The 230686-nt window shown below is 45.5% G+C and carries 209 protein-coding genes, 2 pseudogenes, 1 riboswitch and 1 other annotated feature (1 of these 213 cut by a window edge); of the genes and pseudogenes, 133 read left to right on the top strand and 78 right to left on the bottom strand.

Annotated elements, in window-relative coordinates; genetic code table 11:
• The 3 genes in view from MZO41_RS06255 to MZO41_RS06245 are tightly spaced (at most 57 nt apart) and all read left to right on the top strand, a layout consistent with a single transcriptional unit that may run on beyond the window.
• Positions 1-2676: the 3' portion of a bacterial Ig-like domain-containing protein gene (locus MZO41_RS06255; protein WP_033098946.1), read on the top strand. 360 nt of this gene lie to the left of the window's left edge; the window shows 2676 of its 3036 coding nt (coding positions 361-3036); its start codon lies off the left edge, out of view; its stop codon occupies positions 2674-2676.
• Between the two features lie 22 nt (positions 2677-2698).
• Positions 2699-3139: a KxYKxGKxW signal peptide domain-containing protein gene (locus MZO41_RS06250; RefSeq protein ID WP_022638569.1), complete on the top strand. Its 441-nt coding sequence runs from the start codon at positions 2699-2701 to the stop codon at positions 3137-3139.
• A gap of 57 nt (positions 3140-3196) precedes the next feature.
• On the top strand, positions 3197-5818 hold the full coding sequence (locus MZO41_RS06245; protein ID WP_224272121.1) for a bacterial Ig-like domain-containing protein: 2622 nt from the start codon (positions 3197-3199) through the stop codon (positions 5816-5818).
• 171 nt (positions 5819-5989) lie between these two features.
• Here MZO41_RS06245 and MZO41_RS06240 read toward each other — a convergent pair whose 3' ends face one another.
• A complete protein-coding gene (locus tag MZO41_RS06240; protein WP_003642531.1) occupies positions 5990-6436 on the bottom strand; it encodes a flavodoxin in 447 nt (148 codons plus the stop codon).
• A gap of 226 nt (positions 6437-6662) precedes the next feature.
• Between MZO41_RS06240 and MZO41_RS06235 the strand changes: the two genes are divergently transcribed.
• From MZO41_RS06235 to MZO41_RS06225, 3 genes are all read left to right on the top strand, one after another.
• On the top strand, positions 6663-8816 hold the full coding sequence (locus tag MZO41_RS06235; protein ID WP_013355852.1) for a hypothetical protein: 2154 nt from the start codon (positions 6663-6665) through the stop codon (positions 8814-8816).
• 333 nt (positions 8817-9149) lie between these two features.
• Positions 9150-9722 (top strand): NADPH-dependent F420 reductase, encoded by a 573-nt coding sequence (locus tag MZO41_RS06230; protein WP_003644741.1) that lies wholly within the window; start codon positions 9150-9152, stop codon positions 9720-9722.
• Between the two features lie 275 nt (positions 9723-9997).
• Positions 9998-10948: a phosphoglycerate dehydrogenase gene (locus MZO41_RS06225; protein WP_003642534.1), complete on the top strand. Its 951-nt coding sequence runs from the start codon at positions 9998-10000 to the stop codon at positions 10946-10948.
• A 97-nt stretch (positions 10949-11045) separates the two neighbouring features.
• Here MZO41_RS06225 and MZO41_RS06220 read toward each other — a convergent pair whose 3' ends face one another.
• Both MZO41_RS06220 and MZO41_RS06215 read right to left on the bottom strand, forming a co-directional pair.
• Positions 11046-11972 carry a DMT family transporter gene (locus tag MZO41_RS06220; RefSeq protein WP_058906788.1) on the bottom strand — a complete coding sequence of 309 codons (927 nt, stop codon included), beginning with the start codon at positions 11970-11972 and terminating at the stop codon, positions 11046-11048.
• 72 nt (positions 11973-12044) lie between these two features.
• A complete protein-coding gene (locus MZO41_RS06215; RefSeq protein ID WP_003644739.1) occupies positions 12045-13064 on the bottom strand; it encodes a ketopantoate reductase family protein in 1020 nt (339 codons plus the stop codon).
• A 799-nt stretch (positions 13065-13863) separates the two neighbouring features.
• Here MZO41_RS06215 and MZO41_RS06210 point away from each other — a divergent pair.
• Entirely contained in the window at positions 13864-14697 is an 834-nt protein-coding gene (locus MZO41_RS06210; protein WP_003642537.1) for an HAD family hydrolase, read from the top strand.
• Positions 14698-14884: 187 nt separating this feature from the next.
• The gene (locus tag MZO41_RS06205) at positions 14885-15373 is read left to right on the top strand and encodes a hypothetical protein (RefSeq protein WP_003642538.1); all 489 of its coding nucleotides are present in this window, start codon (positions 14885-14887) and stop codon (positions 15371-15373) included.
• Here the strand turns inward: MZO41_RS06205 and MZO41_RS06200 are convergent.
• The 3 genes from MZO41_RS06200 to MZO41_RS06190 form a co-directional block, all read right to left on the bottom strand.
• Complete coding sequence (locus tag MZO41_RS06200; protein WP_003645837.1) at positions 15357-16031, bottom strand: histidine phosphatase family protein; 675 nt, start codon at positions 16029-16031, stop codon at positions 15357-15359. The genes MZO41_RS06205 and MZO41_RS06200 overlap by 17 nt on opposite strands.
• A gap of 320 nt (positions 16032-16351) precedes the next feature.
• The gene (locus MZO41_RS06195; protein ID WP_003642540.1) at positions 16352-17086 is read right to left on the bottom strand and encodes a glycosyltransferase family 2 protein; all 735 of its coding nucleotides are present in this window, start codon (positions 17084-17086) and stop codon (positions 16352-16354) included.
• A gap of 92 nt (positions 17087-17178) precedes the next feature.
• Complete coding sequence (locus tag MZO41_RS06190; protein WP_013355850.1) at positions 17179-17886, bottom strand: GntR family transcriptional regulator; 708 nt, start codon at positions 17884-17886, stop codon at positions 17179-17181.
• Between the two features lie 194 nt (positions 17887-18080).
• Here MZO41_RS06190 and MZO41_RS06185 point away from each other — a divergent pair, with 194 nt between their 5' ends.
• The 8 genes from MZO41_RS06185 (at position 18081) to MZO41_RS06150 (ending at position 26626) form a co-directional block, all read left to right on the top strand.
• A complete protein-coding gene (locus tag MZO41_RS06185) occupies positions 18081-18398 on the top strand; it encodes a PTS sugar transporter subunit IIB (RefSeq protein WP_003639490.1) in 318 nt (105 codons plus the stop codon).
• Between the two features lie 100 nt (positions 18399-18498).
• Entirely contained in the window at positions 18499-18846 is a 348-nt protein-coding gene (locus MZO41_RS06180; RefSeq protein WP_003639489.1) for a PTS lactose/cellobiose transporter subunit IIA, read from the top strand.
• Between the two features lie 193 nt (positions 18847-19039).
• Positions 19040-20479: a 6-phospho-beta-glucosidase gene (locus MZO41_RS06175; RefSeq protein ID WP_252129652.1), complete on the top strand. Its 1440-nt coding sequence runs from the start codon at positions 19040-19042 to the stop codon at positions 20477-20479.
• Between the two features lie 17 nt (positions 20480-20496).
• Entirely contained in the window at positions 20497-21939 is a 1443-nt protein-coding gene (locus MZO41_RS06170) for a 6-phospho-beta-glucosidase (protein WP_013355847.1), read from the top strand.
• Positions 21940-22448: 509 nt separating this feature from the next.
• Positions 22449-23759, top strand: a complete 1311-nt coding sequence (dsdA, locus tag MZO41_RS06165) for a D-serine ammonia-lyase (protein WP_003642545.1) — start codon at positions 22449-22451, stop codon at positions 23757-23759.
• Positions 23760-23978: 219 nt separating this feature from the next.
• Complete coding sequence (locus tag MZO41_RS06160) at positions 23979-24722, top strand: ABC transporter ATP-binding protein (protein ID WP_003642546.1); 744 nt, start codon at positions 23979-23981, stop codon at positions 24720-24722.
• Complete coding sequence (locus MZO41_RS06155; RefSeq protein ID WP_016511800.1) at positions 24700-25950, top strand: ABC transporter permease; 1251 nt, start codon at positions 24700-24702, stop codon at positions 25948-25950. The genes MZO41_RS06160 and MZO41_RS06155 overlap by 23 nt, the downstream gene beginning before the upstream one ends.
• A 4-nt stretch (positions 25951-25954) precedes the next feature.
• The gene (locus MZO41_RS06150) at positions 25955-26626 is read left to right on the top strand and encodes a TetR/AcrR family transcriptional regulator (RefSeq protein WP_003642548.1); all 672 of its coding nucleotides are present in this window, start codon (positions 25955-25957) and stop codon (positions 26624-26626) included.
• Positions 26627-26729: 103 nt separating this feature from the next.
• Here the strand turns inward: MZO41_RS06150 and MZO41_RS06145 are convergent, their stop codons facing one another.
• The gene (locus MZO41_RS06145; protein WP_013355846.1) at positions 26730-28163 is read right to left on the bottom strand and encodes a nicotinate phosphoribosyltransferase; all 1434 of its coding nucleotides are present in this window, start codon (positions 28161-28163) and stop codon (positions 26730-26732) included.
• Between the two features lie 145 nt (positions 28164-28308).
• Here MZO41_RS06145 and MZO41_RS06140 point away from each other — a divergent pair, with 145 nt between their 5' ends.
• A complete protein-coding gene (locus MZO41_RS06140; protein ID WP_011101910.1) occupies positions 28309-28818 on the top strand; it encodes a transcription repressor NadR in 510 nt (169 codons plus the stop codon).
• Between the two features lie 380 nt (positions 28819-29198).
• Here the strand turns inward: MZO41_RS06140 and MZO41_RS06135 are convergent, their stop codons facing one another.
• The 3 genes from MZO41_RS06135 to MZO41_RS06125 form a co-directional block, all read right to left on the bottom strand.
• Positions 29199-30503, bottom strand: a complete 1305-nt coding sequence (locus MZO41_RS06135; RefSeq protein WP_013355845.1) for an MFS transporter — start codon at positions 30501-30503, stop codon at positions 29199-29201.
• An 889-nt stretch (positions 30504-31392) separates the two neighbouring features.
• Positions 31393-32574 (bottom strand): GNAT family N-acetyltransferase, encoded by a 1182-nt coding sequence (locus MZO41_RS06130; protein WP_003642551.1) that lies wholly within the window; start codon positions 32572-32574, stop codon positions 31393-31395.
• Positions 32575-32601: 27 nt separating this feature from the next.
• Complete coding sequence (locus tag MZO41_RS06125) at positions 32602-33693, bottom strand: DUF871 domain-containing protein (RefSeq protein ID WP_013355844.1); 1092 nt, start codon at positions 33691-33693, stop codon at positions 32602-32604.
• Between the two features lie 164 nt (positions 33694-33857).
• Here MZO41_RS06125 and MZO41_RS06120 point away from each other — a divergent pair, with 164 nt between their 5' ends.
• The 5 genes from MZO41_RS06120 to MZO41_RS06100 are packed head-to-tail and all read left to right on the top strand — an operon-like array spanning position 33858 to position 36408.
• Complete coding sequence (locus MZO41_RS06120) at positions 33858-34079, top strand: DUF2829 domain-containing protein (protein WP_003642553.1); 222 nt, start codon at positions 33858-33860, stop codon at positions 34077-34079.
• Positions 34079-34825: a 3-oxoacyl-ACP reductase gene (locus MZO41_RS06115; protein WP_003642554.1), complete on the top strand. Its 747-nt coding sequence runs from the start codon at positions 34079-34081 to the stop codon at positions 34823-34825. The genes MZO41_RS06120 and MZO41_RS06115 overlap by 1 nt, the downstream gene beginning before the upstream one ends.
• A gap of 15 nt (positions 34826-34840) precedes the next feature.
• Positions 34841-35209: an HIT family protein gene (locus MZO41_RS06110; protein WP_003642555.1), complete on the top strand. Its 369-nt coding sequence runs from the start codon at positions 34841-34843 to the stop codon at positions 35207-35209.
• Positions 35210-35224: 15 nt separating this feature from the next.
• Positions 35225-35791, top strand: coding sequence for an NUDIX hydrolase (locus MZO41_RS06105; protein ID WP_013355842.1), 567 nt, complete (start codon positions 35225-35227; stop codon positions 35789-35791).
• Between the two features lie 14 nt (positions 35792-35805).
• Positions 35806-36408, top strand: coding sequence for a sugar O-acetyltransferase (locus tag MZO41_RS06100; protein ID WP_003644736.1), 603 nt, complete (start codon positions 35806-35808; stop codon positions 36406-36408).
• Between the two features lie 179 nt (positions 36409-36587).
• Here the strand turns inward: MZO41_RS06100 and MZO41_RS06095 are convergent, their stop codons facing one another.
• The 3 genes from MZO41_RS06095 to thrC all read right to left on the bottom strand — a co-directional run bounded on the left by MZO41_RS06095 (position 36588) and on the right by thrC (position 39600).
• Positions 36588-37223 (bottom strand): pentapeptide repeat-containing protein, encoded by a 636-nt coding sequence (locus tag MZO41_RS06095; protein WP_013355841.1) that lies wholly within the window; start codon positions 37221-37223, stop codon positions 36588-36590.
• Between the two features lie 71 nt (positions 37224-37294).
• On the bottom strand, positions 37295-38092 hold the full coding sequence (locus tag MZO41_RS06090) for a Cof-type HAD-IIB family hydrolase (RefSeq protein ID WP_003645847.1): 798 nt from the start codon (positions 38090-38092) through the stop codon (positions 37295-37297).
• A 14-nt stretch (positions 38093-38106) separates the two neighbouring features.
• Positions 38107-39600, bottom strand: coding sequence for a threonine synthase (gene thrC / locus MZO41_RS06085; protein ID WP_011101905.1), 1494 nt, complete (start codon positions 39598-39600; stop codon positions 38107-38109).
• Positions 39601-39743: 143 nt separating this feature from the next.
• On the opposite strand from thrC, the gene MZO41_RS06080 reads away from it, so the two are divergent.
• Entirely contained in the window at positions 39744-41468 is a 1725-nt protein-coding gene (locus MZO41_RS06080) for a glycoside hydrolase family 13 protein (RefSeq protein WP_011101904.1), read from the top strand.
• Positions 41469-41735: 267 nt separating this feature from the next.
• Here MZO41_RS06080 and MZO41_RS06075 read toward each other — a convergent pair whose 3' ends face one another.
• Positions 41736-42053 carry a hypothetical protein gene (locus tag MZO41_RS06075; RefSeq protein WP_003642562.1) on the bottom strand — a complete coding sequence of 106 codons (318 nt, stop codon included), beginning with the start codon at positions 42051-42053 and terminating at the stop codon, positions 41736-41738.
• A 171-nt stretch (positions 42054-42224) separates the two neighbouring features.
• Here MZO41_RS06075 and MZO41_RS06070 point away from each other — a divergent pair, with 171 nt between their 5' ends.
• The 3 genes from MZO41_RS06070 to MZO41_RS06060 all read left to right on the top strand — a co-directional run bounded on the left by MZO41_RS06070 (position 42225) and on the right by MZO41_RS06060 (position 45116).
• Positions 42225-42884: an LVIS_2131 family protein gene (locus tag MZO41_RS06070; protein ID WP_225995577.1), complete on the top strand. Its 660-nt coding sequence runs from the start codon at positions 42225-42227 to the stop codon at positions 42882-42884.
• A gap of 207 nt (positions 42885-43091) precedes the next feature.
• Positions 43092-43592, top strand: a complete 501-nt coding sequence (locus MZO41_RS06065) for a hypothetical protein (protein ID WP_003645850.1) — start codon at positions 43092-43094, stop codon at positions 43590-43592.
• A gap of 327 nt (positions 43593-43919) precedes the next feature.
• Complete coding sequence (locus tag MZO41_RS06060; RefSeq protein WP_003642565.1) at positions 43920-45116, top strand: MalY/PatB family protein; 1197 nt, start codon at positions 43920-43922, stop codon at positions 45114-45116.
• A 368-nt stretch (positions 45117-45484) separates the two neighbouring features.
• Here MZO41_RS06060 and MZO41_RS06055 read toward each other — a convergent pair whose 3' ends face one another.
• The gene (locus MZO41_RS06055) at positions 45485-45811 is read right to left on the bottom strand and encodes a hypothetical protein (protein ID WP_013355839.1); all 327 of its coding nucleotides are present in this window, start codon (positions 45809-45811) and stop codon (positions 45485-45487) included.
• Between the two features lie 176 nt (positions 45812-45987).
• Between MZO41_RS06055 and MZO41_RS06050 the strand changes: the two genes are divergently transcribed.
• Positions 45988-46461: a hypothetical protein gene (locus MZO41_RS06050; RefSeq protein ID WP_003642567.1), complete on the top strand. Its 474-nt coding sequence runs from the start codon at positions 45988-45990 to the stop codon at positions 46459-46461.
• A gap of 138 nt (positions 46462-46599) precedes the next feature.
• Here MZO41_RS06050 and MZO41_RS06045 read toward each other — a convergent pair whose 3' ends face one another.
• Entirely contained in the window at positions 46600-47016 is a 417-nt protein-coding gene (locus MZO41_RS06045) for a GtrA family protein (protein WP_003642569.1), read from the bottom strand.
• A 77-nt stretch (positions 47017-47093) separates the two neighbouring features.
• Positions 47094-47330 (bottom strand): hypothetical protein, encoded by a 237-nt coding sequence (locus MZO41_RS06040; RefSeq protein WP_003642570.1) that lies wholly within the window; start codon positions 47328-47330, stop codon positions 47094-47096.
• Positions 47331-47534: 204 nt separating this feature from the next.
• On the opposite strand from MZO41_RS06040, the gene MZO41_RS06035 reads away from it, so the two are divergent.
• On the top strand, positions 47535-48005 hold the full coding sequence (locus MZO41_RS06035; protein WP_003644733.1) for a universal stress protein: 471 nt from the start codon (positions 47535-47537) through the stop codon (positions 48003-48005).
• A 115-nt stretch (positions 48006-48120) separates the two neighbouring features.
• On the opposite strand, the gene MZO41_RS06030 is transcribed toward MZO41_RS06035, so the two are convergent.
• From MZO41_RS06030 to MZO41_RS06005, 6 genes are read right to left on the bottom strand one after another with little or no spacing between them, the layout of a single operon-like run.
• The gene (locus tag MZO41_RS06030) at positions 48121-48930 is read right to left on the bottom strand and encodes a hypothetical protein (protein WP_058906789.1); all 810 of its coding nucleotides are present in this window, start codon (positions 48928-48930) and stop codon (positions 48121-48123) included.
• Complete coding sequence (locus MZO41_RS06025) at positions 48920-49798, bottom strand: ATP-binding cassette domain-containing protein (protein ID WP_003642573.1); 879 nt, start codon at positions 49796-49798, stop codon at positions 48920-48922. Before MZO41_RS06025 ends, MZO41_RS06030 begins: the two co-directional genes overlap by 11 nt.
• Positions 49795-50166: a GntR family transcriptional regulator gene (locus MZO41_RS06020; protein WP_003642574.1), complete on the bottom strand. Its 372-nt coding sequence runs from the start codon at positions 50164-50166 to the stop codon at positions 49795-49797. Before MZO41_RS06020 ends, MZO41_RS06025 begins: the two co-directional genes overlap by 4 nt.
• 27 nt (positions 50167-50193) lie before the next feature.
• Entirely contained in the window at positions 50194-50469 is a 276-nt protein-coding gene (locus tag MZO41_RS06015) for a hypothetical protein (protein ID WP_003642575.1), read from the bottom strand.
• A gap of 22 nt (positions 50470-50491) precedes the next feature.
• Positions 50492-52273 (bottom strand): FtsX-like permease family protein, encoded by a 1782-nt coding sequence (locus tag MZO41_RS06010; RefSeq protein WP_003642576.1) that lies wholly within the window; start codon positions 52271-52273, stop codon positions 50492-50494.
• Positions 52274-52303: 30 nt separating this feature from the next.
• Positions 52304-53062, bottom strand: a complete 759-nt coding sequence (locus tag MZO41_RS06005; protein ID WP_003642577.1) for an ABC transporter ATP-binding protein — start codon at positions 53060-53062, stop codon at positions 52304-52306.
• A 501-nt stretch (positions 53063-53563) separates the two neighbouring features.
• Between MZO41_RS06005 and MZO41_RS06000 the strand changes: the two genes are divergently transcribed.
• The gene (locus MZO41_RS06000) at positions 53564-54538 is read left to right on the top strand and encodes an asparaginase (RefSeq protein WP_003642578.1); all 975 of its coding nucleotides are present in this window, start codon (positions 53564-53566) and stop codon (positions 54536-54538) included.
• 177 nt (positions 54539-54715) lie between these two features.
• Here the strand turns inward: MZO41_RS06000 and MZO41_RS05995 are convergent, their stop codons facing one another.
• Both MZO41_RS05995 and MZO41_RS05990 read right to left on the bottom strand, forming a co-directional pair.
• Positions 54716-55525, bottom strand: coding sequence for an alpha/beta hydrolase (locus MZO41_RS05995; RefSeq protein WP_011101900.1), 810 nt, complete (start codon positions 55523-55525; stop codon positions 54716-54718).
• 22 nt (positions 55526-55547) lie between these two features.
• Complete coding sequence (locus tag MZO41_RS05990) at positions 55548-56183, bottom strand: carbonic anhydrase family protein (RefSeq protein ID WP_003642580.1); 636 nt, start codon at positions 56181-56183, stop codon at positions 55548-55550.
• A gap of 297 nt (positions 56184-56480) precedes the next feature.
• Here MZO41_RS05990 and MZO41_RS05985 point away from each other — a divergent pair, with 297 nt between their 5' ends.
• The 16 genes from MZO41_RS05985 (at position 56481) to MZO41_RS05910 (ending at position 73166) form a co-directional block, all read left to right on the top strand.
• Positions 56481-57272: a tyrosine-protein phosphatase gene (locus MZO41_RS05985; RefSeq protein WP_015380740.1), complete on the top strand. Its 792-nt coding sequence runs from the start codon at positions 56481-56483 to the stop codon at positions 57270-57272.
• Between the two features lie 11 nt (positions 57273-57283).
• Positions 57284-58294, top strand: a complete 1011-nt coding sequence (lplA, locus tag MZO41_RS05980) for a lipoate--protein ligase (protein WP_003644729.1) — start codon at positions 57284-57286, stop codon at positions 58292-58294.
• 230 nt (positions 58295-58524) lie between these two features.
• The gene (locus MZO41_RS05975) at positions 58525-59133 is read left to right on the top strand and encodes an NADPH-dependent FMN reductase (RefSeq protein WP_003642583.1); all 609 of its coding nucleotides are present in this window, start codon (positions 58525-58527) and stop codon (positions 59131-59133) included.
• Positions 59134-59147: 14 nt separating this feature from the next.
• Positions 59148-60443, top strand: coding sequence for an NADPH-dependent oxidoreductase (locus tag MZO41_RS05970; protein WP_003644728.1), 1296 nt, complete (start codon positions 59148-59150; stop codon positions 60441-60443).
• A 570-nt stretch (positions 60444-61013) separates the two neighbouring features.
• Positions 61014-61496 carry a 5-(carboxyamino)imidazole ribonucleotide mutase gene (purE, locus tag MZO41_RS05965; RefSeq protein WP_003645861.1) on the top strand — a complete coding sequence of 161 codons (483 nt, stop codon included), beginning with the start codon at positions 61014-61016 and terminating at the stop codon, positions 61494-61496.
• Positions 61480-62610 carry a 5-(carboxyamino)imidazole ribonucleotide synthase gene (gene purK, locus MZO41_RS05960; protein ID WP_011101896.1) on the top strand — a complete coding sequence of 377 codons (1131 nt, stop codon included), beginning with the start codon at positions 61480-61482 and terminating at the stop codon, positions 62608-62610. The genes purE and purK overlap by 17 nt, the downstream gene beginning before the upstream one ends.
• Before the next feature lie 2 nt (positions 62611-62612).
• Entirely contained in the window at positions 62613-63344 is a 732-nt protein-coding gene (purC, locus tag MZO41_RS05955; RefSeq protein ID WP_003642587.1) for a phosphoribosylaminoimidazolesuccinocarboxamide synthase, read from the top strand.
• Between the two features lies 1 nt (position 63345).
• A complete protein-coding gene (gene purS, locus MZO41_RS05950) occupies positions 63346-63600 on the top strand; it encodes a phosphoribosylformylglycinamidine synthase subunit PurS (RefSeq protein WP_003642588.1) in 255 nt (84 codons plus the stop codon).
• Positions 63600-64280: a phosphoribosylformylglycinamidine synthase subunit PurQ gene (gene purQ / locus MZO41_RS05945; protein WP_011101895.1), complete on the top strand. Its 681-nt coding sequence runs from the start codon at positions 63600-63602 to the stop codon at positions 64278-64280. The genes purS and purQ overlap by 1 nt, the downstream gene beginning before the upstream one ends.
• A complete protein-coding gene (purL, locus tag MZO41_RS05940) occupies positions 64273-66492 on the top strand; it encodes a phosphoribosylformylglycinamidine synthase subunit PurL (RefSeq protein WP_003645864.1) in 2220 nt (739 codons plus the stop codon). Before purQ ends, purL begins: the two co-directional genes overlap by 8 nt.
• A complete protein-coding gene (gene purF, locus MZO41_RS05935) occupies positions 66477-67931 on the top strand; it encodes an amidophosphoribosyltransferase (RefSeq protein ID WP_058906790.1) in 1455 nt (484 codons plus the stop codon). Before purL ends, purF begins: the two co-directional genes overlap by 16 nt.
• Positions 67928-68953 carry a phosphoribosylformylglycinamidine cyclo-ligase gene (gene purM, locus MZO41_RS05930; RefSeq protein ID WP_013355836.1) on the top strand — a complete coding sequence of 342 codons (1026 nt, stop codon included), beginning with the start codon at positions 67928-67930 and terminating at the stop codon, positions 68951-68953. The genes purF and purM overlap by 4 nt, the downstream gene beginning before the upstream one ends.
• The gene (purN, locus tag MZO41_RS05925) at positions 68946-69524 is read left to right on the top strand and encodes a phosphoribosylglycinamide formyltransferase (RefSeq protein ID WP_003645867.1); all 579 of its coding nucleotides are present in this window, start codon (positions 68946-68948) and stop codon (positions 69522-69524) included. Before purM ends, purN begins: the two co-directional genes overlap by 8 nt.
• A 1-nt stretch (position 69525) precedes the next feature.
• Positions 69526-71058 (top strand): bifunctional phosphoribosylaminoimidazolecarboxamide formyltransferase/IMP cyclohydrolase, encoded by a 1533-nt coding sequence (gene purH / locus MZO41_RS05920; protein ID WP_011101892.1) that lies wholly within the window; start codon positions 69526-69528, stop codon positions 71056-71058.
• A 19-nt stretch (positions 71059-71077) separates the two neighbouring features.
• Positions 71078-72319 (top strand): phosphoribosylamine--glycine ligase, encoded by a 1242-nt coding sequence (gene purD, locus MZO41_RS05915; protein ID WP_013355835.1) that lies wholly within the window; start codon positions 71078-71080, stop codon positions 72317-72319.
• Between the two features lie 178 nt (positions 72320-72497).
• Positions 72498-73166 carry a uroporphyrinogen decarboxylase/cobalamine-independent methonine synthase family protein gene (locus tag MZO41_RS05910; protein ID WP_013355834.1) on the top strand — a complete coding sequence of 223 codons (669 nt, stop codon included), beginning with the start codon at positions 72498-72500 and terminating at the stop codon, positions 73164-73166.
• A gap of 178 nt (positions 73167-73344) precedes the next feature.
• Here the strand turns inward: MZO41_RS05910 and MZO41_RS05905 are convergent, their stop codons facing one another.
• From MZO41_RS05905 to MZO41_RS05895, 3 genes are read right to left on the bottom strand one after another with little or no spacing between them, the layout of a single operon-like run.
• Positions 73345-74673 carry a glycosyltransferase family 2 protein gene (locus MZO41_RS05905; RefSeq protein WP_013355833.1) on the bottom strand — a complete coding sequence of 443 codons (1329 nt, stop codon included), beginning with the start codon at positions 74671-74673 and terminating at the stop codon, positions 73345-73347.
• A 12-nt stretch (positions 74674-74685) separates the two neighbouring features.
• Positions 74686-75204 (bottom strand): hypothetical protein, encoded by a 519-nt coding sequence (locus tag MZO41_RS05900; protein ID WP_015380728.1) that lies wholly within the window; start codon positions 75202-75204, stop codon positions 74686-74688.
• Positions 75197-76021: an EAL domain-containing protein gene (locus tag MZO41_RS05895; protein WP_003642599.1), complete on the bottom strand. Its 825-nt coding sequence runs from the start codon at positions 76019-76021 to the stop codon at positions 75197-75199. The genes MZO41_RS05900 and MZO41_RS05895 overlap by 8 nt, the downstream gene beginning before the upstream one ends.
• Before the next feature lie 310 nt (positions 76022-76331).
• On the opposite strand from MZO41_RS05895, the gene MZO41_RS05890 reads away from it, so the two are divergent.
• Positions 76332-77234 (top strand): NmrA family NAD(P)-binding protein, encoded by a 903-nt coding sequence (locus MZO41_RS05890; RefSeq protein ID WP_003645872.1) that lies wholly within the window; start codon positions 76332-76334, stop codon positions 77232-77234.
• A 98-nt stretch (positions 77235-77332) separates the two neighbouring features.
• Here MZO41_RS05890 and MZO41_RS05885 read toward each other — a convergent pair whose 3' ends face one another.
• From MZO41_RS05885 to MZO41_RS05875, 3 genes are all read right to left on the bottom strand, one after another.
• Positions 77333-78640 carry an NCS2 family permease gene (locus MZO41_RS05885; RefSeq protein WP_003644722.1) on the bottom strand — a complete coding sequence of 436 codons (1308 nt, stop codon included), beginning with the start codon at positions 78638-78640 and terminating at the stop codon, positions 77333-77335.
• Between the two features lie 344 nt (positions 78641-78984).
• Positions 78985-80325, bottom strand: a complete 1341-nt coding sequence (locus MZO41_RS05880) for a nucleobase:cation symporter-2 family protein (protein ID WP_003645874.1) — start codon at positions 80323-80325, stop codon at positions 78985-78987.
• A 59-nt stretch (positions 80326-80384) separates the two neighbouring features.
• Positions 80385-80483: riboswitch (purine riboswitch) on the bottom strand.
• 101 nt (positions 80484-80584) lie between these two features.
• Positions 80585-82174 carry a PucR family transcriptional regulator gene (locus MZO41_RS05875; RefSeq protein WP_003645875.1) on the bottom strand — a complete coding sequence of 530 codons (1590 nt, stop codon included), beginning with the start codon at positions 82172-82174 and terminating at the stop codon, positions 80585-80587.
• A 951-nt stretch (positions 82175-83125) separates the two neighbouring features.
• Between MZO41_RS05875 and pyrR the strand changes: the two genes are divergently transcribed.
• The 11 genes from pyrR (at position 83126) to addA (ending at position 101476) form a co-directional block, all read left to right on the top strand.
• Positions 83126-83668, top strand: coding sequence for a bifunctional pyr operon transcriptional regulator/uracil phosphoribosyltransferase PyrR (gene pyrR, locus MZO41_RS05870; RefSeq protein WP_003639428.1), 543 nt, complete (start codon positions 83126-83128; stop codon positions 83666-83668).
• 145 nt (positions 83669-83813) lie between these two features.
• Positions 83814-84749, top strand: coding sequence for an aspartate carbamoyltransferase catalytic subunit (locus tag MZO41_RS05865; protein WP_011101888.1), 936 nt, complete (start codon positions 83814-83816; stop codon positions 84747-84749).
• 3 nt (positions 84750-84752) lie between these two features.
• Complete coding sequence (gene pyrC, locus MZO41_RS05860; protein ID WP_013355828.1) at positions 84753-86045, top strand: dihydroorotase; 1293 nt, start codon at positions 84753-84755, stop codon at positions 86043-86045.
• Positions 86042-87136, top strand: a complete 1095-nt coding sequence (locus MZO41_RS05855; protein ID WP_013355827.1) for a carbamoyl phosphate synthase small subunit — start codon at positions 86042-86044, stop codon at positions 87134-87136. The genes pyrC and MZO41_RS05855 overlap by 4 nt, the downstream gene beginning before the upstream one ends.
• On the top strand, positions 87129-90305 hold the full coding sequence (gene carB / locus MZO41_RS05850) for a carbamoyl-phosphate synthase large subunit (RefSeq protein ID WP_013355826.1): 3177 nt from the start codon (positions 87129-87131) through the stop codon (positions 90303-90305). The genes MZO41_RS05855 and carB overlap by 8 nt, the downstream gene beginning before the upstream one ends.
• A 42-nt stretch (positions 90306-90347) precedes the next feature.
• The gene (locus MZO41_RS05845; RefSeq protein WP_013355825.1) at positions 90348-91265 is read left to right on the top strand and encodes a dihydroorotate dehydrogenase; all 918 of its coding nucleotides are present in this window, start codon (positions 90348-90350) and stop codon (positions 91263-91265) included.
• A complete protein-coding gene (pyrF, locus tag MZO41_RS05840) occupies positions 91262-91975 on the top strand; it encodes an orotidine-5'-phosphate decarboxylase (RefSeq protein WP_003642610.1) in 714 nt (237 codons plus the stop codon). Before MZO41_RS05845 ends, pyrF begins: the two co-directional genes overlap by 4 nt.
• Before the next feature lies 1 nt (position 91976).
• Entirely contained in the window at positions 91977-92615 is a 639-nt protein-coding gene (gene pyrE / locus MZO41_RS05835) for an orotate phosphoribosyltransferase (protein WP_003642611.1), read from the top strand.
• Positions 92616-92630: 15 nt separating this feature from the next.
• On the top strand, positions 92631-93734 hold the full coding sequence (locus MZO41_RS05830) for a DMT family transporter (RefSeq protein ID WP_058906791.1): 1104 nt from the start codon (positions 92631-92633) through the stop codon (positions 93732-93734).
• Positions 93735-94131: 397 nt separating this feature from the next.
• The gene (locus MZO41_RS05825) at positions 94132-97734 is read left to right on the top strand and encodes a PD-(D/E)XK nuclease family protein (protein WP_033098947.1); all 3603 of its coding nucleotides are present in this window, start codon (positions 94132-94134) and stop codon (positions 97732-97734) included.
• The gene (gene addA, locus MZO41_RS05820) at positions 97727-101476 is read left to right on the top strand and encodes a helicase-exonuclease AddAB subunit AddA (RefSeq protein ID WP_013355822.1); all 3750 of its coding nucleotides are present in this window, start codon (positions 97727-97729) and stop codon (positions 101474-101476) included. Before MZO41_RS05825 ends, addA begins: the two co-directional genes overlap by 8 nt.
• Before the next feature lie 132 nt (positions 101477-101608).
• On the opposite strand, the gene MZO41_RS05815 is transcribed toward addA, so the two are convergent.
• Entirely contained in the window at positions 101609-102133 is a 525-nt protein-coding gene (locus MZO41_RS05815) for a GNAT family N-acetyltransferase (protein WP_003642615.1), read from the bottom strand.
• A gap of 136 nt (positions 102134-102269) precedes the next feature.
• Here MZO41_RS05815 and MZO41_RS05810 point away from each other — a divergent pair, with 136 nt between their 5' ends.
• A complete protein-coding gene (locus MZO41_RS05810; protein WP_003642616.1) occupies positions 102270-102911 on the top strand; it encodes an SDR family oxidoreductase in 642 nt (213 codons plus the stop codon).
• Positions 102912-103069: 158 nt separating this feature from the next.
• Here the strand turns inward: MZO41_RS05810 and MZO41_RS05805 are convergent, their stop codons facing one another.
• A complete protein-coding gene (locus MZO41_RS05805) occupies positions 103070-103966 on the bottom strand; it encodes a LysR family transcriptional regulator (RefSeq protein ID WP_003642617.1) in 897 nt (298 codons plus the stop codon).
• 126 nt (positions 103967-104092) lie between these two features.
• Between MZO41_RS05805 and MZO41_RS05800 the strand changes: the two genes are divergently transcribed.
• Positions 104093-104866 carry a sulfite exporter TauE/SafE family protein gene (locus tag MZO41_RS05800; protein WP_003644715.1) on the top strand — a complete coding sequence of 258 codons (774 nt, stop codon included), beginning with the start codon at positions 104093-104095 and terminating at the stop codon, positions 104864-104866.
• A 244-nt stretch (positions 104867-105110) separates the two neighbouring features.
• On the opposite strand, the gene MZO41_RS16800 is transcribed toward MZO41_RS05800, so the two are convergent.
• From MZO41_RS16800 to MZO41_RS05790, 3 genes and pseudogenes are all read right to left on the bottom strand, one after another.
• A complete protein-coding gene (locus MZO41_RS16800; RefSeq protein ID WP_003645890.1) occupies positions 105111-105245 on the bottom strand; it encodes a hypothetical protein in 135 nt (44 codons plus the stop codon).
• Positions 105246-105315: 70 nt separating this feature from the next.
• Positions 105316-106099 (bottom strand): annotated as a pseudogene (gene dapA, locus MZO41_RS05795) (4-hydroxy-tetrahydrodipicolinate synthase).
• 4 nt (positions 106100-106103) lie between these two features.
• Positions 106104-107276: an aminotransferase class I/II-fold pyridoxal phosphate-dependent enzyme gene (locus tag MZO41_RS05790; RefSeq protein ID WP_003642620.1), complete on the bottom strand. Its 1173-nt coding sequence runs from the start codon at positions 107274-107276 to the stop codon at positions 106104-106106.
• A gap of 97 nt (positions 107277-107373) precedes the next feature.
• Between MZO41_RS05790 and pdxR the strand changes: the two genes are divergently transcribed.
• Positions 107374-108738, top strand: a complete 1365-nt coding sequence (gene pdxR, locus MZO41_RS05785) for a MocR-like pyridoxine biosynthesis transcription factor PdxR (protein WP_003642621.1) — start codon at positions 107374-107376, stop codon at positions 108736-108738.
• Between the two features lie 223 nt (positions 108739-108961).
• Here the strand turns inward: pdxR and zwf are convergent, their stop codons facing one another.
• The 4 genes from zwf to MZO41_RS05765 form a co-directional block, all read right to left on the bottom strand.
• Positions 108962-110446 (bottom strand): glucose-6-phosphate dehydrogenase, encoded by a 1485-nt coding sequence (gene zwf / locus MZO41_RS05780; protein WP_003644713.1) that lies wholly within the window; start codon positions 110444-110446, stop codon positions 108962-108964.
• Positions 110447-110563: 117 nt separating this feature from the next.
• Positions 110564-110911 (bottom strand): SdpI family protein, encoded by a 348-nt coding sequence (locus MZO41_RS05775; protein WP_003642623.1) that lies wholly within the window; start codon positions 110909-110911, stop codon positions 110564-110566.
• A 407-nt stretch (positions 110912-111318) separates the two neighbouring features.
• A complete protein-coding gene (locus MZO41_RS05770; protein ID WP_013355819.1) occupies positions 111319-112263 on the bottom strand; it encodes an NADP-dependent oxidoreductase in 945 nt (314 codons plus the stop codon).
• 86 nt (positions 112264-112349) lie between these two features.
• Positions 112350-112727: a MerR family transcriptional regulator gene (locus tag MZO41_RS05765; RefSeq protein ID WP_013355818.1), complete on the bottom strand. Its 378-nt coding sequence runs from the start codon at positions 112725-112727 to the stop codon at positions 112350-112352.
• 331 nt (positions 112728-113058) lie between these two features.
• Between MZO41_RS05765 and MZO41_RS05760 the strand changes: the two genes are divergently transcribed.
• Both MZO41_RS05760 and MZO41_RS05755 read left to right on the top strand, forming a co-directional pair.
• Positions 113059-114222 carry an MDR family MFS transporter gene (locus tag MZO41_RS05760; RefSeq protein WP_013355817.1) on the top strand — a complete coding sequence of 388 codons (1164 nt, stop codon included), beginning with the start codon at positions 113059-113061 and terminating at the stop codon, positions 114220-114222.
• Positions 114223-114379: 157 nt separating this feature from the next.
• The gene (locus MZO41_RS05755) at positions 114380-115972 is read left to right on the top strand and encodes a cation:proton antiporter (protein ID WP_011101877.1); all 1593 of its coding nucleotides are present in this window, start codon (positions 114380-114382) and stop codon (positions 115970-115972) included.
• Between the two features lie 107 nt (positions 115973-116079).
• Here MZO41_RS05755 and nrdI read toward each other — a convergent pair whose 3' ends face one another.
• A complete protein-coding gene (nrdI, locus tag MZO41_RS05750) occupies positions 116080-116565 on the bottom strand; it encodes a class Ib ribonucleoside-diphosphate reductase assembly flavoprotein NrdI (RefSeq protein WP_003642628.1) in 486 nt (161 codons plus the stop codon).
• A 307-nt stretch (positions 116566-116872) separates the two neighbouring features.
• The gene (locus MZO41_RS05745) at positions 116873-118240 is read right to left on the bottom strand and encodes a hemolysin family protein (protein ID WP_011101876.1); all 1368 of its coding nucleotides are present in this window, start codon (positions 118238-118240) and stop codon (positions 116873-116875) included.
• 237 nt (positions 118241-118477) lie between these two features.
• Here MZO41_RS05745 and MZO41_RS05740 point away from each other — a divergent pair, with 237 nt between their 5' ends.
• Together MZO41_RS05740 and MZO41_RS05735 are read left to right on the top strand one after the other, a co-directional pair.
• Positions 118478-118819 carry a hypothetical protein gene (locus MZO41_RS05740; RefSeq protein WP_003642630.1) on the top strand — a complete coding sequence of 114 codons (342 nt, stop codon included), beginning with the start codon at positions 118478-118480 and terminating at the stop codon, positions 118817-118819.
• A gap of 28 nt (positions 118820-118847) precedes the next feature.
• Complete coding sequence (locus tag MZO41_RS05735; protein WP_013355814.1) at positions 118848-119267, top strand: Hsp20/alpha crystallin family protein; 420 nt, start codon at positions 118848-118850, stop codon at positions 119265-119267.
• A 266-nt stretch (positions 119268-119533) separates the two neighbouring features.
• On the opposite strand, the gene MZO41_RS05730 is transcribed toward MZO41_RS05735, so the two are convergent.
• Positions 119534-119896 carry a hypothetical protein gene (locus MZO41_RS05730; protein ID WP_011101875.1) on the bottom strand — a complete coding sequence of 121 codons (363 nt, stop codon included), beginning with the start codon at positions 119894-119896 and terminating at the stop codon, positions 119534-119536.
• A gap of 150 nt (positions 119897-120046) precedes the next feature.
• Between MZO41_RS05730 and MZO41_RS05725 the strand changes: the two genes are divergently transcribed.
• From MZO41_RS05725 to MZO41_RS05710, 4 genes are all read left to right on the top strand, one after another.
• The gene (locus MZO41_RS05725) at positions 120047-120571 is read left to right on the top strand and encodes a DUF1836 domain-containing protein (protein ID WP_003642633.1); all 525 of its coding nucleotides are present in this window, start codon (positions 120047-120049) and stop codon (positions 120569-120571) included.
• A gap of 176 nt (positions 120572-120747) precedes the next feature.
• Complete coding sequence (locus MZO41_RS05720; protein ID WP_252129651.1) at positions 120748-121020, top strand: response regulator; 273 nt, start codon at positions 120748-120750, stop codon at positions 121018-121020.
• On the top strand, positions 120986-121501 hold the full coding sequence (locus tag MZO41_RS05715; RefSeq protein WP_252129650.1) for a LytR/AlgR family response regulator transcription factor: 516 nt from the start codon (positions 120986-120988) through the stop codon (positions 121499-121501). The genes MZO41_RS05720 and MZO41_RS05715 overlap by 35 nt, the downstream gene beginning before the upstream one ends.
• Before the next feature lie 9 nt (positions 121502-121510).
• Complete coding sequence (locus MZO41_RS05710; protein WP_013355812.1) at positions 121511-122167, top strand: HD domain-containing protein; 657 nt, start codon at positions 121511-121513, stop codon at positions 122165-122167.
• A gap of 172 nt (positions 122168-122339) precedes the next feature.
• Here the strand turns inward: MZO41_RS05710 and MZO41_RS05705 are convergent, their stop codons facing one another.
• Together MZO41_RS05705 and ybaK are read right to left on the bottom strand one after the other, a co-directional pair.
• Entirely contained in the window at positions 122340-123119 is a 780-nt protein-coding gene (locus tag MZO41_RS05705) for a hypothetical protein (protein ID WP_128650833.1), read from the bottom strand.
• A gap of 4 nt (positions 123120-123123) precedes the next feature.
• Complete coding sequence (gene ybaK, locus MZO41_RS05700; RefSeq protein ID WP_011101872.1) at positions 123124-123627, bottom strand: Cys-tRNA(Pro) deacylase; 504 nt, start codon at positions 123625-123627, stop codon at positions 123124-123126.
• A gap of 124 nt (positions 123628-123751) precedes the next feature.
• Here ybaK and MZO41_RS05695 point away from each other — a divergent pair, with 124 nt between their 5' ends.
• The 5 genes from MZO41_RS05695 to MZO41_RS05675 all read left to right on the top strand — a co-directional run bounded on the left by MZO41_RS05695 (position 123752) and on the right by MZO41_RS05675 (position 129958).
• The gene (locus MZO41_RS05695; RefSeq protein ID WP_003642638.1) at positions 123752-124477 is read left to right on the top strand and encodes a GntR family transcriptional regulator; all 726 of its coding nucleotides are present in this window, start codon (positions 123752-123754) and stop codon (positions 124475-124477) included.
• Between the two features lie 14 nt (positions 124478-124491).
• Positions 124492-125340: an alpha/beta hydrolase gene (locus tag MZO41_RS05690; protein ID WP_013355810.1), complete on the top strand. Its 849-nt coding sequence runs from the start codon at positions 124492-124494 to the stop codon at positions 125338-125340.
• Between the two features lie 229 nt (positions 125341-125569).
• A complete protein-coding gene (locus MZO41_RS05685; protein ID WP_011101870.1) occupies positions 125570-127936 on the top strand; it encodes a phosphoketolase family protein in 2367 nt (788 codons plus the stop codon).
• Between the two features lie 466 nt (positions 127937-128402).
• Complete coding sequence (locus MZO41_RS05680) at positions 128403-129551, top strand: glycosyltransferase (RefSeq protein WP_045351700.1); 1149 nt, start codon at positions 128403-128405, stop codon at positions 129549-129551.
• 209 nt (positions 129552-129760) lie between these two features.
• Entirely contained in the window at positions 129761-129958 is a 198-nt protein-coding gene (locus tag MZO41_RS05675) for a DUF2929 family protein (protein WP_003645904.1), read from the top strand.
• A 162-nt stretch (positions 129959-130120) separates the two neighbouring features.
• Here the strand turns inward: MZO41_RS05675 and MZO41_RS05670 are convergent, their stop codons facing one another.
• The 3 genes from MZO41_RS05670 to MZO41_RS05660 form a co-directional block, all read right to left on the bottom strand.
• Complete coding sequence (locus tag MZO41_RS05670) at positions 130121-130441, bottom strand: helix-turn-helix domain-containing protein (RefSeq protein WP_003642643.1); 321 nt, start codon at positions 130439-130441, stop codon at positions 130121-130123.
• A 77-nt stretch (positions 130442-130518) separates the two neighbouring features.
• The gene (locus MZO41_RS05665; RefSeq protein ID WP_011101869.1) at positions 130519-131421 is read right to left on the bottom strand and encodes an RluA family pseudouridine synthase; all 903 of its coding nucleotides are present in this window, start codon (positions 131419-131421) and stop codon (positions 130519-130521) included.
• 85 nt (positions 131422-131506) lie between these two features.
• The gene (locus tag MZO41_RS05660; protein ID WP_003645906.1) at positions 131507-131968 is read right to left on the bottom strand and encodes a universal stress protein; all 462 of its coding nucleotides are present in this window, start codon (positions 131966-131968) and stop codon (positions 131507-131509) included.
• A gap of 604 nt (positions 131969-132572) precedes the next feature.
• Between MZO41_RS05660 and MZO41_RS05655 the strand changes: the two genes are divergently transcribed.
• The 9 genes from MZO41_RS05655 to MZO41_RS05615 all read left to right on the top strand — a co-directional run bounded on the left by MZO41_RS05655 (position 132573) and on the right by MZO41_RS05615 (position 141172).
• On the top strand, positions 132573-133391 hold the full coding sequence (locus tag MZO41_RS05655; protein WP_021356256.1) for a GntR family transcriptional regulator: 819 nt from the start codon (positions 132573-132575) through the stop codon (positions 133389-133391).
• Positions 133392-133421: 30 nt separating this feature from the next.
• Positions 133422-133904, top strand: coding sequence for a PTS galactosamine transporter subunit IIB (gene agaB / locus MZO41_RS05650; RefSeq protein ID WP_011101867.1), 483 nt, complete (start codon positions 133422-133424; stop codon positions 133902-133904).
• On the top strand, positions 133905-134714 hold the full coding sequence (agaC, locus tag MZO41_RS05645) for a PTS galactosamine transporter subunit IIC (RefSeq protein ID WP_011101866.1): 810 nt from the start codon (positions 133905-133907) through the stop codon (positions 134712-134714).
• A complete protein-coding gene (gene agaD / locus MZO41_RS05640) occupies positions 134704-135519 on the top strand; it encodes a PTS galactosamine transporter subunit IID (protein WP_011101865.1) in 816 nt (271 codons plus the stop codon). Before agaC ends, agaD begins: the two co-directional genes overlap by 11 nt.
• 1 nt (position 135520) lies before the next feature.
• Positions 135521-135943, top strand: a complete 423-nt coding sequence (locus MZO41_RS05635) for a PTS sugar transporter subunit IIA domain-containing protein (protein WP_011101864.1) — start codon at positions 135521-135523, stop codon at positions 135941-135943.
• 464 nt (positions 135944-136407) lie between these two features.
• Positions 136408-138780, top strand: a complete 2373-nt coding sequence (gene acm2 / locus MZO41_RS05630) for an N-acetylglucosaminidase/autolysin Acm2 (protein ID WP_502825505.1) — start codon at positions 136408-136410, stop codon at positions 138778-138780.
• Positions 138781-139281: 501 nt separating this feature from the next.
• Entirely contained in the window at positions 139282-140295 is a 1014-nt protein-coding gene (lplA, locus tag MZO41_RS05625; protein WP_003642650.1) for a lipoate--protein ligase, read from the top strand.
• Between the two features lie 13 nt (positions 140296-140308).
• On the top strand, positions 140309-140689 hold the full coding sequence (locus MZO41_RS05620; protein WP_003642651.1) for a hypothetical protein: 381 nt from the start codon (positions 140309-140311) through the stop codon (positions 140687-140689).
• A gap of 33 nt (positions 140690-140722) precedes the next feature.
• Positions 140723-141172 (top strand): hypothetical protein, encoded by a 450-nt coding sequence (locus tag MZO41_RS05615; protein ID WP_003642652.1) that lies wholly within the window; start codon positions 140723-140725, stop codon positions 141170-141172.
• Between the two features lie 589 nt (positions 141173-141761).
• Here MZO41_RS05615 and MZO41_RS05610 read toward each other — a convergent pair.
• Complete coding sequence (locus MZO41_RS05610) at positions 141762-142268, bottom strand: DUF2798 domain-containing protein (RefSeq protein ID WP_003642653.1); 507 nt, start codon at positions 142266-142268, stop codon at positions 141762-141764.
• A gap of 440 nt (positions 142269-142708) precedes the next feature.
• On the opposite strand from MZO41_RS05610, the gene MZO41_RS05605 reads away from it, so the two are divergent.
• The 5 genes from MZO41_RS05605 (at position 142709) to MZO41_RS05585 (ending at position 146862) form a co-directional block, all read left to right on the top strand.
• Positions 142709-143371 (top strand): hypothetical protein, encoded by a 663-nt coding sequence (locus tag MZO41_RS05605; protein WP_021356250.1) that lies wholly within the window; start codon positions 142709-142711, stop codon positions 143369-143371.
• Positions 143372-143652: 281 nt separating this feature from the next.
• Positions 143653-143952 carry a hypothetical protein gene (locus MZO41_RS05600; protein WP_003642655.1) on the top strand — a complete coding sequence of 100 codons (300 nt, stop codon included), beginning with the start codon at positions 143653-143655 and terminating at the stop codon, positions 143950-143952.
• A gap of 447 nt (positions 143953-144399) precedes the next feature.
• Complete coding sequence (locus MZO41_RS05595) at positions 144400-145521, top strand: PLP-dependent transferase (RefSeq protein WP_013355804.1); 1122 nt, start codon at positions 144400-144402, stop codon at positions 145519-145521.
• A 71-nt stretch (positions 145522-145592) separates the two neighbouring features.
• Positions 145593-145913: a thioredoxin family protein gene (locus MZO41_RS05590; RefSeq protein ID WP_013355803.1), complete on the top strand. Its 321-nt coding sequence runs from the start codon at positions 145593-145595 to the stop codon at positions 145911-145913.
• A 163-nt stretch (positions 145914-146076) separates the two neighbouring features.
• Positions 146077-146862 carry an alpha/beta fold hydrolase gene (locus MZO41_RS05585; protein WP_003642658.1) on the top strand — a complete coding sequence of 262 codons (786 nt, stop codon included), beginning with the start codon at positions 146077-146079 and terminating at the stop codon, positions 146860-146862.
• A 58-nt stretch (positions 146863-146920) separates the two neighbouring features.
• On the opposite strand, the gene MZO41_RS05580 is transcribed toward MZO41_RS05585, so the two are convergent.
• Positions 146921-147313, bottom strand: coding sequence for a hypothetical protein (locus MZO41_RS05580; RefSeq protein ID WP_228977767.1), 393 nt, complete (start codon positions 147311-147313; stop codon positions 146921-146923).
• Between the two features lie 235 nt (positions 147314-147548).
• On the opposite strand from MZO41_RS05580, the gene spxB reads away from it, so the two are divergent.
• From spxB to MZO41_RS05565, 3 genes are all read left to right on the top strand, one after another.
• Positions 147549-149306 carry a pyruvate oxidase gene (spxB, locus tag MZO41_RS05575; protein ID WP_003644701.1) on the top strand — a complete coding sequence of 586 codons (1758 nt, stop codon included), beginning with the start codon at positions 147549-147551 and terminating at the stop codon, positions 149304-149306.
• 464 nt (positions 149307-149770) lie between these two features.
• Positions 149771-150085, top strand: coding sequence for a LasU family protein (locus MZO41_RS05570; protein WP_013355801.1), 315 nt, complete (start codon positions 149771-149773; stop codon positions 150083-150085).
• Between the two features lie 14 nt (positions 150086-150099).
• On the top strand, positions 150100-150456 hold the full coding sequence (locus MZO41_RS05565; protein WP_003644700.1) for a DUF6483 family protein: 357 nt from the start codon (positions 150100-150102) through the stop codon (positions 150454-150456).
• A 126-nt stretch (positions 150457-150582) separates the two neighbouring features.
• Here the strand turns inward: MZO41_RS05565 and MZO41_RS05560 are convergent, their stop codons facing one another.
• The 3 genes from MZO41_RS05560 to MZO41_RS05550 are packed head-to-tail and all read right to left on the bottom strand — an operon-like array spanning position 150583 to position 153677.
• Positions 150583-151434, bottom strand: coding sequence for a hypothetical protein (locus MZO41_RS05560; protein WP_003642664.1), 852 nt, complete (start codon positions 151432-151434; stop codon positions 150583-150585).
• Positions 151435-151443: 9 nt separating this feature from the next.
• Positions 151444-151860 carry a helix-turn-helix domain-containing protein gene (locus MZO41_RS05555; protein ID WP_003642665.1) on the bottom strand — a complete coding sequence of 139 codons (417 nt, stop codon included), beginning with the start codon at positions 151858-151860 and terminating at the stop codon, positions 151444-151446.
• 17 nt (positions 151861-151877) lie between these two features.
• A complete protein-coding gene (locus MZO41_RS05550; RefSeq protein WP_022638059.1) occupies positions 151878-153677 on the bottom strand; it encodes a M3 family oligoendopeptidase in 1800 nt (599 codons plus the stop codon).
• Between the two features lie 116 nt (positions 153678-153793).
• Here MZO41_RS05550 and MZO41_RS05545 point away from each other — a divergent pair, with 116 nt between their 5' ends.
• Positions 153794-154717 carry an alpha/beta hydrolase gene (locus MZO41_RS05545; protein ID WP_003644698.1) on the top strand — a complete coding sequence of 308 codons (924 nt, stop codon included), beginning with the start codon at positions 153794-153796 and terminating at the stop codon, positions 154715-154717.
• Positions 154718-155071: 354 nt separating this feature from the next.
• Here the strand turns inward: MZO41_RS05545 and MZO41_RS05540 are convergent, their stop codons facing one another.
• Positions 155072-155353: a bacteriocin immunity family protein gene (locus tag MZO41_RS05540; protein WP_003642670.1), complete on the bottom strand. Its 282-nt coding sequence runs from the start codon at positions 155351-155353 to the stop codon at positions 155072-155074.
• A 187-nt stretch (positions 155354-155540) separates the two neighbouring features.
• On the opposite strand from MZO41_RS05540, the gene MZO41_RS05535 reads away from it, so the two are divergent.
• The 3 genes from MZO41_RS05535 to MZO41_RS05525 are packed head-to-tail and all read left to right on the top strand — an operon-like array spanning position 155541 to position 157384.
• Positions 155541-155930, top strand: coding sequence for a GntR family transcriptional regulator (locus tag MZO41_RS05535; protein WP_003642671.1), 390 nt, complete (start codon positions 155541-155543; stop codon positions 155928-155930).
• Positions 155911-156621 (top strand): ATP-binding cassette domain-containing protein, encoded by a 711-nt coding sequence (locus MZO41_RS05530; RefSeq protein WP_003642672.1) that lies wholly within the window; start codon positions 155911-155913, stop codon positions 156619-156621. The genes MZO41_RS05535 and MZO41_RS05530 overlap by 20 nt, the downstream gene beginning before the upstream one ends.
• Entirely contained in the window at positions 156611-157384 is a 774-nt protein-coding gene (locus MZO41_RS05525; protein ID WP_003642673.1) for an ABC transporter permease, read from the top strand. The genes MZO41_RS05530 and MZO41_RS05525 overlap by 11 nt, the downstream gene beginning before the upstream one ends.
• 60 nt (positions 157385-157444) lie before the next feature.
• Here MZO41_RS05525 and MZO41_RS05520 read toward each other — a convergent pair whose 3' ends face one another.
• Together MZO41_RS05520 and MZO41_RS05515 are read right to left on the bottom strand one after the other, a co-directional pair.
• Positions 157445-157999, bottom strand: coding sequence for a cysteine hydrolase family protein (locus tag MZO41_RS05520; RefSeq protein ID WP_003642674.1), 555 nt, complete (start codon positions 157997-157999; stop codon positions 157445-157447).
• A gap of 436 nt (positions 158000-158435) precedes the next feature.
• On the bottom strand, positions 158436-160187 hold the full coding sequence (locus MZO41_RS05515) for a 1-deoxy-D-xylulose-5-phosphate synthase (protein ID WP_013355797.1): 1752 nt from the start codon (positions 160185-160187) through the stop codon (positions 158436-158438).
• A 97-nt stretch (positions 160188-160284) separates the two neighbouring features.
• Here MZO41_RS05515 and MZO41_RS05510 point away from each other — a divergent pair, with 97 nt between their 5' ends.
• A complete protein-coding gene (locus tag MZO41_RS05510; protein WP_013355796.1) occupies positions 160285-160440 on the top strand; it encodes a hypothetical protein in 156 nt (51 codons plus the stop codon).
• A 15-nt stretch (positions 160441-160455) separates the two neighbouring features.
• Here MZO41_RS05510 and MZO41_RS05505 read toward each other — a convergent pair whose 3' ends face one another.
• Positions 160456-162459, bottom strand: a complete 2004-nt coding sequence (locus MZO41_RS05505; RefSeq protein ID WP_022638061.1) for a Na+/H+ antiporter — start codon at positions 162457-162459, stop codon at positions 160456-160458.
• 221 nt (positions 162460-162680) lie between these two features.
• On the opposite strand from MZO41_RS05505, the gene MZO41_RS05500 reads away from it, so the two are divergent.
• Both MZO41_RS05500 and MZO41_RS05495 read left to right on the top strand, forming a co-directional pair.
• Positions 162681-163700: a Gfo/Idh/MocA family oxidoreductase gene (locus MZO41_RS05500; RefSeq protein ID WP_003642679.1), complete on the top strand. Its 1020-nt coding sequence runs from the start codon at positions 162681-162683 to the stop codon at positions 163698-163700.
• Between the two features lie 225 nt (positions 163701-163925).
• Positions 163926-164903 carry a Gfo/Idh/MocA family protein gene (locus tag MZO41_RS05495; RefSeq protein WP_022638063.1) on the top strand — a complete coding sequence of 326 codons (978 nt, stop codon included), beginning with the start codon at positions 163926-163928 and terminating at the stop codon, positions 164901-164903.
• A 129-nt stretch (positions 164904-165032) separates the two neighbouring features.
• Here the strand turns inward: MZO41_RS05495 and MZO41_RS05490 are convergent, their stop codons facing one another.
• Positions 165033-165896, bottom strand: a complete 864-nt coding sequence (locus tag MZO41_RS05490) for a MurR/RpiR family transcriptional regulator (RefSeq protein WP_013355792.1) — start codon at positions 165894-165896, stop codon at positions 165033-165035.
• 174 nt (positions 165897-166070) lie between these two features.
• On the opposite strand from MZO41_RS05490, the gene MZO41_RS05485 reads away from it, so the two are divergent.
• Both MZO41_RS05485 and MZO41_RS05480 read left to right on the top strand, forming a co-directional pair.
• On the top strand, positions 166071-167009 hold the full coding sequence (locus tag MZO41_RS05485) for a LacI family DNA-binding transcriptional regulator (RefSeq protein WP_011101849.1): 939 nt from the start codon (positions 166071-166073) through the stop codon (positions 167007-167009).
• Between the two features lie 15 nt (positions 167010-167024).
• Positions 167025-167795, top strand: coding sequence for a Cof-type HAD-IIB family hydrolase (locus MZO41_RS05480; RefSeq protein WP_011101848.1), 771 nt, complete (start codon positions 167025-167027; stop codon positions 167793-167795).
• A gap of 247 nt (positions 167796-168042) precedes the next feature.
• Here MZO41_RS05480 and MZO41_RS05475 read toward each other — a convergent pair whose 3' ends face one another.
• The 4 genes from MZO41_RS05475 to MZO41_RS05460 form a co-directional block, all read right to left on the bottom strand.
• Entirely contained in the window at positions 168043-168756 is a 714-nt protein-coding gene (locus MZO41_RS05475) for a fructose-6-phosphate aldolase (RefSeq protein WP_011101847.1), read from the bottom strand.
• A gap of 141 nt (positions 168757-168897) precedes the next feature.
• Positions 168898-169848 carry a sugar-binding transcriptional regulator gene (locus tag MZO41_RS05470; RefSeq protein ID WP_011101846.1) on the bottom strand — a complete coding sequence of 317 codons (951 nt, stop codon included), beginning with the start codon at positions 169846-169848 and terminating at the stop codon, positions 168898-168900.
• 632 nt (positions 169849-170480) lie between these two features.
• Complete coding sequence (locus MZO41_RS05465; protein WP_072533890.1) at positions 170481-172925, bottom strand: glycyl radical protein; 2445 nt, start codon at positions 172923-172925, stop codon at positions 170481-170483.
• 222 nt (positions 172926-173147) lie between these two features.
• Complete coding sequence (locus tag MZO41_RS05460; RefSeq protein ID WP_013355790.1) at positions 173148-173903, bottom strand: DeoR/GlpR family DNA-binding transcription regulator; 756 nt, start codon at positions 173901-173903, stop codon at positions 173148-173150.
• Positions 173904-174039: 136 nt separating this feature from the next.
• On the opposite strand from MZO41_RS05460, the gene MZO41_RS05455 reads away from it, so the two are divergent.
• The 3 genes and pseudogenes from MZO41_RS05455 (at position 174040) to MZO41_RS05445 (ending at position 176993) form a co-directional block, all read left to right on the top strand.
• Positions 174040-174843, top strand: a complete 804-nt coding sequence (locus MZO41_RS05455; RefSeq protein ID WP_128650835.1) for a glycyl-radical enzyme activating protein — start codon at positions 174040-174042, stop codon at positions 174841-174843.
• A 335-nt stretch (positions 174844-175178) separates the two neighbouring features.
• A pseudogene (locus MZO41_RS05450) lies at positions 175179-176141 on the top strand (ROK family protein).
• A gap of 3 nt (positions 176142-176144) precedes the next feature.
• A complete protein-coding gene (locus MZO41_RS05445) occupies positions 176145-176993 on the top strand; it encodes a GRP family sugar transporter (RefSeq protein ID WP_128650836.1) in 849 nt (282 codons plus the stop codon).
• 327 nt (positions 176994-177320) lie between these two features.
• Here MZO41_RS05445 and MZO41_RS05440 read toward each other — a convergent pair whose 3' ends face one another.
• Complete coding sequence (locus tag MZO41_RS05440; protein ID WP_013355788.1) at positions 177321-178217, bottom strand: ribonuclease H family protein; 897 nt, start codon at positions 178215-178217, stop codon at positions 177321-177323.
• A 147-nt stretch (positions 178218-178364) separates the two neighbouring features.
• Entirely contained in the window at positions 178365-179321 is a 957-nt protein-coding gene (locus MZO41_RS05435; protein ID WP_003644692.1) for a nucleoside hydrolase, read from the bottom strand.
• Positions 179322-179520: 199 nt separating this feature from the next.
• Between MZO41_RS05435 and MZO41_RS05430 the strand changes: the two genes are divergently transcribed.
• Positions 179521-180081 (top strand): nitroreductase family protein, encoded by a 561-nt coding sequence (locus tag MZO41_RS05430; protein ID WP_011101839.1) that lies wholly within the window; start codon positions 179521-179523, stop codon positions 180079-180081.
• 20 nt (positions 180082-180101) lie between these two features.
• Positions 180102-180986 (top strand): polyphosphate kinase 2 family protein, encoded by an 885-nt coding sequence (locus MZO41_RS05425; protein ID WP_003642687.1) that lies wholly within the window; start codon positions 180102-180104, stop codon positions 180984-180986.
• Positions 180987-181108: 122 nt separating this feature from the next.
• Here the strand turns inward: MZO41_RS05425 and MZO41_RS16795 are convergent, their stop codons facing one another.
• Together MZO41_RS16795 and MZO41_RS05405 are read right to left on the bottom strand one after the other, a co-directional pair.
• Entirely contained in the window at positions 181109-182773 is a 1665-nt protein-coding gene (locus MZO41_RS16795) for an Ig-like domain-containing protein (RefSeq protein ID WP_013355787.1), read from the bottom strand.
• Positions 182774-183045: 272 nt separating this feature from the next.
• Entirely contained in the window at positions 183046-183807 is a 762-nt protein-coding gene (locus MZO41_RS05405) for an alpha/beta hydrolase (RefSeq protein WP_003642691.1), read from the bottom strand.
• A gap of 123 nt (positions 183808-183930) precedes the next feature.
• Here MZO41_RS05405 and MZO41_RS05400 point away from each other — a divergent pair, with 123 nt between their 5' ends.
• Positions 183931-184926, top strand: coding sequence for an NAD(P)/FAD-dependent oxidoreductase (locus tag MZO41_RS05400; protein ID WP_003642692.1), 996 nt, complete (start codon positions 183931-183933; stop codon positions 184924-184926).
• 1084 nt (positions 184927-186010) lie between these two features.
• On the opposite strand, the gene MZO41_RS05395 is transcribed toward MZO41_RS05400, so the two are convergent.
• Positions 186011-187804, bottom strand: coding sequence for a glycerophosphodiester phosphodiesterase (locus MZO41_RS05395; protein ID WP_003642695.1), 1794 nt, complete (start codon positions 187802-187804; stop codon positions 186011-186013).
• A gap of 381 nt (positions 187805-188185) precedes the next feature.
• The gene (locus MZO41_RS05390; RefSeq protein WP_003646579.1) at positions 188186-190339 is read right to left on the bottom strand and encodes an LTA synthase family protein; all 2154 of its coding nucleotides are present in this window, start codon (positions 190337-190339) and stop codon (positions 188186-188188) included.
• 190 nt (positions 190340-190529) lie between these two features.
• Between MZO41_RS05390 and MZO41_RS05385 the strand changes: the two genes are divergently transcribed.
• Positions 190530-190967 carry a GNAT family N-acetyltransferase gene (locus tag MZO41_RS05385; RefSeq protein ID WP_003642697.1) on the top strand — a complete coding sequence of 146 codons (438 nt, stop codon included), beginning with the start codon at positions 190530-190532 and terminating at the stop codon, positions 190965-190967.
• 362 nt (positions 190968-191329) lie between these two features.
• Entirely contained in the window at positions 191330-193372 is a 2043-nt protein-coding gene (locus MZO41_RS05380) for a SpaA isopeptide-forming pilin-related protein (RefSeq protein ID WP_013355783.1), read from the top strand.
• 461 nt (positions 193373-193833) lie between these two features.
• On the opposite strand, the gene MZO41_RS05375 is transcribed toward MZO41_RS05380, so the two are convergent.
• Complete coding sequence (locus MZO41_RS05375) at positions 193834-196518, bottom strand: MMPL family transporter (RefSeq protein ID WP_022638582.1); 2685 nt, start codon at positions 196516-196518, stop codon at positions 193834-193836.
• A gap of 5 nt (positions 196519-196523) precedes the next feature.
• Between MZO41_RS05375 and MZO41_RS05370 the strand changes: the two genes are divergently transcribed.
• Complete coding sequence (locus MZO41_RS05370) at positions 196524-197300, top strand: TMEM175 family protein (RefSeq protein WP_016527251.1); 777 nt, start codon at positions 196524-196526, stop codon at positions 197298-197300.
• Positions 197300-197518, top strand: coding sequence for a hypothetical protein (locus MZO41_RS05365; RefSeq protein ID WP_003642701.1), 219 nt, complete (start codon positions 197300-197302; stop codon positions 197516-197518). Before MZO41_RS05370 ends, MZO41_RS05365 begins: the two co-directional genes overlap by 1 nt.
• 48 nt (positions 197519-197566) lie before the next feature.
• Here MZO41_RS05365 and MZO41_RS05360 read toward each other — a convergent pair whose 3' ends face one another.
• Positions 197567-198520 (bottom strand): linear amide C-N hydrolase, encoded by a 954-nt coding sequence (locus tag MZO41_RS05360; protein WP_013355779.1) that lies wholly within the window; start codon positions 198518-198520, stop codon positions 197567-197569.
• A gap of 230 nt (positions 198521-198750) precedes the next feature.
• Between MZO41_RS05360 and MZO41_RS05355 the strand changes: the two genes are divergently transcribed.
• Both MZO41_RS05355 and MZO41_RS05350 read left to right on the top strand, forming a co-directional pair.
• Positions 198751-199812 carry an aspartate-semialdehyde dehydrogenase gene (locus tag MZO41_RS05355; protein ID WP_003642703.1) on the top strand — a complete coding sequence of 354 codons (1062 nt, stop codon included), beginning with the start codon at positions 198751-198753 and terminating at the stop codon, positions 199810-199812.
• A gap of 125 nt (positions 199813-199937) precedes the next feature.
• Positions 199938-200150: a hypothetical protein gene (locus MZO41_RS05350; protein ID WP_224272112.1), complete on the top strand. Its 213-nt coding sequence runs from the start codon at positions 199938-199940 to the stop codon at positions 200148-200150.
• A 274-nt stretch (positions 200151-200424) separates the two neighbouring features.
• Here MZO41_RS05350 and MZO41_RS05345 read toward each other — a convergent pair whose 3' ends face one another.
• From MZO41_RS05345 to MZO41_RS05335, 3 genes are all read right to left on the bottom strand, one after another.
• Entirely contained in the window at positions 200425-200772 is a 348-nt protein-coding gene (locus tag MZO41_RS05345) for a DUF1801 domain-containing protein (RefSeq protein WP_013355777.1), read from the bottom strand.
• Between the two features lie 15 nt (positions 200773-200787).
• Entirely contained in the window at positions 200788-201696 is a 909-nt protein-coding gene (locus tag MZO41_RS05340; protein WP_003646585.1) for a magnesium transporter CorA family protein, read from the bottom strand.
• A gap of 83 nt (positions 201697-201779) precedes the next feature.
• Entirely contained in the window at positions 201780-202943 is a 1164-nt protein-coding gene (locus tag MZO41_RS05335) for a VanZ family protein (protein WP_003646586.1), read from the bottom strand.
• A 220-nt stretch (positions 202944-203163) separates the two neighbouring features.
• Between MZO41_RS05335 and hisJ the strand changes: the two genes are divergently transcribed.
• The 14 genes from hisJ (at position 203164) to MZO41_RS05265 (ending at position 214698) form a co-directional block, all read left to right on the top strand.
• Positions 203164-204000, top strand: a complete 837-nt coding sequence (gene hisJ / locus MZO41_RS05330; RefSeq protein ID WP_013355776.1) for a histidinol-phosphatase HisJ — start codon at positions 203164-203166, stop codon at positions 203998-204000.
• A gap of 58 nt (positions 204001-204058) precedes the next feature.
• Positions 204059-204290 (top strand) — a binding site (T-box leader).
• Positions 204291-204463: 173 nt separating this feature from the next.
• On the top strand, positions 204464-205615 hold the full coding sequence (hisZ, locus tag MZO41_RS05325) for an ATP phosphoribosyltransferase regulatory subunit (RefSeq protein WP_003644683.1): 1152 nt from the start codon (positions 204464-204466) through the stop codon (positions 205613-205615).
• Positions 205608-206264: an ATP phosphoribosyltransferase gene (gene hisG, locus MZO41_RS05320; RefSeq protein ID WP_003642712.1), complete on the top strand. Its 657-nt coding sequence runs from the start codon at positions 205608-205610 to the stop codon at positions 206262-206264. Before hisZ ends, hisG begins: the two co-directional genes overlap by 8 nt.
• The gene (gene hisD / locus MZO41_RS05315) at positions 206264-207550 is read left to right on the top strand and encodes a histidinol dehydrogenase (RefSeq protein WP_003642713.1); all 1287 of its coding nucleotides are present in this window, start codon (positions 206264-206266) and stop codon (positions 207548-207550) included. The genes hisG and hisD overlap by 1 nt, the downstream gene beginning before the upstream one ends.
• Positions 207551-207622: 72 nt before the next feature.
• The gene (hisB, locus tag MZO41_RS05310; protein ID WP_003644682.1) at positions 207623-208207 is read left to right on the top strand and encodes an imidazoleglycerol-phosphate dehydratase HisB; all 585 of its coding nucleotides are present in this window, start codon (positions 207623-207625) and stop codon (positions 208205-208207) included.
• Positions 208208-208834: an imidazole glycerol phosphate synthase subunit HisH gene (gene hisH / locus MZO41_RS05305; protein WP_003642715.1), complete on the top strand. Its 627-nt coding sequence runs from the start codon at positions 208208-208210 to the stop codon at positions 208832-208834.
• Positions 208815-209534, top strand: coding sequence for a 1-(5-phosphoribosyl)-5-[(5-phosphoribosylamino)methylideneamino]imidazole-4-carboxamide isomerase (hisA, locus tag MZO41_RS05300; RefSeq protein WP_003642716.1), 720 nt, complete (start codon positions 208815-208817; stop codon positions 209532-209534). The genes hisH and hisA overlap by 20 nt, the downstream gene beginning before the upstream one ends.
• The gene (gene hisF, locus MZO41_RS05295) at positions 209528-210286 is read left to right on the top strand and encodes an imidazole glycerol phosphate synthase subunit HisF (protein ID WP_013355774.1); all 759 of its coding nucleotides are present in this window, start codon (positions 209528-209530) and stop codon (positions 210284-210286) included. Before hisA ends, hisF begins: the two co-directional genes overlap by 7 nt.
• Positions 210283-210609, top strand: coding sequence for a phosphoribosyl-AMP cyclohydrolase (gene hisI, locus MZO41_RS05290; protein ID WP_003644681.1), 327 nt, complete (start codon positions 210283-210285; stop codon positions 210607-210609). The genes hisF and hisI overlap by 4 nt, the downstream gene beginning before the upstream one ends.
• Before the next feature lie 140 nt (positions 210610-210749).
• Positions 210750-211070 (top strand): phosphoribosyl-ATP diphosphatase, encoded by a 321-nt coding sequence (hisE, locus tag MZO41_RS05285; RefSeq protein WP_003642719.1) that lies wholly within the window; start codon positions 210750-210752, stop codon positions 211068-211070.
• A gap of 11 nt (positions 211071-211081) precedes the next feature.
• Positions 211082-212152 carry a histidinol-phosphate transaminase gene (gene hisC, locus MZO41_RS05280; RefSeq protein WP_013355773.1) on the top strand — a complete coding sequence of 357 codons (1071 nt, stop codon included), beginning with the start codon at positions 211082-211084 and terminating at the stop codon, positions 212150-212152.
• A 185-nt stretch (positions 212153-212337) separates the two neighbouring features.
• Positions 212338-212892 carry a sugar O-acetyltransferase gene (locus MZO41_RS05275; protein ID WP_013355772.1) on the top strand — a complete coding sequence of 185 codons (555 nt, stop codon included), beginning with the start codon at positions 212338-212340 and terminating at the stop codon, positions 212890-212892.
• Positions 212893-213067: 175 nt separating this feature from the next.
• A complete protein-coding gene (locus MZO41_RS05270) occupies positions 213068-213841 on the top strand; it encodes a TerC family protein (protein ID WP_003642722.1) in 774 nt (257 codons plus the stop codon).
• Positions 213838-214698, top strand: coding sequence for an NAD(P)-dependent oxidoreductase (locus tag MZO41_RS05265; RefSeq protein ID WP_003642723.1), 861 nt, complete (start codon positions 213838-213840; stop codon positions 214696-214698). The genes MZO41_RS05270 and MZO41_RS05265 overlap by 4 nt, the downstream gene beginning before the upstream one ends.
• Before the next feature lie 1110 nt (positions 214699-215808).
• Here the strand turns inward: MZO41_RS05265 and MZO41_RS05260 are convergent.
• The 4 genes from MZO41_RS05260 to trpX all read right to left on the bottom strand — a co-directional run bounded on the left by MZO41_RS05260 (position 215809) and on the right by trpX (position 220112).
• Positions 215809-217164 carry an FAD-dependent oxidoreductase gene (locus tag MZO41_RS05260; RefSeq protein ID WP_011101823.1) on the bottom strand — a complete coding sequence of 452 codons (1356 nt, stop codon included), beginning with the start codon at positions 217162-217164 and terminating at the stop codon, positions 215809-215811.
• Between the two features lie 275 nt (positions 217165-217439).
• Positions 217440-218222, bottom strand: a complete 783-nt coding sequence (locus MZO41_RS05255) for an ABC transporter ATP-binding protein (RefSeq protein ID WP_003642726.1) — start codon at positions 218220-218222, stop codon at positions 217440-217442.
• Positions 218209-219117: an ABC transporter permease gene (locus MZO41_RS05250; protein ID WP_003642727.1), complete on the bottom strand. Its 909-nt coding sequence runs from the start codon at positions 219115-219117 to the stop codon at positions 218209-218211. Before MZO41_RS05250 ends, MZO41_RS05255 begins: the two co-directional genes overlap by 14 nt.
• Positions 219114-220112: a tryptophan ABC transporter substrate-binding protein gene (trpX, locus tag MZO41_RS05245; RefSeq protein WP_128650838.1), complete on the bottom strand. Its 999-nt coding sequence runs from the start codon at positions 220110-220112 to the stop codon at positions 219114-219116. The genes MZO41_RS05250 and trpX overlap by 4 nt, the downstream gene beginning before the upstream one ends.
• Positions 220113-220730: 618 nt before the next feature.
• Between trpX and MZO41_RS16790 the strand changes: the two genes are divergently transcribed.
• The 8 genes from MZO41_RS16790 (at position 220731) to MZO41_RS05210 (ending at position 230368) form a co-directional block, all read left to right on the top strand.
• Positions 220731-220865: a hypothetical protein gene (locus MZO41_RS16790; RefSeq protein ID WP_013355770.1), complete on the top strand. Its 135-nt coding sequence runs from the start codon at positions 220731-220733 to the stop codon at positions 220863-220865.
• 670 nt (positions 220866-221535) lie between these two features.
• Positions 221536-222411, top strand: a complete 876-nt coding sequence (locus tag MZO41_RS05240) for a homoserine O-acetyltransferase/O-succinyltransferase family protein (protein WP_013355769.1) — start codon at positions 221536-221538, stop codon at positions 222409-222411.
• A 2-nt stretch (positions 222412-222413) separates the two neighbouring features.
• Complete coding sequence (locus MZO41_RS05235) at positions 222414-223700, top strand: O-acetylhomoserine aminocarboxypropyltransferase/cysteine synthase family protein (RefSeq protein WP_003642732.1); 1287 nt, start codon at positions 222414-222416, stop codon at positions 223698-223700.
• A gap of 50 nt (positions 223701-223750) precedes the next feature.
• Positions 223751-225025 (top strand): homoserine dehydrogenase, encoded by a 1275-nt coding sequence (locus MZO41_RS05230; protein WP_058906798.1) that lies wholly within the window; start codon positions 223751-223753, stop codon positions 225023-225025.
• A 150-nt stretch (positions 225026-225175) separates the two neighbouring features.
• Positions 225176-226072, top strand: coding sequence for a DegV family protein (locus tag MZO41_RS05225; RefSeq protein ID WP_003644677.1), 897 nt, complete (start codon positions 225176-225178; stop codon positions 226070-226072).
• A 605-nt stretch (positions 226073-226677) separates the two neighbouring features.
• Positions 226678-227652, top strand: coding sequence for a ketopantoate reductase family protein (locus tag MZO41_RS05220; RefSeq protein WP_013355767.1), 975 nt, complete (start codon positions 226678-226680; stop codon positions 227650-227652).
• Between the two features lie 189 nt (positions 227653-227841).
• Positions 227842-229830: an N-acetylglucosamine-specific PTS transporter subunit IIBC gene (gene nagE / locus MZO41_RS05215; protein WP_011101814.1), complete on the top strand. Its 1989-nt coding sequence runs from the start codon at positions 227842-227844 to the stop codon at positions 229828-229830.
• A 196-nt stretch (positions 229831-230026) separates the two neighbouring features.
• Positions 230027-230368 (top strand): hypothetical protein, encoded by a 342-nt coding sequence (locus MZO41_RS05210; protein ID WP_003642737.1) that lies wholly within the window; start codon positions 230027-230029, stop codon positions 230366-230368.
• A 110-nt stretch (positions 230369-230478) separates the two neighbouring features.
• Here the strand turns inward: MZO41_RS05210 and MZO41_RS05205 are convergent.
• Positions 230479-230686, bottom strand: a 208-nt coding sequence (locus MZO41_RS05205) for a transposase (RefSeq protein WP_143443987.1), incomplete at its 5' end; no start/stop codon positions are given.

The raw sequence follows: 230686 nt of genomic DNA, 5'->3' as shown, positions 1-230686 counted from the left end.
AATGACGAGCCGCAATCCGCTGCATCAACGGCTGCGTTGAACGGGACATCTGGCGCGCCCAATAGTGAGGTAGCCGCTGATTCGATGGCAGCAGTGAACGGACTAAATACGGTAGCGCCCGCGACGAACAGTTATGAAGTATCACGGACTGACGATCTGTTCAGTAATGCCGCAGAATCGACTGTTAGTGAACAACAGCCTGAAGCGAGTGAACAGTTATTACTCGATACTGCTGACGCGTCAGAACGTAAATCCGCCGCTGACTTGCAACAAGTTGAGCAGCATCAGCTGGTAGATGACCTTAAGGTGGAGTCACAGCACGTTGATACTCGTGCTGTGACTAGAGCGGATGAGGATGAAATGTCTGGTAACTTTGGCGTTGATTGGCACTTTGATGCCAGTACAGGCACGCTAACGCTGAACGGGGGCACGTTAAATAACAGTTATGGGGATAATCCTTGGCGTCGCAAGTCTTGGGCGCCGATGATCAAGTGTATCGTGATTGCTGACAAAATTGTTGCCGGTACTAACATGAATAGTCTGTTTGCGAATCTTGACAGCGTGACGCGTTACGAAGGGTTAGAAAAGATTGATACCAGTGCTGTGACCAACATGCAGTCTCTGTTCAAAGAAAATACCTCGCTAGAGCGACTGGACTTGAGTGCTTGGCAAGTCGGCAATGTGACCACAATGGTGAACATGTTTATGGGGAACTTCATGGGTACTGAACTTAAATACCTCAATCTCAGTGGCTGGGATACTCATAATGTCGCCAACATGCAAAATATGTTCCAGTTCAACGGCCAACTTCGAACTATTGACGGTTTGACTGACTGGGATACGCGCAGTGTGACGACGATGGCCAACATGTTTGCGCGCACAGGCGTCCGTCACTTGAATCTGACGAGCTTTGATTCAGCCAGCCTGGTTGAAATCGATGGTGCCTTTGCGCAGATGTCTGATTTGGAGCGTATCGAATTCGGTACGCAGTTTACCGTCGCTAAAGTCACTCAAATCAATAGTTTGTTTAATGATGATGCCAAACTAAAGGTGCTCGACTTGTCCCATTTCAATATGCAGAATGTTGAACAAAACTGGCAAATGCTAGCTGGTTTGACAAGTTTGCAAACGTTGACACTTGGTCCGGGACTTGATTTTAGTCAACACGGCACGCAACCCTTAGTTGATTTACCGGAAGTGCCTAAGAATAGCAAATATACCGGCAAATGGGTCAACGTAGCTGATAGCTCGCAAACTTTCACGAGTGCTGAACTCCTGGCGCAATATTCGGGAAACCACGCTAACACGGCGACGTTTGTCTGGGAAACCGTCTCTGCGGCCGTGATTACCGGTAAAGACAGCACGCTCTTCTTGAATCAAAAATGGGACTGGACACAAAATATTGCGCAACTAGTTGATCAAAATGGCCAGTTAGTTGATCCAGGAGTCTTGTTCAGTACAGACCCCCAAGCGGTGACAGTTAGCGGTGAGCCTGTTGACACCAGCCGGCCAGGGTCGTATCACGTGATACTAACTTATGCGGGTCGGCAAACAAACGTGGTTGTCACGGTTGTGGCTAATCAAAGTCAACTAAATTTACATGCGCAAGAAGTTGCGGTTGAAATTGATCCCGCAATGGGAAGCGCTGTCTGGCGCCCACGGGATAATTTTGCGAGTGCAACGGATGCAGATGGCCGTTCAGTGGAATGGCAGAACGTGACGGTGCTTGGAGAACCAGACTTAACACGGCCGGGGACATATGAGGTCGTTTATCAGTTCACTGACTTGACCGGACAGTTAGTCACGGCGACAACGACCGTCACGGTGACTGAACAAGAGGCTGACGTTGAAGACCTGACAGAACTGGTTGTTCAAGATACAACGGTGACAGTTGGCGACCACTGGCAGGCGGCAGACAACTTCGTAAGTGCCAGTGATGCGACGGGACGGCCATTAACACTAGCGGACTTAGTTGTGATTGGTGACGTTGACACGACGCAACCCGGTACTTATGAAATCACGTATCAATACACGAACGCCAATGGCCTGCAGTGGACTCAAACAGCCACCATTACGGTAGTCGAAGGTGCTGGCAATGGTGAAACGCCGTTACCGGGAGAACCAGCTGAACCGGAGTTACCGGAAGAACCAGGAACACCCGAACAGCCTGAAACCCCTGAAACCCCTGAAACCCCTGAAACCCCTGAAATACCAGGGGAACCGTCAGCGCCAGGGACACCTGATCAACCAGAACTGCCGGAAGTTCCTGAACAATCAGAACAACCGGGAACTACTGAACACCCTGATACTAGTGATCCTAACAGTGGTTTAACGGGCGCAAACGCTGGTTCCAGCAGTCAAAGAGAACAAGCAAACACGATAGTGCGACCAGAATTTAACGGTGGTTTAGAGAAGCAAGTGACCACGGTGTTTCGTGATAAATTGAAACTGGACACGACTGAACGCAATGAGGGCAGAATTGATGGTAAACGGTATGCTACGGTTGATACAGCTGAACCGGAAGTGGTTATGGCCCCAGTCAGTCATTCAGCGTCAGTAGCTGGTGAGTTACCGCAAACTAATGAACGAGTTAATCGCTTCGGGTTGCTGGGACTCATGATGTTAATGGTGACTGGTTTAGCCAGCATCGTCGGCATTAAACGTCGGCAAGGTTAATTAATAAAGGAGTGAGAAATTAATGGAACAAGTGAAGAAACGGTACAAGATGTACAAGAGTGGTAAGATGTGGTTGTTCGCTGGAATCACGCTCGTTACGTTGAACATGAATGTGGTGACGGGACGAGCAGATGAATCAACACACGTAGAAGCATTGACTGAACCGGCAGTGGCAACTTTGTCTGAAGGTAACGCTGAGCAGCAATCCCCAGTAACCGACGCCATGGATGAATCCGCAATGAGTGAACTGGTAACTGAAGCTCAACCAATTAAAGTGCAGGCCGCTGAAGAACAGTATACTGATGAGATTGTCAATCAATCTGATGATGAGCATGCGAATTCTGATCAGGTCAGTGTACCGGTCACGGATCAAGTTGACAGTGAGACCCCCGTTCCGTCAGACGAACATACTGCAACACTTGATACGCATCCGAACCAATCGACAACTGATGATTCTGAATAGCCAGTTAATGCCGACGAGCAGTCGCAAGATATTGACACGGATAGTACTGCAAAAGTCTTGTCGTCGCAGCATAAAACGGAAACCATCAATGAGCGGGGAAGCGGTGATTTGGCTGGCGTGATTCGAAATCCAGAACGCCCACATCTCATGGATGGTTATCGCAACGATGATATGGAAGACGACGACTCGATGGCCGGCATCTGGGGTGCTGGGTACAACGCCGATGGCATTAGATGGCATTTTGACGCGGATTCTGGTGTATTAGTGTTGGACGGTGGCGAAATTTACGATTGCTATGGGGATAGTCCGTGGCAATCAAAATCGTGGGTGTTACAAATAGTTAAAGTTGTGATTTCAAAGCCAATTCGCATTATAGGTGATAGTGGGGGCTTCTTTGAAAATTTGACGAATGTTGAACACTATGAAGGGCTTGAAAAAATTGATGTTAGTTCTGCGACGGATTTAAGATATTTCTTTTCAGAAAATACGCATGTTAAGGAGCTAGATTTGAGCAGCTGGCAGGTGGGAAATGTGACTGATATGTCTTACCTGTTTTTCAATTCTCCAGGGACTAGCCAACTAACGACAATCAATATTTCAGGGTGGGACACTCGTCGAGTAAGTGAAGCGGACTACATGTTTGGTCCCAATGAAAAGTTAACTCGTATTATTGGTATCGAGAATTTGAACTTTGAAAGCCTAAAAGAAGCAGGCGGTTTGTTTATCAAAACGGGGTTGTCGGAGCTAGACTTATCCAAATGGAAGACTGATAGCCTTGACAATATGGCTGCTTGGTTTATGGACATGCACAACTTAACCAGTGTTAAATTCGGGTCTCAGTTCAAAACAGATCAGGTTACTTGGATTCATTTGCTATTTTCAGGATGTTCCAATTTAACTGAGGTGGATCTATCTGGTTTTAATTTGCATCGCGTTGAACAAAATCTCGACATGTTTGCGGGATGTGAGCGTCTACAAAAAATTACACTTGGTCCGGATACTGATTTGACGCCAGCCAAAATCGAGTCGGTTGGGCTAATGGACATTGAAGCTAATGACCAATATACCGGTTACTGGATAAATGTAGCCAATCCCCAGCAACGGTTAACTAGTGCTGAACTGATGAATCTGTATTCAGGAAAAAATATGCCGATTGGAACCTACATCTGGGAAGCAAACCAAGCAGTTATCGATGCCAACGACATTACCCTGGAAGTTGGCGATGATTGGAACTGGACGGACAGTATCGAGAGTTTAACCGACCAATTTGGTCAAAAAGTCGATGTTCAGGCCCTCTATGAAGCTAATCCCCAGGCTGTGAAACTATCGGGTGACCGGGTAAATACTAGTCAGCCGGGGACTTACCGGGTCACTTTCAAGTATGCGGGTAAGACGGTCACTGCTTTGGTGATCGTGAAGGCTGACCAGACAAGTTTAACTGTCCATGATACGGAACTACACGCTGGTGGCACTTGGCATGCGCAGGACGGTTTTGACGGGGCGATGGATCAGGACGGTCACGCCATCGACTTTAACGATGTGACGGTGACGGGTGAAGTGAACACCATGGTCCCGGGTGATTACCAGATTACTTACACGTATGGTAGTCAGACGCAGACGATTACTGTAACTGTTAAGGAAAACCAAGCCAGTTTGAACTTATATCAAAACCACGCAACGGTGCATACGGATGGGCAGGGAACCAGTACTTGGCAGCCCCAAAGCAATTTTCAGAATGCCACTGATAGTGATGGTCAAACATTAGACTGGTCGGCCATTGAGGTCGTTGGAACGCCAGATTGGACTACAGCCGGGGACTATCGGTTGACGTATCAATTTACTGACAAGACTGGTCAGTTGGTGACGGCAACGATGACGGTAACGCTGGTTATCGAGGAGGCCGATGAACAGGCGGAATCCCAAAGCGATTTACAGATTCATGATTCAACTATTACTGTCGGTGAGTCGTGGCAACCAAGCGATAATTTAGTCTTGGCTACGGATGTTAATGGCGGTGAATTGTCACTTGCTGACCTAGTCGTAACTGGCACGGTCGATACTAATCAAGCCGGTGTTTACCAGGTGACTTATCAGTATACGGATGCGAGTGGTCAAATTTTCACTCGCGTGGCAACAGTCACGGTCGTTGCGGCGAGCGATGGCGATACGAATACTGAACAGCCAGGCGCTACCAATACCAATGACGATGTGAACGGCGGCTCGACTGGAAGTATCGATGGTGATGATCAAGCAGAAATACCTACGAATGATGCTGACCAGATGGAGGGTGATGCGGCTGACGTTGATGCAAATGCAGTTATTGATGACGCAACACCTGCGGTTGGCACGAATCATGGAAAGGGTGCGGATCGTAATTCTGGCATGCAAACGACGGCTAATGGGGCTAAATCAGTAGTCACTTCATGGACGCATCGGAGCCAGATGACCAACACAGCTAGTCTGCAACACGCGCAAACTATCGTTGGCGGTCATCATCAAGAATCACGGCCGACTGAATCAGCTTCGGTAGCTGTTCAGCCTGTAACGGCCAAACTCGGCACATCGGCTTTACCGCAAACTGGTGAAGCGCCAAGTCGTGCAAATGTGATGGGAACAGTGCTATTGGGGTTGACCATGTTCGGTAGTTGGCTCGGATTTCGGCGTGTGAAACGCCATTAAACAACGTGCTCGAAATCGTAAGGACTGAATAAAAGTGATTACGGTGATTGTGATTTTCGGTATCAGCGTCAGGATGATGTGTCGATAGCAGTTAATAAAAGAAACGCTTCAAGAATTAGTCATGAATTCTTGAAGCGTTTCTTTGTTATTCACTCAATCAAACTAGTCAGGTTACTGAACTTTAGCAACGAGTTGTTCAGTAAATGCATCCAGGGCTTTTACATCATCAGCTTCTGGTGCAAGGTTAACGAACACGTCCTTGGCACCCTGAGTAGCCCCAGCCTTCTTCAACGCGTTACTGAAATCGGTGACGGCGCGGCAATAATCATCATCATAGAAAGTATCGCCAGAGCCGGCACAGCCGTAAATCTTACCGGTTAAATCCAAATCCTGTAAGTCCTCGTAGAAGTCGAGTCCCTCTTCAGGGAGGGCGCCCTCATCGTAGGTGTAAGGGACGACAACACAAATATCAACATCGTTGAATTCAGTTGCGTCGGCTTGCGAGATTTCTTCTTTGGCAACATCGACCCCAAGCTTTTCAAATTTTTCAGTAATAATATCGGCAACGTCTTCGTTGTTACCGGTAATGGTAGCAAAAATAACTTTCGCAGTAGCCATATGAACTCCTCGCTTTCAAATATCTTGATAAGCCGATTATAGCAGAGTTTTAACCTTAATTTAAGGTATTGGGCAGTTATTCACAAATCCGCTTGACCAGTGGTTTCTCAGTAGCCAATTCCATGCTATAATTTAACTATTAATGGTTATTTTACCGAAATTGATAAAAATTTTTGGTCGGCGCTTAACCAGGAATCTAATGTAAATTATAAATTGGCGAGGAGCGTTGGTTTTGTCTAGAAAAAATAAAAAAGAAGGATTGGGTAGACGGCTCTGGAATTCGATTACTGAGCCAATTCCCGACGATGATAGTACTGAACAAGATAATGAACAGATCCCTTTGGCCTATGATCTGAAAGACTCGGCCGCATCAAAGGCGGACGAAGCCGAAGCAAAATCAACGGTCAATATTCCCCGCTCGACGGCGAATAACAGTGCCGAAAAGCAACCTGTTGACGCAGTAATTGAACCAGAAAAGGTGGCTAAAAAAGCGCGCCATTCCGGAGACGATCGCCAGGCTGTAAAACAATCGGCGGCACCCGTCAAGCATGGGGCGACTAGTGCGGTTAAGCAAAAAGGCTCGGCTGGTTCTCAGTCGTCGTCAAAGGCGGAATCCGCGCAAATAACTAAAAAGTCCGCCGCAACTAAACCGGCCTCAACAGCAAGTCAGGCGGCGCCAAAGACGGCCAGCGCGGTCTCATCACAGGCAGTAAGTGACCAGCGTTCCAAGCACGCAGCTTCGACGACAGCTAGTGCGGCTCAATCGGCACCAGCGCGGGCCGCTAAGGAAGCGTCACAAGCAACCAGCACCGCAGTGTCTGATCAGAAGCGTGTGGCTAAAACAACAGCAAGTACCAAGGTTCATCAGTCGGCGGCAACGTCGGAAGTTCCAATGACGCGGATGGCCCGGCGTGCTAGTCAGGAAGCTGCCAGTCAGGCCAAGACGCACAGTCAACAGTCTAGTGCTTCGACATCGAGTGCCGCGGCCGCCGCATCTGCGGTAGCACAATCCACGGCCCCGAAGTCCACAGCCCCCAAGTCAGCGACATCAAAGGCTGCTGTATCTCAGGCCACGGCCACAACCGCTAAGGATCCGCAAGCGACTGCTGCTAAACAGCCGAAGGTCGAAAGGCGCATCCCAGCTGATCATATTCCACCGGTTGCTCGTAAACAGCAACCGCGGATTGCGGTCAAGGGGACGGAACAAGCGGATGATGACACGCAGCCTGAGTTACCATTATCACGTGAAGAGTTGTATGGTGATCAGCAGCCCAACGGTGGCAAGCAGCCCAATAAGCCAACCATGTCACGGGTTGCTCGGCACGAAGAACAGCGGGTACCACATGATGATCAGCCGGATGACGACCGTGACTTTTCTGAGTTAGAAACGGATGAAAAGAATCCACATCTTAAGAAGCCAGCTCGGCGCTATAACTGGAAGTTGATGTTGGCTGGTGTTGCGATTCTGGTTGTTGCTGCTGGTGGAGCTTTCTTCATGTGGAACCATGGGCAAGCCACTCAAGCTGCGGCACGAACCAATGCGGAAAAGATCGTGGACCAAGTTTATACATCATCAGCCCAACGGGACTTGCGGGCGAGTGCCTCAAGCTCGACTTTGACCAAGTTGCAAAATAATATTGATAATATGAAGGATTCAAGTGAAAAGACCCGTTTGCAGAAACAGCATGATACGGCTGCTAAGATGTTGACGGTCCGGACTAGTTACCAAGATTTACGCAACGCTAAGGGGTTACTTAAGACCGACGTGACCATGGACACCATTACTAAGGGTCAGCAACGGTTGACAACTGCTGGCTTAACGACTAGTAAGCCGTACTTTGCTAAGAAGTATGATAAGTTGTTTACGACAACGGGAAAAACGGTTAAGAAAGTGGTCAGCTATGATGCTGATTTCCAAAAATTATATAACAAGAAAAATAAGCTCAAGGCTTCGACCCCGTCAACGACAGTCGATAAAGTACTTACAAACCTGAAAGCTTATCGCAAAAAGTCGCAGTTAGCGGCCAATGATTACCAGAAGTTGATTACGGATCGCAAGAAGTTGGCGAAAGCGAATAACGCATCGTCTTCAGCCTCAAGTTCGAGCACGTATAGCTATAGTGAACCAGAATCATCGTCGAGTTCATCATATTCGACTTATAGTGAAAGTAGTGACAACAGTAGTTCGGCTTCAACGCATAGTTATAGCAACGATACGGACACGAGCTCGGCAACGTCGAGCTCAAGTACGCCTAGCTACAGTTATAGTGCAAACACCGATAGTAGCTCAACGACGAATTATGGAGATACGTCTTCAACAACGACCGGTGGCACTGCTTCTTCTACAGATGGTTATAGTACGGCAACGGGCAATAATTAATTTTTCTGGGTAAACAAGACCAGTAAACTTGATGATCGTCTGAAAATTTAAAAACCGGCCAGCTTAATTAATTCATAATTAAGTTGGTCGGTTTTTGGTCGTTAGTGACTGATCGACTCGTGTCAATAACCTGGGAAGCGTGCAGGCAGGTGAATATCCGAGCTGGTTAGCCATTAGTTCCACTAATTGTTACCATTCAAGGAGTGTCCATTATCTGGGGCGAATGACGACCGGTTTGCGGTAACTGGCAGACACAAAAGTGATGTAAACGGGACATCAATGTTAGAATGTAAATATAAAATTAATTATAAAGTGAGAGAGGCGTGTTTTGATATGGAAATCACAATTTTTGGTAAGGGCAACATGGGGCAAGCAATTGGTCATAATTTTGAAATCGCTGGGCACGAGGTCACTTATTATGGTTCCAAGGACCAAGCCACAACGCTCGGTGAAATCGTGATCATGGCGGTACCTTATCCCGCTTTAGCTGCGCTGGCTAAACAGTACGCGACTCAGTTGAAGGGCAAAATCGTCGTTGATATCACGAACCCCTTGAATTTTGACACGTGGGATGACTTGGTTGTTCCAGCTGATAGTTCGGCTGCCCAAGAATTACAGCAGCAACTACCAGATAGTCAGGTGCTCAAGGCTTTCAATACGACTTTTGCGGCGACGCTTCAGAGTGGGCAGGTCAATGGTAAGGAACCAACAACCGTGTTAGTTGCTGGTAATGACGATAGCGCCAAGCAACGCTTCACCCGCGCCTTGGCTGACAGTCCGTTAGAAGTGAAGGATGCAGGTAAGTTAAAGCGGGCCCGTGAGCTTGAAGCGATGGGGTTTATGCAAATGACATTAGCAGCCAGTGAACAAATCGGCTGGACCGGTGGCTTTGCGGTTGTTAAATAATTGGTCAACGATTAAACCCAATTAGGTTAGTTACCGATTGGCGATGCTCGGGAGTGCGACTTTCGAACATCGCTTTTTTGTTGGTATTTTGTGAGCCGTTTGTCAGCAGTAGCGTCAAACATTGTGATTTAAACCAAACTGTGGGCTAAAAAAGGGTCAGCCTAACTTACTGGCCAATCTTAGCTAATATCCGGTTGTGGATCATTACGGTTCAAGTGAATGATAGTGGTATGATAAAAGTATTGATCAAGAAATTAGAAATGGGGTAATAAGTTATGCCAATGGTATTGATGGCTCAAGCAACCAAACCTGAACAGCTGCAACAGTTACAAACCACTTATCCGGACTGGACGTTCAAGGATGCGGCGGCGGTCACGGCGGCCGATTACGACCAAATTGAAGTCATGTATGGTAATCATCCGTTATTAAAGACGATCCTAGCGCGGCCAACCAATCAGTTAAAGTTTGTACAGGTCATTTCAGCTGGCGTCGATTATTTGCCATTAAAGGCATTGCAAGCGGCCGGGGTGGTGGTTGCAAACACGAGTGGTATTCACGCCGATGCGATTAGTGAATCGGTCTTAGCCGCGATGTTAAGCGTAGTCCGGGGGTATCATGCGGCCTGGCTGAATCAGCGCGGGGCACGGCAATGGGCCTTGCCAATGACGACATCTACCTTGACCGGGCAACAGTTGTTGATATATGGCACGGGCCAAATTGGGCAATCGTTAGCGGCTAAGGCTAGTGCGTTAGGCATGCACGTGATTGGGGTCAATACGACCGGTCACCCCGCTGATCATTTTCATGAAACAGTGGCATTTACCGCGACGGCCGACGCGTTAGCAACGGCTAACTTTATTGTCAACGCTTTGCCATTAACGCCAACAACGCATCATTTGTTTAGTACTGAATTATTTCAGCAGACCAAACAGCAACCGATGCTGATTAATATTGGGCGTGGTCCGGCGGTTGATACTACAGCGTTAATGACCGCCCTGGATCATCATCAACTCAGTATGGCAGCGTTGGACGTTACTGAACCAGAGCCATTACCGACGGACCACCCGTTGTGGCAACGAGATGACGTGCTGATTACGCCACATATTTCAGGTCAAATTGCCCACTTTCGGGCGACCGTTTTTCCAATCTTTGCGGCGAACTTTGCACAGTTTGTCAAAGATGGCACGCTGGTACGTAACCAAGTGGATCTGAATCGTGGTTATTAATTGAATATATGTAACGGTAGCGGCAATGTAAAAGCCGGTTGTGACTAGGACTTAGTCACAACCGGCTTTTACTGGTTTCATAATTATGAGTCATCGTTTATGGTTGCTTGAAATTCTCTGCCGTGCGATCATTGGGACCCTGCCCAATAGCCAAAATAAAGACGGTACTAATAATCAGGACACTGCCCAGAATGTCGAGCCAACCGAAGCTGACACCGAGTAGAACCACCGCAATGATGGTTGCGGATAAAGGTTCAAAAGCGTCTAGTAGACTGACAACGGTTGGCCGGATATATTGCAAACTTTGCAAGAAGAATAGGAAAGCTAACAATGTTCCAAACAGCACAACAAAGGTCAACTTGCTGATATTAAGCATAGTCAGTGGAATATGGATTGACCAGACTGGCTGAACGATGTTAAACAAGATACCCCCTAACAACATTGACCAGGTGTTGACGGTCATTGGGTCGTACTTAGTAAGTAGTTTGGTTGGTAGCAAGGTATTCGTAGCGGACGAGACCCCCGATAAGAGTCCCCAGATCAACGCCCAGACGGAGATGACTAGGGTCTGAGGGTTGCCGTGAGTCACGAGCAAGAATGAGCCCAGTAGTGCACAAATAATTGCAAGGCCTTCTGCACGGGTCGGCAATTGCCGATGAGCGACTAGCATCCACAGAGCAATGAACACGGGTCCCATGAATTGTAGAATTGTTCCGGTCGCCGCGTTACTAGCTTCAACTGCTAAAAAGTAGGTGAACTGAACCGGCATTAGACCCAATAGTGTGTAGGCCACGATCTGTAGGAGATCGCGGGGTTGACGCCAAATCGACCACAAATCAACATGGGTCAGCAAACTGACCAGTAATAGTGCGATTCCGGCACCCAGCATGCGAATTCCCGTTAACCAAATAGAATTAATATCGGTCGTATCAAAAAGTGTTTGTGCGCCGGCTCCGGAAATCCCCCAGAAGGTCGCACTGATACTAGCAAGAAAGATACCTTTGAATTCCCGACTGACTTGCACAGCAAACCGCCTCCTCAGTAAAATCAACTTAACCTCCATTGTACATGATTTTGCTGAGAAAAGGGGAATCGGTTACGCACTTGCTTGTTGACTAGCCTGTTCGGTCGCGTTCTGCGCATTTTGTTCAGTAGTGTGTTCAGTTGTGGCACTGGTTTGGCGGGTGGTTTCGGCTAAGTGAACCAGATGGGTCAGAAACGCGTGCGTTTTTGCTTGGTAATGGTACTTTTGGCCAAGCTTGACGAGGTAGCCATTGATATAGTCGACTTCAGTTGGCCGATTATGAGACATATCTTGATACATCGATGGGTAGTGGAGGGGATTAGCCACTTTGCTGACGTAGTTGACAGAGGCGAGCTCTTCCGCGCGGGTATTCAACATGGTGACACCATCACGCTCACAGACATCATAGGCTTCATCGATCAATTGACGACTCAGCTCATCAGCCCCTGGATAGGCCGCGAATTCGCCCATCGTAATTTCAAAGAGGGTACAGAGGGTGTTGACCACTGAGTTGAAGACGACTTTAGCCAGCAAGGTGCCGCGGAAGTTCGTTGTTAAATTAGGGTGGAATTGGCATTTATCTAATTCTGTCACGATTCGGTGGGTCATTTCGTCAGGGTGTTCCGTATAATTGGCGAGATTCATGGTGCCGGCGCCGCGAGCTCCAATGAAGTCGACATCACCAGGGCCGTTTAAGACCGTAGCGACTAGTGCGGTCCCAGCTAATAATTTTTCGGGTTTGAAGTAGTGTAATAATTTTTCAACGTGACCCATCCCATTCATGCAAGTGAGCACGTACTGGCGACCATTAAAAGCGTGGGCCGTCCGAGTCAAAAAATCAGCAAGTTGCATCTGTTTAGTAAATACGACCCACACGTCGGGATCATCGTGATAATCTTCGGGAGTTGAGACTTTGACGGGAACTAAGTGTCGATTCTGGTGATCGCGCGACACGTAGACGCCACCTTGACGATGAATTTGATCAACATTTGCTTGCCAAGTATCCACAAAATCAACTTGATTGCCTGCTTCTTGTAATAACACACCGTAACGTAATCCCATGGCGCCTGCGCCGAGTACTGTAAAATGCATATGTATGACCATCCTTTAAAATGATTTATTAATAAATGAAAATAAAAACGTCCGACAGACGAAGTCGTCTGCCGGACGCGAGCGCGGGTTACCACCGGTATTCATCAGCAATTTACATTACTGACCTTAAGCACATCATGAAAGATGTACCACACGTTAATGGGTGTTAACCAGTACGGGTTACTTGATTTCACCCATACAACTCACAGTCGATATTCGTGATACCGGATTAGATCTGCTCACACCATCTCAGACTCGCTAAGGCTAACGACCGGCAACTACTGAACTGTTCAATGCTTTTTATCATCATTTATTAATTGTTCTCTAATTTAGTAGCTGGACTGGTGAATGTCAAGTAGTGAGATTGAATTCTTTGGTATATAAAGCTGATGAGGGCAAATAATGCCCTAAATAGCTTCTAAACTTAAGATTGTTTAGCTTTATGTGGTGAAAATGCGGTGGCTAGTTCGGCTTTGAAAGCGATTTCCATTATAGGAGGGAATAGCGTACAATTGGGAGTGTAAATAAGCCTTGTGCTAATTATGATTGCTAAAAAAGGCGGCGGTGCGTCATCTTTTTAATTTAAGCCCATTCAAGTCCGGCCAACCGGCTTACTCATCAGTGCGGATACGCCAACCGGCTTACTCATCAGTGCGGATACGCCAATTTGCGTATTTACTGACGATGGCAGGATGGTACCGACTGATTGGCAAACCCAGCAAAAGCAGTCAAGCTGAATGTCACAGATGATCAGTTAGCTAGCACAACATATAGGTAAATACGTAGGAGGAGTTCAACTATGCCAAAATATTTAGTCTTTATGGACATTGACGGAACATTATTAACGGATCACCAATATGTCTCGGAGCGAACTCGAGCGACGATTGAACGGTTTCAGAAGCAGGACGTGTTATTTTACATTGCTACGGGGCGCATGTACGAGCTGGCGAAGATCGTTCGAGACAAAGTAAACGCTGACGTTCGTTTGGTGACGTCTAACGGGGCGGTGTTCGATGGTGCCCAGGGCCGTGAGCTAACCAAACTCGGAGGTGCTGCGGTTGAGCTTGCCTATCTGATTGCACGTCGTGATAACTTACCAATGATGTTGTTCACGCCAGACATGGCCTACTATACGGAACAAATCCCACGGTTCGTTGCTCGTAATGCGGCCAACTTTGATGCGGATGAAGTCTCGATTGGCTATGAAGAAGTGAAGAGCTTTACGCAATTAGCCACGATTGAGGACCAGATTACGAACGGCGTCATTCTCAGTCGTGAAGACATGTCACGGCTGGATTCTGCCCGCGAAAAGCTCACTAATAGTAAATTGTTGCGACTTTCATCATCGAACCCGAATAATATTGAGATGATTCCTCTGAATACGGATAAGGGGACGGCGGTCAAACAAATTCAACGTGAGCAACATGTCGATGCCGCCCACACGTTTGTCTTTGGGGATGGCTTGAATGACGTTGGGATGATGGCAGAAGCTGACTTATCGGTGGCAATGGGCAACGCCTTGCCACAAGTTAAGAAAGTTGCGAACTATGTAACTGATATGAATTATAATGATGGTTTGGCACTATTCTTAGAAAAATACTTCGCGGCCCACCCATTATCAACGACTAAGTAAGGTCAGCTTACAAGCGTATCGGTGTATCGACGAGGACAATAAGGCCATTAAAAAAGCGATTCTCACGTGTGTGGGAATCGCTTTTGTGGTATTATTAAAATTTCGCTATGACTTAAGTGGTGGTAATTGACTTTTACGTCAAATTTGGCACACTTAGTATTGAAGTGTTTTTAGGAAGTGATAACTGTTGAAAATTGAAATTTTACCGACGACTACCACGGAAATTCCATTAGCAATTTTGTCGATGAGCAATCTTGATAACCGTGAGTTGAATCCAGCAATTGAAAAACAATTAGCTGCACAAGGGCTTGCCGTTGCTCAGCCGCAGAATGCTTTGGCAGACTTGCTTCAAGTGATTCACGCGCGCCATCCAGTGCAGATCAATGCGTGGGATATGAATACGCTTGGCACTGAGCAGGTTCAGCTTCATTTAACGGCACAAGGGGCCAGTCTTTCAGCGGATGCTACCACCCCAATCAGGCCTAATTTGGATAGTAAAAGCAGTCGCATTTTAATTGTAGTTGGCGATCCAGATGCAAGTGAAGCTTCAGTGCATGCAACTGGTCAAGAATTACAACGCAAAATCAAAGCCTTTTTTGGTATTCAGGCGCGCTTGCAATTTCCGAGTTGTACCACGCAACCTGTTAGCATCGAGACAACTAGGCCCGCTTCTTAGGGGTGATATTAATGTCGATCAACTTGAATTGCCGATTTTGGTAGTCCACGCGACTAACACTTGTATTTTTCAGGAGTCGGGTGGGAAGCTCACGGGGGCTGATTTGGTATAGGAATGCACTGAGAACCAGCCCGTGAGAAACGATAAGAATATTCTTGTCATGCTGACTATCCTGAGATTCATACAAACAGATTCGTCGTAGCGCGCTACTGATTCGATCCGTGACACCGACCAAAGTCTCGGCGCCACGAGTCTGGTCGAGGGAGTTAAAGACCCATAGTAGGGTGGCGAAGCGTTCACGACTCAACATCAACTTAACAAACGTTCCAATACCCAATTGTTTTTGGACTTGCTTGACGATCCACATGTTTCTGGTACCTTCAAGCCCACCGAAGTTAAATTCGCGTAAGCCGACGTCAATCGTCGGCTTTTTTATTTCAGGATGGAGTGCGGTGATAATGCGACTCGTTTGTTGTGCTCGGCCCAAGTCACTGACGTAAGCAGCGTCGAAATGAACATCTGCTAGCATGCGGGCTAACCGTTGAGCGGAGCGCACACCGGTATGTGTGAGTTCCGAATCATAGATGCCTTGTAAACGGCCGGCCGCGTTGAGCTTGGTTTGTCCATGACGGACTAAGTATAAGTGAATCGTAGCCATCGCTAACCCTCCCATCAAATTAATTAATATAGTCCAATTGTAAAGCGTTACTCGTCATTCAACAAGTCTTTAATTGTTAATTGCCACTTTATTTTGTCGCTGATATCAAAAAGAGCTTGAGCAGCTAGCTTGTTTCGCGCCACGGTCGGTTTAATCGGCGGCGAAAGCGCATTTGAGGCTGCGAGTGGATGGCTACTAGCCTCGAATAATTGCGCATCTTCTGGTCATCGTAGCCGATTATGCTAGGTATCAAAAAATCCCCTAAAGGGTGATAGCTATTTCAGCTACCGACCTTTAGAGGCGATGGCAACGTAACGTTGCTACTGATTATTCCAATCTTCGTTCAAAACTTGCTTGTTTTCCTGCTTGAGAATCTTCATCATCTTACGACGAGCGGTGAAGAATGGAATTCCAATGTGAGCAAGGTTGCTTCGAAAACGCCAACGGTAATGGTAAGTCCGGTCCGGTACGTATTCGGAGGACTGTACGTAGTTAGCGTAACGAAAGGCAAACAACTGGTCTTCAAGAAAATCAATATCTTCGTTGAACTTGAGGTGATGCGTGGTAATAATACTGCGAATGAATGCTTTATTCCACGAAAAACCGCCAACCGTGCCAAAGTTGATGTTGGCAATCAAGTCTTTTTGGTTGTATGTTTTGGCAGGACTCGGAACGGCTAAGTAACCGTAGTGACCGCATACAACGAGCTGGGTATCGGGTGCTGACCGGTAGGCGGCTAGGAAGGTTGCCAGAAAGTCTGGTTCGACCCAATCGTCGCCATCGACAAAGCAAAGGTACTTACCCTTAGCAGCAGCCATACCGGAGTTACGAGCTGCGGAGACGCCCCGGTTATGGGCGTGAGTGATCACGTGGAACCGGTCGTCGCCTTTGATTAACGCGGCAATCTGTTCACCAGTGTCATCAGTCGAACAATCATCAACCACGAAGACTTCAAAGTCTGTCAAGGTTTGGCGTTGTAGACTAGTCAAGCAGCTATCTATAAATTTGTGCTGGTTGTAAGCTGGTACAACCACTGAAAAAAGGGGTGCTGACACGCTAATTCCTCCATCGTAAATTTGGATACTGTTACTAGTATACCCATAAATTGTGATGAAATTATAGTGAATCGTCTTTTTTTAGCCATAAATTAATTATTTGCAAGATTTGTCGTATGAAAATACAATGCAAGGTCGGGATAAACAAAGATGGTGTGAGAAAAATCTAGTAAGCCATTATTCTTATAATAGTTACAAGAATCCAAGGCCAAGTAAGTTGCGCCCTGTGCCAAATTCATTAGTTCGGCCTCTTCCTTGTTAAGATTGGTGAGTGAAAGATAATCATCACTGTTAGCAATCCCGATGCCGTAAGCTTCGTTGATGAAGTCCCAAATTGACGTATTGACAGCTTCGGTCGATAGATAGGGGACGACAGAGCGTAAGTAGTAGGCCCTTTCCAAACAATACAGTTGGTCGTGCCAATAGCGGAGGCGAATGATACGATACAGTTCTTCGTCGACGGGAATGTTGAGTTTGCGGCTCAGGGCACTATCGCCGTGGATCGTATCAAAAGTCAGAATCTTGGAAGTTAAAGTCCGTGGGTGGACATGACTATTGAAGAGTGAGCGTGCTGACAGATTCACTACCGTTTTATGTTGAAGCTGAATATTAGTAATATAATAGCCACTGCCTTGAACCCGACGCAGGAGCCCCTGCTGGTACACCAAGTCAATCGCTTTGCGAATGGTGTTGCGGCTAGCTTGGTAACGTTCCATTAATTGGGCTTCCGTGGGGAGTTTGACGGTAAAAATGCCGTCTTGAATGGCGGCAACGAGTTTGGTTGCAATGTCACGATACATGGTGTTCACTTCTTTCGAATATTAAGTTGTTATTTAATAATTTGTGGGTACAAATCAAATAAATTGCAGATATCTGATTAATAAGGCTTGTCAAATTTGTACCCATGACTTATAATTCTAATTGTAATGAAAGCGGTTTATTAAAGCAACCGCTGTAACATATAAATTTAAAACAATCTAGGAGCGTGTTTATTATGGCTGAAAGAACAATTATGTTGGTATGTGCCGCTGGGATGTCAACGTCATTATTAGTCTCAAAGATGCAAAAGGCTGCGGAAGCAGAAGGCATTGATGCAGATATTTTTGCAACCGCTGCCAGTGACGCTGATGCGAAGTTAGCTGAAAAGAATCCTGACATTTTAATGCTTGGACCACAAGTTCGTTATATGTTAAGTGATTTCCAAAAGCGCGTTGATATTCCAGTTGAAGTTATCAACATGCAAGACTACGGCATGATGAACGGCGAAAAAGTTTTAAAGGAAGCCGAAGCATCAATTGCAAAAGCAAACTAATCATTAAATTGTAAGTGCTACCAGCCCAAGGTAGATCAATCGCGGCCGGTGGCATTTTGATTGTGATGCACACGAATAAATGCTAAAAGGATGAGGGTAAATGGCAGAAGAACAAACAAAAGAAGTTGAAGCAAGTCTCGAAACCATTATGGGTTTGATCGTTAATGGTGGTAATGCAAAGAGTTCCGCTTTCGAAGCAATTAAAGCTGCTAAGGAAGGCGACTTTGAAACCGCTGATGCCAAGTTAAAGGAAGCAGATAACTTTCTAACCGAAGCACACAATTCACAAACCTCAATGTTAACGGCGGAAGCACAAGGGGAACATACCCACGTGTCATTGTTATTAGTACATTCACAAGATCACATCATGAATGCCATCACCTTCCGCGACTTAGCTGGTGAAGTTGTAGACGTTTATCGGCGTTTAGCTGCCGATGAGGCGAAGTAGTTAATTAATTTGAGCCTAGGCAAATACCTGCTGGTGTTGGTCTGGGCTTGTTTTTTCATTCATGCCGTGGTCGCTTATAATGGCAGACAGCTTAACAACGGTGACGTGGCGGTTACACGCTTTTCGTTAGTTAAGGTAACAAAGACTGTAACTCAGGGATAGCCTGAGCAGCATTAATGGAGGGAATTAGTTCATGACAAAAGGATACAAAATGCCCAAAGATTTTCTGTGGGGTGGCGCGGTCGCGGCCCATCAATTAGAAGGCGCTTGGGATGTTGATGGCAAGGGCGTTAGCATTGCCGATGTAATGACAGCCGGACGTAACGGGGTTCCCCGTAAAGTCACGGATGGCGTCAAAGATGGTGAAATCTATCCTAATCACTGGGGCAATGATTTTTATCATCGCTATCCAGAAGATGATCGATTATTTGAAGAAATGGGCTTTAAGTGTTTCCGGACGTCAATCGCGTGGACCCGGATTTTCCCGAATGGTGATGAGAGCGAGCCTAACGAAGCTGGTTTGAAGTTTTACGATGACTTATTCGATGATTTATTATCGCATGGCATCCAACCCGTTGTGACCCTGTCACACTTTGAAATTCCATACCACTTAGTGAAGGTTTATGGTGGTTTCAGCAACCGTAAGATGATCGACTTCTTTGTTCATTTTGCGAAGACCGTCTTCAAGCGCTATCAGGATAAGGTCAAGTATTGGATGACCTTCAACGAAATCAATAACCAAACAGCTTGGAGTGATCCGCACCCATTGTTACAAAATTCCGGCCTGCAACTTAGCAAGGATGACAATTGGGAACAGGCGATGTATCAAGCAGCTCATTATGAATTAGTAGCGAGTGCCCTAGCTGTGCAAGCGGGCCACGCAATCAATCCTGATTTTCAAATCGGCTGTATGGTCGCGATGTGTCCAATCTATCCACTAACAGCTAAACCAGCGGATGTGATGATGGCGGAACGGGCCATGCAAAAACGGTATTGGTTCGGGGATGTCCACTGTCTCGGTGAATATCCAAAGTGGTTACCGAAGTACTTTGAACGCAAGGGCTTCGATATGGATATTACCGCTGCTGACTTGGCAACTTTAAAGGCTGGTACGGTGGATTACGTTGGTTTCAGTTATTACATGTCATTTGTTACAAAGGGTCGTGACGGTGACAGTGATTACGATTTCAAGGAACCCGATGACTTTGTTGAGAACCCCTACGTTAAGAAGTCTGATTGGGGCTGGCAAATTGATCCAACTGGGTTGCGCTATGCGATGAACTGGATGCAAGATCGGTGGCACTTACCACAATTCATTGTTGAAAATGGCTTTGGTGCTTACGATAAGAAGGAAGCCGACGGGAGTGTACATGACGACTACCGGATCAGTTACTTCCGTGATCACATCTTGGCGATGGAACAAGCGGTCGTATTAGATGGTGTTGATCTGATTGGCTATACACCGTGGGGCTGTATTGATTTGGTCTCAGCAAGTACTGGTGAAATGGCGAAACGGTATGGATTCATTTATGTTGACGCCGATGATAATGGTCAAGGCAGTTTTGACCGTTCTAAGAAAGACTCCTTTAACTGGTTCCAACAAGTTATTGCGAGTGATGGTGAAGATTTATAGTGAAAGGATGATAATGCATGGCAACAACGAGTGGTTTACGATCTGATTTCTTATGGGGTGGGGCGGTCGCAGCCCATCAACTAGAAGGCGGCTGGCAAGCTGGTGGCAAAGGGGTCAGTGTGGCTGATGTCATGACTGCCGGTGCCAACGGTGTTCCTCGTGAAATCACGGATGGTGTGATTGCGGGTAAGAATTACCCGAACCATGAAGGCATCGACTTTTATGGTCACTATAAGGAAGATATCAAGCTATTTGCTGAGATGGGCTTCAAGTGTTTTCGGACATCGATCGCCTGGACGCGGATTTTTCCAAATGGTGATGAAGAAGAACCCAATGAAGCGGGTTTGAAGTTCTATGATGATATGTTCGATACTTGCCGGCAATATGGTATCGAACCAGTGATCACGCTGGCCCACTTTGAAATGCCGTACCACTTAGTTAAGGAATATGGTGGCTGGCGTTCGCGGAAAGTCATTGACTTTTTCGTGCACTACGCTGAAACGGTCTTCAAACGCTATAAGAACAAGGTTAAGTACTGGATGACCTTCAACGAAATTAATAATCAGACGACTTATACGAACCAATTCCTGATGGCGACGGATTCTGGTTTAGTGTTGAAGCCCGATGATCCTGACGCTGAAGCTTTGATGTATCAAGCTGCTCATTATGAAGTCGTTGCCAGTGCGCTAGCCGTTAAGATTGGCCATGCCATTAATCCCGACTTCCAGATTGGCAATATGATCAACATGACACCGATTTATCCTGCAAGTGCTAAGCCACAAGATATCATGCAAGCTGAAAAGGCTATGCAGCGGCGTTATTGGTTTGCAGACGTACAATCATGGGGCTATTATCCAAATAATATGGAAGCTTACTTCAAACAGACTGGTTTCCGCCCTGATATCACGGCCGAAGACCGCCAAGTCTTGAAGGAAGGCACCGTTGATTATATTGGCTTTAGTTACTATAATTCCAACACGGTCGCCGCTCAGGATGATAACCCAAGTTACCACTTTGTCGGGACCGAAGCCGTTGATAATCCATATTTGAAGACGAGCGAATGGGACTGGCCAATCGATCCAGAAGGTTTGCGGTATTCTTTGAATTGGTTACAAGACCGCTATCACAAGCCAATGATGATTGTTGAGAATGGGTTGGGTGCCCGCGACAAAGTCGAAGCCGATGGTAGTATTCATGATCCTTACCGGATTGACTATTTACGCGCTCATATCAGTGAAATGATCAAGGCCGTTACCGAAGATGGGGTCGACTTGATTGGCTATACGCCGTGGGGGTGTATCGATTTGGTCTCAGCTGGAACTGGTCAGATGTCGAAACGTTACGGTTTTATCTACGTCGACAAGGACGATGAAGGTAACGGGACACTAGAGCGCTCGAAGAAGGATTCGTTCTACTGGTATCAAAAAGTGATTCGGACGAATGGGGCCGATTTGAAGTAGGAAACTCGTTGTGCTAGAAGACTACTGAATGATTATGCAGTTCGAACGACGATTATTAGTCAATTAATAACCACTAATTGAAGACGACGTTCAAAGTGAGTGAACTTTGAACGTCGTTTTTCGATTGCCTTATTAGCTTGTTTGATTGGCTAATCAACAATTATTGTTAATCAGTGCCTAAAGATTGTTTCTAAGTATCAAATATGGTTAAATGATGGACGAAGGTGATGTCATATTATCTAACATGAGTTGTGATTAAAAATCGTTAGATTCAGAGAAAAGCCACTAACTTAGGTTCGGTTGAAAGGGTCGGGTTGGGGGAGGCTTGTTGGCTCAGTGCGTGTTATATCGACTTATCGGCATTTGTGCTGATCGTGGTGACGTTTCAGTATGTTACCTAGTCTCGGAAGGTCGGAATAGGCTGAACGCATGCAGACGGCCATCGAAAACTGATAATTTTAACTCACGATACGTAATATGATGCAATTAAATGAAAAGGACCTGAAAGTATGGATACAACGGTAATGATTGAAGAACACCCACAGATTAAGGAATTGATGGCAAAACGACCAATTGTTTGGCAGAACCCAGATTATGGGAAGCGGGCGGACCTGCCGTTAACGCGGGCCGATATTTTTGACGCGGTCGCACGTTGGGAACGTTTCGCACCATTTTTGGCCGTTGCTTTTCCAGAAACGGCAGCTATGAATGGGATTATTGAGTCACCATTGTTACCACTTGAGCAGATGAAACCAGCATGGGAGGCTCTCAACCACCAGTCATTGGCGGGGCAGCTTTATTTAAAAGCTGATAGTCAGTTGCCGATTTCGGGTTCGATCAAGTCACGTGGTGGGATTTACGAAGTGCTCAAGTTTGCTGAACAGGTAGCCATGGCCCATACGGACTTAACGTATATGGATGATTACAGTGTCTTGGCAACGGCTAAGTATCACGAGTTATTTGCACAATACGGCGTCATCGTTGCATCGACGGGAAACTTGGCACTCAGTGTGGGCATCATGGCCGCAACGTTTGGATTTAAGACGACCGTTTATATGTCTCACGATGCTCGTCAGTGGAAGAAGGACAAACTGCGGGCAAATGGCGTCACCGTTGAGGAACTAAATACCGACTTTTCAAGTGTGATTCCGGTGGCCCGTGCCGCCGCGGCCAAGGATGACCATACGCACTTTGTTGATGATGAAGGTTCACGTGACTTATTCCTCGGGTACGCTGTTGCTGGGGTACGGTTACAACATCAATTAAAAGTACAAGGCATCAAGATGGATGCTGCGCACCCGGTCGTCGTTTATTTACCGGCCGGGGTCGGTGGCAGTCCTAGTGGCGTCGCTTTTGGCCTCAAGATGATTATGGGAGCCAATATTTACCCCGTCTTTTGTGAACCGACCCACGTGCCGTCCGTGACCTTAGGGATGATGACCAAGCTGAATGAAAAAATTGCTGTTCAAGACATTGGTTTAGATGGCCTGACTGCCGCTGATGGGTTAGCCGTTAGCCGGCCATCACGGTTGGCAGGCAAGGTGATGCAAACGCTATTACTCGGAACAGCAACATTTGAAGATGATGATTTATATCGTTATTTGACGAAGCTCGTCGATACTGAAGATGTAATGGTCGAACCATCCGCTGCAGCCGGCTTTACCGCGATCGCCCCCATCATGGCCCAATTTCCCACGCTTGCTGGCAAAGACGTCACCCACATTGTCTGGGCAACTGGCGGCGACATGATGCCGGAATCGGAGCGTCAGTTGGATTATGAGCTAGGACAAAAATTGCTGACCAAGATTAACAATCGTTAAAACATTGCTAACGCTTATATCAGTGCTGATATTTAATTAAAATGCGACATCCCAACAACGGGGTGGCGCATTTTTGTTTGCAGTGCGGTGACAAATGGGCTGGAAATAAAACGAGTGAGTGACAACTCATTTTGCTGTTGACAAACCGAGATGTACTGATTATACTAAAGCCATTAAGTGAGTGAGTATACACTCATTTCGAGGAAGAGGGTTATTAAAATGGCAACGGATTATGTCATCGCCAAGCAGGTCAGCAAGCACTTTGGTCATCAGCAAGTGCTTAATCAGATTGATTTGACACTGCCGGCTGGAATGATTTATGGCTTGATTGGGCCATCGGGAGCTGGGAAGACCACCTTGATCAAGAGTATTTTAGGGATGGAAGCTGTGGATAGTGGCACTGTTAAAGTTATGGATACGGTGATGCCCAATAGGGCGGTAATGGCACAAGTAGGGTATATGGCCCAAAGTGACGCCTTGTATGAGACACTAACGGCCCGTGAAAACCTGACCTTTTTTGGGCAATTAATGAGTGTTCCAAAAATAAAGTTAGCACAGATGATTGATTATGCAGCCGGATTAGTTGACTTGACGTCCCAATTAGACAAGCGGGTCAGTGGCTATTCGGGTGGGATGAAACGGCGCTTGTCGTTGGCAATCGCCCTGATTCAGGATCCCCAATTATTGATTTTAGATGAACCGACCGTTGGGATTGATCCAGAATTACGGCAACAAATTTGGACCGAACTAAATAAGCTCAAGGATACTGGTAAGTCGATGCTCGTGACAACGCATGTCATGGACGAAGCAGAACGGTGTGATTATCTCATGTTGATTCGGCACGGGATTGCGCTTGCTGAGGGGACACCCGCGGCACTGAAACAACAGTATGCAGTAGATACGATCGAACAGGTCTTTTTGAAAGCGGGGCGGATGCAAGATGCGAACGATGGCAATCGTTAGACGAGTTTTTAAGCAAATGTTACGTGATAAGCGTACCTTGGCGCTGATGTTTTTGGCACCACTCTTAATTATGGCGTTGATGTATTTTTTGTTTCAAAATAACACGACTCAAGTGGCGACTTTAGGTGTTCACAATGTTGATCATCAGGTGGTCAAAGCCATTAATACGAAGCATGTCGATATTCACCATTACAGTAGTAACCAGGCAAAAGCGATGATTAAGCAGCATGATTTGGATGGATATTTGACGCAAAAAGATGGCAACTTAACGATCACGTATTCTAATAGTAATCCGACCAATACGTCATTGATCAAAGCTTCTTTGCAAAGCGGACTGGTCAAATTAAAAATTCAAACGTTGGTCACGGCTACTAAAGCACAAAAAAAGGTGTTGCAAACGCAACAGGTGGCACTACAAAAGTTGACCGCGGCGCAAAAACAGGCAACGGTTAGCAAGCTAAAGACTGCCTTGGCCCAAGCACAGGCAAGTGGGAATACTGCTGCTGCGGCTAAAATTCAAAAGCAATTGAGGCAGGCTACAGCGAGTGCTGCGGCGCCAACAAATAGTCAATCACAAACGACGACCTATACCACTAGCAGTCATTATATTTATGGTAGTAGTGATTCAACGTTCTTTGAAAACTTTTTGCCAATCTTTCTCGGTTTCTTTGTCTTCTTCTTTGTGTTCTTGATTTCTGGCGTTTCACTTTTGAATGAGCGCACTACTGGAACCCTAAGCCGGCTACTTGCAACTCCAATTCGACGGAGTGAAATTATTATGGGCTATCTAATTGGTTATGGGGGCTTTGCCATCATTCAGACTGTCCTGACCGTTGTTTTTGCAATTACGGTCTTCAAGATTCACTTAGTTGGTAGTATTTGGCTGGTCTTTCTGACTAACTTATTATTAGCGTTAGTGGCTTTGACCTTGGGTATCTTTATTTCCACCTTTGCTAACTCAGAATTTCAAATGATTCAGTTTATTCCACTGATTGTTGTACCACAAATCTTTTTTGCTGGGTTGATTCCAGTCGATGGCATGGCGAGTTGGTTGCAAGCAATTGCCCACATCATGCCGTTATACTATGGTGCTAATGCGTTGACGGCTGTTGTGACAAAGGGTGCTGGGCTTGGCGATATTGGTGTCAATTTGTTAATATTAGTAGGGTTTATGGTCGTACTAACAATGTTGAATATTGTTGGAATGAAACGTTATCGGAAGGTGTGAGGATATGGAACGACCACGGATACGGGATTATTTTCAACATGATCTAAGTCAGAATGAAACGATTACACCTAAGCAACGGGCCATCCTCCAGGCAAGTCTCGATTTGTTTGCTGAAAAGGGTTTTGACCAGACTAGTACTAGTGATATTGCACAACGGGCCGGCGTTGCGGAGGGGACGGTCTATCGGCGGTATAAGACTAAGGCTGCCTTACGGGATGCCATCTTAGCACCAATTGCCGCACACATTGTGCCAATTTTAGCGAGTGATTTTTCAGAGGATGAATTACGGCAGCGTTATCCCAGTCTACAGGCATTCGTCACAGCAATTTTTACGGACCGAGTTGCATTTGCTAAAGCTAACGTGAAAGAGTTAAAGGTCATTTTTGAAATGGCAGCTTTTGACGCCGAACGACGCGAACAGATTCTTAGCCAGATTGCGCCTAAGATGGTCAAGCAGATGGGAAGTGTCATAAATCAACTAAAAGCAGATCATTTGATTGTGGATTGGCCGAATGATTTGATACTGCAAAGTTTGTTATCGCAGCTATTCGGTTACCTAGCGCGGTTAATGCTGGAATTGCCGGGAACTGAAATTGAGCGCGAACAAGCGTATTTGATTACGGTGATGACCAAAATATTGACCCCGGGTGAACATGATCAAATTACTGGTCAGTGAGCTAAGTGTTACTTGATATAAACTAAAGCCACTTCTGTACTTAGCGGTCATTTGAACGCTAAGTACAGAAGTGGCTTTGGTCGTTGCTACGCGTGTTCGTTTGTTAATCTGCTAGTATCGTCATTTTATTCAACAAACTAGTTTGTAACTGGCTGAGTGTGGTTGTCATGTAGACCGGGTAAAGATCTGGGTTGACGAGCCGCTGGGTTGTTCGTGGGAGCTCGGCAAGTTTAGCCTGGGTCGTTGCCTGAATGGTTGTAACCGGAATTGATGTGGTGTTGGACAAATCTACCGGCGCGAGTAAGGGCCGGGCTTCAAAATGGGTGAGTCGCTGTTGGCGGTCGACACTGAGTGGGTCACTGTTGACGACGGTTAGGCTGGTCGCATCGACGATCGTCTCGGTAGCTAGTGCAATCAAGTCAGCAAAGGCCCGCTGAGTTCCTGGTTCGTACAGACGATAGACTTGCTTATCACCAGGAATCGTTAGTTTTTCGCGACTGGCACTGACCTTGATCTTGGGGGTGCTCTGACCATTGCTCTCAGTTGCCGCAAGCTTGTAGACGCCACTTAGAACCGGTGCGGACGCGCTAGTGATGAGCTTTTCACCGATACCAAAATTATCGATCGGTGCGCCTTCGTGCAACAGCGAGGTAATGATGTGTTCATCCAATGCGTTAGAAATAGTGATTTTGGCATTGGGAAAGCCAGCCGCGTCCAATTGTGTCCGGGCAGCTTGTGATAAAGTCGTGACGTCCCCCGAATCGATTCGAATACCGACGGGTTCATGCCCAGCTGCTCGTAGCTCCTTAAAGACCGTCACCGCGTTAGGGATCCCAGAGTTAAGCACATCATAAGTATCGACTAGTAGCGCACTATTGTCAGGATATTGTTCGGCCCACTTGCGAAACGCCGTTAGTTCATCCGGGAAGGCTTCAATCCAACTGTGGGCCATGGTACCAGCAACGGGAATATCAAACAGCTTCGCAGCGAGAACGTTTGAAGTACTATTGGCGCCACCAATAATGGCTGCCCGGGTGCCGTAAAGCGCGCTGTCCGGGCCTTGCGCACGGCGCGCACCGAATTCCATAATTGGACGTCCTGCCGCAGCATAACTCAGTCGACGAGCTTTAGTGGCAATCAGTGATTGGTGATTGACGATATTTAAGGCGAGTGTTTCAAGTAATTGCGCTTGCTCAAGTGGCCCAGTGATTGTCAATAGTGGTTCACGAGGAAAGACCGGGGTTCCTTCTGGTAGTGCCTTAATTTGGCAAGTTAACTTAAAATTTGCCAGCATGGCTAAGAAGGATTCATCCCATAGGTTAAGTTGACGGAAGTAGTCGAGGTCACTGTTGGTAAAATGAAAATCTTGTAAAGCTTCGACAACTTGCTGGAGGCCGGCCGCAATGACAAAGCTACCATTGTCAGGAACCCGGCGATAAAAAAGGTCGAAGGTGGCGTTGGTCTGAGGTAAGTCGTGATGAAATCCATTTGCCATTGAGAGTTCGTATAAGTCGGTTAATAAAGATAAATTGCGCATTGCTAATCAATCCCGTTATTAAGATTTAGGTGTCTTGACACCTATGATAAATGAACTTAGTTTATCATAATTTAGTATTTGATGAAAGCTATTCTACTGGTTTTCTGGTAGAATGATTCTATTGAAAGAGTAAGAAGGGTGAGTCATGACAGGATCAGAACGGCGTGAACAAATTCGATCAAAATTATCGCAAACGCAGATCCCCGTAAGTGCAACAACGCTAGCGAAGCAGTTTAACGTTAGTCGTCAGACCATTGTTGGGGATATTTCATTATTGAGGGCTCACGGAACGGCCATTGTTGCTACTCTTCAAGGGTATGAATTAGAAAAAGCGGATCAGCCAACTGCTGTCCTAGTTTGCCGTCATTTTCCAAACGAAGCGATGCAGGAAATGGCCTTGATCATTCACGCAGGGGGCATAATCAAGGATGTTGAAGTCGAACACCCATTGTATGGCCGGCTCCGGGGTGAATTAGAGATTCGCTCAGTTGGTGATGTTAATCTGTTTATGGGCCGGCTCAAGAAATTGCAAGGCCATTTATTATCAGAATTAACAGATGGCGTCCATAGCCATACGGTTGCTTATCAGACCCCAGAACAATTAACAGCCATCAAGGCAGCTTTACGGGATGCGGGTTATTTGTATGAAAATTAATGTCAAGACATGGTTAATATTACATTGGTAATCAATTGATATTCGTTAGTTTTATTTACGCACGATGCTGGTGATTAACCAGGATAATGTCAGTAAAAAGATGTTTGGAGATCTAGTCGGATCTTCAAACATCTTTTTTGAATAGAATAACTATTTGCCGTTGCAAAAGCGCTAGTTGTTCATAACGATTGGTCGTGATGTTGATCGTAACATTGGCTGGTATAATTCCTAGGTATTATGTCGGTCGTTAATCAATAATTTGTTTATTGGCGGTTTTATGAGGGCTCGAAGTGATAGAAGCACGGTGGTGAGCCCGTTGAAAGTCGAAAGCAACGTTTTCCATCGCAATCGGGATTGTTAATTGCCTGATGATACGTGACTCATGGCTGTTCACTATGAATGGCCTGATTTAATGGCCGCAACAGCAGTAACGTATACCCAAGTAGTAGAATTCCGTTGATGATTAGTACGAGACCGCCATGAGTGGTACTTTGAAAGATTAAAGTGAACATAAGTGTTCCGATTGGCATGATTGAGCTATTGACTGTTGTTAATGTTGCAACGACTCGGCCTAGTAATTTAGTTGGCACGGTTTGCTGCAAGTAGACCTGAAACGTTATATTAAGAATAACAAGCGCGAAAGCCAATATTCCCATGATAAAGCTACCAAGCAGGGCATATCCAGTTGGTGATTGGGACGTCATGAACAGAACACCTAATAGCAATATTTGGCTATCAAGAATAAGTACCGGAATAATTAATTTTAAAAAGAGACGTTTCTGACCGGTTGGCGGTAGCAAAGTTAAAAGTAGACTGCCAAGTAGCATACCAATTGCGCTCCCGGTTTCAAGCACGCCAATAGGACCATTACCTGTGTGAAGCTGATCTTTTAAGATGTACGGAATTCCAATCGTAACAGCAGTATATAAGAAGTTCAGAATAACACTCAACAGAATTGTAATTTTAATCATTGTTCGCGACCGCATGTAATTTAGACCAGAATGAAATTTTGCAAACTGACTGTGCGAATTTACTGGGGCGTGTTGTGAATTAGCGAATTGATTAGTTGCGTGATAATGAAATTTCATTGTGAGCATAATGCCAAATGAGGCGAGTGTGGCAACAATCTCTAATATAACGAAGCCAGAAAAGCCGACTAAACTGTATAACCCAACGCCTAACGCTGGTGATAGAATCGAGGAAAGAGAAATTGCACTTTGGGTTAATGAACTTAGACGTTGAATGTTGTGAGCGTTAACAAGCTCATGGGTGGCGGCAGAATAACAGGTATCATTAATGTTTGTCGAAATTGCATCGATAATTAGAAAAAGAACGATTGGAATGAGTTTTGCTGTTGCCGTAAATAAGTTGATACTAGCAGCGAATAAAATTAGTGCAAGCGTGCGGGCAGTCAGGCTACCAGTGAGAATGGTTTTGTGCGGATAAGTATCAATCAGATTGCCAATTGGGACAAGGCAAAGCAAGCCAACAATTGGACTGATAATCATGTTGATACCAAAGCTAATGGCAGAGTGTGTTTCATCGAGTAACATGAGTCCAAGGCCAAAAGTGAACATTTTACCGCTTAGTGAACTAATGAAATTACTTGCGGCAGCTTTGAAGATTTGCAAGCTAGATTGATGATTACTAATGTTGATGGTTAAACCAGGTTGTTTGATGGCCATGGCGAGTTCCTTTCGGTAGTATGAATTGATTAGAAATGAAAAATGGCTAATCTAATATAATTTTAATGTTTTTAATTGAATTGTCAATTTTCGCTAGACAGCACCTAGTCATGATGAAACAGGTAGCCGGTAAGTATTTGTATAGTTGGTGAAGATTCTGAATATATCTGGAAGATTAAGCATGATTGCTCAAATGAAAAAGACAGATCTTTTTGGAAAAATAGTGGTTGCTGTCATATTTAAGCAGTCGCCCATTCGAATTTAATCACATCGGATTCGAATTATGGTTGATAGTTTGTAAGTCGATATTCAAATCCAGTGCCATTCAACAGTGTGCTTTTAAACTAGTTGCTGGTTTAATTTGATGGGCGACAAGGATAATCATGAAGGCTCGTCGGTTCAAGGTAAATGACAGTTGTTTTTTAGAGATTGCAGTGTGTTCAGCAAATTCGGTTTAGGTCACGTGGTAATAGGGCATAATTTGTTTAATGTATTAGTGGGAAATGTCGTTGGCGTTGCAGTGATAGCGACAGCATGATCATGATTAACATGATTTATTCGAATAATGACCTCACTTTCTAATAGCAATTGAAGCCTACTGCGTTGGAATATTCCTGTCGAGTAAATAACCAACGTATTTGCTAAGGTAGCTTAAACATGGAGACTAATGAGGTCCGTGATTTGAGGGCAATTCATTATTATTAAGTTGATTTGCTCACGGCTCCAGCTTAATCGACTGGTGCTAGTATCTGTTGCCATCTGATTCGTAAATGACTTAATCTATGCAAATCTCAATACCAGTCAGCGTCTGAACAAAAAGTGGGCCGCCAGAATAATCATTCTGGCGGCCCACTTTGAGTCAGTCATGCTGCTTATCTAAATCAAGCACTTAAAAGTAGTCAATAAGTGCTGGTCGTTCTTTCACTAGACTAGTGTCAAGTCGGTTGATCGCATTCACATCACCGGTGATTAATCCGTGTTGGTACGCCCGGGCTAAGCTCTGGGTGCCAAAGCAAGCAGTGGTTAATTGCTGAATCGTTAACTGAATGTCAGCCGGTCCAGTTAATTGGTCGCTAACCCGATTGAGCGTTACTTGCCCGTTGTGCCGCGTCAATGACCAGATTCCTTGATTAGCAGGGAGGGTAGCGTCACTGACTGCTAGGCGAATTGGTTGGATGTCCGTGAGAAACGGATAGCGCTTGATAAAGTCATATAAATCAACAATGCGGGCCATCATGTACGGCTGGACAGTCACTTTTAAACGGTATGGGTCGGCTAGTAGGTCCAAGCCGTTGGTCGCACTTGGGCTATCATAACTAAACGTTTCAAAGGTGGTGCCATGCTTAGTGATAAAGTTAGCCAATCGTTCGAAAGCGGTCGGCGTGCTAGTCACCCATTCTTGAATCGCAAAGTTAGTGGCCTGCCGTTCATAGATCAAATAGCCCTCGATATTGGCAGCCGCATTGCGGTAAATTGCGACCGACCAATGATGTTTGAGAGTCAGGTAATGTTGCCACCAGGCTGGTCGAATCAGACCACCACGCTGATTTTGCGGTTGTCGTGCATAAAAATCGTTGATTTGGGCCAGCCCGTCATTGCCATAGCGGGTGATCGTACCAGACCAGTCCGTCGGTTTGACACGTGGTAGGTCTGGAGCGGCCATGACTTGGTGCGCGTGGTCGAAGACGTGTTCATAGCCAAAACGACGATAGTAACCGTACGCGAAGGGGGCAAGGTAGGACAGCGTCACGTGGTTGGCTGCCATTTCTGTCAGCGCCGTCGTTAACAGCTGTCCCGCGCCACCCTGACCGGCATATTCAGGCGCACTCATCACGTCGCCAATACCATTCATCCGGTAGGTGACACCATGAAAGTTGACTGCTAGTGGCAGACTGTATAGCCCACTGACCAGTTGACCATGATCGTGACGGCCGTAGATCCAGCCATGTTGGTAGCGATCCATGAAAAATCGCCGCCGCGCGGGGGTATCGTGATTATTGAACGCGTATTGATAAAGTTGGTAGAAAGCTTCGCGGTCAGCATCGCTAGTTAAACGGTAATCAGTTGTCATTAATGCGACCCCTCCATTCGTTGAGTACTATTTGGCAGCGACAAATTTAAAGTCGGCCCACGGTTGTAACAAGTTAAGGCAAGGTAAGTCACTCTTGGTAATATGACCAACCACATTGATTCGGCCAGTATTTTCAAGATTTTGGCGTGCAATCTGCAATTCACCTTTGTATTGCCCAAACTCATCGTTATCGATCAAGACATCACCGGTATGAATGGCATCTAGGTGATGAGCAGGAAAGGCTTCGTCTTTGTAGATGACCCGGGTCTGAGAAGAACGAATGACGTAATCTGAAAAATCACCGCGATAAGTCTGTGGTTGCGCAAAGAGTACTTTTTCTTCAACTGCCGATAGATCAGCAACGGTTTCGACGTGTAGCAGTGGGTAAGGACTAAAGAACACTTCAGCAGCGGCTTTTAGTTCGGCTTCACTCGCGTAGGCGTTACCAATTAAAACGTCGTCGATCAGCCCCGTCATTTTCAAATGTTGAACTTGTGCCGCAATCGGTAACCCCCGATGATCTTCAAGGGTACATAACCCGTCTTGCATGGGCCAAGGCCCATAAGTCGCATCATTTGATGAAACAAACGCGGCGGTGTTGATGCCATACTGACGGTATTGTTCAGAAGTCTGAACAAAATAATCATAACCAAGACCAGTGTATTGTTGTGGGTAGAAGTTATGTGAGCCTAGTAAGTTATCTTTTTCAGGTGAATAATCCATAATCGTGTCAACATAGTGAGTCCCTTTGGACATGTTGACTTCAATCTTAATGCCGAATTCGTTGTGCGTCATCCGGGCTTCTTCTTGACCAGTGAATCCTAGGTCGAGGCGGACACCCCAGGCACCGAGGTCGTGGAAGAATGACAAGTCGTCATAGGACACGCCAAGTTGTTTGAAGAGGTCAGGATTGACGTCGACCATTACTTGCAAGCCTAATTGCTTCGCGTAAGTGATCACTTTTTTAAAGTTGGCAACCACTGCGGCTTGGTCCCCTTTGATTTCAAGCAGTGAAGTGAATACCCGTTGATAGCCATATTTTGCGGCTAAATCGAGGTACGCCGCATCCTTTTCAAAGGTTGATCGTTCGGGATAAACGGAAACACCGAGTTTACTCATTTAAAATTCCTCCAAATAATAATTAGTTTCTGTATTCGCTTACATTATCGCACAAATAATTGGTCCGTACCAGTAAAATAGACAATTTGTTGGTACCAATTTTTGCCTGTCACTCCACGCGGGATTATGATACGATTTGGGTATTAATAATTGGAGGTATCATGATGACATTTGAAGCTATTTTACCTGAATTAAAAGCTGGTAAGCGCGCTGTTCGGACTGGTTGGGAAGGGACCGAATTGTTCGTCGAATTACAGACGGCAACCACTTTCAACGGCGACCCGCTGAACCCGTACTTTTTAATCAAAACGGCCGATGAAGCCTATAGTATGTGGTCACCAACAGATTGTGATATTTTAGCGACGGACTGGCAGTTGGTTGACTAATGCAATTTGATGAATATCGTGGACAGACTGTCTTGGTTACTGGAGCTGCCTCCGGGATTGGCTTAGCCCAGGTCCAGAGTTTCCTAGCCCAGGGGGCTGACGTGATTGCCATTGATCGGCAACCACAGCCATCAGCGCTAGTAACGACGTCAGCCCTGCGCTATGAAATTGCTGATGTGACCGACACTAATGCGCTCGTCGCGGCGATTAAATCAGGAGTTAACGTACTCGGCAAGCCAACCGTCGTGTGCAATACGGCCGGTAAGTTAGACGGCTATCAACCAACTTTAGCAACGGATCTGAAAACGTGGCAAGATATTTTGGCGACGGATCTGACAAGCCAGTTTATCGTGACTAATGCGGTGCTACCTGCAATGTTAGCCGCACAACACGGCGTTTTCGTGAATATGGCATCGATCGCTGGACTGGTGGGTGGCGGAGGCGGCGCAGCGTATACCGCAGCCAAACACGCCATCATTGGTTATACGAAACAACTTGACTTGGACTATGCGGCTCAGGGAATTCGCGCCAACTGCATTGCGCCGGGGGCTATCGATACCCCGATGAATGCCGCTGATTTTGCTGGCGATGGTAAGATGGCGAAATGGGTTGCCAGTGAGACGCCCGCAAAACGGTGGGCCCAACCGCAGGAAGTTGCAGATCTGACGCTATTCTTAGCGAGTCAGCACGCTGATTATATTCATGGGACGGTGGTTCCAATTGATGGTGGTTGGTTAGCAAAATAGGAAGGGGACTTTGGTATGGCTTGTATTTTTTGTCAGCCGTTGCCGTATATTTTGGAGAATGACCTAGCAGCGGCCTTCTTCGATAAAAAGCCGGTGAGTCCGGGGCATTTGTTGATTATTCCGAAAGCACATTATGCCACGTATTTTGATGTGCCCACGGCGACCAGGAATGCGATGCTCGCCTTACTGACCCAAGCAAAAGCGTACCTAGATGCGCACAATCATCCGGATGGCTATAATATTGGCATTAACGTTGATCCGGCTGCGGGCCAAACCGTAATGCATTGTCATCTCCATCTGATACCGCGATATCAAGGTGACGTGCCAGACCCCGCGGGTGGCATTCGTAAGATGCTGCCGGATGGTGTACCGGATTTGAGATAGATTAAGGAGTAGTGAATGTGTATGGCAGATTTATTTGAGAAAGTTGGCCGGCGCGGTAAGGTCCTATCAACGACACCGGTGTATCATGGGCCGATTTTTGATTTGGTCAAACAAACGATTGAAACACCTGATGGATTAGAAGTAAAACGCGATTTGATTCAGCATGGGAACGCCGTCACGATTTTAGCCATCACCGCGGATGACCAAGTCGTGCTAGGTTCAGAGTACCGGGTCGGTCGCAATGCCGAGACGATTAGTTTACCTGCTGGCCTCATTAATGCGGGGGAAGATCCGTTAACGGCCGCGGCCCGTGAATTACAAGAGGAGACGGGCTACATTGCCCATGAACCACAAATTATGACGCAAATTAGCTCGTCGGAAGGTTTCACGGACGAAACGGTCAGCTTGATTTTGACTCACATTGATCCGCAAGAACATGGCGAACGGCATTTTGACGCGGACGAATACGTGAATACGCAACTTGTCCCGCTCAGTAAAGTGATTGACCTATTAAAGAATGGCCAGATTCGTTCAGCACAAGGAATTTGCGCAATAACATGGTACTTGAATTTTATTCGATAGAAGTGGGGTGCGGAATGAATTTAGATGAGAAGTTTGCGTACATGGCGACTGGTCAGCCGTATCGAGATACGGATGCAGAACTAACGGCGTTGCGTGACCAAGCAACGTTGACAACGAACGCGGTCAATGCGACTGCTGATCCAGAGACTAAAGAAACTTTATTGCGACAATTGGTTGGTTCAGCTGGTCGCAAGCCATTTGTGAATCCTAATTTTCGCGTTGAATTTGGACGGAACATTCATCTAGGGGATAACTTTTATGCCAACTATGATTGTGTGATGTTAGATGGGGCGCCAATTACGATCGGCAGTCAGGTCTTGCTGGGGCCAAAAGTTGGTCTTTACACGAGCAACCACTTGTTTGATGCAACCGAACGAATTAGGGGCGGCTGCATCGCCCGACCAATCACAATTGGTGATGGTTGTTGGCTAGCCGCTAACGTCACCGTATTACCAGGAGTGACCATTGGTGCTAACACGATTATTGGTGGTGGGAGCGTGGTAACCCACGATATTCCAGCTAACGTGATTGCGGCTGGCAACCCTTGCCAAGTTATTCGACCAATCACGGCGGCCGACCGCACTGGTTACACCGGGGCGCAATTCGAATTGTCATGATGAACGACAAAATACCACCTTCGCAGGTTGTTACCTGACGGAGGTGGTATTTTTGTGTTCAGCGCGTGAAAAGTATTCTGACAGATACGTGCAGTGTTATTAGAAGATTTACCAGCCAGCAGCTTAATCGTCCTTGGCATTGTGAGTTGGTCACTCATACGGTGACTGTTCCACCGGTATCAGGGTTTAACTTTGATGCCGTTTAAAGCAGCAGCCAAATAAGCAGCCTGATCAATATTGACGATCATACCGCGTGCTGCGGCAGTATCAAGTTCGAGACGCTCGAATTGACAGGTACTTAGGTCAATATTTTTGAGGGCGGTATCGTTGAAAGCGACTTGGTCAAGGTTGGTTTCGTTAAACTTGACGGTCGTTAGTCGATTGTTCATAAAGCTGGCCCCATTCAGCCGACAGTGATCAAAGGTCACGGTTTTGAACCGCATGTCGCACAGCATGGCTAAGTCGAGCTGACAGTGGTCAAAGGCGACGTTATTGAGGGCAGCCTCGTTCAAGTCGACACCGACGAGCTTACAATCTTTGAATTGAACGCGTAGCCAGCTGGCTTTTTCAAACTGGCAATTAGAAAAGTCACAATTGATAAAGACGGCATCGGTCAAGTCAAGCCGTTCAAATTGACTGGCCGTAAACCGGACATTTTCGAAGTGCATGTGATCCAGCATGGGGTGATCGATGTGCTGGTGACTCACGTCTTCTTCACTAACCTGAATATAACTTAAGCTGTGGTCCTCATCTGCTAAAATATCGAAAAAAGCGCCAGTCGTTAATTCTGCTGGGATAATGCGGGGATCTTGCATGGGACACCTCGTTAGTTTGATTTTGAGTTGTTGTGCTAAAAAAGAAGCCCGTTACAGGCTTCAGTTTGGGATCAGTTGAAGTAATTTTCTAGGAAAACGGCGACCCCGTCCTCGTCATTACTCAGGGTGGCATTGGTGGTTGCAGCCTTGACCGCAGGAATCGCATTCGCCATCGCTACGCCAACTTTGGCGGCGGTTAGCATTCCTAGGTCGTTTTCTTCGTCCCCAAAGGCCATCAAGTTGTCATAGTCTTCATTAAAGTGACCGAGGAGTTGTTTCAAACCACTGGCCTTATCAGTATGCGGTGGTAAGAATTCCAACAAAGTCCGCCGGGATGGGACCACGTGGAAGAAATCGGTAATTTGACTTGGTAATTTGGCCTGGACTGTTTTAGCATCTTGACCAGCACTAACGACTTTACCGAATAGATCATCAGCAGGCAGGTCGGCAAAACGAACATTCTTAAATGGCATTAAGCCTTGCAAGAATTCTTCGTACGGTGACTTGCCTAGATCCGTAATGGAGTAGACTTGCTTCAAATCAATCACGTCTAAGTAGAAATGATCGCGCTGGGCTTGCTCAAATAAGGGTTGTAAATCTTGTTTGGTCACACTAGTACGAGCAAGGACGTCACCAGTCGTGTTTTGCTGAACGAGCCCACCATTAAAGGTAATCGCGTAGTCAGTTGGTTGGTTGAGTTCAAGTTGTTGTAAGTATGGTTGAATCGCCTTAATTGGTCGCCCAGTACACAGTACGATCCGTTTGCCGGCCGAATGCAGCTGTTTGAGAACTGCTTCAGTTCGCGGAGAAATCGTCTTCTCAGAAGTTAGTAACGTATTATCTAGGTCTAACGCAATGGTCGTAATCATCTTGGTCACACTTTCTAGTTAAGATTTAAAATTGTTTTAATGGTCGTTCCCATATCATCAACATCCGCAACCCGCTTATGGCGCACGGGCGCAGTACGGAGGGCTGTGACCGTTGCTGGAATGGGCGTTTGAATCAACTCATGTAACTGATCAACTGCGGCTAGGCCATCTACCGCACTAAGCTCACCAGTAATTGCCGTTAGGACGGCCTGTGGGAATTTATACGGACTAGCGGTTGAAACAACCACCATGGGCCGCTGATCTCTGGTTGCGGCTTGATACTGTTTGGCAACCGCCGAGGCCACGGCCGTATGTGGATCGATTGTGTAGTGATGGGCATGGTTCAGGTGATGAATTTCAGCTTGATCTTGGCTTTCAGTCACGAAGCCGGCCCAAAAATCAGCTAAGTTGGCACGCATTGCCGGTGTAATCGTATAACGGCCGGTCGTTTGCAAATCAGTCATTAGTTTAGCAGTCGCCGTGGCGTCTGATCCTGTCAAGTAGAAGAGGAGCCGTTCCAAGTTACTTGAGACTAAGATGTCCATGGACGGTGAACTCGTCAAGAAGAATTCACGGTTTTTATCATAAGTCCCGGTATTAAAGAAATCGGTGAGAACGTTATTGCGATTGGAAGCACAGATCAGTTTATGAATGGGCGTGCCCAGTTGTTTGGCATAGTAGCCAGCTAAAATATCCCCAAAGTTCCCAGTTGGAACACTAAAGTTAATCTCATCACCGTTCTTGATTTGCCCCTGCTTGATAAGTTGAGCGTAGGTGTAGACATAATAGGCCACTTGTGGGAATAAACGACCAATATTGATGGAATTAGCGCTTGAGAATTGGAACTGGTGGGTGGCTAATTCCGCGTGTAATTGGTGGTCGTTTAACAGTTTTTTAACCGTTGTTTGGGCCTCATCGAAGTTACCGTTGATCGCAACAACACTAGTATTGGCTCCGGTTTGGGTCACCATCTGCTGTTTTTGGATTGCGCTGACACCATCTTTTGGATAGAAGACGATGATGCGAGTCTGATCAACATTGGCAAACCCGGCCATGGCAGCTTTACCAGTATCGCCCGAGGTGGCCGCTAAAATAACGACTTCGGCTTGTAAATGGTTCTTTTTAACTGCCGTTGTCATCAAATGCGGTAGGATTTGAAGGGCCAAGTCTTTGAATGCAATGGTCGGTCCATGAAAAAGTTCAAGGTAATACTGCTGACCATGCTTGGTGACCGGCGCAATTTGGGGGTCATCAAACTGATCACCATAAGCCGCGTCAATGCAGGCGTGTAATTCATCAGCGGTATAATCCGTGAAGAAGAGTTTAAGGACCTCGTAAGCAACTTCTTGGTAGCTCATCGTGGCGAGCTGGTCGAAGTCAAAATTAGCGGTCGGTAGCGTTACGGGCACAAAGAGACCACCATCCGGCGTCAGGCCTTGAAGTACGGCTTGTGATGACGTCATGGTGTGACTTGCAGTTTCGCGGGTACTGCGATAAAGTGTTTTCATGGATAACGTCCTTTCAACTGATTTTGACTAAATGATACACTAAAATCGAGGCGAACGGGGACGTTTTCACCAAAATCATGAGGATAATTGACGTAAATGGTCTAGTTAATAATGTAATCGTTTACATAAAAGGAGATCTTACAATGCAACTAGCTGGAATTAGGCACCGCCCTGAAAGTGAAGATACAGCCGTCTTAGCCGCACATCAACTACAGGTACGACTACAAACTGCGCGTGACGATGTTGCCCAAGTGGAGATTTTGTTTGCCGATTCTTACTTATGGCAAGAAGGAACAACAGCGCTAGAGCGGCGGATAATGCAGCCCGGATTAGCGACGCAGGGCAACCAGTACTGGCAGACGACGCTGACCGTACCGACTAACCGGGTGGTCTATGCCTTTCTGATCACGGATACGATCGGTGCGACGGTTGGCTATGGTGAGGGTGGCTTCTTTGACGACGTTGCCACTAACTGGCAAACAGTGGGCAACTATTTTCACATGCCATATATGCACGTCAGTGATGCGGAGCTGCCACCGGCATGGGTTAAGGAGACGGTCTGGTACCAGATCTTTCCTGAACGGTTTGCAAATGGTGTGCGGCAAAATGACCCGGCTAATGTTCAACCGTGGGGTGCTGGGCGTGTTCACCGTGATTCATTTTATGGTGGGGATTTGCCCGGAATTACAGCGCATTTAGATGATTTGGCTGCACTGGGGGTCAATGGCCTGTACTTGTGTCCCATTTTCACGTCACCATCTAATCATAAGTATGATACGATCGATCATTTTGAAATCGATCCCCACTTTGGTACGAAAGCCGATTTTCAGGCGCTAGTCGATGGCGCCCATGCGCGCGGTATGCGCGTGATGTTAGACGCCGTCTTTAATCATTTTGGCGAGCAGTCACCACAGTGGCAAGATGTGATTAAAAATGGCGAGCAGTCACGGTTTGCTGATTGGTTTCATATTCATGGCTGGCCGGTGGGACGTGATCCGAAGACGAAGCGGCTTAATTATGAAACCTTTGCGACGGGAGCAGCGATGCCGAAAGTTAACACCCAGAACCCCGCGGTACAAGCTTACTTGATTGATGTAACCAAATATTGGATCGAACAATTCGGGATTGACGCTTGGCGTTTTGATGTTGCTGATGAGGTCGACCATGGTTTCTGGCGAGCGTTATGTGGTGCCTTGCGGGCAATCAAACCTGATGTGTACCTATTAGGTGAGTCTTGGCATAGTAGTCAATCGTTAGTCGGTAACGGCCAGTTTAACGCGGTTATGAATTATCCACTGACACAACCAATTCTGGCGTTGTTTAATGGTCAACTCAACCCTGAAGATTACGTTGGTAAAACCAATCTGGAATTAATGATGTATCGTCAACCTAATCAACAGGCGATGTTCAACGCGTTGGATACGCATGATACGCCACGGCTACTGACCACGTTGCATGGTCAGTTAACTAAATTTAAATCTGCACTCACGCTACTGATGCTATTGCCGGGGAGCCCGTGTATTTATTATGGAACGGAAGTGGCCATGGCCGGTGGTGCCGACCCTGACAATCGTCGGTGCATGAACTGGCAACCAGACGAGCAAGAACAACAAGTTCGACAATTTGTCACGCGTTTGATCAAGTTTCGCCGGCAACAGGCCGACTTTTTAGCAACTAGCCAATTGACATGGACGATTGATGGTCACTGCTTAATCTTAACGCGGACGGATGTTGAACAGACGATTCAAGGCCGCTTTAATTTGGGTGCACAGGCAGTCTCAACAGTAAGTGGCGTATCGCCAATCTTAACAGCGGGTATTACCGCAAATGAGATGGCACCGGGAGGCTTTGAATTAACCGTGGCTTAGTTGTGAAGTAGTGTCACAAGTCGACTGGTAGAGCGTTCTGTGTGTTTCCCAGTTGAAATCTTCAAGACCGATAGCCGCCATTAGGACAGTCGCTTATAAAAAAACGATTCTCAATGTCTTTGAGAATCGTTTTTTTTATTAATCATGATGAAGCATGCAGCATGACAAATCAAATGTTATCACCGTAACAAACACTGAAGAGCAAGATTGTTGCCGCATTTGACAATAAAAAACGCCTAGCAACTTGCTTGGCGTTTAAAATAATCATTATTTAGCTGTCTCAGGCTTGATGCCCCGGCCTTGGATGAATTCGATGACAATCAAGACAACGTAGCAGATTAGGACGATGCCTAAGAGGTTGGTTGTCTTAACGGTGCTGGATAACCAGTAGTACTGCCAGTCTTGATTGTTGAAGACCCACCATACTAAGAGGCCGGCCAAGGCACCTAATGTATTCATAATTGCAATAAAGAAAATGTTGCCGTTTTGTTTTTGGCTGGCCCAATATGCGGAAAGGATGGCCATCCAAACACCCCAAACAATCAAGCCAACAACGACGACCCAATAAATTAGTGACGCGATCATGTGTACTCCTTCTTTCTACAAGTTAATAACTTTATTTTACCATGAATTCGATTACATTGGCACCGTTTCAGTGATTATTTTCACAATCTGCTTCTGAATGATTGTGTTGAATTTGCTGGATTACTTGTTATTTAAGGTTGGATTATTTACAATTAGAACATAATAATGTAATTGAGAAAGGGTTGGCAATCAATGACTTCTGCATGGAATTGGATTGGGATCATTGCGTGGATCATTGTTTTGGCGTTAGTCGTGTGGGTATTTCATCATATTCGCGTACGACGCATCAAGATGATCGTGGAACGTAAGCATACGTTTGAGTGGGGAAATCTTATCATTACCACCGTTGAATTAATCGTTAGTCTCGGATTACTAGTTGGCATGGGATACGTGACTTTCAATCACCAGGTCGACCTGTCAGATGCTAAGGACGTTAAGGTAACGTATCAAGTTGAACCACTGGTTTTGCGAGTTGGGACTAATGGTTCCTACTATGTCGCGGTGGATCGGGGCACGACCCAAAAACCCGTGCATATTTATAATTACTGGGTTAATGGTGCGAAATATACTGTTTCAAGTAACAAGGCGACCGTGGTGACTAATCTTTCGCAAGTTAAAGTGGCGGATGCTGGTATTCCGTGGTCACAAAAGCAGCTGGTTAAAGAAGACCGGCAGCACGAAAAAGCCTACGCAGTGAAGCTGACAGCCACTTATCAGCCGTCATTCTGGAATGGCTTAGGTGTCCATGTGGGGCATCAAGCCATGACGCGGTGGTTAATTCGTGTGCCAGCCCAGTCATTTATTAATACGACCGATGTGCAATCTAACTAAATAACAAAAAAAGTAATCGAACCTTGTGCGTTTTAGTAGCCAAGATTCGTTTTTTTTCATAGAATTATTAAAAGTTGTTAAATATTCATATTCGCATGCTTTTTTTAGGAACCTTATCATAATTCTAAGGTAAAATGTAACTGTTATATTTTTATAGGCTAATTAATTTATCTATTTAATCGTATGACTGAGAGAAGGAAAAGATTGATGATTAACGAACCAGCAATTAGTCCACTATTTGTTTGTGGTATCATTGGTGATTCGACGGCCATGGTCCTTAATAAATCCTTAACCGGGCCGTTCAAGAACCGTTATGATTTAGTAACCGCACCAGTGACGACACGGGCCACGTTGAGTGAGGCCGTTAGTCAGATTGCACAACTTCAAACAGGACTACAAACTGTTATTTCAAAGCAACTTGGGACCGTCCAGCTTACGATTCCAGCCTTAACAACATTAGAATTGCCAGCAACGTTAATTAATATTTATTATTTACTGGAACCGGTGGGGGGCCATTTGTTGCTCAAACGACCGCATTACACCGAATCAATGTCGGCGGGGGCCGCTCGAGTGCCACTTGATCAATTAAATTGGTCGAATAGTTCGCCGCGGGTCATGCAGGCCAAGCGTTTCTTACAGACCGGGGCGTTTCCTACCGCTGACCAACGAATCGATGGCTACCAGGTTTTAGAGCAAGCGCAATTTTAAAGACGTTGTTGACTTTTTAATCTTCACGTTGTAACTTAGAAGCAACGTGAAGATTAAATGTTGATGAGAAGAGTAACAATAAGTTGATGCCTAGCGAGTCAAAGTAGTGGTGTAATTTGACCATCAGCTTATTGTGAAGATGAACTCGGAGTTGGCTAATGGTTGATGCTATTAGCCCGGATTGACCACCGATAATTGGGTTGAACGTAACGAGTACGTTGCGTGAGCGACAGCAAGACTGTAATAATAGGTGGTACCGCGGAGTATAAACTTCGTCCTTAGTAAGTTAAGGACGAAGTTTTTTTGTTGAGAAAGAAGGCCTTTAAGATGGAACAAGCAGCATTTATTAAGAAGTACGCAACAACGCGCCAGCATACGGATTCATTGAAGTGGGACGCACTACAAGCTCGGTATGGCAATCCTGATTTGTTGGCAATGTGGGTCGCTGACATGGAATTCAAAGTGCCAGAACAAGTTACGCAAGCACTACAAGAACGAGTGGCGCATGGCATTTATGGTTATTCCATTACGCCTGATCGTTATTATCAAGCCTTTATCGATTGGGAACAGGCACGCCATGGTCTGACATTGAAACGCGATTGGATTCGATTTGGTAGTGGCGTGGTCAATTCGTTGTACGCGCTCGTTAATATTTTAACGCAACCAGGTGATGGCGTTTTGATTCTGACGCCCGTGTACTATCCATTTTTCAACGCGGTGCGGGATAATCATCGTCAGCTGGTCACATCTGAGTTACGCAATGATCGTGGTCACTATACGATTGACTTTGAAGATGTGGAACAGCAAATTAAGGCGAACGAGGTGCGGTTGTTCATTCAATGTTCGCCACATAATCCTGTGGGGCGGATCTGGTCTGAAGATGAAGAGACACGGCTGTTAGCATTATGTGAACAGTATCATGTGCTTGTTATTTCAGATGAAATTCACCAGGATTTAGAAATTGATCGGACCAACCATCCGTTCAAATCGGCGTTAACGGTAGCCAATGGGCGGTTTAGTAACCGGGTGATTGTCGTCAATGCACCGTCTAAGACGTTTAATCTGGCGGCGCTTTTGAACTCACATCTAGTAATTCCTAATCCAAAATTACGACAACGCTATGATGCACAAATCGGGCGCTTCAGCCAGACTGAGATCAGCGTCTTAGGCCAGGTTGCCGGCCAAACGGCTTATGAATCGGGCGCGGCCTGGTTAGACCAGATTTTGGCAATCGTCCGTGATAATTATCATTATTTATGCACCACCTTTGCCGCCCACGCGCCTAAGTTGGTTTTAGCCGATTTGCAGGGGACGTATTTGACGTGGCTAGATTTACGCGCGTACGTTCAGCCAGCTGCAACGAAAGCGTTTATTCAAGATCAATGTCAGCTCGCAGTTGACTTTGGTGAGTGGTTTAGTCCTGATGATCAGGGGTTTGTTCGCTTGAACTTAGCGACTAATCCGCAAAATGTGCGTGAGGCGGCTCAGCGGATCGTCACTTGTTTATCACAAATGCAAAAATAACCAAAAAATTCCGACACCGGCGTGTTGGAATTTTTTTAACGACTTTTATTGGTAACCGTGCGTCGCTTGAGCAAACGTCGTCGAGTAATCTCTCGGCGAATGAAGGAGTAAGCAATCAAGCTCAGTGCCAGTATACCAATGATGACGGCGGTTTTAACGTAACCGAATATCCAGAAAAAAACTGCAATAGCGAACGTACAGTAAACAATTAAGAACATGGAAGCCCTCCTTCAGTCAAGTGGTTGTATGAGTTGATAAAACCATTGTACCGAGAAAAAGTAGCTAACTCGTGATTGAAATTTGAATTTTCTGTTAAGGATTGCGAAATAGTTTTGAATCTCCTGGTAAATATGCTGATGTTGTAAAAGTTAATCGCGGTATCGGCGATTCAGCCGGCGTTCATTAGCGTGTGCAAGTTGGTCGGCAGTTAGCTGATAGGTGGTGGCAACTTGAAGTTTCTTCAAACCAGTTTGAATGGCCCCTAGCTGAGTTTGGTCACGGGCTTGTCCCTGGAGTTTAGCAGTGATTTGCGTGAGCATGTTCAGTTCGGGTTGGAGCGTTTCGTGTACTTGTTGGTTATATTGGTGTTGACTCAGACTGTGCGTCTGCCAGCGCGTGACGCGGCTTAGTAGGGCCATTAACTGGTTGGTTAGTAGGTTCATAAGATAGTCAGTTTCTTGATTTGTAAATGTCATCAAAATGGGACCTCCGATCAATAAAGTTGGTTAACTCAAATATTAGCATGAGTAAGGATAATTTAATTACTATTTTAATAAAAAATGGTAAAAACGACTGATTATGGGTTTTAAACACAACTATGCTTGTGAAGCGTGATACATTATCAATAACTAAGTGAAGGGAGTGAATCGTCATGATTGGGCATATTACGGTAATGCAACCAGATTACGACCAAGGCATCCTGACTGATTTTCATGGCCGGCATTTTAAATTTCGGCTAACCGCAGTTTGGCCGTCAAGTGCGTTGCATATTGGCGCGGAGTTTTATTTTAGACCGCAGCTAACCGCGGCCGGTTTAGTTGCGGTAGAGTTACGGTATCAGCACCATGATGGGACTTGTTTGTCAGTTCGACCGCCGACTGAGGTCAGTCAACAAGTCATGATACGAATTGGAGAGTTAGCTTTAAATACGGATGACATTCAATACTATGCATTGACGACGGATCAGGCCGAAGTTCGCAATGGTTATGCTTCATCAGCACGTCATTTGGTGATTAAGATGCGCTGTGGTCGCCAATATATTTTTTATAATTGGGATGGGGTCAATATTGATGATGTGGTCACAAAGTTAGCGACGTTACATACGGTGCAACGCCAGTTTGGGTGAAAAATATGGTTGCTAAAATAGTAGCTAAGTTAAGTATCAGAAAAAAGATGGGTCGGTAATTATTATGAATAAAATAAGCGTCGCAGGAATTTTCGGACATTCCTACGACGCTTGTTTTGATGTTTAAGTTGGTTCGCTTTAATGACCACGATCCTTGAAAATAAATAGTTTACTGAAGAACCAATTGAGTAATACCACAATAATTTGATCAATTAATTTGACGATAAGGTCGTTTCCGTGCAGAACCGAAATACCGACAATCATAATCCCCTGGTCAATAAAGTAACTGAGTAGGCGGAATCCGAAGAATGATGTCATTTCAATTAAAACAGCACGGAAAGTAGGTGTTTGTGAGTCAAATACCCAAATTTTATTCGTGATATAGGCGAATAGCACTGAGATGAGCCAGGCAATCGTATTGGCTATCCAGTAGGGCCAGAATTGGTTGAAAATTCCAAAAACAATAATATTAATTAGGGTGGTTAAGCCCCCAAAGATTAAATAGGAAAGGACGCTTTGATAGCGTTGCCAGAGTTGTTTGATAAGTTGTCCCACAGATGAATACCCTCACTTTAGCTGATTATTACTAGGTACCATCCTATCATAATTAAATGGCTGCGTGTTGGATATTTTTAGTGCGATTCAAGTTGGTGGCGCTGATGATTAAAGGCTTGCTGGGCCGTGGCAAAGTTATGGTAATGTGCGTGGGACACGGTCAAGCGGCCCAGTGTAGTGGTTGCACGGATGTCTAGCCGATAGACATCGGGTCCGAGACGCAATTTGCTTAACCGGATTTGATATGAAAGGGCATCGTTGATTACAATTGTATGGCTGGCGATTAGGCCTGGTCGAATACCTAAAGAAAGCATACTATTCACCCCCAAGTGGATTAACTCCAATTGTAAGGGGTAACTGTAAATATCAGATGTCGTTGTTGTAAATATTATGTAAACCCGACACTGCTAGCCGGCGAGCTGCTGTGCATAACTGGTAGTTAGTTTATATAAATGATAACGCAACCAACGCTGATAAATGGTAAAATAGAATTAACAGATGGAAAGGGCGTGACGTCAATGGTACAAGAATATTCGAATATTTTAGTTCCCCTCGATGGCTCACAACAAGCTGAGATTGCGCTTGATAAAGCAGTTGCAGTCGCTAAACGTAATGAGGCACATATCGACGTGTTAGCAGTCATTGATCCCGGTCAGTTTGGGTATAATTTAGCTGGTTTGGCGGATGGTGATATTACGTATCAATTGGTTCAGGATTCTGAAGCTTATTTAAAAGAAACGGTTGATCAAGTCAAAAAGGATGGCTTTACGGACATTGCCTTCCACATTCGAATGGGAAGTCCGAAACCAATTATTTCACAGGACTTCGTCAAGGATCATCATAATGACTTGATCATGATGGGGGCAACCGGGTTAAATGCCGTTGAACGCGTGCTGGAAGGCTCGGTTACAACGTATGTGCAGCGTAATGCGTTGACTGATGTAATCGTGGTTAAGACGGATTTGCAAAATACGCAGGTTGAAAAGTAGCGTTAGTGGGAAAACCACTTCTCGAATGGTGTGACGTTTGTATTAACCATTAAAAAATGAAGCAGGTCGTGAAGTCAATAACTTCACGACCTGCTTCATTTTTTAGATTATCAGCTTAATTTCTGATTCTTAACTTACGGTTGAACAGATAGACGAGACCACCGATGATACCGCAACCTACCAGCATTGTGATGAATGGCATGGTTGGGTTAAAGTAACCAGTTGTCGCTTCACCGTGGCTGGGATAACCAATAATAAATTTCAAGAAGTTTTCAAGTCCCGTGTAATTATAGTTCGATTGATTGCGAGTCATAATGATGACCATTATCCAAATAATAAGCATGCCAATGATGGGAGTGCCAATGATTAAAATCGTTTTGGCCCATTTACCAAATAACGCGAGTAAGGTCCCACAAGCGATGCCGGTAAGGCCAACGCCAATGTAGAAAATCCAGTTAAAGCATAAGCTAGCTAAAATGTTTAGCCAGACCTGATTTCCCAGCGCATGGCTATACAGCGAATAGCCCGTTCTCATCAACGCGGTGTTGGTGCTCCAGTGTAAATACGGAGCATGAATACCGTAGTAATAAATGGCATTGATGATGACAAGCAAACCACTAAGCATGAGTAATGCGAATACTCGAGCTTGAAAGTAGGTTTGTCGGGAAATCCCATTTTGGATTAAGAGCTTAAAGTTGTCGTAAGTGAGTGACCCCACAATAAAGATAAGCATGAAGAAGAGTGGCCCGAGGCTTAGGCTAGCAAAATTACCAAGTGGAGAATACTGCCGAATATTACCCGTAATAACTGCAAATAGTAGTGGTAGTATTCCGAATACGACGAATAAAGCGAGTACCGACCACCCCGTCATTTTCAATTGTTCCGTTAATAAATAACGGGTGGTGTTGCGAACCTTAATTGACATGAGCGGCGGCCTCCTCCTTGGTATTAGTCAGGTTAACAAATAGTTTTTGTAGGTCCAGATGCTCGACCGTGACCGTATCAGGAATTGGTCGGTCGTTATCTAATGGCCCGTAAACGTAGTGGGCCGTAATTCCGCCAAGATGATCCTTGCCGATAATATTTAAACCATCCGTATAAGTGCTGACATCAGTTTGTGGACCAGTTACCGCGTAAGATTGCCCTAGGATGTCGGTGACATCACCATCAACAATAATATGATGATGGTCCAGCACAAAGACATGTTCAATCAAGTTCGTAATTTCTTCAATGAGATGAGTCGAAATCACGAATGTGCGGGGATGGTCACTATAGGTTTCAATCAGTTCTTGATAGAAAATTTCGCGGTGATTAGCATCCAGACCGAGGACTGGTTCATCTAAAAAGATGTATTCAGCCGGTACACATAACGCAATAATCAGTTTAAAAATTGTTCGGTAACCCGTCGATAATTTGCCAAATCGCGCGTTTAAATCGAGGCCAAAGGTTTGTGCTAGTTTTTTAGCATAAGTGTCATTAAAATCACCATAGAGTAGTGCGGTGGTTTTAAACAGTTGTTTGACCCGGGAACGCTCAGAATAGAGGTTAACTTCACTCATCAAGTAAACCTTTCCTAACGTGCGGTCGTTATCACACATGGATTCGTTGTCCATGGTGACCGTTCCGCTGTCAGCAAAGATACGATTGCTGATAATGTTCAGCAAGGTACTTTTACCAGCACCATTGCGGCCTAGCAAACCGTAAATCGTGTTTGGTTTGATCGTTAGGTTAAGATTATCCAGGACGGTTTGACCGCGAAAGGCCTGCTGGACAGCCTGAACTTGAATACTCATGATTCGGAAAACCCCCGTTCAATTAATTTAGCTAATTCATCTTGCGTAATGTGGAGCTTTTGTGCTTCAGCGACTAGTTTTTTAACGTAGTCGGTGTAGAACTGATCCCGGCGCTTTTCAACGATTCGTTGTTGTGCACCGGCGATGACAAACATCCCGACCCCACGCCGTTTTTCAATCAGTTGGGCATCAACTAGAATATTCATGCCCTTAAGCACGGTCGCAGGATTAATATGAAATTCTTTAGAAATCTCGGTTGTCGAAGGAATTTGTTCACCTTCAGCGAAGGTTTCCGTAAAGATAGCTTCTTCAATTTGGTCGGCAACCTGCAAGTAGATTGGTTCCGTGCTATTAAAGTTGAACTGCATTTTATTCACCTCATTGCAGTGATTGCCCTATTTCGTTGTGGCCTTTTGTTGCGGCTGGTGCAGTTGTCGTTCGGTACGATCGATCCGGGCAGCAATCCAACTAGAGAGTAGGAGGAGGGTGCCCAGTACGGCCAGTAGAATGTCTTGATGTTCAAAGATAATCTGGGTGGCTAAACCGAAGTTAACGCTCAGCCACAGAAGCGGCATGAGCGCCCCTAACCAGAATTGACGACGACTTGCGAGCACGTAACGGTGTAATGGTGTAATAACGATTAATAAAGCGACTAATCCAAAGTATACCATGATTTTTCCCTCCTCCGAAAGGTTATTGTAAAACGATTCGCCGATAGATGGTGATCGTAATGAGATAGTAAAGTAGGTAGAGACCGGCAAAAATCAAGAATGGTAACCAAATTCCGGTATATGGTGAGGTAACCATTATGATTTTGAACATTTGTAACCCAAACAAGACGTGTACAATACCAACGATTCCAGGAAGAATAAAGAGCACAGCAATTTCTTTGTTAATGGCACCGTTGAGCTGGCGTCTAGTGGTTCCAACTTTATCGAGCATCTTGTAACGGTGTTGATCAGCATCGGCACCAGACAGAATCTTGAACATCAGGCAACTAGCTAGCATTGCAAGAAAGGCGATTCCGAGGAACATACCCATAAATTCCAGCCCGGAGTACATGCCGTTAACCATTAGATACATCGCATAGCGACCTCCAAATTGTTCAGGGCTGGTAGTGTGAAAGTGATGTTTGGCCAGTTTGTTCAATGCAACGCGATGTTCGATAACGTTGTTGGTAGTAAACACAGTTAGTCGCTGTTCAGGCTGGGCAAGTTTCGCGTACGCCGTTTTTGATAAAAATACGGGTGTTGCGGTTGCCATGACACCACTCTGAAGCTGCATCAGTTGATAATTATCTTCTGATTTTTGTAATTTAGCCGCATTATTATGAACGGTATTAAAAGTCAGTTGATTCTTATTGCGAGTATGAATAGTCGTGAATGGTTGCCGATTGAATTCAGCAGCTTGGAAATAAACGACTTTCTTGGTTGCTTTGAAATGATAGGTCGCCGTTGTCTTGGGCTTCATCGCTGCAATTTGTGCTTTTTCAGCGGTACTAGCGTTGACCAGTCCCATATCATAAGCGTTATTAATATTAGCCATTGATGGAATTTGACTGTGAAAGCCCATTCCAACTGTAATTGCGCCGAGAGCTAGTGCGAATAGCATTGCGACAATTGACAGCATCTTAGTGTAATTACGAATTCTAAAGCTTAGCTGTGATAAGGTGAAGCCATTCAAACCACGTTGGGCAAATGAGAATCGTTTGAGTGCGACCATTAACCAGACAAAAATAGCGTTAAACAGCAGATAAGTTCCAAGAACAATTGTGACGAGCGCAATTCCAATTCCCATCAGTTGCAAAATTTTCAGGTTAGCCATTGACCAGTAACCAATTGCAATTGAAATGACACCGACGACAATTTCGATGAGTTGACGGGCTGGTTTTAGTTGTGGCCGGTTAGGTTGATCATTACTGTGTAGTAATTTCAAGGCTGGTGTCTTGGTCAGGGATAGCAGGTTGAATAAACCGGCAATTAAGAACAATCCAACGTAGAGTAACAGTGTCGCAATGGCAGCTGGCGTGTACCAGGCTGCAAAATGGTGAAGCGTCAGGCCTAGACTGTTAATCAGAATCTGGCTTACACCGACAGTTAAGGCTGTTCCCACAAGAATGCCGACAATGGTTGCAGTGATACCGACAAGTAGTGTTTCCAGCCAAATTAATTGACCAATCTTACTTTTGCGTGCACCAACGAGCATGAAGAGCCCGTAGTCTCGCTTACGCATACTTAATAAGAATGAGTTAGCATAGCCAATGTAGACTAATGTGATGATTGTGAGTAGTACGGAACCAAATTGGAAGATGAGGCCGACCATACTAATACTCGTATTTTGTTTTAAGAAATCTTGGTTAGTGGCCAGTGCTTCAAACATATAGAAGATTGCGCTAGACATGATCAGTCCTGAAAAGAGAACGAGGTAGTCGCGCCAACGGTGTTTGAAGCCGGTCATGGCAAGTTTAGTTAACATAGTTTAAAGGACTCCTTTTACTGTTTCGGCTTACTGTTCAAACGTCCCTAGGTTGTCGAGGACTTGTTGATAAAAATCACTGCGGCTTAAATCCCCACGTTTAAGTTCTTGCCCAATCCGGCCATCTTTGATGAATAAGATTCGTTGACAGAAGCTAGCTGAAAATGGGTCATGGGTCACCAGCAAGATAGAGACAGCCCGTTCTTGGTTGATTTTGGTGAACAGGTCGAGTAATTCACGCGCTGACTTAGAATCAAGGGCACCAGTTGGTTCATCACCAAATAGAATAGCGGGGTCATTGATTAAGGCTCGTGCGGCTGCCACACGTTGCTTTTGACCACCAGATAATTCATTAGGATAGTTTGATAGGAATTCTTCAATTCCCAATTGGTGTGCGACTTTTTCGACAGCTGGCTTGATCTTTTTGACTGGCGTATTTTGCAGCGACAATGGTAGGGCGATATTCTCGTAAGCAGTCATAGTTTCTAATAAGTTGAAATCTTGGAAGATAAACCCAATCTCTTTGGCCCGGAAATCAGCAAGTTGATTGCCTTTCAGATGTGTAATCGGTTGTTGATGAATCGTTACTTCACCGCTAGTTGGTTGGTCCAGTGTGGCCAGCATATTGAGCAAGGTGGTTTTCCCTGAACCAGATGCGCCCATGATTCCGACAAATTCCCCTGGTTGCACATTGAAATTAATGCCTTTTAACGCTTCGTATTGTTTGCTGCCCGCCTTACCATACGTTTTGTGCAGGTCGCTGACGGTCATGATTGGTGTGGTTGTCATTTTAAATACCTCTCTTAAGTTAGTTGGTTTGTTATTTGGTTAATTACTTATGTAACTAACTATAAAGGCAACTAACGCGAGTGTCAATCATTATTTTCTCGCTTGATAGTCATTGGGACGTCAAACGCTGATTTATCAACGTCTAGCGAGTGGCCAATCGGTTAGCCCCGAGACTGAAATTGAGTAATAAGGTGCACTGAGGTTAGTGACTTCGTCCTGAAGGGGTAACTAACCGACGAACCGATTAACGAACTAGTTGATAAGTGAACTAACCGAGTGACTAGCACTATGTAGGCTAATAAAACGTACTGATCTGGTTGCTAGGTTTTGTAAATTGTTTGAATGGTTGCTAGTTTTTTTAGTTGATATCACTTGTATGAGAATCTAAGGAAGTTGTCATGAAGAACCAGTGAGGGTGGATTGCAATTAGGCGATGGCAAGCCTAAAATAATTTTACTGTTAGATGTGCGTAGGCACGTGAAAAGATGAGGAGGAGTATTCTTGAAGAAGATTTTGGTATTACACACTGGTGGCACCATTGCGATGTCGGCCGATGAATCCGGCAATGTGACCCCCGGAGATGAAAATCCTTTAGACAATTATCAGAGTTCATTTGGCACGGATATTGAGTTAGAGACTGAGGACGTCTTTAACGTGCCGTCGCCGCACATCACCCCGGCACGGATGTTGCAGTTAAAGCAACGGATCGATAAGGCCGCACACGAAGGGGTCGATGGGGTGGTTGTGACTCACGGTACGGATACGCTAGAAGAAACGGCGTATTTTCTAGATCTTACTTTACCGAATGAGCTCCCCGTTGTGATTACCGGCGCAATGCGGTCCGCCAATGAGATTGGGTCGGATGGTCTGCATAATCTCGAAACGGCGATTCAAACGGCTAGTACACCGGATGCGGCCGAAAAAGGTGTTTTAGTGGTTATGAATGATGAAATCCACTCGGCCCGCTACGTCACTAAGACGCATACGACCAACGTGGCCACTTTTAGAACACCGACTTTTGGCCCGATTGGGTTAGTCGCTAATAAAGGCATTGTCTTTTTTGAATCATTACTACGGTCAACGGTTTGCCCGATTCAAACGGTCACGGATAATGTTTTTCTGATCAAAGCATATGCCGGGATGGGACCAGAACTATTTGACGCCATTGCACAACCCACGACTCATGGCGTAGTCATTGAAGCATTGGGAGCGGGGAATTTGCCACCGGCGACGTTACCAGCTGTGCAAAAATTATTAGACATGCAGATTCCGGTTGTACTGGTTTCCCGGTGCTTCAACGGTATCGCTCAGGATGTCTATGCTTATGAAGGTGGCGGTGTTCAATTGAAACAAATGGGTGTGATTTTTTGTCAGGGATTGAATGGACAAAAAGCCCGGATTAAGTTACTGGTGGGTGTCAGTGCCGGTATGTCGACCGATGAGCTAGCTCGATTTGTAGCGACTGCCAATTCATAATCGACGTGGCGCCCCTTTGAGCCCTGTGCAACCCGTGTGTGGGCTACTCGTGACACTAAATTGTTGGATAGTTTGATCGCCAGTAGTCATAGCGGACAATCAATCATAAAAAAACTGAGCCATCCCTTCATCATCATGAAGGGTGGCTCAGTTTTTTATCAGCTAAAGCTAAAAATACTATTGATTGATCAGATTTTGACGAATGAGCCGGGCAACATATGCTTCGTGAAGCAGGTCACCGTGACTAATTGATTTTTGGTTAACAGTCATGGCGGTGTAGCGGGTAACATTGTTCATAAATAAGTTGCCACCAGCGTTCACACTGCTGAGCGGTACGATATCGTCGTTACCCTCGCCAGTGTCACCGGCAATGTTGATGACCGCATGCAATTTTTTGAATTGGTTCTTGTGATCAAGAAGTGGTGTATAGAGCGTCTTATCAGGATGTGCAGCATCAGTACCCAAGAATGGGGTGCCAATCAACATCAAATCGTGGACTGCTAATGGTTTGGACGAGCTCAAACCTGCTAGATAGCGACTCCAGATCAGGCCACCATTTGAATAACCGAGTGCGTTGGCCGTGGTGAGATGTTGATGACGTTGCAAATAACGAATAGCTTTGGCTAAGCCGTTCGTTTGGGTCATAATGTTCTCTGTTGAGTCCGTACTATCTTCGAAAAAGATCACGATGAGGGCATCGTTAAGGTTGGTGTTCTCGACGCGTTTTTCTTTAAACGCCAATTTTTGGTTCGCCTTAACAGTCAGGGTGATGAGCGGATGGTGCTGTTGCTCATTAAGTGAACGGACGATGTCATCAAAGTCAGTCCGCGTGCTGCTACTACCTCCAATCATGATCAATGGCCGTTTTTGCGCAGTAATCACGTGACTGACTTTATCTTGATGGATTTGTGTTGTCAGTCCGAGACCGACGATCAATAAAAGAAATAGGCCACTTGCAATCAAGCCCCAGATTACTTTCTTAGGCATCAGCTCACCCCATTAAAATTATTTAGAAACGTTCGGCAATGATTGGCCGATCGTTTAACGGTTGAATCTTGCGGTTATTAGCGGCAAATAATTGCTGATAAGCAGCTAATTGTTGTTCACCAATCATGACAGTATCGGCACAGACATACCATTCAACGGTTTCACTTAGTGGCGGCGTCGTCAATGAGCCCAAGTAGTGATAGACCGTCCCGGTATCTGGGAGGAGCTCAGTTAAGTTGACCGGTGTTGTCAGTTCATGGCTCGTTTGGGCTGTGAACTGGTCAAGTAAGCCTTGTAAACTAGAATTAGGCTTGCCAATCCGTCCAAAAACGGCGACGACGGCGAGCTGGCCGGTAGCACTTTGATGAACGAGATGCCATTCGATTGGTGCGGCTTGCCCATCGATTAAGTGTTCTGCCGGCGTATGAAAGTGAATCTGTTGAAAGGCAAAGTCGCGGTCGTTCAAATAAGCGGCACCAATTCCACTAGCCTTCAAAGTCGTCGCTTCGCCCGTAATCGTTTTGGCTTGGTACAAGCCTCGCCAGTTGATGGCGGATAGCTGTGAAGACTGAACGTGTTGTGTTTGAATATCGATTGGTGACTGATGTTGACCACTAGTCATGGGCCAATCAGTTTGGTGTGCATAATCAAATGTCATCGAAAGATCCTCCGTTATATTATTCAGTGAATATTTTTTATTTAGTGCCAGTATGGAAATTTATGGCTAATCGGTCCAAGGTTGTGATGCTGTTTGTCAGCAAACGTGTTCTGGATTCGACGGGCCGTCGCTGGCTATGTAACTTACATTATAGCACGCGTTGATGTCGGTTGGTGTCGATGGTGCTAACGAATTATCTTGGAAATAAAGCGACTGATTCGGTGATTGGGGCACCGTTAAACTGACCGATAATGTTAGAATAGAAAATGAAAAGTTAACAGATAGGTGGTTTCAAAAATGACAAATCAACGTGTATTAACTGTACCAGGTGGCATTAATTTCCGTGAACTCGGTGGTTACTCGACTAAAGACGGTCGAAAAATCAAGTGGCATAAGGTCATTCGGACTGGTGGACTTGATCAATTAACGCCAGCCGGCCAAGCTTTGCTGGATGATTATGGCGTCCGCTACGATATTGACTTTCGTTCACCACAAGAAGTCTTAGATGCGCCAGATCGAATTCCTGCCAATGCTAAGTACGTGTACGCACCAGTGTTCAATGTGGACGAAACGCGGAATTCTGACGGTACTGACAAGATGACGGCTAACTTGGAGAAGCATCCAGATAGTGGATTCAAGCACATGCTAAAGGTCTATCAGATGGTGGCCGACGAGCAACATGCCAAGGACGAGTATCGCCGGTTCTTTGATAATCTACTTGCAAATGATCAACCCGATTCGACGTTACTATTTCACTGCACTGCGGGAAAAGATCGGACCGGAATGGGGGCGGTATACCTGTTAACCGCACTCGGAGTCGATTTTGAAACGATCAAGCAGGATTATCTCTTAACTAATCAGGCTTCGATTGGCCGGATCAATGGTGCGATGGCCGAAGCACGTGCTCAGGGCGCATCAGATGCAACGGTCGAAAGTATTCGGGCTCTCTGGTCAGTTGATGCGGCTTATTTGGACGCCGCTATGACCGAAATTAAACGACAATCGGGTAATTTAAACCACTATTTACACACTGAGCTTAAATTAACTAACAATGAAATCAATGATTTGCAACGGATTTATTTAGAATAGGAAGTGTGACGATGCGCTATCTTGCAAGCTCCAGCCATGATATTCGCACGAATCTTGCCATTGAGACTTACTTGATGGAACATGCCGATTTGACGGAACCGATTCTATACTTTTACATTAACGCCCCCTGCATCATTGTTGGCCGTTACCAAAATGTCAAGGCAGAGATTAACCAGGACTATGTTGACGCACACCACATTACATTGACGCGGCGAACTTCTGGTGGTGGAGCGGTTTATGATGACCTTGGAAATGTCAGTTTTAGTTTTATTACTAAGGACGACGGGGACGGTTTTGGTAACTTTAAGCGGTTCACAGCACCAGTTCTAAAGGCTTTACACGCGATGGGGGCCACTGGTGCGACGATGAGTGGCCGCAATGATTTATTGATTGATGGCAAGAAGTTCTCAGGAAATGCCATGCACGTTGAGAATGGCCGGATGTTCTCCCATGGAACGCTGATGTATGATGTCGACCAGACGCAAATTGCGAAAGCTCTTACGGTGCCGACCGATAAGTTGGCCTCTAAGGGTATCAAGTCGGTCCGAAGTCGAGTCACGAACTTGAAACCGTACATGGCGCCGGCTTATCAGCACTTGACGATTGAGGAATTTCGCGATACGTTGGCTCGTGAAATCCTGGGCGTGGCTGATTTGAGTCAAGCTAAGACGTATCAGTTAGATGAAACGGCACTGGCAGGGGTAGCAGCACTGAACCAACAATATTTTACCAACTGGGATTGGATTTACGGTCAGTCACCAGCGTTTACAGTTAAGCAGCGCCGGCATTTTGATGCTGGGACCGTCGAGTTTCAGTTAAACGTGGTGGCAGGGCGCATCGAAGCAGTTACGATTTATGGCGATTTCTTCGGTGCAGAACCGATTGCTCCCGTCGTTGCACGGTTGACTGGTGTGAAATATGAACGGCAGGCGATTATGACGGCGCTAGCACCGTTGGACTTAACCCATTACTTTGGTCGAATTGCCCCGGCGGATTTGATTGATTTGATCGTAGCGTCGTAGCTTTGTGAAAAAATTTGTTAAGCAGATATAATTGCGGCAACGTTGCGCGGATACTGAATTTACTTGATTGCACGGATAAGCCTAATATCAGTGAGTTCAGTTGTTTGCATAGTAAAACTGAAAGCGCTTAAAATTGTTTTGCTTTCTTTAGTGAAATCCACTACAATATAGTTATTGACTAAGAAATTATATAATATTTGACTATTTGATCATAGAAGGAGTTGTTCTCAATGCACAAATTTATCGCGATGGTTGGAACTAATTCAGATGAGTCGACCAACCGTAAGTTGTTGCAATATATGCAGTCCCACTATGCGGATCAAGCAGAGATTGAATTAATGGAAATCAAGGGTCTACCAATCTTCAATAAGCCCGAAAATCATGAAATTCCGGCACAGGCGCAAGCAATGGCGGATAAGATCGAACAAGCTGATGGTGTGATTATTAGTACACCAGAGTATGATCATTCGGCTCCCGCGGCATTACTGAATGCTCTCGAATGGTTATCATTCCATATCCAGCCCTTCGTGGACAAACCCGTCATGATTATTGGGGCCTCATACGGGGCACTCGGCACATCACGGGCTCAAGCACATCTGCGGCAAGTTTTGGATTCACCAGAATTACGGGCGCGGATCATGCCAAGTTCAGAATTTATGCTTGGTCATTCATTGCAAGCCTTTGATGACCAGGGGAATTTAACGGACCAACAGAAAGCGACGAAGCTCGATGGGTTGTTCAAGGATTTCCAAGTCTTTGTCGAAATCACGAAAAAATTAAAGAATGCCAACGCGACGACGTATGAAGAAGTTCGTGAAATGGATTGGGAAAAATTATAGAGAGGGCGACGACGATGAAATTAGTTGGAATTGCGGGTTCAATTGAAGATAAGTCTTATAATCGGTTACTGTTAAAGTTTATTGCTAATCATTTTAGTGACATGGTTGATATTGAAATTTTGGATATTCAAGATGTACCAATGTTTAATCAGAGTGATGATCAAACAGAAGGTGAAGCTGTTCAATATTTGAAACGAAAGATCATGCAGGCGGACGGGGTCATTATTGCGACACCTGAACATAATCATACAATTACTGCTGCACTTAAAAGCGTGATCGAATGGTTGTCGTTTAAAATTCACCCGATGTCAGGGAAACCCGTATTGATCGTTGGCGCTTCTTACTATGATCAAGGTTCGTCGCGGGCACAGTTGAATCTACGCCAGATTTTAGAGTCACCGGGTGTTGATGCTGTGGTCATGCCTGGTAATGAATTTTTGCTCGGCGAAGTTAAGCAGGCTTTCGATGACCAAAACAATCTGAAGGATGCTCGGACTGTCTCGTTCTTACAAGAAACGTTAGGCAAGTTTCTGAAGTTTGTCAAGATGGTCAACGCGATGGATGCGGAAGCACACGCTGATGATTGGAAGAATGAAGACCTTGAGGCTAAGGGCGAAGTTGAAACGACAATCAAGGGCGTCAACATGCATGCGGCTGATTGGGTCGAACAAGCGGCTGCTAAGACCCATGCGGCTGAGGGTGACGACTACGTTAAGCTCGATCGGGGTGTGCTGACCGTCAACCAATTAAATTGGTTCCTCAACTCGATGCCAATGGAATTGACGTATGCCGATGCCAACAACCAATTTTTATACTATAACCATCAAATGGATGGCGACAAGATGTTAGCTTCACGGACACCTGCTCAAGCCGGTAATCCACTAGCTGACTGTCATCCAAAGCGGGCCGTACCTGGTGTTAAGCGAGCGGTACACATGCTACGAACCGGTGAGACTGATCTCTTCAAGTTGCCGGTACCTGGTATCCCTAATAAGTATGTGATGCACTATTATCAAGCTTTGCATGACGATAAGGGTGAGTACAAAGGTATCAACGAGTTTGTGCTCGACCTCTTACCAATCGTGAAGTATTACCTGAAGCAGACGGGCCAGATGTTAGCACCTGATCCAGATGCTAAGACGGACGCCGTTTCAGGAGCTTCATCGAAGGCGAAGGAAACGAAGCCTGATGCTGCCCCAGCGGTGGATGATGTCTCCGGCGCTTCAGCCGATACGGAAGCCGCACCAGAAGCACCAACCAAGCCTGAAGCACCTGATGTCGATAGTGTTTCCGGCGCTTCAGCAAAATAATTAGTACCTTAAAAAAGTCTCGAGGAATCGCTTCCTTGAGACTTTTTTTGCGTTATTTTGGTCACTTCAATCCGATCCTTTAGGAAAGCGTTCGCAAATTAAGTTGTTGATTGTTTTTAAGTTCAGCGGCAGTCAGTTTAGCCCCGCTATAAATAGTCTGAGTTAGCATAAACATGCTTAGTTGCTCGTCCTACGCCGATTCCCAGTCATTGCTGTCAATTGTTGGTGCGCACCGACAAAAGTTAATGGCCCGTTTCAACGGATAGTTGTTGATAATGGTAGCAGTAAGTTTGTTATGGTGAAACTTATATGATGACGGATTGTTCGGAAATTTCAATATTAATAATATTATCAAGATAGTCGCTTGAAATCAGTTGATAACTTTTTCCAGACACCGAAAACCTGCAAACAGTGAGGTAATTCGTACATGTTGAGGTAGCATTAATCTAATTATCAATTTCATTAACACGAACATTAAAACGTTAATTAATAGATAAAGTTAAGAAATTCGTTGACAGCGTCCCGCCTGATTGCTAAACTAATGGTGAAAACAGGGAAAGAGGGATCATGATGGCGAAAGTTGGTTTGATTATGGGGTCAATTTCTGATTGGCCAACCATGCAATTAGCGGCAGAACAGTTAACGGCACTGGGAGTCTCTTATGAGCGTCACGTTATTTCGGCCCACCGAATGCCCCAGACATTACAATCCTATGGTGAAGAAGCAGCGTCACGGGGAATTCAAGTTATTATTGCGGGTGCGGGGGGCGCTGCCCATTTACCCGGGATGCTAGCTGCCAATACACTACTCCCGGTAATTGGGGTGCCCATTAAGACCCATACGTTGAACGGAGTTGATTCGTTATTGTCAATCGTACAGATGCCAGCTGGCGTACCCGTGGCGACGATGGCGATTGGTGATGCGGGGGCTAAGAATGGTGCGCTAATGGCCGCCCAAATTATCGGTTTACGGGAACCACAAGTACAACATGCAATTGGAGAATTTCGTGCTCGTCAACGTCAGGAGGCTGAACAAAGTGAACGCCAATTTTAAGGAAGCACTCTTACCACCCGCAACGATCGGAATCGTTGGTGGCGGTCAACTCGGTCAGATGATGACGCTTAGCGCGAAGGCGATGGGCTATCGGGTAGGTGTCCTTGACCCGACACCCAAAGCACCGGCAGCCCAGGTCGCAGATTTTCAGATTGTTGCGGCTTATGATGATCAGGCGGCTTTACTTGATCTAGCGCGCCGTAGTGATGTCTTGACCTACGAGTTTGAAAACGTTGATGAGAATGCTTTGATTGCTGCGCAAGCCTATGCAAAGTTACCGCAGGGCACTGCACTCCTGCATATTACTGGAGATCGTCTTAATGAGAAGCAATTTCTTCATGATCATGGCATCCCAGTCACATCTTTCGCACCGGTGACGGATTTACAGTCATTAAATTACGCCCTCAACCGTGTTGGTACGCCGGCAATTCTCAAAACGGCGGCAGGTGGCTACGATGGTCACGGACAAACGGATCTAGACACAGCAGTGGTGACAAAAGCCGCTAGTGCCTTATTGACACAGCCGTGCATTCTAGAGGCGCGGCAGAAATTTCGAACAGAAGTTTCCATGATGGTGACGCGTAGTGCTGCTGGTGTTGTTACGACTTTTCCGTTAGTTGAAAATCAGCATCAACATCATATCTTACACACAACGATTGCCCCAGCTAATGTTCAGCCCAGTGTTCATAGTGCGGCCCGCAAAATTGCGGTTTCGATTGCTGAATCTCTGGAACTACGCGGCGTGCTAGGAATCGAATTCTTTGTTTTACCGGATGATACTTTATTAGTCAATGAACTGGCACCACGCCCACATAATTCTGGTCACTATACGATTGAGGCCTGCAACATCTCGCAGTTTGAGGCCCATATTCGAAGTATCTGTGGCTTACCGATTCCGGCCATTACGCAGACCAGTCCGGCAGTGATGCGTAATCTGCTAGGTGATGACTTAACAGTGGCACGTCAACAGTTGGTTGAACACCCAGAATGGCATTTTCACGACTACGGTAAGGCGGCCATTAAGCCCCAGCGCAAGATGGGTCATGTCACCGTATTAAATCACGATATTGACGCAGCATTAGCGTCGTTGGCAAATTTGAAAGGGGAACAATAATAATGACGGCAGCGATTGAGAAACAAGCTTTGCTTTACACGGGTAAAGCGAAAGCGATGTATGCCACTAATGATCCTGAAATTCTATGGGTCGAATACTTAGATCAAGCAACAGCGCTAAATGGTAAGCGGAAGGTTCCCATTGACCAGAAAGGCCGATTGAATAATCGCATCGCGAGTTTGATTTTCAAAGACTTAGCCAATCACGGCATTGCCAACCATTTTATTGAGCAACCTTCAGACTATGTGCAACTTGTCCGTCGCGTGACCATGATTCCCTTGGAGACAGTTGTTCGGAATGCGGCTTCGGGTAGTTTTGAGCGTAAATTTGCCGTGCCACACTTAACCAAATTTGCAGAACCAGTACTGGAATTTTTCTATAAGAGTGATCAGCTGGATGATCCATTTATCAATGATTCACAAATCCACGCGCTAAATGTTGCAACACCGGCAATCGTGGCGGAAATTAAACGGCAGGCCTTACAGGTTAACCAGCGTTTGACGGCAATTTTTGCGGCGATGGGGGTACAGCTCGTTGATTTTAAAATCGAATTTGGGTTGACGACCACCGGTAAAGTCTTGCTGGCTGATGAAATCTCACCAGATAGTTGTCGGTTAGTCGACCTAAAGACCGGTGCATCGCTTGATAAGGATGTCTTCCGCAAGGATCTAGGCGACTTGACTAGTGTTTATCAGGAAGTATTGACGCGGCTAGCAACCGTTGAGGAGGCCTAACATGTACTTAGTTAAAATCTATGTGACTTATAAGCAATCAATTCTAGACCCCAAGGGTGAGGCGATTCATGATGCCTTACACCGACTTGGATATACGAATGTCGATGCCGTTGAATTAGGTAAGTATTTTGAGGTGAAAATTCACGCGGATGATCGGCCAGTTGCCGCTGAAATCGACGAGATGTGTGATCGCTTGTTAGCCAACGTTAATATGGAAACTTATCGTTACGAAATTACTGAGATGGAGGCTTTGTAATGATGAAATTTGCCGTACCAGTCTTTCCTGGTTCTAATTGTGATCATGACATGGTGAATGCCTTGCGCGATATTTTACACGTTACGGCTGATTTGATTCCGGCGACAGCGACCTCATTAGCAGGTTATGACGCGGTGGTGTTACCTGGTGGCTTTTCGTACGGTGATTATTTACGGAGTGGTGCGATTGCCCGCTTTGCGCCCATCATGCCGGCCGTTATTGCATTTGCTAACGCTGGTAAACCAGTCATCGGAATCTGCAATGGCTTTCAAGTCTTGACCGAAGCCGGATTATTACCTGGTGCATTGCAGGCCAATCGCTCAGCGAAGTTTATTTGTCAGGACAGCCCATTACGAATTGCCAATCATGAGACGATTTTTACCACCGCATACGGATCGACAGATCAAATTAGTTTACCGATTGCCCACGGCGAAGGCAATTATTATTGTGATGAGGCCACCTTGGCGCAATTACGTGCTAATCATCAAATCATCTTCGAATACGTCGAGAATCCAAATGGCAGCACGGCTAATATTGCTGGCATTACAAATGAAGCGGGAAATGTGCTTGGGATGATGCCCCATCCGGAACGGGCCGTGGAGATGATCTTAGGTTCCACGGACGGTCTCGGAATTTTTCAATCGGTCATTGCGAGTCAAGAGGAGGTCACCCATGCTTAAAAAGCAACCATTATCACCTACAGATGTTCGCGATTCTAAGGTCTATCGGGATTGGGGCTTAACCGATGCTGAGTATCAATTATTAACGGATAAGGTCCTTCAACGCTTACCTAACGAGACTGAAACCGGGTTGTTTTCCGGCATGTGGAGCGAACATTGCTCCTACAAGAATTCAAAACCAGTCTTGAAAAAATTTTGGACGCAGGGTGAACAGGTACTTGAAGGGCCTGGTGAAGGCGCCGGTATTATCGACATCGGTGATGGTCAGGCCGTGGTCTTTAAAGCTGAAAGTCATAATCATCCGTCTGCAGTTGAACCTTATGAGGGTGCGGCAACGGGTGTGGGTGGTATCATTCGGGACATCTTTTCGATGGGGGCCCGGCCGATTGCGCTGCTGGACAGTCTTCGCTTTGGGGAACCGACTGATGCTCATACGAAATACTTGATTTCGCAAGTAGTCGCCGGCATTGGCGGTTATGGCAACTGTATTGGAATTCCGACAATCGGTGGTGATACGGTATTTGATGCGAGTTATCAGAAGAACCCGTTGGTGAACGCCATGTGTGTTGGAATCTTGGATCAAGCTGATATTCAGAAGGGCCAAGCAACAGGAATTGGCAACGCCGTTATTTATGTCGGCGCAAAAACGGGGCGTGACGGCATTAACGGTGCGTCCTTTGCCTCTGCTGAATTTAATGACGCCAATGAAACCCAGCGTTCCGCGGTTCAAGTTGGTGATCCCTTTATGGAAAAATTATTGATGGAGGCGTGTCTCGAGGTTATTCATGAACATCGTGATGTTTTAATCGGGATTCAAGATATGGGCGCGGCGGGCCTAGTTTCCTCCTCAGCCGAAATGGCGTCCAAAGCAGGCAGTGGGTTGTCACTGAATCTTGACTTGGTACCACAACGTGAAACTGGCATGACGCCGTTTGAACTGATGCTCTCTGAATCACAGGAGCGGATGTTACTATGTGTCAAAGCTGGTGCCGAAGCAGAAATTTATCAAGTCTTTGAAAAGTACGGTCTTGATGCTGTCACAATTGGTAAAGTGACAGCCGGCCACCAGTATCAATTATTCCATCATGGTAAGTTAGTTGCAGATGTTCCCGTCGATGCACTTGCGACCAAAGCGCCGGTCTATGAACGCGAAAAGAAACGACCAACGCGCTTGAACCATCAGAGCCATCATCAATTTATGCCACGACTAGTTGATGCAACTGGCACATTGAAGAAGATGCTCCAACAGCCAACGATTGCTTCCAAAGCGTCGTTATATGGAACGTATGACTCGCAGGTCCAAACGAATACGGTCGTCAAGCCGGGTTCCGATGCGGGGGTCATACGGATTCGACATACGGATAAGGCGTTGGCGGTCACCACCGATGTTAACGGGCGATACTTATACTTAAACCCCCGTGTCGGTGGGGAAATCGCCGTTGCGGAAGCTGCTCGAAACATTGTCGCTTCCGGTGGGCAACCTTTAGGCATCACTGATTGCTTGAACTATGGTAATCCAGAGAAACCTGAACAATTTTACGATTTGGACGAATCGGCGATGGGCATCGCTCGTGCATGCCAATTATTCAATACGCCCGTGATTTCTGGCAATGTCTCGTTGAACAATGAATCGAACGGGGAAGCCATCTATCCCACCCCAATGATTGGGATGGTCGGGTTAATTAAGCATCAGAAAGATATTACGACTAGCGATTTTAAACACGCTGGCGATGCAGTCTACGTGTTAGGTACCACAGAAGCCGATTTCAATGGTAGTGAGCTGCAAAAGATGTTGACGGGAACGATCAGTGGCGAGCTGTTTGATTTTGACCTTGTGACTGAAAATCGTAATCAGCGTCTATTGTTAACTGCGATTCAAAAAGGACTAGTTGCTAGTGCCCACGATGTTTCTGAAGGTGGCTTGATTACGACGATTGCCGAATCATGTTTTCCACAAAATATCGGGGTGGAACTGGCCAGTGACTTGCCCGCTGCCAACTTCTTTGCGGAAACGCAGTCACGATTTGTTATCTCGGTGACACCAGCACAGCAAGCCGCGTTTGAAAGTTTAATGGAACCATATGTGACCTATTTAGGACGAACAACTGCAACGGATCGGCTACACGTTCAAACTGCTGATCAGGCGTTTGATATTAAGGTTAGTTTCGCCAAACAGTTGTGGGAAGGGGCCTTACCATGCCTACTGAAGTAAGAAGTCTGAATGAAGAATGTGGCGTCTTTGGGGTTTGGGGCTCGCCGGACGCCGCCCAATTAACGTACTTTGGGCTCCATGCGTTACAACACCGGGGGCAAGAAGGAGCCGGTATCACGGCGAATGATCACGGCAAACTGCAGACGGAACGCGGACTAGGGTTGTTGGCTGATGTCTTTCGGGACCCACGGCGGTTGGCACGTTTGACGGGTCAAGCTGCAGTCGGCCATGTACGCTATGCCACGGCTGGTAATCATGGATTGGAAAACATTCAACCCTTGAGTTTTAATTTTAGCGACTCACAGTTTGCACTCGCACATAACGGCAATTTGACGAACGCGGTGACACTGCGGCGACGGTTGGAACAGCATGGTGCCATTTTTCATGCTAGTTCTGATAGTGAGATTTTAATGCATCTGATTCGACGCAGCCCCGCAGCAACGTTAACGGAACAGGTTAAGGATGCTTTACGTCAAGTCCACGGAGGCTTTGCTTACTTACTACTAACGAATGATTGTTTGATTGCCGTTTTGGATCCTAACGGGTTACGACCATTAGTCGTCGGTCAGTTACCCACGGGCGGGTACGTCGTTTGTAGTGAAACTTGCGCGCTTGATACGATTGGTGCGACGTTTGTTCAAGATGTTCAGCCGGGAGAATTGTTAACGATCGATGATCATGGTTTGACGATCGACCATTATACGACTGATACACAGTTGGCGATTTGTTCAATGGAGTTTATCTACTTTGCACGTCCAGATTCTGATATTCACGGCGTCAACGTCCATTCTGCACGTAAACGAATGGGTGCTCAGCTCGCTGTTGAACAGCCCGTGGACGCCGACATTGTTGTCGGGGTACCCAATTCATCTTTATCAGCGGCGACCGGCTATGCGGAAGCGAGTGGCCTGCCTTACGAGATGGGATTAATTAAAAATCAATATTCGTCACGGACCTTTATTCAGCCGACCCAAGCATTGCGAGAACAGGGGGTTCGGATGAAGCTTTCAGCGGTCAAAGGTGTTGTCGCTGGTAAACGAGTCGTCTTAATCGATGATTCGATTGTACGTGGTACCACCAGTCGGCGGATCGTCAAATTATTGAAAGATGCGGGTGCAAAGTCAGTTCATTTACGAATTGCATCGCCACCATTACGCTATCCATGTTTTTACGGTATCGATATTCAATCGACTAATGAATTGATTGCGGCTCAGCAAACGATTCGGGAGATGTGTCAGACGTTTGGTGCGGACTCACTTGGTTTTCTCAGTGAACAGGGCGTCGTTGATGCAGTTGGCTTGTCGACCACCGAACCGTATGGTGGACTATGCATGGCCTATTTTAATGGGGATTATCCAACGGCCCTGTATGATTACCAAGCCGAGTATGATGCGGAAATTGCGCAATTACAAGCCAATCATGAAGGGGTGATCAAGTGAGCGATGCGTATAAGCGGGCTGGCGTTGATATCAACGCTGGTTACGACGTCTTAAAGACGGTCAAACAAATGAGTGGTAATCAGCAATTAGGCGCGTTTGGGGGAGCGTTTCCACTTAGTCCGGATGCAACTGCCAACGATCCCGTGTTAGTAGCGGGGACGGATGGTGTGGGGACTAAGCTCTTAGTCGCAATCGCTGCTGATCAACATACCACGATTGGAATTGACTTGGTCGCAATGTGTGTGAATGATATTTTGGCACAAGGCGCGACCCCCCAGTTCTTTTTAGATTACTTAGGTCTTGGACATACGGACCAGAAGCGGGTCAAAGCCATTTTGACTGGCGTTGTCGCGGGCTGTCAGCAGGCCCATACAGCGTTGATTGGTGGCGAGACTGCGGAGATGCCCGATATGTATGGTCAGGACCATTACGACCTCGCTGGTTTTGCGGTCGGAATTGCGAACCGCGCGGACCTGTTATCACCAGCAAATGTTCGGGCTGGGGACGTCTTGATTGGGTTGCCGTCTAATGGCCTCCACTCGAATGGGTTTAGTCTAGTTCGTGATATTTTATTCAAACAACACGACTACCAATTGACCACGGTTTTTGACGAACTTGGTCATGATTTACAAACGGAAATTTTACGACCAACGACCATTTACGTTGATGCAGTTCAACCATTGTTACAGCAGAAATTAGTGACGAGTATCGCCCACATTACCGGGGGCGGCTTGATTGAGAACGTCGCCAGAGCGTTACCGGCGGGCTTGAGTGCGCACCTTGAATTGGGTCAATGGCCGGTACCGCCAATTATGACGTTATTGGCCGAACTCGGTGGGCTGACTGCTACGGATCTTCGGTCGACCTTTAACCTGGGCTTGGGAATGGTTCTGATCGTTCACCCCGACCAAGTGGCAGCTGTGACGGCTAATTTGACGGCCAACGCTCAGTCCTATTATCGAGTTGGAACAGTCCAAACTGGTACGACACCCGTCGTTTTTGAGGAGGCTGAGCATGCCTAATAAAATTGCAGTATTTGCTTCGGGTAATGGCACCAACTTTGTTGCACTCCACCAAGCGATTATTGAACGACAATTACCGGTAGTGATTGGGTTACTTGTGTGTGATCAACCGACAGCGCCGGTAATTGACAAGGCCCGGGCAGCTAACGTACCGATATTAATTGTTGATTTTCATGATTATGCGAATAAAGCGGCCGCGGAAGCAATCATTTTGACGGCCTTGCAAGCACGGCAAATTGAACTGGTATTATTGGCCGGGTACATGCGCATTATTGGTCCGACCCTCTTGAATGCGTATGCTCATAAAATCATCAATATTCACCCAGCATTGTTACCAAAGTTTCCTGGTCGTCACGGCATCGAGGATGCTTTTGCCGCTGGTGTGACTGAGACGGGCGTTACCATTCACTATATCGATGCCGGAATCGATACCGGGCAAATTATTGCCCAGCGGGTCGTTCCGGTTGCACCAGACGATACGCTAGCCAGCCTGGCGACCCGGATTCATGATTGTGAACACCAATTTTATCCAGATGTATTACAGACACTCATTAATGAAGGAGCAATTTAAGATGACAAAACGTGCGTTGTTAAGTGTTTCTGATAAGCAGGGATTAACTGATTTTGCGAAGGGCCTCGTTGCCCTTGACTATGAATTGATTTCAACGGGTGGGACCAAAAAGGCATTGGAAGCAGCTGATATTCCAGTCATCGGAATCGAAGAAGTGACCGGTTTTCCTGAAATGCTTGACGGTCGGGTCAAAACGCTCCATCCTAAGGTTCACGCCGGACTATTAGCACGACGTGACCTGCCAGCGCACATGGCGCAACTAAAAGCAGCTGGTATTCAACCGATTGACATGGTCGTGGTTAACCTGTACCCATTCAAAGCGACCATTCAACAACCAGACGTCACACAAGCTGAAGCTATTGAACAAATCGATATTGGTGGTCCGTCGATGCTGCGTTCCGCAGCTAAGAACTTTGCCGCGGTGCTGCCAATTGTTGATCCTGCTGATTATGAGCAGATTCTGGCTGATTTGCAGACGGACGCGGTCACACCGGCACTCCGTCAACGATTAGCGGCCAAAGTTTTTCAACATACTGCGGCCTATGATGCCTTGATTGCCCAATATTTAACGACTGAAGAATTTCCAGAAAAGTTGACCCTTACTTATGATAAGAAGCAGGCCCTGCGTTATGGTGAGAACAGCCATCAAAAGGCTGCCTTTTACGAAAATGCCTTACCGACGCACTTCTCGATTACGGGTGCCAAGCAAATTCATGGGAAAGAGCTTTCTTACAATAACATCAAGGATGCGGATGCCGCCTTGCGGATGGTCAGTGAATATCAACAGCCGGCCGTAGTTGCAATGAAGCACATGAATCCGTGTGGGGTTGGCTTGGGTACGACGATTGAGGCTGCTTGGGATAAAGCCTATGAAGCCGATTCGATTTCAATCTTTGGGGGAATCATTGCCTTAAATCGCCCAGTCGATCTCGCAACGGCTGAGAAGATGCACGCACTCTTCTTGGAAATTATTATTGCCCCGAGTTTTGATGACGATGCCTTTGCTATTTTGGCCAAGAAGAAGAATCTGCGCTTGATGACGGTTGACTTTGAGCAAACGCACACGGCCGATAAGTTTGAAACGATTTCAGTCGGTGGGGGCTTACTACGTCAGGAGGTCGACGCGGCCTTCGAAACGCCAGCTGATTTTACCGTAGTTACCGTAACCCAACCGACACCTGCGCAGCTAAAAGCACTCGCTTTCGGCCAACAAGTTGTGAAGCACGTTAAGAGCAATGCGGTCGTTGTAACTACCGCAGATCGGACATTGGGAATCGGTTCTGGTCAGATGAATCGAATCGATTCAACTAAGATTGCCATTGGTAAGGCGATGAAACAAGCTGGCTACGAAAATGCTATCCTAGCTTCGGATGCGTTCTTCCCAATGGATGATTGCGTCGAATATGCTGCGCAGCACGGCATTCGTGCAATCGTGCAACCAGGTGGTAGTATTCGTGATAAGGATTCGATTGCCATGGCCGACCGTTATGGTATTGCGATGGTCACCACTGGTGTTCGACACTTCCGGCATTAATGAAAGGATGGGTGCGTGCATGGCAAACGTATTAGTAGTTGGTGGTGGTGGTCGCGAACATGCCATTGCCAAGGCAATGATGGCAAGTCCGCAAGTCAGTACCGTCTATTGTGCACCCGGTAATCCAGGCATGATCCGGGATGGTATTCGGACACTAGCGATTGACGAAATGGACTTTGCAGGGTTGGTCAACTTTGCACGGGCCAATACGGTTACCCTGACCTTCGTCGGACCCGAAGTACCGCTAGCCGCAGGCATTGTTGATTACTTTCAAGCAGCTGGCCTGGCTATCTTTGGCCCCAACCAAGCTGCGGCACAGTTGGAAAGTTCTAAGGTATTTGCGAAGGCCTTCATGAGTCGCCATCACATTCCGACGGCCGACTACCGGCAATTTCATGAATTGGATTCGGCACTAGCTTATAGTCATGAACAAGCTGTGCCACAAGTTATCAAAGTCGATGGGCTGGCAGCTGGTAAAGGGGTGACGGTTGCGACGAGTTATGAACAAGCCGCGGCAGCGATTAAGACGGCCTTTAAAACTAGTTCGACGGTCTTGATCGAGGACTACGTTGCTGGCTTTGAGTTTTCCCAAATGGTTTTGGTTGGTGGTGAGCACTATGCGTTATTACCGACCGCCCAAGATCATAAACGGTTACAGGACCATGACCGGGGACCGAACACGGGTGGCATGGGGGCCTATTCACCAGTACCGCAAATCACGCCCGCGGTTATCGATCAAACGATTGCGACAATTATTGAACCGACGATTGCAGGTCTCAAAGCCGATGGGTTAAGCTTTGAAGGGGTTATCTATGTTGGGGGAATCCTGACTGCGACCGGTCTTCAAGTTATTGAATATAATTTGCGACTGGGTGATCCTGAAACGCAGATCTTATTACCACAACTACAGAGTGATTTTTATCAAGTCATCGTCGACTTATTGCAACATCGGCAACCACACGCGCAGTGGCAAACGACGGCAACTTATCTTGGCGTCGTACTAGCTGCTCCCGGTTATCCGGGACCAACTGAAGCCGGTGTACCGGTTCCGACGGTTGCTGGTGCGGATTATGCTAGCGTTGCGGGTACCCCGGATCAATTAGTCAGTGCGGGTGGCCGGGTGATGATGGTTACCGCAAGTGCCCCGAGCTTGGTCGCAGCACAGCGGGCTGTTTATCAACAAATCGACCAACTCAGAGTCGGTGATCTAGTGTACCGAACTGATATTGGCGTTAAGGGGATGACAGCGTCCCACGATTAGCGCTTGACATTCGGTGAGCACCATTCTATGCTGGAAACATTACTTAAATTCGTCATAAAAGAATAATGGTTGGTGTTGGCAGTTAAAGGCTGACCCAAACGTTGAAATCGTCCTTTTTAAGCAGTAGGGGACGATTTTTATATTGGCAGAATGCAATTAATTTGGAGGCTAAACGGGCATGGAATTTGGCACATTGATGATGATGGTTAGGCACCGTGTACATGGTTGGCAAATGGCAATGCGGTCTCAAAAAGGGTTGCATCGGGGCACAACAACGTTGAATATTAACGCGGCGGGACTTAAACGGATGGAGGACGCTGCTTTTATGCATCATATTCGGAAACCGGTTGATAAGTCGCATAATCTAAATTGGTGGCACTTTAACTTTTTCTGGGGGCTACAAGGCATCACCCAATCCGGGATAGGTTTGGTGCCGGCGCTCGCGTTGACCGGTAAAATCAGTGGCTTCAACCATCCTGCCGTTGCGCATTTTGAATTCATGCGCAATCAAATCAGTGGTGGAACTGTGGATAAACAAATTTTGCCCGCTCCCGAGCTGTGCTTGGCAGAACTCAAACGGTCCGATAATGCGCGCGCACTTAATCGAGTCTATCAATCAGATACGGAAATGGTGCATGACTTGGCCGCAGCCTACCACCAGATCATGAGTGACTTGTATCGAGTTGGTGCGCGGACGATTCAGCTGAATCGCCAGGGCCTCGGCAGTCAGCAAGGGTGCTCAATTACTGAACTTGGCACACAGGTAAGTCGTGAGGCCGTTCGTGATTTACCTGCCGATCTCTGCGTTGAGTGGCACGTGACACATGGGACCTGTTACTCAGCGTAGTCTGGGCAGCTCCATTTGCATAGCTAAGAAAACGATCAAAAGGGATTAATATTAAAACGTGCACTTACCTGAGTCAGTTATCACTCAGGTAAGTGCACGTTTTTAGTTGGGCTGGTTGCAAGTTCTCGCACCAGTAGACCCGTTATCGATTATTGAAAGCGTTAATAGCGACACCGTTTTACTTTTTACCCTGCAATGACTGTCGCTTCGGGCTGACCCACGTTCCGGAGCCAAAGCCCAGAATGGTTTTGAGTGCAGGAATAAACGTTGCAACGACGGTGATAGGATTGATCATCCAGTAAAATAACATGTAGAGTGGGGCGAAGAACCAGTACTTTAGTTTCGCACCATGATGGTCCAACAGGAGTGCCGCTAACAGTTGCATGAACCCGGCCAATAGTTCAAAACTAACAAAGACAAATGACAACATCAAGCCGTGGTAGACTCGTTCAAAATTGCCGGTTATCAGGAAGTAACCCATCAGAATCAAAAACATCAAGGAAGTGATGACGAAGAAAAAGGACCAGATGATTGACAACGTCGAATCGACGAACATTGATAGTTGATAGCGATGAACGATTGGGTGGAAAATGAATTTCTTAATGTTCGTTAACCACACTTCCGTGCCACCCTGTGCCCAACGTTTGCGTTGATGATAAAGGTCTCGGATTGTGGTGGGGACGTTCATATGGAAGACGATGTTAGGGGCAAACCGCGGGACGGCGCCCACCATTTGGTGATCCCAGGCAATACTGATATCTTCCGTCGCGCGATTTTGTCGAAAGCCACCAACGTCAATTAGAAATTGTTTGCGGTAGAGGGTATTTGCCCCGCTATACGCGTACATAGAGTCGTTGATGGAAGTTTGACTCCGCTTGATAACACCGACGATACTAGAGAATTCAACGGTTTGAGATTTACCTAAAAGCGACGTTCGATTTTGAACATCCATATTGGCGGTGACGGCGGATGTATTCATATCGCGGTCATGGATGAAGAAATTCATATACTTCATCAGGGCGTCCTTTTCTGGAATCGTATCAGCGTCGTTGCTGAGAATATACTCACCCTGGGCAAAGTACATGCCAATATTGAAGGCGTGGGCCTTGCCCTTGTTTTTCTCAATTTCAACGGTTCGTAGCCGTGGATAGACGGACTGCAACCGTTGAATAATGGCGGCCGTCTTGTCGGTCGAACCATCGTTCATGACTAGGACCTCGTAGTTCGTATAATTGAGCTGGGTAAATAAGTATGTGATGGTTTCTTCAATCATGACTTCTTCGTTGTGCGCCGGGATCATGATGGTAATCATTGGTTGATGTTCAGCCGGAATGTACTGCCAGTCATCATCACGCTTATTGGTCTTGATAAAGCGGTAGGATAGCGCGCCGGCGAACCAGAAAAAAGAGCCAACGATGGGGTAGAGACATAAAATCAGGAGTGCGATGTTGATTACCGATTTAAATAAGGTTGCGGCGAATATGTGGTCAATAAAAATATTTGTCATGGCGCCCCCTGGTTAATCGTTAATATCGTCTAAATTATTTTGTTGATAAAGTTGCTGAATCTGATTAGTATCGAGATTTTGTTCTGGCTTGACCCGGTAGTGGCGGGTATGTTCACGAAATTCGGCATTGCCGAAACGGTCCGCCATGAACTGAGCGAGCAGTTGCTGCCGTTTTTTCTGATTAATGGGATTAAAGGTTGGCCACTGTTCAACGACACGTTCACGCTTACGATTCTGTATAATGGTCATGGTCACTGCAAAAAGGGATGCGAGTGCAAAGCAAAAGGCCAGTAAGATACCGATGAACTTAAATTCGAAAAGACCTTCATGGTAGTGCCAGAAACGCGGAATGTGTGGATTATAACTTGACCAAATGGAAAGGACTGTCACGGTGATGGGCACAATCACTGCGAGCCAACCCACGATACCAACGATCGTTTGGCGAATCTTGAGTCCCCAATGGCCAGTGTCAAAGTACGCATCAGAGTATAGTTGTTGCCGATTAACATCATCAGTGGTTGGTTTAGGCATCGTGGTTCTCCTTTGTGGTTGATTGCTGGGGATTGATTGGATGGCCGAATAAGTAGCCTTGGCGAATGCTGATTTGCAGTTGCTCGGCGAGCTGTTCATCGGCCTCATTTTCGATTCCCATTAGAATTAGATCAATATTGTTTTCCTTAGAGAGCTGATTCCAGAATTGGAGGTTCAGGTCCAGCCAGACGGATGGGTCTTCCTTGCGAAATGAGCGCATTGAGCATTTGAGCGTGTCGATATCTTTTAAAAGCCACTGAATGTTTTTAAGATTGGCTAGACTTGCACCGACGTTATCGATTCCAAACTGCATGCCGTAACCGCGGGCTTCACGAATTCGCCGCCGAAATAGGCGTTTATTGATACGACGTGGTTGGTATTGAGGTGTGTACTCAATTGCCAAGTGCATCGGTTCGATGTTCGCAATTGCCCAGCGAACAAAATAACGGAATTCGGGACTGATGATTTGTTCGTATTCTAAATTGATTGATAACGTAATCGCTTCATCAGGTAGCGCCTTAAAGGTATCTTCAAGCAGGAAGATCACCCGCTGAAGTGGAAGTGAGTCAAGTTGTGGTGGTAATGACCACGAACCATCAGTATTTTGTTGACGCAGGAGACATTCATAGCCGGTAGTGCGGCCACGAAAATCGACTTGTTTTTGAATAAAGTAGCGTAGATTAAAATCATCATTTTCAAGGTAATTGTTGGAACGTTTGCGGGAGTACCAATAGTAAGTACCAATCGTCAGGATGAAGATGACCGCAATTGAGCCTGTCAACCACAGTAATCCTATTTCTAATTGTGCTAGACTCATCTAATATAATCTCCGTAAGAAAAACTTATGGTAACAGGAAAGGCGACTAACCGTCGTAGTTGACAGTGTCAAACATTTTGACATTATAGGCCTAATTTTGCACAGTTTCAACAAAAATTATCTCTTGATAAATAGAAATAATTTTTGATTAGCGTTAATCAGTCCTGTCTTATGAACGAATCGCGCAACCGCACATCAACACTGTTTAGCCAACTAAACCACCAGTGATTGACGGGGTTTTAGTGGTCGCTTATAATCGATAATGACTTTGACGGATATTTTAATAAGTATAGAAGAGGGTTATCATAAAATGAAAATTGTTTTAACGGGTTCAATCGGTCGTATTAACCAGACCTTGGTACCTAAGCTGACCCATGCTGGTCATGAAGTGACGGTCATCAGTCATCAAGCAATTCGCAGTAGTTTGATAAAGGTTTTTCGCGCAACCCCTGCCATTGGTCGACTTGATGACGAAGCGTTTTTGACCAAGACGTTCATGGGCGCTGACGTGGTATACCTCATGGTAACTGGTATAGCGGCGAGTGATGATCTTTATACCGCTGCCAAACGACAAGCGGACATCTATGCCGCCGCGATCAAGGCAGCCGGCGTAAAACGAGTGGTGAATCTGAGTAGCGTGGGGGCCGACTTGGGACCAGAAGTCGGTGCACTTTACATGTATCATATTATCGAACAAACGTTAACAACCGCTTTACCAGACGTGGACTTAACGTTTATCCGCCCAACGGCAATGTACTATAATTTACTGAGCAGTGTGCCAACCGTTAAAAAGAGTCATCGAATCTACACAAATGCCAATTTGGCTGTTAAGAACGTGTGGGTTGCGCCGGTCGACGTTACAACTGTACTGATTAAGGCGCTGACCGAACCGACACCGGGGCAAACGGTGACATATGTTGCGAGTGATGAGAAAACTTATTTGGAAGTTGCTTCCGTACTGTCACAGGCTCTTAAAATGCCGGATTTGCGCGTTTCACAAGTGCCTGATGAGGTCATGCAAGATCATTTAGTGACTGCCGGAACCCCGGTCGCATTTGCACGGGAATATGTTAAAACGGTCGCTTACCAGCGTGACCACGATTTTTACGCGGATTATCGAGCACATCAACCTCGATTAGGCGATGTTAAACTTGCTGACTTTGCCCAAGTCTACGCTGAAGATTACCATAATCAACAAGTTCTTAAACACTAGTAGGCGTTAGATGCAGCCGTGCCTACTAAAAAACACCCCTGAGTTAAACGACTCAGGGGTGTTTTAGACTGCCATCATTGCTTAGCGAACCATCAGTTCTAAGCGACAAATGCAAAGTAGAGAATGAAGACGACCATCATCGTCCACATGAGGGCGTTTACTTCACGCCAACGGCCTTTGACCGTCATGGTGATTGGGTAGAAGATAAAGCCAACGGCCAAACCTTCTGAGATACTGTAAGTTAGTAGCATCATAATCATGGTGAAAAAGGCTGGGACGGCGATTTCAAACTTGGTCCAATCAATATATTGAACGTTTGATAACATTAAAATACCAACGATAATCAGGGCTGAAGCGGTCACCGCGGACGTAATCACCGTCAAAATTGGAGAGAAAAAGGCGGCGATGGCAAACAAGAGGGCAACGAAGACGGAAGATAACCCAGTACGGGCCCCCACGGCAACGCCGGAAGTCGATTCAACATAAGCCGTCGTCGGTGACGTGCCAAAGACTGCTCCTAAAGTTGTGGCGAGTGCACCACTAAAGAGCGCTTTACCAACGCCTTTGACTTCGCCGGATTCTTTGTCCACCATGCCGGCTTCGGTTGCCACCCCAACCAAGGTTCCCGACGTATCGAAAAGGCCAATGATGAAGAACGTCAGGATGACAATGATCATTTGAAACGAATTAATATTACCAAGGTGTGTCACAGCTTGACCAAAAATCGGTTGAACGCTCGGAACCCCACTGATAATCCCAGTTGGTAGGGGAATAATACCGAAGATCATTCCGACTGCGGCGGTGATGAACATGCCCCAGAAAATACCACCAGTTACATTAGCGGTGACTAGCATGATGCCGACGATAATCCCGAAAATCGCCAACAAAACGGTGGGACTGTGCAAGTTACCCAGGGCGACCGCGTTGGACTTATTCGCAACGATAATCCCAGAGGTTTGTAGTCCTGAAAAAGCAATGAACAAGCCAATTCCGGCAGATACGGCGTATTTTAGCGCACTTGGAATCAAGTTGATCAGTTTATCGCGTAACTTGGAGAGCGTTAGTAGGATGAAAAGAATTCCGGCAACAAAGACTCCCGCCAAAGCGGTTTGCCAAGGAATGTGCCATTCCTGGACAACTGTATAAGTAAAGAAGGCATTCAGCCCCATCCCCGGTGCTAATGCTACGGGAAAGTTGGCAACTAGCCCCATCAAGAGACAACCAACAATGGCCGCTAAAATCGTTGCGGTGAAGACGGCGGTCTTACTCATACCAGTACTTCCCAATAGTTCGGGATTTACGGCTAAAATATATGACATGGCTAAAAAGGTCGTCAGACCACCAATCAACTCGCGGCGGACTGAAGTGCGGTTTTCACGCAAATGAAATAATTGTTCTAGAATAATGACCCACTCCTAAAATTAATAAAAAACTAACAATTCAACAATTGTCTAGTATAACATACTGATTTTTAGGGTAACAGGGGATTAATCAGTTTATTGCCTCACGATGGCTTGTTTTTGGAATGGACCAGGTTTAGATGACTCTTCGGCAGCATGGGCAAGTTTTATGCCAAGTCGAAAGAAAGTTACTTTAAAAAAAGTCTTCACCGGTACGACGGTTGACATTCAGCAAAAAATGGCAGTATAAATCAATCAATAGAATGAGAGCGGCTATTAAGTAGCAGAACAAAAAAACAGCGGTTCACTGCCAGATTAGGACTGTGAACCGCTGCTTTTAAGCGTCATAATTAAGGTTGTTCTGTTTCATTGAGACCGACTGATTCATCATCAACCGTGTTTTCGGCTGCGTGGCGGTTGAAGAGTAAGTTAAGGCCAACTGCGGCTACACTACCAACGACCACCCCGTTGCTCAACATGATTTGAAGTGCACCAGGTAAGAATTGGAAGATATTGGTTTGCACCGTGACGCCCAAACCAAGACCAATCGAAACGGCTGCCACGAGTAAATTATTGTTATTGCGGAAATCGACTTGAGCTAACATTCGAATCCCTTGAATGCCAACGATCCCGAACATGACGACCATGGCGCCACCAAGTACTGGGTCGGGGATAATCGTCGCTAGCGCACCAATCTTAGGCAGTAGGCCCAATACAACTAAGAACGCAGCGGAAAAGTAAATTGGCTTTCGCGTCTTGACACCAGATAATTGAACGACGCCGACATTTTCAGAAAACGTTGAATAGGGGAAGGTACTGAACAAGCCACCGAGGATGACGGCAATTCCTTCTGCCCGGTAACCACGTTTTAAATCGTCGCCTTCAATTTTACGACCGGTAATGTCGCCAAGGGCAAAGAAGACCCCGGTCGATTCAACCATCGTTGTTAAGGAGACGAGGATCATGGTCAAAATGGATGACCATTCAAAGTGCGGGGTCCCAAAGTAAAAGAGGGTCGGTAAATGGAACCAGCTAGCTTCAGCGACGGGTTTTAAAGAAACCATCCCCATTGCCCCGGCAATCAAAGTCCCAACTAAAATACCAATCAGAATCGAAACGGATTTCATGAAGCCACGTGCAAACACGCTAATTAATAAAATAATTGCGATGGTGAGAAAACCAATGCCAAGTGCTTGCAAGTTACCGAAATCCTTGGCACTGGTGTCGCCGCCACCAAGATTTTGGAAGGCGACCGGAATCAGCGTGAATCCAATAATTGTGATTAGCGATCCCGTAACGACTGGTGGAAAGAGGTTCTTGATCTTTGAAAATAAGCCGGCAATCAGAAAAATAAAAATACCAGCACCAATGATTGAGCCATACATGGTCCCCAGCCCATATGTTTTACCGATTTGAATCAACGGATTGACGGCTTGAACGGCACAGCCAAGCACGACGGGAAGCCCGATTCCTGTTAGTGGTGTACGTTTTAATTGTAGGAACGTTGCGATCCCACACATGAAAATGTCGATTGAGACTAGGTAAGTTAATTGTTCTTGGCTGAAATGCAAGGCCGCGCCAATCAATAATGGCACGAGCACATCACCCGAATACATAGCTAACAGATGTTGAAACCCTAAAATGGCCGCCTTAACATTGGTAATTTTAGGTGCTGCGGATACTTCCTTCAAATCAATCTTCCTCTCTCGATTAAGCTGATTTGCCTATAAAAAAAGTCACCCCGGCAAACGGGATGACCTCGTTTGCTTATAGTCCAACCTTTACGGGGTTGGGTAGAAACTCGTCAACCATATCATGACATTATATAGGCAATTACCACTTATTTGAATGAGACTTATTCTAGCACAGATGAAAACCGAATACAAATGTAGCCGAATAAATTAATGTTCGTGAAAACGATATTTTTTTGGAAGATGAAAATGAAAACGTTCACTTTTGTGATTGTTGATTATGCCAAAGTAGCACTGCCATTTCTAGTGTTTGGGTCTGTTCAGGATCGTCCAAGTTCAACGTTAGCATTTTTTCGATCTTTTTAAGGCGGTAAATCACCGTATTGCGGTGAATATCTAGGTGGCCGGCCACTTCGGCAATGTTTTGATGGTAATAAAAATAGCCATACAGGGTCGTGAGTAGATTAAGTTGTTCATTCGCACTGACACCACTGACGAGTCCACCTAAAACCCGTTCGACAAACGATCGCGCTTCATTTTGTGGAATCAGTGAAATTAGTTCCTTGACGTACTTGGGCCGATAGATCGTGACTGCGTGGGGACTGTTTTTGCTGAGTGCCAAGGCTTCTGCCGCTTCATTATAGGTTGTTGCGAGTTCGGTTAGTGGTAGAGTCGAATAACTGTAACCAGCAATCAAACGCGCCTGTCTGTCCAACTTTGGCTGAATAAATTGAACGAGGGCGGTCAGAAAGTGCTGGGCATTTTGCTGGTCATTGATTAATAAGACCAATTGCTGCTTTAATGAAAAAACAATGACGGATGCTTGGTATTCTTTAATAAACCACAGTGTCAGTTGCTGAACCTGTTCCAAGAGATGGTTACTTAAGAGGGCCTGGTGATTAGTCGTGACTAAAATGGTGGCGCAGTGGAACTTCGTACTCGGATCAATATTGCGGGCTTTCAGAGTCTTATTCACGAGGTCGTTTGAAATACCGCCATCCATTACGTTTAAGTAGAAACCACTTTGGTTGCGGAATGCGGATTCGTTTAACATGTCCACCCGACCATTGACGAAACTCAAGGTGTTTAAGACGACTTGCGTCAGCATCTGATCAGTTGAGTTGGCCGGGTCCAAGTCGACGACGCCTACAAAGGCCTTATTTTCCTTATAAGCCGAAAATAGTGGCATGATGGTCAGGTCATTTGCTTGGTAAGGGAGAATGACGCGGGTATTGAGGTTGAAATAGTCGATATCGGTTTGATTGCGTAAAAAATCAGTCAAGGTATTGCGGGTCATCGGTAAATCTTGGGAAGCACTGACCACCCGAAAATGACTATCCATTAAGAAGAGAGGATGATGAATTAGCTCGCTACATTTATTCAAGACCGTGGTGTTGGTTGGGTCTTTGAGCAACAAATCCGCTAGTGTTTGGTTTGCCTTGACGATGCGACTGAGCTCATTAGTTTGTGACTTTAAGATGATGCTCAGCATTTTGCGCATGGTTTCAGAAATCAACTCATCACCGGGCGTAATAATGATTGGAAAAGCGAGTTCGTTCGCTAATTCAATCACTTTTTTTGGTAAATGGTCAACGTAACGATGATCCTTAAATCCGAGACCAGCACAGTTGGCATTGTGCATCGCCTTGATCAAAGTTAGTGGGTCGGTGGTTGTATTGACGAAGGGATAGCCGTTCGTAATCAAAAACTGACCATTAGCAAGGTAGTCAGCAATGTCAGGTGACTCGATCATTCCGATATTACTAATTTCGCGTTTGAGACCGCGTTCACCCGCAATTACCCGCATATGTTGCATTGATGGTGTTTGTAATAGTGTTTGTAAACGCATGGTAAGTCCCCCTAAAATTAGTTATCTTTAACAAGTAGTATACCGATAATTTGGCAGTTTGACTATAATTAAATGAAAAATAGATTAAAAACAAATGAAGCGTCGAACCAGTGTTATGGGTTAAGGAATTTAAGTATTGGAAAGGTTTATCCTCATTTAAGCGCAGGAGTAGCCGGCGCAGGACTGCTGAAGAAAGTTTTGTTTAGTGTAAATTCACCTGGTTAGGGCGTTGGATGCCGACATACAGAAACGGGATTCGCTCGGGTTGAGACTTCCAGTTAGCTAAGTGAAAGTTCACCCCTCAACGTTGCTGTTGAGATAATCTTCAGTTTCAACCCGTCTGAACTTCACCGGCTTCCAGTGCTGAGTATTGTCAGCAACGCCTTCCAGTCGAGGTGGTGTTCAAGTGATGGGTGGACTTAACTTTTGCTGAGTTTGTTGTTGCTCATAAAGGGTAGATTTCGCATATAATGATATTTTGATAGACCATTTGTTGCTAAATTAGCACGTTAAGATTGAAACAGTCATTAAAGTGAATTGATGGTCTCCCAGCTTTAATTGAAGTTCTAATATCAACGGATTCAACGACCAATGGTACTAATATTAGGCGACCACTCATCATTTATTCTTAGAGGCCGGAATAAGACGATCACGTGTCACGATTGGAAATCTATTGAACTCGCCAGGTTCCTCAATGATGCTTGTCAACATAAAGGGCAAATGACCAAAGTCGTCAGATAATTAACGCGACTTAAGTTGATTAGTCCTTGACAGTTGTGGTGGAGTTCGTTACACTTAGTCCAATTAAACAAGCACCTTTAACTTAGTCCTGTGAGGCTAACAAGGGGAACGGTCATGTAGGGTCTCCCACGCTTTTCGCAGGAAAACAGGGTGACTCTTTTTTTACCCCGTGGATTAAGGTGAAATTACAGAAATGGAGCTGACAAACTAATGGCACGAGAAGTCGTTGATGCAATGACCATGCGCCGCGCGCTGACGCGGATCACTTATGAGATTATTGAGCAGAATAAGGGTGTTGGTAACCTGGTATTTATCGGTATCAAGACTCGTGGGATTTTTTTGGCCCAACGGTTAGCGCAACGATTGAAACAGTTGGAAGGCGTTGACGTGCCAGTTGGTTCGTTAGATATCACGTTATATCGGGATGATCATCATGCGGTTGATGTTGCCGGTCAAGCGAAGCTAAATGGTGCTGATATTCCGGTTGATATCAATGGCAAACACGTTATCTTGGTCGATGATGTCTTATTTACAGGCCGGACAGTTCGGGCTGCGCTAGATGCCTTGATGGACCATGGACGTCCCGCAAAGATTTCGTTAGCGGTCTTAGTCGATCGTGGACATCGTGAATTACCGATCCGGCCTGATTTTATTGGTAAAAATATTCCAACGGCCTTGGATGAACAAGTCAGTGTCGCCCTTGAAGAACACGACGGACATGATGGAATTAGTATTGAAAAATTAGAAGAATGATTTAATTGAATAAAACCATTTAATTGTTTCCAGAGAGGAACGAAACGGTTTGGTCATGCGTGACCACTTAATCGGAGTCTAGCCTCTTTGCAAACATTTTTGCGGAAGCTAGACTTTTTTATATACAAAGGAGACGGCAATAGCCATGAAAACGAGTCAAAACCTAGTTAGTGTTGAACAATTTAGTAATCAGGACGTGATGGCCTACTTGAAGTTGGCCCAAGCTTTCAAGAATGGGAAAACGGTACAACTGTCACAGCCAACGTTTGCGATGAACTTATTTTTTGAGAATAGCACCCGCACACATACAAGTTTTGAGATGGCCGAACGACGATTAGGATTACAGGTGATTCCGTTTGACCCAAAGACTAGTTCCGTGACTAAGGGCGAAAGCTTGCTGGATACTTTGAAAACGATTGAAGCCATTGGCGTCAACTTGGCAGTGGTTCGGCATCCACGCGATCGTTATTATCAACCACTTCTCGACGCCGGGTTTGACATGAGTTTGATCAATGCTGGTGATGGTAGTGGGCAACATCCGTCACAATCGTTGTTGGATATGCTAACTATTTATGAAGAATTTGGTCATTTTGATGGTTTAAAGATAGCTATTGTGGGTGACTTGGCCCATTCACGTGTGGCCCGTTCCAATATGGCGTTACTGACGCAACTAGGAGCCCAGGTTTACTTTGGCGGCCCCAAAGAATGGTATGGCCGTGACTTTGAAGCATACGGCGAATATCAGACGATGGACCAGTTAGTCGCAACGATGGACGTCATGATGTTATTACGTGTCCAACACGAACGATTATCGCAAGTGAACAATCAGACCTTCGATGCGTCTGCCTACCATCAACAGTATGGTTTAACAGCTGAGCGCGCCGCACGAATGCCCAAGCATGCGATTATCATGCATCCGGCCCCTGTTAATCGAGGTGTTGAGCTAGCGAGTGACTTAGTTGAAGCGCCGCAATCACGAATTTTTCAGCAGATGACGAATGGTGTTTATATTCGGATGGCAATGGTGGCGAGCGTCCTCGCTCATCAAGGATTAATTTCAGCAACTCAAGTGGAGGTTTAACGCATGACAACATTAATTAAGAATGCTCAAGTGTGGCAAGCAGGGCAGTTACAAACAACGGATATCCTGATTGCCGAGGGCCGAATTAAGGCGATCGGGCACCAACTGCACGATCAGTTTGGACCGGCGGATCACGTCATTTGTGCCGATCAGCACTTTGTTAGTCCGGGCTTTGTCGACGTACACGTCCATTTACGCGATCCTGGTCAAACAGCGAAGGAAACGATTGCGACCGGAACGTTAGCCGCGGCGCATGGCGGTTTCACAACGGTCGGAGCAATGCCTAATGTGGATCCGGTACCCGATACACCTGAGCGGGTCGCGACGATGGTGGCGCGTAATCAGCAGGAAGCACATGTTCACGTCGCACAATATGCCAGCATTACGACTGGGCGGACTAGTGAACAGCTCGTTGACTTTGCCGGCATCAAAGCTGCGGGGGCCTTTGCCGTCAGTAACGATGGTTCCGGTGTTCAAACGGCCGGAACCATGTTTGCAGCCATGCAAGGTGCTGCTAAAGTTGGGTTGCCATTAGCGGCACACGTTGAGGATGATTCGCTTTATCATCATGGCGTGATGAACGCGGGGCCCGTTGCTGATCGGCTAGGATTGCCTGGTATCAATAATGTTTCAGAAGCGGCCCAAGTGGCTCGTGATGTCATGTTGGCGGAAGTGAGTGGGGTTCACTACCATGTTTGTCACGTCTCAACGGCGGAAAGTTTACGCGTGATTCGCAATGCGAAAGCAGCTGGCATCAACGTGACTTGTGAAGTATCGCCCCATCATTTACTCCTTTGTGATGAAGATATTACGATGGATAACCCGATGTTAAAGATGAATCCACCGTTGCGTTCAGCCAAGGATCGCGCAGCGTTAGTTGCGGGATTGTTGGATGGCACGATCGACATGATTGCGACGGACCATGCGCCGCATACTGATGCCGAAAAACAGGGCAGCATGAAGACGGCAGCCTTCGGGATTACTGGGATTGAGACTGCCTTTGCCACGCTATATACGGCGCTGGTCAAGACCCGGTTACTGACGCTCGGTCGTTTAATTGAACTGATGAGCACGCGTCCGGCTGAACTATTTGGCTTAAATACAGCCGGCCGGTTGGTAGTGGGGGCACCGGCTGATCTAACCATTATTGATTTAGATCATCAATATGAAATCGAAGCGGCCACCATGTTATCGAAGGGGCACAATTCCCCGTTTATCGGTTGGCCCGTTTATGGCAACGTCTTAATGACACTAGTTGACGGTAAGTTGGCATATGGAAAGGAAACGCAAGCATGAAACGATACTTAGTACTTGAAGATGGTACGATTTACCCCGGCACGGGGTTTGGTGCGACAACGGCCACGGTTGGTGAATTAGTCTTTAATACCGGCATGAGTGGTTATCAAGAGTCGATCACAGACCAGTCTTATAATGGCGAAATCTTGATGTTTACGTATCCTTTGATTGGAAATTACGGCATTAATCGGGATGACCATGAGTCAATCAAGCCAACTTGTAAGGGCGTTGTTGTTCACGAAGTTGCCCGACGAGCCAGTAATTGGCGTAATGCTCAGTCGTTGGACGATTATCTAAAACAGAATGCGATTCCTGGCATTATGGATATTGATACGCGGGCGGTCACTAAACATATCCGAACGAAGGGCGCGATGAAGGCCACCATCGTTGATAACGTCTTACCAGATACGGTTGATCGGCTCAAAATCACGGAATTAAATCGGGCCGTTGTTGCCCAGAGCTCAACGAATAACGCCTATCCCAACCCAGCGACAGGCCCCAACGTGGTCGTCGTCGACTTTGGGTTGAAGCATTCGATTTTACGCGAATTAGCCAAGCGTCAATGTAACTTGACGGTGTTGCCGTACAATACCACGGCGAGTGAAATCATGGCTTTGAATCCGGATGGTGTGATGTTGACGAACGGCCCTGGTGATCCCAAAGATGTTCCGGGAGCCTTAGAGATGATCAGAGAAGTGGAAAAACATGTGCCGCTATTTGGAATTTGTCTCGGACATCAACTTTTTGCGCTAGCAAACGGTGCGGACACGTTCAAGATGAAGTTCGGACATCGTGGGTTTAACCATCCCGTTCGTGAGATTGCAACTGGGCGGATTGATTTTACGTCGCAAAACCATGGTTACGCGGTGGATCGGGATTCATTAGCGCAGACTGACTTGTTAATCACCCATGAGGAGATTAATGATGGCACCGTGGAAGGCTTGCGGCATCGCGACTACGCGGCCTTTTCCGTGCAATATCATCCGGATGCAGCGCCGGGTCCTCACGATGCTGATCATATTTTTGACGAATTTATTGATTTGATGGCGGCTAATCAAGCAACCCAGAAAGGAAGCCAATTCAATGCCTAAACGGACAGATATTCATAAAATTATGGTAATTGGTTCAGGACCAATTATTATTGGTCAGGCCGCAGAATTTGATTATTCTGGGACACAAGCTTGCCTGGCATTAAAAGAACTCGATTATGAAGTGGTCTTGGTCAATTCTAACCCCGCAACGATTATGACGGACAAAGAAATTGCAGACCAGGTCTACTTGGAACCAATTACACTTGAATTTGTTTCGCAGATTCTCCGCAAAGAACATCCGGACGCGATTTTGCCAACTTTAGGCGGCCAGCAGGGCTTGAATATGGCGATGGAATTATCTAAATCGGGTATTCTCGATGAGTTGCACATTGAACTGTTAGGAACGAAGCTCAGCGCAATTGATCAAGCGGAAGACCGGGAACAGTTTAAGGCACTGATGGAAGAATTGGGCGAACCCGTGCCAGCTTCTGGTATTGCGCGGACGGTTGACGAAGCGTTGGCTTTCGCTGAGCAAGCTGGTTATCCGGTCATCGTGCGACCAGCCTTTACGATGGGGGGGACTGGCGGTGGCATCGCCGAGACGCCCCAACAGTTACACGACATTACCGAAAATGGGTTGGCGTTATCACCAGTGACCCAAGTTCTGATCGAACAAAGTATTGCCGGGTACAAAGAAATTGAGTTTGAAGTTATGCGTGATGCTGCGGATAATGCGATGGTCGTCTGCAATATGGAAAATTTTGACCCCGTGGGGATTCATACCGGTGATTCAATCGTCTATGCACCTGTTCAAACGTTAGCAGATCGCGAAGTGCAATTATTACGGGATGCTGCTTTGAAGATTATTCGGGCGTTGAAGATTGAGGGGGGCTGTAACGTTCAGTTGGCCCTCGATCCGAATAGTTTTAATTACTATATTATTGAAGTAAATCCGCGGGTCAGTCGCTCATCAGCGTTAGCCTCCAAAGCGACTGGTTACCCAATTGCTAAGATGGCTGCCAAGATTGCAGTCGGCTTGCATTTGGATGAAATTAAAAATCCGGTGACGGGAACCACTTACGCTGAATTCGAGCCAGCGTTGGACTACGTGGTTTGCAAGATTCCTCGCTGGCCGTTTGATAAGTTCACCCATGCTGATCGTCGTTTGGGCACTCAGATGAAGGCGACCGGCGAAGTCATGGCGATTGGGCGTAATATTGAAGAAGCCACACTAAAGGCGGTCCGATCATTAGAAATTGGGGTGCACCACGTTGAAGAACCCACTCTGCGTAGTGTTGACGATGATGTACTCAGCGATAAGCTCATTCATGCGCAGGATGATCGGTTATTCTACTTAACGGAAGCAATTCGCCGCGGTTACCCGATTGATGAATTAGCAGAACTCACCAAGATCAACGTGTTCTTCCTGGATAAACTATTACACATTATTGAAATCGAACAAGCTTTGCGTACCCATACGGATGACATAGAGACACTAACTGTCGCTAAACGCAATGGCTTCGCCGATCAAACGGTAGCTGACTATTGGCACGAAACAATCGATCAGGTTCGCGACTTCCGCTTAGCGCACAAACTAGCGCCCGTTTATAAGATGGTCGATACTTGTGCCGGTGAGTTTGCTTCGGAGACACCTTATTACTACGGCACTTATGAGTTTGAAAATGAGAGTATTGTCACGAAACGCCCATCCGTTTTAGTGTTAGGGTCAGGGCCGATTCGCATTGGGCAAGGGGTGGAATTCGACTATGCTACCGTTCACTCCGTTAAAGCCATCCAAAAAGCTGGCTATGAAGCGATTATCATGAATAGTAATCCGGAAACCGTCTCGACTGATTTCTCAGTATCAGACAAATTGTACTTCGAGCCACTGACGATTGAAGATGTCTTAAACGTGATCGAACTTGAAAAACCAGTGGGCGTGATTGTGCAATTTGGTGGTCAAACAGCGATTAACTTAGCGAAACCATTAGCTGACCATGGTATCAAAATATTAGGGACGAGTGTGGCGGATGTCAACCGCGCGGAAGACCGTGACGAATTTGATAAGGTCATCAAAGCTTTAGCTATTCCACAACCGGCTGGTGATACGGCAAGTGATGAAGCAACCGCGCTAGCTATTGCGGATAAGTTGGGCTATCCCGTCCTTGTCCGGCCCAGTTATGTCCTTGGTGGCCGGGCGATGGAAATTGTCAAGAAGCGGACCGACTTAGACTATTACATGCATAACGCGGTCAAGGTGTCGCATGACCACCCCGTTTTAGTGGACAGTTATTTGGTCGGGAAGGAATGTGAAGTTGATGCCATTTGTGACGGTCAAACAGTCTTGATTCCGGGAATTATGGAACACATCGAACGGGCGGGTGTCCATTCTGGCGATTCGATGGCCGTTTATCCGCCACAGTCACTTTCGGCGGCGGTCCAAGCACAAATTGTGGATTATACTGAAAAATTAGCCATTGCGCTCAACTGTGTCGGGATGATGAACATTCAATTCGTAATCCACGACGACCAAGTTTATGTGATTGAAGTCAATCCGCGCGCGAGCCGGACGGTGCCATTCTTAAGCAAGGTCACGAACATTCCGATGGCTCAAGTTGCGACTCGGGCAATCCTTGGCCAGTCATTGGCTGAACAAGGCTATCAGACTGGCTTAGTCACACCGGGTCCCTTAGTACACGTCAAAGCGCCGGTCTTTTCATTTTCAAAGTTGAATCGTGTGGATAGTTTGTTGGGACCAGAAATGAAGTCAACGGGTGAAGTCATGGGCAGCGATGTCACGATGGCAAAGGCGCTTTACAAAGCCTTTGAAGCGGCTAAGCTACACGTGCCGAGCCATGGTAACGTACTTTTGACTGTCCGGGATGAAGACAAGCCAGAAACAGTGGCGTTAGCCAAGCGGTTCCATGCGTTGGGTTACCAATTGCTAGCGACTCGGGGAACGGCGACTGCTCTGACCACACACGGGTTACCCGTTACGACCGTCGACAAGATCGATAGTGGCGAGCATGATTTACTGCATCGCATGGAAGCTGGCGAAGTTCAAGTCGTCATTAATACGGTTTCGGATGAAGAACAGGCTGAAAATGATGGTACCCTGATTCGAAACACGTCAATTATGCACGGTATTCCATTGTTTACGGCCTTAGATACGGTCGCGGCAATTTTGCAAGTACGAGAATCACAATCATTTGTAACGCAGGCGCTCTAAATCAGGACACCCGCCGATAAGCTTGATCATAGGAGGAAAACGATGGGACGATTAACAGTAAATTTAGCCGGTGTCACGTTCAAAAATCCGGTTATGCCGGCTAGTGGTACGGCGGCATATGGTCAACAGATGGCTCAACAGTTAGACCTGAGTGCGCTGGGGGGCTTGGTCATCAAGTCGACCACCGCCGAACCGAAAGCGGGCAACCCACGACCAACGACCGCGGAAACAACCGCGGGGTGGCTCAATGCAATTGGACTCAAAAATCCCGGAATTGACAATGTGCTGGCCGATAAATTACCGTGGTTAGCGACTCATTATCCGGATTTACCGATTATTGGGAGTGTCGCGGGGGCGAGCTTTGATGAATACGTGGCAGTCGCACGAAAAATGGCGTCGGCACCTAACGTCAAATTATTGGAAATCAATATTTCATGTCCAAACGTCGACCATGGCGGCCTAGCATTTGGAACTGATCCAGCGACGGTAAGGGCGTTGACTAAGGCGATTGTTGCCGCGGTCGATAAACCAGTTTTCATGAAGCTGACCCCGAATGTCACTGATATTGTCCCAATTGCACTCGCTGCCGAAGCTGGTGGAGCGGCTGGACTGACGATGATTAACACGTTAACGGGTATGGGCATCGATTTAGCCACGCGCCAACCGATCTTAGCGCATGGTACGGGCGGTTTATCTGGAAAAGCCATTCATCCACTTGCTGTTCGGATGATCCATGACGTGCGTCAACATACCAAGTTGCCGATTATTGGCGTTGGTGGCGTGTTCACGCCGGCTGATGTGTTGGAATTTTACCTGGCTGGTGCAAATGCTGTTCAAGTTGGGGCCGCAACGTATGGTCACCCGACTGCTTGTACAGACATTATTGCTGGATTACCGGCGGCAATGGATCAGTACGGGATCACCAGCTTGCAAGCGTTGATTCAGGAGGTCCAAGGATGAAGCGACCAATTATCATTGCGTTAGATTTTCCCACCGCCGAACGGGCCTTAGCTTTTTTAGACCAATTTCCGGCTGATTTACATGTCACTGTCAAAATCGGCATGGAGTTATTTTATGCAGCGGGACCGAGTATTGTGACGGACGTGCAAGCTCGCGGCCATGCGGTTTTCTTAGATTTGAAACTACATGATATTCCCAATACCGTCGAATCCGCAATGCGGGTGATCGGGCGGTTAGGGGTAACCTATACGACGGTTCATGCTGCGGGTGGGCACGTGATGCTTTCAGCCGCCAAACGAGGATTGGTCGCGGGTGCAATGGCCGCTGGAGTCACTGCCCCCAAGTTATTAGCGATTACGCAGTTAACTTCGACTAATCAAGCTATTTTGAATCAGGACCAGCAAATCATGGGAACGGTTCGGGCGAGTGTCGTGCATTATGCCAAACTAGCACGGGCGAGTGACTGTGATGGCGTCATTTGTTCCGCCCAAGAAGTTCAGGCGATTCATACGGCCGTCGGTGCTGATTTTCTCGGAATTACGCCGGGAATTCGGCCAGCGTCGGCGCAGTCAGATGACCAGCAACGGGTGATGACACCGGCTGCCGCTGCTAAGGCTGGGAGCAACGGTCTCGTCATCGGGCGGCCAATTACGCAGGCTGCAGAACCAGTTCAAGCTTACCGAGATATTATGACAGAATGGAGTAACTAATATGAGTGAAATTGCAGCAACTATCGCCACTGATTTGTTGACGATTAAAGCCGTTACACTACGACCAAACGACCCGTTCACCTGGGCCAGTGGCATTAAAAGTCCAATTTATACGGACAATCGGCTGACGATTTCTTATCCGGCGGTCCGTCAGCATATCGCGCACGGAATCGCCGCCATCATCAAGCGTGAATACCCGGCGACCGAAGTGATTGCGGGGGTCGCAACGGCTGGCATTCCCCATGCAGCCTGGGTGGCGGAATTGTTAAATCTACCATTGATCTACGTTCGTGCTAAACCCAAGGATCACGGTGCTGGACGCCAAATCGAAGGGGTGTTAAAGCCCGGTCAAAAAGTTGTCATGCTGGATGATCTGATTTCGACGGGTGGCAGTGTGTTACAGGCGGCCAAGGCCGTTCAAGCAGCAGGTGGCGATATTCAGGCTGTTGGGGCAATCTTCAGTTATGCCTTGGATGCGGCAACGCAAAATTTTGCCGCTGTGTCATTACCGCTGTTCAGTTTGTCCAACTATCCTGAACTAATCAAAGTTGCTCGCCAAGCAGATTACATTGATGACGAGGAATTAGCTTCGCTGCATACGTGGCGTCAGGACCCAGAACACTGGGGAGTGACTGATTAGGATTACGCGCCATAAATGGCTGGCATATTTAAAATAGTCATGAAAATTAAGCTGGATTATCCAGACGATTTTCATGACTATTTTAGTTACCGGCTCGTGCTAATATTAACCTGTGACAGATTGTTAAGACAAGATAAAGAAATGAGGGAATATTCGATGTTAGCAATTTTAGTTGGCTTAGCAATCGGGATTGGGTTACCAATGCAAACGAGTATTAATTCGCGATTGCGCAATTCAGTGGGATCTCCATTTGGTGCCTCCCTAATATCTTTTGCTGTGGGGACGTTGTTTTTGGCGATAATGACACTAATTGATGTCCATACTTTAGGATTTTCGACGAAGTTATTTACGAGTCAACCGGTTTGGATTTGGCTGGGTGGGCTGTTGGGGGTCGTCTACTTAACTGGCAATATCTTGTTGTTTCCGAAGCTGGGTAGTGTTCAAACCGTTATTATGCCCGTGCTTGGTCAAATTTTGGCCGGGCTATTGATTGATAATTTTGGTTGGTTCGACTCACCCCAAAGTACATTGACGATGACCCGATTTTTGGGTGCAATTTTAGTCTTGGCGGGAGTCATCATCACCGTTGCGGCTCAGGGGTGGCTCGAACAGCGGCATAATCGAATCACTGAAACAGCGGAAAAAGATACAGCTACTGACACTGACCAAAGTGGCCTTGGAATTTGGCGTGCACTAGGTGTGGTTGCCGGAATGCTCAGTGCGATGCAAACTGCGGTCAATGGGCACCTAGGTCGGGTGCTTGGCTCCACAGTGCACGCGGCATTTGTTTCTTTTTTAGTTGGTACTCTGGGGCTGATCGTCATCGTGTTAGTCTTGCGACCTCAATTCAAATTGATTAGGCCAACTAAGACGCCTAATCCTTGGTGGATGTGGATTGGTGGCATGATTGGCGCGCTGTATGTTTTGGGTAATGTTTACTTGGTTCCGGTCGTTGGCACTGGTTTAGCGGTCGTCATTGTTTTAGTCGGACTGATGGCCGGTAGTTTAATGATTGACCAATTTGGCTGGTTTGCTTCAAAAAAGAACCCAATTTCGGGGGTCCAGTTGATGGGCTTGCTCGTCATGATTGTGGGGGTTGTGCTAATTCGCGTCTTTTAAGCACTCTGAGGATTGGCGAGTGTCACCGGGTGATCGGTAAGGTGTTTTGAGGTCGAGACTTGCAGCCGGATGAATAAGCGACCGTGCGAGTTGACCACATTAAGCCGTGACCACGTTCGTTAAAGCTTCTAAAATTTCAAATCAGGATGACAAAACGGTACTGGATGCCGGGCACGATAAGCCATTATAAATCCGACGCACATCTGGCAGCAGTGGCCGTCAACGTTGAGAATTAAGACGTGCAGCACACGGGTCGCCTGGCTGAATAACGTGGTATTTAATGGACGCGATAATAAACATCTAACTTACGGGTTAGGTGTTTTTTTAGCCGGTTAAATATGCGATAATGAGACTAACTTAATGAGAACGTTTGTTCAGTTCAGAGGAGGAATTAGTGGTGAGCTTACAATTTGTATTGGGACCAGCCAAGATGGACCATCGCCGTACTATGGTGGCGCAGTTAGTGGCAACCTTGATGGCTAAGCCACAAGATCAGTTTTTTTATTTGGTACCGAACCATATTAAGTTCGATACTGAAGTTGACGTGTTGAACCGCTTGGCACAGGCATTTGGGCAACCAGATTTGTATGCCCAGACTCAGGTTCAGGTCTTTTCATTTACCCGTCTTGCTTGGTACTTGATGAAGAACGAAGCAGCTTATCAAGTACCACGACTCTCCGCTGCTGGGATTGACATGCTATTATATCGCATTCTACAACGACATGCCGATGAGCTGCGATTGTTTGGTGGTGAAATCTCGCAAACGGGTTTTGTGACTCAACTAGCTCGTGAAATTAATGAGTTACAGACCGCTAATTTGCAACCAGAAGATGTGGTTCAATTGGCAGCGAATGCTCAGGCGGGTGACTTGCAGGCTAAGCTACATGATCTGGCGATCGTTTACAAAGACTTCGTGGCGGCGACTGCAGATAAGTATCTTAAGCCCGCTGATATTCTCGTTCAATTGAATGCTTACTTACGGCGTCAAGACTTGCACGGAACGCACGTTTATGTGGAACTCGCTGGCTTTGCCCAATTACCGGCCCAGGAACAGGGAATCGTCACGACTATGCTGGAACAGGGCGCGGACGTGACAATCAGTTTGATGCTCGATCACAAAGTCGTTGACCGGGCGCCAGAAAATGGCACGCTGTTTTATCAATCTGGTCGGCTTTATTATCGGCTTTATCAGTATGCCCGTATTCGTCAGATTCCGGTTAGCCAAGATATTTATGCTGAAACGCCGCGCGTGGCTCCCGGCTTAGTGGCTCTCGATGATTTTTGGCGTGGTCAGCCCCAAGCGGCTACCGGTTACGAGGAGCCGAATACGAATGTGCATTTATTCCGGACCGATAGTCGACAGACCGAATTGGCACAAGTTGGCCGCATGATTCGGGCAATGGTCGCGAAAAAACATGCCGATCCCGCCGACGATTATCATTATCGGGACTTCTTGATCATGACACGGCACTTAGATGCCTACCAAACGATGTTAGCGCCGACTTTTCATGAATTAGAAATACCATACTTTGTTGATTTACAGCGTTCAATGGCCGACCATCCGTTAGTTGAGTTGATTAACGCGTTGTTTGATATCGACGCACAGCAGTATCAATATCGTGATGTTATGCGAGTGTTGAAAACCGAGCTGTTGATGCCAAATATCAATGGGCAACCGATGGATCGGCAAGCCTACCGCCAAGCAGTAGATCTGACCGAAAACTTTATCCTTAAAAGTGGTTATCACGGCCAGCGGTGGGTACAAAGGGAAGATTGGCAATACTTTCAATTAACCGAGGGTGATGCCGGGGTCGAGACGGACCAAAATGCTGAAATTTCGCGACAAATCAACTTGATTCATCACTTTGTTGCTGAAACGTTACCACCGTTTTTTAAAAAAATGCGGCAAGCACCGGATGGCAAAGCGGCCGTGACATTGCTGGTCAACTTTTTGACAAGCCAGGGCGTTACGGACCAGCTATTAGCTTGGCGTGATCAAGCCTTGGATCGCCAAGATGTCCGGGCAGCTGCCGAGCCTGAGCAGACCTGGCAAACTTTCTGTGGGATGCTAGATGAATACGTGACGATTTTAGGTGCAGAGCCATTTGAAATTACGGACTTTTTGGCACTATTACAAGCGGGCTTTGAAGGTGCTAGTTACTCGCAAATTCCGTCGACGTTGGACCAGGTGTTAATTTCAGAGAGCGGAATGGTTCAAAGTCAGGACCATAAAGTTGTCTTCATGGTTGGGGCAACCGATTTAGTGATGCCTGACCGGATTATGACGAACAACTTATTGAGTGATGTGGATAAAGAAAATTTGCAACCAACGCTCAGTTCGTTAGATGGTGACCACTATTTAAATGATTCAGCTGTCGTTCAGCTCGGTGATGAAAGTTGTCTGAATTATTTGGCCTTTTTAAGTGCCCGTCGACACTTGTTTTTCAGCGCCCCGTTAAAAGATGATCAAGAAACAGATTTAAATTGGTCCAACTATGTGCGGCGAATTCAACGCCAGTTCAATTTGCGAGAACATACTTATCTTGGGACGCCTGATCCGACTAATGCCGATGCGCGGCCATTTGTTGGGACTAAGCGCCGGACGATTAGTCATGTGATTCAGGTTTACCGCGATGTGTTAACGACGAATACTGACCGTAATCGTGTTGGCGCACCATTACAACCTGCTCCGGTGTGGGTGTGGTTACGGCAACAATTGACGCGTGACCCCCAATTCGGTGAGCTAGCACGTCAATTGATGGCTGGATTAAGCTATCGCAATCAACCTGTCAAGCTGACACCAGCCAGCGTTGAGGCTTTGTATGGGTATCAAATTTATACGTCAATTTCAAAACTAGAAGAATTTTATCGTAATCAGTACGCTTATTTCTTGAAATATGGGCTCAAACTGCGTGAGCGTGATGTGTTCGAGTTATCAGCTGCTAGTACTGGGGAGTTTTTCCACGCTGTCTTAGATGGGCTCATCAAGGCGTTACGGTCTGATCAAATCCCATTGGCCCAAGCCAGTGATCAGCAGTTAGGACAGTATTTAGAGACTGTGACCCGTCAAATCTTAGATCAACCACAGTTTACAATTTTGACGAGTTCTAACCGGATGGCTTACTTGCAACGGCAGTTAATCAACACAGTCCGGCAGATTGCATTTGCGATTCGCAATCAAAGTAAACTGTCAGCCGCTGAACCGAAGCAAACCGAGGTCTTATTTGGTAACGTTGGCAAGGAACACGGATTAAAAGCGCTCGATTTTCAAATTGATGCAACGCATAGTGTGCACGTGCGAGGGAAGATTGACCGTCTCGACCAAATTCAAGTGGCAGATCAAAGTTACCTGGGAATCGTCGATTATAAGTCATCCCAACATAAATTTGATTTTCAAGAGGCTTACTATGGTCTCGCAATGCAAATGTTAACTTATTTGGACGCTGTGCTGCATAACGAGCAAGCTTTAGTCGGTTCTGATCAAGCTGCGGTTAAATTAGCCGGCGCACTTTACATGCACATTCAAAATCCAACTCTGAAACCAAAAGATATTCAGGGCGGTTTTGAAGCAGCGCTCCTAAAGAAGAATAAGTATAAGGGAATTTTGCTCGATGATCCGCAGCTATTGGAACATTTAGATAGCGAACTACAACAAGGTAACGGGACCTCGAAAGTTTACCCATTCGCACGTAAAAAGGATGGGTCGTATAGTGGGGGGCGTGCAGCTTCACTGGTGACGAATGACCAGTTAGAACGATTATTACAGCATAATAGTCAATTGATTATTGCAGCTGCTGAAGCGATTTTCGCTGGAGAAATTCAACTAAATCCAATTCGGCTGAACGATAAGACAACTGCTTTACAGTATTCGCCGTATCTATCAATTATGCAGTTTGATGCAATGTTGGCAGAAAATGCTTATCGGGATCTACCGCCATTATCAGCCAAACAGGTTCTTGATTTACTGAAGACACAGAAAGGTGGAGAAAACCATGAGTGAGGGTACAAACTATACACCTAGCCAGCAAGCTGTTATCGCACAGCAGGGAAATAACTTGTTAGTTTCAGCTTCGGCTGGTTCTGGAAAGACGACCGTATTGATCGAACGTATTATGCGCAAGATACTGGCCGGCACGAATATTGACCAGTTACTCGTGGTGACGTTTACAAACTTAGCTGCCAAGCATATGAAACAAAAGCTGGAATCGCAAATCAATAAGCGAATCTCACAGTTAATGACGGACAATCCGGCGCAAACCACGGCGTCACCAGCGATTCGGCAATTACGGCAGCAATTAAATTTGCTCGGGGTAGCCAACATTAGTACGTTGGATGCTTTTTGTCTCCGCGTGATTCAGCGTTATTACTACGTTATTGATTTGGATCCTGTTTTTCGCCTATTGACGGACAACACTGAAGGGTTACTCATTCGTGATCAGGTTTGGGACAGTGTTCGTGAACAATTATATGATGAAGATGGTACGTTATTTGACTTATTAACAGCGAATTTTTCTAATGATCGAAGTGATGATGGTCTCAGTCGATTGATTTTTCGGTTATTTGATTTTGCCCAGTCGACCCCGGATCCGGAAGGCTGGCTGAGCAAGTTACCGGAACCTTATCAGGTGGATGAGGAAGCGTTAACGGCCAGTGCCTTTTATCAACAACAATTATTACCATTGCTCATTAATGAAGTCGATGGGATGCAAATGAAATTACGACAGGCACAAAAAGTTGCGACGGATGCTGACTTAGTCCCGAAAACGCTTGAGGTACTCGCTACAGCACAAAAAACGCTGACGACGCTCCGTGAACAATTGGCAACGGCAAGTTGGAATGAGTTACGTACTCAAGTCGCCACTTTCAAGATTGGAGCTCTCAAAAAAACTTATAAGGACGAGCCGGAGAAGACTGCACGGGCCAAAACTATGGGCAAATTTGTTGACGGTGTCAAGAAACAAATGATCACCCTTAGTGAGACCTATTTTGCGGCCGATGAGCAGCAAGTCTTAGATATTATGGTAGGGGCAAAGTCAATTGTGACTGAGCTAGTGGATGCGACCAAGCAGTTTAAGACGGCTTTTGCAGCTGAAAAACGGCGGCGACACGTCCTGGACTTTTCGGATTTGGAACACCTAACGTTGCAAATCTTAACGAGTGACAATGAAAGTGGTCAGGCAGCTTTGGCGCAGTTACGGGCCCAATTTGAAGAAGTTATGGTTGATGAATATCAAGATATTAACTCTTTGCAAGAAAGTATTTTGCAGCTGTTGGCGCGCGACCAGCCAGGAAATATGTTCATGGTGGGAGACGTCAAACAGTCGATTTACCAGTTCCGATTAGCTGATCCGTTATTATTTTTGCACAAGTGTCACGATTTTGGGATGAATCCCGAACACGGGGAACGAATCGTATTAGCTGAAAACTTCCGGTCGGTGGCGAATGTCGATCATTTGACTAACCTAATCTTTAGTCAGCTGATGGACGCGCCGGTCGGGCAAATTGATTATGATGAAGCGGCTTACCTCAAGTATGGGCCCAAGGATTATCCGGCCGATATGCCACAAACGACGAATCTATTACTTTACCAGACGGAAACTGACAAGTCGACAGAAGATGTCTCCACGGATGAAACCAATTTTTCAATTGATGATCCTGCCGTTGGGAGTATCACGATGGTCGCCCAAAAGATTTTGGCACTTAAGGCCCAAGATAAGCCAATCTATGAACGTGCTAATGGGGAATACCGGCCGTTTCGTTACAGCGACGTGGCGTTACTAGTGCCAACACGTAATCATAATTTAACAATTATTGATGTTTTCAAACGGTATCACATTCCCGTTGTGGTCAATGATGCCCAGAATTATTTTCAAACCACTGAGATTCGGATCATGATGTCACTACTCAGTATTATCGATAATCCATATCAAGATATTCCGTTAGTGGCGGTTCTACGCTCGCCAATTGTCGGATTAGACGAAAATCAATTAGTTTATTTGCGTATCCAGAATAAAACGAGTGATTATTTTCAAGCCGTCCAGGACTTTTATCATCATTATCCAACTGGTCCGGCGACTGAATATGGTGATCAAGTTTATGCTAAGATCGAGACCTTCTTGACACAACTGACTGAATTTCGAGATTTGGCACGACGTAATCAAATCGTAACCCTGATTTGGCAAATCTATGAACGAACTGGCTTTTTAGACTACGTTGGCGGCATGCCGGCTGGTAAACAGCGTCAGGCTAATCTCCACGCTTTATATGAACGTGCTTATACGTATGAACAGGGCAGTTTTAAGGGCTTATTTCAGTTCGTTCGTTTTATTCGCCGGATGCAGGAAAAGGATCAGGACTTGGCAGCTGCCGTGGCCGAGACTGATGCGGAAGCGGTCAACGTAATGACGATTCATGGTAGCAAGGGGCTTGAATACCCCGTGATTTTTGTGATGGATATGGATAAGCAGTTCAATCAGACTGATACGCGCTCAAGCGCGCTATTGGACCGAGAAGCGGGGATTGGGATTACTTATTTGGACCCAGAAACGCGTGTGAAGTACCCGACCTTGCCACAAGTTGTGACTAAGCAGGTAGTCAGCAAGAAGATGCGCGCTGAAGAGATGCGGAAACTATATGTCGCGATGACGCGAGCTCAGCAACAGCTCTATTTGGTTGGAACAATCAAGGATATTGATACCGCGACCGAAAAATGGCGGCAGGCCTTTGCTAGCGACGGGCGCGTCTTAAGTGCCCAAGCACGGATTGCGGCGACTAATCAATTAGATTGGGTCGGTATGGCCGTGATACGGCATCCGGCCATGAAGGCATATTGGGGAGATGAATGGCCCAATTACGAATTGACGGATGATCCGACCAAGCTAGCCGTTGAATTGGGAGATGCCACCACCGTCCTGGCGGAGCAAAGTGAAGCGGTATCGGGTACTCAACCTGATGCGCTTGAACTAGTTGAACAGCAAGTCACCATCGATGTTGATCAAGTAACGCGTGATTATCTGACCACGTTACTGAATTTTCATTATCCACACCAGGCTTCCACGACGACGACGGCATATCAATCGGTATCAGAAGTGAAACGAATCTTTGAAGATCCGGATACCCCGCTGATGAATGCGAACCCGACTGTTAGTCAGCGGCGTTCACGACCGACATCCCGGTTTGTGACAGGGTCACTGGAGTTACCACAATTTTTACAAACTACGCAGGCGCCAACCAGTGCGGAAGTTGGGAGTGCGACCCACTTAGTTTTAGAACAACTTGATTTGACCAAACCGGTCAATGAAACGACGGTTCAAAGTACGATTGATGGGTTAGTGGCTAACCGGGTCTTAACGACCAATGTCGCGAAATTGATTGCAGTTGACACCATCGTGGCTTTTTACCAGAGTGCGCTGGGCAGTCAAATTTTGGATAATCCGGCGAAGGTGCACCGCGAAGTGCCATTCTCGTTACTGATTCCAGCACGTCAGATTTTCGATGTTGATGAACATGAAACGGGAAAAGTTCTGATTCATGGAATTATTGACGGCTATTTAGAAACGGCTGATGGGTTAACCTTGTTTGATTATAAGACGGACCACGTCAAACGGCCTGAAGATTTGAAGACGCGCTACGCTGGTCAAGTTAAACTATATGCAGCAGCGCTAGCGTCGATGTATCCAGGAAAGGTGACTAAACAGTATTTGTACTCACTGCCACAACAGGTGTTTGTGCCAGTTAATTAAGTTTGGCTGTCAGGTGGTGTTTACAAAATTGGAAAAAGCACGTCAGAATAATCTGGCGTGCTTTTTGTTGAGTTTGGTCTTAATTAAAGCGTTCGTAATGTTTAAAGCCAAATGCCGCGTGGCTGACAAATATTAGGATAGTAGTAACTGATAAGCATTCCGTTGATCGTTGTTGTCATGATTCATGTAGACGATACCACGGTATTCGAAGCCAGCTTTGGTAATAATGTGTTGCATTCGCTTGTTTAACAAGTGCGTATCAATTCGGAGTTGACGAAAGCCGAGTTGGTAACTCATGGTAATGAGATTGCTAAAGTAAAAGTCAGTCAGATGTTGTCCGTGGTAACCATTGGCAATAGCAATACGGTGAATCGAGGCATAGCGGTGGTTCTCAGTAGGCGCCCAGCTGCCATCATAAATAATAGCGTAATTGGGGTCAGGTGTTGTTAGCAGTGCAGCCGTCCCAGCAATCTGATCATCGACAATGAGTACCCAGGCAATTCTAGCATCAATGTCAGCCTGAATATCAGCAGCTAACGGGTAACCATCTTGCCATTGGGGAATCTGATCGGCAGCCAAGGCGTGTTTGCCCTGTTCGATAATAGCCATCATGGCTGGTAAGTCAGCACTAGTAGCTTGACGAATATATTTTGACATGAATTATCACTACTCTCGTTTAGATGCTCATATTATAAGCCAATTTTGTAAACTGGACAAATCAGGAACAGAATGATACTTTTTTGTCCTGGTAAGCTTTATAATGAAACTTAACTAAAGGACAGGAGTGACCCAGATGAAAATCTTTGTGATTGGTGCCCATGGGCAGATTGGTAAGAAAATCGTTTCCAAGTTAGTTGCCCAAGGTGACCAAGTGTACGCGGGTATTCGCCAACCAGAACAGGCTGAGGCTTTCGAGGATGCTGGTGCGCAGCCAGTACAATTCAATTTGATGGCTCAGCCTGAAGATTTAGCGTTGGCTTTTAATGGTATGGATGCCATTGTTTTTGCAGCCGGATCAGGTGGTCAAACGGGTTATGATATGACTTTAATGATTGACTTGGATGGGGCTGTCAAATCAATGGTCGCAGCCAAAATTGCCGGCGTTAAACGCTACGTAATTATTAGTGCTGAATTTACACCGGATCGGAGTCGTTGGCCACGAGCATTACAACCGTACTACGTGGCAAAGTATTATGCTGACGAATGGTTAAAAAACAGAACCCAATTGGATTACACCATTTTACAACCAGGTACGCTGATCAATGATGCCGGTACTGGCAAAGTAACCGTTAACCCTGACGTTGGCGGTGAGATTACGCGTGATGATGTCGCAACTTTTACAGTTCAAACGCTACACACCCCTGCAACGGTCGGTAAAACCATTGCGTTGATCAATGGCGATACCCCAATCTCGAAGGCTGTTCAACAAGCTTAATCTGAGGTTGAGACGGGTTAGCGACCATGATAGGTTACTAAAACTTGTCTGTTTAATGACCTGCATTTGGCGACCTAACTTGACGTACAGTCGTTATAAAATCCACCGTGTGAGCTTATCATATTGATAAACTTACACGGTGGATTTTTAGGTGCTGGTTAGTATGCGTGCCAATCGACGGATTGAAAAGCAGCGGTCAGTCGTTGGATCAGGTCGGCTTGGGTTGGACTAAACGTCATTGAGTGGCGGTACGCAACGCCGACATTGAACGTGGGCGCTTGCGCGTCAGTTAGGGGGAGCCGCTGTAATCCCGCCGGTAATTGGACGGCGTTACTCAATAAGGCAATGCCCACATGCTGACGAACCATGTTTAAGATACTGCCGATTTCGTTGGATTCAAAGACAATCGTTGGCCGAACATGATTTTGATGACTGAGTTGACGAAACGCCTGGCGGTGGACAAAGTTATCTTTGAGCGCCACAAAATGCTGATGACGCAACGATCTGAACTGAAGTTGTGAGTTGGTTGCTAGCGGATCGTCAGTTGGTACAACAATACTAAATGACTGGGTGTCAAACGTCGTGAGTTGAATGGTCGTATCCGTGAATTCATTGAGGTAAGCAAGTACGGCTAAGTCTAATTGTCCGTTTTTTAATCCTTTGAGCGCCGCGAGTGAACCTTGACTGATAGGTTGAATCTGGCTGAATAAAGCTTGTGGTAATTGGCTTGCAATCCGGGGAAAGTAGTTGATTTCAATGATTGGCGGCATCCCGATGACAAGTTGATCGGTTGTGGTGTGGGCAACTTCTTGGCACATCAGTTGGTGCTCTAATAGGATCTGATTGGCGTGTCGTTGGACTTGAATCCCGGTCGTGGTGAGTGCCACGGGTAAGTGGGGATTAGCCCGAATTAGTAATTGTGTTTTCAGTTCGGTCTCCAATCGCCGAATAGCAGCCGAAATGGTCGGTTGACTAACGTGAAATTGGGCTGCAACTAATGAAAAATTTTTCAGCTGAGTTAACGAAACATAATATTGCAAATCTTTAATATTCATCTTAAAGTCCTTATTTAATTGATGCTTAATTGTTAGTATTATGATTTGTTATTATAACATGGTTATTTGACTATGGTAATCGTTGTGGCTATTGTAGGGCTATTAAGAGAGAAGGGAACGTTGTACATGTTTACGTTCGGAGAGTTAATCGTTATTTTAGTTGTTGTTGGGATTGTTGCGGGTATCGTTAGCACTGCAGCGGGGTTAGCGTCGCTGGTTTCGTACCCGGTCCTACTGGCGCTGGGACTGCCGCCCGTTACGGCTAATGTCACTAACACCGTGGGTTTAGTCTTTACTAGCTTTGGAGCCGTGCCGGCCTCACGCCGGGAACTACGGGGGCATGGTCAGGAATTGAAGACGCTCATCCCGCTGACTTTAGTTGGGAGTATTGTTGGAGCAATTCTGTTATTTATTATCCCGGCAGCGACCTTTGCGAAGGTCGTCCCATTTTTTATTTTGATTGCGGGAATTTTAGTGCTGATTCCTCGTCATATTCATATTAAACAGCCCGGTGAAATTGTTGTGACACCTAAATGGATGACGGCTTTAGCTTGGTTGGGCATCTTTTTAGTCGGGGCTTATACGGGGTATTTTGGTGCTGCGGGTGGTGTCTTGATGTTGTCGATCCTGTCTTTCACGAGTGCCGCACCATTCGTCGTCTATAATGCTCAGAAAAATCTGGCGTTGGGATTAGCCAATATTGTTTCAGCCGTCGTTTATGGCTTGCAAACGCCAATTCAGTGGCGCTATGTACTACCCTTAGGCATTGGTTTTCTGATTGGTGGTAGCCTAGGACCACGAATTGTACGCCACTTACCTGCCAGATTACTTAAAATTGTGATTGGAATCGGGGCATTGGGACTGGCGGCCAGTTTGTTCAAATCGGCTTATGGATTGTGAGTGAAAATGAAGTTAGTGGGGACAAACTCAATAGCAATGTTAAGGCTGGTAAACTTACTTACGTTACTGTCTTGAAATTAAGTCATCGAGTCTAAATCAGCGTTTGGGCTGATACTATCAGGCAAAACTGCAGGTCACCTGAAATGGGGAGGGTTTGACCCGGTTGGCTGATCCCTGATGATGAAACAAAAAAGACTTTCAAGCCGTGCCTTGAAAGTCTTTTTTGATTATCCCAATGAGAACTTTAATCGTGATGGCGTGAACGTGTCCCTAAAAAGTAAGCACCAACGGCTAACAGAATCAGTAAGCTGATAATGCCCAAGCCGCCACCCATCCACATAAAGGGCATACCGCCAGTAAAAGCCCAACCGCACATCATGGTCACCACTTTCCTAATTATTTTAGTTTCAGTATACGCGCTTTTGCCAGGTACTACCAACCGTTCTGCATTATTTTAAGCTGTTGAGTAGCTGACTTTGTTCATTGGTGGTTAACGGTAAAATTGGTAGGCGCGTGCTTCCGACTAACCAGTGTTGGGCGTTCAGCGCCGCTTTGACGGGTGCCGGTGAGGGTTGTGTGAATAGTGCTGCCATCTTCGGCATTAAACGTCGTTGAATTTGCCCTGCTTGGGTGATATCGCCGTGGTTCAAGGTGCGGCGCATCTTCGCCCGTGTAAACGAGAAAATCTTTAGGCGCCTTTTCAACAATTGCGGCCAATTCTTCATCGGAACCACATTGTTTGATTCCAATAATGTTGGGGTTGTGGGCCAACGTCAGAATAGTCGTGACCGTCATCTTAACGCCTACGCGACCGGGAATATTATAAATTATAATGGGCAAGTCTGATTTTTCGGCAATGGCTGTAAAATGCGCCATCATCCCGGTTTGGTTGGGTTTGTTATAGGGCGGGACAACGACGAGGGCGGCGTCGATGCCCTCGATTTGACTGACAATGTGGGTGAAATGAATTGTGGCGGCAGTGTCATTGGTCCCCGTATTAGCGATGATTGGAACTCGCCCAGCAACGATCCTAGCTGTCTGCGTGTATAAATCTCGTTTTTCAGCGATGCTCAACGTGGGGCCTTCGCCAGTCGTGCCCCCGACTAATAAGCCGTCCGTGCCAGTTGCAAGTAAGTGTTCGATCAGTTGCTCTAAGCGGTGGAAATCAATGTGTTGTTGGTCATCAAATGGGGTGACCATGGCGGTAATCAGGTGTGCGGATGCTAAATTCATGTGGCTAATCCTCCTGTGTGGTAGTTTGGGCGCGCCATAAGGCTAAACGATTTAGCCCTTCGCGTAGTGCCGATTGACTGGCTGCATAACTTATCCGGAACCAACCCTCGCCACTCGTACCAAATGCTGAGCCAGGAACGACAGCAACTTGGGCCTCGTGTGCGAGTCGGGTCGCAAAGTCCCAGCTGGTGCCTTGGAAATCCTGTGGTAGCTGGACAAAGATATAGAATGCGCCCGTCGGATAAATATAATTGAATCCAATTTCACTCAGACGTTTGACGACGTAATCGCGGCGTGTTTGATAGACGTCACGCATTTCTGAGCCATCATCCAGACCATGGGTAAGTGCTTCGATACCAGCCGCTTGGGTGATTGAACTCGTTGAAGTAACGAGGTACTGGTGGGTCTTCTTCATCTCGGTAATCAAGTTACTTGGGGCCATGATGAATCCCAGTCGCCAACCAGTCATGGCATGCGATTTGGAGAGGCCATTGATTGTGATCGTTTTGCTTGGATATAGTGTGGCAAAAGCAGTATGGGGCTGTTCATAGGTTAGTTCACTGTAAATCTCATCGCTAATAACGTAGATTCCAGCGGTAGCAATGACGGCTTGCAAAGCCCGTAATTCATCATCAGTGTACGTGACGCCGGTGGGGTTGGTCGGGTAGTTTAAAATTAAGGCCTTGACGTGGTCGCGACGGTGATCATCTAGCGCAGCTTGTAACGCACTGGGTGTTAATTTATAACCCGTTGCGGTTGTGTCAATGGGAGCTAATTTTGCGTTTGCGATGTCAACGACGGGTTGATAGCTCGTGTAAGCCGGTGTTGGCAATAAGACGGTATCGCCAGGATTAAGTAAAGTGAGCAGGGTCGTTGCAACGGCTTCACTAGCGCCGACTGTTGCAATGATTTGCTCAGGTGCATAGGTGAGTTGGTATTTCTGTTGAAAGTAGTGACTCGCAGCATCTTGCAAAGCGGCAAATCCCATTAGTGGCGAGTAGTGTGTCCAATCATTATGAATAGCTTGAATTGCCGCTTTTTTTACGTGACTTGGGGTGGGTAAGTCAGGTTCGCCGACCGTTAATCTGATAATATCGGGAATTTGACTGATTGCTTCATCGAAGCGTCGGATGCCAGAGACTTGAATTTGTTGGATCCGAATATTTGTATTCATCATTAGGACCTTCCTCTCAACGTGATTACCGTTTATAATAAACAACAATCGTCCGGTTAGAAATAGACAATTTTGATAAAAATGAAAGGACAGTTGTGTGATGCCATTAAATCGTCAGTCAACGACACCGTTATATATTCAGTTATACCAGCAGATGCGTGATGACTATGATGCTACTCAAGCCAACCACCAGTTATGGTCAATTCGTAAAATGGCACAAAATTTGGGAGTTTCCAAGACCACTGTCGAACAAGCTTACGATCAGTTGCTAGCAGAGGGCTATGTTTATACCGTTCCCGGGAGTGGCTACTTTTATCGCGATCGGACACACTGGCCAGCAGCTAAACAGGCGCTGGAGACTGTGCCACAGCCCACTAAACCCAGGGCGTTCACTTATGATTTTCGGTATGGTGTGACTCAGTTGTTATCGCCAAGTTGGAACGCTTGGAAACGGGCTGTCCGACTAGCGTTGCGTCAGACTGAGCAGCAACCAACGGCCGTTTATCCGGATGCGCAGGGCTTACCGGCTTTACGTGAAAACTTGGTTCGATTTTTGAAAACGACTCGTGGTGTGCGGTGCACAGCGGACCAGATTGTCATCACGAGTGGGGCTAAGGCAGGTCTCAGTATTCTACTTAGTATCTTGCCACGCGGAACGGTCGGAATTGAGAATCCAGGCTACCGCGGTTTATCCGAATTGGCGGCTAGTTATGGACAGACGGCGGTCCCCATCAGAGTGACGGAAGATGGGCTCGATTTGACACAAGTTCGTGCGCGTAATCCTCAGATCATTTATACGACCCCTGGCCATCAATTTCCATTAGGAGTCGTCTTGCCCATCGAGAAACGATTAGCGTTGTTACAATGGGCGGGGACTCAGCATCTCATCATTGAGGATGATTATGATAGTGAATACCGATACAGTGCGCACCCATTACCCGCGCTACAGTCGCTAGCAACGGCTAATCAGGTGGCTTATTTGGGGACATTTTCGCGGGGAATTGATCCGACATTACGGATGGGATATTTGGTCTTACCACCACAACTGGTGGCAACTTATCATCAACGGTATCAATATCGGGCTGAAATGGTGGCCGGCCTGTTACAACAAGCAATGGCTAATTATTTTGAAGATGGGGCGTATTATCGGCACCTTAGTCGAAACCGAGCTGCTAATCGACAAAAGTATCGGGTACTTTGTCACCAGTTAGCGCAAACTAAGCAGATCCGACCAATTGCAACCGGCGCGGGGGTACACTTAGTTGTTCAGATTCCAGGCATTGCACAGGCTAAATTATTAGAAGCCCTAGAACGGCAACAGGTTCGGATTTATCCGCTTAACTCCAATTGGCGCGACATGCCCACGGCGGACTATTACTTGTTAGGGTTTGCCGGGCTGACACTGTCAGAGTTGACGACCGGTGTCAAACGGTTGATTCAAGTTTGTGAACAACTGGTAGGGTAGGCGTTTATAAGCGGAATGGGTGGTGTTAGGGATTATTGCGACGCTAGTTAAGCTAATCCGCAGGCGCAATCCCGAAGAGCAAAATAAACGTGTATTGCCGATGGGCAGCAACCCATCCAATTGTTAAAGCGATATAAAAAGGACCAGTTATCAACACGTTGTTAGGCAAGTGTTGGTAACTGGTTCTTTTAATTAAGCCATTTAAGTGAATACGCTAGGACGGCTAGTTGCGGTAGACCCAGCGGTGACCATCTTGACGTAATAATTCATCGGCCGCATCTGGTCCCATTGTACCAGGGCGGTAGTTTGGAAATTCGGGTTGATGTTCATCCCAGTATTTTTGAATGACGTCAACGAATTTCCACGAATCGGCAACCTCTTGCCAGTGGGTAAAGTTGGTTGCGTCGCCATTTAAGGCATCGTGAAGCAAACGTTCGTAAGCTTCTGGGCTACCAGCCGTGGCTTCAGCATCGTGAGAATAATTCAACTTGACCGGGGTGGTTGCGAAGCCTTGGCCGATTGCTTTAGCATTCATGCGGAGCTCGAAGCCTTCAGTCGGTTCAACGTTGATTGTCAAGATGTTTGGATCGAGACTGGTTGCTGCGTCGTCATTAGCTCGGACGTCTTCATGATTGAAGATATTGACGACTGGCCGTTTGAACACCACGTCGATTCGCGTGAACTTATCGGCTAAGCGTTTCCCAGTCCGGATGTAAAACGGCACTCCGGACCACCGATAATTATCGATCATGACTTTACCAGCGACGAAAGTATCGGTGTTAGAATCTGATGAAATCTTATCTTCGTCACGGTAAGCTTTAGCATCATCGCCGGCACCGTATTGACCACGGACAAAGTTGGTTGCGACTTCTTCTGGTTTAAGTGGTCGTAAGCTCCGTAAAGCCTTGACCTTTTCCACGTCGATATCATTTTCAGTGAATTCAACTGGTTGATCCATTGTTAACAGACTCAAAATTTGCAAAATGTGATTTTGGACCATATCCCGCAAGGCACCGCTGTTATCATAGTAAACGGCCCGTTCTTCGACACCCAGTTTTTCACTTAACGTAATTTGGACATTGTCGATGTAACGGTTGTTCCATAATGATTCCCAAATATTATTGCCAAAACGAATGGCCGTGATATTTTGAATCATTTCCTTACCAAGGTAGTGGTCAATTCGATAAATCTGATTTTCGTTAAAAGTAGCCGTTAATTGGTCGTTAAGTTCCTTGGCACTTTCATAATCATGACCAAAAGGCTTTTCGATAATGACGCGGTTAAAACCGTTATCTGTCAGAATATTTTCGGAACGTAAGTGTTGGGCAATCGTACCGAAGAAGTTTGGTGCCATTGCTAAGTAGAAGATCCGGTTGCCTTGTAAACCATATTGGGCGTCCAGCTTTTCTGATAATTTTTTCAAAGTTCGGTAATGTTCAGCATCAGTAACGTCATGCGATTGATAATAAAAATGGCTCGCAAATTGCGTCACCGTTTCCTGATCAGCATTCAGATCAGCTAGGGAGTCACTAATAACTTCATGATAGTGATCATCAGTCCAAGGACGCCGAGCCGTCCCAATAACGGCAAAGTGGTCCTTGAGATAGCCCTTTTGATAGAGCTTAAATAGTGACGGGTACAGTTTACGCTGTGCGAGGTCACCAGTACCGCCAAAGATGGTGAATAAGGCAATTTTTTCGTTACTCATCAATTTCACTTCTTTACTAAGAATATTTTAAACCAAGTACTTGTTCATAAGCATTAATTCAGATTAAACTACCGTATTAATATTAAACCATACGTGGTGATGGTCAATTATAAAGTACTAATGTTGCGGAGATTTTGGGAACTGGTGTTTCAGTTCACGCTCAGTTGCAACGTTTTGCATGATCAAACCAACCGCTAAGGCGATGGCTTGAAAATTAAAGCTTTGCAATAGCGGAATCTTGAACAGACCACCAATAATCGCGCCGATTAACAAAATGGAAAAGATTTCGATGCCAAACATTGAATAGAAGCGTTGTGCGAACCGCCATGTTTCCTCATTTTCAATCGCGCGTCGCGACATGTAGCCAGCGAGTGAGCGCATCTTAGGCATTCGCACGCGTTGATAGATCCAGAGCAACAGAATCACTAGGAAGCCTAACGCCAAGCCAAAGTTGTTATTCGCCATGTTGTCACCTCAATTGTTGAAAGATTACACCGGTTGGCAGTGTTTAATTATATTATAACAATCATCAGGGGTGGTAGTCGACAATCAGGTTCAAAAACCGGACATTTCAATATTAATTTTTATGGATTGTCGAATTAATATTAGTACAACCTGGTTGAGACAGTTTGAACTTAGTCCAAATTCATCATGGCATCGTGAATTATAACTGGTTGTTAAGTGTGCTGGGAAGTTTAAAGTGATTCATTAAATTAAATTGGTTGGTTTGTTACCAAGTGTGCCATGGTTAATTGGGCCGCTAAAATAAAAATGAACGTTCAGAAGTCCTTCGAACTCTGAACGTTCATTTTTACAGTGGGACTAGCTACTAAGAATGGTGCCGGAAGATATTTATTGAGTAGCAGGATTGGTTAATCCGTCACGTGAATGACGATTTTACCCGTCGTATGGCGACTTTCGATGGATCGATGACCCTTAATGACATTGGCTACGGAGAACGGTAATGTCGCAACGGTTAGCTTCACTTGACCGCTGACAACTAATTGGGCTAAGTCGGCTAGGTCTTGTGATGAGCCTTGGGTGAACTGAAAGGCAACTTTTTTCTGTTGATCATGTTGCTGCTCGTCCGTCGGTTGACCGGCAATGGTTGCAAGCTGGCCGTCAGCTTTTAGGACCTTGAGACCAGTATCAATATCACCAACGGTGTCAAAAACGGCATCATAGTCGTGCAAGACGGCGGCAGGATCGGTTTCATGGTAATCAATGACTTCATCGGCCCCTAGGCGAGTTAACAAGTCACGGTGATTAGCACTAGCGGTGGTCGCGACGTAAGCGCCAAAGGCTTTAGCAATTTGAATTGCAAAGAGGCCAACACCACCAGCTCCACCCTGCACCAGAATCTTCTGTCCGGATTGCAGCTTAAGATTGTGCTTCATGCCGTAATAAGCGGTTAGTCCAGCGATTGGCAAAGCAGCAGCTTGATCAAATGATAAGCCTGTTGGGAGATGGGCTAATTCTTTAGTATTAACAGTAATAAATTCACCATAAGTGCCGTTATTAGCTGCGTGGGCAGGCGCGGCGGAACCAAACACAGCGTCACCGATGTTAAAACCAGTGACGGCCTTGCCCATTTTGGTAATGACACCAGCGAAATCCCAACCTAAGACCAATGGAAAGGCCCATAAGTCAGTAAAAGGTGAGGATAGGGCTCCCATCCGGCCAGCAATATCCATGGGATTGAGACTAAAGGCGTGAATCGCAACTTGAACTTCATCAGCTTGTGGTTCGGTCGTGGGCATGTCGACCATCGTAAATTCATCTGCGGAACCGTATTGGTTAATAGCAATTGTTTTCATAATATCGTAACCTTCTTTGATTAAGTGTGCCGTTAGTATAAACTATGGTGTCCACACGATAGCAAGTAAAAAGTAAAAAAAGTTGGTTAATGATTTGGAGAAGCTTCAAAGTAAGCAATCTTATGTGCTAAAAACTGATCAGTTGCCTGTAATTGAGCGATTTGCTTTTTCACAGTAGCACGATATGCGCTCAGTTCTTGGATTCGCTGGGCCCGGTTTGGAATGTTGCCGTCACCGCTGAGTAGTTTTAGATCAAGGCCTAATTGCCGAAAAGTGGCAACGAATTGTAGACGCTCTAAATTTTGACGTGAATACTGTCGGTAGTTGTTGTGGTTGCGTGGTACGGGCCCAATCAACTGTTGTTGTTCATAATAACGGAGGGCGTCCTTGGTCATACCGGTGATGGCGACAACCTCTTTGGTACTAAATGCCGTTTGTTCGGCTGGAATGGTGAAAAGTCTCATGTCAATTGCTCCTTTTTGACTTTAGTATACACGTGGTCAGTGCTTCTCGGAACAATACTAAAACGGATGAAACGGATCCGCGGAGTGGGGGCCGCATTTAGAATGCACCAAATGGTCAAAGCACGGGCCTAGGCTGCGACTACAGCGTTGCGATTGTAAACAACATGCAGTGTAAGACTTGATGCTAAGCGCGGCTTAAGTAAAAATGATTTCGTAGACTACTCAGCACCTTTTGCGACCTGATTGGTAGGTAAAAACGGTCAGGCGGCGTATACTATTTAGGGTATTGTTTTCTCAATGAATAAACTTAAATTAGAAATGTGGTGAGGAGATGCAAAAAGAAGTTCGGTTACGGTGGCTGTTTCTAGCCAATTTGCTGAATAATGCGGGTGCCGCTTTTATGTGGCCATTAACAACGGTCTACATGCATAATTATCTCAAACAAAGCTTGACGTTTTCGGGAATTATTCTTTTTTTGATGTCGTTGGCTATGATTGCTGGTAACTTTATTGGCGGGCGCTTGTTTGATCACTGGCGACCATATTATACAGCGCTACTTGGTGGTGGTATTTCGACCGCAATTTTAACAACGTTGATTTTCTGGCATAGTTTGTGGCCTTACGCGATTGGCTTGATCATTGTCGGCTTTGGTGATGGTATCAGCATGACAGTCGTCAATGCCTATGCCGCAACGGTAACGACTAGATCCAACCGGTATGTTTTTAACATGCTTTATTTAGCACTCAACGTTGGGGTCGTTATTGGGACATTATTGGTCGGTTACTTGTTGGAACTAGGTATCAATGTGGTGTTCATGGTGGCAACAGTTTGCTACCTTGGTCTTATGACGATTACGCTAAGTACCTTTAACGTCACACCGACTGTTCGGACAGAGAAAGCTGCGCCACAGAAGCGGGATGTGACGCCTAAAAATCACCGTCAATTAATCTGGATGATTTGTTTGATGATTTTCACCATTTATCTGAGTTATGCCTTATGGGAAAGTATTCTTTCCGTGCACATGACCAACTTGGGGATTCCGTTCCGCCGGTATAGTGAAGTTTGGACGATTAACGGGCTATTAATTATTGTGAGTCAGCCGATCGTGGCGTTATTCAACGAACGATTTAAGATTGGCACTCAGATTGGCTTGGGCATTACGCTATTTGCCTTATCATTCTTGGGATTAGTATTTGCCCGGCAATACGTTGATTTTATTATTATCATGGTGGTTTTAACGATCGGTGAGGTCATTGGCTTACCGATTGCACCCGCCTGGGTCGATGATATGGCGGCTGATGATCAGCGCGGAAAATATCAAGGCCGATACAACATGGCTTTGTCATTGGGACGAGCTGTGGGACCATTGTTCGGTGGCATGATGGTGGCTCAGTTCTCCTACTCGTTATTGTTTATTACGGTGACTATCTTAATGTTAGGTAGTTTGGCGTTAGTCTTGTGGCGCGCCCGGCGAGAACACTTATTAAATGGTTAAGGAGCAGGTGGGCCCCGTGATATTAACAAAGCTTTTAAGGTCAAATGCCTTGAAAGCTTTTTTGATTCTTTGAAAGTGATGATGGAGACGATTGACGATACAATTTGAGCATTATCGGATAGAATAAATGAATTAATTAATAAAATGAGGTGAGTACGTGAATTTGATGGTTTCCAGTTTTATTCTGGTGTTGGCTGCGGTTGTTAGTATTTTTATTTCCCGGGTAATGCCGCAAATATCTGTGAACTACTTGAGTCTGATCGTCGGTATTGGCTTGTTTTTTATTCCAGTTTTGAGCAATCATATTGAAAACTTCAATTCTGAAATCTTTATTGGCCTGATTGTTGCGCCACTCCTGTTTTTTGAAGGACAAGCCACTCGACTGAATGCTGTTGGTAAGGAATTAAAGCACATTATCCAAACGACAGTTGGACTAGTCATTCTTGCCTTAATTGTCGCGGGATTTAGCTTGGCAGGGCTGGGATTAGTCGGCTTGCCGTTAGCTTTTATTCTAGCGGCTATCAGTACGCCGACCGACGCCACGGCAATGGAATCGGTGACGAACGGTTTGGAGATGCCATCAACTGAGGGAACTTTTTTAAAAATGGAGTCGTTGTTTAATGATGCTTCTGGCATCATCTTATTGAACATGGCGGTTCTCTGGTATGCTAATGGCTATATTAACTATGGGCAAACGATTATTGATTTTATTATTTCAGCTGTGGGTGGGGTACTCTTTGGTTTTGTCAGTGCCTGGATCATGGTTCTGTTTCGGCAAGTATTGTTACGCTCTTCGTATAATTCGTTGAATGCGTCGCTGTTGATGTACGTGATTACGCCCTTTATTTTGTATTATGCTGCTGAGGCGATTCACGTTTCTGGAATCATTACGGTTGTGGTTGCGGGATTAGTGCATAATGCGGAAGCCCAACGAAGCCGGTTAATTAATGCACAACAAGTTCATTTTGCTTTTGACTTGGTGAGCATGATTACTGAAATCTTTAATAGCATGGTGTTTGTGGTTCTTGGATTCATGTTTATCAAAATTCTTGTTAACGAACAATTCGGGCATGGGTCCTTGAACTTTTTGTTGATTGGGCTTGTTCTGTATATTAGCAATGTGCTGGTGCGTTACAGCTACGGTCGGTTGCGGTTGAGTTTCAAAAATCGGCCCGCATGGATTTTTGCGCTAGGTGGCGTGCACGGTGCGGTAACGCTGGCCTTAGCCTATACGTTAACCGATACTGCGGTCGGACGTGGTGACTTTAACTTGGTTCTAATGGCTGCCAGTACGTTGATTATTCTGAGTATGGTCGTGCCGACGATTATTTTTCGCTGGTTGCTAAAGCCGGCGTTGACTGATGATGAGGCAACTAGTGAGATTGATCAGATTCGGGTGGCGATGGTTCACCACGCGATTGATACAGTTCAGAAAATGTATTTGCCGCCGAATGTGAAAGAATCCGTCATTTTTGATTTGATGACCCAGAAACAACGGACTAGGACTCGTGATTTTGCACGGGCCTGGGTTGACGTTGTTCGGCGACCGGAATTTACTGGTGCAGAAAAAGAATTAGAGATGCGAGCATTTATGAATGCACTCGAACAAGAACGGCAATATTTGGATATGATTTCACAACGAGAGGTCAAGTATCAGAAGTACGTTTTTAAATTGTACAATGAAACCTTATTAGCGGAATCACTAGTCATCGGCCCCACGATATTTGATAAGGATAAGGCAACGGAATAGCGTGAAATCGTCGTTACTGAGGCGATTGGTCAACTTCGTGCTGTGAACACAATCAAGGTCCAAGTTAGCGAAAACTAACTTGGACCTTGATTGTTTGGTTAATTCGATTAAAAGGTTTGATTGTCTAAATAGGCGGCCAAACGGTCTTTCATCACGTTATAGACGCGTTCAGTATCAACGGCAGTCCCGCGAAGCTCATAATCCGCAATCATGTCCGTGTCAAGTTGTTCAGCATAACGCCGAGCGGTTAGACAGTACTGATCGTTAAAGTTACGGTTACCAGAACCAACAACTCCGAGACAGAACCGTGAGTTTTGATCGTAGTTAAGATATTCACCTAACACGTTGGTCATCAATTCCTTAACCCCATTGTCAATGCCGTTACCACCGTCAAGGTAGGTTGGGACAAAGGCGAAGTAGGGTTCAGTCTCAATGGCAAAGTCTGACTGTTCGGTGATTTCTTTTAAGGTAATTAACGGGTTGCTATCATCAGCTGCATGCTGGGTCTTGGCGTAATCCTGCATACCAGTGACAAATGAGCGGGTATTGCCTTCAATGGAGATATAAATGATATTGATTGTTGATTCACTCACAGCAGTTCCTCATTTCTGTTTTACATTAGTTTTAGTTTACGCTGGGCACTACTTAATTGCAAACGACTACGGCTCCGAATCGTCGCAGTTTGTCGTGATAACGGCCGGCTTAAGATAAACTTAATTTTTAGTAGGCTTTCCCTTAAATCAACCGCATCCAATTTATGTACAACAGGTTAGTGGCAATTCACACGACTTATCATATAAAAGTACCAAAGTTGACCAGTTGAAGTTCGCCGGATACAAAAAAATGGCCCCTAAGAAATCAACTTTCTTAAGTGCCATTTTAAGTAGTGCGTGTAAATATTTAGTCTTGTGTTTGATCGTCATTATGATCGTCAGGTGTGCTATCCCTCTGGGCGCTAACCTCAAACCAATTGATATAAGCATTTTCAAAATCAAGCGCTTTGAAATTGAAGTTACCGATTTGAATCGTATCACCGGCTTGGATTTTAGGAAAATTATCCAAAATATAACCGGTCAAAGTGACAACATCGGAATCTTCAAATTCTTGTAAGTCGGTCTTGAAGTAGCGTTCAAAGTCGTAGATGGTCATCTTACCACTGATGCGGTAAGTGCCATCGGCCTGCTTTTCGATGTATTCGTTAGAAACATTGTCGATTTCGTCATTGACGGTTCCGAAAAGTTCTTCGTAAATATCCTTATCAGTGACGATCCCACTGGTCCCACCATATTCATCAACCACGACGACGATCGGCGTTTGTTTGTCGATCATCTTTTGGAGAATAGCTTGAATCGGTGTAGTTTCAGGAATTGTAATGATATTACGCAATAACTTATTGACCCGAATATCATCGTCAACTTCACCTTGGCGAATTAAGTCATAGTTATAAACGTAACCCAGAATCTTGTCCTTATCATTGTTAGCTACGACGGGTAAGCGGCTAAAGCGTTTCTGTAAATAAACGCGAATGGCTTGCTTGACGGTATCGTTGATATCAATCACAACTAGCTGAGTACGGTCGATCATGATATCCTTAGCGATCTTGTCATTGAACTCAAATGCCCGCTCCATGTAAAGGTAATCGTTACGTTCAAGCTCACCGCCAGTTACGGCATTTCGTGATAGGTTAAGAATTTCGGCTTGTGAATAAACATCATTATCTTCATTCGCAACTGGGATGCCTAACATTTTGACGACGCCAGCTGATGAGACATTCAACAACCATACAAAGGGGTAGAACATCACGTGGAACCACCGTAATGGTGTCGTAATGACTGCCATTACTTTGAGTGGCATGTCGATTGCGATATTTTTAGGCACGATTTCGGTTAAGACCACTTCTAAGTAGGTCAGTAGGAAAACCCCAATGACGATACTAATACCTCGTAATACCGCGGTTGAGACGGATAGGTTGAAGAGGGATAAGAAATCAAGCACAAAGTGTTCAGTTGTTTGTTCACCAATCCAACCTAAAATGATACCAGCTAACGAGACCCCCACTTGGGTGGTTGAAAGATACTCGTTAAGGTTGCGGACCATGTGCAAAGAAGTTGCGATCCGTTTTGACGGTTTATCACGTTTTTTTTGTTCTTCTTCGAGAGCGCTAGGGCGGGTCTGAACGAGTGCAAATTCACAGGCCACAAAGAAAGCCGCGACGAAGAACGTAATGACAATAATGACTAAATTTAAAATTATCTGGCCACTGTCCAAAGAAACATTCCTCATTTCATAATATTAGTTACTTTAAGTATAACGCGAAGTAGCTAATATTATAAGGCTTATCACCCGTTTTGTCAGCCCCCGCGACGGTTAATTAATTGGTCTATCGTAGTCAGCGGGCCTACTGGCAACCCTTTAAGCCCAAATAATGCGATTGCGAGAAAGATGGTTAACGTTTCCAATGAATGGTGCTAAACTAAGGGTATACCAAGTAAAGGGAGATCTTTAATGATGCCAGTAGAAACGAAAACTAAGATTCATGAGGATTCGAAGAAATTGGTTTATCAAGATAGTGATGTCAAAAAAGCGATGGATTTAATTCGTGACCGTGGTTACGTGACCCGTGCAGATTTCAATCAGATGGACGATGCGGATTGGGCGGCCGGTTTTGATCAAAAGATTGAAGCCGCTTTCCTAAAAGTTGAAGGCGAAGACCCGTACATCTACTTCGAACAATTTGATTTCAAAGGTGGCGACATTGATTCGATCATCTTTGATATGGACCAAGTTGGCACGCGTGACCATGCCTTAGATTTACTTGCTGAAGCCATTCACCAACAGGCTTACTAATAATTGATTTGATACGGAGGTTATTGACATGCGCCAGCAATTATTCGGTCATCATCTGGATGATCTACTAAAGCCCACCAAATTATTGAAGCGGGCTCACCGGGAAGCAGAGAACGTCTTAAACGCACACGTTGGGATGAAAACGGACGTGGTTGAACATGACGATGATTACACCGTAACGGCAGAATTACCCGGTTTTGATAAGGACGCTATTACGGTGAAGTATGCTGACGAATGGCTAACTATTCGGGCGCACCGGTCGCAAGACGATCGCAACGATGACGGGCGCGTACTCCATCGCGAACGAATGGACGCGGACTTTACCCGGAAGTTTCATCTAACGAATGTCGTGCGCGATGAGATTCAAGCGCATTATCAAGCAGGACTGCTGACCGTGACGTTGCCAAAAACCGTTGCGGATAGCGAAGGTAAGATCGAAATACAATAAATAAAAGCATCGTCAGCGAATCCTGACGGTGCTTTTATTCGGTACATACACATTGATGACAACGGATTTTTTTGCACACTTAGGGGTGTTGTTAGCAAGGTGCTGTCTCAACTAGTTGATAGAGCTAGCAATCAGTCGTGACAACCTAAGTGAGCACGAATCTGAAAGTCTGTAGCATAACCAGGTACAAATTCGGGGTAGTCAGTGAACATCGGTCACCACCTGAGCAGCTTATTAGCAATCATGATGTGATTTAAAGTGCGAGCCTACTTTTGCTCATCAGTCGCATCGTCATTGGTGTCTTCAGCTTTATTAGCGTCCGAGATGCTCATTTGAATCGTACGGGGACGGTCTTTGATAATAACAATCGTCCCATGGCCGAGGAAGTCTTTGGGCCCATCATAGGCCATTTCATATTCATTGGCGAATGAGCCGGATTTTTGAAGTGTCATGAAGAAAATTTTATTGTCTTCGTAGTCGTCACTGAACATGATGGCCATCGTGCTATCAATCAATAATTTCTCTTTGCGCATCGCTTTGAGACGGTCCCAAAGTCCGGCAATCACTGCTTGTGGGATCATTTCTTTAACATCATCACCGACACGGAGCTTTTTGGTCATTTCATACATACTACATAACCTACTTTTCATTTGTATTTGCATTAACCCATAAATGATACCATATTCAGAAATTAATGTGATTTACAATGTCATCTAGTTTACAAGACTAGTTAATCTAGGTATAATTAATGTAACCTATTTATCAGAGGAGGACGCAGCATGGCAGCTAATGAGACTTATGCAGATTGGCAAGCCCGCATGGCAAAGGTGATTCTGCCGAAGTGGATCGAGTTACCGAACTTTGACTTATATATGGATCAGGTCCTATTATTAATTAATGAAACGTTGCAGCCATTAGGTGCTGATCCAGTTACTGCCGCAATGATCAATAATTATGTCAAACATAAAGTGATCTTGTCACCAGTCAAGAAGAAATATCAAATTATGCAATTGGCGGATATTATTGTCATTAGCTTACTAAAACCGAGTTATCCACTGGATAAAATTCGTCAGGGAATCGACCAAGTGACTGCGACTGGTTATCCCAAGCGAGCTTACGACAATTTTATTACGGTATTAACGAATCAACTTCATCATCCCGATGATCCAATTACGATTTCTGATCAGGATCTCAGTCACAGTTTAACAACCGCAGCGGCTCAACTGATTGTTAATAAATTGCGCACGGATGAATTATTGCGACTTAATCAAGTACAGACCAAGCCACAACAAATTGAAAAATAAGCTGAATGCGGTGGACCAAGTAATGTCAGTTATTTGGTCCATACGTGTTTTTTTGGTTGCTGGAATGGCGGGGCTTTAGTATCATATAAAATGATTGTAAGCAATTTAAATTGGGATAGAGTGGATCAACAGTGGTTTGTTTGTTAATCTGCTTTACATTGGGAAGAGTGATTGATATGAAGGTGTTTATCAGTGACGATCAAGAACAACAGCGTCTCTGGTTAAACGACATCATTACGGCACAGCTGGAGGCATTGCACTTTAATTATGAGTTAGTCTCAGTATGGCAGCCGACCGATGTGTTAGCGGCGGTAAAGGATGGCGGCGGACCAAATCTTTATTTTTTAGATATCGTTTTACAACGCGAAATCAATGGCATTCAATTGGCCTCTAAGATTCGTGATTATGATCCTGATGGGTTTATTTATTGTCTATGTGACGGTGCGTGATGACATGATCCCGGATACGTTGAGTGCGATGACAACACCAACCGGGTTTATTTCAAAAACAAATATGTTCGATAAGGCAAAGTTTGTTCCAGAAGTACAAAGAGTCCTACAAGTCGTAAAAAAACGGTTAGGTATGTTACAGCAATCTGCTGAACCGACTTTAACGATTCGAAGTGGTGCGTTATTATTAACGCTGAAGCTTAAAGATATCATCTACTGTGAGAAGGAACATGGGCTGCGGACCACGCGAATCGTGACGACGACCCAGTCCTATGTCGTACATAAGAATTTAAATACGATTAAGGAACAACTGACAGCGATGCATTTTTTTAATGAGTTTCAAAGTTATGCCCTCAACCTTGACCATGTGATTACGGTTGATTTTAATAAGGGCGTGATTAGTATGGACAATCATGATCACTTGACCTTTAGCCGGGGAACGATCAAGAAGTTACGGGCGTACTACCAGACCCAGGGATAGGATGAGTGTATGATAACTGAAACACAATTAACGGCAATTCAAACGTATGCTTTGCAAAAGCTTGCTCACGATCATAGTGGGCATGGTCGCGATCATTTGCAGCGGGTCAACCGGCTAGCACGCCGGCTGGCAAAAGCCGAAGGGGCAAATTTAAATCTGACTTTAGCGGCAGCTTGGCTGCATGATGTGATCGACGATAAATTGATGGCCGACCCAGCGAAGGCGCATCAAGATTTGATTGCTCAATTGAACGCGCAAAATGTTACGGCTGCCGATCAAACGGCTATTTTTGCAATTATTGATCACATGTCATTCAGCAAATCCTTCAACGGCCCTCAAAAATTAAGTCTTGAAGGGCAAGTCGTTCAGGATGCGGATCGGTTAGACGCGATTGGCGCTATCGGGATCGCCCGGGCGTTGTATTATTCAGGTCATGTCGGTGAAAAAATCTATGACCCGGCAATTGCGCCACGTGAACATATGACGCGTGAACAATATCGACACCAGCCCGGCACGGCTATCAATCACTTCTATGAAAAGTTGTTCAAGTTAGCAGCTCTCATGAATACGGATACTGCCAAAGCACTGGCAGCCCACCGGACAGCGGTGATGCACGAGTTTGTTGACCAATTTAAGGCTGAGTGGACGGCGGATGATAAGGCGTAATGGCATCCCTACGTCTAGTTGAATCACTAGTTCTTTGAGCTGAGATCATGTTATCAGATGATGCAATTACCATTTATATTGGCTAACGAAAAAGGCCATCACAAGAATGTATCGTGAATTCTTGTGATGGCCTTTTTAGCCCTTATTCTGGTTTTAAGGCTGGCAATCTAAATCAGGCACGGTTGGTCAGAAGATGGGTTACCAACATGACTAGTAGGGACACGAGTAGTGAGTAGCCCAAGATAATGGCGACCATTAGTCCCCAAGTAACTAACGTATGGATCCAACCGGTGATACCGATGAACGTTAGTAAGGTAGTCAGCACGATAATGATGACGATGGTGCTATACAACCCGATCGCACTATTCTGATAGTCAGCGGGACTTAGATCGAAGCCACCAATCACAATGACGAGGGTTAGAAAGAGCAACATTAATAGTTGCCACCAACTCGTTGGCGTACTGGTTAACGCGTGAAAACTTGCAGCCCATTGCGGTTGTTCGGGTGTATCAGCTAATTTGAAGATGGCTTGAAATAGGCCAGGAGCGAGTAGCCAGTCTAGTCCAAGGAGTGCCGCTGTGCATCCGAAGATGGGGGCGACACCAATGAACAGGTTACCAATGACTTGATACCGGCTGTGCCGATTCCAAGTATGGTTAACATAGCCTAGTGCCAGATCATCCGCCGACTCATCTTCAGGATGGAGGTGAGGGCGTTTGAGCAGCCGGACCGATTGGATGTCGTGGCGAAAAATCAGTGCGAGGATTAGATGGCTAAGCTCGTGGATGATGATGCCCAGAAAACCACAGTAGACTTGACTGTTAATACCGTAGTGGTTGACCAGATTCACTTTGGTTTGTCGGTTGATAATCGTCAGTAACCAAGCGAATAGTCCGGGTAAACCAATGATGACCAGCAAGACGATGCCGTTATTCTTGATCAAGTTATCCACGAGGCTACTCCGTTATTGGACCAAAAGTGCCGTGCACGAGCTTGCGTAGATCATCAGCGTCGATTTCAATTGAACGCCCGATTTTACCCGAAGATACGAGAATCTTACCTTGCTGCTTAGCGGTCTCGTCTAAGTAGATGGGAAACTTCTTAGTTTCCCAAATACCAACTGGTGTGTTGGCGCCGTGTTGGTATCCGGTAGTTCGTTCCAAGTCCTTTAATGGAATCATGCCAACTTTTTTGTTGCCGGATAGCTTAGCCAATTTTTTATAGCTGAGGTGCTCATCTAACGGCAAGACACCGACGACGGGACCAGTCTTGTTACCAATCAGCGCTAAGGTCTTGTAGATATGATGTTCGTCAACACCGAGGTGGTCGACTTGTAATTGTTGAACGTCGCCTTCCGCTTCGGTTGGAAATTCATATTGTTGATAGCTGATATTTGCTTTATCCAAAATCTTTTCAACAAGTGTTTTACCTAATTGATCTTTTTTCTTCTTTTTTGACATTATTGTTAACCTCACATTTATTAAAAATACGGTCCAATTTTATAAATGGACCGGAACAATTCACCCAAACGCCATTAATTCTGCTATACTTGAGGTATGAAATAACCTCAAAGGAGGGATTACAATGGCTGACCTAGTTTATCAACAAGTCATCAATGATCTCAATAAACGGATCATGGCGAATGAATTTGTTGATAAGAAGCTTCCAGATGAACGTAGTCTTAGCGAACAATATCAGGTAAGTCGTAGCTCGATTAAGCGAGCGCTTAACGTGCTAGCCAATAAGGGCCTGATTTTCAAGAAGCGGGGTTCGGGAACGTTCATTAATCCATTATATCTTAAAAATCAATCTTCGTTTAAGTATGAAGGAACTAACCTAGGAATTACGGACAGTTTAAATACTGAGGGTGCTAAGCCCAGTATTCAATTATTAGACTTTCGCGTCATTCCTGCAAGTCAAGAGTTGCAACAAGACTTATTTTTAACTGCTGACGAGTTTGTTTATGAAATCAAACGGCTGCGATTACTGGATGACCAGCCTTTCATGATTGAAAGTGGCTATATTCCAATCAAGCTTGTGCCCCAGTTGAACCGGCAAGTGGTCAGTGGCTCGATCTTTAATTACGTGCAAAAGACCTTGCACGCCGCAGTGACCAAATCATTCTTATCGATTGCGGCCGATGCGTCCAATACGACTGATCAAGAGTTGTTACATTTGCAGCCAAATGAACCGGTGGGCCTGATGAGTGGGATTTTCTTCTTAGATGATGGGACACCCTTTGAAGTGTCTAATATGCGACTACATTATCAATATATGAAGTATACAACGTTTGTGTCAACGAATAGTTAGGAGTCTGAGGTGTCATGGCACTGATTCGTATTAATTTTATGGCGGCTAGTTTACACCGGACCGTTCCCCTGATGGTGTGTTTACCAACGGATAAATTGGTCCCAGATGAGCAGGGCGTGCCGCGCCCGATTCAGGGTCCGTTTGCCACCCTGTACTTATTGCACGGTATCTTAGGTAGTGAAGTCGACTGGATTAGTGGCACACGAATCCAGCGCTGGGCCGACGAACGGAACCTGGCTGTCGTGATGCCAGCGGGCGAGAATAGTTTCTATACTGATCATCCTTGGTCTGGGGAGACGTATAGTCGATTTATTGGTCAGGAATTGATTGATTTTACACGCCGGACGTTTCCACTATCATACCAGCGTGACCAAACTTTTATTGGCGGATTATCAATGGGTGGTTACGGGGCGCTGTATAACGGACTAAAATTTCACGATACTTTTGGGGCCATTGTGAGTTTATCAGCCGGACTGAATGTGCGACCCGGAATGGAAAAGTTACCGGCAAAACCTCAGTGGTTTGCGGAAACGGCCGCATATCAGCATGGCGTTTTTGGCCCAGATCTAGCAGCTGCTGGTCATTCGGAATTAAACCTGCAAGTGCTCGTAACTAATTTACTGGCAGCTCACGTCGTTTTACCCGCGATTTTTATGGCGATTGGCGATCAGGACGGCTTAAAGTCAGCGAATGATGAATTTGATCATTTTCTAACGACCAAAAAAGTTTCGCATGAATATTTGGTCGGTTCTGGAGCGCACGAGTGGGATTTCTGGGACCGCTATCTATTAAAAGCACTGAACTGGTTGCCACTAACTAATCAGGGCGCCGGTGTTAATTCTGGGCATATTAAAGCTAATTGATGGGCTGCTTCAATCATTCTGTGTACAAATTATTAAAAAATATATTAATCTAAAAGCAAGGTGTCCCAAGGGATGAGCCTTGTTTTTTTGTTTTAATTTATAAAATTGGACCGTTCCAATTAACAAAAAGGTTGATTTTTTGAAATGAGTTGTTAAAATAGAACTTGTAAACGAAAACATTTAAACAGTTAGCGTTCAAGTGAAAAGCAAATTAAGGAGTGTTTTTGAAATGACAACAGATTACTCATCACCAGCATATTTGCAAAAAGTTGATAAGTACTGGCGTGCTGCCAACTACTTATCAGTTGGTCAACTTTATTTAAAAGATAATCCACTATTACAACGGCCATTGAAGGCCAGTGACGTTAAGGTTCATCCAATTGGTCACTGGGGGACGATTGCCGGTCAAAACTTTATCTATGCTCATCTTAACCGGGTCATCAACAAGTACGGTTTGAAGATGTTCTACGTTGAAGGTCCAGGTCATGGTGGTCAAGTGATGGTTTCAAACTCTTACCTTGACGGTACTTACACCGATATTTATCCAGAAATTACGCAGGATGTTGAAGGGATGCAAAAGCTCTTCAAGCAATTCTCATTCCCAGGTGGGGTTGCTTCCCATGCGGCACCTGAAACACCCGGTTCAATCCACGAAGGTGGCGAACTTGGTTACTCAATTTCACACGGGGTTGGGGCAATTCTTGACAATCCTGACGAAATCGCCGCGGTTGTTGTTGGTGATGGGGAATCCGAAACGGGTCCATTAGCAACTTCATGGCAATCAACGAAGTTCATTAACCCAATCAACGACGGGGCTGTTTTACCAATCTTGAACTTAAATGGTTTTAAGATTTCTAACCCAACGATTTTTGGTCGGACTTCTGATGCTAAGATTAAGGAATACTTCGAAAGCATGAATTGGGAACCAATCTTCGTTGAAGGTGACGATCCTGAAAAGGTTCACCCAGCCTTAGCTAAGGCCATGGATGAAGCCGTTGAAAAGATCAAGGCAATCCAGAAGCATGCTCGCGAAAATAACGATGCAACATTGCCAGTATGGCCAATGATCGTCTTCCGCGCACCTAAGGGCTGGACTGGTCCGAAGTCATGGGACGGTGATAAGATCGAAGGTTCATTCCGTGCTCATCAAATTCCGATTCCTGTTGATCAAAATGACATGGAACATGCGGATGCTTTAGTTGATTGGCTCGAATCATATCAACCAAAAGAACTCTTCAATGAAGATGGCTCTTTGAAGGATGATATTAAAGAAATTATTCCTACTGGGGACAGTCGGATGGCTGCTAACCCAATCACCAATGGTGGGGTCGATCCGAAAGCCTTGAACTTACCAAACTTCCGTGATTATGCGGTCGATACGTCCAAAGAAGGCGCGAATGTTAAGCAAGATATGATCGTTTGGTCAGACTATTTGCGGGATGTCATCAAGAAAAATCCTGATAACTTCCGGTTGTTCGGACCTGATGAAACCATGTCTAACCGTTTATATGGTGTCTTCGAAACCACTAATCGTCAATGGATGGAAGACATTCATCCAGATAGTGACCAATATGAAGCACCAGCTGGCCGGGTCTTAGATGCTCAGTTATCTGAACACCAAGCTGAAGGTTGGTTAGAAGGTTACGTCTTAACTGGACGTCATGGGTTATTTGCCAGTTATGAAGCCTTCCTACGCGTTGTGGACTCAATGTTGACGCAACACTTCAAGTGGTTACGTAAAGCCAATGAACTTGATTGGCGTAAAAAGTACCCATCACTTAACATTATCGCGGCTTCAACTGTATTCCAACAAGACCATAATGGTTATACCCACCAAGATCCAGGTGCATTAACTCATTTGGCCGAAAAGAAACCAGAATACATTCGTGAATATTTACCAGCCGATGCCAACACGTTATTAGCTGTCGGTGACGTCATTTTCCGGAGCCAAGAAAAGATCAACTACGTGGTTACGTCAAAACACCCACGTCAACAATGGTTCAGCATTGAAGAAGCTAAGCAATTAGTTGACAATGGTCTTGGTATCATTGATTGGGCAAGTACGGACCAAGGTAGCGAACCAGACATTGTCTTTGCAGCTGCTGGGACGGAACCAACGCTTGAAACGTTGGCTGCCATCCAATTACTACACGACAGTTTCCCAGAGATGAAGATTCGTTTCGTGAACGTGGTCGACATCTTGAAGTTACGTAGTCCTGAAAAGGATCCGCGGGGCTTGTCAGATGCTGAGTTTGACCATTACTTTACTAAGGACAAACCAGTGGTCTTTGCTTTCCACGGTTACGAAGACTTAGTTCGTGACATCTTCTTTGATCGTCACAACCATAACTTATACGTCCACGGTTACCGTGAAAATGGTGATATTACCACACCATTCGACGTACGGGTCATGAACCAGATGGACCGCTTCGACTTAGCTAAGTCGGCAATTGCGGCGCAACCAGCAATGGAAAACACTGGTGCGGCCTTCGTTCAATCCATGGATAATATGCTTGCTAAACACAATGCCTATATCCGGGATGCCGGAACTGACTTGCCAGAAGTTAATGATTGGCAATGGAAGGGTTTAAAATAAGCAGTTAAAATCTTAATTTGAAAATAGCGTTGCTACTGGCCTGTGCCTCCAGTAGCAACGCTATTTTTGTGCGCTATTAATTGTGTCGATTGGATACTGTCAACTCAGCATGGGCGACTTATTTCAGATTGCGTGTATATCAAGCAATACTAGTGGTATGTCAACAAGTGCTGATTGGTGCTGGAATGTAGCCTATGACGTCTTAATCAGAACCTAGCTAACTGACGTTTAATCAAGAAGCAACTTGCAATGACTAGCATAATGTGAATTGTGAGCATATTTTAATTGGTTTTTAATTATTCCTGTTATAATAACGCTACCTAAGCTGATACTAGTGATGGTGATTAGTTAAGGATGAACGGGTCTGACGCAATCAGCTCAGCCTAACATCGTCGATTCCGGTTCCATGAACCGAGTTTATGTGGAAAGGAGCGACTGGTTGTTTAATCGCCAGTCAACGATGCTAATGAAAATTTTGATAACAGTCGAGAATTTAGTGATGGATGGTGTCAAACGAGCGGCGACGGTCCTCGGCAATGCGTTGACCTCGCAAGCCGAAGTTGCCTTTTACTCCTTGGCCCAACCCCGGTCTTTCTATGAACTGAGCGCACCGCTTATCACGGCGCGCCGGCCTGCAAGTGCGACGGTACTTAATTACTTTGGCGCTGATCCGTTGACCGTTTATGCGCCTCAAATAGATGATTTACTCACGACGATTGGGTCGGGAGCTTACGATGCCGTTATTCTCCCGGGAGGTTTACTGACGAGTTTTGCTCCGGCAATCAAACAGCGTTTTCCACGGGTCAATGTCATTGCGTGGATGCACAATAATGTTGATATCTACCTCAATCAGTATTACGTCCAAATGCAAGATGAACTGGTCGCAGGGCTCTTAGCGGCTGATACGGTCGTGACATTGACCGATTATGATTGGGAAGGCTACTCACGTTTTAACGCCCATACGGTCAAGTTCTATAATCCACCGACCATGCAAGCTCATGGTCAGCAGGCCGACTTGGCGCAACATATCATTGCCTACACTGGTCGTATTGACCTGCAACATAAGGGGCTCGATTATTTGTTGACAGTTGCGCGAGCCTTGCCTGCTGATTGGCAAATTGCAGTCGCGGGGACTGGTCCCGAAGACCAATTAGCGACGTTCAATCGGTTGATGGCTGAACTCGATGTTCGTGACCGCATTATTTATCGGGGTGCGCTGAAAGATACTGAGTTACGGGCGCATTATCAACAGGCGAGTGTCTTCATGATGACTTCGCGTTGGGAAGGGATGCCATTAGTTATGGGGGAAGCGATGACGATGGGGTTACCGATCGTCTCAATGTGGAATACTGGCTCAGCCGAGTACTTGCAGGGTGGCCAGTACGGTGTGTTGACTCCGGCCCGCGATGTTAATGCTCTGATTACTGGCTTAATGCCACTGTTAACTGATTTTGACTGTCGCGCTGAATATGCCGCGCGCGCTCGGCAACGCAGTCATGACTTTACCTTGAGCAAGATTGTCCGGCAGTGGCTGGCACTATTGAATCGCCAATATGTTCCGCAAACGGTCGTCGAATCAAATTGGCCTGCGGATTTGAGTAGTGGGGGACATTAGCCTGTCATAGCGGTCATGATAATCGCTCAGTACTTAGGACCTGAATGGTCGGTGCTGAGCTTTTTTGTCATTGATGGTGGGGATTTTCTTTGGATAGAACTATTATATAAAAGTTATGAATTCTATTAATAAATTTGCAAACGCGTGACAACTTTGATACACTCAATCAAAAGGTCAGCCGTGCCTGACCGCATTGGAGGAGCTTGCTATTGAAGACAACGTGGCTGGCTAGTTTACTAGTCACAATCTTTTGGGGCGCCGTATTGGGGCTCGTTGTAACGTATTTAGGTGGGGCGATGGTCGAGGCTTTGACCGCCACCCCCATCGTTCGTGAACCACTCAAAGCCATGGCGGTGGGTATCATATTGGCAGTGATGAGTGGGTTATTAGTGACAACGCACCATTAAGAACTGTATGCTGGCTTTAAGGGCGCTTAGCCGACCGTTAACAAGCTTGATAAATTAAAAATGATTCGCCTTCTTGTCAGAGGAAGGTGAATCATTTTTTAGTGTAGATGAATCACGGGGTTCAATGGTGAACTAACTGTCCGGAGTGCGTTGCGCAAATGCTCACGATTTGGATAGTCGGAGTAGTTTGAGTAACGTACCGGCAAGTTCTTCACGTTGATGGGCTGGCAGATCACTCAGGTAGTCGAGTAATGCAACAACATTAGGTGATTGGAGAAGCTCGTCGCGAAAGAAGTCCGCTATTTTTAAATTCAGAGTTTCAGCGATTGCGGTCAAACTTTGTAGTTTAATGTTATCGACCTTACCACGTTCGAGTCGAGAAATTAGCGAGATTGAAACATTCGATTGTTCGGCCAATTGCTCGATGGTGATGCCGTGTTGCTGTCGGCGTTGCCGAATGATTTTGCCTATCTCGGTTAACATGGGAATCCTCCTTAATCCATTAAGCGTCTTAGCACTAATTTTAGAGGTTTCGCTATGCTTGAAACAGATTCAAGCAATCAGTAGTTCTCGATTAAATGCGGCTTCTCAAATAAACTTGGCAATGGGGCCGGTACCGTCACCCGTGTGGTGCTAAATGGAAGTTGTAGATCCAACAATTGGGCATGTAACATCAGCCGAGGCGCCGACTCCGCTTGCGAGTCGTAAAGTGGATCACCGATAATCGGGTGGTCACTGGCGGCCAAGTGGACCCGTAGCTGATGGGTACGGCCAGTATGCAGGGTCAGTTTAACTAAACTCTGATGGGCGGTTGTTGCACATACTTCGTAGTCGGTGAGTGCTGGCTGGGCATCGGCCGTGTTGACCCAGCGTTTGCGTTTGTCGGTAGCATCGTGACCGATTGGCGCGGTGAAATGCCCAGTTGGCGTGGCAAAGTGACCACGTACCCAGGCATAATAAGTCCGGCGAATTTGCTTGTCACTGATTAAGCGGTCTAGAATCGGGACGACGACCGGGTTCAATGCGACTAGCATCGCACCAGAAGTCATCTGGTCGAGCCGGTGAACCATGTATGGCACCTGCTGAGTTGGTTGGAGTGTGGCTGCTAGGTCATTTAAAATTGATCCGGTTTCACCTGGTTGATTAGGATGCGATTTCACGCCAGCGGGTTTATCAACGACTAACAGATCGCTGTTTTGATATAAAATCGTGGCTGGGGCCGTGGCAGCCGCAATATAGTTCGAGGTCGGAGTCCGAAAGTCACTGGGGATAAACGTCAGCGTCAGGCGATCACCAGTATTGACGAGTTGTGCAATTGACGTTGGTGCACCGTTCAGCTGAATCCGCCGCGTTTGGCGTAACTGGCCCTGAATCCGCTTTGGAATCAGCCAAGTCCGAAGGCAAGCCCGAATCGACTGTTGATTCAAACTAGACGGGATAGTGAGTTGATAAGTCCAGGTCATGAATAAAGCTCCTTTATAACGGGGAAGAAGACGGGCAACGCACGGAAACCACTAAAAAAGTCTGGAACGTATCCAGACTTTTTTGTTAGTCTTCTTTTTTAGCGGCCGGCTTAACGATCAAAACGTCACAAATTGCGTTGCGACTGACGTAGGTGGTTACGGAGCCGACCATCAAACGTTCAACGGCAGATAAGCCGGTTGAACCAATCATAATTAATTCATTATGGTGGTCAGCGGGAAATTCACGCGCGATAACCGTTTTGGGATTACCAAAACGAACATGGACATCAACGTCGGTCACCCCAGCGTCAATCGTTTGTTGCTTGAGTTCTTCCAAGCGCTTTTGAACGTCTTCCGACAACTTGTAGATGACATCACCACTGACCGCACCGCCGTACGTGTCACTAAATTGGTTGACTTCCAACACGTTTAAAATGTCGAGATGGGTCTTGTTACGCTTAGCGACTTCGATGCCCCGCCGAAGAACTTCGTCGGTAGCCTTGGAGCCATCAACTGGTACCAGGATATTTTGATATTGTTGTAACATAATGGTTACCCCCGTTTGATATGGCTAGTTAATAACTATATTTTAGCATTAATTTTCAGCAATGTAAGCATTTAAAATCGATTTATGATTAGGTACGTTTAGCTGGAGTGTCTAAGTAGGTAGCAATTGAGTAACAATAGCAAGGAAAGCATTTTTCGAGGAGTATTAGCACCAGTGATGATTATCTGCGAGTGAAGAGATTGGGATTGATGTAGCTGTTATTACTCAACTTTTAGCAAACAAATACGTAATTATGAAGTATGTACTAAGGAAATACCGACTAATATATTGAGATACGGTTGTTTGAATGTTCTAACAATAGTGGATAGTTATGGTGTTATATTTTGCAATTGTGACGTCTCAAAACGATGTCACAATAACATTATATGTTTTGTTAATCATAAATATTAACAGTGAGTAGTTTATTTAGGCTATTAAAGTGCTGGACTTTTATTTTACGCAAATTGGCAATCGTAACGGGCCGTGATAAGGTTTAAACTAAAGTTGATATGTTTGCTTTACGTAAAATGTAAGTATTTATAACTATAACGAAGAAAAGAAACTTGTTTGTTGTTAGCATTAAAACATCTGAAATCTCTAAAACATGAAAAAGATCGTCAATGTAAGCGTTGACATATCGAGAATAGGGTGGTTTAATATTGATGTAGGTTGTTATAACAACATGACAAGTCGTGGAGATAAAAACAAAATGGCTAGTTCAAAAATTGTTCCACTTTATCAGAGCATGCTTAATGATTTGATTCGTCAGATTGAGTCTGGTGAGTTGGTAGAAAATGCTAAGTTACCATCAGAGCAGAAACTTGGTGAAAAGTATGATGTTTCCCGGATTACTGTTAGACGCGCACTAGCAGAGCTGGAAAATAAAGATTATATTTACAAAAAACAAGGACAAGGTTCGTTTGTAAAAAACAAAGAGGACATTGATTTAGGTATTCATTACCTAGATGTCCGCAAAGCAATTGAAAATATGAATGCTGTTCCAGAAATAAGACTTGAAGCGTTTAAATTGATTGTGGATGGTTCGGAGTCTGATGTTCGAAAAGTAATGGAAATAAACTCCGATGTTTATTTGTATTATCTACGTTATATGGTTTATGCAGATCATCGACCTGTCTTCCATGAACAAGTCTATTTACCTTTTGAGCGCTTCCCACGTATTTTTAACAGCGAGATTGTTAATAATGATTTGATGCCTTTTTTGGTTAAAAAGTATGGACTAAAGGCTAGTTTCTTTTCACATACTCAACCTGCGTTAATTACTAAAAGTAACCGGAAAGAATTTGACTTAAATGTTGGCGATCCAATGATTTATATGCAGACACGTGGAATAGAAGAGAAAGAAATAATTTACTATAGAAAAGCAGCCGTGGTAGGAAATCTGATTATGTATATCGTAGGTTAATTACTATCCGCTGTGAATAGAGGGATAAATATGAGTGAACCAAATATTGTGCTTACAAGAATCGATAACCGACTAGTTCATGGACAAGTTGGTGTTGTTTGGACTTCCTCTGTTGGAGCCAATTTATTATTGGTTGCTAATGATGAAACTGCCAATGATCAATTGCAACAAGAGCTGATGGCAGCAACTGCTGAAACATCTGGAGTTGGAATTCGATTTTGGACAATTGACAAGACTATCAGTACTATTCATAAAGCAAGTCCGCGACAACATATCTTTTTGGTGATTCGCAATGCTCAAGATGCTCGTCGATTAGTAGAGGGTGGTGTTCCAGTAAAAAATCTGAATCTTGGAAATATGCATTTTTCGAAGGGAAAGGTCCAAGTAACCAAGTATACTTATATGGATGATCAGGACAAGGCTGATTTAAAATATTGTGCGGATCATGGTGTGAATGTTTATGTTCAAGAAGTTCCGGAAGATAAAAAACAACCTTTGGAAGAGGTGATCTAGATGCAAGTCACCTTAATTCAGGGTCTCCTGATTGGACTATTTGCTTTAATTGCAGGTATTGATTTTTGGCTAGAGGGCTTGTATATATTTCGACCAATGATCGTATGTACAGTGACTGGTGCTATTTTAGGTAATCTGACTCTTGGTATTATTGCTGGTGGTTTAACAGAGTTAGCTTTTGCTGGGTTAACACCAGTTGGTGGGACACAGCCACCTAATCCAATTATGGCAGGAATTATGACAGTCGTATTGGCGTATACCACCGGAAAAACACCTTCAACGGCTATTGGGTTGGCACTCCCATTTAGTATTTTAATGCAATATATCATTTTGTTTTATTATTCGGCGTTTTCAGTCCTTACTAAAAAATTAGATGCATATGCGGCGAATGTTGAAACTAAAAAATTCACAAGATTAGCGCTGTTACCTACAGTACTTGTTGCATTAACATATGGTGTGATTGCTTTTCTGTGTGTTTATGGTGCTCAAGAACCAATGAAGGCATTGGTTAATTCTATGCCCGTCTGGTTAAGTCATGGCTTTGAAATTGCAGGTAATATCTTACCCGCAGTTGGATTTGGATTGTTGCTTAAAAGTATGTTAAAAGCTGAATACGTCCCATATTTATTACTTGGTTTTACAGCGGCGTGCTTTATTAAGTTTGGTAATTTGATGCCGGTTGCGGTAATTGGGATTTCACTTGCTTTTATTGAGTTTTATCACAATAAAAAACAAACCGATAACGAGAAAAAACTTAAATCAATGATTGAAAGTGCCAGTGGAAACGGAGATGATGGCGATGGCATCTAATTCACCAATATCAGAACGAGGTAGATTAACGAAGCATGATGTACGAATGCTTGGTTGGCGATCACTGTTTAATCAGTCTGCAATGAACTATGAACGGATGCAGGCAGATGGTTGGACATTGGCAATGTTGCCATCACTAAGAAAAATTTATGGTAATGATAAAGAGGGCCTAGCTGCTGCTCTTGAATCAAACTTGCAATTTATTAACACTAATAATTATGCTGCACCGCTGTTGATGGGTTTAGAAGCATCTCTTGAAGAACATGGCGAAAAAAGATCGACAATTGACGGACTGAGAATTGCATTGTTTGGTCCATTGGCTGGTATCGGGGACGCGATTACATGGTTCACAATCTTACCAATTGTTGCTGGAATTACAGCGTCTTTTGCTAAACAGGGCAGTATTCTTGGCCCATTAGTTTTTTTCCTAGTCTATTTAGCAATGTTTGTAGCACGGGCGCCAATTGCATTATTGGGATACAACGCCGGCACAAAAGCTATTTCAAAAATTCGCGAAAATTCAGGAATCGTATCACATTGTGCTAGCATTCTGGGGTGCACTGTTATTGGGGGATTAATTGCTACTTATGTACAAATTGCGGTTAAAACAAAGATTCCAGTTTCAGCAGGGCATACGATTGCAATTCAAACACAATTTTTTGATCGGATTTTCCCTAATTTATTACCATTAGGGTATACCTTCTTATTGTATTGGCTATTAAAGAAGAAAAATGTGAGTCCCGTAGTCTTAATATTAGGAACATTTATGTTGGCAATCCTTTTCTCATGGATGGGGGTTCTTTAGAATGAAGATAATAGTTAGTGGACACGGAAATTATGCAAGTGGACTACAATCAACAATTCATTTGTTAGCAGGTGATATTGCCAATATCGAGTATATAGATTTTACTGATAACATGGATGATATTCAGCTTAGTGAGCGATTTCAACGTGCTGTAATTGGTGAGAATAATGTTGTCTTTATGTGTGATTTACTAGGTGGTACGCCATTCAAGGAAGCTGTTAAGTTAAGTCAAGTGAGTGAAAAAGATATTGCGGTTACAAGTGGTTGCAATGTTGGTGCATTGCTTGAAGTGGGTTTTGAGCTTACAACATATTCAGCTCCGGCTAAAAAATTGGCTGAAAAATTAGTTAAAATCAGCCAGGTACAGACTAAAGTTTTTCATCATCAAGCTATTCAAGTTGATGATGGGGTAGAAGGTATTTAGCGAAATATACAGATTGTCCGATTAACAAGTTATCTGTTGATCGGATTTTTTGTTTGGAATATGTTATTTTGAATAGAAAAAGTGCACATTATAAATATTTTGATGAAGATAAAGAATTATGACTTTTTTGGTTACAGAGTGTTTTTTTAAAATTAACAATTGTGAGTGAAGTCTATTGGATAACCAGCTATCTTTAATTAGTTTCAAGTGTTTAAAAGTGAAGTTAATTTTAACAAAGTTAATATTATCAAGGGATTTAGGCAAGTAACGATACTAATAATGATAACTAACTGGTAATTGGTTAATAATTTAAAATGATAACGGTGTCAATCAATTGATATTAATAAAATAATTCGAAGCGATCTCGTTTGAATGTCCCTCTTCGACATGCTAATATTATTCTGTAATAGCAGGTGCTACAGGGGAATTAAATCGGTTGTGCTAACAGCTAACTCACGGAAAGTTTGGGGATTTTAAAATTGAAAATTGGAATGACAAAAAAAGTAGTAACTTCATTATTGCTAAGTACCGCTTTGCTGCCGATGTTGAGTGGTAAAGCTGATACGGCAAGTGCAAATCAAAAACCGGCAGCTGCGACTAAGGGAAACAGCGCTGCTTCAGCTGCAAGCCAACAAGTGACCTTAAGTGCTGGCAGTCAGACGGAAACGACAGCGGCCGGTGCGACTGACCAATCAGTTGCCAGTGACGGTGCCAAGACTGACGATCAAGCTGAATCGACCAGCACGACGACGGCTACTACCAGTGCGACAAGTCGTGTCACAGTGCGGGCAGCCAGTCAAGCCGCTAAAGCTGACAGTACAGGACCGCAAAGCCAGTCCTCCGCCAGTGAAGCTGCCAAGGATAACGCGGCTGCTAGTGCTACGGCGGACTCCACAACTAGTGCTGTTGATCAACTTGATAAAACGGCCAAAGCTAGTGCAGCCACGAGCCAAGCCAGTCACAGTACGACTAATGAGACGGCTAAAGCCAGCGCGGCCGCAAGTCAGGATAGTCATGTCACTACGGACCAATCCAGCGTGACTGTGACGAGTGAAGTAGCCAAATCAGCCGCATCGTCAGCCGCACCTAAGCAAGCGACTGAGCAGGCGGTAGCCGCGAAAATCTCACCAAAGATTGAGACGGCTGTGGCGGCTGATGCGGTCCAGTCATCAGCGATGATGGCACGGTCCACGCGGGCAATGACTAGTCAGGAAATCTTCCTGAGTCAGATTAAAGCGGGGGCAATCTCTGGTTGGAACAAGTATCAAGTCTTGCCATCAGTCACGGCCGCACAGGCAATTCTGGAAAGTGGTTGGGGACAATCACAACTTGCAACTCAGGGAAACAACTTATTCGGTATCAAGGGAAGTTATCAAGGGCAATCAATCTACTTCCCAACCCAGGAATGGAATGGCTCACAATACATTACGATTCAAGACGCTTTTCGGAAGTACCCGAATTGGTCAGCTAGTGTTGAAGATCATGGCGCCTTTTTGGTTGTCAATCCGCGTTACAGCAATTTAATTGGGGTTACCGATTATCGGCGCGTTGCCAGTCTCTTGCAACAAGACGGCTACGCAACCGCGCCCACGTACGCGAGTTCGCTGATCAGCATCATTGAATATAACAAGCTACACGAGTGGGATCAAGAAGCGCTCAGTGGTCAGGCAAGTGGCGGAAATGATAATAACCAAGTTCAGCCTGATCAAGACGTCACCCCAACCAGTGGTACACATAAGTTTACTAAGACAACGACAATTCACAATGCGCCGGACGCCACGAGTGCCGTAGTGGGTACTTACAACGCTGGTGAAACAGTCAATTACAATGGTAAGTTAACGGTCGGTAATGCAACTTGGTTACGCTATCAGTCCTATTCTGGCGTATCACGGTATGTGATGATTAGTCAAACAACAACTAATGATAATAATAACCAGGCGACAGTTACGCCAGCTAGTGGGTCGTATAAGTTTACCGCAAAGACCAACATTCGATCAGCTGCAAGCAAAACGGCTCAAGTGGTCGGCACTTATAATGCTGGTGAGACGGTTTACTATAATGGCAAGATTACCACGGGTGGGACAACTTGGTTACGGTATTTATCCTATTCAGGCGCTCAGCATTACGTGGCTATGAGTGGTGATGAGGTTGGTTCTGTGGCTAAACCGGACGTGGTTGCAACCAGTGGGTCGTATCGTTTCACGAAAACGACAGCAATCAAGAGTTCACCTGCAACTAGTGCGACAACGGTTGGGTCTTATAATGCTGGCGATACGGTCTATTACAATGGTAAGGTGACGACAAATGGTCAGACTTGGTTACGTTACATGTCTTACTCAGGTGCCCAGCATTATGTGCAAATTAGTGGTGAGAGTACGTCGACCAATGTTGATAAACCGCAAGTAACGCCTCAAAGTGGTAGTTATCGCTTTACGCAAACAACGGCGATTAAGAATACACCGGCCGGAAATGCCCCAAGTGTCGGTACCTATAGTGCTGGTGATACAGTCTACTACAACGCTAAGGTAACGGCTAACGGCCAGACTTGGTTACGGTATTTGTCTTATTCGGGCGCCCAACATTACGTAGCGATTAGTGGTAATGCCGCTACCGGAAATACGACGTCTAAGCCGGTAACAAACAGTCAAGGGGCGTTCCGCTTCGTAACGACGACTAATATTCGTACGGCGCCAAGTACGCGCGCAAGCGTTGTCGGTGAATATAACCCAGGTGAAACGGTTTATTACAATGGGACGGTTCAAGCTGAGGGTTACACGTGGCTCCGATATCTGAGTCGCTCCGGTGCAACGCACTATGTTGCTAAGCTTGAAGGCTAGGCATATTAGTTGTTCCGGCGTCCAAATGGCTTTATACTAAGGATATTGAAATGGAATAGCGATTACGACCGCTATTAATGTTTCGGCAACCTAGTTGGCTTCGGCTGACTAGGTTGTTTTTTTACTCGGTTTGCAATCGCTTACATTGTATGCTATATTGGATTTATCGGAAGAGTCACAGGTCAGTATCAAACTGTTACCCAATTGTTGTAACAAACCCGTCAAGTGATAGCTAGTGCAGTATAGCAGCGTTTCCGCTAATTTCGGATAACTGACTGGCCCAACCTCCATCTATTGATGGCACTGTTATGTCCACGGAGAACGGATTGCCGCCAATCAAACGTTCACGGATGTGGATAGTGAATCAGTCATCTTGTGGTGTGAAGAATGCCACGCCAAACTTTTTGTATGATTCTTCCAAAAAATGGGCTCACATTGTGGGTCCTTTTTTCATCTTGCTGTATGATTAAAGTAACCTAAAGCTGAAGGAGATTTTAAAACATGTATTATGTCGCAATGAAAGATCATGAGATTGGCCGTAACTTGGCAACCGAACAATATTTAATGAATAACGTGGATTTCGATGAACCATTAGTTTTGTTCTACTATGAAGAACCGTGCATCATTGTTGGTCGGAACCAGAACACCCTTGAAGAAATTAATGCCGACTATGTCCGGGAACATCACATTACCGTAACGCGGCGTCTCTCTGGTGGTGGGGCTGTGTATCAAGATCTTGGTAACCTCTGCTTCAGCTTTGTGGTGGATAGTGACAGTCAAGAGTTTGGCGACTTTAAGACATTTACCAAGCCAATCATTGATGCGCTTCACGATATGGGGGCGACGACAGCGACGGTCAGTGGTCGCAATGATTTGCTCGTTGATGGTAAGAAATTCTCCGGTAACGCCATGTATTCACGGAATGGCAAGACGTTCTCCCATGGCACTTTGATGTTGAATGTTGATTTAAACGTTGTCCCACAGGCGCTAACAGTCCCGACCGACAAGATTGCTTCCAAAGGTATTAAGTCCGTTCGGAGTCGGGTCACGAATTTACGGCCTTATTTAGCGCCAGAATATCAGAATATCACGGTGCCAGAATTTCAGGATGCCCTGTTAAAAGAGTTGTTCCATGTTGATTCGTTGGATCAGATTGCGGATAAGGAATATCACGTGACACCTGAACAACAAAAAGCTATTGATAAAATTTACGAAGACTATTATGCTAATTGGGATTGGGTTTACGGTAAATCACCGGAATTCTCGGTTAAGCGGCGTCAACACTTTGATATGGGAACCATTGATGCGCGGATCTCGGTTGATGACGGCTTGATCAATAACATTAAATTTTATGGTGATTTCTTTGGTAGTGGCAACGTTCAAGATATTGAAGCCGCCCTTAAAGGTGTGCGGTACGACCATGAGGCCATCGCTAAAGCGCTGGCAGATATTGATTTAAATCAGTACTTCACGGGAATTGAACGGTCAGCCGTTATTGACTTAATTGCCCAATAATAGGAGTGATTTGTTGAAACTGACTCGCTTAGTTGCATTTGCGTTTGTGTCCTTTTTTTGTTACGGTATCGTCAATTGGATGATGTCGACTAGCCATTTTCACCTGCAGGCAAAAAATATTTCGGTAGCGGAAATGTGGCAGGGGTTGCTGATTGCCCTAGTCTTATATTTTCTAGGCGTTCTAGCAGTGTATATTAATCGTATGCTGGGTTTTTACGTCCTAGGGTTAGTTGTACTGATATATAGCTTAGGACTTGTCAGCGCCTTAATGTCGGGCTATCAGAGTACGGCTGGCATGGAAATTAAACTGGCGTTAGAAGTTATGGGTGTGATTGGATTGGGAATCAACTTTTATACGTTGGTGTTACTGACTCGCTGGCGACGTGCAAATTAACGAAATTGAATAATGAATGAGGGATAATGTTTTATGCAACGAAACGTACAAGCTTTTATTGATGATGTTACGGCTGACAAGGTTACGCAGGATAGCTTGACTGGTACCTATGCCAAACTAGCGACCAAGGTTAAGCCTTGGCTGGCGAAGCTGGTAGCGGCACTCAATGCCGACCAGCTTGCCCAAGTGACGCTGACGGCTAAGCATGAGCCAGCTATCAGCTTTCGGTTGGAGACGAGTGTTATTAATTTGCCACTGGCTAATCTGACCGAAATTGGAAAGGTTACGGCGGCAGAGGATACGCTGCCAATCAACGTTTACATGATTGCAGAATCCGATGCGTTACCGTCAGGATTGCGAATTGATGAGCTGGGAAGCGTTGCCGACGTGCTCGCTGATCAAGCCAACGCTGAAAAGTTATTAACCGATTGGCTGACGGCTCAGACTGATCGCTTAGATCAGATCACGGCGGCGGAAGCTTAAACGTAATCTTTACGAGTTAATTACTAAATCTTTACATGACTATGGTAAGGTAAGAATTGATATTGGAGCCAAGCCAAAATCAAAATACCAATGGAATTGAGTGTGTCGTTCATTAAATCGAACGGGATACTCAATTTTTTTGGTTGCGAAAAGTTAAGTACTGCGGCCCAACTGTGGTGAGTAGGAGCCACGAATTTTGTGGCGGTGCGACTTGCATTTTATCAATGAAGATGATATGGTAGTCCATGCGATGAGTCGATAGAGTCAGATCGTTAGCAATAACGGTTCCGCGCGAGCGGCTAGTGACTAATATTGATAGCGGGGCACGTTTCTCTGACGTATTTCAGAGTGTCTGGGTCACTGACATTGTGGAGTGTCACTCCCGCTGGTTTTACCAGTGCCGCGATGAACGCGTGTTAACCATTTTCGGATGGCTGACACGCGTTTTTTTTGCGTACAGATCACGCATAAGACTTTCATAGGGTGGACTATTCGGCAAAAGCGGTGGTCGACTGGATAGTCGTAAAATAAAACGGACGGCCATCAGGATAAGATTATCCCGGCGACCGTCCGTCAATGGACTGAAAGATTAGTCCTCTTCGTTCATTGCAGCTGCTGACTCGGTGTTAGCAGTTGCCCGTTGCATTTTTCCAAGCACACCGCGGGCGATTGGGCCGACGATGATGAGTTGGAGTGGTAATGCAACAATCAAGTTAAAGATCCAAGTGTGACCGTAAGTCGCTAAAACGTGACTTCCGGACAATTCACCTTCCACTGCAATCCCGAAGAGGGACATGCAAGTTACCATGCCAAGAACCATCAAGACGGAGATGGTAATCCCAATCAAGACAACCCGTTTGCGCATGTAATCATTAATGATATATTTGAAAGCTAATCGTTTGGCAATTGGTCCCACGACCAATAAGTCTAAAATGATGGCAACGAATAAACCGAGTGGGTAGCCACTAAGGATTGCCATTACTAACCCATTGCTGAAACCTTGAGCAAGGGTAACGTTATAGGCGGTCATCACAAAGACCATTAAACCGGCCATAATGGCGGTAAAGACAACTTCTTCTTTTAAATTACGTGGCATTCTATTCACACACTCCTAGTTTTTTTGTATCGGTTGATTACTATAGCATGCGAAGGGGGCCTCACATAAGTAACAATTTGATGACAAATTATGAAACGGTTACATTGTTAGCCTGTTTTGGGCCGTAGTCGGGTGTCATTTACGATATACTTATAAGGGGCAGTATGATGGCAAAATGAACTTTAAAGAAATAAGGTTGTGGAAACAGCTTTCAAGTTAACAAAATTCATTTCTGCTGATGCCACGGTTGTTGTTGAGGAGATACGTAGTCAAGAAAAGGATGGCACAATGAATCTTAGGTGCCCAAAAATGGACCAACTGAGCCAAATATAATTTAAAGTTAAATTTCGATCCAGAACAGGTAAACGTTGGTAAAGTGAGACAACATAGCGTATGCTGTAGTTAGCATCAGACAATTAATCTTTGGGGAGTTGATTATCTTGAAAAAAATGTTAGTTAGTTCAGCCGTGATTGCTGGGATCATTGCGCTGGGAGGCGGTTATTACTTAGAAGCCGACCATCAGTCTAGTCAGTCGCGGGTTAGTGAAACACAATCAGTTGTGTCAAAGACTAAGGCTAAAAAAGACGCGTCATCTTCAGCAAAGTCGACGAAGCAATCGACAGCTGCTAAATCGTCGTCAACTAAAGCATCGTCAGTTTCCACAACTTCAGCTAATGAGTCACAATCCGAAGCTAGTGCAACGACTAGTCAGGGTAGTAAGACAGCTACTGCAGCTAGCTCGCAGGGACATTCAAATACCACTGCAACTAGTCAAACAACTACCGGGCAGTCTGCATCCGCGACCTCATCATCAACTAGCGGCCAGCAGACGACCAATCCACAGCAGTTAACAGCTAGTCAGATTAATGATTGGGCTTGGCAACAAGTGGCTAAGGACTATCAACAAACAACCGCCAATAAGCAAAACTTTGTGTTTAATCAGTATCAAAGCGGTGGTTTAGTTTACGTGGAAGTTTATGAAAATACCAACGCCGATGTCGCACACTTAGCGGGTCGCTTTCGGATTAACGCCCAAGGTCAATTGGAACAACAGCAGTTGGCTAAGGGGAACGTATGGCAAGTTGTTGCAACACAGCCATAATGGCGTCGTTTAGCAGGTTATAATTGAAAAATAGTTATTGCCAATTGGGTGTTCAGCGGGTGTCAATTTTGAACACCTAATTTTTAGTATCATCATGGTCAATTTGGTAGCTTGATTCAGCTGTTATCACGGGTAAGTGCCGGCAAGGCCCAAGGTAAGGTATGACAAGCTAGCCTAGTGATGCCTCAGTAATTTGACCAGGATATTGTAACCGCCTTCTTGCTCATTGTGACCAAATACGGCATACTGAAAGTAGTTCATAAAGATTGGTGGCTGGTTTGATGGCAAAAGAGAAACATGAAATTTATGACGAACAGGATAAGCGACTGGGCCGCTTGATTCTGAAAATACTGGGGATCGTCGCGATTGTCAGCGGCTTAGTGGGACCGTTCATTTACTTATTGAATGCAAACTGGGGCCGTGAGCTAGGAACCTTGGCCGTGATTTGTGGCGGCGTTGCGATTTGTCTGGGCCCTAAAGGTCGAACTGCAGGGGGCCAGTGGTTAGCCCTCTTGAAGACGCTGGGGTTGAGCATTTTGATTTTAGGATATTTTGTGATTGTCTTGAAATTATTGGGATAGCTAGGCAGTGTCGAATGCGTTTCTGTAAAAATGGTGGTCAGGATAATGCTGGCACCATTTTTTATTGTGCTGAAATAAGATTGGGGCTTGCGCTCCTATTATTATGAGAGTAAGATGAAAATATCATTAAATAACATGTTGATGAGAAGAGTAGTCAGGTTATACCTTTGACAGGGAGCCGTGGGGAGTGTAAAGCGGTAAGGTAGCGCCTGATGAAGATGAACTCGGAATGCCCAGTTGCGGTCGCAAGGCTGTACTGGCGGGACTGGCCGATACTCCAGTGAGTCAATAATGACTTGATGAGTTTAACGGGGTGACCCGTAATTGAACTTGGGTGGTAACACGCGACCGGCGTCCCTTGAAGATGGCGGCTTTTTTTGTAGTCATTTTTACACTGGCGTCTCTGTAGACTGCCCGACCATAACTAGATTGGATGGGATTGAGATTATGACAAAACAAGCTGAGAAATTACACATTGAAACGCGGTTAGCACAAGCTGGTAATCGGAGTGATGATGAGAAGACCGGGGCAATTTCGGCGCCCATCTACTTGTCGACAGCATATCGACATGCTGGTTTAGGACAATCTACGGGATTTGACTACCCGCGCGAGGCCCAACCGACCCGCTGTATTTTGGAACGAGTGCTGGCAGAGATGGAACACGGCATCGCTGCGTATGCGCTGACTTCTGGCATGGCGGCAATCCAGCTCGTTTTCACGCTTTTCAATAGTGGTGACAAAATTATTGTGTCTGATGACTTATACGGGGGTTCGTACCGCTTCTTTGACCTCTTACACGACCATTATCATTTGGATTTTGCTGTCTGGGATGGGCAGGATCAAGCGACATTGGCAGCACTGGCAGACGATCAAACCGTTGCCCTGTGGTTGGAAACGCCATCGAATCCAACCATGAAGGTCATAGATATTACGGCCACAGCGGCTACCGCACACGCCCATGACCTCAAGTTAATCGTTGATAATACTTTCTATACACCGTTGATTCAAAAGCCACTGGATCTAGGCGCAGACATCGTCGTTCATTCCGCAACTAAGTATTTAGCCGGTCATAATGATGTTTTAGCCGGTGCAGTGGTAGTCAAGTCGCAGGCGGATGCTGATGCGCTTGAATTTAATCTGGTGACGACTGGTGCGGTCCTTGACCCGTTCGACGCTTGGCTACTCTTACGGAGCTTGAAGACTTTGCCATTACGTTTGCATCAGCAGGAGGCTAATGCGCAGGAACTCGTTACGGTCCTTGAGGCAGATGAACACGTTGAACGCGTCTTATATCCAGGACGTGGTGGAATGATTAGTTTTTATCTCGCTACGGGTACCGACGTCGATACCTTTTTACGAGCATTGAACGTAATCTCGTTTGCGGAAAGTCTTGGCGGTGTCGAGAGCCTGTTAACAGTTCCGGCAGTTCAGACACACGCAGATTTAACGGAAGAGCAACGACAATCAAAGGGGATCACCGCTAACTTATTGCGGCTATCCGTTGGGATCGAAAATAGTGCTGATTTAGCAGCGGATCTCAAGCAAGCGCTGATCCGAGCAACAAAATAAAGCAAAAGACTTTACTTACTTTTAGTATGTGGTAAACTATAATTATTATAAAGATATTGGAGGCATTTTTCATGGCAACTGCAACTTTAAGCGACGAAGAAATTCGCAAACGTATCAAGACGGGTAAACACATGTTATTCTTTACGGCGGACTGGTGCCCGGATTGCGCTTTTATTAAACCAGTAATGCCCCAAATCGAAGCGAAGTACGATCAATATGACTGGATCACGGTTGATCGTGACGCCAACATTGAAATTGCCCAAGACATGGGTGTGATGGGGATTCCTAGTTTCGTTGGGATTGAAGATGGTCAAGAAATTGGTCGATATGTTGACAAATTCCGTAAGACCCAAAAGCAAGTTGAAGATTTCTTAGATACACTTGAAAAGTAGTTTTGAAAGGCATGACGTTAGCTGATAACTAACCGTGTTAAAACGAGCCAACTCGAGTGCGTCCATGATGGTTAAGCTTTAACCACGATGGACGCGTTTGGGTTGGTTTTCGTTTGGGCTTCTGCTACACTATTAACTATTAATTTTGGAAACGGTGATAAACATGACAACAAATTTATTTGAAGATGTGGTGGTGCGGACGACCAAATTTGGTGACTTGCCCGTATTACACGTGTTTGCAGCTAGTCAAGCACAAACTAAGTTACCAACGATCATCGATTATCATGGTTGGACAAATCAGACAGCGACTGAACTGGGTACGGCTTATCAGTTAGTACGCGCGGGTTTTCGAGTCATTCTCCCGACAGCGTATTTACATGGCAGTCGAAATGATGGGACTGATCTCGATCGGCATCCTGAACATTTTTGGTCGATTGTTGGACATTCAGTTGCGGAATTTCCACAATTAGTCGCGGCCTTAGTGGCTGCTGGAATTAGTGATGCTAATAAAATCGGTGTCATGGGAACTTCGATGGGCGGCATTACCGCTGCCGGTATTATGGCAACGCAGCCCACGGTAGTTGCTGGTGTCTCGTTAATTGGTTCACCAGAACCGGTGGCCTTTGCAACCGATCAAGTTGCACAATTACCAGCGGCATTACAAGCTAAGCTCCCAGCAGAACTAATTGAACAAACTTATCAACAACTGGCGAAGTTTGACTTATCTGAACACCCAGAAGCACTGGCAGGACGACCAATGTTCTTTTTCAACGGTACGGCCGATCAAATGGTACCTTATCAGTATATTCGTGATTTTAAGCACCGTTTTAAAGATGAGCCAGCCCTGAAGGCAACTGTCTTTAAACGCGCTGAAGGTGGCGTTCACCACGTACCTCACAAGATTCAAGAAGCTGCTGTCGCCTTCTTGGAGACCAACATTCTTAAATAATGCACACAGCACCCCCGCTGTTCATAAAACTGAACAGTGGGGGTGCTTTTTATTGCCATCAATACCATAACCGTTGGACACTATGATAGCCTAAATCGCCTAAAAGTAGTGGTTCTGACAGTAACATTAGACAACCGCGTTCCAGTAAGAAAATCGCGAGATTCATCTCATCATCCCAGCGCGCGACCCGTTCGTTGAGCCGGCAGTTGTATCTTGAGCTTGCCTTTAGAGCCAGTGAATTCATTTTGAGGGGGTTGTGGCGCAAGCGGGGAATCCGGGTGAGGAGCCAGGGATAGGCCAGCAGGTCGGAACTGATCAGCCAATAAACGGGGAGACTAAAGGTCAGCTGCCACTGTCCGGTCGGTTTCGCGGTAAGCGCATAGTACGTCATTATTAAAACGGGGAGTGCTGACAGTTCGGCAGTCAGAATATTAATTGCTTTATCTTTCATCATTATTTCACCTTGCTGATTGGTTAGATTAAGCCGATGGATAAGCGTTCAATATTTTCCAGAACAACGGCAGGCTAACACGATTTCGGACCAGTGTCAGGTCATCGAATTTGGTTAGTTAAGAAAATATTTATAAAATAATGATTGTTTACAATTGAATTTTGAACAATTTAGATGTATTCTGATAACCGTAAATGAAAACGTATACAATAATTTTAAAAAGAAGGCATTTACTATGGCAAAGATGATTGAAGCGTCTGTTGCAATGTTAAAAGTTATTGAAGCTTGGGATGTTAAACAGATTTACGGCTATGCTGGTGGATCGTTTAACTCAACCATGCACGCGTTGGATGTTGAGCAAGAACGGCTCCAATATGTGCAGGTACGTCACGAACAAGTGGGGGCCCTCGCTGCGGCAGCGGATGCAAAGTTGACGGGTAAAATCGGGGTCGCCTTTGGGTCGGCCGGTCCTGGTGCCGTTAATTTACTCAACGGGTTGTATGATGCTAAGGAAGATCACGTGCCCGTACTTGCCTTGGTGGGCCAAGTTGCTCATACTAATATGAACTATGATTATTTCCAAGAATTCGCTGAAGAACCGATTTTTAGTGATGTGGCGGTCTTTAATCGAACCGTCATGACACCAGAAAGCTTACCATACGTCGTCGATAAGGCCATTCGGACGGCTTATCGTGAAAATGGGGTTGCGGTGGTGACAATTCCTAATGATTTTGGATATGTTGAAATTCCTGATCTTAATTACGATTCAGCAAGTGTCCCTGCTAAACTGACCGGCATTCCTACTATTGATGATGAACAAGTTAAGACGGTATTAACGATGATCAAGAACGCCAAGTACCCCGTCTTCCACGTTGGTCAAGGGACGCGTGGTGCAACCGAGGACATGATGGCGTTAGCGGAGCGTCTGCAAGTACCGATTATTATCACTGGGTTAGCCAAGGGCGTCATTCCTGATAGTTTTGATGGTAATATGGGAAGCGCTTATCGGGCAGCCTCGAAAGCGGCGGATGAACTGATGGGGATTACCGATTTGGTCGTTTCAGTTGGCGCGGATTATTCGTTCGCACAGATTATGTACACGACTCACGACTTCAAATATGTGCAAATTGAACTGGATCCTGGCAAGTTTGGTCGGCACCATCATTTGGATTTCGGGGTTAATGGCGATGCTAAAGTCTTCATCAAACGGGCCTTGGCATTAAGTGAACCAGCGTCACCGTCGCCATACTACCAAGCGGCTAAAGCAGATATGGCTGACTGGAAACAGTATTTGAAGAAGCTGAGTGAACGGACGACCGATCCACTTGAATACGAACAAGTCTACCAAGAAATCAACCGAGTCGCTGCCGATGATGCAGTTTTCTCAATGGATGTTGGCGACAATACGATTAATAGTTTCCGTTTCCTAAAGATGAATCCCAAGCAAAAATTATTGACTTCAGCACTATTTGCCACGATGGGTGCCGGTGTTCCCGGTGCGATTGCGGCGAAGATGAGTTATCCTGATCGTCAAGCCTTCAACATTGCTGGCGACGGGGCCTTCTCAATGGTCATGCAAGACTTATTGACCGAAGTTAAGTATCACTTACCAATCTTTAATATTGTTACGTCTAACCAAACGTTGAACTTTATTAAATCAGAACAAGAAGATGTGCCGCAACCATACTATGGTATCGACTTGATTGATGCTGATTTTGCTAAGATAGCTGAAGGAATGGGCGTCAAAGGTATCCGTGTTGAACATTTTGATCAACTGCACGCAGCCTTCGAAACTGCGATGACCGAATTAAAGGCAGGTCGTCCGGTCTTAATTGATGCCAAGATTACGGACAAACGGGGGTTACCAGTTGAAATCCTTAATGTTGATCCAGCCAAGACATCGGATGCTTCTGTCAGTGCCTTCAAAGAAAAATATGACGCGAACGAATTGAAACCACTAACCAGTTATTTCAAGGAGTTCAACGTCGAATAGTCAGTGTGAACGAGCCTGCAATCAATTGATTGCAGGCTTTTTCGTTCTAGGATAGGTCAGGAATGATTGTTAAAAGGTTCCGGTTAACTCGATTCCTGTTCGTCAGCCGGTGCGCGTCCTATGCCGACTGGAAGGCATTTCGGTCAATGCTCAGCGGTGAAATTTCACTTAGCAAGCGTCCTTTGCTTGGTTAGTGGAAGACCAGTATTTAAGACGTGGGTTGCGGCTTAAATCTGTGTCCACCGCGTTCCAGCAATTGACGGAAATGCCTGGAAGTCGGCGTAGGACGCGTTTAACCAAGCATGTTTACGATGATTCGAACTTTTTCCAGCGGGCCTAAGCTGGTTGCTTTTGATCTTAAACCGGAACCTTTTAACAATATTTCGTGCAGAAAAGGCTTGGTATCATGCGGATATAATTTTAGGGCGTCATTCTGCTTGGTCTGGGAGTTTTAAAAGCGGATAATGAAGCTAATTCTAGGGGGAGTGATGAGGATGAAGCGACGGTTAATTGCAGCGCCTACGGGTCTTTTATTGGCGGGATGGTTGATTGGCTGGGGCTTGCAAGCAATGCACCAACCGATGGGGACGGCTTGGACGGCCTACGCGTTTACGTTATTGATCTTATATACAATTTTGGCGACGTTTATCACTAGTATGGCGGATGCCTATCAGGGAAAGCATGGTCGAACAGTACCGGAAAAACAATTTTACTGGTACATGTGTACGTTATCAGTCATTTTGACAATTTTAGCGATTTATTGGATGGCACACAATTAGGGGGATTAATGCTAATGCAAGATGAAAGTGATTGGTTAATGCGGCAGTTACATGCGTTCGCAACGGGGTTAGGGTACACGCTTAGTCGTCATAAGGGAGGCACAACTGAGGTGGTGTTTCCGCAAGATCAAGATCAGCCGTTGCCACATCAAGTCGAATTGGCACAACTAATTGACAGAAGGGCCTATGCTCAAGCCGCTCAGCGGTTGTTAGCGTTGCAGTTCGCAATGACGGAAGCTGAATTCTTGCAGCTCGGAATTTGGCTTTATGCGACGCTTAATCAATTTGACGACCAAAGTCTCGCTGCCGGGGGAATTTCACGAACATCGTTGGTGGCGGGATTGGAACAACTGCAACAATTGAAAATGTGATGCTAAGATTTAAGCAAATCACGAATGAATTTGGCAAAAAAGAGATTCAGCTATGACGGAAAAATTAAAAGTCGTGCTCTCAGAATTTAATCCTGAAAGCACGACTTTAATTTAACGCGTGTTCAATTATCGGACCACATAGACGTGGTCGTGAATCAGGTCGAATGGTCGGAAATGAGCATTTAACTTGGTAACGGCCTCGTTATCCTGATAATTAGCGTGGTCCCAAAATTGTTTGGAACCCGTGGCGCCGTATTTTTCGCCAATGACGATCAATGGGATATCGTAAGGACTTTGCCGCATAGCTTGTAACAAGTCCCAATCAATAGTCAATTTGTCCGGTGACCAGGCCATAATGACGTATTTAATAGTTGCGGCGTACTTATTGAAGGCACTGACGGCATCCAACGCTTCAATCGTCGTGACTGGGTGGCGTCCTGTCTGATTGCCAGTTTCGTGTGTCCAATCCTTTGAATCCGTGGTATAAATTGGCTGACCAGGATGGAGACGTTTGAGGCCCTTGGAAATATAGCCGTTACCGGCCATGACTTCCAGAACTGGTGCGCTGCCGGTGAAGTCAGCTAGGTCTTTCAGAAATGGCGCACTGATGTAGGCCCACATCCCATACTGATCTTCGATATAGTCTCGAAAGTTGCGTAGAAGTTGGTCAACTTTTGGGAGAGCGGCTGATAGTTGATTCCAAGCCGCATCACCAGCAGGATCACCCATGGCATATTGCTGATTGATGCGCTCAAAGAGATGGTCCTGAAAATCATCAGGGACTTCTAAGACTGGCAATTGTTGGGGAGCTAAGCCGGCTGCCAGCAAGCGGTCACTTTCCAAGACATTATTGATCAGTACTAGAATTTGGGGATCATCCTTAAATAAGTCGCGGTACTTCATTAACTGTTGAATATACGGGGCACCGGCTTGCTTTTTGACCCGCTTTTTTAATTGTTTTAACTTCTTGGGATTCATAAAAAACTCCTAGTCATCAAAGTGTAAGTCTAATTCTTCTTGGCCGGTCGCATCCGTTGAAACTCGATGCTGGCGACCATGTAAGTAACCATCCATCAACTGAAACAGTTCATAGCGGTCTTCACTGGATAATTGTTCTTGATTAAACGTCAACGGCTTGCCCGATAAAAAGATGCGACCGAGGTCATACTCTTCTTGGTCTGATTTACCTGACAAGTAATCGGTCGTGACGTTGAAAAATTCGGCTAATTTACGAACTTCTAGGTAGGACGGGGTCCGTAAGTCCCGCTCCCAGTTACCGATTTGAGCCGCGGTATTTTGACGAGTCGTCTTGTCTGCGGTCGGCATTTGATTGAGGGCCGCCGCGAGTTGAGCGAGGGTCATTTTTTGCCCCCGACGTAGTGCTCTTAAACGTTCTGGAAACATGTGCTCACTTCCATTCCTTAGATTAACGGTGCGGATAACGCCATGAATTCATCGATGTCCCGCTTGATCAAAGCCACACCAGCTTGCCAGAAGGCCGGTTTGGTCAGATCAACACCGAGGTGTTTGGCAGCTAGGGCTTCGGTCGACATGTTGGCGGTGTCTCGCAATAGGGCAATGTAGCGGTCTTCAAAGTCCGATTGTGTTTTAGCTTGAGCATAGATACCGAGACTGAAAAGGTAGCCAAATGTGTATGGAAAGTTATAAAACGGGACGTCGTCAATGTAAAAGTGCAACTTGCTAGCCCAAAACATCGGGTGGTAAGTATTTAAGGCATTACCATAGGCGTCTTTTTGGGCGGTTAGCATCAAGTCTGACAAAGTATCAGGAGTGACGATCCCGTGCTGACGGGCGGTATAGAAGCGCGTCTCAAACAGGAAGCGAGCTCGAATATCCAGAAACATGGCTAACGGATTTTGCATTTTAGCATCCAATAAAGTTAATTTGGTTTTGGCATCATCGGCCGCTTTGACACTGGCGTCAGCGACAATCAGTTCGGCGAATGTTGAGGCGGTTTCGGCCACGTTCATCGCGTAATCTTGACGCCAAAGTGGCAGATCTTGAATGACGCTGCCATGAAAGGCGTGCCCTAATTCGTGGGCGAGGGTGGCTGTGTCATTAGGTGAACCCGTAAACGTCATGAAAATTCGGGATTCGTGGGTCTCTGGTAGATTTTCCATATAGCCACCAGGCCGCTTATTAGGGCGATTCTCAGCTTCGACCCAACGATGTTCAAGGGCGTGTTGGGCTAAAGCGCCCATCTTTGGACTAAATTGGCGAAAGTTGTTAATGACAAAATCGGCAGCTTGATCGTAAGTTTGGTTAGGAAGTTGTCCCAAGGTTAGTGGGGCTTCAATATCTTGCCAATCTAGTTGATCTTTACCGAGTAACTGGGCCTTACGCTTCAGGTAACTTAGTAAAATGTCCTTGCTGTCAGCGACAACTTGGTACATTGTGTCTAGTGTCGCTTGACTCATGCGGTTGAGTTCTAGTGGTTTCTGTAGGAAGTTCGTCGTACCATGCGCACGATAATTGGCAAGTCGGAAGCCCGCCAAGTGGTTCAACGTATCAGCAAAGGGAGCGGCGTGAGTTTGCCAAGCGTGCTCCCAGTTGCGCATTAATTCGGCGCGTTGGGCGTTCGGCATGGCGGCTGCTAACATGTTTTGAGCTTGACCCGCGGATAGTTGCTGGGTTATTCCGTTTTCATCGGTATAGGGCACTTGAATTTGGCTAACTAACGTGTCGTAGTGGTCACTCCAACCCTGAAAACCGTCGAGTGCTAAGTCATTGATTAGGGCTTCAGTGTCGTCATCTAGGAGCGCTAAGCCTTGCTGACGCATTTCGGTTAAGTTAAAGGCGATGGCTTGTAGTGCCGGTTGTTGCACGAGCGTGTCAAAGGTGGCTTGATCTAACTTAACGAGCTGCTTCTTGAAGCGGGTTAATAAATTGTTTAACTGATTATCAAGTTGATAAATTTGGTTCAGTAGTGGGGCGGCTTTGGTGTCGTCCGCATGTGCGGATTGATAAGCAACCACGAAAACGGTAGCTTGGTCAATACCGGCTTGAATGGCTTGCAGACTGTTGACGAGTTGGGTAAACCAGTCGGCGTCTGGTGTGTCAGCGGCAGCACGCCAGTGAACTAAGGTGTCTGCTGTCGTGGTCAACTGCTGTTTAATCGTGGACATTTTTGCAGTTAGTGCTGGGGAATCAATGCCACCAGCAAAGATACTGTCCAAATCCCACGTTTCGGAATAGTGCATAAAAAGAAGCCTCCTCAATCTGGTCTAGTTATCTTTAATTATAACGGTTATTATGAAGTAGTGGCGAAATTTTCCCGCTCAAAACAGATTTTTGTCTCATCAAGGAGTGAATTTTAATGAAGAAATGGTGGATCACACTGGGGGTACTCGTTGTTCTGGTAGCGGGAGCTGTGATTGGTGCTGGCAGTTATTTTTACCACGTGGCAATTGCCCGTGGTGATAAGTCATTTGTTACGCAGAGTACAAAGCTATCGAAAAAAAGTTCGGTTTATCACCAAAAGTATTGGTATTTACATGCGCGTAAGCAAACTTGGACTATTGAGTCATCGGATCATTTACGGTTGGTTGCTTGGTATATTCCAGTTAAAAATTCTAAGAGGACTGTTGTTTTGGCACACGGATTTGCTGGGAATAAGGGTTTGATGGGTGCGTGGGCGGGGATGTATCATGAACTCGGCTACAACGTGCTGGTTCCTGATTCCCGAGCAAGTGGTGCGAGCCAGGGAAAAGCGGTCGGCTACGGCTGGCTGGAGCGCCGCGACGACTTGCAGTGGGCCAAAACCGTCGTACATAAAACGGCCACAACTCAAATCGTGATGAGCGGTATCAGTATGGGTGCAGCCGGGATGACGATGGCCAGTGGTGAACGGCAGTTGCCACAGATCAAAGCGTACGTCGTCGATAGTCCGTTTACGAGTGCTGATGCGATTATTAGTTATCAAGCGGGGCAACTCTATCATTTACCCGCGTTTCCGTTAGTCAACGTAACCAGTCTCATTACTAAATTACGTGCTGGTTATAGCTTCAAAGAGGCGGATGCAATCGCTCAGATTCGTAAAAACCACTTGCCTATCATGATTATCAGCGGCACCCGGGATGATTTTGTCCCGACTAGCATGGGCAAGACGCTGTACCGCAATGCTCACCAACCCAAGTCTTTATGGTTGGTGAAGGGAGCCGGCCACACCACGGCCATTACTCAGAATTACCAACGTTACAAGCGTCACGTCGCTGCATTCTTGGAACAATACGTGCAGTAATGTTAGCTTGCTTGAATTAGCACTGATTTGTCATGAATCGTGATATTAAGAGGCCGTTTGTTTGATTCCTGTTCGTCAGCAATAATCGTCCGATTCCGACCTCTGGGGCTGGGTGACAATTGCTGGAACGTAAGCCGACGTCGATTTGAGCCCGTGCCCAACCCGCCACGTTCCGGCAATTAGCAGAAATGCCTGGAAGTCGGCGTAGGACGAACTAACTAAGCAAGGTTACGCTAACTCGCACTTTTTCCAGTGGTCCATAGCTGGCTGCTTTTGTCCTTGAAAGTTAGCATCCTAATATCACAAAAGCTCCCAAATCGATTCGATCTGGGAGCTTTTGTGATATTAAGATAATTATGCCCGGTATGGGACCTGGCAAGGTACATCGACGCCATCTTTGAGTGTGATCAGGTATAACTGGTCAAGCACGGCGGGGCCTTGTGAATGACGAGCCCCCCAAGTAGTTAGCAACTGGTTTAGGCGGCTAGCGACTTGATGGTGGTCCGCAACACAGTCTAAGTCTTGTGCGGCCTTAGCTAAGGCTTGTTGTAATTCGGGAATTGCGCGTACTTCGGGGTCACTATAAGCGACATCGATGGCGCGAATTAGCGCAATGGCGTTTTCGTTTTTTAACATGCTACCATCCCTCTCCTGTGATGTGGCGAACTTAGTCCACGTCCTAATTTAAGTATAGCGCTCCTAAATTGAGATTCAAGTTACAAATGTAACCGCTATCAAAAGTAACGGTAGGTCATTATTGTACTTTTGGTATCAGCTGTGTTATATTGTAATAGAAAAATAGAACACTAAGGAGGCCGTTAAATTGAAATTTGATGACAAGGTTCCGATTTATTATCAAATCAAACAGTATATTTATCATAAAATGATTGACGGAACGTTACCACCAGGGGCAAAGTTGCCCGCAGTCCGGCAGCTTGCGTTGGACTTGACGGTTAATGTTAATACAGTTCAGCGGGCACTCAGTGAGATGATTACGGAAGGCACTCTGACGTCCCAACGAGGTAAGGGGAATTTCGTAACGGAAGATCAGGCGCATATTATGCAATTGAGGACTACACTGGTGAACGAGCAATTAGCATTAGCGTACGACCAATTGCACGCACTAAATTTAAGTGACGCCGAAATCGTGGCGAGTCTGCAACAATACATTGCCCAACGAGAGGAGCACAATCATGACAGCATTGACGATTAAGGATTTACGTTATAAACATAATCAACGAATGATTTTACAAAATGTTCAATTAACCCTGGCGCCCAGCAAGATTGTCGGTTTATTAGGTGAAAACGGGGCGGGTAAAACGACCTTGATGCGACTAATTACGGGTAGTGCCAAGGGTCAGGGCAGTATTGTGATCAATGGCGCGACAACTGCCGTAGCCCGTAAGCAGCAGGTAAGTTTCACGGATCATTTGACTGGTTTTAGTGCCGGTATGAAATTACAACAAATCGCGCAATTTTATCAACTTGTTTATCCTGATTTTGACGCCAAACGCTATCAAGAGCTAGTTGACTTTCTGGAACTCAACCAACAACAAAAATTGGGTGAGTTGTCTAAGGGGACCCGCGAGAAATTAATCATTGCGCTGACCCTGAGTCGCAAAGTGGCTTTGTACTTATTAGATGAACCGTTTAGTGGGATCGACAGTATGAGCCGCAAAAAAATTATTAACAGTATTATCAAGTGGACGCCTGCCGAAGCGACATTATTGATTAGTGATCATTATGTCACTGAAATCGCGCCGATTCTTGATGAAATCGTGGTCGTTAAGGACCAAACAATTGTTGTTCATCAGGGTGCAGATGAGATTCGCGACGAACATGGCATGGAACTTGAAGATTATTATGAGAGCTTATATATGGGAGGTGTGACGGATGACAAGTAGTTGGTCACTATTTAAGGCCCTCAGTTGGCCACGCTTTAAGCAAATGAGTTTATTGATTGGTATCGAAGCTTTGGCGGTGATTGTCACTAGTTTGTGGACTGCCATCAAAGGAAACTTCACAGCTGCCACATTATTCTATAATTTATGTGCTTGGATGGCGTTACCTTTAATCGTTGGGTTTATCTTATTGGCAGTTTCAAATGAAAAATTCTTCCGGGCGGGGACGTTCTGGTTATTGCCAATTAGCGATTGGCGACGCTATACGATTAATTTAGTCGTTTCGTTGGTTGATATTGTTTATGTTTGGTTGGTCCAAGTGATTTTATTCTGCTTAACTCTGTGGATTGGTTGGAATGAACTGATGGGAGGCTTAACATCAGCGTCGCTGTTCTTTAGCCAGTTTGATGCGGGTAGTGCCGTGCAGTTCGCACTCGGAACGTTGCTAGTCTTAGTTCTTGTGACGATTCTGATTTGGAGCACGATAACGCTTTGCCATTTTGTTACGAATGCGACCAAGGGCTTTTTACCACGATTTCGGCAACGGTTCGTCAATGTGATTATCACGGTGGTGGTCATTTACGTAGCTTTCCGCTTAGCTAATTTGTTGATTAGCATGGTCAGCTTTCTCTCCAGTCAGCTAGTCAACCAGGGACAAATCGATTCTTTATGGGTCGGTAGTCTCGTCATGTTGGCAGTTATCTTAGTTGAAGGTGTGTTAAATACCTTGATGTTGCAAAAATGGGTTGAGCCAACCTTGAATTAATTTAGTAATCCTAAAAAATCACTCATTCGTATTGAATGAGTGATTTTTATTGCGCATTTTTTAAACGATGGTTGCACCTAAGCTGTTTTTGAAGTGACGCAACGCCCATTCGTGACCAGCGGCGTCAAAACTAGCAACGGCATCCTGATGAATGACGAGTTGGTAACCCAAATTATAGGCGTCAACAGCCGTGTGAAGGACACAAATGTCGGTACAAACACCGACTAAGTGCAGGGTGTCAACATGGCGTTCTCGCAGACGTAAATCCAAGTCAGTACCCGCAAATGAACTGTAACGCGTCTTGTCGAATGCCCAAACATTATCGGCGGCTTGATGATCAGCGTACCAATCTTTGAGTGGCCCATAGAGTTCACGACCCCAGGTACCCCGAACATTATGAGGTGGAAACAACTTGCTTTCGGGATGGTAAGGATCATGCGGGGTATGGACATCGGTTGGCAGTAAGACCCAGTCGCTTGCCGTAGCCATTTGGTTGGCGAGTTTGACGATCGTTGGTGCGAGCGCTTGGCCGGGTTGCCCACAAGTGAGTGCCCCGCCGTCAGCCACAAAATCATTCGTATAATCAATAATCAGTAAGGCTTGGTGACTTGCCATAATAAAGGCCTCCAATATTAGGTTTGAGATTGGTTTTACTGTAAACAACTCTGATGGGACTGTCAATTGTTTAACTAGCGTTGGATTGACTAAATAATTATATTAATGAGATTTGGAGCTATAAGGACAGCAGCTTGCTGAAAGTCTTTTCTGAACAATAAAATATTAATAATATTTTGTGGCCGACCAAGGCGCCAGGTATCGGGCGTTAATATAAATAATTGCGAATGGCGACTTATTAGCCGGCGTTCTGTTTGCTAATTGCTGATTTTTGCCCCAAATTGGCACAGTAGCCGCCGTCCTGTTTTCCCAATCGTTAAACTGAGATTGGGTTATTGTCAGTTAAATATAAAAAGTCTAGCCAGCGTGTTGAGTTCGACAACATACTGGCTAGACTTTTGGTGGGTAAACGAAAGTTGAGTCGCTGGCCTGATGATTATTCTGCTAGTTGATCAGTAATTGCCGTGACAATTTGGTCAGGGGTCAGCTTAAATTCATGCCGCAGTTCATTAGTTGTTTCACGGTCATTAAAGCGTTTGGCAGCACCAAAGTTCAGAACGTGCATAGCGCTGTTGCCATAGTAGCGACTGACTTTTTCACCAAAACCACCGCTGAGACTGGCTTCCTCAACCGTGACAACTAACTGATGGTCGGCCTTTAAGTTGGCCAAAGTCGTCGTATCGGGGTCAGAAATGTCCCGGGGATCAATGAGCGTCGCGTCAATGTGTTGCTCAGCTAATTGTTGTTGCACGGCTGTTGCTAAAGGCAGGAGACTGCCTACACCGAGTAAAGCAACTTGCTGACCAGCGTGTAATGTGTGCATCTTAGTTGCGTCAAAATCAGGCGCTAGAGGTACTGACTGGACGTCATTACTTGGTACCCGGATGGCAACCGGACCGTTATTTTGATGGAGAGCCCAGTGCATCATGGCTTGAAGTTCTTCCTTGGTCGTTGGCGCTAAGTAAGTTAAGTTAGGAATATTACTGAGCATGGCAACGTCAAAGATACCTTGATGAGTTGGATCGCCTGCGTTAATGCGGCCACCGGCAACCATGATCGTAACGGGCAATTTATTGATGCCAAGATCATGGGATAGTTGATCATAGGCCCGTTGCAAGAAGGTACCAGAATGGAAGACGATTGGCCGTAAGCCTTGTTGGGCCTGTCCGGCAGCAAATGTAATCGATTCTTGTTCGGCAATGCCGACGTCAAAGTACCGGTCTGGATATTGGCGAGCAAAGCGTTTGAGGTCATAAGTTCCTGGAACAGCCGCCGTAATTGCCGTGATAGGCGTCTTGGCTGCTAACTCATCGGCTAACGTGGCATGAATGACATCCGTATACGTTTCCTTGGTGTTGGGATGCAACGTCTGACCGGTCGCTAGGTCAAACGGCACGTGCCAGTGGAAAGCTTCTTTATTAGTGATCGCGGGTTGATAGCCGTGACCCTTTTCGGTATGGACGTGCAACACGATTGGGTGGTCAACATCCTTAATTTCCTTAAAAGTCGTTAGCATGGTCTCAAGGTCGTTACCATCATCAACGTAGCGATAATCGAGGCCAAAATCTTTGAACAAGTTATGGGAACTTGTGCCGTTAGTTTCGCGGAGTTCACGGAGATTTTGGTAAATGCCACCATGGTCTTCTGCAATTGCCATGCCATTATCGTTAACCAGAATAATGAGGTTAGACTTTAAGGTGGCCGCGATGTTTAGACCTTCCAATGCTAAACCACCGGATAATGAGCCGTCACCAATCACTGCCATGACATTGCCTGTTTTGCCCTCAAGGTCACGAGCAACAGCCATGCCAGTTGCCAAGGCAATCGAGGTTGAAGTATGACCAATATTGAAATAGTCGTGGGGGCTTTCTTCTGGGGCAGTGTAGCCGCTGACATCATTATAATGAGCGGGGTCAAGCCAAGCTTGCTTTCGGCCCGTTAGAATCTTGTGTGTGTAGGATTGGTGTGAAACATCCCATACAACCTTATCAACTGGTGAATTAAAAATGGTGTGAAAGGCAATGGTTAATTCGACTACGCCCAAGTTAGGGCCAACGTGACCACCAGTTTGACTAACTTTATTGAGTAGGACGTGACGTAACTCGCTTGCGAGTTGTGTTAATTCCGGCAAGGATAATTGTTTCAGATCGGCCGGCTGATCAATGCGTGCTAAAATCGGTGTTTCCATTATCTATCGCTCACTTTCTCATTCATGAATACTTTTATAGATTAGCACCTTAGAGCCACTCTAAGACAAGTGTTTTGTTTCAAAAATATCATAAAAAATGACGCCGACAAGTTGTCAGGCGTCATTAGGTTACCATGGTCACAAGATTGGGGGGCTTGTTGAGACGTTCAGTTGGCAGTTCGACCAATGGTACAACGTTAGTGTAACGGACCCGATGCCAAATAGTGGTGTGGACAGTTGGTCACGTTATTGACATTACTAAACGAATTTAGTCGGTATTGATCGATTGCAAGTAAACTAACTGATCAGTTGAAATTTGTTCATAGAGTTGGTTACCAAGTTCTGAGCTGAATGTTTTATTGGCTAATTGGGTCTGAATGAAGTTATATTCCAACTGGAATGCTTCAATTAGAAGCTCATTTTGAGTTTCCTGGAAATCCCGTTCACCAGATAGGCGGCGATGACGTTCATCATAGGCGCGGCGAACAATCCCGATAGCTTGCTGATTGTCAGCAGTAATCGTGTCGGCTAAATAAGCTAACACGGCCTCATACGGCTTTTGTTCGATCTGTCGCATTTGTTGCCACATTTGCCGATTACGAGTCATGAGCTCAGTTCGACTCTGACCACCACGGGGCCGGTATTGTCGGAACATTTTACGTCGGGCACGAGCTTTTTTGCTGAGCGACCATTTGCTGAGTGTAAACCGGAAAAATAATTTCAAGCGTTCGAAGAAAGTTTGTTGATTCTGCAGACGCGTCTGACTAGCGACGCGCATGTACTTTTCGGCGGCATGGGGCGTGATTTCATTGTTGGCAACCATTTCATCAATAGTGGTTTGTTCAACTTTGAAAGTGGCGTCGAACAAGCTCGCCAGTTGCGAGCGCTTAGGACGACCATCTAGTACTCGTTGGCCGGACAGAATCGCAATCACTTTACTAGTGCCAGCATTATTACCATGGCGTGCTTGCATGAGATCAATAGCGTGAGTTACCATGTCAGCTTTGGCGGTTGCCAATTCATCTTCAGTGACCTTAACAACTTGTTTTGGCAACGTCAACGGTAACAAAAGTGTTGGCACCAGCAGACTAGTTAGAATGACCACTGCGGCAACGAAAATAATATCGTTGCGATAAGGAAAAGCACTGCCATTGAGTGTTAGTGGTAATGAAAAGGCCATCGCCAGCGTAATCGTGCCGTGAACGCCGCTCAGACCCATCACGAATGCATTACGGGTCTTTTCATGATTATCCCACGCGCGAATACGGGCTAAGTCGAAGCGCGTCCAGAGAAAACGGGCGAACGTCATGATTAGGTAGAGCAAGATTCCCAGACCGACTAATACCGCGACTGAACTAGTATCACGTTGCTGTAAGTGGTTGATGACACTTGGCAACGACACACCTAATAACACAAAGACAATACCGTTCAAAATACTAGCCACGATTGACCAAGTCGTTGTCATCACGATTTGTAGCCGGGAAGTGGTCAACCGTAATTGATCGGACTGGACACCATGAATGAGACCGGTGGCAACAACAGCCAAGATACCGGAAACGCCTAATGATTCAGCTAAGAAATAGACGACAAACGGTGTCAGTAATGTGTAGGGGACGATCACAGAAGGTGTATCGACCCGCATGCGAATCAGCATGATCCTGACAGCAACAATGATATAACCGATGATTAGGCCGACGAAGATTCCACCGGCAAAAACATATAAAAAGTTAGTGACTCCGTGCCAGACCGAAAACTTACCAGTGACGATCGCAGCAATCGCTAAGTTAAAGGCCACGATTCCGGAAGCGTCATTGAACAGTGATTCATTTTCAAGGGTCGTCATGACCTCACCTGGAATCGCAACTTTAGTCGTAATCGATGAGACCGCGACGGCATCGGTTGGCGTAATAATAGCGCCAAGGGCAAAAGCAAGTGCCAGCGAAAACTCGGGAATCAGTAAGTGAGTGACCGTACCAACAATTAGGATGGTCACGATGGCTAACACTACCGAAAGCGAAAGGGTCGTGCCAAACTGGTGACTGAGCTTGCGAATGTTGGTGTTTTGGCCATCGTTAAACATTAAAATCGAAATAATGACGAATAGGAAAATTTCAGGTTCCAATTCAAAATTTCGATACAATGGAATCAGAGACAAGATTAACCCAGCCCCAATTTGTAAAAAGGCGACTGGAATTTGATTGAAACGTGCGTAGACGGCGTTAGCAACGACGACAGCCGCGACGAGTAATAAGACTAAGAAAACGGTTTGCAAACCAAATTTCCTCCTAGATTTTGTAAAGTAGTTTAATTTTAACGCAATCATATGAATAAAAGTATTATCTGCAATGATTAATTTGGGGCTGGACCTAATGTTTAAAAACAGACCGATTAGAAGTTAATTATTGAACGTTTTGACCTAAGGTATGTCATTAGCTTGGCGTGACGTTCTAAGTCAGTATAATGAAATTATCAACTTAACTGGAGGACATCGCGATGTTAACAATTGCTTATATCGGCAACGGTAAGAGTGCTAACCGCTATCACTTACCATTTGCACTGAAACTCAAAGATCAAATTAAGGTGAAGACCATCTATTCACGTTCAGGACGTCAGAATTGGCAACCAATTGCGGACGTGCATTACACGACTACGTTAGCAGATATTTATGAGGACCCTGATATTCAGCTCGTAGTTGTTTCAACACCTAGTCATACGCACTATTCGGTAGCTAAGGATGTCTTGAACCATGGTAAGAATGTCTTGGTGGAAAAACCATTTACGGAAACATCAGCGGAAGCCCGCGAACTTTTTGAATTGGCTAAGCAAAAGCATTTGTTTATTCAGTGTTACCAGAATCGGCGCTTTGATTCGGACTATTTGACGACACAAAAGGTCATTGAAAGCGGCGTCCTCGGTGACTTGCTGGAAGTCGAAATGCACTTTGATTATTTCCGTCCAGAGGTTCCAACCAATGTTGACCATTTTTCATTAGATACGAGTTATTTATATGGTCATGCTTGCCATACTTTAGACCAAGTGATTGCATACTTCGGGGAGCCGGATGACGTGCACTATGATGTTCGGCAACTATTGGGAAGTGACCGGATGAATGATTATTTTGATATCGACCTGTATTACGGTGCCTTGAAAGTCTCTGTAAAATCTAGCTATTTCCGCATTAAATCACGGCCGAGCTTCGTGGTTTATGGCAAAAAGGGCATGTTCGTAAAGGCGACTAAGGATCGTCAGGAATACGATCTGAAACATTTTTACATGCCGAATCACGCTGACTTTGGCATTGATCAACCTGAAAACTATGGCACGTTAACTTATATCGACGATGCGGGTCAGTATCACGAAGAGGCAGTCGTTTCGGAAGTTGGTGACTACAGTCGGGTTTACGCCGGCGTTTACGACAGCATCATCAATGGACAACCCAAGTTAGTCAAAGATGAGGAAACGTTGTTGCAAGTGAAAATGTTAGAAACTGGTATTCAACAATGCCGACATTAGCGCTTCTTGCGTGTTGCACTAGCCCAGCTATTGGTACGTGTCAGCTTTAGATTGTTGTTCGGCTACCGGTGTGCGTCCTAGGAGGTTGGTGCCAATTGTTGGCGGTCGGCGCAAGCCGACGCTGGCTAAGCATGTTTACGCAAACTTGAGCTTTTTTCAGTGGGCCTTAGCTGGTTGCATTTGGCCGGTATTAATTCGTTAATATAAATTATGAGGAGGATTATGATGCGATTAGGAATTTTAGGAACAGGCAAGATTGTTCAGGACTTCTTGCCAATAGTGAAGAGCATTCCCGCGATTGAATTGGTGGGATTGCTGTCAACGCCGCGGAGTGTGGCGCGAGCACGCGAGCTGCAAGCCACGTATCGTATTGGAACGGTCTACACAGATTATGCAGCTTTGCTAGCCGATACGACAATTGATACAGTGTACGTCGCTTTGCCGAATTCGTTACATTATGACTATGCGAAGCGGGCATTGCAAGCGGGGAAGAACGTCATTTGTGAGAAGCCGTTTACGTTAGTGGCATCTCAGTTAACGGAACTAATCGAATTGGCAGGTCGCCAAGACTTAGTGTTAATCGAAGCAATTACGAATCAGTATTTGGAAAACTATCAGGCAATCAAACGTGATTTGACCAAGTTGGGCGACTTGAAAATTATCGAATGCAACTATTCGCAGTATTCATCACGTTATGATCAGTTTAAAGCCGGAACGATCTTACCAGCTTTTAATCCTAAGCTTGGTGGGGGCGCCCTGATGGACTTGAATATTTATAATATTCATTTTGTGGTTGGCTTGTTAGGCGCACCAACGCACGTGCAGTATTTAGCTAATGTTGAACGAAATATTGATACATCAGGCATCTTAGTGTTGACCTATCCGAATGTTAAAGTCGTTTGTATCGGTGCCAAGGATTCGACTTCACCGGTACGTTCCACGATTCAGGGGACGACTGGTTCGATCATTGTCAACGGTCCTACTAATACGGTCGAAAGTATCACTGAAATTGCACATGATGGAACGACAACTGATTTAGCGCTTAATCAAGCTGAGCATCGGATGTATGCTGAGTTTGTGGCGTTTGAACGTCTTATTGCTAATCACGATATGGTAACCGTTAAGCGGCAATTAGATCATTCCCAAGCGGTCATGGAAGTTGTTGACCAAGCGTTAGCGAGCGCGGGATTGCAATTGGGCTAATTTCCACAGCTAATTATCAAATTATTATAGATTCGTATTAATGTGATTGAAAAGGCCGACTTCTCATAAAATTAAGAAGGCGGCCTTTTTAAAAGCGGCTATTCAATTGTAGAATCACAATTCGTCACGCTATTTTGTCTGTAGTGTCCCATCTTGAATCAACAGTTGAGTTGTTTTCAAGTGGGCTAAGTTTGTTTGGAAGTTATTTGCATACATGATTGCAAAGAGTGTGTCCAAGACGTAGTCAAATGAGACTTGTGAGGCAAACGTTCCTAGTTTGGCGTTATTCCGTTCGTTTTGTGTGATGACTAATTGATAGGTGGCGAATTGTTGTAGCGGTGAATCGACATTTCCAGTTAAGACGATGACAGGAATATGATGTGCTTGACAGTATTTGGTAAATCGCTGATGAACATCAGTGTTACCAGCGTATGAAATGAACATGGCACAATCTTGTGGTGTCAGGCTGGCAATATTCCAGGCCTCATCTGCATACATTTCGGCAATTTGGGCAAATCGGTTAATTTTAACGAGCTTATTTTGAAAACTGCGAGCCCGTAGCTGAGAGTCACCTTGGGAAAAGAGCATAATATGTCGTGCATTGTTTAGCAAATAAGCAGACTTTGTTAGCACTTCAGGTCTCAATTGATGTTGAGCATTGGCAATGGCATTGGTTTTTAGATCTGCCATTTTTTTGATGATTTCAGTGACTGCGTCTTTATCAGTGAATGGAAAGTTAGCATCAACGTTTGTTGTGGCCTGGGTGTTAATGACAATTTCAGTTGTTAGTGCTCGCTGAAAATCACGAAACCCATGAAACCCTAGCTTTTGCGCTAACCGAATTATGGCAGAATGCGAAGTATAAGTTTTAGCAGCCAATTCTTTAATTAAGATATTAGGCATTGCATCTTGGTGACTCAAAATATAAGTTGCAATGCGTGTTTCGGTAGTGGTAAAGTCAGAACGATGGCTTAATTGTTCAATAAGTTGCATACAATCCCTCCAATATTAACATTGTACGATAAATGATGGGATTGTGCGAAATTCTTAACAATCACCGGGATGTTTGATTGACCTGGTACCGGTTTCACAGGCTACACTAGCGAAGTGTTAAATATTGGCCGGCAATCAATTAAGAATCAAAAAAATAAGACGAAGGTGGAATTAATGACCAATATCCATGACATTGCTCGATTATCGGGATACTCAGTTTCGACCGTCTCGCGTGTGATTAATCATCAAAAGTACGTTGCAGATGATAAGCGGAAAAAGATTGAAGCCCTGATTAAAGAATTGGACTATGTTCCTAATCGGTTAGCACGAGATTTGAGTAAGGGACAAACTAAGACGATTGGGATCGTCTTACCATATGCGAACCATCCCTATTTTGCCCGAATTGTTGATGGGATTGTTAGTGCCGGTTTTGCAAAGGGTTACAAAGTCACATTGTTGCCGACTAATTATGATATGACAGTGGAACGACATTACCTTGAACAGCTTAAGAGCAAGGCTTATGATGCGTTAATATTTACATCGCGTAGTAACTCGTTGGAGGCGTTGGAGCGCTATCAGAAGTATGGTCGAATTGTCTGTTGTGAAGATCCAGGAACGAGTAGTCACTTGGCTGCAGCTTATACCGACCGTTTAGCATCATATATAAGTGCCTTGATGTGGGCCAAGCAACAAGGCTGTCAAAATGTAGGGGTGGTTATTAGTCGGGATAATTTGATCAGTGCCAGTTCTCGGGTGACCCGAATGGCCTATCAAGAAACGTATGGAAAATTACCAGCAGCTAATCTGTTTACTGGTGCGGTCACTTTCGAAGACGGTTATCGTGCGGGGCGCTACTTTGCAAAGCTGAAGCCATCTGTTGATGCCATTTTAGCGAATGGCGACGATATTGGTGCTGGTATTCAGGACTATTATCGGGTACACCAGTTAACACCGGTAAAAATTATTGGACAAGAAAATCTACTTTCCAGTCGACTTATGCAGTTTTCAACAATTGACCATCACTTGGAAGCATTAGGAAAAGCTGCCTTTGAGTTGTCGATTAGTCATGGTCAGAAACACCAATTAATAAAATCAGAATTTATTGAAAGATAGGTCGGAGGAACAGTTATGGTAGCAAAGTTAGCAGTTTTTGATATTGACGATACATTATTAGCAAGTAACAAGACGTTTTTAAAAAGTACGTTGACGAGTATTAAGAAGTTAAAGCAACAACAAATTAATGTTGCAATTGCCACTGGGCGTAATCTGGCGATGGCTAAGGCAGTCATTCATAAGCTTGACCTGAATGATTTTGTGCTTTGCAATGGCTCCGCCGCATTTGCCAACCATCAACAGGTTCATGAACATACGCTCTCGCGTGATAACATGGCAACATTAGTTGCCGCTGCGGATGCGAATAATATTGATATTATTTTTGAGTCGTTAGATGGGTTGCATGCGCACACGCATCTGAATGAACAAACCCGACGAGTACTACACACTTTTCGGGCACCGACTGTTGAATATGCACCAAATTATTATTTGGATAATGATATTTATCAAGCAATGATGTTTTATCCGCACCAGCAGGACGCTAATTTACCGCATGCAGATGAATTCTCATTTGTTCGCTTTGATGTTAACGGTGTCGATATTATTCCCAAAGTGGGTTCAAAGGCGCAGGGTGTCGCCAAGCTGGCCGCATCGTTGAAAGTTGCTCCTGAAAATGTTGTTGCATTTGGAGATAATCAAAATGATCGTGAAATGTTGCAGAGTGCCGGTATTGGTATCGCAATGGGAAATGCTGCACCTGAAATTAAAGCTCAAGCTGATATGACGACGACTGATTGTGATCACGATGGGATTGAAAATGGTCTAAAATCAATCGGTTGGATTTAAAGATGGTAGCAACAGGGGCATATTAGTTGAGTGTGAATTATGATTAAATTGAGCAGTTGAATAACTATGAATGAGCTCATACTTAATTGTTAATCAATGTAGAAAACTAGCGGGGGACGTGTCCTGATTGACTAACTGCGACCCACTAATTGGCACATTGTTTTCATATTTTCCGTGCTACTAATCTGTCATGAGATAAATAACGTCACAATGGTGTACTAATCATCATTGTGACGTTATTTTTAATTTAATTTGTCATGGTAGTCAAGTTCTGTTTTTTAGCAAGTGAGCTGATGGTGCTTCCCTGACCGTAAAGTGATTCCCAGTCAGTTGTAAAATCATTAATGGCAGCACTGATAGCCGGTGCCGAAAGAGCCGTTTTTAGAATGTCAGCACTCATCGTTGCAGCTTGGGCACCCATTTCAAAGGCTGAGTTGACCTGCTGTACGGTGTGGAAGCTGGCTGCTAAGATTTTAGTGTTACTGTTTTCGCGTAAAATCTGGGTCGAAAGCTCGCCGATAACTTCATCGGCATTAATATTCATATTAACCATCCGGTTGTAATAAGGTGCGAGATAATCGGCACCTGCCGTCATAGCTAGATAACCTTGAAACTTCGTATAAATTGCGGTTGCGGTAACATTAATACCAGCAGCTTTCAATTGTTTGATGGCTGCTAATCCAGCTTCATTTGTCGGAATCTTAATATAAACATTTTCATCAACATTTTTAAGAATCGTATATGCATCTTGTAACATTGCATCTGTGGTTTGACCAACGGCTTGAATGTGGAGTGTTGCTTGGTCACCAATGATTTGTCGAACAGCCCGCATATGCTTGAAAAAGTCAATGCGACCTTCCTTCTTAACGATCGAAGGATTAGACGTTACGCCGCTAAGTGGTATGATATCCACGTATTTTTTAATATCTTCAATGTGTACAGTATCTAATAAGAATTCCATGATAGTCACCCCTGTTTTTATTTACAACTATATGATAACCGGTTATGGAAGCGATACCAATAATCTGCAGAGTAATAATCGCTAGAATCCCGTTATAACAGGGATGAGCATCTTTTTATGATTGGAAAATGCACAAATGTGCTAATCGTCCAAATCCAGCACTCTTTGTGCAGTCTCGGCATCCGTAACTAGTGTGTTTAGGACCCCCATTTTTAAGAGCGCTAAGATGGCGGGGGCTTTGGTTAGTGAACGAGCAATTCCGATTGAATTAGGGACGTGTGCTAATTGTGGTAGCGGAATCGCGATTGTGCGATCAAGCAGGTCACCAGTCAGAATTTTGCCATGCTTATCAAAAAAGGTACAACAACAATCACCAATTGCTTGTCGTTCCTTTAAAAGTTCACGGTCAGTATCGGTTAACAGATCGCGCCAACGGCTACTGGTATTGGAGAGTGGCCCCCCAATACCGAGTAGTGCAATATCTAGGTGGTTCCAACAATCACGAATTTGGCGGAAGTAATTGGATGTCAAGATACCATCGCGAATGTATTTGGATTCTTGAACTGCAGCAGCATCTACAAATAAACTGTGACCACCAAAGGTACGTGCTGCATCGTAGACGATACCATTAACGTGGTATGCTGCATTCGATGGGCTAGGACCACCGACTAGTGGTACAAAAGTAGCATCAGTTTGAATAGGGTGCTGCAATTGTCCAATCATACCACTGAGAATTGACCCCCAAGCAAAACCGACAATGTTATTTGGTTTGATGATTTGTTTGAGGTAGAGCGCAGCTTCTGTTGATAGTAGCTGTTCTTTACGCTGATGATTAGCGTGTGGCTCGCCAGCGATGACAACAGCTTTCTTCAAGTGGTAGCGTTGCTTGAGTTGTTCTTCTAAGGCAAATAAATCAGAATTAAAATCATTGATTTTAATCTCGACAATGCCTAATTGACGAGCTTGTTTTAACATGCGGCTAATGGTAGTGCGATAAATGTTTAGCTCTTTCGCAATCTGGGCTTGAGTATGGTCACGCTCATAATATAGATAAGCGACCTTGGCCAGTAATTGTCGGCGATTATGACTCATTTGGAAGACTTCTTTCTAAGAGTGACGAACAAATCCAATAATTATACTTAATACGTATTCTGCTAGTTAAACCTGTCATGGACTATGATTAAATCGGGTTGTTGCTTAAGTTCCAGCACGGCCAGCTTAGTCGATCTGGAAAAGGTCTGATTAGGCGTAAATTCGTTTCGTTAGTATGTTAGACGCCGTTTACACAGGATTCTTAACAAACGTTGAAACGCGGTTGACGTCGATTTGAGTGCACGCGGTCCAATCACTGCAACTGCGAATAAATTGGCTAATGAACGGTAATGACGAACATATTCTATGGGCCACTTGAATGGCAGGTAACCGACTACAGTGAGTGTTAATCGGTTTTGATTGATTGCCTAATTGATTATTGGTTGCACAGATGACTGCTACAAGGCCATACTGTTAGTATGACATACAATGATGTGGCGTGACAAAACAAATTAAATCACTACTAAATAATAAGCTAACGTCATAAAAACCGATTTTTCCAGAAGCTGAGTTCTAGAAAAGTCGGTTTTTGACTTCTTAATTGTTGCTCCAAGCGAAACCAGCTGAGAGTGGATTGGTAGGGGCCTTAAGACAATACTTTTCAAATTACTTGGACTAGCAAACTATATAGATTATAGAGACTGCTCCGTCCGTTCGATAATATCATCTTGGGTTTCTTTGGATAGGCCCACGAAGAAGGCGGAATATCCAGCAACCCGAACAATCAAGTCACGGTGCTTGTCAGGATGGTTCTGTGCATCAATCAAGGTATCCCGTGAAACAATGTTGTATTGGACATGGTAACCATGAAGTCGGTTGAAGAAGGTCCGTAGTAGTGCAACCAATTTCATGCAGCTTTCATCACTCCGTAGAATTTGTGGTGACATCTTTTGGTTCAGTAATACGCCACCAGTGATGTCCTTAGTGGATAACTTGGAAACTGATTTGAACACAGCAGTTGGGCCATCAGTATCCATTGCATGTTCTGGTGAGCAACCTTCGGCTAATGGTGTCCGAGCGTGCCGACCATCTGGTGTAGCCAAAGTGCTGTGCCCTTGACCAACGTTGGCCGAAATAGAAGAGGTTCCTGCGTAACGCAAGCCACCAATAGGGCCGCGACCGTAGCGCGTGTTTTTGTACTTGGCAATTTCATCAATATATGGTTTATAAGCTTCAACAATCAAATCATCAACATAATCATCATCGTTACCATACTTTGGGGCATCATTAATGAGCATCTGCCGAATCTTTTCACCGTCTTCATCCGCAAAATCAGTGGTAAGTGCGTGCCAAAGTTGGGTTGTTGTCAACTTCTTTTCTTCAAAGACAAGTTTCTTGATTGCAGCTAGGGAGTCCGCTAGGTTAGCAATACCAACTTGTAATCCACTGATAAAGTCGTATACCGCGCCACCTTCTTTAATGGTCTTACCACGACCGATACAATCGTCGGTTAAAACGGAGCAGAGAATATCAGGATAATTTTGTTCCAAAGCCAAATCACAACTATTTTCGATAATCACACTTTGTCGTGTCATTTCACGGAGCGCTTTGTCCCAAGCAGTCATAAGTTGATCAAAAGAAGTCATATCAGTGAACTTACCATAATCGGGTAATAACCGTTTGCCAGATTCAGGATCAATGCCACCATTCATAATGAGTAAGAGAACGCGTGGGAAGTTAATGAAGCTCATCCCGGTGCAACGATAGCCCCATTTTCCAGGGATCGCTGTTTCGACACAACCGATGGCACTGTAATTATAGGCGTCTTCTTTCTTGACGCCACGACGAATAAACGACGGAATAATAATTTCGTCGTTATTAAACGCAGGCATACCTAAGCCTTGTTTAATAACTTCGACACATTCACGCATAAACTTATCGCTTAAGCCATGGTGATAACGGACCGTTAAGTTGGGTTGTGGTAAATGTGCTTGCGCAATTGCTCGTAAAATCAGATAGGACGTCGGATTAACGGCATCTTTACCATCTGGTGTTTGACCACCAATCGTAATGTTTTGGTAGAGGGGACTCCCTGCAGAAAATTCAGTATGTTGCCATGAGCGTACTTTATTAATCGTTAACGTCTTAAGACATAAGTTTGTGAGTAATTCGGTTGCACCGTTGGCGTCAATAGCACCAGTTTTTAAATCGTGCTCATAGAATGGAGCTAGGTACTGATCTAGACGACCATATGAGACAGAATGACCGTTGGATTCGATTTGTAAGGTCAGATGAACTAACCAGACAGCTTGAATCGCTTCATAAAATGAATTTGCAGGTTCGTAAGGAACCTTGTTTAGAATTTGGGCGATTTTTTCAAGTTGTGCTTTGCGAGTTGCGGATGTCGTGTTTTGAGCTTGCTTGGACGCTAATTGGGCGTAACGTTTAGCAAAATTGTGAATGGCATCGATTACAATTAGGCCCGCTTTATAGAAATAGTATTGTTTTTGCCGGTTAAAATCAGTAAGGTCAAGATTAGCAAGTGCTGTCTTAATGCGGTCTTCATACCATTTAAGTCCCTTATTAACAACGTTTTTATAGTCGACCGCAATGTGACCATCACCAGAAGTGATATTACCATCGGCTCCAATAATACCTAAATCATAAAAAATACGACTTGCTTCTGGAAAACTAGCGTAGCCGCGGTCTTCCAAGGTATTATGTTTCCAGAAAGGCGCAATCGCACGAAGTTCTTCCTTAGATTTCTCCGTAATATAGAAAACGTCACCAGGACGCTTCTCAAATGTATCTAATTCATCAATGACCCAATTCATAGAATACTCAGGGAATACTGGTGCCCAACGATTTTGGCGTGCTTGGTTACCAACAATTAAAGTATCATCTTCAATGAAGATACTCATTTTATCAAGAACGTGTTCAAGCATTTTAGCCCGTAATATATCGACTTGTTCGTCTTGGTGTTGTCGATAAGTTTCGGTTGTGAGAATCGCCCGTTCTGGATCGACATAAGGTTTTGCATCAATGATGCTATCGCGTAAGCGATCCATCATTGGCGTCAATTTACCGAAGTGGTTAATAGTTGTCGTTGTTTTAGTTAAAGTTTCAGACATGATCATTCTTCCTTTCTATCGTTAGAAACCAAAATGACTTTCTTACGTAATAATCATAGCATCTTTTGATTAGAAATATCATCAAAATAATGAATAATTATGAAATGCACATTTGTGCAAAAATCAATGAATTAAGGAAGTGCGTATCGAAAAACCCTCATCGAAGTCGATGGGGGTAGCAGCAATAAGTTTGCGGTTTGAGTCGCTTCGGTCATTGCGACAATTTGCTTAATGAGTCGCAACAGTCTGGACTTTGATTTGTTGAAAATTGAGTACGCGATGAGCCTCTTTTGAAAGCTGGTTGTCGGTAATCACTGTATCAACTTGCTGGAATGGCAATTGGTGAACAGTACTGGTTAATTCAAATTTACTTGAATCTGTTAAGATATAAGTCTTGTCGGCGTTATCAGCCATGGCATGGACCGTATCAGTGCGCATAATATCATTACCATAAAAGCCGTAGTTACGATCGAAACCGTCAATACCTAAAAAAAGCTTTTCGGTGTGAAAGTTAGCTAGCATCGTTTTTGTTAGTGGTCCAACTGCCACTTGGGCATCGGATTGGTATTGTCCGCCTAAAGTGTAGACTGTAATATTGTCGTAGTTACGTACGTAATTAGCGATGAAAAATGAAATTGTAATAATTGTCACGTGTTTCCCACTTTTTCCTAGTTCTTCGGCTAAAAGTGCACAAGTTGATCCTGATTCGATCATGATGGTCTCATTATCTTGAACTAGAGTTGCGGCGGCTTCCGCAATTTTATGTTTAATGTCGTAATTTTGAGCAAGTCGAAAGTTCAGATTGTTTGGATTATTAATAATTGCAAAACCATGTTGCCGTTGCAATAGACCACGATTTTCTAATTCAGTAAGGTCCTTACGGATAGTCACTTTTGAGACCTCAAGTAAGCTTGCTAACTCATTCACTTCGACTTTTTTTCGTTGATTGACGATTTCTAATAATTGTTCATTGCGTTGATTCATAGATTTTCACTTCCTTGCTTTAATGATTATAACATTTTATTTGATTGAGAATTACTTTCGTTTGAAACTAAAATCATTTACGTTTAATGTGATTGGTGTTATTCTGAAGGCAACATTAAGTAAAGGAGTAGTCATAATGCCAACGATCACAACTAAGACGCCCGTAAAAGGACTAATATTTAACATTCAAAAATTTAGTATCAATGATGGACCAGGTATTCGAACAGTAGTTTTCTTTAAAGGGTGCCCGTTACGCTGCAAGTGGTGTTCTAATCCAGAATCACAATCAGGTGAGCAAGAATCAATGTATGATGAACAGACCGCCAAGCAAACCATCGTCGGTGATTATATGACGGTTGATGATATTATGAAAGTTATTCTACAAGATAAAGACTTCTATGAAGAGTCTGGCGGTGGGGTAACCTTCTCTGGTGGTGAAGTTCTTTTTCAAGCTTCCTTTGCGATTGAGCTTGCTAAGGCAGTTAAAGCAGCTGGCATTAATTTAGCCTGTGAGACAACTGGTTACGCACGGCCTAAGGTTTTTAATGAATTCATGTCTTATATGGACTTCATGTATTATGACTGTAAACAATGGGACCCAGCCCAACATCGAATCGGAACGGGTGCCGATAACGGGGTAATTTTACGTAACTTAGCAACTGCAGTGCAAGCTTATCAAAAGATGATGGTTCGGATTCCGGTTATTCCAGGTTTTAATTATACATTGAATGACGCGGATCATTTTGGACAACTATTTAATCAGATTGGCGTAACCGAAGTTGAATTATTGCCATTTCACCAGTTTGGGTTGAAAAAGTATCAAGATTTGGGCCGAAAATATGCGCTAGTTAATGTTAAACAGTTACAAGCGGATGACTTAATTGATTATGCTGAACATATTCGTGCACATGGTGTTAAAGTACGGGTGAATGGGTGGTAAGTGCCACTGATTTTCCACTGTGATTTTTGGGTGCGATGTAATTTTGACAACGACTTCTAAATTGAAGTCGTTTTTTTGTTGAGATTCTTAAACAAATATGACTGCACTAAAGTTTTCTTTTTTTATATAACGCACAAAAGTGCTAAAAGGGTCATTTTATAAGTCAATTAGTGGTGATAGGTATGAAAGCATAATGAGTTGAGCTAGTGCGTTTTTGGTCGTAATAACAATTAATAATCAGATTTAACAGTGTGTTCAACCGCTTCGGAAAACGTTTACATATTTGTTTGATACCAGTAAGGTATGGTGTAAATAAAGAAAAGGGTGACGATTGAATGTCAGAAGAACCACGATACTTAGCAGTAGATGTTGGCGGGACAAATTTAAAATATGCCTTAATTAATCGCAGTGGTCAAATGATTAAAAAGAGTCGAATGGAAACGCCACACGAGGGATTAACACAGTTTTTGGAAGCAATTGAAAAGATTAGTGACAAGTTGAAGGGCCAATTAAACGGGGTGGCTTTTAGTACACCTGGACGTGTAGACACGACAACGGATACGATCTATTGTCGCAATTCTACCCTGCCATATTTGAATGAAGTCTGTTTACCACGAAAGTTGCAAAAATTGGGACTGCCAATATCAGTTGAAAATGATGGTAAATCCGCGGCGCTTGCGGAATCATGGTTAGGAAATCTGAATGATGTCAAAAATGGGATGGCAATTGTACTTGGAACATGTGTTGGCGGTGGAATCATGTTGGATGGGCATTTGTGGGCTGGTAGTCGACGGTTAGCTGGGGAAGTCAGCTTGATGCCTGCTGACTAGACCAATCTGGCTGATGATGGGTTGTTTGGAAAGACTGGTTCAGCGGTACGAATGATTGAAGCTGTTAATACGGTAATTGGCGCGTCTTGTTTAACAGATGGGCACTGTGCTTTTGCGGCAATCAATGCTGGTCAAGCACAAGCGACACAAATTTTTCGACAGTATGCTCGTGAAGTCGCAGCGTTAATTCTTAATGTTCAGACAGTCTTAGACTTGGATCGATACGTTATTGGTGGTGGTATTTCATTTCAACCCATTCTGATTGATGAAATCAATCGGCAATACGATTGGATTTTAGAACGACGACCATGGGTGAAAAGTACCATTGCTCGACCCGAAATTTTGAGTAGTCGTTTTCACAATGATGCAAATCTTTATGGTGCCTTGTATCGATTATTCAATAAATTAGATGCCAAGCATGATGTTCCGATTGATCTTGATAATTTGTTAGTCAATGCGGGGAGATGAAAAATGATTTTTTTGATTGCGATTATTCCAGCACTGTGTTGGGGCATCAACCCCTTATTAGTCGGTAAAATTAATGGTCATTCTGAAAATGAAATGTTTGGTATGGGTATCGGTGATGGACTTATAGCCCTTATTTTCTGGTTGTTCTCCCAACCTACTGTAACGATATCGGGAGTCACATTTGGGTTGGCAATGATTTCGGGTGCTGCGTGGGCCATCGGACAATTAGGCCAGTATATCAGTTATTGCTTACTTGGTGTATCTAAGACAATGCCGATTTCAACGGCGCTTCAATTGGTTGGAACTTCGTTGATCGGTGTCTTGATGTTTGGCGAGTGGGGAAGCAGTAACCAAAAAATATTAGGACTATTAGCCATTATGTTGATTGTTGCCGGTTCAGCATTGTCAGCGGGAACCTCAGATGGTCGGAAGAAAGGATTTAGTTGTTATTTGCCACTTTTGATGACCACCATTGGTTATTGGATTTATAGTTGTATTCCTAAGCTGGTTAAAGTTGACGCATTACAACTTTTTTTACCTCAGATGTTGGGAATATTGATAGTTGCGGTCGGGTGGGCAATATATCATCAGCCAACTGTCTATCGGGATAAGCAAAGCTGGCAAAACACGCTTCCGGGTATTTTATATGGTATTGCTGCTTTCATGTACATCTTATCAGCTCGGTCAATTGGGGTGACCAATGCCTATATTATTGGTCAACTTAGTGTGGTGATTTCAACACTTAGTGAGCTGTTCTTTTTACATGAGCGTACGGGTCAACAAAGTATTGTGAGCGTCGCGACTGGTTTATTGTTCATATTTATGGGCTGCGTTACGACAGCATTAATTTAATTGATGAAGCACCACCTTCGAGTTGAGCCATCGAATTCAAGCCAACAATAGTAAAAAAGCTAGTTTCGCAATAAAAGATGGCGAAACTAGCTTTTGAGTTATGTGTTACCAGTTATTGAGTCGTGGACAGTGATAGAACATACATGTTGCCTAGTTGTTTACCTGATACAGCTCATTATTAGGATAATGCGTCATTTAAACGAGCACGTTTCATTGAATTTCTGATTGACAGCAGAGACGTGCTCTAATCTAATTGCGAGACTGAGTACTAGATTGGTTAACTTTTTGAGTGTACTTCGGTATCATCTTGAGTTCGCGTGCAGCACATTAGTTATCGCGTAGCATCTTCTTGATCGCCGCTACTGAACGGGCGACTTGTTCGGGATCAACTGGCTTTTTTTCAGCTGGTGTCGAGCGTACAGTGGCCGATTGATTAGACTTAGTTGGTGTTGGGTTCGACATAGTCGGCTGTGGCACACTAGTTTTAGCTGGCTGTGGACTAATTTTAGCACCAGTCGAGGCTTGGGCCGGCTGACCAGCGTGCATTTGATCCATAGTTTGATTCAACAAATGATCGACAAAGACATTGCCCTGATTGGTAGCGTGGCCCTTAGTCCAGCGGTAATTAAGTGCAGTGAATGCTGGAAGCAACCGGTCGACTTCACGCCATAACTCAGCGTTAACTAACGGACCATTGCTGCGTTTCCAGCCGCGTCGTTTCCAACCAGCCAGCCAGCCCTTAGTGACTGCGTTGAGGACATACTGTGAATCAAGTACGAACAGAATCCCAGTCTTAGTTTGGCCAAGCTGTTGCAATTGTTCAAGAGCTCGTAAGAAGGCCATGATTTCCATGCGATTATTGGTGGCACCCCATTCGCCGGCAGAGTCAGTGACGAGTTGGTCGGGCATTTCAATCCGATAAGCCCAGGCAGCCTTATCATCTTGGTGCACGTGCTGACCGGCAACGTTTCCGGTATTTCGCGAACCGCCATCAGTATAAACAGTAATGGCTGCGTTGACCGGCGCTTGATTAGATACTGATTTTGAGTGAGCTGGTCGGGTTGGACTGGCCTTACCAGCCATAAAATCCTGAGCGTCTTTCTCGCTTGTGAAGCTCTTGTACTGTGCTTGTGGATAACCGCTAACTTGCTTTTGAGTTTCGGGCCAGGTGCGGTAAATACCAGGTTGGCGTCCCTTACGAACAGCGTAATATTTTTGTGCCATGGCGATACCTACTTTCTGAATGGTGATACTGCTAATTTAACATAAATTGCCGGGGAAAAATGAAAAATTAGCAGACTTGTAAATAAATAATAACAACCGGATCACGGAAGCGAACTTCTGTGATCCGGTTGCCATGATGAAATATAACTAATGGGCTTTAAATAATGTCGTCAGGTAATTCATGAATGTCTTCAAATAACGATCCTTGTCGACCGTTAACGCAACCGTGACGTTAGTTGGGTCATTGAGTCGCGCAGGGTCACCAATTGTCCGGCCATAATCTTCACCACTAGCCTGGACGTACATATTCAGGTCTAACGTGGTGACAAAACTTGGATCGAGTGAAACGCCGACTGCCAGTGGATCGTGTAAGGCACAACCGTGTAAGTCAGGACTCGTAATATCGTAAGCCGCAATGTAATAGTCAACAATGTCAGCAAATTTTTCGCCCGCAGTTGTCTTTAAGTCCCGCCATTGTTGTGTTTCAGTCTTGGTTAATAATGTCCGTAACGTTACGTCGAGTCCGACCATCGTAAGAGGCATCGTACTGGTGAAGACGGCGTTGGCCGCTTCGGCATCTTGATTAATATTGGCTTCAGCGTAGTGACTGACATTACCTGGAACAGTCAGTGCACCACCCATTAAGGTCACATTACCAATGGTGCTGGCAATGTCTGGTGCTTTTTCGAGTGCTTCGGCCAAGTTGGTTAAGGGACCGGTTGGCACTAGGGTCAGATCGGCGCCATATTGGTGAACGGCATCAATTAAGAAGTCGACACCGGACTGCTTTTCCACGGCGCGTTTCGGTTCAGGAAGGTTCACGTCGCCGATACCGTTCATGCCATGAATCTGCTGTGAAATCGGCATAACGTCAAAGTGTTCCGTCGTACTGGAGTGGGGTTCACCTAGAAAGACGGGTACGTCAGTGGCACCTAGTAGTTCTAGAATTTGTAAACTGTTAATCGCCGCCTGATCCACTAGGCAGTTCCCATAAGAACTGATAATCCCAATTAAATCAACGTCGGGTGCACCGACTGCGTAGGCAATGGCCATTGCGTCGTCAATCCCGGTGTCTAAGTCTAAAATCATTTTACGTTTTGCCATGTAAAACATCCTCCCTGATTAGGTCTGAAGCGCTATAAAGCTATGTTTTAATTGTAAACGTTTCAGCTGATGCTGACAACGGCTAGCGGCGAATTAAATTAACATTGAACAGAAAAATGTTCGGAAATATTTCACGACCACGCTTACTGGCGAAATGTTGAAGGCTGTTTTATACTGACAATTAAGGAAGGTGAAGCTGATGACAACGAATAGTCCATTAGAAGCAATCATGAATGCACGCCATTCGGTTCGGCAATATGACGGCCAAACTAAAATTGGGCGTGAAGAAATGGCCGCGATGTTACAGACCGCATTTTTGGCACCAACCGCATTGAATCAACAACCGATTCGGGCGTTGGTGATTGAGGATGCAGCCTTGCGACAACGGTTGTGTGCCGCGACTGGTAATACCAGTCAGTTAACTACGGCCAGTGCCGTCGTCTTATTTGTGCTGGATCGTGAAAATCAACACCAAGCGCCAGCGTTTCAGGCCAGTCAGGGGCAACAATTTGATACTGGTGACGAGACCATTGGCGCCCTAGATGCTGGCCTGATTGCGATGCAATTTATGTTAGTGGCTAAAGATCATGGCTTTGATACGAATCCGATGACCGGGTTTGATGCTGCCGGATTCACGTCTATTTTGGAACTTGACGCCCAGCGGTATCGGCCACTATTGCTCGTTTCAATTGGCAAAGCGGCCGTTGCTGGCAAGCCAGCAGATCATCAGCCGCTAGCGACATTAGTTGATTATCGATAATATTGAGGGGAAGCTAGAACGTGAATTTTGAAAAGCACTACCGATATACTGGAAAGCAAAAATTAGGATTAACTAAATTGGCAACGGCGGTTGATCCAGAATTTGAAGACGAAAAGGTCATCAAGGCGCAAATCGCCAAGAATATTAAGCAACTGACTGAGCTGCAAGGTAAGTTATATGCACAAGACCGATTTGGTGTTTTAGTCATTTTTCAGGCGATGGATGCGGCGGGTAAGGACAGTATGATTCGCCATATCATGAGTGGGGTCAACCCCCAAGGCTGTGAAGTCACATCGTTCAAGCAACCAACTACTAAAGAAATTGCGCATGATTATTTATGGCGAATTCATGATCGGGTCCCCAAACGCGGCATGATTGGGATCTTCAATCGGTCGTATTATGAAGACGTACTTGTTAGTCGAGTCCATCCGGAAATTATTGTGAATGAGCACGTCGGTGAGATTAACGATAAGAAACAAGTGGATGATGCTTTTTTTGAACGTCGTTTTAACGATCTTCGGTACTTTGAAGATTACTTGCAACACAACGGCTACTTAGTGCTCAAGTTCTTCTTACACATGTCAAAGGCGGAACAGAAGCAACGTTTTATTCGCCGTATTGAAATTCCAAGTCACAACTGGAAATTCTCAGCTGCCGATATTCAGGAACGGCAGTATTGGGATGATTATCAGCGTGCTTATGATGATGCTATCACCAAGACGGCTACTAAAGCGACACCGTGGTACGTCATTCCGTCGGATAGTAAGTGGTATTCGCGGCTCTGTGTTTCGGAAATCATCAATCAACGCCTGTCGGAATTGCCATTAGCGTATCCCTCACTGGATGCGAGTGCGCAAGCACAATTAAAAACGGCGCTGGAGCAACTAGATCGTGAGACCGACTAACAAAGTATCGCGCAGTGTTACTAGCAGCAAGTTGAAATTATAAAAAATGAGCTACTCACACCGTTGATCGTCAGTTCAACGCGACGTGAGCAGCTCATTTTTTTGACGGTGTGACAAGCTAATTATGAATGCCGATGCTTAGTTCGGCGTGTCAGGACAAAAGCGCTACCGAGTAATCCAATCAATAGGGCGAGACCGATAGCTACTGACCAACTTGCCGAGTGTTCGTTAGTTTGTGGCAACGACTTATTCATCGGTGCTGAGCCTGCAAAAGCTGTAGCTGCCGATGCTGGTAAGGGATTAGTTGCCGGAACCGTTGTGGCGGTCGTGTTAGTCGAATTTGTCGCTGGATTGGCAGGTGCTGACAGATTACCACTGACGCTTGGTTCGGGGGTCGATGGAGACGACTCATTTGGAACGGCTGGAGTGACGGCCGTTGGTTTTTCAGGTGTTACGGTTCCTGGATTGGTGGGCTTAGGACCACTCGGCTGTTCTGGTGAGACGGTACCCGGCTTTTCTGGTTCAGTGATTCCGGGTTTCTCCGGTTCAGTAGTCCCAGGTTTTTCTGGTTCAGTGACCCCGGGTTTCTCCGGTTCAGTAGTCCCAGGTTTTTCTGGTTCAGTGACCCCGGGTTTCTCCGGTTCGGTAGTCCCAGGTTTCTCTGGTTCGGTGACTCCGGGTTTCTCGGGTTCGGTAGTCCCAGGTTTTTCTGGTTCGGTGACTCCGGGTTTCTCCGGTTCAGTAGTCCCAGGTTTTTCTGGTTCGGTGACTCCGGGTTTCTCGGGTTCGGTAGTCCCAGGTTTCTCTGGTTCGGTGACTCCGGGTTTCTCGGGTTCGGTAGTCCCAGGTTTTTCCGGTTCAGTAACTCCTGGTTCCTCATCTTCATCGGGATCTGTTGGTTCCGAAATACCTGGATTTTCGGGAACGTCCGGTTCGGTGACTGGCCGTGAAATCGTGGCTGTCGCGGATCCCTTGTTGCTGTTCTTGTCAGTATAGGTGACATTATTTTCAAAAGTTGCGTCGCCAGTGGGTTCGTTAGTCTTAGTTTGGTAGGTCAAAGCTAACTCTGACGTAAACGACCCTGTGGCATTAAACGTCAATTGATTACCATTCACGCTCGTATTGACGGGAATAATATTACCTGTCTCATCGCGTAGGACGGCGCTGCCATTGACATACGTTTGGTTCGGACTCAACGTATCAACAAAGGTGGGATCGACGAGCTGATTGTTATTAGGCAAGACACGAATTGTCCAGTTGATCCGCCGTGGATTAGCTTCGTCAGCCCATTCAGCTGATTTCTCTAATAAAATTGGGGCTAAGTTACCAGGATGACTAGGAACGGTTCCGAAGGCGTCCAATTGAACAAACCCTTTCCGATTACGTGGTCTGGTTTGATAGGCCTGATTAAATGTGACGAGACCCGTATGTGCGCCGGCAGCAATGAAGAAGGTTCCGATGGTACCTGCAGTGGTTCCTTTCATTGGAAAAGCCTCGTCATGCGGAATACGAACGTTTTCGGGGACTTGGAAAGCCATCGTGTCGCCCGCCTTGATCTTGAGGTTATCAGGGATGCGCCAGTTGTAATTGACTGTGTATTCTTGGTCTTCTGGCAATTGTGCATCGTGAGCCATTATCTTGCCCTTACTATCTTTGATAACCGCACTATTAACATCGTTGCCCGTTGCTTCAATTACGTTGCGGGCCTGACTAACTAAGGGTGGCCCGAACATCAAAAAGAAAATTCCAGTAAGTGCTAATAATAACCATCGCCATTTTTTGCGCATGGTAATCGCCTCCATTAAGATATACCCATACATTACCACCGTTGTACATAAAAATCGCTGACAAAACACCGTTTGCTAGCTTAACTAACGGTATGCGGCCAGATTTAGCAGACTTTTTTGTGATTGCGTTATTAACTGATATGTGATGTTTTAGGATACCAGAAAAGACACCATTTGCCATCCCATCCAAGGGACGTAAGGGTGTCCGAATCCTGTTAAATTAGAAGTGTGGCGTGCTTCAGGTTGATTGGCAGCACGCCTCGATGAATTGATCAGTTGCCGTACAAGAACTGGATGATGAGTAAGTCGACCTGTGGATTGATATGCAACATTGAGTGGCTGGCGGTCAGGGGACTACCGTGAATGATTTGGGTTTTTGGTGACCAACCAGCTGCCAATAATTGATGGCTGAATTTAAGTACGGCTTGTAAATTGACGCCGCCATCACCACTTGTATGCCAAACATGGCCGGCAATATTCAATATCGGCAAGGACCGTGGTAACCGGTTTAACTGCTGAGTGGTCAAGCCCGGATAGGTCGAGCCAATGGTCACAAACTTATTGATTTGTGCGCGCTGGGGGACTTGCGCTGTCAGATAATCAAAGATGATATTACCTCCAGATGAGTGACCGACAGCATTGTAGCGGGTCACGTGGTAGCGTTTTGCGAGCCCTTGCATGACAGTAGCAAACTGCCGAGCTTGACGTTTCGCATGATGATTATCGGCAAAGATAACCTGAATCGTTGGGTTGTTTTTTAGTGGTCCAAACTGTTGGACGGTCACGTGGCCGGCGTGACTAACATGGACGACCAATCCTTTCGTCATCAGGTGTGCCGCGGTTAAGCGGTGCACAAAGCCGTCGGTAGAAAATGCGCGCGCGTAATCGCCACCGACGAAGATGGTCGGAATACTCGTTTGGGCGACCCGCGTTTTTCGTAATGGGGTCAAGCGATGTTGCCAATAGGATCCAATCCCTACGACCAGGGTCGCACTAATAATGGCCATGATTTTAATAATTTTAATTCGTCGCATCACTGATCCACCTCGCCTTTGAATCCTATTATAGTCGAATTAGTAAAAATTGCTTTTGCAAACCTTTGCCGAATCCACTAGAATGAGAAGCAATAAGTCTACATAGAAGAGAGCTGGGAAACGATGAGTGCAGAATATGATTTAACAATTATTGGTGGTGGCCCGGTCGGCATGTTTGCAGCCTTCTATGCTGGTATGCGTAATGCGCGGGTTCAGTTATTAGAAAGTCTCCCCGAATTAGGGGGTCAGGTTCAGGCTTTGTATCCTGAGAAGATCATTCATGACGTTGCGGGATATCCGGCAATCAAGGGCCGTGAACTGGTGGCACAACTTGAAAAGCAACTCACACAATTTCCAATTGACATTCAATTGGCGAGCCCGGTGACGGATGTCACGGGAGCGATGGGTGATTTCACGATTACCACGGCGAGTGGACAGCAGTCACATTCCAAAGCGATTATCGTAGCGACTGGGAGTGGGGCTTTTGAACCCCGGCGCTTAGCAGTCGATAATGCGGCTGAATTTGAGAATAAGCAATTATTCTACCACATTCCAAGTGTCAAGCAATTTGCGGATCGAACGGTACTAGTTGCGGGTGGTGGCGACTCAGCCATCGATATGGCCTTGATGCTTGAACCCGTTGCTAAGCACGTTTATATCATGCATCGGCGTGATCGGTTCCGTGGGATGGAACACAATGTGGACTTGTTAAAAGCGTCTTCCGTTGAAATCAAGACGCCATTTTTGATTAAGCAACTTGCAGAGACGGCTACCGGACAGTTACAGCTGACGATGAAAGAGGTTCGCGGCACAACTGAAGAAACATTGGCCGTTGATGATTTGATTGTTAACTATGGCTTTATCGCGGATAATAAAGTCATCCGAAACTGGCACGTGACCCCAACCATGGCCCACCGACTCATCACCGTTGATACGGAGATGAATACCGACGTACCTGGGATTGCGGCTATTGGTGATACGGTGACTTACGCGGGCAAGTTAGGCTTGATTGCCAGTGGCTTCGGGGAAGCTCCTAACGCGGTCAATCAGTTAATGATGACCTTGTATCCCGAACGACGGAGTCCACTGCATAGTACGACCGTGTTTGAAAAAATGTAAGTTTAAAAGAGCTGCGATATAACTGGCGCTATACAAGCAAATAGGACGAGAAACCGAATCTTGGCTTCTCGTCCTATTTGCTTGTTCCTTTAAGAACCCGCTTTATTGGCGGCCTGTTGTACCATGAAGTGGTAGAAAGGCAAATGTTTTTTTTAATCTAGATAGCTTTGGTGTGTCTTAAAATAAAAAAACAACCGGTCGCTCCGGCTAAACTTTTACAATGTATAAGTTTGTACAAAAAAATATACAAAATTTACTGAAAATTGATAACGATAAAGAAACGCTGTTGTTAAGATAAATTCGTAACATACTGCCTGTTGTTAACGTAGAATTTGAGAGGATGATTCTGTTTATGGCAAAAGGTTCCATTATTGATGGTGTGTTAGTTTAGATGATTAGATTTTATATGTCACTAAGTGTTGTGAAGCATACGATACTTTATTTGTGTTTTATTTTTCTATTACTGTATTTAAAAAAGCGTTATCCAGACAATGTAATTATCGGTTTTTTTTAAAATACGGTGGTGTTTTATTAATAGTATGCTTCATTTACATTTTATCGCAATTTGGATTGCCGGTTACCGCAATCGATGTTCCAATAGTTCTTGGAATTTTGGGTATTTCGGTTGTTGTGTTGAGACACAAGCAAAAGTAGGACGAACTGCTACCAATCTGTTGCTTACGGAGTCATGATAACTCATGGCTCTTTCTAATATTGACGTCCCTGATAACGTACTGTCATCAAAGGACTTCATGGTTCAGACCCTGTTTCTGGGTCATTCCATATGAGCACCTAATTGGCGGTAAAAGTATTAAAAATCAGTGGCTGATCAACTATCGGCATTCGTGCGCTTTAGAAATTAAAATGGCAGATAACCCGGAGCGCTGCGCACTTTAATACAGTTTTTTACCAACATCTCAATCACCGCGACGGCTACTATCCAAATGCACTTATGCATTCAGATGGCGCTTACGATTCGTCATCAGCTGGAAGTCACTTTTTCAGCAACGACATCATTCAGAATTTTCGTGGTTGCTGAATGATTTATGCACTCGCTGTGACAGCAACTTTGAAATAATGTGGATTACTCGTTGCTAGTTAGACTTAATTCATTCATAAAAGTCAATAAGAGTTTGGCATAGCTGGGATGGTCGGTGTTGCTCTTAACTTCTTGCTGCATTTCCGTTAGATTATCAGTGACTACGCCGGTGACGCCCATGAACATCATTTGATCCATTTGGTCCGTATTATCAATGTCCCAGGCGTAAACCGTCTTGTGATTGCGGTCAGCCTTGTCAACGAATTGGTCGTTTAATGTGGTGACCTCCATGGTGTAGCCGTTCGCGACTGTATGCGGGAACGTGAGATTATAAGGCAAGATGTAACTAACGAATTGTTTTTGATCTAAGCGTTTCAAGTCACGCATGACTTTGAAACTAAGCGTATGGACTTGGTCATGATGAGCCAGTAGGGTCGCACCATAACGATCGATGAACCGTTTAGTATCGGCGGCGGTGTAAGCCGAGCTGGTCTTGATTTCGACTAATAGTTTTTGATGATGCTTGTGAGCCGCTTTCAGGTAAGCATCGAAACTTGGAATCTTTGCCTGATAGCCATTTTCACGAACAGTAATTTTTTCTAGTTGTTTTAATGTTAATTGAGATGGCTTTTTCTTAACGCCAGCTAAGGCTTTTAAGGTTGGATCATGCATGACAACGAATTGATGGTCCTTGGTGACTTGGATGTCCATCTCAACGTAATCCGGATGTTCCTTGCTGGTCTTGATCAGTGCAGGAATTGTGTTTTGCACGCCGTTACCGTTATCGACGCCGCGGTGGGAAATCATGATTGGCTTGGTAATCACTAGTCCATTTAAGTAGACTAAATTAACGGCAACTAGCAAACTTGTCGCTAACAGCAAGCCAATTGCAACACTCGCCCGGGTCAATTTGCGCAACCGTGGTGCCTCGTTAAAGTATTGCGGTTGTTGGCGGAGGAGTGTAAAGTCTTGACGATAGCAAACAATAATTAACATCATGAAGATGGCCGTGGTATAACAAATAATAATTTCGGTGATTGCTTCCATGATAAAGAGATTAACAGTGGCAGCGGCCATGGCAAAACTTGTTTTATCGAATTGAAGCTGGGCTACGTAAATCAACGTATAAATGGTCGTGACGATCAGAAAAATCATAAATAAGGTCACAATCATGGTCCATAAGTAGCGCCAAAGATGGTGGCGCGTTTGTTGCCAACTACGAGTAACGGCCGTTTTCCATGGAAGCCGATCGACAATCATTAGCGGTAATAGGCTAATTAGGCGAATTCCAAGGTAACCAGCCAGCAAGTAGAAGCACCCCAAGCCGAGCGTCATCCACGGGTTTTCCATGAGATAGCTGACAATGAAGGCTGGAATTTTGGCCTTGTTGAGTAATGGTGTTGTAAAGATGAAACTTCCAAATGGCAAAATCACAATAAAGTAGCCGATAAAGAATAAGAAAGTGCTGGGTGAGGTGCCAGTCAGACTAGTGACCGTTGACCGCAAGACCGCGCGTACAGTTTGTGGTCGGCCACGAAAGATATTCATAATACCCAGTAGCAGAAACGCAAATTGCCAATAAACTAAAATAATAATGGCTAATAAGATCGCCACCATACCGAGTGCGGCCAGTGGTTGGTGAATAATAATACTACCGATATTCGTGTACGAGACATAACTGACCCGTTGCCACTTGAGTAACATTTCTAGCACCCAATTAAAAAAAGGAATTGCTAAGTAACTAATGACCAAATTGGTACTAAATATCAGGGCAACGTAACTGCCCCAGTTCTTATAAAAACGGCGGGTACTATCCCACCAAAAACGCCAAGCGCCCATGCGTGGTGCCTCCTCCCTTGATCCGGCATTGACGAATCAAGTCATTATTAATTTTATTGTAACACGCATTGTGTTAGTTATTTTTATCTAAATAATTGCTTAGATTAGTCACTCTAGGAAACCACTTTCAACTAAGCATAATGGGGCTACCGAGCACGTTTCGGTAATCCGCGCGAATGGCTGATGAACGGCACTGAACTTAAGAGATGGCACGTGTTAATCATCGTAATGCGCAAGCATGAGACAAACCACAATTAGTATTTTATCATGCAACCGATGCCAGATGGATGAGGGCAGCGTCATATTTAAAGGAGATCATAAAAAGGCGCGATGGCAAATAAATTGCCGTCGCGCCTTGCATTGTAAATGGAAGGCTTGTTGCTATTTGGAACTGCTAGAGCTAGTCGTGGTACTATCCGTATCATCAGGGTTGGTAATCTTGATACGAGTAGAATCAGTCTTCTTATGCGAAGCTTCCGGTGCGTCGGTCGTATACAACGAGTCCGTTGACTTATTACCATTCTTCGAGTAGAGACTGGTTGACTTGCCAGCTAATTTATTTTGAATCTGAATTTCTTTTTCAAGGCCATCGGCGTAATTGTAATTAGAAGCGTCGACTTTCTTGAAGCCCTTAGGGGTGTAGAAACGTAACAAATTCTTATTGTTAAGTGAATCAGAGAGGCTTAATTCTTTGTCGACTTTCTTCTGATCTTTATCAACAGTCTTCTGAACTGCCTCATCATCATCAATCGTTTCGCCAGTTGCGTTGTCATAAATTTTGCCGCTAAGGACGGTGTATTTAGACGTGACGAAATCGCGATTTCTAAACGCAACGGTACTATCGTGTTGTTTAGAGAAGAGGTCGGTCCCAAACTGAATATAACGTTTGCTTGAAATCCCTAGTAAGTGCAGAATCGTTGGTAGGACGTCAATTTCACCGCCATAAGTCGATTCGACTTTACCACTCTTGATTCCTGGAATATTGATCATGAATGGCACACGTTGAAGCTGGGCGCTATCAAAGGAAGTCCAATCGTCCGCAGATTTACCGAGAATAGGTGCCAAGGTCGAGTTTTCACTGTTGGATAAGCCGTAGTGGTCACCATAGAGTACGATCATCGAATTCTTTAATAAACCAGCCTTTTGCAAGTAGGTATAGAATTCTTTGACGGATTGATCGAGGTAGTGGGCGGTCTGGAAGTAACCGTTAATGGCGGAATCACTAGTATCCGTTGTCTTAAACGTCGTGTCTTCCTTATCAAGTGTGAATGGGAAGTGGTTCGTTACCGTGATGTATTTGACGTAGAACGGTTGTTGTAGCCGTTCAAGATACTGAACTGAATTCTTAAATAACAGCTTATCCTTTAGACCATATCCAGTTGATTTATCACCAGTCGTATCGAAATAACTGGCATCAAAGAAATATTGGTACCCCATATTCTTATACGTGTTATTTCGATTCCAGAAACTGGCCACGTTACCGTGGAAGACGGCGGAGGAATAATTGGCCCGTTGGTTTAGAATCGCGGGAGCGGCCTGGAACGTATTATCTGAGCCTAATTGGGAGAACAATGATCCAGTTGAGAGCCCGTAAGTACTAGTTTCAAGCATATTTTCGGCATCAGAAGTTTTCCCTTGACCAACTTGGTGGAAAAAGTTCTTAAAACTGTAAGTTGAGTTGCTATGATACAGTTTATTTAAGAACGGCGTAACTTCCTTACCGTTGACTTTCTGATCAATAAGAAATTGTTGAAAACTTTCTAGATGAATCACAATGACGTTGCGACCCTTCGCCAGACCGTACATCTTAGCGTTTGGCGCGGCATAGTGTGATTCAGTATAATCTTTAACGGTATCTAATTCTGATTTCTTTGCGCTGGCGCGTTGATGATTGGTCTGTTCATCCTTGATACCATCATAGACTGTAAAAGCATCTATACCAAGATATTTGACGATATAAGTGCGGTCAAACGTTCTGGTTAGTAGTTGTGGTCGGTTGGATTCTGCTAAGGTCAAGTTAAGACCGAAACCTGCAATCGCGGCAGAGGTGTATGCAAAGGCCGTGTGTTTCTTAATTGGTCGTGTGTCTTGCTTAATCCGATGAAGAATGACCAAGGCCAGAATGACAATAATATCCGCCCAGTAAAGAACATCGCCCCAACTCGCTAGGGCTAACGATGAGCCGGTAAGTCCCTGACTGACCTTGGACACGCCGGTAATCGTACTAACAGTCATGAAATCCGTGAATTCACGATGGTAGATAACGTTGGCATACAGTAAAATGGTGTCGAGTGCATCAATGAATAGCAAAATATAGTAATATACACCGGTTTTACGAATGTAGAACGCCAGACTAAACAGAAAGACCGTCGTTGCAATCGGGTTCACGAGCATCAGGAACGCCTGGAGTGGATCGGCAACGCCTAGTGAAAATTCGGTTAAGTACGCATAGATCGTTTTGGCCCAGAATAAGAAGACTAGTAGCCAAAAAAATCCAATTCGCGTGTTAACGTATTGGCGAAATTTGGTAAACATCGATAAAGACCTCATTTTTAACAAATTTGGATATGACTCGATAACCAGTCATCAAATCATTTTAACATAACATCGGAACTCGTAATCGCTAACAATTTTAAGAATGCGTTAATTTCGTTTCGAGTTAGTTTGACGATAACCGGTGAAACGCGTATTCTCAAAGTATTTCAGAAGAACGGGTGATAACGTGATGCAGATAAAAATGAGTAACCAGGTTGATTCATCAGTTTATGCGGATGCCATTGCAATCCGGCGGGCAGTCTTTGTGCAGGAACAACATATCGATGAAACTTTGGAAATTGATACGGTCACTCCAGCGACGTGGCACTACGTCTTGTATGATGATCAAAAGCAGGCGGTAGCCACAGCGCGAGTGACACCTAGCGACCAATGGACGGGACATGTTCAACGAGTTGCCACGTTGAAAGCGGCGCGAGGGCAGGGCTATGCACGACAATTGCTTCAACGGATTGCAGCGGATGGGCTGAGCCGTGGTTGGCGACAGTTGGTACTAGGCGCTCAAGTCACTGCACAAGGGTTTTATACACAATTAGGGTATCAGCCACAAGGGCGCCCGTTTATGGAGGCGGGTTTGCGACATCAGACGATGATATTGACATTGTCGTAAGCATATTGGCGTAACTTTCAGTTGGTTAGGTTGTTGATTCGAGTCATATTCCAGAATAAAGGGGCCTTCAGCTTAAGGCTTAGCTTTGTGGTTATTTTTTAGCGAGACAATGTAAATGGAATTTCCGGTAGACTTCTAGGCATAGTTCTAGAGGCCTTTTTTGCTAAACGATTAGTTCGGATAGTTCGCAAATAAAAGTTTTGATTCGTAGTAAACTAGTTGGTTGCAGTATTGTACATATGGAGCTGATTAGCGTGAATCACTAACTGGTGGCCGACCCTGACAATCATACACGACTGTGAGGGTGTGTTGGGTTGTGAGAATGACAAAGACAAAGCTTTTTTTGAATGGGGGAGGAGCGTATGCGAAGAAAGCTAGTTGGGTATATGCTAAGCATGTTGACGGTAATATTAGCGCTATTTATGCTGGGGAGTACTGCACATGCTAAAGAAATCAGTGTTACGGGTTTAACGGCTGGCAATGCCATCGTACTTGATGCGAATGGCAAGCCCGTTACTGACACAAGTACGTTGAATGATAAGGCTGGCTACCAATTAACGTATCATTGGAGTATTCCAGATTCTGAAGTGATTAAGGCCGGTGATACAGCAACCGTTGAGATTCCAACGTACGTCAGTATCGATCATGATGTTGTGATGCCGTTAACAGATTCTGCCGGGCAAACCTTGGGCACGTTTACGTATACGAAAGGTGCCAGTACTGGGACGATCACGTTTACGGATGCGTTGGGTACACTCAATAGTCGGGCTGGCACACTGAGCATGAATGCGAAGGGCAATGCGACGGCGACGGAAGGATCAGCCGAAATTGCTAAAAGTGGCTTGGTTGTTTCGTCGGGAAGTGATGGTGCGCCAACGGTATTGGGGTGGCACATTACCGTGACACCGGGCAATAACTCGACGGTTGTGGTTACAGATACGCTAGGGCCCAATCAGACATTCATTCCAGATTCGGTTGCGGCACAGGCCGTGCAAATTATCAATGGTATCCAAGTGCCACAGCAACCGTTAACACCGACTGTTGCAACTAATGGTAACGTGATTACTTTTACGTTTAACAACATTCATTCACCGTTTGTGATTACTTATAACACTAAGGTTGAGAATTTTAATCCGGCTGACACAGCTAAATGGCATAATACGGCTGCACTGGACGGACTAGGCGTTGATGCGACGGCCGATATTACCTATGGTGGCAATGGAACAGCAGGGATGACCTATACCATCGAATTAACGAAGCATGATGCGGCAACCAAGGCCGTGTTGGCTGGAGCCGTTTATGAATTGCAAGATAGTACGGGCAAGGTAATCCAAACTGGGTTGACGACTGATTCGCAGGGACAATTGATTGTCAAAAATCTACGTGCTGGTGATTATCAGTTCGTTGAAACCAAGGCTCCGCTTGGGTATGAACTTAATACCACCCCAGTAAAATTTACTCTCGGCGGTATTAAGCCAGAGGTTGCTTTTCAGGTAAGTCAGGATGATGTCAAGCAACCAGTTGTGCCGACAACTGGTGATGTCACGTTAACCAAAACTGATGCCACGACCAAGGCGGCATTGGCTGGGGCCGTTTATGAATTGCAAGATGCCACTGGCAAAGTGCTCAAGATGGGATTAACGACGGATACCACTGGTCAACTTACCGTATCTGGTCTGACCGCGGGCAATTATCAATTTGTTGAAACTAAAGCGCCTAGTGGTTATCAGCTTAATGCGGCACCGTTATCATTTACAATCAAGCCGAATCAAACGGCAGTGGTAACGGTAGCAGCAACTGATGAACCGGTCACTGAACCAGGAACAACTGAACCCAGCCAACCAGGTGAACCAGGGACGACTGAACCAAGTAAACCAGGTGAACCAGGAACAACTGAGCCAAGTAAACCGGGTGAACCAGGAACAACTGAACCAAGCCAACCGGGTGAGCCAGGGACGACTGAACCAAGCCAACCGGGTGAGCCAGGGGCGACTGAACCAAGCCAACCAGGCAAACCAGGCGAACCAGGAACGACTGAGCCAGGTAACCCTGGAACCACGGGGCCAACCGCGCCACAACCGGAACGACCAGCTGTACCCGGTCCAAGCCAACCCGCTGCACCTAAACCGGGACAATCTGGATTAGGTCAACCGGCATTACCAGGACTGATCAAGCAACCAAGCACGGGTGTCAATGGTGCTGGTGGCACTGTGGGTAATGGTGTGACAACTGGTATGAACGGCTTTGGAACGCCAACTGGTAGTGACCAAAGCACATCAGCTGGCTATAACCACGGAACTTTGCCGCAAACCAGCGAGAAGCAGTCGCCGATTTGGGTGATTTTTGCCGGGCTTTTGGGCTTGTTAATTGCCGCGGTGGGAATCGGTTATCGCCGTCGTGCTTGAAGACGCATGAATTGATTTATTAAAGTATCATGTAGGGATTGATGATGCCCCAGAAATTTTATGGTTTTTGGGGCATTGTTTTGGTTATGTGTAGAGCTAACATTGTTTACGGGGTCAGTTCAGAATTTCAATCAATAAATTTGAATCATCGTGTGAGTTACGATTAAGCAATATGGTCTAGCTAGCTGATGTGGAGATTGTTAGCCGTGTGGTGGCACACGCAAAATCTTTGGCACAGTGAATGGCGGATGGCGATGACCTTATTAGTCTTTGTCGTTGCTAGTATGACGATATTGAGTTAGTCAGCGGTGACTATCAGATTACCGGTGCTCACACAATCATTAAGTATAAACGACTGGCAGTTTGCTACGATTCAATTTAGTATTGTAAAAAAGTTGCGTTTCCAGATTTGACGTCTGGAAACGCAACTTTTTTTACTCAAAGATTAGGCTAACTAATTGCTAGCGGTTGGTAGATGATGGGCGAAAGTGCTGCCAAAGCGTGGCTATAGCTGGTGGCTCATTAGCCCAACGTGTCCACCCTGAAAATCCCAATGGAACGATGAGGTTACTTATCGTAATCCCAATGAGACTCATGAGTGCAAGCCCCTTTAAGGTTGGTGCGGTCGTCAAAAGCAGTGGCAGTAAGTAGGTCAATTCAATCATTGTTACCGGGCAAACGAATCGTCCACTAGTATAAAAGTGCTGTTGCAGATGAGCGGGCTCCAAGTGCCGTAACCAACTTTGACGGTAACCGGTTGCGGTGGTAATCATTAGCCAGTGCAGTGTCAACAACATCAAGCTACCAAGCAAGACACTGCTACTGAGCGGCCCGGTTTGCAACCAGCGTGTTAATATTAACTGGGTCCAACCCCAACTAGTTAACGTCACGCCAGTTAAGCACGCGGTCATTAACAGACTGAAGGTCAATGAACGCAGGCCGAACCATAAAACAACTATGCCGATGATTAATCCGAGTGTGAGCCATCTCAGTGCGTGGGTCGCAATCAGGGTATGCTGATAGTGCTGTTGCTGTGTTACCCCGGTTGTTAGGATTTTGGCGTGCGCTAAGGGTGTGGCGAGTAGGCTGTCGTGGGTGACTGCCTGAAGTCGTTGCAGGGTCCTGCGACTAGCCGCACTAGCCGGCGCTGATTTCAAAGTGACCGTTAGCTGTGTCATGCTTAAATCACTACTAATATTAGTAAAAAGACTGTTTTGATAGGCCTGATTAGTAGCCGCGTTAGCAGGCAGGTAAAAACTCCGGCCAACTTGACTAGCGGCTAAATCATGTAGATAGGTCTTCGTATTTTTCAGTGAAGCGAGTAAGGTGGTTAAAGGTTGAACGGTCTGCTTCAATGATTGGTTGACGTGGTGAACACGCTGATCAACGTGTCCAGCTTCGGTTGCGACCGTAGTTTGGGCCGTTACCACGTGATTTAGTGCGGTTGTCATGCGGTCAGTCAGGTGATCTAACTCGGTGACCTGCTGATTGACTTTGGTTAAATCGGGTTCAGCCTCAGCTGATGTCGTTAGCGTCGTGTCAATAGCCTGTAATTGCCGTTGCACTTGATCATTCAGTTCAGCCAAATCATTGATGCGGTCGGACAACTGGTCGACCGACTTGGTATGGCGACTAGTCGCTGCTTGTTCCAGACTTTGTTGGTCAGTCGTGAGTTGGCTCTTGAGTTTCGCCATACTCGTCAGTTTACCAGCCAAATCAATGTTGATAGTCGCAAGTTGCTGGTTAACGTAGAAATTACTTAGTGGTTGGCCGGTGGGCTGGGTCACTGAGATGACTTGAGCCACATTTGGTACGGCCCGCAGTTTAGTCGTCAGGTGATCGATTGTTTGTAATGATTGCTGCTGCGTTAAATTCTGCGGTGCTCGTAGTGTAATTGTGATTGGCGCCGTGGCACCGGTACCGAAGTGAGCTTGGACTAATTGCTGACCTAATTCAGCATTACTAAGCTGATTTTGGCGCCAGGGTCGTAAGTTGTCATCGGCAAACTGGCCGTTAGCAAGAATTAGGCCGGGGAGTAGTAACAGTGCGACGGCCAAGCTCCCAAGCGCTGGCTGCCAGTAGCCGAACTTGCTCAATTGGCCCCATAGATTGCGTGGACGGGTCGGCCAAGCCGTTGTTCCTGGCCAAAATAAATTATCACCGAGCCAAGCGGTAAAGGCGTAGTTGAGCGGCGGTACCGCCAGTAAGGTGATTCCAAGCGCTACAGTAATGGCCCAAGCATCGGCTAATGAGATGAAGGCAGTCCAGTGTAAAGTGATGGTTATGAGTATTAATGGGATAAAAACAAGTGCCCACTGTCGATATTGAAGTGTCAGAATTTTGAGACTGACAGTGGTCGGTGCGGTTGGTGCGCTCGATTGCCAATACGCGTACATAAAGTGCCATGTCAATAGACTAGTCAGCATTAAACTGATTAGACCAGCAAGGCTCAGCGCATTAGCCGTCAGTGGCCAATGCCAAGCTAAACGCGCGTTAGTGATAAAGCTAATCGTTGTGATCAGAGTGACCACTTGACACAGTAAGTTCAGTAATGGCACTAACAGTGAGCGGAAGATGAGGCCGAGAATGATTAAACTGAGCAGACTACCGACAAGCATGCTAATCAGCAAGTTGCGACGTTGTTGTTGCACGTGTTGTTGGTAGATCAAGTCCGTACTGGTGACACTCGTATTGAGGTCGGCGATTGCAATCGCATTATTAAGTTGATTTGCAATCACAGATAGGTCAGCCCGGGATGTCTGAACGGCGACAAGGGCTAATTCGGTGGAACCATCATTGGAACGTAATAAGTGCCGGTCATTAGTCATACCGGTTGGCGTTCGAAGCTGGTTAATGCCATAATCATCGGCTCGGCGATTAAGTTTGGCTAGGGTCGTGGAGATTTGTTGGCGTTGCTGTTTGGATAATTTACCATTTGAATTGTTGAAGACTAACGTTAAGGACTGGCTGTTGGTTAACCCGTGACCCCATTGTTGTTGATATTTAGGACTCGTTGTTGCATCTTGTGGCATTGCGGTTTGTTCATTCACAAACGTGGTAATGTTCGGTAAAATCAGAATACTTGCAAACACCACGATTCCCCAGAAAAATAAGAACAACCACTTTGGTTTTAATAATTTTCGCATTCGTCTTGACGCCCCCACATCAATTACTTTATTTTGACTTAATCTTACCATATCAGGTGTTAGAGAAGCGGTTTGGTCGTCAGTTTGAAAAGTTAATTACAGTAATTACTTGTGAGTTATGGTATCCTAAAACGCTGTGGGAGGTGCTGATTTTGAAAACAGATCGATTTCAGGCGTTCAGTGATGGTATTTTTGCCATTTTAATTACAATTTTAGTCTTAGAATTTCACATTCCTGATTACCAACCGGGACATTTACTGGCGGCACTATTAGCGCAATGGCCGTTGATCTTGTCGTACGTCTTTTCGTATTTCTACGTTGGCACGCTGTGGTTATTTCATCATGATTATTTCAACATGCTACAACGAATTGATCGCAACGTTAATATGCTAAACTTATTAATGCTCTTTAGTATCACCTTATTGGATTACCCGATGTCATTAGTGGCAGATGCGTTGACAACTGGTAATCGACAGGATATGCAAACGGCATTTATTGTTTATGATTTGGTTGCCCTGTTTATTTCGGCGACATTTTATTTCATGTACGCTTATCTGCATCATCACCAGGACCTAAAGAAGCCGGGAATCTCAATGGCTTTTTACGCCGCAATTAAGTTTGATCCGGTTCGAAGTGTCACGATTTATGGCTTAGCCATCGTGGCAACGTTTTGGTCGGTATGGTTAGGTGCAATCTTACTAGCAGGTGGCATCATTTTTCACTTTTTGGCCTACTTACGGATGAGTCGCCAGCTAGAACAGGCGAAGGGAGGGACGGCATAATGGATTATTCAAGTTTATTAGGACCTGATCGTTATGATCTCGCCGTGACGTTAGCCAAGCAGTATCATCTTGACCCCAGCCAGGTCTTGTTCGGCTATTTGCAAGTGGTTAGTCAAGTTACGGGTGGTCCGAATGCAGCGCAAGCTGATTTACATGAGCCCCAAGTACGAGCGGCAATCAATCAGGAATTTGATCATTTTTTGAAGCAGCGTCATTAATTAAAAATCACGATGTGAGTTCAGTCTCAACATCGTGATTTTTTAGTTTCAATCGGCAGGGAAGAGGTACGGTGTTCGCCAGGTTGTTGCCATTTCAGGTGTTAGTGTCAGTCGTTGTTCGTGACCAGTCGTGCGTGGAATAAAGCGGTAAGTACGAGTCGCTAACGTGATCAAACAACGATAGTGCGTGTAGTTGTGGCTGATGAGATGGCGACGGTCGGCGTGGTGTGGCAAGCTTACTTCTTGTAACCAGCGGAATAAAGTGGTCGGCACTTGTTGCGGTGCTAGCTGCGGTGTTCCCAGTCGTCGAAGTGCCATGTGAATGAAACGATCAGTGGGAATCGGCCCGCTCGGTAATGGTTGCTTAGTCTGAATCACGTGCTGAGCAGCCTGACGAGTGGCAGTTGTAATCTGGTTGCCAGATACTGCTAAATAACGATTTAGTCGGCGCTGATGGTCGCTTAGGACTGGTGTATTAGTCAGAACGCCGGCTGGATTCGGTTGCGCCGTCAGTGGGCCACCAGTGGGTTCGATGACGGCACTGGTGTGTGCATCACTGAGATACCAGTGAAAGGGATAGACTTCACCAGTGTCATCACCCCAGGACGCACCGACCAGGTTAACACTTGGCAGATCGGCGATCACGGCTGCGACTGATTGGTGTTCACCTAAAGCCCAGTTGATGAAGGCTTGGGGCGTTAAATTAATTTGGTTGACTTGTGGTTGAGTGGCGTATTCAACGGCGTGGGGCAAGTACAGTTCAGCACACACCAAACCAGCTTCGTTAATGCCGTCAGCCATCAAACAAGCCTTAAAGTGGTCAGGTAGCCGACCACCACCGAGAATGGCATACTGCGTCATACGCGTCGTCGCTAACCCAGTTGGCCACGGATAACGGCGCGGCAAAAAAATTGGCCGCCAAGGTGTCGTTGTTGGAAAGTCCATGGTGCGGGCGAAGTAGCAGTGATTGTCAGTATCAAGATAAGTTAAGCTGGTACACATGGCGCGGCCTCCTTTTAATTAGGTTCATTATACGTCAAAATGGGCGACAGCTAAATGACTGTTTAATTAACGATGGTAACGGTTACTTTTTTGGTGATCTGCGTGTGCAAAACAGCTGGCAGTGCAATCAGTGACAGATTAATTTATGGTCGGATGGAACTCATTATTTTCTAATCTTTACAAACGTGCTATAATGAGGTTTCAATAACTATCAAAGCGAGGTCTTCATAGTGAGTGGATATAACGTCGCGATTGTCGGTGCAACTGGTGCAGTTGGCGCGCGGATGATCAAAATGGTGGAACAGACGAGTTTACCTGTCAACTCAGTTAAACTTTTGGCATCAAGCCGTTCAGCCGGTAAACAATTACAGTTCAATGGTCAAGCCTTAACTGTTGAAGAGACCGTTCCTGAATCATTCGAAGGAATTGATTTAGCCCTCTTCTCAGCGGGTGGCTCAGTATCTAAGAAGTTCGCCCCTGAAGCAGTCAAACGGGGTGCCGTAGTTGTTGATAATACGAGTGCTTTCCGGATGGACCCAAAGATTCCGTTAGTTGTTCCTGAAGTTAACCCTGAAGCGTTGAAGCTTCATCATGGAATCGTGGCTAACCCGAACTGCTCAACCATCCAAATGGTCGTTGCTTTGGAACCAGTGCGCAAGGCATTTGGTTTGAAGCGGGTCATTGTTTCAACCTATCAAGCCGTTGGTGGTGCTGGTAACCGGGCCTTGAAGGAATTGCATGATGAGACGGAAGCCTACTTAAAAGGTGAAGAGATGGAAGCTCATATCTTACCTGTTGCGGGCGACAAAAAGCATTATCCAATTGCCTTCAATGCGTTACCACAAATTGACGTGTTTGAAGAAGATGGCTACACCCATGAAGAATGGAAGATGATCCATGAAACCAAAAAGATTATGTGTGGCGGCGACATGGACAGTAAGGATATCAAAGTAACGGCAACTTGTGTGCGGATTCCGGTGCCAGTGAGTCACTCCGAATCAGTTTACTTTGAAGTTGAAGATCCTAAGGCAACCGTCAAGGGCATTCAAGATGCTTTGGCAGCTGCACCAGGCGTGGTCTTACAAGACGACCCTGATAACCAAATTTATCCGCAAGCGCATAATGCGGAAGGTTCTAAAGACACGTTCGTTGGTCGGGTTCGTCCTGACCAAGAAACGCCACAAGCCTTCCACATGTGGAACGTTTCCGACAACCTCTTAAAGGGTGCTGCTTGGAACTCAGTTCAGATTGCGGAAACCATGGACAAGATGGGTTTATTGCACATGCAATAAAACTAATTTGTTAAGGGTAATGAAAAGCTGGTTGCTAGAATATTAATTCTGGCGACCAGCTTTTTTTGATACTCACAGCAAAATTGTGCGTCAGAATATTCACGTGGTTATCAGACACGCGGCCAATGATGTCTGTAACGCCGGATCAAGTTGTGATTGCAGGCATCATTTGGGGGTTCAAGCGAGCAGTTATTCCAAGCCAGAATCTGGCGAAGGAGTGGTCCTATCAGACCGCGACAGAGGCGGAACATGAGGATATCCACTTCGTTCCCGGTACGACTGAAGTGCGACCGGATCTAGACCGGGAATATGACCGGCACTTGAAAGCGTCTGGTTAGCTTGAGGAACTTGCCCACTTTGCGAACGTCAAGGACTAAAGTTTACGTCGTCGGTAGTTCACGGAAATGATACCCCAATTGAAAACGCGCCAGCTCAATGAAGTTTCAAGCTGGCGCGTTTTTATATTTTAATGATTTTCGCTGAGATATATCATAGAATTCCGGTAGTCTTGACGCATCGTCGTTCAATTAACGACGCTTTGAAAATCAAGTTGCGGGTTGCTTGGTGAAGCCATTTGGGTCGTGAAGGTCAGTTAGATAAGTTAAACGCATGTCAAGCAATCAACTGCAAGACTTGCTGTACGAGCGCCGTCGGGACCGGCTTTGTCAGTGGCAGATTCAGGCGCTTTTGCCCGGTTGGATAGCCCGCGGACTTAGCAGCGGCTAGTGTGGCGTCATCCAAATCAGCTGAGATGCTCAGGCTGACGTGGGCTTTGTAAGCGGCGATACTGACATAGTGCTTGTCACGTTCGTAAAACGGCAAGTTCCATTTAATTCTAGCCTTAAAATCCGGCAGTTCAGTGGTAATCAGCTGCACGAGATTATTGAGGATTGGTTGGGCCGCTTCGGCAACCTGATTAATGTAGGCCGTCGTATCAGTCACTTGGGGACGATTAGGCATGAGTAAAAGCTTCCTTTACTTTCGAAATGAATTGCGTCGTAGCAACCAAATGGTTAGGGCACATAGTGCAACGGCGATGAATACCGTAATCTCCCAACCGAATGGATTCTTCATGAACGGTAAGTCGACGTTTTGCCCGAAAAAACCGAAGACAATGTTGGGCATTGTCAGGACGATGGAGAAAATCGTCAGCACCCACATCGTGTTGTTCAAACTGTTGTCTAGAATGTTCGAGTAGGCGTTCGACACCCGGCCGATGATGTCTGAGGCAATGTTGGCCATTTCCAATCCTTGTTGTGCCTCGACAATAATATCGTCGAGCCGTTCTAATTGGGCCGCCGAGAATTTGACCGGTACAAACCGTTTGAGTGACTGCAACATGTCGTTATTACTTTTAAGGGACGTGAGGAAATAGACTAGCGTTGTTTCTAAGTCCATCAATTGAATAATGACCGAACGCTGAATTTGCTTTTTCATCTTCATCTGAATGTCTTGGCGTTGTTTATTGATCTTGTTGATGGCCGAAAAATATTGCCGTGATAGCTTGTACAAGACGTTAAAGATATGGTCGTATGGATGCAGGACATCTTCCCAATCGGCATCGATTTCGTCTGCCAACATATCCTCAACGAATATTGTGTTATCGGTCGTAAAAGTCAGTAGGGTGTGGTCAATCAACATGAAACTGACTTGGGCGGTATAAGTACCTTCCTCAACGTCTTCTGTGACCACGTCAAAAATAATGGTCGTGATGGCACTTTTGGCGTCATATTCCAACCGGCCTCGTTCGTGTTGATCGGTTGCGTAGCCTAACATTTCGTCGGTAACGTGTTCCTCACTTACGAGTTGATGATAATCATTTTCAGTGTAATTATTAACAGCGACCCAGCGAAAATCGTCGCTTAGTTCATGGACTTTTATCATTGTTTTTACTTCCAGCGTTTTGAGATATCTTCAATTTAACATGAGTTGCGAGACAACGCAAAGGAAGTTTTAAGGCCACCTAATTATTTAACAGTTGTTCTACTTAACTTTTCACACCATAACTGGTGACTGCGACTGAAAAGCGCTAACAATAAATCATAACTGATAATCAGTAAAATGACTGAAACGACGACGAGGTAGACATCCAGGCGGTTAAGGGTGGCACTAGGAACGTTGCCTAGACGATTGAATAACCATAAATCCAAGAATAAAAGTGGCAGGCCGATTAAGTAGAGCCCACTGTAATGGATAAGCAGTTGCCAGAGATTGGCCTGGTGACCACTGATGGTTACGATCTGACTATTGAGCAGGCGACCACCAATGGTTTTACCATGCCAACACCAGGCGGGCCCAATGAAGAAGAGGATGATATCGGCCAGGTATAGCCAGCGAAAATCATGTGGTAATGGCCAATTAAAATGTTTGACTAAGACGAAGTAGACGGTGTCAAAGGCGGCAATTGCGAGCCAATCGATGACCAACGCCCCAATGCGGCGCCAATTGATGGGGTGTTCCTGCCAATTCAACCGGGTACTGTGGTCGCGATTGCGCCACTGATTAGGAATCAGATGTAGACACCCAGCACCGACAATCCCACCAAGTGTGTTCATCATTAAATCGTCGACATCGAACATCCGGTAGGCTCGTGAGTAGTAGCCGTATAATCCGGTTAACTGCGTGGTTTCGAAGAACAATGAAATCGAGAAGCTCGTCAGGGTGATCAACCAGAGCGGCCAGCGGTGCCGCCACTTTAAGTAGGCACCGATCGGCATAAATAATAGAATATTGAAGAACGGCTGGAAGAACGTGTCAGATTTGAAGGCGGCTAACCAAGTACTGGGGTCCCCGAGTTCAAACGGCGTGAGTGCCTTCAACTGGGTGAGAAAGTAGAAGGGTTGTAAATTATACTCAGCAGTTGTTAGGCTAGCCACGGATGAGCGAGTCGGGAGTGGCAGAATAATTAGTAAGTAGGCTGCTGCCAAGTACCAAATAAACGAATAGGTACTGATCAAGTTACGCTCACTCAGTGTTTGACGTGTTCGGAGCTGGATAGTCAGGATAATCATGGCGAGTAGTAAGGTCATGATGGGTAAAGCTAAGATAACGATGTGCACGGGTTCCAGCAACGTACTGACAATGTGACTGGAAAGTGCGAGTTGATAAAGTTTTGTAATGAGTTCATGCATGGCTGGTCCCCCCTTTTTTGGGAATAGCGCTGTTCTTTAACTAATGTTGACTATATCATGGTATAAAGAAATTGTGACGATTAATATAAATAAATAAGTAAATTGTTAGACTTTCGCCGTGACTGCTAGCGTATTGTCGCGAATGACCGTTTCGACCATACTTGCTTATCTAAAAAAAATATGATTGAATAAGCATAAATTATGAGAGGGTGATGAGGATATGCTAATGGATGGGCATACCCACACGGAACTATGTCCGCATGGGAGTGGTGAAGCAACGGAAAAAATGATTCAACGGGCGATACAGCTAGGTTTTCAGCGGTATTGTATTACGGAGCACGCACCGTTACCACCGGCATTTTGTGACCAGTATGAAGGGACGCCGGCCGGTTATACTGAGGCGTCGTTGCGTGAGAACCAAGTAGCCGATTATTTGGCACTGGCTAACGGACTGAAGACCAAATATGCCGGGCAAATCGAGATCTCAGTGGGTTTTGAAGTTGATTTCTTACCAGAGCATGTTGCTTGGACGCGTGATTTTCTGAATACCTATGGTCCTCGGACGCAGGAAAGTATTTTGTCAGTCCATTTCATGCGGGGGTTACGGCAGCATTTCTGGTGTGTTGACATGTCAACGGATGATTTTGCAGCCGGTTTTGGGCAGTGGCTTAAGACGCCCCAACGTGTTTTTGAACAGTATTATCAGACGGTCTTGGCATCAGTACAAGCAGATCTGGGCCCTTACGCACCACAACGGATCGGCCACATGAGTCTCGTCCGCAAATATCAGGATTACTTTGGCTTGACTGAACCCTTGGATGTCCATAATCTTCAATTAGTAGATCAGACGTTGGCGTTAGTGAAGCAGCAACGGCGGCAGTTAGATTTGAATTTGGCTGGTCTCTACAAACCGTATTGTAATGATTTTTATCCCGGTCAACAGATTCTACAACGCGCTCAAAAGCTTGACATTCCGCTGGTTTATGGCTCTGATGCCCATGACATAGCCAGTGTGGGGCGTGGCTATCATCTTATAAAAAAATTAATTGAGGGTTGACAGCCGTCAGTTTAGTGATTACAATGAATTATAAATTAAACGACTAATCAAATTTTAATAAACGGTTGTGATTAGAACAAGTAATTAAGTCTTCCTCATCCAGAGAGCCCGGGTAGCTGAGAACCGGACAGACAGGCTTAACGAACACACATCTATGAACTGCTAAGGTGAACCAGTCTCATTAGCCTTAGCCGAATTGGTTTCGTTATCCAAGTTGACTTGATCAACATGAGGTCTGCCGTGCGAACGGTAGATGAAATAAGGTGGAACCACGCGTAAACGTCCTTTTAGCAAATTGCTAAGGGGGCGTTTTTTAGTTTCACCGATCCATGCGGTAAGTTTGCGTGACGGAATCGCAAGTCGCTCCGGTTAGCATGTAAGCAATTGATTAAGCGCGTTGATAAGTAACGATATGAATTAAACTGATTAGTTTTAAATAACGACGTTTTAGGAGGCGTAAATTATGTTGAAACACTTATTACCACTAGGAACCCGGGATGAATTTGGTCGGCGGGCACGTACCAAACAACACTTGATCGCGGTGATCCAAGCCCATTTTAAACAACGCGGGCTCGCGCCAATTGCAACGCCGTTATTAGAAAACGAAGCGGTGTTTGATCCATATCAGATGGGTAACTACCAACTATACCGCTTATTTGGCAACGATGGTCGCACCTTGGTCTTACGGCCGGACATGACCTTACCAGTTGCTCGCTTCATTAGCGCGACGAATGTCCCCTTACCGCAAAAGTTTGGTTATGTCGGCGATATCTTTCGAGTAAGCCGTCAATTATCAGGTTCATATAACCAAATCACACAAGCGGGAGTCGAATTAGTCGGTTACGCATCGCTGAAAGCCGAATTTGAATGTTTAACGATTGCCAACCAGCTTTCAAGTGAGCTGATTGCCGATGCTGTTGAAATCGAATTAGGAGATGCCCAATTTGCACAACGGGTCGTGGCCAGCTTGACTGGTGACGAAGGCGAACAACAAGCCATTTTAACCGCACTGTTCGATAAGCAAGTACCACGCTACACGAAATTGATTGCCAAGTACCGCGCACAGCCTTTATACGATTTTCTCAAAGCATGGCCGCGTTTGTTCGGGCGTCCAGAATGTATCTTCAAAGAATTAGCGGCAGCACCACTACCTGAAACAGTCCAACCAAGTCTGAAACGGCTTCAAACGGTGGTGGCCTGGATGCAACAAACGATGCCGGAGCAAGTCATCTCGGTGGATTTGAGTAGCCAAGCACCACAAAAATACTATACCGGCCTGACTTTTCGGGGTTATTCACAAGCGGGGGCTGGCTACCTGTTCAGCGGCGGCCGTTACGACAAACTGTTAACGAACTTTCAAGCTGAAGCAGAACCGGCTGTGGGAATGGGGTTAAACGTTGACTTGTTAACAACTTTAGCCACAGACCAACAGACCGCTTATGCTGAACAATTGATTTACTTTGAGCCTGAACAGTGGTCACAAGCGGAGGCATACTTAGCGAAACAACCGCACGCCATTTTGAGTTTGGCGGATGACTTAGCAGGTGCGCGCATCGAAGCACAACGTTTGAATGCCCAACTGATTGATTTAACTGGAGGTATGACCAATGACTGAACCACGTTTAAAGATTGCCTTGACTAAGGGCCGCGTCGAACAACAAGTCCTGCCGTTGCTGGAAGAAGCTGGACTGGATTGTTCGCAAGTCCGCAACAAGCAACGGCGGTTGATTTTTGATTCTGAGACGCAACCATATGAGTTTATTTTAGCGAAAGGGCCGGACGTGACGACCTTCCTCGAACGGGGTGCTGCTGATATCGGCATCGTTGGTAGCGATATTTTGACTGAACACGAGAGTACCCAATATGAACTGTTAGACTTGGGGGTTGGTAAGTGCCAATTTGTGCTAGCATCCACGGCCGACTTTGATCCCGTTGCACCACGACGCAAAATCATCGGCACCAAGTACCCATTGATTACCCAACGGTATTTTGATCGCTTGGGCCAAGATGTTGAAATTATTAAGATTGAAGGCTCGGTTGAATTAGCACCACTGACTGGCTTAGCCGACGCCATCGTAGATATCACCGAGACGGGGACCACGATTCGTGAGAACCATTTACAAATTTATGACTATTTACAACCAGTCTCGACCCGCCTAGTGGTCAACCGGTTAGCCTTAAAACAGCAACAAGCCGCCATCTTTGATTTAGTTGATCGGTTGGCCACAGTTGTTGATACGAATAATCCAAAGGAGTTTGTCTAATGAAAATTATTAATGAAGATTTAGCTAGTTTAAAACGCTTAGTTCAAACGAAGACCCAACAATTGACTGACTTAAAGGTTGAATCAGCGGTTCGCGAAATTATTGCCAATGTGATTAAAAACGGGGATGCCGCCGTCAAGGATTACGAAACCCAATTCGATAAGGTCACCTTGACCGACTTTAAGTTGTCACAAACTGTTATTGATGATGCTTATAACAATCTGGACCCGCAAGTGAAGGACGCCTTGTTGTTAGCTAAACGCAATATCACGAGTTTTCACGAAAAGGAAAAGGCGACTGGCTTTATTGATGCTGAACAGCCTGGCGTTCTACGAGGGCAGAAGTTAATGCCGCTTAATCGGGTTGGCTTATACGTTCCAGGTGGCACGGCAGCCTATCCATCGACTTTACTGATGAGTGCCTTGCCCGCTAAGATTGCCGGCGTTAATGAAGTCATTATGGTGACGCCACCACAAGTCGATGGCATCAATCCAGCCGTTCTTGCTGCAGCCAAAATCGCTGGCGTCGACGCCATCTATCAAGTGGGAGGCGCTCAAGCAATTGCTGCGTTAGCTTATGGGACTGAGTCGATTCCAGCGGTCGACAAGATTATTGGTCCTGGGAACATTTTTGTGGCGACTGCTAAGAAGCAGGTCTTTGGTCAGGTGGCGATCGACATGGTGGCCGGCCCGTCAGAAATTGGTATTTTAGCGGATGATTCAGCTGATCCTCGGCAATTAGCGGCTGACTTATTGAGTCAAGCAGAACATGACCGTCGAGCCCGGCCAATCCTAATTACGGATAGTGCCGACTTAGCGCAGGCCGTCAGTGACAACGTGACGTCACAGTTGAAAGTTTTGCCACGAGAAGCGATCGCTACCGACGCTGTTAACGAAAAAGGCTTCATTGCCGTTGTCGCAAAGGTTGAAGAAATGTTTGACTTGATGAATACGGTGGCACCAGAACACTTGGAAGTGCAATTGAAGAATCCAACTCAGTACTTGAATTTAATCAAAAATGCCGGGTCGGTCTTCTTAGGACGCTACGCCTCTGAACCACTCGGTGACTACGTTGCTGGTCCGAACCACATCTTACCAACGAGTGGCACGGCCCGTTTCTCATCACCACTTGGCGTCTATGATTTCGTTAAGCGAACGTCCTTTATCCAATACACTAAGGACGCTTTGGCTAAGGAAGCTCCGGCGATTACCACGTTGGCACGGGTCGAAGGTCTGGAAGGCCATGCTCGTGCGATTGAGAGTCGTTTTGACACCTATTACGATTAGGGCGTAATTAGTAGTTGATACTGATTGTGATTACAGCCGGTAGTCGTTTTAGCAGATGAGGAGGAAATGAACATGCGACAAGCAACGATTAAACGTGAAACGAAAGAAACCCAGATTGAAATCAGTTTGAATTTAGACGAACAGAGCGGTATCGAAATCGATACCGGGATAGGCTTTTTGAACCACATGTTGAACTTATTTGCGAAGCACGGGCGCTTCGGGTTGGTCGTGAAGTGTCACGGCGACCTCGACGTTGACCCGCACCACACTACTGAAGATACGGGAATCGTGCTTGGCGAATGCTTTAAGCAGGCGTTGGGTGATAAGCAGGGAATTGAACGGTACGGGACGGAATTTGTGCCAATGGATGAGACTTTAGGTCAGGTCAGTGTCGACCTAAGTGGACGGTCATACTTAGTTTTTGATGCCGAGCTCACGAATCCGCGGCTCGGTGGCTTAGATACGGAGACAGTCGAAGATTTCTTCCAAGCCGTGGCCTTTGCTGCTGAAATGAATTTGCACGCACGCATCCTGTACGGCCGTAACACTCACCACAAAGTTGAAAGTTTGTTCAAAGCGTTTGGGCGGGCAATGCGCGCGGCTGTCACGATTAATCCAGATATTCAGGGGGTCAACTCTACGAAAGGCGTGATTTAAATGTTTGCAATCGTCGATTATGATACGGGTAATACCCGTAATTTGAAGAAAGCTTTTGACTACCTGCAAGTGTCAACCATCTTAACGGCTGACCCGCAACAATTAGCGGCCGCTGACGCAGTTATTTTACCCGGTGTGGGAGCTTTCGCAGCTGCAATGGCCGCTTTAAAAGAACGCCAGTTAGTCGGCGTGTTACAAGCATTGGCGCGGAGTGGCAAACCCGTTCTCGGTATTTGCTTAGGCATGCAGCTCTTGTTTGAAAGTAGTTCCGAGTACGGCGAGCATGCTGGGCTAGGCTTGTTAAGCGGCCGGGTTAGCGCTTTGCCAACGGACTTGAATGTCAAAGTCCCACAGATGGGGTGGAATCAGAACGAGCTTCGGCGTCCTGATAGTCCCTTTGCCAGTATTGACGCGGCCTATACTTACTTCGTTCATTCGTACTATGCGGTATGTCCGGCAACTGAAATCGTGGCGACAGTTCAACACGGCGTCCAGGTTCCAAGTATTGTTCAGCATCAAAATGTGATTGGGATGCAGTTTCACCCGGAGAAGAGTGGTCGAGTCGGATTACAACAACTAGCAGCTTTTAAGGAAATGGTGAGTGCAAATGATTTTTCCAGCAATTGATTTACGAGCCGGTCAGAGTGTCCGGCTCTACCAAGGTGATTTTAAACAGGCGACATTGATTAATCCTGATCCTGTTGTTCAAGCCCAACAAATTAACGCAGCGGGCTTGCAGCAATTACACATGGTCGATTTGGATGGTGCCAAGTCAGGGCGCCCAGAAAACTTCGCGACAATCACGGCGATCCGGCAAGCATTTACCGGGACGATCGAGCTCGGTGGAGGTATTCGAACCTACGAGCTGGCGACTCGTTATCTCGAATTAGGAATCGATCGCTTAATCTTGGGGTCAGTTGCGTTGACTGATCCACGACTGGTCAAACGACTGTTAAGTGAGTTTGGTGGTGAGCGAATTGTGATTGGGTTAGACGGAACCAATGGTTATGTGGCAATTAAAGGCTGGTTGGAGCAGTCACAGACCAAGATGAGTACATTAATGAAGACAATGACTACGAGTGGTGCCAAGCACTTTATCGTGACCGATGTCGCCCGTGATGGCACGATGCAAGGCCCTAACCTTGCGTTATACCAAGAACTACAAGCACAGGTGCCCACGGCCAACCTGATTGCCAGCGGTGGCGTTCGGAATTTGACCGATGTTCAAGTGTTACAAGCCAGTGGGTTCAAGGATGTTATTATTGGCAAGGCGTTAGCTGAAGGCGGTGTGACACTGGCCGAATTAGCGGGGGTGACTGAATGTTAGCAAAGCGGATTATTCCGTGCTTGGATGTGGCGGATGGTCGGGTCAAGAAGGGCGTTAATTTCGTCAACTTGACGGATGTCGGAGATCCGGTGGCGATTGCAGCTGCCTATCAGCAACAGGGCGCGGATGAACTTGTCTTTTTAGATATTGCAGCCACCAATGAGCACCGCGAGACGATGGCCGCCATGGTCGAACAAGTCTCAGCTCAGGTCTTCATGCCACTGACGATTGGTGGCGGAATTACAAGCGTTGCTGATATGCAACGAATCTTACGTGCGGGTGCTGATAAGACGGCTATTAATTCGGCTGCAGTTGCCAACCCTGAACTGATTCGTGCCGGTGCTGAAAAATTTGGTAACCAGTGCATTGTTGTTGCGATTGACGCGGCGTGGGATGCGGCAGCTGGTCAATATCGTGTCTATACACATGGGGGTCAGCAAGCGACCGACCTCGATGCAGTGGCGTGGGCCAAGCAAGCGGTCGCCTTAGGGGCTGGCGAGTTATTGGTCACTAGCATGGATCGCGATGGCACTAAGGCGGGGTTTGATACCAAGTTATATCAGGCCCTGGGAGCAACGGTCAATGTGCCAATCATTGCCAGCGGCGGTGCGGGTAACTTACAAGACTTTGTGGATGTTTTTAGCACAACCCCGGTTGGTGGTGCATTGGCGGCTTCCGTCTTTCACTTTGGCGAGTTAACGATTGCAGATGTCAAAGCGACATTAAGAAAACAAGGAGTGGTCGTAAGATGAAACCAGACTTTGAAAAGGGTGACGGCTTACTGACAACGGTCGTCACCGACGCGGATACGAAGGATGTCTTAATGGTCGCGTGGATGAACGCGGAAAGCTATCAACGGACATTGGCGTCGGGCCAGACGTGGTTTTGGTCACGGTCTCGGCAAGAACTTTGGCACAAAGGCGCTACGAGCGGCAATTTACAAGATGTCGTTAGTATGACGCTGGATTGCGATCAAGATACGCTATTGGTCGCAGTTCATCCGCATGGTCCTGCTTGTCATACGGGACATACGAGTTGTTTCTTTAACCCGGTTGAACTAGAACCGGGCGCCTAAGGATTGATGACGATAGCCGCATGAGTTGGGAGTTAGATGGCTGATTGGTTGGAAAATGCGGTCCCAACGGTCGATAAGCAGGATTGTTTTTAACCCGTATTAAATTGATGAATATATTATAGAAGAAAGTGGTGTCGAATATGCAAAATATGGAAGAATTATACGAACTGATCAAACAACGGAAGGCAACGCCTAAGAAGGGATCCTACACAGATTATTTATTTACTAAGGGACTGGATAAGATTTTAAAAAAGGTTGGTGAGGAATCAACCGAAGTTATTGTGGCGGCCAAAAATCCCGGTGACGACGAATTAACCTATGAGACAGCCGACTTGTTGTATCACGTTTTAGTGTTATTGGTCGAACGTGGTGTTAGTTTTGACCAGATTAAGCAAGAATTGGCTAAACGTGAAGGTAAGATGAGTGACTATAAGGATCGGCCCGAAATTAAGAACCTATAGGAGGTAGCCGAATGAAAGCTAGTATTGAACAGTTAGAACCCTATGTGCCCGAAAAGCCGTTGGCGACCCTCCAAGCTGAGTTAGGATTGACAGAATTAGTCCGGTTATCAGCTAACGAGAACCCGTATGGCACCTCGCCAAAAGTGGCGACCGCTGTGAAGAATTGGGACTTCACCCAGAGTAATCGTTATCCCGATGCCGACGCACAGGAGTTACGACAAGCAGTGGCCCAGCAACAGGGAATCGACCCGAATAGCATCGTTTTTAGTGTAGGTCTTGATGAGATGATCGTGATGTTATCACGGACATTCTTAGCCACCAACGACCAGGTGCTAGTGTCCGCACCGACGTTTTCAGAATATGGACTACATGCTGAGATCGAGGGGGGGCAATTAATCAGTGTGCCAACGTTGCCTAATGACCATGTGAACTTCGAAGGCTTAATGAAGGCCATTACGCCCCGCGTGAAGATGGTTTGGCTGTGTAATCCGAACAATCCGACGGGCACCGTGGAATCATTAGCGGCAATTGAAGCGTTCGTCCAGCAAGTACCCCCGGAGACGATGGTCCTGATTGATGAAGCCTACATTGATTTTACACCGGGCGCGGCTCAAGTAACGGCCATGCAGTTACCAGCCAAGTACCCGAATGTAGTGGTCATGCGGACATTCTCCAAAGCATATGGGTTAGCTAACTTTCGAATCGGGTACGCCGTTTTTAATACCAAATATGCCACAACGATGCAAACTATTCGGCTTCCATACAATGTGAATTCCTTGGCTCAAGTGGCAGCCCTGGCGGCAATCGATGATCCTAATTTTGTGAAACAAACGGTCCAAAAAAATGCGACGGAACGTGCTAAGTGGATGGCATTCTTTGATGATCAGGGTGTCACTTACGATCAATCTGGCGCGAACTTCATTTTCTTTAAGTATCCGAGTGCCACGCAACTGGCTGACTATTTAGTGCACCATGGGTATCTGATTCGCACTGGCTTACGGCCAGGGTGGTTACGACTAACGGTCGGAACGGCTAGCGATAATCAGCAACTCCAACAATTAATTCGTGATTTTAAGGCCTAGAATTGGCGCAAAGAAACCTGAGCAATCGGTTTCTTTTTTTGTTGCCCTAACTGCTGAACAAATTCGAGGCAGCTGGTCCGAAAGGATAGTTGTCAATAACACCTGCTAAACCATTAACTCAAGTGTTGACTTCGACGCCACTCTAAGCAGTAAAATTAGGGTGATAAAATATAGGAGGGACAACAATGTCAGAATTAGATAAATTAGCAGCCGGGGAATGGTATCAATTTAAAGATGCTGAGGTGGCCGCTCAAAAATCGCGGGCTGCCAAGTTATGCCAAGAGTTCAATCAGATCGATGCAACAAATCCAGATGCGCAAACTGCCAAGATTCAAGAGATTCTTGGTAGTTACGGTCGCAATCTTTCCGTTCAAGCAGACTTTAATTGTGATAATGGTCGTAATATTCATGTTGGTGATAATTTTCTTAGTAATTATAACTTAACTATTTTGGATATCGCGCCGGTTCATATAGGGGATAACGTGATGATTGGCCCCAATGTTGATATTTATACGGTCAATCACCCGTTGACGGCTAGTGGTCGACGCGCTAACTTGGCCCAGGGCCATCCAGTCACGATTGGTCATGATGTTTGGATTGGGGGGAGAGCGGTGATTACGCCTGGCGTGACGATTGGTAATAATGTTGTGATTGCGGCTGGAGCAGTCGTTACTCATGACATGCCTGATAATACGTTGGTGGCCGGGGTACCAGCCAAAGTTATTCGACAATTAGAATAAGAAAGGTCGCAATTGGCTAGCTTTTTGGGCACTTATTTTACTCATTGGCATGATGAGTCGTAAATACGACGAAAATAAGGTTTATTTTTGAAAATTAGTCCACGTAAGCGGCACCAATTATTTTTACAGGTATACTTAGATTAACAAACTAATATTAAGAGAAAGAGGATGCCGTTTGTTACATTTAATCGAACAGTTGTATGGACCCTTCTTCAGTGCGACTAACTGGGGTAACGTCATCACATCTGCTAATGACTGGTTAATCATTTTATCGTTAGCAATTATTGAGTGTTTACTATCAGTTGATAATGCCGTTGTCTTAGCTGCTCAGACCCAGAGTTTAGATAATTTACAAGAGCGGGAAAAATCGTTATTCTATGGCTTGTGGGGGGCCTATATCTTTCGGTTTTTAATTATTGGGATTGGCACGTATTTGATCAGTTTTTGGGAGATCAAAGTGTTAGGTGCGGCTTACCTTGGGTACTTGGTGTATCGATACTTTAGTCAGCCGAAAAATGGGGCCAAGGTGGCACAGAAACCCAAGCAACAACGACGCTTCTTCGGACTAAGCAACTTCTGGTCGGTCGTCATTCAGATTGAAATGATGGATATCATTTTCTCAATTGATTCTGTATTGGCGTCATTGGCAATTTCGGATAATCCGGTGATTGTTTTGATTGGTGGGATGATTGGGATTGCCTGCATGCGGGGCATTGCCGAGGTCATTATGCGCTTAATGCGCAAGATTCCCGAGTTGGAAACCATGGCGTATTGCTTGATTGTCTTGATTGCCATCAAATTATTTATCTCAATTCCTGCCATTGGTTGGGATATTCCCGCAACGGCTTTTGGTGGTATCGTATTAGTAGCATTTATTATTACGTTGCTGATTCATTTTTGGCGTCGGCGCCGCAATGAACAGTGCGTGGAAGGAAAGGTGCGTAAATGATGAAATTAGGTTGGATTGGTACCGGCGTCATGGGGGCAGCGATTGTCCGTAACCTGATGACGGCCGGCTATGACGTAACGGTTTATAATCGAACAAAAAGTAAGGCGGATGCGCTAGTTGCGGCGGGGGCCACTTGGGCTGATACACCGGCTGCCGTGGCAGAAACGAGTGACGTGATTTTCACCATGGTTGGGTTCCCACGGGACGTCGAACAAGTTTATTTTGGTGATCACGGGATTTTCAGTGGATTGGCCGCTGGAAAAACGGTAATTGACATGACGACGAGCCAACCCAAGTTAGCCGTTAAAATTGCGACGTACGCGCGTGAACATGACATGCACGCTTTGGATGCGCCCGTGTCCGGCGGTGATATTGGCGCCAAAAATGCCACTTTGACGGTGATGGTCGGTGGCGATGCCGATACGTACGAGGCGATGTTACCATTATTTAATGTGCTTGGTCACAAGGTCAATCATTTTGGGGATGCTGGTACTGGTCAACATGCCAAGATGGCCAATCAGATCATGATTGCAGGGACGATGACTGGGTTAACTGAAATGTTATTGTATACCAAGGCAGCCGGTCTTGATCCGGAAAAAGTCTTGGCAACGTTATCTAGCGGTGGTGCTGACAACTGGAGCATGGATAATTACGTGCCCCGGATTCTGAAGGACGATTACACGCCCGGCTTTTTTGCCCGCCATTTTCTTAAAGATTTGCGGATTGCTTTGAGTGAGGCGGATGCGATGGGACTTAATCTGGTTGCGACGGCGCAGGCTAAACGACTTTATGAAGTAATGGTCGATGTCAAAGGCTTGGGTGATCAAGGAACTCAGGGATTGATTAATATTTATTAGCGCGTGGCTGACTTGATGAAAGTCGCTCAAACATCATATATTTATTGAAATAATAGTTATCAAGGCGGGAATTCAGCGAGTTTAATCTTTCTGAATCCCCGTCTTTTATTAACATGATACGCATTATGCGAGGTAATTTGTCATGAATCGTGATTAAAACATGCCAGTTATGTCAGTTCAAAAGCAGCCAGCTTAGGCCTGCTGGAAAAAGTTCGAGTTAGCGTAAAATTACTTAGTTGACGCGTCCTACGCCGACTTCCAGGCATTTCTGCCAATTGCTGGAACGCGGTGGACACAGATTTAAGCCGCAGACCACGTCTTAAATACTGGTCTTCCACGCTTTAATGCCATATTGGTGAAACGTGCTCGGGTGAGACTGAACCTCACACTCTTGGCAGTACTGAGCATTGGCCGAAACGCCTTCCAGTCGGGACAGTGTTCGAATGGCGGACATGGATGTACCCAACCATTGATGGACTTGTCATTGCTTTTTATAAACGATAACTTTGTCAATCAACTGTCAGACAGAAAATGATATTGTGATAGTTTACTATTCCCAAATCACCATAGTAATAATTAAACGTCTCGACAAAGTGGTTAACGCCACCCTAACGTTATGTTTAAAGTTCCAGTAAAAAATATAGTCAGCGACTAATTGTACCAAGTTAAGTGGCTGTTCATTTGCCATTTGAGCGGCTTCCCGACTGGAGGGGCTGGGTGACAATGCTCAGTAGCCAAATTATTCTTAGCTGGAAGTGGGTTGCTTCCGGCTTAGAATAAGACTCGTATTTGAGATGACGCGGGTTATGCGTTAGCTCAAATCGACGTCGGCTGCGTTCCAGCAATTGGCACCCAGCCCCGGAGGTCGGCATAGGACGCGCACCGGCTGACGAACAGTAATTTAACTGGCACGTTTTAATCACGATTCATGCTAAGTAATAACTAGTACAACGTCTAGCATGGTATTTTATGAAACGATATCTGAAAATAAACTTGGTATACTGTCAATCTTGATGGCTAGCATTTTGATGCATTAAAAACGGATTCTTCAGCGATGTGTGGCTGAGGAATCCGTTTGATGTTTCATGGCTTAATTAAGGCCTAATTGATTTAGTTTAAGGTTGCGGCTGCTTTTTGGGCAGCGACGTTGATGATGTTCCAAGGACGGTCAAAGCCTGGTTGGAAGAAGAAGTCCGTGTAAGCTAAGTCAGCAACAGTCAGTTTAGCTTGAATAGCCACTGAGATGGCGTTGATGTTAGCAGTAACATCGTACTTCGACATGATTTGCGCACCAAGCACGCGACCATCAGTTGGGTCAAAGGTTAGTTTGAACCAAACTTTGGTGTTGCCAGCATCTTCAGAGACAAATTTAGGCCGAATGGTATCGGTGACTAACACGGATGCCGTCTTAACGCCCAGCTTGTCAGCCGTGCCTTCTTTAACACCAGTGGAAGCAAAGTGGTAGTCAAAGACGGAAAGTGCGGATGAACCAGAAACAGCAGGCATTGGTACGTTTTCGCCAAGTAAGTTCTTAGCGGCAATCCGACCTTGCCGACGAGCGTTAGTGGCTAACGCAATGCGGTTATCCTTGCCAGTTGGGGCAAATGGGACTAAGGTCGCGTCCCCGACGGCGTAAATGTCAGTGTCACTCGTTTGGAGGTGGTCGTTGATCTTGATCAAACCGTGATCATCTAAGTCGACAACGCCTTTCAAGAAGCCAGTTGCTGGCCGAATCCCGGCGGCAGTTACGACCAGGTCAGCTGGATATTCGCCTTGATCGGTCACTACTTTGGTGACGTGGCCGTCAACACCTTCATACGCTTTAATACCTTGGCCAACTGCAGCATAGATGCCGTGATCGGCCATCGTCTTAGTCAAGATATCCGTGAATTCTTGATCAAGGTAAAGACTAAGTAAACGTGGTAATAGGTCGATAACCGTGACGTGCATGCCAGCTTTGGCAAAGACTTCAGCCGCCTCAATTCCAATATAACCGGAGCCAATGACAACCACATTCTTAACGCTAGGGTCAACGGTCTTGGCCTTTAATTTGATGGCCCAGTCGCGTCCACGCATTGCGTAGATGTTGGCTAAGTCATGGCCGGGTACTGGTAGGTCAAATGGTACCGCGCCGACACTTAGGACTAGTTTGTCATAAGTTTCATCACGTTCGTCACCAGTGGCGTGGTCAATGACGTGCACACTGTGACTAGCAGGGTCGACCTTACTAATTTCACTATTTACAAAAACGTGGACGCCTTGGGCTTGCATGCCAGCAGGAGTGGCATAGCTGACGGAGTTAACGTCTTTAACGGCACCTTCGAGGTATAATTGCATCCCACATGAGAGGAATGACAGAAAATCACCTTTTTCATACCATTGAATTTCAGTATCTGGTTGAGCGGCTAAAATACCGCGAACCGTTTCATAACCACCATGAGAAGAACCAACGACAATAACTTTCATAATTGTAAAGCCTCCAAATTTTAGTTTAGAACTGTTCTAAATAGAATATAACACGAACTAAGTTTGTCGGCAAGGGCAGTTTGTAATTATTCTAAATTATCAGTGAAAAATAGCTGTGCCCGTCGACACCATTTAGTTTAGAAATATTCTAGTTAGAATATAGCACTAAAATAAATTGTTCACAACTAAAACGGTTACAATTAGCTGCAAAAAAACACCCAATCATCAAAAAATTGATGACTGGGTGTCAGTATTAATAGGGATGGACTTAATGATTATTCAATAATATCGAAGAAACTTAGCAACTTTTCTTTGGTCAATTGGGCTTTTTCCTCATCACGAACATCATACTTAATCTGGCCCTGATCAAGGACAATCAGGCGATTACCATAGCGAAGCGCATCGTCTAAATGGTGGGTGATCATCAGACACGTTAACTTTTCCTCCGTGACCCGTTGATTCGTTTGTGTCATTAGTTGAGCGCTGGTCTTAGGATCGAGTGCGGCTGTGTGTTCATCTAGTAACAAGAGATCAGGGCGCTGCTCGGTAGCCATTAAAAAGCTCAGAGCCTGGCGCTGCCCCCCAGATAAATTTTCTGTTGCCGTGTTGAGCCGAGCTGAAAGACCGTTGCCATCCATCGTTTCCGTTAAGGCTTGAAAGTGGGGCAGGTGCTTTTTCAATTGGCGTAATTTTAACGTACGTCGCTTACCACGTTGGCTGGCAAGCAGTAAGTTTTCGGCAACGGTCATCCGGGGTGCGGTGCCCATCTTGGGGTCTTGGAAAACGCGCGCCAGGAAAGCGGTCCGCTTTTCAACGGATAATCGGGTGATGTCCTGGTCACGTAACTGGATGGTGCCACTATCAACCGGTAACTCGCCACTGATCGTGTTGAAGAGGGTCGACTTACCAGCACCATTTGAACCAAGTACGGTAATAAAATCACCATCATAGACGTCTAAGTTCAGGCCCCGCAAAATTTTGACCTCATTCGGGGTTCCCGAATTAACTTTGGTCACGATATTTTTTAATGATAATAATGGGGCACTACTGTTCGTCATAACGGGCCACTCCCTTCTTTAAAACGTGATTAAGATGTAGAACTTTACTGAATTGCGGTAACATTAAGCAGATTGCCAGAATTAATGCGGATAACAGGTTCATGTCGTTGGTGTTGAAGCCCAGTTGGAGGACTAACAGGCGCACGAACTGATACAAAATACTGCCGAGGGTAACCGCAACGAGTCGTTGATTCAACGTTAATTCACCAAAGACAACTTCACCGATGATGATCGAGGCTAGCGCAATTACGATGATTCCGATTCCCATGCTGACATCGGCATAACCGTTATTTTGCGCAATTAATGCGCCGCCCAGGCCAATGATACCGTTAGAGACCATCAATCCCATGATGGTCATGTTATCGGTGTTAATACCAATTGAACGTGCCATTTCACGATTGTCACCAGTGACAATGAAGGCTTGGCCGAGGTTAGTTTGCAAGAAGACAATCAGAAGCACGGTAATGATACTGATCACTACTAGGCCAACAAAGACGCTGTCAAAATATTTAGGCAGTGATTCCAAAAAGTGATTAGAAAAAATAGTTTGTTTGCCTAGCAATGAAACGTTGGAACTGCCGCCCATAATGCGCAAATTGATTGATAAGCACGCGGTCATCACTAGAATCCCGGCTAAGAGAATGGGCACTTTACCCTTGGTATAAAGTAGGCCGGTGACCAGGCCGGTAATCGCGCCCGCAACGAAGGCTAACAGGGAAGCGGTAACGGGGCCCATTCCATGGCTAATCGCCATGACAGCAGTGGCCGCACCGAGTGGAAACGTCCCTTCGACGGTCATATCAGGAAAATCAAGAATTCGAAATGTCAAAAATAATGCGACGCCTAAGGTTGCCCACAAGAGGCCTTGGCCGATACTCGATACGATCATACTCATTTGTAAATAACCCCTTTCACTTTGGCTTCTTTAAGGACACTTGCTGGGAACTTGATGCCGAGCTTTTTAGCTTCACTTAAATTGATGGTCATCTTACCCTTAGTGATGACTTTGATTGGGTAGTCGCTAGTTGCTTTGCCCTTTAAAACTTGGGCTGCCATTTCACCAGTTAGTTTACCAAGTTGATACTGGTCAACGGATAAGGTTGCGAGCCCGCCCGCTTTAACCATCGTATCAACGGCTGGAATGACTGGTACCTTAGCCTTATTTGTAACGGAGACTAGCGTTTTCATGGCACTTGCGACGCCATTATCTTGCGGCGCATAAACGGCGTCGACATTGGCGGCCATGGTTTCAGCCACTTGCTGCATATCGTTGGTGTTAGAGATAGTATATAACTTGTATTTCACACCTTCTTGTTTACAAATCCGTGCAAACTTTTTGGCGTTATATTCACCACCATGATCTGAAGTGGTGTAAATAATTCCGATTGTTTTAGCGCTGGGAACGAGCTTCCGCAACAAGTCTAAGTGGGATTTCAATGGAGATTCACCAGAAGTCCCCGTAATATTGGCACCGGGATGTTGGTCGCTTTTAATTAGGCCGCTACCCGATGGATCAGTAATACCTGCTAACATAACAGGGGTTTGCTTGTTAGCCGCAGAAGCGAGGGCCTGCGCGGCGGGGGTGGCAATTCCGACTGTTAACGCGGCGTTTTCGTTCATGAATTTTTGGCTCATGGTTTTCAAGTTACTTTGATCGCCCTGGGCATTTTGATAGTCGATTTTGACCGTCTTGCCATCGACATAACCATATTCCTTTAGACCAGCGACCACGCCACGATGAATCGCGTCGAGTGCGGGGTGGGTCTGGAGTTGAAGAATGCCGACCGTCGGCACTTTCTTTGTACTGGTCGTCTTCGTGGCGGTGGTTTTGCCTGTCATGACAAAGGCCACTCCCAGAAAGACGATCAAGGCACTAATGAATGCAATCATACGTTTCAATCTAATCACCTCAAAAAATTTCTTAAGCTCGGGCAAGTTCAAAGCCAATAAAAAAGGGCAAACCAGTAAGCTCTGGTTTGCCCTTTACGGAACCGAAGCCTGCTGTGTTAAAACCCATGCAGACTTCTTTGAATATCAAAGTGAGCCGGCACAGATACAAACTGTTTGCCAGATTGTATCCGTGTGGACGGCATTACAATCTGAACGGCCGGCTTTGCCATGAACTGTTCAAGTTAGTAACTGACTTTGACATGCTTGGTTCCTCGCTTTCGTTATTGAATGAGTTCAGTATAGGCAAAGTCGAAAAAAGTGTCAAGGATAAATTTCACCAAATATTAAAATTTGTGGTGAAAATCTTGTGAGATGCGGATGCTTGGTCGTCGGCATTTGTTCGTTCTAGTCCGACCTCCGGGGCGGGGTGCCAATGGCTGGAACGCAGCCGACGTCGATTTAAGCCCGAGCAAAACCCGCCTGGTCTCAAGCCTGTGAGGGGCCACGGTTGAAGCCGAACATTGTCTAGTAACGGATTAATACGGTTTTGACATTAGTATGTTGGCGTAGCAAGCACAGAATTTAGTGGTACCGAACACGTTTCGGGAAACCGCTCGAATGGCTGATGAACGACCACCGAGCTTAGTGCAACTTATCGGTGCCTATTTTGATACTGGCACTTTAAACAAAGCGTTAGGTTCATTAAAGCATTCTGTTGAGAGATTAAATCTTACTACACCGATTCAGGATTAGTGAGCTATCTCAATATCACTTTCAGTCTGACAGTTGATTGACAAAATAACTGTTTATAAAAAGCAACGACGAATTCATCAAAAGTTGAGTACATCTTTGTCCGCCATTCGAATACTATCCCGACTGGAAGACGTTCCGGCAATTGGCAGAAATGCCTGTAAGTTGGCTTAGGACGAACCAGCAAAGCATGTTTACGCTAACTTGCACGTTTTCCAGCGGGCCTAAGCTGGCTGCTTTTGATTTTAGTTATTCAGCAAGTTTTGAATAAGCATTCAAGTAAAACATAACGAAAAAACAATAAAATGAGTTGACAATGAATAAAGGCGGTGTTAAATTAGTTTTAAATTAAAAAAAGATTAAGACGTTGAAGAGAAGAGTAATCGCATCACTGATTTGCAGAGAGCTTCGTAATGGTGAGAGAAGTATTCAGGAGTGCGGTGAAGATGAGCTTGGAGTCATGATGCGGGTCGTAGTGGCTACGCATGCGGTGGCAACCGATATATTGCGGGGTTTCCTAGATTTTTCAGGGTACTCGTCGAGGTTGTGATCGTGAGATGGCAGCGAACAACGGTGGTAACGCGAAAGCTTTCGTCCGTTAGTTTCTAACATATTAGAGACTAATGGATGGGAGCTTTTTTTTGTTTCAATACAGGTGAGAGGGAGCGGTTAGATGACAGTCACAGCAAATAATGGATTATTAGCGGCCCGTGGAGAATGGGCGAACGCAACGTGTCAAGAAAGTCATCAGGCACAACAGATTTTAATTTTAAACTTGATGCCGACTAAGGTAACGACGGAGCGGCAGTTCCTAAAGCGTTTTGCAGCCGGTAACACAGATGTGGCTGTGACGTTTATGTATCCCGCGAGTCACCATTTCAAGAGCCTGCCACAAGCAGTGGTCGCGGCACATTACGTGACGTTGGCTGATATTCAAGATCAGTATTTTGATGGCTTGATCGTCACTGGCGCGCCAGTTGAGACGTTACCGTTTGAAGCAGTCGATTACTGGAACGAATTGTTAACAATCATTGATTGGTCACGACAGCACGTTAGCCAGACTTTATTTGAATGCTGGGCAGCACAAGCAGGGCTATACGCACAGTTTGGAATCGCAAAGCGTGCCGTTGCTCACAAGATATTCGGTATTTATAGTGCGACTAGTACTGATGTTAAGTCACCGCTGATTAGCGGACTGAATGCTGGAGGCTTACTAAAAATGCCACAGTCACGGCATACAGCACTAGTGATGCCGGAACACTTACCCGCTGGATTGCAGGTTGTCGCTGACAATCCGAAGGTGGGACCGCTCGTCTTATCTGCCCCCAAGCTGCACGCGGTCTATGTGACCGGTCATCCTGAATACGAACGCCGCACACTTGCCGATGAATATTTGCGCGACCGACGTAAGCACTTGCCGATTCAGTTACCTGAACATTACTTTGCTACTGAACAATTAACAACAGTTGATTACAGTTGGCAAACTTCAAGCAATCAACTGTATCAAAACTGGTTAGCAACTTTGAATTTAACGAAAGTAGGTTATTAATTATGACAACAACGAATCCTGAAAATTATCACTTTGAAACGTTACAAGTCCATGCGGGCCAGACGGTTGATGAAACGGGCGCACGGGCCGTGCCAATCTATCAAACGACTTCATACGTCTTTAAGGATGCCAAGCAAGCTGCGGGTCGCTTTGCCCTGACTGATGCCGGCAATATTTATACACGACTGACGAACCCAACGACGGACGTGGTCGACAAACGAGTGGCCGCCTTGGAGCACGGGACGGCTGGGGTAACGCTCGCAACGGGTTCTGCTGCGATAACCGCGGCAATTTTAAACATTGCGCAACAGGGGGATGAAATTGTGGCGGCCAACACCTTGTATGGTGGGACCTATGACCTGTTTAGCGTGACGTTAAAGAAGTTGGGCATCACAACGCACTTTGTTGATCCTGACGAACCGGCAAATTTTGAGACGGCAATTAACGATCATACTAAGGCCTTGTACGTTGAAAGTATCGGTAATCCTGGCATTAACTTAGTTGATTTTGAAGCCATTGGAAAAATCGCTCATGATCATGGCATTATTTTTATTGTTGATAATACCTTTGGGACACCATACCTAGTTCGGCCACTTGAACATGGGGCCGACGTGGTCGTACATTCAGCAACTAAGTTTATCGGTGGTCACGGGACGACCATGGGTGGCGTTATTGTTGAAGGCGGCCAATTTGACTGGCGTGCGAGTGGCAAGTATCCAGATTTCACAACGCCAGATCCGCAATATAACGGCCTCGTTTTTGCCGATTTGGGCGGGGCAGCCTTTACGACTAAGGTCCGGGCGGAAACGCTGCGAGATACCGGTGCAACTATCAGTCCCTTTAATTCCTTCTTGTTGTTGCAAGGTCTAGAATCCTTGTCATTGCGAGTAGAACGACACGTGACCAATACACGCAAGATTGTTGCCTTCTTAAAAGCACATCCAAAAGTTGCCTGGATCAATTATCCAGAACTGGAAGATAGCCCGTACCATGACTTAGCAACTAAGTACTTCCCGAATGGGGTTGGTTCGATCTTCACCCTGGGCTTGACTGGTGGCGAGGCTGCTGGTAAGGCATTAATTGAACATCTACAACTCTTTTCATTGTTAGCAAACGTCGCTGATGCTAAATCATTAATTATCCATCCCGCTTCCACCACGCATGCGCAATTAAATGAACAGGAATTGTTAGCAGCTGGTGTAACGCCTGACTTGATTCGAATTTCAGTAGGTGTCGAAAATGCCGATGATTTAATTGCTGATTTGGATCAAGCATTGGCACAGGTTTAATAGGTCGGAATGGTCGATGATTGAAAGTATGTGAAACGGAGGGTGCGACAATGACAATTGAAGTGGGCATGTTAGGGTTAGGAACTGTGGGTAGTGGGGTGGTTGAACGGTTGACCCGCTCGGCTGCCAAAATTGAACAAACGCAGGGTATTCGGTTGCACCTAGCAGCAGTTGCCGTTAATCATTTGAACGCGCCTCGGACTGTTCAGTTACCGATTGGGACGCGCTTGACCGATTCATTAACGAACGTTGTTTGTGACCGAAAAATCCAACTAGTCATTGAAGTCATGGGGACGGTCGCAACTGCTAAAAAGGCCATTGTGGCAGCACTTAATCAGGGTAAGGCTGTCGTGACCGCTAATAAAGACTTAATTGCAACGGCGGGACCTGAATTGGCTGCGTTAGCCAAAAAACAGGGCTGTGATTTATTTTACGAGGCTAGTGTTGCGGGGGGAATTCCGATCTTGCGGACATTAACAGATAGTTACGTGACGGACAATGTGCAGGCGGTCAGCGGAATCATCAACGGGACGGCTAATTATATGCTAAGTGCAATGGCAACCGGGCAATCGTACGAACAAGCTTTAGCTACTGCACAAGCAGCCGGGTACGCCGAAGCTGATCCGACTAATGATGTTGCGGGCATTGATGCGGCATACAAATTGATGATCCTCAGTCGCTTTGCTTTTGGGCAAGAGTTGAGCCTGCCGCAGATTGCACCCACGGGAATCACGCATTTAAGCGCTTCGGTTTGTCGATTAGCAGCTGAAAATGGCTGGCAGATTAAATTGCTCGCGCAGATTCAGCGACACGGATCTGGTTTGTATTGTCGTGTGGCGCCAGTGGCCGTGCCGGTTGATCAACCCCTGAGTCAGATCAATGGGGTCCAAAACGCTGTAGCTGTTCAAAGTGAAGCCATTGGTACCAGCTTGTATACCGGACCGGGTGCGGGAAGTACGGCGACGGCTAATAGTGTTCTAAATGACGTCTTAGTAGCGGCCAAGCACCTTATCAATGGTTATCGAATGATTCGTAACCAGAAAAGAAGTGTCTCGTTAACGGTCACTCGATTTGACCAGTTACCACAAACATACTTAGGCATTGGTCCGGTCGCACCAGAAGCCGTGAAATATTACGCTAATGAAGCTGATTTCTCAGTAAAAACGATTGCCGATGATTGTTATCAGATTACTGGATTAAGTGCGGTGAAACGCAAAAAGCTGCGTGCGAACTTGCCACTGACTTTGATACCAATTGCCGGTACAACGGACTGGAAGCAAGTGACCGAAAATTCAATAACATCTCCCATAAATGTTGCAATTTGAAAAAGAATGCTCAGGTACAGTATACTGTATCTGAGCGTCTTTTTTTGATGCTAAGTTCCCATGGGATATCCATGGCTAAGTGGATGAGCTAATTGAAATGAGTTAGCGAGACGTGGCAGTTGGTTGACTGACACGATGAGGAGTGAAATTATGAAAATTGCGGTGGTGACCGAAAGTTCTGCTAATTTAAAAGCGCAGGCGGTGAAAGACTACCAAATTACGGTGGTGAACGACCCGATTATGTTCGGTAATCATGTTTACCACGAGAACGTAGATATCACGACGGATCAATTTTACCGATTACTAAAAGTTGAAAAAGAAATTCCAACGATTTCTCAAATTTCAATGCCAGAGATGCAAGTCGTTTTTGATCAGCTGCAAGCGGCGGGCTATGACCAAATTCTAGTTATTGGGTTGAGTAGTGGTATCAGTGGCTGGATCAATAATTTGAAGACCTATGCGCCGTCAGTTGACGGTATTGACGTGCGGGTGTTTGATTCACGAACTGCTTGCGCGGGGACGGCGAACATGGTGAAGCTGGCTGCGGCCATGGCATTGGCGGACTATACCTTAGATGAAATTATTGCGCAACTGACGCGCTTGCGGGCGGCTACGACGACGGTCTTAATCGTTAACTCGATGCGCCATCTAGTTAAAAATGGCCGGATTTATAACAATAGTAGTCTGGCCGGAACGATGGTGTTGCGCAATAAGCCGATTATTACGTTCAATGGGCATGGGAAGATTCAACTTTTAGGTAAGGAACGGACGCTTAAAAATGCACAACAGGCTGTTCAAGATGAATTTAGTCAGTTTGTGATGAACAGTCAATTACCAGTTCGGCTGGACGTCATCAGCGCTAATGACGCGCAGATTGCCGAAGATTGGGCGAGCGAACTACGTTATCAGTTTCCAGCAGTCCGGGTCAAGACTGGGGTTATCGGTCCAGTTTTAGGCGTCTTGACTGGAGACCATGCGCTCGGAATGATCTGGTCATTAGATTGGAAGCCATTGTTGACGACCCTCAATCAGGAGCAAAAACAATAGGCCGTTGGGGTTGCCCGTGTGCGGTTTGCTGATGATACTGTCGTATACAGACAGCTGGGTTTTAAAAAAGTTTTGCATCGAAGGTTGACATTTTACTAAAATGATATTATGGTTATAACATTAAAACTTGATGAAAAGCTATAATGCTTTAAGGAGTAACTGACTTGTGATGCTCAGAAAGCGCCGTTGCTGTGAAGGTGTGATGACAAGTGAGTAAAAGTTAAAGGATTGGCGTGAATTTTACGAGATTCACTGGTAGCACCCATTATTGTGCACGCGTTTAGTTGTTGTGAACGCGATGAGTAGCCGGATGTGAGTTCGGTTAGCAATAAGGTGGTACCGCGCGTAAGCGCCCTTTGGATAATTTGATCGATTATTCAAAGGGCGCTTTTTCGTCAAGTGACACATAGCATTATTTTTTAGTTAACACATAGTAGTCATTATTTAGGTCGCGCATCGCGGTTAATCATCGTAAACACATAGTTGTTCGACATCACGTGACAGCACATAGTAGATCGTAAGCACGGGCCCGTTTATTGGAAAAGCACTGAAGCGAGCGGGGAACATATACACATAGTGGGCAAGACGAAAGGATGGTTTTACTTATGAAATATGGCATTATTGGCGCAGGCGCAATGGGATATCGGTATGGTGTAATGTTACAAGAAAACGCCGGTGTTGACGTTGATTTTATCGACACGTGGGAACCAAACGTCGCAAAGGTCCGTGAGCAGGGCGGCGTTGATGTGGCGCGTGATCATCAAAATCACCATGTCGTTCCAATCAATATTTATTATCCTGAAGAATATCAGGGTCATCCAGATGTTTGGATTGTTTTTAAGAAGCAAATGCAGTTAGCCGATGAGCTCAAGCGCGATGCGTCGTTATTTCATGAGGACCAGTACGTTTTCGCCGCAATGAACGGGATGGGGCACTTTGAAAAGATTGCACAATATTTCCCAGAAAATCACATTATTGGTGGTACGGCGATGATTGCAACGGTCTTGAATGGTCCGGGTACGGTTGATTTTATGGGGCCTAAGGGTAGTGAGGCGATGCATATGAGTAAGTATGCAGGTCATATTGATACGACTACCAAGCAAGTGATGGCCGATTTTAAGGCGGCTGATTTAAATCCGATTTGGTCTGATAATTTTATGGGCATGTGCATGTCCAAAGTTGTGTTTAACGCGGTCACCAATAGTTTGTGCACGATGTTCGAGATTCAGATGGGCCAATTCATCGAATATCCGGGCGTCAAGGATATGGCGACTCAAATGTTCAACGAAGCCTATGATGCTTGCGAAAGGGCAGGCATCAAACTCATTGAGACGCGGCAAGAAGAAATCGACTCGGTTGAAACGGTCAGTCGAGCCTATAAGTACCATTATCCATCAATGTATCAAGACTTCTCAAAGGGACGGCCAACCGAAGTTGATTATATTAATGGCTATATTGCTAAGATTGGGCGGGAACATGACTACGTTTGTCGCGTGCATGAGTTTGTGACTCACGAAGTCCATTTAGCAGAAATGATGCGGCAATACCGGCACCCGGAAATCCCCGTTGCTGAAAAATAAGATTATTAATGAAAAAGTTCTGAGTATTTTCAGAACTTTTTTTGTGGGCGGAAAAACTTAATTTAGTAAGGTTGAAATCGGTTTCTTTAACATTGGTCTATACACTTAGGTGACCTTGTAAACTTGCAATGAAAACATGTTGTGATAGGATTTATAACGTGCTTAAAAAGAGAATGAGGAGAAATTGGTATGAAGACATATTTTCAGAAAATCGGTCAGTCATTGATGCTACCGATTGCAACGTTGCCCGCAGCAGCGATTTTGGTTGGGATTGGGAATTACCTGCCAAAACAGTGGCTGTTTGCAAATTACTTGATTCAGGGTGGTAACGTTGTCCTGAATAACTTAGCCTTGCTGTTTGCAGTCGGCTTAGCTATCGGGATGTCAGTCAATAAGGACGGCGCGGCAGCTATTGCTGGTTTGATCGCGTTTGAAGTTCCGGTGATGGTGTTAAAACCAGCGACATTAGCGACGATGCTGAATGTTAAAGTGAGTCAGATCAATCCAGCATTTAGCGCGTTAGATAACAATGTGCTGATTGGAATCAGTGCTGGACTGATTGCGGCTGCGCTCTATAATCGGTTCCACGAAGTAAAATTACCAATGGCGCTCTCATTCTTTAGTGGTAAACGCCTAGTGCCAATTATGGCTGCTTTTGTGATGCTGATTGTGACGGCGGTATTGTACCTTGTTTGGCCGTTTGTCTACGATGCCATCGTCCTCTTTGCAACGGGAATTTCAAAATTAGGTTTCGTGGGGGCTGGTCTATATGGCTTTTTCAATCGTTTATTGATTCCGACTGGTTTGCACCACGCCTTAAATTCCGTATTCTGGTATAACGTTGCGGGGATCAATGATATTGGCAATTTCTGGGCCAGCCATGGTGTTAAAGGAATCACAGGGATGTATGAAGCTGGATTCTTCCCAATTATGATGTTTGGCTTGCCAGCTGGTGCGTATGCAATTTATCGTAATGCACGACCGGAACGAAAAAAAGAAGTGGGTTCATTGATGTTAGCTGGTGCGTTTGCGTCGTTCTTTACGGGGGTGACCGAACCGCTTGAATTTTCATTCATGTTCGTGGCATGGCCGCTCTACTTATTACATGCCGTTTTTATGGGACTATCATTAGGATTCGCCGCGTTAATGCACTGGACCGCCAGCTTTTCGTTTAGTGGCGGGTTAGTCGATTATTTATTGAGTTTTCGGATGCCGTTAGCCAACCAACCCTATATGTTACTGGTTCAAGGGCTGGTGATGGCCGTCATTTATTACTTTGGTTTTGACTTTGCAATCAAACGGTTTAATTTGAAGACGCCTGGTCGTGAAGTTGTGTCTGCAGATGTCGATGGGGTGGGTGCACCTGCTAGTCCAGCGGTGGCCGTTGCAGCAACGGATGATAAGTATATGCGCCAAGCAAAGCAAATTTATGCAGCTATTGGTGGTCATGACAATATTAGTGTGATCAACAATTGTACGACGCGGCTGCGGTTACAACTTAAGGATACGGAAAAAGTCGATCAGCCGGCCGTAATGGCTGCTGGCGTGCCTGGTTTGAACGTACTGGATGTTCATAACATTCACATTGTGATCGGCACGGAAGTCCAGTTCGTCGCGGAGGCTTTACAAAAATTATTTTCTGGTCAGGTGGCGACGACCCCGGCATCTGATGCTGAATCAAAGGCCCCGGTTGAACCGCAAACTGCTACTGTAACGGAAGCGCCGGTGACAACGATTTTGCGGGCACCGGCAACGGGACAATTAATGCCGATTAGTACGGTTGCGGATGAGACGTTTGCTGGTAAACTCTTAGGTGATGGTTACGCTGTTGAACCCGAAGATGGTGAAGTCGTTGCTCCGGTTAGTGGGACAGTGACAAGTGTCTTTCCGACCAAACACGCTATCGGTTTGAAGACGACGAGTGGTTTAGAAGTCTTATTACACATGGGGATCAATACCGTGGAAATGAATGGTACGCCGTTCAAGTTACACGTGGCAACGGGTGACGAAATTGCGGCCGGTACTGCGGTAGCGACGGTTGACTTGGCTGCTATCAAGTCAGCCGGTAAAGCGACAACCATGATGGTCGTTATCACCAATATGGATCACGTTAACAAACTAACCCTTAATCCAACTGGTCATGTGACTAGCGGTGATTTGATTGGCGCAGCTGAATAAGTTACGCGCTGTCGACGTTGGGTTTATTGAAAAAGTTTCGTCTAAATCTTTTCGATTTAGGCGGAACTTTTTTTGTCGCATTGGTTATCGAGGCAACGGATGACAGCAAATGAACAGCTTGATGCGGGGACAGTGCGTTTGATTGCTTCCCGCTGACTCCCACGATATACTATTGGCATTATAGGGGGGCGGTAACATGATTGACGAAGTATTAGTATTGAACTCAACGCCAACGGGGATTTTACAGAATTCAGTTTCAGGAAGCATGGTGATTGACGCGGCACTTGATGCACGACTAGTCAAGCGACTAATGCAGGCGCTAACTCAATCGATGCTTAAGGTCAGGGTTGCAACCGCGGACGACTTACCGGTGACCGACCACCAATTGCTGGTCGTCAGTCGACCAGTGGCAGCCGTGTTGGACTTACAAGCTAGTGCGCGAGTTCTGATTTATCCAGAAGCAACGGGACTGACAGCCGCTGGAATGACACAGCTAGCAGTGCAGATTGATCAACGATTGACTAAAATATCCAGATAACGATCAAAAAACGCCCAGGGCAGTTGTTCGCAAGTTACTGAACAGTTGCCCTGGGCGTTTTTAAGGGTCTCTGTCAACCGGTGTTGATGAAGTTATATTTAGAATCCAATTCATTTACGAATTGGGTTCTTTTTTTCGATTTTGATTTTGAACTCAATTTGAATTCGATAAATAAAGTTTTGCCAGTTCTTGTAACCATACGCGGTTCTTTTGATTTGCTTGATTTTACGGTTCACACCTTCGACGGGACCATTTGATAATCGGCCGGTAGTCATATTTTTGATGAGTTGCCGGTTCTTGATAAAGCTTTTAATATTG

The sequence above is a fragment of the Lactiplantibacillus sp. C232 genome, from assembly GCF_023806725.1.
Lineage (GTDB): Bacteria > Bacillota > Bacilli > Lactobacillales > Lactobacillaceae > Lactiplantibacillus > Lactiplantibacillus plantarum.
The sequence above is the reverse complement of the archived record's forward strand: the minus strand, read 5'-3'. Positions and strand labels throughout refer to the sequence as shown.

Coding starts and splice junctions, on each gene's coding strand:
- MZO41_RS06250 (WP_022638569.1), top strand. CDS start 2,699: ATGGAACAAGTGAAGAAACGGTACAAGATGTACAAGAGTGGTAAGATG.
- MZO41_RS06240 (WP_003642531.1), bottom strand. CDS start 6,436: ATGGCTACTGCGAAAGTTATTTTTGCTACCATTACCGGTAACAACGAA.
- MZO41_RS06230 (WP_003644741.1), top strand. CDS start 9,150: ATGGAAATCACAATTTTTGGTAAGGGCAACATGGGGCAAGCAATTGGT.
- MZO41_RS06225 (WP_003642534.1), top strand. CDS start 9,998: ATGCCAATGGTATTGATGGCTCAAGCAACCAAACCTGAACAGCTGCAA.
- MZO41_RS06215 (WP_003644739.1), bottom strand. CDS start 13,064: ATGCATTTTACAGTACTCGGCGCAGGCGCCATGGGATTACGTTACGGT.
- MZO41_RS06210 (WP_003642537.1), top strand. CDS start 13,864: ATGCCAAAATATTTAGTCTTTATGGACATTGACGGAACATTATTAACG.
- MZO41_RS06200 (WP_003645837.1), bottom strand. CDS start 16,031: ATGGCTACGATTCACTTATACTTAGTCCGTCATGGACAAACCAAGCTC.
- MZO41_RS06190 (WP_013355850.1), bottom strand. CDS start 17,886: ATGTATCGTGACATTGCAACCAAACTCGTTGCCGCCATTCAAGACGGC.
- MZO41_RS06185 (WP_003639490.1), top strand. CDS start 18,081: ATGGCTGAAAGAACAATTATGTTGGTATGTGCCGCTGGGATGTCAACG.
- MZO41_RS06180 (WP_003639489.1), top strand. CDS start 18,499: ATGGCAGAAGAACAAACAAAAGAAGTTGAAGCAAGTCTCGAAACCATT.
- MZO41_RS06175 (WP_252129652.1), top strand. CDS start 19,040: ATGACAAAAGGATACAAAATGCCCAAAGATTTTCTGTGGGGTGGCGCG.
- MZO41_RS06170 (WP_013355847.1), top strand. CDS start 20,497: ATGGCAACAACGAGTGGTTTACGATCTGATTTCTTATGGGGTGGGGCG.
- dsdA (WP_003642545.1), top strand. CDS start 22,449: ATGGATACAACGGTAATGATTGAAGAACACCCACAGATTAAGGAATTG.
- MZO41_RS06160 (WP_003642546.1), top strand. CDS start 23,979: ATGGCAACGGATTATGTCATCGCCAAGCAGGTCAGCAAGCACTTTGGT.
- MZO41_RS06155 (WP_016511800.1), top strand. CDS start 24,700: ATGCGAACGATGGCAATCGTTAGACGAGTTTTTAAGCAAATGTTACGT.
- MZO41_RS06150 (WP_003642548.1), top strand. CDS start 25,955: ATGGAACGACCACGGATACGGGATTATTTTCAACATGATCTAAGTCAG.
- MZO41_RS06145 (WP_013355846.1), bottom strand. CDS start 28,163: ATGCGCAATTTATCTTTATTAACCGACTTATACGAACTCTCAATGGCA.
- MZO41_RS06140 (WP_011101910.1), top strand. CDS start 28,309: ATGACAGGATCAGAACGGCGTGAACAAATTCGATCAAAATTATCGCAA.
- MZO41_RS06135 (WP_013355845.1), bottom strand. CDS start 30,503: ATGGCCATCAAACAACCTGGTTTAACCATCAACATTAGTAATCATCAA.
- MZO41_RS06130 (WP_003642551.1), bottom strand. CDS start 32,574: ATGACAACTGATTACCGTTTAACTAGCGATGCTGACCGCGAAGCTTTC.
- MZO41_RS06125 (WP_013355844.1), bottom strand. CDS start 33,693: ATGAGTAAACTCGGTGTTTCCGTTTATCCCGAACGATCAACCTTTGAA.
- MZO41_RS06120 (WP_003642553.1), top strand. CDS start 33,858: ATGACATTTGAAGCTATTTTACCTGAATTAAAAGCTGGTAAGCGCGCT.
- MZO41_RS06115 (WP_003642554.1), top strand. CDS start 34,079: ATGCAATTTGATGAATATCGTGGACAGACTGTCTTGGTTACTGGAGCT.
- MZO41_RS06110 (WP_003642555.1), top strand. CDS start 34,841: ATGGCTTGTATTTTTTGTCAGCCGTTGCCGTATATTTTGGAGAATGAC.
- MZO41_RS06105 (WP_013355842.1), top strand. CDS start 35,225: ATGTGTATGGCAGATTTATTTGAGAAAGTTGGCCGGCGCGGTAAGGTC.
- MZO41_RS06100 (WP_003644736.1), top strand. CDS start 35,806: ATGAATTTAGATGAGAAGTTTGCGTACATGGCGACTGGTCAGCCGTAT.
- MZO41_RS06095 (WP_013355841.1), bottom strand. CDS start 37,223: ATGCAAGATCCCCGCATTATCCCAGCAGAATTAACGACTGGCGCTTTT.
- MZO41_RS06090 (WP_003645847.1), bottom strand. CDS start 38,092: ATGATTACGACCATTGCGTTAGACCTAGATAATACGTTACTAACTTCT.
- thrC (WP_011101905.1), bottom strand. CDS start 39,600: ATGAAAACACTTTATCGCAGTACCCGCGAAACTGCAAGTCACACCATG.
- MZO41_RS06080 (WP_011101904.1), top strand. CDS start 39,744: ATGCAACTAGCTGGAATTAGGCACCGCCCTGAAAGTGAAGATACAGCC.
- MZO41_RS06075 (WP_003642562.1), bottom strand. CDS start 42,053: ATGATCGCGTCACTAATTTATTGGGTCGTCGTTGTTGGCTTGATTGTT.
- MZO41_RS06065 (WP_003645850.1), top strand. CDS start 43,092: ATGATTAACGAACCAGCAATTAGTCCACTATTTGTTTGTGGTATCATT.
- MZO41_RS06060 (WP_003642565.1), top strand. CDS start 43,920: ATGGAACAAGCAGCATTTATTAAGAAGTACGCAACAACGCGCCAGCAT.
- MZO41_RS06055 (WP_013355839.1), bottom strand. CDS start 45,811: ATGACATTTACAAATCAAGAAACTGACTATCTTATGAACCTACTAACC.
- MZO41_RS06050 (WP_003642567.1), top strand. CDS start 45,988: ATGATTGGGCATATTACGGTAATGCAACCAGATTACGACCAAGGCATC.
- MZO41_RS06040 (WP_003642570.1), bottom strand. CDS start 47,330: ATGCTTTCTTTAGGTATTCGACCAGGCCTAATCGCCAGCCATACAATT.
- MZO41_RS06035 (WP_003644733.1), top strand. CDS start 47,535: ATGGTACAAGAATATTCGAATATTTTAGTTCCCCTCGATGGCTCACAA.
- MZO41_RS06030 (WP_058906789.1), bottom strand. CDS start 48,930: ATGTCAATTAAGGTTCGCAACACCACCCGTTATTTATTAACGGAACAA.
- MZO41_RS06025 (WP_003642573.1), bottom strand. CDS start 49,798: ATGAGTATTCAAGTTCAGGCTGTCCAGCAGGCCTTTCGCGGTCAAACC.
- MZO41_RS06020 (WP_003642574.1), bottom strand. CDS start 50,166: ATGCAGTTCAACTTTAATAGCACGGAACCAATCTACTTGCAGGTTGCC.
- MZO41_RS06015 (WP_003642575.1), bottom strand. CDS start 50,469: ATGGTATACTTTGGATTAGTCGCTTTATTAATCGTTATTACACCATTA.
- MZO41_RS06010 (WP_003642576.1), bottom strand. CDS start 52,273: ATGTTAACTAAACTTGCCATGACCGGCTTCAAACACCGTTGGCGCGAC.
- MZO41_RS06005 (WP_003642577.1), bottom strand. CDS start 53,062: ATGACAACCACACCAATCATGACCGTCAGCGACCTGCACAAAACGTAT.
- MZO41_RS05995 (WP_011101900.1), bottom strand. CDS start 55,525: ATGCCTAAGAAAGTAATCTGGGGCTTGATTGCAAGTGGCCTATTTCTT.
- MZO41_RS05990 (WP_003642580.1), bottom strand. CDS start 56,183: ATGACATTTGATTATGCACACCAAACTGATTGGCCCATGACTAGTGGT.
- MZO41_RS05985 (WP_015380740.1), top strand. CDS start 56,481: ATGACAAATCAACGTGTATTAACTGTACCAGGTGGCATTAATTTCCGT.
- lplA (WP_003644729.1), top strand. CDS start 57,284: ATGCGCTATCTTGCAAGCTCCAGCCATGATATTCGCACGAATCTTGCC.
- MZO41_RS05975 (WP_003642583.1), top strand. CDS start 58,525: ATGCACAAATTTATCGCGATGGTTGGAACTAATTCAGATGAGTCGACC.
- MZO41_RS05970 (WP_003644728.1), top strand. CDS start 59,148: ATGAAATTAGTTGGAATTGCGGGTTCAATTGAAGATAAGTCTTATAAT.
- purE (WP_003645861.1), top strand. CDS start 61,014: ATGGCGAAAGTTGGTTTGATTATGGGGTCAATTTCTGATTGGCCAACC.
- purC (WP_003642587.1), top strand. CDS start 62,613: ATGACGGCAGCGATTGAGAAACAAGCTTTGCTTTACACGGGTAAAGCG.
- purS (WP_003642588.1), top strand. CDS start 63,346: ATGTACTTAGTTAAAATCTATGTGACTTATAAGCAATCAATTCTAGAC.
- purQ (WP_011101895.1), top strand. CDS start 63,600: ATGATGAAATTTGCCGTACCAGTCTTTCCTGGTTCTAATTGTGATCAT.
- purL (WP_003645864.1), top strand. CDS start 64,273: ATGCTTAAAAAGCAACCATTATCACCTACAGATGTTCGCGATTCTAAG.
- purF (WP_058906790.1), top strand. CDS start 66,477: ATGCCTACTGAAGTAAGAAGTCTGAATGAAGAATGTGGCGTCTTTGGG.
- purN (WP_003645867.1), top strand. CDS start 68,946: ATGCCTAATAAAATTGCAGTATTTGCTTCGGGTAATGGCACCAACTTT.
- purH (WP_011101892.1), top strand. CDS start 69,526: ATGACAAAACGTGCGTTGTTAAGTGTTTCTGATAAGCAGGGATTAACT.
- purD (WP_013355835.1), top strand. CDS start 71,078: ATGGCAAACGTATTAGTAGTTGGTGGTGGTGGTCGCGAACATGCCATT.
- MZO41_RS05910 (WP_013355834.1), top strand. CDS start 72,498: ATGGAATTTGGCACATTGATGATGATGGTTAGGCACCGTGTACATGGT.
- MZO41_RS05905 (WP_013355833.1), bottom strand. CDS start 74,673: ATGACAAATATTTTTATTGACCACATATTCGCCGCAACCTTATTTAAA.
- MZO41_RS05900 (WP_015380728.1), bottom strand. CDS start 75,204: ATGCCTAAACCAACCACTGATGATGTTAATCGGCAACAACTATACTCT.
- MZO41_RS05895 (WP_003642599.1), bottom strand. CDS start 76,021: ATGAGTCTAGCACAATTAGAAATAGGATTACTGTGGTTGACAGGCTCA.
- MZO41_RS05890 (WP_003645872.1), top strand. CDS start 76,332: ATGAAAATTGTTTTAACGGGTTCAATCGGTCGTATTAACCAGACCTTG.
- MZO41_RS05875 (WP_003645875.1), bottom strand. CDS start 82,174: ATGCGTTTACAAACACTATTACAAACACCATCAATGCAACATATGCGG.
- pyrR (WP_003639428.1), top strand. CDS start 83,126: ATGGCACGAGAAGTCGTTGATGCAATGACCATGCGCCGCGCGCTGACG.
- MZO41_RS05865 (WP_011101888.1), top strand. CDS start 83,814: ATGAAAACGAGTCAAAACCTAGTTAGTGTTGAACAATTTAGTAATCAG.
- pyrC (WP_013355828.1), top strand. CDS start 84,753: ATGACAACATTAATTAAGAATGCTCAAGTGTGGCAAGCAGGGCAGTTA.
- MZO41_RS05855 (WP_013355827.1), top strand. CDS start 86,042: ATGAAACGATACTTAGTACTTGAAGATGGTACGATTTACCCCGGCACG.
- carB (WP_013355826.1), top strand. CDS start 87,129: ATGCCTAAACGGACAGATATTCATAAAATTATGGTAATTGGTTCAGGA.
- MZO41_RS05845 (WP_013355825.1), top strand. CDS start 90,348: ATGGGACGATTAACAGTAAATTTAGCCGGTGTCACGTTCAAAAATCCG.
- pyrF (WP_003642610.1), top strand. CDS start 91,262: ATGAAGCGACCAATTATCATTGCGTTAGATTTTCCCACCGCCGAACGG.
- pyrE (WP_003642611.1), top strand. CDS start 91,977: ATGAGTGAAATTGCAGCAACTATCGCCACTGATTTGTTGACGATTAAA.
- MZO41_RS05830 (WP_058906791.1), top strand. CDS start 92,631: ATGGCTGGCATATTTAAAATAGTCATGAAAATTAAGCTGGATTATCCA.
- addA (WP_013355822.1), top strand. CDS start 97,727: ATGAGTGAGGGTACAAACTATACACCTAGCCAGCAAGCTGTTATCGCA.
- MZO41_RS05815 (WP_003642615.1), bottom strand. CDS start 102,133: ATGTCAAAATATATTCGTCAAGCTACTAGTGCTGACTTACCAGCCATG.
- MZO41_RS05810 (WP_003642616.1), top strand. CDS start 102,270: ATGAAAATCTTTGTGATTGGTGCCCATGGGCAGATTGGTAAGAAAATC.
- MZO41_RS05805 (WP_003642617.1), bottom strand. CDS start 103,966: ATGAATATTAAAGATTTGCAATATTATGTTTCGTTAACTCAGCTGAAA.
- MZO41_RS05800 (WP_003644715.1), top strand. CDS start 104,093: ATGTTTACGTTCGGAGAGTTAATCGTTATTTTAGTTGTTGTTGGGATT.
- MZO41_RS16800 (WP_003645890.1), bottom strand. CDS start 105,245: ATGATGTGCGGTTGGGCTTTTACTGGCGGTATGCCCTTTATGTGGATG.
- MZO41_RS05790 (WP_003642620.1), bottom strand. CDS start 107,276: ATGATGAATACAAATATTCGGATCCAACAAATTCAAGTCTCTGGCATC.
- pdxR (WP_003642621.1), top strand. CDS start 107,374: ATGCCATTAAATCGTCAGTCAACGACACCGTTATATATTCAGTTATAC.
- zwf (WP_003644713.1), bottom strand. CDS start 110,446: ATGAGTAACGAAAAAATTGCCTTATTCACCATCTTTGGCGGTACTGGT.
- MZO41_RS05775 (WP_003642623.1), bottom strand. CDS start 110,911: ATGGCGAATAACAACTTTGGCTTGGCGTTAGGCTTCCTAGTGATTCTG.
- MZO41_RS05770 (WP_013355819.1), bottom strand. CDS start 112,263: ATGAAAACAATTGCTATTAACCAATACGGTTCCGCAGATGAATTTACG.
- MZO41_RS05765 (WP_013355818.1), bottom strand. CDS start 112,727: ATGAGACTTTTCACCATTCCAGCCGAACAAACGGCATTTAGTACCAAA.
- MZO41_RS05760 (WP_013355817.1), top strand. CDS start 113,059: ATGCAAAAAGAAGTTCGGTTACGGTGGCTGTTTCTAGCCAATTTGCTG.
- MZO41_RS05740 (WP_003642630.1), top strand. CDS start 118,478: ATGATGCCAGTAGAAACGAAAACTAAGATTCATGAGGATTCGAAGAAA.
- MZO41_RS05735 (WP_013355814.1), top strand. CDS start 118,848: ATGCGCCAGCAATTATTCGGTCATCATCTGGATGATCTACTAAAGCCC.
- MZO41_RS05730 (WP_011101875.1), bottom strand. CDS start 119,896: ATGTATGAAATGACCAAAAAGCTCCGTGTCGGTGATGATGTTAAAGAA.
- MZO41_RS05725 (WP_003642633.1), top strand. CDS start 120,047: ATGGCAGCTAATGAGACTTATGCAGATTGGCAAGCCCGCATGGCAAAG.
- MZO41_RS05720 (WP_252129651.1), top strand. CDS start 120,748: ATGAAGGTGTTTATCAGTGACGATCAAGAACAACAGCGTCTCTGGTTA.
- MZO41_RS05715 (WP_252129650.1), top strand. CDS start 120,986: ATGGGTTTATTTATTGTCTATGTGACGGTGCGTGATGACATGATCCCG.
- MZO41_RS05710 (WP_013355812.1), top strand. CDS start 121,511: ATGATAACTGAAACACAATTAACGGCAATTCAAACGTATGCTTTGCAA.
- ybaK (WP_011101872.1), bottom strand. CDS start 123,627: ATGTCAAAAAAGAAGAAAAAAGATCAATTAGGTAAAACACTTGTTGAA.
- MZO41_RS05695 (WP_003642638.1), top strand. CDS start 123,752: ATGGCTGACCTAGTTTATCAACAAGTCATCAATGATCTCAATAAACGG.
- MZO41_RS05690 (WP_013355810.1), top strand. CDS start 124,492: ATGGCACTGATTCGTATTAATTTTATGGCGGCTAGTTTACACCGGACC.
- MZO41_RS05685 (WP_011101870.1), top strand. CDS start 125,570: ATGACAACAGATTACTCATCACCAGCATATTTGCAAAAAGTTGATAAG.
- MZO41_RS05680 (WP_045351700.1), top strand. CDS start 128,403: ATGAAAATTTTGATAACAGTCGAGAATTTAGTGATGGATGGTGTCAAA.
- MZO41_RS05670 (WP_003642643.1), bottom strand. CDS start 130,441: ATGTTAACCGAGATAGGCAAAATCATTCGGCAACGCCGACAGCAACAC.
- MZO41_RS05665 (WP_011101869.1), bottom strand. CDS start 131,421: ATGACCTGGACTTATCAACTCACTATCCCGTCTAGTTTGAATCAACAG.
- MZO41_RS05660 (WP_003645906.1), bottom strand. CDS start 131,968: ATGTTACAACAATATCAAAATATCCTGGTACCAGTTGATGGCTCCAAG.
- MZO41_RS05655 (WP_021356256.1), top strand. CDS start 132,573: ATGAAAAAGATCGTCAATGTAAGCGTTGACATATCGAGAATAGGGTGG.
- agaB (WP_011101867.1), top strand. CDS start 133,422: ATGAGTGAACCAAATATTGTGCTTACAAGAATCGATAACCGACTAGTT.
- agaC (WP_011101866.1), top strand. CDS start 133,905: ATGCAAGTCACCTTAATTCAGGGTCTCCTGATTGGACTATTTGCTTTA.
- agaD (WP_011101865.1), top strand. CDS start 134,704: ATGGCATCTAATTCACCAATATCAGAACGAGGTAGATTAACGAAGCAT.
- MZO41_RS05635 (WP_011101864.1), top strand. CDS start 135,521: ATGAAGATAATAGTTAGTGGACACGGAAATTATGCAAGTGGACTACAA.
- lplA (WP_003642650.1), top strand. CDS start 139,282: ATGTATTATGTCGCAATGAAAGATCATGAGATTGGCCGTAACTTGGCA.
- MZO41_RS05615 (WP_003642652.1), top strand. CDS start 140,723: ATGCAACGAAACGTACAAGCTTTTATTGATGATGTTACGGCTGACAAG.
- MZO41_RS05610 (WP_003642653.1), bottom strand. CDS start 142,268: ATGCCACGTAATTTAAAAGAAGAAGTTGTCTTTACCGCCATTATGGCC.
- MZO41_RS05600 (WP_003642655.1), top strand. CDS start 143,653: ATGGCAAAAGAGAAACATGAAATTTATGACGAACAGGATAAGCGACTG.
- MZO41_RS05595 (WP_013355804.1), top strand. CDS start 144,400: ATGACAAAACAAGCTGAGAAATTACACATTGAAACGCGGTTAGCACAA.
- MZO41_RS05590 (WP_013355803.1), top strand. CDS start 145,593: ATGGCAACTGCAACTTTAAGCGACGAAGAAATTCGCAAACGTATCAAG.
- MZO41_RS05585 (WP_003642658.1), top strand. CDS start 146,077: ATGACAACAAATTTATTTGAAGATGTGGTGGTGCGGACGACCAAATTT.
- MZO41_RS05580 (WP_228977767.1), bottom strand. CDS start 147,313: ATGAAAGATAAAGCAATTAATATTCTGACTGCCGAACTGTCAGCACTC.
- spxB (WP_003644701.1), top strand. CDS start 147,549: ATGGCAAAGATGATTGAAGCGTCTGTTGCAATGTTAAAAGTTATTGAA.
- MZO41_RS05570 (WP_013355801.1), top strand. CDS start 149,771: ATGAAGCTAATTCTAGGGGGAGTGATGAGGATGAAGCGACGGTTAATT.
- MZO41_RS05565 (WP_003644700.1), top strand. CDS start 150,100: ATGCAAGATGAAAGTGATTGGTTAATGCGGCAGTTACATGCGTTCGCA.
- MZO41_RS05560 (WP_003642664.1), bottom strand. CDS start 151,434: ATGAATCCCAAGAAGTTAAAACAATTAAAAAAGCGGGTCAAAAAGCAA.
- MZO41_RS05555 (WP_003642665.1), bottom strand. CDS start 151,860: ATGTTTCCAGAACGTTTAAGAGCACTACGTCGGGGGCAAAAAATGACC.
- MZO41_RS05550 (WP_022638059.1), bottom strand. CDS start 153,677: ATGCACTATTCCGAAACGTGGGATTTGGACAGTATCTTTGCTGGTGGC.
- MZO41_RS05545 (WP_003644698.1), top strand. CDS start 153,794: ATGAAGAAATGGTGGATCACACTGGGGGTACTCGTTGTTCTGGTAGCG.
- MZO41_RS05540 (WP_003642670.1), bottom strand. CDS start 155,353: ATGTTAAAAAACGAAAACGCCATTGCGCTAATTCGCGCCATCGATGTC.
- MZO41_RS05530 (WP_003642672.1), top strand. CDS start 155,911: ATGACAGCATTGACGATTAAGGATTTACGTTATAAACATAATCAACGA.
- MZO41_RS05525 (WP_003642673.1), top strand. CDS start 156,611: ATGACAAGTAGTTGGTCACTATTTAAGGCCCTCAGTTGGCCACGCTTT.
- MZO41_RS05520 (WP_003642674.1), bottom strand. CDS start 157,999: ATGGCAAGTCACCAAGCCTTACTGATTATTGATTATACGAATGATTTT.
- MZO41_RS05515 (WP_013355797.1), bottom strand. CDS start 160,187: ATGGAAACACCGATTTTAGCACGCATTGATCAGCCGGCCGATCTGAAA.
- MZO41_RS05510 (WP_013355796.1), top strand. CDS start 160,285: ATGACGCCGACAAGTTGTCAGGCGTCATTAGGTTACCATGGTCACAAG.
- MZO41_RS05500 (WP_003642679.1), top strand. CDS start 162,681: ATGTTAACAATTGCTTATATCGGCAACGGTAAGAGTGCTAACCGCTAT.
- MZO41_RS05495 (WP_022638063.1), top strand. CDS start 163,926: ATGCGATTAGGAATTTTAGGAACAGGCAAGATTGTTCAGGACTTCTTG.
- MZO41_RS05490 (WP_013355792.1), bottom strand. CDS start 165,896: ATGCAACTTATTGAACAATTAAGCCATCGTTCTGACTTTACCACTACC.
- MZO41_RS05485 (WP_011101849.1), top strand. CDS start 166,071: ATGACCAATATCCATGACATTGCTCGATTATCGGGATACTCAGTTTCG.
- MZO41_RS05480 (WP_011101848.1), top strand. CDS start 167,025: ATGGTAGCAAAGTTAGCAGTTTTTGATATTGACGATACATTATTAGCA.
- MZO41_RS05475 (WP_011101847.1), bottom strand. CDS start 168,756: ATGGAATTCTTATTAGATACTGTACACATTGAAGATATTAAAAAATAC.
- MZO41_RS05470 (WP_011101846.1), bottom strand. CDS start 169,848: ATGAGTCATAATCGCCGACAATTACTGGCCAAGGTCGCTTATCTATAT.
- MZO41_RS05465 (WP_072533890.1), bottom strand. CDS start 172,925: ATGATCATGTCTGAAACTTTAACTAAAACAACGACAACTATTAACCAC.
- MZO41_RS05460 (WP_013355790.1), bottom strand. CDS start 173,903: ATGAATCAACGCAATGAACAATTATTAGAAATCGTCAATCAACGAAAA.
- MZO41_RS05455 (WP_128650835.1), top strand. CDS start 174,040: ATGCCAACGATCACAACTAAGACGCCCGTAAAAGGACTAATATTTAAC.
- MZO41_RS05445 (WP_128650836.1), top strand. CDS start 176,145: ATGATTTTTTTGATTGCGATTATTCCAGCACTGTGTTGGGGCATCAAC.
- MZO41_RS05440 (WP_013355788.1), bottom strand. CDS start 178,217: ATGGCACAAAAATATTACGCTGTTCGTAAGGGACGCCAACCTGGTATT.
- MZO41_RS05435 (WP_003644692.1), bottom strand. CDS start 179,321: ATGGCAAAACGTAAAATGATTTTAGACTTAGACACCGGGATTGACGAC.
- MZO41_RS05430 (WP_011101839.1), top strand. CDS start 179,521: ATGACAACGAATAGTCCATTAGAAGCAATCATGAATGCACGCCATTCG.
- MZO41_RS16795 (WP_013355787.1), bottom strand. CDS start 182,773: ATGCGCAAAAAATGGCGATGGTTATTATTAGCACTTACTGGAATTTTC.
- MZO41_RS05405 (WP_003642691.1), bottom strand. CDS start 183,807: ATGCGACGAATTAAAATTATTAAAATCATGGCCATTATTAGTGCGACC.
- MZO41_RS05400 (WP_003642692.1), top strand. CDS start 183,931: ATGAGTGCAGAATATGATTTAACAATTATTGGTGGTGGCCCGGTCGGC.
- MZO41_RS05395 (WP_003642695.1), bottom strand. CDS start 187,804: ATGGGCGCTTGGCGTTTTTGGTGGGATAGTACCCGCCGTTTTTATAAG.
- MZO41_RS05390 (WP_003646579.1), bottom strand. CDS start 190,339: ATGTTTACCAAATTTCGCCAATACGTTAACACGCGAATTGGATTTTTT.
- MZO41_RS05385 (WP_003642697.1), top strand. CDS start 190,530: ATGCAGATAAAAATGAGTAACCAGGTTGATTCATCAGTTTATGCGGAT.
- MZO41_RS05380 (WP_013355783.1), top strand. CDS start 191,330: ATGCGAAGAAAGCTAGTTGGGTATATGCTAAGCATGTTGACGGTAATA.
- MZO41_RS05375 (WP_022638582.1), bottom strand. CDS start 196,518: ATGCGAAAATTATTAAAACCAAAGTGGTTGTTCTTATTTTTCTGGGGA.
- MZO41_RS05365 (WP_003642701.1), top strand. CDS start 197,300: ATGGATTATTCAAGTTTATTAGGACCTGATCGTTATGATCTCGCCGTG.
- MZO41_RS05360 (WP_013355779.1), bottom strand. CDS start 198,520: ATGTGTACCAGCTTAACTTATCTTGATACTGACAATCACTGCTACTTC.
- MZO41_RS05350 (WP_224272112.1), top strand. CDS start 199,938: ATGATGTCTGTAACGCCGGATCAAGTTGTGATTGCAGGCATCATTTGG.
- MZO41_RS05345 (WP_013355777.1), bottom strand. CDS start 200,772: ATGCCTAATCGTCCCCAAGTGACTGATACGACGGCCTACATTAATCAG.
- MZO41_RS05340 (WP_003646585.1), bottom strand. CDS start 201,696: ATGATAAAAGTCCATGAACTAAGCGACGATTTTCGCTGGGTCGCTGTT.
- MZO41_RS05335 (WP_003646586.1), bottom strand. CDS start 202,943: ATGCATGAACTCATTACAAAACTTTATCAACTCGCACTTTCCAGTCAC.
- hisJ (WP_013355776.1), top strand. CDS start 203,164: ATGCTAATGGATGGGCATACCCACACGGAACTATGTCCGCATGGGAGT.
- hisZ (WP_003644683.1), top strand. CDS start 204,464: ATGTTGAAACACTTATTACCACTAGGAACCCGGGATGAATTTGGTCGG.
- hisG (WP_003642712.1), top strand. CDS start 205,608: ATGACTGAACCACGTTTAAAGATTGCCTTGACTAAGGGCCGCGTCGAA.
- hisD (WP_003642713.1), top strand. CDS start 206,264: ATGAAAATTATTAATGAAGATTTAGCTAGTTTAAAACGCTTAGTTCAA.
- hisB (WP_003644682.1), top strand. CDS start 207,623: ATGCGACAAGCAACGATTAAACGTGAAACGAAAGAAACCCAGATTGAA.
- hisH (WP_003642715.1), top strand. CDS start 208,208: ATGTTTGCAATCGTCGATTATGATACGGGTAATACCCGTAATTTGAAG.
- hisA (WP_003642716.1), top strand. CDS start 208,815: ATGATTTTTCCAGCAATTGATTTACGAGCCGGTCAGAGTGTCCGGCTC.
- hisF (WP_013355774.1), top strand. CDS start 209,528: ATGTTAGCAAAGCGGATTATTCCGTGCTTGGATGTGGCGGATGGTCGG.
- hisI (WP_003644681.1), top strand. CDS start 210,283: ATGAAACCAGACTTTGAAAAGGGTGACGGCTTACTGACAACGGTCGTC.
- hisE (WP_003642719.1), top strand. CDS start 210,750: ATGCAAAATATGGAAGAATTATACGAACTGATCAAACAACGGAAGGCA.
- hisC (WP_013355773.1), top strand. CDS start 211,082: ATGAAAGCTAGTATTGAACAGTTAGAACCCTATGTGCCCGAAAAGCCG.
- MZO41_RS05275 (WP_013355772.1), top strand. CDS start 212,338: ATGTCAGAATTAGATAAATTAGCAGCCGGGGAATGGTATCAATTTAAA.
- MZO41_RS05265 (WP_003642723.1), top strand. CDS start 213,838: ATGATGAAATTAGGTTGGATTGGTACCGGCGTCATGGGGGCAGCGATT.
- MZO41_RS05260 (WP_011101823.1), bottom strand. CDS start 217,164: ATGAAAGTTATTGTCGTTGGTTCTTCTCATGGTGGTTATGAAACGGTT.
- MZO41_RS05255 (WP_003642726.1), bottom strand. CDS start 218,222: ATGACGAACAGTAGTGCCCCATTATTATCATTAAAAAATATCGTGACC.
- MZO41_RS05250 (WP_003642727.1), bottom strand. CDS start 219,117: ATGAGTATGATCGTATCGAGTATCGGCCAAGGCCTCTTGTGGGCAACC.
- trpX (WP_128650838.1), bottom strand. CDS start 220,112: ATGATTGCATTCATTAGTGCCTTGATCGTCTTTCTGGGAGTGGCCTTT.
- MZO41_RS16790 (WP_013355770.1), top strand. CDS start 220,731: ATGGCTGATGAACGACCACCGAGCTTAGTGCAACTTATCGGTGCCTAT.
- MZO41_RS05240 (WP_013355769.1), top strand. CDS start 221,536: ATGACAGTCACAGCAAATAATGGATTATTAGCGGCCCGTGGAGAATGG.
- MZO41_RS05235 (WP_003642732.1), top strand. CDS start 222,414: ATGACAACAACGAATCCTGAAAATTATCACTTTGAAACGTTACAAGTC.
- MZO41_RS05230 (WP_058906798.1), top strand. CDS start 223,751: ATGACAATTGAAGTGGGCATGTTAGGGTTAGGAACTGTGGGTAGTGGG.
- MZO41_RS05225 (WP_003644677.1), top strand. CDS start 225,176: ATGAAAATTGCGGTGGTGACCGAAAGTTCTGCTAATTTAAAAGCGCAG.
- MZO41_RS05220 (WP_013355767.1), top strand. CDS start 226,678: ATGAAATATGGCATTATTGGCGCAGGCGCAATGGGATATCGGTATGGT.
- nagE (WP_011101814.1), top strand. CDS start 227,842: ATGAAGACATATTTTCAGAAAATCGGTCAGTCATTGATGCTACCGATT.
- MZO41_RS05210 (WP_003642737.1), top strand. CDS start 230,027: ATGATTGACGAAGTATTAGTATTGAACTCAACGCCAACGGGGATTTTA.